We start from the raw sequence: 230,686 nt of genomic DNA, 5'->3' as shown, positions 1-230,686 counted from the left end.
TATAAATTAATGTTGGCAGAGTAGGAATAGTGTAGATAGGAACTCAAGCCTTCGTATTTAGGTTTGGATATGAAATATTCATCAGGGCCATGTCCCTCTAATTTAATTGAACCATAGTTTGCTCGCATATCAACACTTAAGTTTGCTGTGAGTGGCCAGGCATATCCCACACTAATGTTCCAGCGTTCGTCTTCGAGTTTTCTGTCGCCTGAGCGATCATCAAGATTGCGATAGCGAAACTCGGTGAATAATTGGTTCCATCCAAAGCCTCCCCTTATTTCAGCTCCACGCAGATCAAAGCCGGGTATATCACCATAAGTAGCTTGCATTCCGTGTAGCTGTATAAAATTGAATTCGGAGGCCTGTGCCGAGGGGTTGGAAATGCTTCCTAAAATAACGAAAGCGAGCGGGCCAAATTTAGTTTTAAAGTTCGTTTGGATAATATTCATCATAGTTTTCCGTAAATAAAATTCGTAAACTACGATAATCGAAGTAAGGTAAATTTAAGGTAAAGGGGCATGCGCAAACTGATTTTTACTGGAATTGCAGGCCACGGATTTAAGAACGGACATGCCAAATTGCCGGACAGCGATACAAATATAAGAACAAAATAACTTCTGCTGGAAACAACAAAACCAATATTATGGATGCCCAAACTCCTGTTGCTGATAGCAGGGAAATATTTGCCGATGTAAAATAAACTAGTATTCCAATACAGGTCGCACTCAGCAGTGAAAGAAGGCCTAAAAGGGCCTCCCAGAACGGTGGTTTAAAAATGGCTTTGTGGAATATATAGCCGCATAACCCAAAAGCGATCACGGTTACCAACAACAGTGGTGCAAAACGACTGATAACACCGCCTGTGTTGGTTTCGAGTTTATGTACCAGGTGAATTGTTGCGGCTATCGCAAGTAAAAACAGATATAACCCCAATAATACTTTTCGCATCGTTTACTCACCTGTGATTAGCTATTTTGTGGCCCATGTTGAGTGGCTTTGTCAGCCTCTGGGAACTACTCAGTGAGTAACATAAATGCGGTTTCGATACCTAAATCTATCCCTACTTCGCGTTGCTGAAGCGTGTAAAATGGGACTGTAATGTCTACAGGCACGCCCTGGCCCTCATACCATTCACCGTCTGGAGTGAAGTAGAATTCATTGGAGAGGCCAATATTGAAGCCGTTTGGAAGTGTCCATTCCATCACATCTGAAAACACTCCCTGACTAGGTTCGCCGATAAGCGTGACATTGCTAAACTGAGACATTATCAGCGCAAAGGTTTCTGCTGCAGATACGGTACTGGCACTGGTGAGCAGAGTTATGGGACCCGAATATCTAAGGCCGTTATACGGCGCTAAAAAAACCTCTTGTAATGGTGTACGGCTGCTGCCGTCTCTGGCCTGTTTACTGTATACATGGGTCGTGGAATCCATGAATCGACTGGCTATGGCAAGACTAATAAAATCATGACCACCGTCATTGGTCCTCACGTCAATAATTAGTCCATTAACATTGCGAAGATCATGTAGTGCTGAATCAAGAGCTACATTTAAGGCTTCAAGTGTTTGTTCTGCGTATGCTATGCCTTCTACTTGCTCAGCATCCGCATAGCCAAGCATGCCACCCAGAAACAGATATCCAACCTCTTCTCTCTCAAACCAGCGGATCAAGCCATTTGCCGCTGTTTTAATGTCTGTTGATTGTTGAGCGTAGTCTACCACTAACTCCCATTGATACTGCTGGTGTGTGGTCACATAGTTGTATATATCACTGGCTATAGATTCTGTAATTAATTCCTGAGGGAGCGGGAATGGTATACCGTTGTCCATGGCATATTCTTCTACTAGTCGCTCTGTAAGGGTTGGTTTAGTGAGTGTTTTTGCGAACCAACCTTGGGGAGATTGAATATAGTTGTGAGTGTCAGCCAATGAGACAAGAGTTTCCTCCATTGCGAGAAACAGGTCGCTTGCCGTTGAACTGCCGTTAAGTTCGATTCCTGCGTTGTAATACACCTGTTGCCAGTCGATATTTTTTTGATCGAAGTCGAGGTAGTATTCCGCAATTATTTGACCATAGAACTCCCACAACTCTAGGACATCAAGTGGATTTTCACTATCCTCAACAATAGAAATGAGGTTGTCTTTACAGGCCAGTGGTAACGCAGCACGACGTTCAAACTGTATTCCCGGTGCAGAAAAGGAAGCTGTTCCATAAGACAAATACCATTCTAACTGGTTGTTAGACTCAGTTTCGCGAACAACACTTTCGATATCTGCTGTTGAAACGTCTTCTGACTGCTCAGTATGCAGACAAAAACTACTGGTATGTTGATAAATATCAACGTTGTGTTCACCAATAACTATTGATTGTGCATAGCCGGGAGCGGTCCAAACACCCTGATATTTAGTATTGATCGAATCAACGGACACTGTTGGAGAGGGGATAATCCTGGAGTTGGATCCTGATTTATCACAACCACAAATCATTGTTGTAGCGGTGATGGCAATCGCGGCGATTCCTAAACGCATAATGTAACCTTTGTATTACTATTGAATTTCTATAACAGCGTACCCCTTACGGGGTAAATTCAAGGTAAAGACCTATGAATCAATAGTGGGTTGGCAATTTGGTCACTTTTCAGTTTAAGATAAATAAAATTACCGGGAATTAAAAATATGCGTCTGATAGTTAGTTCGTTGTTGTGTATTACCTTGTTTGCCTGTGGTGGAGGCAGTTCATCGGATAATACTAACCCTGTTACTCCCACGAATCCGGGAGTTACCCCCCCATCTTATCAACCGCAATCTTCAGAGATAGAAGTGGGTACTTTTACCGAAGCGGGTGTGGATGAGGATGTGATTGCGGCCGCTTATTTGCAGGCAGAATCGCAATCCTGGACGCGCAGCCTTTTGGTGCTTAAACAAGATAAATTGTTAGCCGAGCAATATTTTAATGGACAGACAGCGCAGCAGTTACAGCATGTTCGTTCCGTGACCAAAACCGTAACCGGCCTGCTGACCGGTATTGCCATTGATGACGGTTTACTCAGTATGGATTCTACTCTGGGAGAGTTTTTCCACGATGAGTACAGCTTTAGTGATGCTGATGCGGAGTCTGTTACCGTGGCGCAACTGCTAACCATGACCAGTGGCTTTGAATGGGATGAGTCGGGCGCAACATTATACGTCGAATGGGCACAATCCGATGAGCCAGTGGATTTCTTGTTGTCACGCAATCTGAGCAGCGCGCCAGGCGAAGCCTTTACCTACAATTCAGCGGCAGTGCATGTACTGGGCGCCATTGTGAGCAAAGTGACACAGAGTACTTTGCGTGATTTTGCCATGGAGCGGTTGTTTCAACCTATGGGCATTGATTCCATACGCTGGGAAATTCTGGCTGATAGTCGATACAACGGCGGGGCAGGATTAGAGTTACGCCCCATTGATCAGGCCAGGCTGGGATTGTTAATACAAAACAATGGCACATTTACGAATGCTGATGGGAGTGTTACGCAAGTGGTTCCCGATCACTGGGTAGTCGAAATGAAGCAGGAGCATGTAACGCTTTCCGGCACTTATAGTGCCATGGATTACCGGGGTTATGGTTATCTGAATTGGTTGGGAGCCAGTTCGGCTCTGCCTGACTCGGACGCTGATTTCGAACTGGCCTGGGGGTGGGGCGGGCAGTTTATCCTGACTCATCCATCATCAGATATGGTGTTGATCAGCAACAGCGATTGGTCTGTAGATGGTTCTCAGGCTGGCGAACAACAACGCACCATGCTGAATATCCTGATCGACGGCATAATCAATGTAAGCGGTGACTAAAAAAGTTCAAGGGGTCAGAGTTGTTGAAAAGCAAGAGTTGTTGAAACCAACTTACTACTTTTTCAGCAAAGTTGACCTTTTATCCTGCGATATCAGCGCTTTATCTATTGCTCCTTGTTATGCGCTCTCTGCTTGAGTAGTTTGCACCCACCTCATTATAAATTTTCTCATTCTCCAGGAAGGTTCTATGATTTCCGTTTTTACCCGCTTATCTTGTTTTACCTTATTTATTGCCAGTCAAAGTTTAGCCCAACAGCATCAGCTGTTACCCGAGGATGGGAAAGCGGAAGATCACTTTAGTTTCAGCGTTGCGATTGATGGCAAAAATGCATTGGTGGGCGCGTTTAAAGCCGATGTGAATGATGTTCAGGATGCGGGTGCGGCTTATATTTACTCTGTAGGTGCAGGTGGCTGGCAACAGCAGGCAAAGTTAATCGCAGAGCCTACTCTGGCTGATGATACGCTTGGCGGCAATTTGGCGCTGAAAAACAACTTTGCCTTATTAGGCGCGATTGGACATGATGAAAAAGGTGATAAAGCGGGGGCTGTATTCGCCTTTGAGCGCGAGGCGAATTCCTGGTCACAAACTCAATTGATAGTGGCGACAGATGGCAAAGCCGGGGATGCCTTCGGGCAAAGTATTGCACTGACCGAGCGGTTTCTGGTGATAGGCGCGCCCCATAGCGACGCACTCGCCGAAGGTTCTGGCTCTGCTTACGTCTATACCAGAGAAATAAATGCATGGCAGTTTCACAGTAAATTAACTGCAAGCGATGGTGCTGCAGGAGATTTGTTTGGGATCAGTGTTGCCATAGATGGCGAGACCATACTGGTAGGTGCTGATTTGAATGATGAGAAGGCCAATAATGCCGGAGCTGTTTATGCTTATGTGTACGACGGGAAACAATGGGTACAGCAAGCCAAGCTAACCGCTGATGATGGCGCTGACACTGATATCTTTGGGGTAAGAGTGGCGTTGTCTGGTGATACCGCTTTGATATCCGCCAGAAGAGATGATATTGAGGGCGTTGGTGTGGATGCCGGCTCAGCCTATATTTTCGAGCGCACGGCAGGAGTATGGACGCAAACACAAAAGTTGCTGGCTCCGGATGGAAAAGCCGATGATCGCTTTGCGCGTGGTGTAGCATTACAGGGGAACAGAGCGTTGCTCAGTGCGATGCATCATGATGCCAACGGCAATAACTCTGGCGCTGTGTATCTATTCGAAAAGCAAAAAAGTGATTGGCGCTTTGTGTCGAAAATCGTCGCTGAAAAGGGTAAGCCAGAAGACCGATTTGGCTGGAATCTTTCACTTTCTGAGAACAAGGCTATTGTTGCGGCTCCTTTTCGTGATGACAATGGCAATGCCTCAGGCGCGGCTTATATTCTGGATTTAATGGAATACGAGTAAAAGCCATATTCAAACTCTGAGTCTGTTGTGCAAATTACAAAATGATATTTCTGTCCCAATTAAATATCTCTGAATGCAGTTGACCCCAATTATTGGCAATTTAACCTCAAATCAGCAGAAATTTTCAGCAATGATGCAATGATTGATGCCGCAAGTTTCTGAAAACCCTAAATTTAACAATGTCGCTGGTGGCAGGTTCGCCAGTTCAAATTTGGTAGCAAATCAATGGCAAAACTGATTCAACGATTAACTCTGACACTGACAATTGGTCTTTTGGCTTTTAATAGCTCTGTACAGGCCAAAACCTCTAATCTGACCTTTAAGAAAGATCAGGTGGCGGACTTTTTGTTTTTAACAGACCGCGAGGACGGCAAACCCCTTAAAAAACAATATTTCGCGGATATTGGTCCGGCCGCTGTTGCCATGGGATATCAAAATACTACGGCATTTCGCATCACCCGGAATCCTGTCAGTGGCCAATATTTTCCCAGGGTACTTGCCATTGCCAGCTGGCCGGGTGATTGGCAACAGCGTCAGGCGTTTTTCTCCCAGCTGGTGGAGGAAAAGCCGGATATTGCCGAGCGTCGTTTTGCTATCTGGAGCACCTTTAATATGAGTAATTACGAGATTACCGAGGACATGGACGTGGCATTTGATGCCGATAAAGTCTATGTATTTGGGGCCTATTGGCAAAGTGATGCCAAGGATTTTACTGAGCTAAGCGATGACATGTTGACTGGCATTGAGCAGGCTGGTGGAAAGGTGCTGTTTAATTATGCCGACGCTCAAAGTTTATTTGGTTACGTAGAGGCACCCGATCTCACCATGATCACTGAGTGGCAAAGCCAACAGGACTTTGATCAATATTATAAAAATAGCGGCACAAAGCTGGCGCAGGCCATGAAGTATTCCAGTGAACTGTATCTGGATATTCGCGAATAATTATCTCAGATAGTTAAAAACTGTACTTTAGTACAGGTTACAAACGATTTTTTAGCGCCTATGATTTACCTACTTTCTGCCACAAACTGGGTTTGTTCGCAGAAAGTAAGGTGCAAAGGAACGTACCTTTGCAATTTAACTTAAAGAAAAGGAAATCATTATGCGTATTTTAAATCAAATCGAAACTTCAATGGTCACTGGTGGTGTAACAGGTGACTGCACTGGCTCAACGCAAAAAGGTACTTCTTCAGGCCCGCGTCCAGGTGAGACTCTGTTAGAGTACTATCTGCGGACTCAGGCAGAGCAACAAGAAGGCACTTTATAAGTGCAATGCCAGGCCGCTCCATCGGAGCGGCTGTATATTTCAGCACTATTTTTAATTCCCTTATTGCCTCGTCAATTTACTCAGGTTCAATTCTTCCCGTTACAAGCAGACAATGTTGCTTACAAATTGGTACATATCGCTGTGCTGATTATTCGTATAGTGATGTCGCTGAGGAATAAATTTATTTCCCAGAACGTCTGGGTATTTGAGTCAGGAAGAGCGATTGGCGCATGTACGCCACTTTCTATTCAACCCTATCATTTTTCCTAAAGGAATAGCTTTTTATGTCTAATCAAATTCGAAATCTATTTGTAGCCAGTGCTTTATCTTTAACTTTGATGGCCTGTGCCAATACAGCGGACACCGACGAAAAACAGTTAACTGTAGGTCTGGTACAAAAAGAAATCTCCAAAGGGGTTTCTGCACTTAAAGTAGCCCAAACTCTCGGGAGTCCTAATATCGTAAAGAAATCACCAGATACCAATGGTGAAGTCTGGATTTACGACAAAATCTCTCAGACAAAGAGTGATAGTAGTTTGGGAATTAATGTTCTGGGGGCTGGCTCTGACGTGGCAGCATTGTTAGGCGGCAGCAGCAGTCAAAGCGAATCCAGCAGTCGCAGTTTGACAGTGATCATCAAGCTCGATGAGCAAGACAATGTATCGGACGTCTCTTATTTCCGAAGCGCATATTAATTGGAGATCGGGATGAGATCAGCCAGGTTATTATGGGTCAGTGTGTTATTCATTCTCTTAGCCGGATGTGCCAGCTCGGTTAAGCCGCCATCGCTGGCTTTGAGAGAATATCAAACCCGCACCTATGAGCAAAAAAGCAATCAGGAGATCTTCCACGCAGTACTCAACGCATTGCAGGATGACGGTTTTGTGATTGATGTTGCGGATATCCAGTCAGGTTTGGTGAAAGGGAAGGTCAGCAGCACCAAGATCAACGCTCGGGAAACGCTTCAAAAAACCGCCTTTACCGTGTTGACCTATGGGGTATTTTTGCTGTTTACCGATGGCAACGTGGACGATGTGGAAACTGTCAGTGCCACCATCACCATCTCACCTTATGGAGAGAGCATGAAGGTTCGAACCAGTTTTGTTTATCGTCGTGATAACCCAGATGGTGAAACTGTTGAGCACAAGCAGATCATTGAGCAGGATGTCTATCAAAAGTTTTACAGCACCATTGAAAAGTCCATTTTCTATGATGAGGCTTTGCAGCCAGCAGCCTGATAAACCTAATAAGCTAAGCGACTGTCCAGTCGCTTAGTTCTTTTACTCCTTGTTACGTTGGTTTTTGATCTTCCTCCTGTGATTCGAATCGAGTCAGTTTCAGTCTTGATAAGGCCTTTGAAGAAAAAATTTCATTTTTGAAGTGTGAAATAGGAAAAATATGCTATGTTATTTTGGTAATTATATTTCTTACCATAAATGCGTAGTTTCATATCTGAATGTATCTATGGATTATTCAAACTGAACAAGGAGAATCACAATGGCAGAAGATACAGGAAGCACGGGCTCTGGCTCTGCAGGAAGCTCAAATCCGGCAAATTGGTCAATAGTAAGTAATGCCGAGAGTAGAGCTAAATCTATTACTCTTTTTCAGGCTAAAGAAATTCCCGCCACCAAAGAGTTTGCCATCAATGCCACCGGAAATTTATTTGTAGCCACAACACTTAATGGAGGCAGTTCTGAAGGCGCCGCCATTTCACAGGAAGCCTCAGAAGCCTTTGGTCAGGTGAGTGTGTTTTTTGCAGCTATGACTAAGGCCATGAGTGAAAACAACGATTCCTTATACGATATTTCCGCCATTGACAAAGTGGTGTCTCGCTCCGGTTTGTTCGTCAAAGTGACGGAAAGCAATGTGCAGTTTAGCAGTAAATCCTGGGGCGTTACCTTTGGCAGTGAGTTGATCACCGCGCTGCTGGGCTTTAGTGGCGGTCTGGCGGCTGTAGGGAGTTCCCTGATGCAGATGTTAGGCGATATCGGTAAAAAAGGGCAGGACATTACAGTATCTGGTTCCAGCACCAGTACCGATACCAAAGTGGGCACTATTATCTTTGTGTGTGAGTATCTGTTAGGTGCAGTTTCCATTACTCCTATTGTGCTCAGTGTTGATTCCCAGCAGGCATCAAAAGCATTTCAGGCGGGGCCCTGCTTTAAAGCTCAGAGCAAAACCTATACGCTGAATATCGATAAAACCACCTATTTGTTCGTGCCTCCTGCCTTTATTCCTGAAGCGAAGAATTTAAACGAAGCCATGGACAACCCGGATTTTAACGAGTTGGTAAATACCTTAAAAGAAAGTTTGACTGAGTCTTAATCTTTGTTTGACACTAAGCGTCAGGAAAATTTGCATATCTTGTCGGACGAGGGTGACACATGTTTGGGTGGCTAATGAACTGGTGTGGAAACCCGGAACCGTCCGGTTCTAAAGTGCAAAAAGCGTCGGTATACCACCCCTTGCCGAAATATTACATGTTTAACGAAACAGGTAATATTATGCTTTGCACCTCTGAAAAAAATATCAGTGGCTTTGATGAAGATATTAAAAATAGTTTTATCGATGTCACTGTGTTTTTCTCCGCGATGTCTAAAGCCATCCATACCACCCAGAACCCTAAAACTAATAAGCCTTACTCCATTTACAACTACCAGGCGGTTAAAAGCATTTTGCTGTCATCGGGTATGTTTGTGGAAGTCAATGTGGAAGAAGGGATGTTTCGCAGTGAAAAGGTAGGGGAATCCATGGGCAAGGAATTTTTGCAGCATGTCTTAAATCGCAATTTTGGCGATGTGCATCTGCCTTTTTCCCGGGCTATGTTCAATGGAATGCGTTATCAGCAGCAACTGGCCAGAGATGCCAAAGTGCCATTTGGCAGCAATGATGCCATGTATTTTCGCGGTGGCAGTATCTTTTTCATTTGTGAAATCTTAATGGGCATACCGCAAACCACTGCCGTTTTGATCAACATAGAACCAGACAGTGCTAAAAATCAGGAAGCCATTAAAAAAGGCTTAAATGAAGTTGAAAGCCTGTTTGATTTGGGAGTAAAACAAGAAATAGGTGACGATGGCCATGGTATAACCCGAACCTGGAAGTTTAAGAAGCGCTCTTATTTGTTCACACCTCCGAAGTTTTTGTTTCAAAACTCAGCTCATTTGGTGCGGGGCGACTCTGCCGAGTGGGACGGTTTGGTGGAGAAGTTTCAGCAGAGCTTGCCTCAGTAACTCCAGGTCGATAAAAAGCAAAAAGCCCGAGAGCATCGCTGACGGGCTTTTTCATTTTATTAAAGCGCTGTTATTGCTTGCCGTGCACGTCTTTCATAGAACGACCTGACGGATCAGCCATGCTCTGGAAGCTTTCATCCCAGGCCAGGGCTTCAACAGTACTACAAGCGATAGACTTACCACCTGGTACGCACTTAGCGGCACTTTCTTGCGGGAAGTACTCTTCGAAAATGGTGCGATAGAAGTAACCTTCTTTGGTGTCTGGTGTATTATGAGGGAAGCGGAATGCCGCGGTACTCATCTGTTGATCCGTAACTGACTGCTCAACATAATCCTTGATAGAATCAATCCAGCTGTAGCCTACGCCATCGCCAAATTGTTCTTTCTGTCGCCATAAGATTTCAGAAGGCAAGTATTCGCCGTTATCGAAAGCTTTGCGCAGGATCCACTTCTCCATGCGCTCTTTAGAACACATTTTGTCTTGTGGGTTGAGGCGCATGGCAACATCCATAAACTCTTTGTCCAGGAAGGGCACGCGAGCTTCAACACCCCAGGACGAGGTGGCTTTGTTGGCTCGGGCACAATCGAACATGTGCAGACGCTTCAGTTTACGCACTGTCTCTTCGTGTAACTCTTTGGCGTTTGGCGCTTTGTGGAAATACAAGTAGCCGCCAAATATCTCATCAGAACCTTCACCGGATAATACCATTTTAATGCCCATGGCCTTAATTTTACGGCTCATCAGGTACATTGGGGTAGAGGCACGAATGGTGGTGGTGTCGTAGGTTTCCAGGAAGTAAATGACATCACGGATGGCATCCAGACCTTCCTGAATAGTGAAGTGAATTTCGTGGTGAACGGTGCCAATCATGTCTGCCACTTTTTGGGCGGCCTGCAAGTCAGGAGCGCCCTCCAGGCCTACGGCAAAGGAGTGCAGACGCGGCCACCAGGCCTGAGTCTTGTCTTCGTCTTCAACCCGCTTAGCAACATACTTGGCAGCAACCGCAGATACCAATGACGAATCCAGACCACCGGATAACAGCACCGCGTAAGGCACGTCTGACATCATGTGGCTTTTAACCGCTTTTTCAAAAGCGCGTTTTAATTCATCCAGATCCGACTCGTTGTTTTTAACCGCGTCGTATTCCATCCAATCTCTTTGGTAATATTCCACCATTTCACCGGTTTTGCTCCAGAAATAGTGCCCTGGAGGGAATTCATTAACGGTTTTACACACTGGTACCAGAGCTTTCATTTCTGACGCTACGTAAAAGTTACCGTGTTCGTCGTGACCTGTGTACAAAGGGATAATCCCCATGTGGTCACGGGCGATTAAATAGGCATCCTGAGTTTCATCGTATAATACAAAGGCAAACATGCCTTTTAAGTCATCAATAAACTCCACCCCTTTTTGCTCGTATAACGGCAGTATGACTTCACAGTCGGATTTGGTGCGAAAGTCATAAGGTGTATTTAAATTCTTTGCTAATTCTTTGTGATTATAGATTTCACCATTAACTGCCAGCACCTTATTTTCGTCGCGACTGACAAGAGGTTGGGCACCGGTATCTACATCAACAATGGCCAGGCGTTCGTGACACAAAATGGCATTATTATTATTCCAGATACCTGACCAGTCCGGGCCGCGATGGCGCAACAATTTTGACAAATCCAGGGCTTGCGTCCTGAGTTCTGACACATCGGTTTTAATGTCCAAAATACCGAATATACCGCACATACTTAGGTTTCTCTCTGTTTTGGTGAATCTAAAAAAATGGCGCTGCCGGGAACGGTAACCGGGATAAAATTACGAAGGGAAAGATAACGATATTTTAGCGTCTTTGGCCTCATTCCTAACAACGTCCTACGCCCCTGAATGTGCCAGCATGGTGGGAAAATGCAAGTTAAAACTGTAATTTTTTTACAATAGCTTATTACATAAACAATGAACGCAATAAAAAGGGCGGATAACACCGCCCATTTTTAGCTATTTAGGATGAACATCCTCAAGGTCTTTGAAATTCGCTGGTTTCACTCCATTGTGGCCAGTCGTCACTTGAGGCGATGTCAAAGCCAATTTCAAAGTACATTTGTGCGTCTTCAACCATACCGCCGAAGTTCCAGGATTCGCGATATTGGTCGCATACCTGGTGATAACAGCCGGTTTGAATGACGGACATTTTCTTGCGGTAGTCGGCAATTTCCTCGTTCAGCGGCGTTGGTCCGCCTTTGGCGTACAGTGCAGGAACGCCTTTTTTCGCTAAACTAAAGTGATCTGAGCGGTAGTAAATCCCTGCGGCTGGGCGGCTTTCCTGCACCAACACACGATCTGTGCGCTGAGCGGCCTTTTTCAGGTATTTTTCCAGCTCAGATTTACCCATGCCTACTACTTCAACATCTTTGGTGGGACCCATGATATTCATCGCGTCGATATTTAGGTTTGCAACGGTCTTGTCCAGAGGATAAACCGGGTGCTCGGCATAATATTTGGAGCCCAACAGGCCTTGCTCTTCGGCAGTAACCAGCAGGAAGCTAACCGAGCGCTCGGGACGTTGCTCTAAACTGGCGAATGCCTTGGCAATAGACAATAATGCGGCACTGCCAGTGGCGTTGTCGTGAGCACCGTTGTATATGTTGTCACCTTCTTTGGACGGATCTTTACCCAGGTGATCCCAGTGCGCCGTGTAAATGATGTGCTCATCAGGGCGCGTGCTGCCTGGAAGTGTTGCCAGGAAGTTATAGCTGGTGGATTTATTCAGTGTGCTTTTCACTGTTACTGAGGCTTTGCTGCCCATAGCTTTTGAGTATGGACCTTGCTGAGCTTTGCGTTTTTCTTCCGCATAGTCCAGCCCGGCCTTGGCAAACACCTGTTGTGCCGCTTCCACAGACAACCAGCCTTCCACTTTTACCCGGCTCTGATTGCCATCGGCAGTCACCAGTCCGTATTGCGGGCCACTCCAACTATTGGCCACTACTGACCAGCCATAAGAGGCCGGAGCGGTTTCATGCACAATCAATGCAGCGGCTGCACCCTGGCGGCTGGCTTCTTCGTATTTGTAAGTCCAGCGACCATAATAGGTCATGGTTTTACCCTGGAACTTACCACTATCCGGGTTTTCAAAGCCTGGATCGTTGACCAGGATAACCACTGTCTTGCCTTTGACATCCAGGCCTTCGTAATCATTCCAGTCGTATTCTGGTGCGTTGACACCGTAACCCACAAATACCAGTTCGGAGTCTTTCAATTCCACCAGCTCGGATTCACGGCTGGTGCCAGCTACCATACCCACTTTGTACTCAAATTTGTCACCGGCGATGTCCAGTGTCATGTTTGGGTCGGCTTCGATTTTCACTAACTCTACTGGCTGCAAATAGCTGCCATCCACACCTGGTGTGTAGCCTAGCTTGTCGAACTGACGGGTAAAATACTCAAGGGTGTAAGCCTCACCGATGGTGGTAGGCTGACGACCTTCGAATTTGTCTGAAGCCAGAGTTTTTACATGTTCTCGGAGATCACTTTCCTGAATTTGCTGCAGGGCTTGCTCAAACGTATCTGCGCTGGCACTGCTACAAAGCAGTCCGGCCAGGGCAACGCCATAAAAAGATTTTCGCATTTTTATTCTCTTGTATAATGTTTTCTGTCGGGATAATTGTCCCTTGGGACAGGATTCCGTGCTTAAGCTTATTCAAATTCTCATCTTTATCAACCGGAACGTGGTTTGCAGTATTCCCCAAAACGATTTGTCACCCCTGAAAATTGGTTTACTTCCTGGCTGGAAAAGCCCTATTTCCAGCACCTGGACCAGCTTTTTTCGTTGCGAAAATTCGATTCCTTTATTGATGTGCAAACATTAAACAGTATGGCCAGAGAAAAGGGGCTTGAAGACATTCAGTTTGTTTGCGACCAGGCTTTGCAAAACAATGAGGTTACATTGCCAACGGACGGTTTGTATTACGAAGAAATTATTTATAACACAGGTTGTGTACCAACAAGGCCAGAGAATTGGCACGATCTGTTCAATGCCTTGATCTGGTGTTTATTCCCGGCCAGTAAAAAAGCATTGAATCAGCTGCATATCTCTGAAATTCAACAGCATGGCTTGCATCCCCGTACAGCTGTGAGAAACCGGGTGACTCATTTCGATGAGTGTGGCGCGGTGCTGACTTATCGTGATGAAGCGCATCTGGAGGCTTTGCAAAATCATCGTTGGCACGAGGCTTTTGCAGATAAGCGCAGCGCCTGGCAGCAGAGCACAAAACTTTTTATGTTTGGTCATGCTAATTATGAAATGTTGTTGGCACCCTATATTGGCCTGACTGGTAAGTATATTGCTGTTGCCGTCAGCGATGATTTTTACCAGTTGCCGTTGCTGGCCCAGTATCAATATCTTGATGAAGAAGTGAGTAAGTTGATCAATACCGGCTCATTATTTCGAGAAAAGAAAGTAATGAAGCCGTTGCCGTTATTGGGGATACCCGGCTGGGATACAGATAATGAAAGTCCTGATTACTATCGCAATCAGGACTATTTCAGGCCGCTACGGGCCGGGAGGTGACCTCAAAAAGTGAGGCCCTAATCTTAAAAAATAAGGAAAAGTGACCAAACGCCCCAGATAATGGCAAAAGGAGCGGCGGCGATGATGGTGCATTGTCTGGTGTTTAATCGGGTCCATTGGCTGACACCCACAGCAGTCAGATAAATCACCCATAAGGAGTCCAGGCTGATACCCTGGGCCCAACTGTGCCACATAGAATCCATGCTAATACCCAATACAAAAGCGAGGGAAAACACGCTTAAGTATTCAGGTGGGGTTTGCGGGCCACCAATCATTAGCAATATGAGTGAACTGATGATGCCAAAAAAGGCGAAGGGCAGGGATACCCACCAGGTAAAGCCGTACCAGTCACTGAAGCTCAATACGTTTTCTTCGTCAATTTGGGTGATCTTGGTCAGATAAAAAGCGAAAATTGCATTGATCAGTAAAAGCCCCAGCACCAGGAAGAAAGCAGTAAAGCTACCGATATTCTGCTCTAACATCATTTGTTTAGCCTGGGCCTTTTCCGATGGACTGACATCGGGCATTTGCAGCTCAATGGCCATATCGCTGTACCAGTTCATGTCTATCTGATTGAAGTACAACCAGGTGGGTAAGACTGAAAAGAAAGCCACAAACAGAAACGCTACCCATGACCAGTTATGAGTGCCTCTGATACGCGCAAATACCGAATTAGGCTTGAGAATAATAGCCTGTAATGCTGCAAACGGACCCATTGAATTAGTGGGCGAGTCGTCAGTCTGGCTTTCTGCCGGCCCTGCATAAGGATTTTCGGTTGCCTGTTGCTCTTCTTCTTGTGATTCAGTGTGGCTTGTCTGTGGTTCTTCTGGCTTTTCGGAAGCCTGTTTATTGTCGTCCATTATGTCCTGACCTGTTGTTTTCTCGTGTCTTGTCTTATTCTGCAGGTGTACGCCCGCAACTGTCCTAATTTTTACACAAGCTGTCCCTAAAAAAATAGTTAAAAAATTTTTTTGTAATAAAAATCAGGATAGTCACACTACCAGAGTGAGAATCTAAAAAACAACAACAGGCGTAACGGATGATAAAAGTTAAGCAACTCGCAAAACGCTTTAGCGTTGAAAACCCCAAAAAGCTGACGGCGCAGGAAAAGGCAGACCCCCGATTAAAAGGGCGCTTTTTTTACTCAGTGGAAGACGTGTCATTTCATTGTGACAAAGGTCAGGTGTTGGGATTGCTGGGACCCAATGGGGCAGGTAAAACCACCACCCTCAGAGTATTGTCTTCAGCATTAAAAGCTGACAAAGGTGAAATTGAAATTAACGGTCAGAATGTGGCTGATTCAGCTGCTATCGCCCGAAAATCCATCGGCTTTCTTTCCGGCAATACCGGATTATATGGGCGTTTAACCGGCAGAGAAAACATCAGCTATTTTGCGCGCCTGCACGGCATGTCAGCAAAAGAAACCGAACATAGGGTTCAGGAACTCTCTGAGATGTTAGACATGGATGCCTGGTTGGACCGCCGCTCTGAGCATTATTCCAGCGGTATGAAACAAAAAACGGCTATCGCCAGAGCAGTGGTGCATTCACCGTCTGTAGTGGTATTGGACGAACCCACAACCGGATTGGATATCATGGCGACTCAGACGGTAATGGATTTTATTCGTCATCTGAAAGCACAAAATACTCCGGTGATTTTCTCCACCCATCACCTGGATGAAGTGGCAGAACTCTGTGATCAGGTCACCGTCATCAATCTGGGCCGTACCCAATACATGAATGATATCAATCATTTTCGGGGAACCGGCGAGTCGATGAACAGCGCGTTTATGAATATTCTGCAAGGAGAAGGCTAATGTGGTTAGTAGTTCAAAAAGAATTAAAAGAGTTATTACGTGACCGTAAAACCCTGTTTTTTATGATTGCACTACCGATGTTGGTATTTCCGGCCATGTTTGGTGCCATCGGTTATTTTACCTCCAAGGCGATAGATGATGCGCAAAGCAAGGTACTTAAATTTGCCGTGATTGGCAGTGAACATCACCCGGAGCTGGTGCAACAGCTCAGTGACGATGCCAGTTTTGAAATGGTTTCAATGGCCGAATCCAGCGATTTTAAACAGCAAATTCGCGATAAACAGTTGGATTTTGTGATTGAACTGGACGCCAATGCCGCCGCAGCGGTGTTAGATGCCGGGCAAAGCACAGTTACTCTGTATTTAAACGATGCAGGTCTGAACATGGTGGAGCACCGGATAACGGAATATGTGGCCACACTGAATGAGCAAAAGCGCCAGCAAGCTTTCCAGACTCTGTCTGTGCCAGAATCAAAGCAATTGGCGCTGCTTAAGCCTGTCGTTCTGAAAAAGGATAATATTGCTGAAGCGCGTGAAAACTGGGGAGAGAAAATCGGCGGCCTTATTCCCTACATCCTGTTTATTTTGTGTTTGCAGGGGGCTATGGTGCCCGCCAGTGACCTGGCGGCCGGTGAAAAAGAGCGAGGCACATTAGAAACGCTGTTGTTGGTGCCGCTGGACAGAACGCAATTGGTGCTGGGTAAGTTTGTCGTGGTGTTGATTGCAGCTATTGTGGCCGCACTGGTAACCATATTTAGTATGGGCTTTTGGGGCATTATGATAGGTCAGGGCATGGCCATCACTTTCATACAGGACATGATGACTCAGATAGCGGTAATTGATTACATCCTGATGTTTGTGATGTTGGTGCCAGTGGCGTCGATATTCGCCGCAATATTACTCAGTCTGTCAATCTATGCTCGCAGCTATAAAGAAGCTCAGAGCTATATGAGTAGTTTGATCCTGTTGGTCATCCTGCCAATAGTGGTGGCAATGGCTCCGGGTATCACGCTGGAAGGGATTTGGGCCTGGGTGCCGCTGACGAATGTGGCTCTGGCCATCAAAGAACTGATCAAAGGCACCATGGATTATTTCGCTTTAATGGGCATCCTGACTTCTACTTTGGTGATTGCAGGTGGTTTGCTGGCCTTCTGTGTTTATTGGTTCAAGCAGGAAAAAGTGCTGTTTAGATAGTACTTAGGATTGAATACCACAGCGGGCATTGGCCCGCTGTTTGTTTTTTTAAAGTATCAGCCCGGAAGGTAGCTCGTCACCCCATAACTGGTTGTTCTGGTTGGCGCTTTCGTCTCCCTTCAGAATTGCCAGATAGCGGTCTTGCGAACTGAGTCGTTCGGCAATTTGTTGCTTCAGTTTTCCATCTATGGGTTCGGCTTCAGCCACTGGTTTAGCGCCGGATACTGCCAATAACGCCAGGTTGGGGTTATTTTTCCAGTCCTGCTGTAGTGCTTTTTCGATCAGGCTTTGTGCCACTTCTACCGGCACCACGAAACGGTTATCAGCATAAACCATTTTGCGATTTATCAGTCGTGCTGCGCTCCAGGCCATATCTTTATTGACCTTTTTATCACCCAGTTGATTGCCGATGCTGTTCAAAACGTTGAGTTTGATATCCGTGGGCAGGCGCTCCAGGCTGCCAATTAAGCGAATTTTCTCTTCAATCGCTGCGGTGATTTTCACTTTGCCACCTTGCTTGCGCTTGTTGGCGGGCAAAACGTGATTAGTATCGGTATATAAGATCAGTTGTTGTTCCTGAGTCAGGCCTGCTGCGGCGCGACGCCAGAAAGCCCACCACTGAGCCCAGATTTCAGCCGATTGCACAAATTGTATGCCCTGACTGTATAACGACCAGATGGCTTCGATGCGCTGTTTATCACCAGGGTAGCCAATACCCGGACGCAGGCAGAATCCTGCCATGTTAAACCAGGTGCGCTCATGGGTTTCACTGCGTCGACGACGACTCACTTGTGCCAACAGCTGGTCAAACAAATACCGGGCATCGGCGCTGTTCCAGCTGTCTCTTTTGCCTAACAGTTTTTCCAGAGTTTTACGCAGAGGTTCTTTAACCGGTTTTTTACCGGCCGGACCAAACCAGCTATCAATAGCGGCAATGGCTTTGTAAATATTAGGGTGTAGTTCCGCCTGACTGGTGTCTTCTTCGTTGCGCAAATTAAAGGCTAGTTCGTGTTGATTTGCAGAATCCACTTCACGTAGCATCACATTGAGTACACCCAGCTCATCCAGCTGTGCAACAACCGTAACCTCTACATCCGAATCACCTTCCAGTGTGGTTTTCAGGCCAGGTAATTGGTGTAAGCTCTCATGCCAGGGCAGGGTTTCCCCTAAACTGAAGGATTTTTCTTCCAGGCTGTAGCCAATATCGAACTGTACTTTTTGCCCTTTGCGCAAAGTGAACTGCTGAGCTAACTGCTGCGCTGTATTGAGTTCCGTGTGCTTAGGTAACAGGCAGATGGCTTTGTCGCCTTCAGAACTGGCAACTTTCAGAAAGTAGTGGCGTACCACCGCACTTTTAATGAGTTTTTGGTTTTGCTCTTTGGCACGACCATATAAGGTTGCGCCTTTAGCGACAGCGGTTTGTGGCTCGGGATTGGTCAGCCAGGTAATATTGTTGTCGCTGCTCCAGCCATCTATCAGGGCTTTCAGCCGGGTCTGGATTTGTGCGCTTAAGAAAGGACCGCCATTTAACAGCCAGACATCAGGTATCACCATTTCCTGTGCGTCGCTTTCAGCTTCCGACAAGGCTTGTTGTTCATTGCTCAAGAAGCTGGAAATATGCCGGGAGATAGCCGCATCTGCGGGATAGGGCAGGGATAAATCTGATAGCGAGCGTTTGCGAGACTTGGGATGACTGCCACTGGCCACCAATGGGAAAAAGCCGTCCAGCAATGCTTGTTGCACTTCTTTCTGGGTTAGGCGGGTTTCCTTTACGCTGCCAAATAAACTGCTGCCACCGGTTTGCAACTGAATGCGAATTTCATCAGGTGCCTCGTCCGATAATAAGACTTCTTTGGCCCGCTGACATTGCACCAATAACTGGCTCATGTTGCGCTGAGTCGGCTCCAACGCCATCTTCTGTAGCACCCGAACTGCCAGAGTGAGATCCATATTATCGCCACCCAGCATCAGGTGATCACCGACGGCGATGCGTTCTAGCTCCGGCACTGGGCTGTTTTCGGAAAACTTACCAATTTGAATCAGGGTAAAATCGGTGGTACCGCCACCCACGTCACAGACCATCAGGTGTTTATGACCTTTGAGGGCTTCTGTATTGTGCTCAGCTACCCAGTAATAACAGGCGGCCTGTGGTTCTTCCAGTAAACTAAAATCTTTAAATCCGGCGCGCTTAATGGCCTCAATGGTTAACGCTCTGGCGATATCATCAAAAGAAGCCGGTACTGTGATGACTACTGATTGTTGTGCTATCGGGGCATCGGGAAACTGATGATCCCAGGCTGCGGCAATATAAGCCAGATAACTGGCAGTGGCTTCCAGTGGCGTGCAGGTTTGCACACCTTCCGGTGCTTGTTCAGGCAGGTGAATTTCGGCGTTGGATTCGCCGCGGTAACCTAGCCAACTTTTGGCACTACTTACCAGATGCGAAGGGGTTTTATTGCCCAACTCCTGAGCAAATTTACCGATCACAGCATTGGCAAGTTCACTGTTGATTGTATCGGTTTTCCAGGGTAACTGAGTGGCTGATTCGTCAAATTCGTCAGCGTAGTGATAGCGCAGCGCAGGCAGCAAGGGCAGGGCTTCTATCTGACCCGGTGCCACCACCTGTGGAATAGGGAATATCTTAATATCACTATCTTTATCGGTCAGTGAGCAATAGCTAACTACGATGTTGGTGGTACCAAGGTCAATGCCCAGAACATATTTTTTTTGCATAATTAGGTGATTATTTCAGAACTGTAGGGAGCTTGTTATGCATTGTGCACAGGGGCTGCCAAATGCGCTCTGGCAGCCCCATAACAACCTTAATTTCGGGTATCGAAACTAACCTGCCAATGATCGTCACTATTGACGTCCATAGCGCTCAGTTGCAGCGTACCTAATTCATTGATGGACGCCAGCAGCTGTACTGATGCCGTGTCTCCGGCCTTGTATCTGTCAGAGTGCAGCGTTACTTCAATTTCGGGTAGTTCGGTTAATTCTTCTTCGGTCCAGAAATCTAAACGGCTGCCGGGTTTATCATCACGGCGGGTTTTAGATTCGTAAAAGCTAAACCGGACCGGCTCACCCACCACCAAAGAAAATACCTGTGACGGCAAATCTGCCTCGGTACCTTCTTCCATGCCAAATGGAGCCAAACAGTAGGCTTCCATTGGCGGTGGCATTCCCGGAATGGCGGGCATTGCGGACTCTATACCTACGTAATAAGCCGCAGCCGTGCCTCCGCGAATGCGGATGCCTTCGCCCTGTCTGACCTGTCCGTAATAACTGGCACCTTTAGCGACAGCCTGATCTACATCAATACCGGTCAGTACTTTTAAACCATTGTCCTGTTCACTACTCAGCCAGCTATTTACCACTTCAGTGATGCGGGTCACTATGTTCTGTGCCTTGGTGACACCACCATTAAACAGAATCGCGGTGGGATGCATAAAGCTATTGGCATTGTCACCGTTAAAGCCATGTAAATGTTCGCTGGCCTGTTTTTGCTTCTGTAAAAATGCTGCCAGATGTCGGGTGATGGCAGCGTCTTGTTCGAAGGGCAGGCTGACGGTGGAAAGTGCTGCACGTCCGCGTTTTTGAGGGACGGCATCAGCGGGAACAACCGGGAAGAAGCCTTCAATCAACACTTGTTGAACTTCGTCGCGGGTTAATTCCGCGCGTAAGCTACCGCCCATTAAGCTGGAGCCTCGACTGGGTACCACCAGAGGAACCTGTTGAGTGTCATTGTCACTCAGCAGTGTTTCTTTAGCAGAACGGCAAGCGTGAGCCAGACCATTGATTTGCCAGGGCTGTAGTCGGTTACCCTGTTGTGCTAGTTTCTGCGCCACCACATGAGCCAGGGTTAAATCCATGTTGTCACCGCCCAGCAGGATATGATCACCTACTGCGATACGGGTCAGCTGTAGCGCCCCTTGTTCTTCGCTGACGGCCATCAAAGACAAGTCCGTGGTACCACCCCCGATATCTACTACTAAAATAATGTCTCCTACAGACACTTGTTCACGCCAGTTGTCACCGGCTTTAGCAATCCAACTGTATAGGGCCGCCTGGGGTTCTTCCAGTAGTACGGCGTGGTCTAAACCCGCTTCTGCGGCTGCGGCCATCGTCAGTTCTCTGGCGGCAGGATCAAAGGAAGCTGGAACCGTGATAACCACTTGTTGTTCGTTAAGCGGGGCATCCGGGAACTGTTGCTGCCAGGCACTGTGTAAATGTTGCAAGTAGACTTTAGAAGCGTCAAAGGGGGACAGCTTGGTAACGTCTTCTGGCGCGTCGATGGGCAGAATGCCACTGCGGCGGTCTACCTGGCTGTGGCATAACCAACTTTTGGCACTGCTGATCAATCTGTCTGGAGTTTTTTGACCCAAATCTCTGGCGAATTGCCCGGTAACCGGATATTCCTGAGACCAGGGTAACGTCAGCTGTTGATTATCGAATTGTGCTGCATTAGGTAAAAACAAAAAAGAGGGTAAGGCCTCTCGTTGTTCCACCTGACCCGGTGCCACTAATTGCGGAATGCCAAGGATTGCTTGCGTTTGCTGGTTTTCGTTGTCTATCTCAGTGTAGGACAACACACAATGAGTGGTACCTAAGTCGATACCGACACTAAATCGGGATTGACTCATAGTTCCACCTCGGCAGCAGCAACTACTTTCAGGTTGGTACCTTCAACTACCGCGGGTAGTTTCATCTCGGTAACTTGCCAGCCTTTGTGGATTACTGTTCCGGTAAAGGGAGGCTGACCGGCAACGTTGCCAGTTAATTGCCATTGGCTACGATTGTAATCGGCAGCCAAAGTAATGCTTTCGCCTTCAGGCGTTTCGCTCACTGGTGAAAAGCTGACATGCTCCGCCAGTGCTTTTTTAACGCCCTGATGCACTACACGTGCAGCGGCGGCTACCTGTTCATCGGCAAAGCTATTAATGTCTTCATTGACGAAATCCACCAGACGACCTTCTTTTTGCAGCAACGAAATTAATTGCAAGGCGCTGTCCTGGTTGTTTTCTTTGATCTCTACCTGAGGAGCAACAGGTTCAACGGGTGCTGGTTGCAACAGGCTGCGGGTATAAGTGCCGCTGAATATCATTTTAAATGCCATCGACAGGCGTGTGAAAAAACCGTAATTCTGTTCCATGTGTGTCTCCAATGTTCCCGAAATTGCAATACCCTAAATGCGACATTTAATTTGTGCTTAATCGCCGGGTATGGGGGAATTAAAAAAGTTTGTGTTTAAAGGCGCGGAATGTAGCAGAAATTTTAGCCAGCCTCACCTTTTTTACTGTCAAAAAGCCTATAAAAGACTTGATTTCCCCCATTTTTACAGAGATTTAATGGGGGATTAACAAATTGCTGAACAATGATTAAATTGCCGGCAGTGGATTTTCTCCGGCAAATAGCTTCTGCATGATGTCACGTTCGGTATTGACTACCGGCACTATAAACTCCTGCACATCCCCCAGGCGCTTAAAGGCGGTGAAGCCATCTTCCAGGAACTCTTGCAGTGTCGCTAGTCCTGCCATTTTGGCTGGGGTACGGGCCATTTTCAGAATCAGGCCAATGCCAGGTAATCGCACAACCTGGGCAAGGTCTAGTCCCAGTTGTTCGATATAATCAATCTGCAACGCGCGTTCTGTTGGGTTGTTGCAAGCCTTATAAGCCTGAGCGTAACTTTCCCGGTTAATATCTGCACCGTTTAGCTGGCGCAACATAGCCACGTCCAGTTCTTGCGACAAGGCATTCAGATGAATCGCCACCGCCAGTGATTCCAGCGCTTCTTCAGGTAGCCATTTTTTCATTTTGGGCACTACGCGCTCGATGTCTTTATCCCGCTGACTAAAGTCTTTAGGACCATAAAGTTCATCCACAAAAAACTGAATTGCCACCTGAAATTTAGGCACCTGGCACATTTCGGCATGGCTGTGCAACAAACGTTCACATTGCCACTGACGCAGGGCAATGAGTTGCTCGTTTAAGCCGTCTTCTTGCACCTGTTCATACAGCTCTGCCGAACTGCGAAGGTAAGTCACAATATTGTCTATGTGTTCACTCATGCCGGAACAAACTCTGTTTAATCATTCAATAATGGCTAAATAGTGTCATTTGTTGGCAATTACAAGGTCGTCCAGTGATAGCTTTTCAGGTCGGTATTGATTAACTACATTGTCATCTGGATAGCCCAGGGCCATGCCACAGACCAGTTTGTATTCTTTTGGAATGTCGAAATGTTTATCCAACGGTGAGCGCCAGATCCCCAATGCGCCCTGAGCACAAGTGCCTAAACCCATGTCTGTCGCCGCCAACATTAGAGTTTGCATAAAAATTCCAGCATCCACTAATGCCATGTGTTTCATACGGGGATCCACAAAAAAGAACACCGCCACGGGGGCATTAAAAAACGAAAAGTTTTTCGCCATATGCTCATCCCTGGCTTTTTTATCTTCGCGCTTGATGCCCAATACCTTGTACAAACCCATGCCGGTTTCTACCCGTCGTTTCTGAAATATGCCGGGGTATTTACCTAAAATCGGCTTAAAATCGCTGTCTGGCATGGCGTCACTGGTGAGCGCTGAAATGAGCTTTTTGGGTAGTGGCTGACGGTTTATGGCGTTACTGCGCCAAAACTTATCTTGTAAATCGTTGGCAATGGCTTTGGCCGTATCTCCATTGGCAACAGCTATTTTATAGGGCTGTGCGTTGGAGCTACTGGGAGATTCCAGTGCCAGATTTAGCAGGGTATTTAATACCTCGTCACTTACGGGTTTGTCGCTAAATGAACGGATACTGCGACGAGAATGAATAATATCGGAAAGTTGCATACTGGACCTGAAGCTCAATAAATCAATTGACCCCGATTGTGATACTGGTAGTACCAGTGTGTCAACCCGTTGTGAAATTCAACGCGATTGGACAGGCCGCAGGCAGAGACGTTAAAATGCGCGCCCTCGAAATTTTGTTTTCCGCTAATAATCTGGGACCCACTCATTACAATGTCGCAAGAACATCGCTATCAGGATCTCATTCGCATTTTTAATGCCTGCTTTGCATCCTATAACACCCGGTTGGTGAAAGGGGAGGGGGAACCTGTCTACCTGCCTGCCGACAGTGAGTGTGGTTATCATCGTATTGAATTCGCTCACGGATATTTTAGCAGTGGTTTGCATGAGATTGCGCATTGGTGCATTGCCGGTGAACAGCGCCGTCAATTAGTGGATTATGGCTATTGGTATTGTCCTGACGGACGCAATCAGGAACAACAGACTGCCTTTGAAAAAGTTGAAGTAAAACCCCAGGCGCTTGAATGGTGTTTTTCCGTTGCTAGTGGTCTGAAATTTCGGGTAAGTACCGACAATTTAAATGGTGCACCAGTGGATCGCTTTGCTTTTCAAGACAAAGTCTTGCAGCGGGTAGAACACTATCTGCAGCAGGGGTTGCCTCCCCGAGCCCAGACACTGGTGGAAGCACTACAGGCATTCTATCAAACCCCGTCATTAAAGCTTTCATTATTTCATCCGGAGCCTCGTTTAGATGTCGCAATCTGAAGTTTTGCCCAAATTTCACGCTTTGAGGAAGTTTCGCTTAGGGTTGGTGATAAATCCTTATGCCGGGATTGGTGGTGCTATGGCGCTTAAAGGTAGTGACGGTGCTGATATCCGACAAAAGGCACTTGCCGCCGGAGCAGAGAAAAAAGCCAATCAAAGAACCGAAGCGGCGTTGCAAGTGTTTGCACAGCACAAAGATATTGTGCAGGTGATCACCGCAGCTGGTGAAATGGGGCAACAGGTGGCTGAAAACCTGGGGTTTAGCACCGAAGTAATTTATATGCCAGAGAACGCTCAGACTGAAGCTGTCGATACCGAAAATGCCGTTAAATGTCTGGCTGAATACGGTGTGGATCTTCTGTTGTTTGCAGGTGGAGACGGTACTGCTCGCAACGTTTGCAGTGTTATTCCAGAATCGCTGCCAGCGTTGGGTATTCCGGCGGGCGTAAAAATCCACTCTGGTGTTTATGCCATAACTCCCAAAGCAGCAGGCCGGGTGGTTGAAAAGCTGATTATGGGAGAGTTAGTCAGTCTCGATGACGCTGAGGTGATGGATATTGATGAAGTGGCCTTTCGAGAGGGGAAGGTGCGCGCTCGTCAATACGGCGCAATGCGTATACCCGCTGAATTGCATTACGTTCAGGCTGTAAAAAATGGTGGGAAAGAATCTGAAGAGTTAGTTTTGGCTGACATCGCGGCGCATGTGATTGAATTGATGGAAGACGAGCTCTTTATTATGGGGTCCGGCACCACAGTTGCGGCAATCATGGAAGAGATGGGTTTACCTAATACCTTATTGGGTGTTGACCTGGTGCAGCATCAGGAACTACTGGCCAGCGATTTGAATGCCAATAGCCTGCTGCAACAGATTAAAGGACAAAGCTGCAAATTGGTGATCACTTTAATTGGCGGTCAGGGACATATCTTTGGTCGTGGTAATCAACAATTAAGCCCAGAGGTGATTCGGGCCGTCGGGCGAGAAAATATTCTGATAGTGGCTACTAAAACCAAACTTCAGGCCTTAAATGGCAAACCTTTAATAGCCGATACCGGCGATGATGCCCTAAATGCTGAGTTGGCCGGACTCATCCCGGTGATCACCGGGTATCGCGATCAGGTGCTTTATCCGGTAGCCGAACCGGTCTAAACAACAGGAAAGATTTTGCAAAATACAAACAACTTTGAAACGCTGGTGGATAACATTCAGCATAAGTTCGATCAGGTGGTTGAACAGGGCAGTGATCAAGATTTATTTGTTGCTGGCTATTTGAGCGGCCACTTTTCATTGGTGGTTAGCCAATGCCAATTGCAGGGCCAGGAAACGGTAGAAGCGTTAAATCTGGGAATGTTAGCCAGTCTGGATAAAGCCTTTTCTGACGGCGAGCTGGAAGAAACCGATCAGCAAGATGTCAAAACCTTCTGGGCCCACTGTCTGTAAAATCTCCAGGAATTTTCATGGGGTCAGAGTTGTTGAAACCGCAGTTTTGCCGCGTAATAATGGCACCAAGTGATTTTCAAGAACTCTGACCCCTTGATTGGATACAGTGGTTTCGACATTATTCCGGCGGCCAGCTTTGCTTCGTCTGGTTTGCGGATATATCCCCCTTCTATAAAACTCAATTCCTGGGTGCAATGTGTTTGGGCCACTGTTGGCGGCCAAGAATCTACGCTTATTCAGCAAGACAAATTCTATCCAGATGCGGGTGCCAGTCTCACTTTTGACATGAGCGCCACGCATGTTGATGTGCAGCTGCTACATCAGACTCAGGTTATCAGACAATGTTGGGACTTAAACCGCGATTTTGTCAGTATTCGGTTTCGCCCAGGTGCTGTAAAAGCACTATTAGAGGTGGATGTATCAAGTAACCAAAACCTTCAGTTGTCGCTGTTAAAAGAATCTTCCTTGCCCATTTTCGGACTAATGCAATTGTGTGATTCGTTACCCGCTAAGTCTCAACTTCAAAGGGTGGGTGCCATATTCAACTGGTTGGAAGAACTGGTAGAACGCAGGCAAAGTGCGCGAAACCAGTTATTGGATATTGTCACGTTGGCCTCACAAAAATTACTTTTGCCTGTGCATCTGGCTGAAGCAGTGGGACTCAGTCGCCGGACGCTGGAAAGGCGATTCAAAAATCATTTGGGATTTACCCCATTGCAGGTGCATAGCTACGGGCAAATTCGTCGGACCAGACAACATCTTATAGCAACTGATAAGCCGTTATCCGATATCGCGTTAGATTGCGGCTATTATGATCAGGCCCATTTTAGCAATGTGTTTCGTAAACAAACCGGCGAAACACCGCAACAATATCGTCATAGAAAGTTGTCGCATATTTCCAATACCTGATGGGACGATGCACTCAGAATAACCTTGGTTTTAACAAACAACGTTATTCAGGAGTGCTTTATGCAAAATCGACTTTCTCCCAATCAGGTTTTTGAACTCTGTCCACGCTTTTTAACCCATATTCCAGCCATTGGTGAAACGCCAAAAAGCGTTGCTATTTCACCGCAATTACGTCATTTGGTGAAGTTGCGCGCCTCACAACTCAACCATTGTGGTTATTGTCAAAAAATGCATTCGGATGAGGCCCGCAACGATGCTGAAAAGCAGTCCCGTTTGGATGTATTGCCAGCATGGCGAGAGTTAAATTGTTTTACTGAAGAAGAACGCGCTGCATTAGCCTGGACCGAGGCAGTAACCCGCATTAGTGAAGAGCAACCCAATGACCAGGTTTACGCTACGGCACTTTCTGTGTTTGGCGAGCAAGGGCTGGTGGAGTTAACGGCGTTGATCATTGAAATAAACAGCTGGAACCGCATTGCGGTCAGTTTTGGTTTTCAACCTGAAATGTAAGGAGGCGTATATGCTGCAGAAACTCAAAAGGAATAAAGTGTCGGCAACTGCCAGCATCGCGTTTTTCACAGGAAGTACTTTGTTCTTACCCTATTTCGGTGATTTAGCCATCATCGGCATCTGGTTATTTATGACAGGGTCGGCCTTGATGTTTTGGGATAGCCTTAAATAATTTTCATGGGGTCAGAGTGCTTGAAACTGCATTGTTGCCGTGTAACGATGGTGAGAATTTATTTTCAAGAACACTGACCCCTTGATGCGGCTACAAAGAATATTCATTTTTGGTTTTCGTTTGTTGAGTCTGGCGTGGCACACTCATGCAAGCGAAAGCATTGCACTTAACAATGTGTCATATCAGTCTGTACTGGAGCTGGATTATCAGCCGGCGCAGCAGGTATTGAATTATGGTCCTTCGGCCTTGCAATTTATCGAAGGCTGGCTACCGGCATCCGATAATCGTATTGCTGATATTGTGTTTATACACGGTGGTTGTTGGTTAAATGCCTATGATATCGCCCACAGCCGTCCCTTTACCTCTGCATTAAGAGACGCTGGTTTCCGTGTCTGGTCGATTGAATATCGTCGTACCGGGGATGAAGGTGGAGGCTGGCCACAGACTTTTTATGACATAGAAAATGCAGTTCAGTACTTGATGAATGCCGATCTCATTGAACTGGAAAGTACGCTGTTATTAGGTCACTCTGCCGGTGGACATTTGGGACTACTGGCTGCACAGCGAAATACTGACTTAAAGGGCGTAATAGGCCTTGCCGCAATTGCCGATCTGAATACATACGCAACTGGGGACAACGGTTGTCAGCAAGTCACTGAGCAATTTATGGAGGGAATGCCCCAGGATAATCCAGAGGCTTATAAAAGCGCTAATCCAAAATTTCATCCCATGCATATTAACACCCACCTAATTTACAGTACCGATGACGCAATTGTGCCGGTTGATCAGGTTAATGGTCTCAAAGGTATTCAACCTGTAAAAGTAACAGATGTTGGGCATTTTGATTTTATTCACCCTGGCACTACAGTTTGGCCGACAATTATTGACACTCTAAAACAAGCATTACAAAACGAGCACTGATGAATTTTGATCTCAATACCCTGGATGCCGAAGATCCATTGGCTTCCCTGCGACAAGAATTCCTACAACCCGAAGGCGTCATTTATCTTGATGGTAATTCCTTGGGAATGATGCCCCTGAGCGCACAGCAGCGCATCCGAGAAGTGACAGAACAGCAATGGGGAAGAGACTTAATAAGTAGTTGGAATAAACATCAATGGATAGATTTGCCAGTTACAGTCGGTGAGCGCATTGCCAGATTGATTGGAGCCGCGCCGGGACAAACCGTGTGTTGCGACTCAATTTCAGTTAATTTATTTAAATTATTGGCCGCAGCTTTGTCCATGCAAAAGGGACGCAATAAAGTCGTCTCAACCAAGGATAATTTTCCAACTGATCTATACATGGTGCAAGGACTTGAGGATTTACTCGGCGAGAAACGGTGCCAGTTACAATTAGTGGATGAGCAGCTGTTGGCTGAAGCAATTGATGACGAAACAGCAGTTTTGCTGGTGACAGAAGTTAACTTTCGGACAGGGCGAAAGTTGGATATTGAAGCCTTGACGCAAAAGGCACATCAGCATGGTGCGCTGGTGGTGGTGGACCTTGCACACTCGGCCGGAGTATTGCCGGTTGCTCTGGATGAGTGGCAGGTAGATTTTGCATTAGGCTGCACTTACAAATATCTCAATGGAGGACCCGGTGCTCCGGCGTTCGCTTATGTTGCATCACGTCATCAAAAAACAATGCAACAGCCTCTTTACGGTTGGATGGGCCATGCCAACGGGTTTGAGTTTAATATTAAGTATCAGGCCGCCAGCAATGCTCAACAGTTGCTAGTCGGCACACCGCCCATTATTGCGATGAGTGCTGTAGATGCCGCACTGGATGTATATGAGCAGGTTTCAATGGCACAAATTAGACAAAAATCCATGCAGATGACAGAAGTGTTTTTGGCGCTTTTATCAGCATCACCAGACTGTGCCGAATTGCGTTGTATCTCGCCAGTATCGCCAGAACAGCGTGGCAGTCAGCTCAGCTTTGAGTTTGAGCATGCCTGGGGGTTGTGTCAGGCATTGATAAAATCAAAGGTTATTGCCGATTTCAGAGCACCGAATTATATTCGATTTGGTTTTGCGCCGCTGTATAACAGTTACCGTCAATTAGGGACAGCAGTAACCATAATCGAACAGATTATGGCGGAAAAAAGTTATCTCAATGCCGAATTTCAAAGGAAAAATAAGGTCACCTGAATCATCAAAACTTTCAAGGGGTCAGAGTTCTTGAAACGTTTTCAAGAACTCTGACCCCTTGACTGACCCCTTGAAATTTATCCTGTCAAAATTTTGTTGGCCTTATTCTTGCTTTAGCTGATGCAGAGATGCGTCTATGTCAATCGGTTAATTGAGAATAACCATTATGAACAACAAAACTTTCAAATTTTTATCTGTGCCGGAACGGCTGATCTTGCGATTATTGGGGCTGGCGTTAATGCTGGCTTCTTTGACAGCTTGTGTGTTGACTCCTTCGGATCACGTTGCTGAACTTCAGCCTTGGCAGCAAGTCACTGAAGCCGAACTGCAAACTAAAGTGGATTATCACACCGCGCAGCTGGCTGATCAGTTATTTTCTACTTTTCGATTTTCTAACTTCCCCAAAGAGCAATTTCGCTTTGCTGTGGCAACTTTTGTACCGGTAGAGATGATGCAAACCGATTCTGAACAACAAGGGCCTCTGCGCTTGCTTGGACATCAGTTAGAGCAGGGTATGATGACCGAGTTGGCGCGCCGCGGCTATATTGCTCAAGACTACAAAGCGACTAATAATCTGATCATCGAAGAAAAAAGTGATCGAGTTTTTAGCAGAAATGTCGATGACCTATACAAGAATCATCGCGAAGTGGATTTTTATCTATCTGGCACGCTGACCAAAGCAGAGCAAGGCGTCATTGCTAATGCCAGAATTATTCACGTAGATAGCAAAGATGTAGTGGCTGCTGCCACTCGCTTCATTCCTGACAATGTGTTTTGGCAGGCAGAAAAGGTAACAACACGCGGTGGCAGAATTTACCGCTCAGAGGGTGAGTGAGGAACTCAAAATGAAAAAGATTTTTCTGATATCGACGTTGCTGGCATGTGTCACCGGGTGCGCTCAATTGAGTCAGCTGACAGCTGAGAAGCCACCTGAAGCGCCAAAACTTTACGGCGCAGACAAGCCGGTAGTCGATCGCTTTGGTGCGATAACCAAAGAACCCATGTATCAGAATGACAATGCCATTTATCAGGGCAAAGCGCTGCATAAACACATTGGTGATTACGTGCAAAACATGGCGCAGGATCTCATTGCCAACATGGAATACGTCACTGATAAAACCCCGGTGGGAGTGACCCATTTTGCCTTAACCGACAGCGACCTGAATCAAACCAATCTGCTGGGTTATCAGATTGCTGAGTCATTTATTCATGAGTTGCACAAGTTTCGGATTCCGGTATTGGACTTCAAGGCCACGGATTACATTCGGGTTACCGAGACAGGTGATTTTCTGTTAAGCCGTGATTTTCTGGAACTTAAACACAAGGTCCCGATGCAGTATATTCTGACCGGTACTATGACCAAACACCAGGGAGGCTTCCTGGTGAATGCCCGGATACTGGGGCTGGAGAGTAAAGCCGTTGTGGCGACGTCGCAAATGCTGGTGCCTTTTTATGTGGTGGAAGCCTTGCTGCCTTCTGATGAGCAGCGTACCGATGGCATTGGCCTGATCCAGGGTCGATAAGAGGGATGGGCAAGATGAAATTGCACACTGTATCTGTTATCGCATTACTTGCCTTGTTATCGGGCTGCGAGTCCACTATGGCTGGATTCCAGTCAATGTTTTCGGATAACGAGGATGGCGAGGTTATTGAAAACCCTTATCAGGATGATGCGCCCGCCACTAAGATGAATAAATCCGAAATCGAAGTGGCCCATGGGGTTGCTGAATATCCTGATGGTCACACAGAATCTCAACAGGTTGCTGAAAAGCAGCAAGTGACCGCTATCATTCCTGTGCCGAGAAACAGTTTCCAGCCTGCTTACACTCATAAAGCTCTGAGTGATTACGCAGAGCAAATGACCATGAGTTTGCTGCAAAAAACCAAACACATTACCCCTAACTCCAGAATTGCTATTGCCTCCTTTGTGGAGTTTAATCAGGCGTTGCAATCACCGTCTGTTTTGGGCAATCGTCTGGCTGAAAGTTTTATTGCAGAACTTCAGGGTTATGGTTTGGCGGTTGTCGATTTCAAAGCCATGGACCAAATTAAAGTGACGCCAGATGGCGATCTGTTTTTTGAACGCAGTGGCCCAAGGGGCGACATGCAATATGTTCTGACCGGAACAATGCACCGCAGCGGACGTGGCGTGGAAGTCAATGTTCGTATCGTCAATGTTTTCGATAAAGTTACGGTGGCCACCACCAAAGGCTTTATTCCACACTTTATTGTTTCTTCTTTGTCACCTGATTACATTTTGGTGGGCGCAGAGTAAATTAAATCTTGCGACGGATTAAACCTCTTATCAAGAAGCGGTTGGGACTGACACTGTCCAGTAATTCATTGCTAAGGGGCAAAGGTTCGCCACTGAGCTGGCAAGCCAATGCCTCTGCAAGCAGTGGGCTGGTGCATAAACCATGAGAACCCAGTCCGGTTAATAGGTACAGATTCTGTCTTTCTTGTGGTGCTGGATATTGCTCCAATGGACGGGCTTTATAAAGCTCCTGATATTGAGTACTTTGCGCTGAAAAATCGGGTACTGTTCCCATCACCGGCTTGTGATCTGGCAAGCTCAGCCTTACCGCCGCCCGCTGCTCAACCGGTTCAGGTAGTTCACTCACCCAATGACATTGTGCTAATGCGGAACGAATTGTCTCAAAGTTTTTGTAGGTATCTTGCGGCGACGTATCATGATTACGTGAGCTTTTATCAAATGTGGCCCCCATGGCCTGCAATTGTTTGTAAAACGGGGTGTAATAACCTTTGTGGCAAATGACCGTTTGTGGCTTTGGCGCGTTTGCTGTTTCACCCAGGTGTTCAACCTGGCCACGAGTCGTTGTAAAGGGGATATCGGCCAATTCCGGTAAGGCAAGGCTGTCTGAACCTGTAGCGTAGACAACGCAATCTGCGTGAACAGGCGAAGTGTCGTGCCAGTGCATCAACCAGCCATCTTCGTCAGCCTGAATATGAGTTAACTGATGATTGAGCCGCAGGTTCGCGCCTAAAGATGCGGCTTTTTGCCAGAGCGCCTGCACCAGCTCCCTGGGCTGTATCCAGCCTCCCTCAGGAATAAATAATCCTGAGTATGGCATGGGCAAACCTGTCTTCTGCGTCGCTTGTTCTGAGGTCAGGCTGTGTATCAAATCCTGGGGCCAGATGTCGTTGTTCAGCAATTTGATTTGTCGTTTTGCCACTTCGTCGCTGAAGGCCGGAAAAAATACCCCGCACCAGTCATGACCAAAGCCAAATCCCTGGTTATTTAACGCAGCGTAATATCGTCTGGCGTAATCAAAGGCATGACAATAAAACTGGCTCTGAACGGAAAAGTCGGCGTTTAGCGAAGGGTATATTCCTCCCTGATGATTGCCGGAAGCCGCCATGGCCAGGTCACTATCTTTGCAATACAGCGAGGTGTTGAATCCTCGTGATTGCAGAGCAACCGCGAGATTAGCGCCGGCCAAACCGCCACCAATGATGGCGACAGACTGAATACTTCTATCTCCAGCTGTGCGTTGCCACGGGCCGCGCAAAGATCGCTGAAATACAGGCTCCGGAATCGCTTCGTCTGCATTGTTGCGGGCTTCGTGCGGCGCGAAATAGCCCATCAACATATCCCGTTTTCTGCCAAAGCCTTTGGTTTTTTTGACTATGAACCCGTTTTCTCTGAGTCCGCGCTTTACAATGCCTGCTGCCGTAAAAGTAGCAAAAGTGCAATCGGGCTTGCTTAGTCGAGCCATATTTTGAAACAGCGCGTCCTGCCACATGTCCGGGTTTTTACTGGGGGCAAAACCGTCCAGGTACCAGGCGTCAATTATTCCGTTTGGATAAGTTTGTATCGAGGGGAGTGTGTCGAGAATATCACCTAACCAGAGATCTAAAATAACGCTGCCCTGGTCAAATGTCAGGCGATGACAACCGGGCGTGAGAATTGGATATTGAACTAACAACTGTTCGCTTAATTCCTGCAGCTCCGGCCATTGTTGCAACGCCTTTTGCAGTTGTTCCAATGGAATTGGAAACTTTTCCGTGCTGACAAAATACAATCTCTGCAGTGAAGAAGTTGGCGTCTGATTTTTTTTGAACTCCCTGAATAGCTGCCAGGTCAGCAGAAAGTTGAGACCTGTACCAAAACCGGTTTCAGCGATAGTGAAATGATTGTTGTTGCATGAAAACCATCTTTTATTCAATAGGTTATGGTCAAGAAATACATATTTGGATTCAGCCAGTCCATTGTCGTTTGAGAAGTAAACATCGTCAAACTGCTGGGAGGTGGGCGTACCGCTACTGTTAAAGGAAAGGAAAGCTGTTGTCAGTTTCAAAATTAAAACACTTAGTGAATTTTCACGAAAGTGTAATCTCACTGGCGTAAACATCAAGTATGTTTGTTGTGTGGTAAAAAATCTTAAAAATTTTTAAGCGTACACTTGTACACTAAAGAGCAGACCAGTTACACTTGTTATCCGCATTACAATAGCGCAACTTTCCAATTAACAGGTAAAAATATGAAAAGAGCGGTAATCACCGGTTTTGGTATCGTATCCAGCATTGGTAACAATAAGCAGGAAGTTTTAAATTCATTGAAAGAAGGTCGCTCTGGTATTTCGACGGCTCAGGAATTCAAAGATCTCAACCTGCGCAGTCATGTCTGGGGCGATATTAATATTGATGTAAAAGAGCATATTGATCGCAAAACGCTTCGATTCATGGGAGACGCCGCTGCGTATGCTTATATCGCTATGCAGGAAGCCATTGAAGACTCCAAACTCACCGAAGAAATGGTGTCCAATGTGCGCACAGGTTTGATTGCCGGCTCAGGTGGCGCATCTTCTGCTAATCAGGTACTGGCTGCCGATATTTTACGTGAAAAAGGCGTAAAACGCGTGGGACCTTACATGGTAACCAAGACCATGAGCAGCACGGTTTCAGCCTGTCTGGCCACACCCTTTAAAATCAAAGGGGTTAACTACTCATTAAGCTCCGCTTGTGCTACCAGTGCTCACTGTATTGGTGCTGCATTAGAGCAAATTCAGTTAGGCAAGCAGGATATAGTGTTTGCCGGTGGTGGCGAAGAAGTGCACTGGACTCTGGCCATGGAATTTGACGCCATGGGCGCATTGTCTACCAAATACAACGATACCCCTGAAAAGGCGTCTCGTACCTATGATGCCAATCGCGACGGATTTGTTATCTCTGGTGGTGGCAGCATGGTTGTGGTGGAAGAGCTGGAACATGCTTTGGCTCGCGGAGCTAAGATCTATGCAGAAATCACAGGTTATGGCGCTACCTCGGATGGTTACGATATGGTGGCACCTTCTGGTGAAGGCGCATTGCGTTGTATGCAGCAAGCTTTGTCTACTGTAGACGGTGATATTGATTATCTGAACACCCATGGTACTTCAACACCGGTTGGTGACGTGAAAGAGCTGGAAGCCATTCAGACTGTCTTCGCGGGTAAATCACCAGCTATCAGTGCCACAAAGGCCATGACAGGTCACGCACTAGGAGCTGCTGGCTCTAATGAAGCAATTTATTCATTGTTAATGATGGAGCATGGTTTTATTGCGCCTTCTATTAACATTGAAGAGCTGGACGAAAAGGCTCAGGGCTTGGATATCGTTACTGAAACGCGTCAGGCAGATCTGGCTCGTGTTATGAGTAACAGCTTCGGTTTTGGCGGGACCAATAGCACTCTGGTATTTGAAAAGTATCCGGGATAATCTGACCTAATATTATTGAATGCAGGGCATTGGCCCTGCATTTTTTTAAATGACGGTCAGTTTCTGAAGGGCTGCACTTTCCGATAGGTCAGGCTGCGCCATGCCCATTCCAGTGGACCAAATCGATAGTACTTTAACCACAGTGGTGCCAGCCACAATTGCAACAACCACATGGCGAAAACCATTAACAGTTGTTGCCAGCGCTCGGTTTCGCCAAATAATCCAACACCATAGCCATAAAATAATGTGGTAAACACCAGGGTGTGCAGAATGTAATTGCTAAAAGCCGTTTTCCCGATTGCGGCCAGATGATTTTGAAGTGCCTTAAACCATGCAAATTTAACCGCTAACATTACTCCACTGGCGTAACAAAGCGCCAAAAAAACACTGCCCCAAAAGTTAAACTGACTGCCGATAAACATGCTGTATTCCAGTGAAAAGGCATTGGCCAGATTGTTCTTTACTCCCAATACCACCAATACCAGTCCAATGGCAACGCCCGCAAAGAGGAGTTTGGCATAGTTCGCAGTTTGCCACTTGAGATGGAAAAATCCGGATTTATACAGTGCCATACCCAATAACATCATGGCTGAGGCACGCCACAAAAAATAGGTAAAAAATACATAGGTTTGCATAAACAGAGTTTCTTCGGCGCGAAACGCGAATGCTGCTGCATAGCTGCCAAGATAGGCTGATATCTCTTCTTGCAATTCCGGTTGTCCGGGGGCCCAGGCTTCCATCATGCCGCTTTTAGCCTCGGCGGGAAAATCACTCAGACTTACTCCTACCAACAGTGAATAACCGCTACTAATCAACATGAACAGAAACGCCACCACCAGTAAGGTGGTGACCGATTTGTTGCGCAACAGATAAACCAGAAAACCGCATAAGGCGTAGCTTACCAGGATATCGCCATACCAAAATAAATAGGCGTGCAACAGGCCAAATACCAGTAACCAGAAGGTGCGCTGATAGTGCAGTCGGGCAGGGGATGAGTTTTTGGCTTCGGCTTTATCGCAAAACAATAAAATCCCGGCACCAAACAGCATCGAAAACAGGGACATAAATTTCTGGTCGGCAAACACATGAGTTGCAGACCAGACTGCAAAGTTGATTCCCGATAAATCTCCCCAGGCTGTAGGGTTCAGATAAGCGGCACCCGGCATGGCGAAAGATTGAATGTTCACCAGCAAAATGCCCAGCAAAGCAAAGCCACGGAGGACATCCATGGCAACTATTCGTTGTTGATTTGTGTTCATGGCTAGAGGTTTTTGTAATTTAGTCAGCTTATTCTGGCTGATACTATTCATATTTACATGTGCCAAAAGTCATAAAAGTGAATATCAGAGTGGTTTTTTAATGCGCTCCTGGTACCAATAGCCAGAGTCCTTGATGGTGCGTTTCAGTGATTGATAATCAACGTGCACTAAACCGAATCGTCGATCATATCCCAGTGCCCATTCAAAATTGTCCATGATGGACCAGACGAAATAGCCCTCGATAGCGACACCTTCAGCCCGGGCTTTTAACAGCGCATCGGTATATTGTTTTAACAGGATAATACGCTGTGGATCCTGCACTCGCCCCGTATCGTCCACCCAGTCGTGATTGGCCATGCCATTTTCAGTGATGACGACGGGAACCTTGTAGCGTTCGTGAAAAAATTTGCTGGCCCAATACAAACTATCCGGCACTACGTGCCAGTCCATACTGGTGAACCGATCGCCTTGCAAAGGCAGCACGGTGTGTGTTTCGCCATGTTGCTGGGAAGCGATGGTCTCGGCGGTGTAAATATTGGCACCATAGAAGTCCAGAGGCTGACAAATGATGTTCATGTCTTCCGGACCAAAATCGGGAAGGTATTGTTGATGTAGGGTTAATCCGTCCTCCGGGTATTGACCCAAAAACATCGGGTCGGCAAACCAGGTATTGTTCCAGCAATCCTGTTGCTTGATGGCAAAAGTCGCTTGTTTGGCCGCGGCAATGCAATGTTCAGTAGGCCGGTTTGGTACATAGACATGACCTACCGGTGCTGCACCTATTTTGCTTTCTTTTTTACTGTGGCTCCTGATGCATTGCACTGCTTTGCCATGGGCTTTTAATGCATTGTGCGCGGCACAGAGCACTTCTTTAAAGCCGAGTTTTAGCCCAGGTGCGTGGTAGCCAGTGTGGTGCCCAAAGTGAATAAAGCACTGAGGCTCATTGAGGGTCATCCAGTGACTGACCCGATCAGAAAGCTTTTCGACAATAACTTGGGTGTACTCGGCAAACCAGTCTGAACTGTCAGGGTTTAACCAGCCACCCCGTAAGAACAACTGATAGGGGTAATCCCAATGGAATAATGTGACCCAGGGAGCAATGTTGTTGGCCAGCAGGGTATCCACCAGACGGTCATAAAAGTCCAGGCCGCTTTGGTTAATTTTCCCGGTGCCATCTGGAAGTACTCGTGGCCAGCTAACCGAAAACCGGTACGCCTGAAGGCCAATGTCCGCCATCAAAGCAACATCCTGTTCCATCAACTCTATGTGGTTGCAGGCGTTATTGCCATTGTGCCCGTTTCGCACCTTTCCCGGTTGTTGACAGAACATGTCCCAGACACACCGACCACGTCCTTGTCCATTTGAGGAACCTTCGATTTGAAAACTGGCGGCCGCAGCGCCCCAGGTGAATGAGTTAGCCATTCAGTCAACACCTTAAATATGGATTGCGAAAGTATAGAGCGACTTTATGGCAATTTAGTTAAAAACCCCCGTTGTGGGTAAGAGTGTCACTTGACCCAGCTAAACTTCCAGAAATGGCGACCTGATATTAGTGGAGTAGTATTGCCTGATTCGGGATGGAATAGTTGTATGCCGTGATCGTCGACAATTCCGATGCTATTGCCATCCGCGGTGATATCTATCCCTCTGACTTCCTGAGACTGCCACAACAATTGAGCTTGCCTAAAGTCAGTAGCGTTTAACGGCAGTTGCCATAGAAAATAATCCTGATGCTGACTACCTGGGTGTGCAAAGGCTCGGCTCAGGCCGGGTATACCGGTGAACAGAGATGCTTCTGTGGAAAGAAAATATAATGATTTTTGGCTTTCACTGATAACAGGGAAGTGCAATTTCAGGGGCTTAGAATTCACCTGAAATAGTATTGGATTGGTTTGGCTTTGCGATTGAATAGCCAACTGGGTTTGCTGGTTAGTTTGCTGTTGCCACAGCAAAAACTGACCTGTTTCAGAAATGGCGGGATGCGAAGCCTGATTGGCGATGAGCTGGGATTCTCCGGTTTTAATATCGAACAGCTTTAAGTTCAGATCTTTTGAGGCTCTTTGTTCGGCCTTGTCGATTTTGGCAGAAACAAAATAAATCTGATCCTGTGCTGCATTATAAATCGGGTCAAAAAACCAGGTCTTGGTGTCGTCATCCGTTAACACTGGCGTGAGCCGCACCGTCGCTTTTTTACCCGGTTTAAGCGTGTACTCTAGTCGCCATATTCCCTGTTGTCCGGTTCTTGATGGGGCATAGGCTAATAATAATTCTGGGCGTCCCTTGGCGTGACTAAATTGGAATAGCTGGCTGCCCCGCTTTAAACGATACAGGGTTTGTAGTTTGCCCTGCGCATCGCTGTATTTAATTCGGGGGCCATCAGGACTCGCTTCCAGCACAATGAATGGGGCTGCGGCATTCGCCTTTGCCATAAAGGCAGAGGCGAATAGCATAGTCAGGAGACCAGAAATAATAGGGTTTAACATCCCTGTTTTTAGCATATATGTTTCCTTAATTACTGGCTTCAGACAGTTCTGGAGCAGGGTAGTTGGGCAAATACAACACATTACCGCTCAGGCAGGTAGGTAATGGCGCCAATCCTTCAGAATTAGCGGTATCAGCAGAAATGGCATGATAGTGGTAAATACCATCCGGGAACTCCTGTGTGACGCCGCTATGACCGTTGCACTCATCCAGACTATCATCAGAATCATATCCGGATTCACCATAAATCGGGAAGCCATCAGCCATAAAACCAATCGCCTGAGCGTGACCGTTGGTGTCATCTGCTTCGTTGTCAAAGTCGGGCAGACACCCTGCAGCACGAGCGGCAGTGGCGGTGTGCTCATCCACCTGATCCCGGTTTACATTGGTGGGATCGCCGTGATAGTGATAAGGGCCGCCCAGGTAACTGGCATTGCCGTTACAATCATCCAGTACTTCCCAGTCAGAGTCGTAGGTATTCAATACCGCATAACCTTCACCACTTGGGGAGTCTTCGTTGGGATGGGCAAAGGTACCTCCTGTAATTGCCATACCACTGTGATCTTCGTCAGCAATTGCCGTGGTTGATGAGGCAATCGTTGGGTTGAGTGAAAACAAGAATACCCGGTTGTTTGCGTCCAGCGCATAGCAGCCGGTATCTGGACCGCCCTGTGGGTCATCAAAGCAGACATTCTGAATATCATTGTTGTCGGAAGTTGAATCGTCATAGTCGTATTGGCTGGGGATACCATTGCTCTGCAGTAACGCGGTGTCATTACTGCCATCAAAATCCCAGTCAATCAGTCCAACATACACGTATGGACGCGCTTCAGCGGTACTGGTTGCTGAGAATCGATTGGCGGCAAAGGCTGTTGCCAGGGTTAAAGCATCAACGGTTGTTTCGGTGCTTTCTACCGTAATTTCTGAATCAATTGCACGCTTATCCGAATCTGATAACTCTGGTGAGTGGTATTCCGGAACAAACCAGACATGACCGCTCAGGCATTCCGGCAACGGCGGGACTTCATTGCGGGAACCCGTGCCATTGGCAGTAACGGCGTCATAATTCAAAGCGTGGTAGTGATAAATGCCGTTTGGATATTCACCTGTTGCAGAGAAATGTCCGTTACACTCATCTATTGGATTGCTGCTATCAATATTATAACCATCTGTACCATAGATAGGGAAACCGTCAGCCATGTAACCAATCAGAGGCGCATGTCCTGTGTCTTCATCAACCAGCAATTCATAATCAGGCAAGCATTGAGATGCTTCAGTGGCGCTGATCGTGTGCTCATTAGTGCCATCATTAATCGGGTAGGTGGGATCACCGTGATAATGGTACGGTGCGCCTTGATAACCTGAATGACCATTGCAATCGTCAAGTACTTCCCAGCCTTCGTCATAGACGTTGGTAATGGCGTAACCGGCATTGTCTTCTGGCGATGGTGCAGTCGGTAATTCGAAAGTGGCACCGGATATTGCCATACCGGAGTGCTGATCTGAACTGATGTTTGTGATGGAATTGGCCAATTCTGGCTCTACGGGGATAACAAAGGCCCGGACACTGGCTTCAATAGGATAACAACCGCCGCTGTCAGCTTCGTCGGGTCCATTGTTAGGGTCGTCGAAACAGGTATCGCTGATATTGTCGGCATCCGAGGTGGTGTAATCATAGTCATAAGTAAAGGGGACACCATTGGATTGCAACAGAGCTGCATCGTTGCCACCGTCACTGTCGTGATCAATAAAATCCACCATTACATAAGGTCTGGCAGCGACAATTTCATCGGCTGACGCAGCGAAGCGTTCAGCGTCAAAACTGTTAGTCAGGATGGATTCGTTGTCTGTTTCAGAGACGGCTTCCTGGGTAGCAGTAACAGTCACACTATCAGAATCGCTGTCTTCACCGTCGGAAACAGTCAATAAAACCACATAACTGCCCTCGGCATCGGCAGTAAAACTGGCGTTCACATTGTTGCTGTTACTGATTGATGCCGCACTGTTAGCGGGTTTACTGCTAAAACTCCAGCTATAAGAGAGGCTGTCATCATCACTGTCGGAACTGCCACTGCCATTTAGCGCCACTACATCATTGACATTGACCGCCTGATCACTGCCTGCATTAGCAACCGGAGCAACATTCACGGCTGAGGCAGTAATGGTTACTGTGTCAGCTTCGCTATCCTCTGTTCCATCGTTGACGGTAAGAGAAACCACATAATCACCTGCTACCTGAGGGGTGAAGGAGGGCGTCGCTGTCTCAGCATTGCTGAGGCTGAGATCACTATCACCCGGAAAACTGACAAATTGCCAGTTATAAGTAAGCGTATCACCATCTGAATCAGAGCTGCCTGAACCATCCAGAGAAACTAAGTCTCCGACGCTGACAGATTGATCAGCGCCGGCATCCGCAACCGGCGTGCTATTAGTAATAACTGATTCAGCTAAGATGGTAACGGTATCAGCTGTACTGTCTTCGGTTCCATCATTGACGATAAGCTGTAGAGTGTAACTGCCCGCCAAATCGGCGGTAAATTTGGGGGATTGGATATTGGTTCTGCCCAGTGTTGCAGCACTACCTTCTGGCAAGGTCACAAATGACCAGGTATAGGTCAGGCTGTTGCCATCAGCATCGAAACTGCCGGAGCCATCCAGTTCAACCCGTGTTCCCGCGGAGACAGTTTGATCTTCACCGGCATCAGCCACAGGCGCTGTATTACTGTTACTGGTTTCTGCGGTAATTCTGACTCTGTCCGCAGCACTGTCATCAGTACCGTCATTCACTACAAGTGAAATGATATAGTTACCATCCAGATCGGCCGTAAAGGTTGGACTGACAGTGTCACTGTTATTCAATGTTGCTGAGCTACCGTCAGGTGCTGAGCGCAGGGTCCAACTGTAAGTGAGCGTATCACCATCATCATCGCTACTAGCGCTGCCATCTAATGTCACTTGAGAGCCGGTGTTGACCGTTTGGTTTTCGCCGGCGTTGGCATCGGGGATGTTGTTATTGTCATCGCCATTGGCGTTAGTATCATCGAGTTTTTCCATTACCTGATCGGTACTGGCATTAATGGGGATATCACCCGATTTAGCGCCAAAACTGACGGTTTCACTATCGTCTTCGTCTTCAGTTTGAACTGCTGAACGACCCGGTGTATCCGGGAAAACATTAGGATTGTAAATAATAAAGGTCTGATCACCTGCCCGGCGGATTGCTAATTCGGCCTTGCCGTCACCGTTGTAGTCTGCGGGTACCGGAATATCTTCTGGGTGTAAGCCAAACTCAATTTCCGTGATTGAACCATCAATACTACTGCGAATATACCAGGTAAAATTTTCCGGATTGCGGTAGGCAATATCGGTTATACCGTCGCCATCATAGTCAGCAGGCACCGGAATATCGGTTTCATCGCTAGAAAATTTGATACGTTGGATGCCATCTTCTCGGCTGGAATTGGTGTTATCGCCACTGCTGTTAAGAATATACCAATAGCCATTAGACGAGCGCTTTACTGCGATGTCTGCTTTGCCGTCACCATCAAAATCACCTTTTACAGGCACATCATCAGCATTTTTGCCAAAAACAACGCGTTGTATACCGTCCTCTTTGCTTGAATTGAAGTTGCTACCACTGGAGTTCTTGATATACCAGGTAAAGGTGGAAGGGCGGCGCACGGCAAAATCGGCGATACCGTCACCATCATAGTCAGCGGGTACCGGAATATCATTGGCGCTTCTGCCAAAGGTAACCCGTTGAATACCATCCTCTTTGACCGAGTTGGTGTTGTCTCCAGAGGAGTTCAGTACATACCAGGTGTAGTTACTTTGACGGCGTACCGCAAAATCGGTGATGCCGTCACCGTCATAATCCGCCGGAACTGGTATGTCAGAATTAGACAGACCGAATCGGGTGCGCTGAATTCCGTCGCCACGCTCTGAATTAAAATCCAGAGATCCAGAGTTTTTTACATACCAATACTGGGTATCAGGTCGTCGCACGGCGACATCTGCTTTGCCATCACCGTCATAGTCAAACTCGGTGGCTGCGCACTGAGCTGAGATTAACAGGCCAATGATCCCTGACAGGATTATTTTAGCTGGTTTCATTGTTGTTCCTTTGCATTATTTTAAAAGCAAAGGGGAGCTTTGCTCCCCAATTTATTATTTAGTGTCTGTGAGCTTTTCCATTGGGCTCATGGCGATGCAGGAGATTCTTCAGTGCTCGTCCACCAGTCTTACTAAAAGACGAATTTGGCGTGCCTTTGTAACACCGAAGTACCCATGGGTAACTGTCTGTAAGGTAATAACCATACTGGCCATCGACTTCCATACCATTACATTCGTCAAGGTCACCACTGCCGACAGAGTATTCCCAATCGCCGGTAAATTGACCGTCATATTGCGAGCTGGCGACGGCTCCCTGGCCTGCTACGGGGGTGGTGTAACCTGCTACATCTTGTCGTTCACCAGATTTCAGTACATAACTGGGGACCGCCTTGCGAACCGAGCCGTTATCGCTAAAGCAAGGGCCGTAAACTGGAAATCCATCTGCTGCGAAGCCGATAACAGGAGATGCCACGCCCGAGGTTTCACAATCCAGATCGTACATGGCTAACGGATCGCCATGATAATGATAGGTTCCATCGGGTTGCGAATGGGCGTTGTGCTCATCGGTACCAAACACGTTCAAAGAGGACATGGGATCATAACGCCAAGGATTGTCTATCTGGCTATCGTTACAGCCTATCTTTTCTTCACCCAAAGGCTCGTTACCCACGCCGTAACAAGCAGCAGCCAATAAATCAATGAGTACACCATTGAGGGTTATGGCATTACTGGTGGTTAGCGAGAGTTCTGTAACGCTATTGGCAAATGCCGGATTGCGGCTAATAGTGTAATCGCCATTTTGCTCCGATACCTTGGTGGCAAAATTACCACTAGCGTTAAAATCGTGATTTGGGATCTCATTCACTACCAAATCACAGCTGTTAGTCGCGGCACTGATAACCACGCTATTGGTAAAATCGGCCGACTCTTTTACGTCGGTGACTTCTGCGTAGTAGGTACCTGCATAATCGGCACAGTCACCACTGCGGTTAACAAATTCAATATCTTTTATGTCGGTGTTGTCGTTAATGGCAGTAATCACTACATCGTCAGTGCTGGAGTCTGTGCCATCACTAACCGTCAACTGGATTTCATAACTACCTGCTACATCGGGCGTAAGGGTAGGGCTATCCGAGGCTCTTCGTCTTAATGAGGCTGTGCTACTGGCGGGTTGACTGGAAATGCTCCAGCTATAGCTTAGGGAGTCGCCATCAGCATCAGAGCTGCCACTTCCTGATAAAGTTACCTGTTCATTCACCGATACCTGTTGGTCTGCGCCAGCGTTAGCCACTGGAGGAGTGTTTTCTAACACAATATCTTCAACAGTGATGGTCACTGAATCTGCTGTGCTGCTATCAGTACCATCACTGACAATCAAGGATAGCTCAAAGTTACCACTGACATCGGCTGTAAAGGTGGGGGAGATCGAAGTATAGCTACTTAGTGCCGCAGTGCTGCCTTCAGGCATAGTGTTAAAGGACCAGTTGTAGGTTAAATCATCACCATCCACATCGCTACTATTGGCGCCGCTGAGCTGCACTAAATCACCCACATTTACTGTCTGGTCACTACCAGCATCTGCCACGGGGGCTGTATTGCTTTGTTGCTCGGAATTTACCGCGTTTAACTTGGCGATAATCTCTGTAATGGGGGCATTGGCTGGAATATCGTCTTCTTGCTTGCCAAAGTTAATGCGCTGAATCTCACCGTCTGATGAGTTGAGAATATAGAAGTACTGATTGCTACTGCGTCTTACTGCAATATCGGCTGCGCCATCCCCGTCGTAATCGGCAGGCACTGGAATATCTGCTTCATCAAGCCCTAAGGTAAATTCCCGCACCTCGCCATCGCTGGAATAGCGTATATACCAAGTAAAAGTGGAAGGCCGTCGCACCGCTATGTCAGTGATTCCGTCATTGTCATAATCGGCTGGAACTGGAATATCGCCTTCTTCTCCCAAGGTTAGTCTTTGAATACCATCTTCCTGGGTTGAATTGTAGTTACTGCCACTGGAGTTTTTGATATACCAGGTGCTGTTTGACGCCCGCCATACCGCGACATCGGCAATTTCATCTTCATCGTAAAAGCCTGGTACCGGTACATCTTCACTATTGCGGCCAAAAGTAACCCGCTGAATACCATCTTCTTTTTCAGAGTTAAAATTACTGCCACTGGAGTTTTTGATATACCAAGTGAAATTGGAAGGCCTGCGAACAGCAAAATCAGCTATGCCATCGCCATCATAGTCTGCAGGAACAGGTATATCATCCGAGTTTCTGCCAAAGGTTACCCTTTGAATACCATCTTCCTGGGATGAGTTGGTATTGTCTCCCGATGAGTTTCTGACGTACCAGGTGTAAGTGGATGGACGACGTACAGCAAAATCCGTAATTCCGTCCCCATCGTAATCCGCGGGTACCGGAATATCCGCTTCATTTTTACCAAACTGAGTTCGCTGAATACCGTCTTGATTCCCAGAATTGAAATTCTGATCGTCAGAGTTTTGCACATACCACATAAAGTTACTGCTGCGACGGACGGCAACATCGGCAATGTTGTCGCCATCATAGTCATATTGCGTGGCTGAAATTGAGCTGGATATCGCTGCCTGAATAGCGGCAACTAACATAAGTCGTTTGGCTAACATATTTTTACAGTACCTGTTTTAAATCATTCTCATGGCCGTCAATCGGTGGGTATCGGAGACATCCCACAGGTAATTCAACGGAAAAAGCACTCGAAGGTTGACGTGTTATTTACATCTATAAACAGGTAAAGCATAGCAAAGGAAATGCGCTAGAAATGTGCAAACTCTGAGGATTTGTGATCTATTCTGAATAAAGGAGTTACAAGCCCTCATTTAGCTTCATTGTGCAAATAAAACTGCAATTTTTCATGGTTGAAAGAGATTTTATTGTAGGCAAGCTGGATCAAATTTTCTGACTGCAATTCATTCAGCCAGCGATTAACTGATTGCCGGGTGGTATTAAGCATCAACGCAAGCGACTCCTGGGATACTTCCAAGGGCTCGTTTTTACTGTTTGATTGCTGCAAATGCAGAAGTCGTTTAACCAGTTGTAGCTTGATGGGCAAGGTTCGGGCTTCGTCAACCAATTCAAATAACAACCTGATACGTTCACAAAATAAAGGGATAAAGTATTGATAAAGCTCAGGGTGCTTGGTGCAAATCAGGGGGAAGTCTTTGTGTGCAATAACAGTTAGTTCGGCTGCCTCATCTACGGTAGCACTGTGAGTGCGGGGTAGGTTATCAAAACTGGAAATTTCACCGAACCATTCACCAGCCGTGAGCCAGGTTAAAACCACCTCTTTGCCATCAGGAGTAAAATTACTGATGCGAATTTTACCCTTATTGATAAAAAACAGGCCGTTAGGAGCCTGACCTTTACAGTGGATCACCGAATGTACGCTGAAGTGTTTTATCCTGGCCACAGAAATCAATGCCTGTTGGCAGTCTGCTGGCAAGCCTGAGAACCAAGGATTTTGGGCTAATGTCTCGCGAATGTTGGTGGTCAATTAATCTTCCCTTCAGAGTGTCAGGTTAACGACAGTATTACTGTGATTTAATGAGCTATAGTGATTTTAAGATTAGCTCTAAGGACTCGCAATGCCCTTGCCAACATTAGAACAATACCAACAAACAGCACAGTTTATCCAGATAGATGGCTTTAACTATGCCTACTGGCAATCGGAACAGAAAAAAAAGCCTGCACTTCTCTTTATTCATGGTTTCCCCAGTGCGAGTTGGGACTGGCATTTTCAGTGGCAGGCACTTAAAGAAGATTATCATTTGATTGCCATGGATATGCTGGGATTCGGTTTGTCTGATAAGCCATCGCCTTATCGATATAGCATTGCCCAGCAAGCTTTAAGCTTGTGCCAATTGCTGGCACATTTGCAGATTTCCGGTTGCCATATCGTGGCCCATGATTACGGTAACTCGGTGGCGCAGGAGTTGCTGACGCTTACTCATAAAAACACAGTCGATGTGAATATTTATTCATTAACTTTTCTCAACGGCGGTTTGTTTAGTGAGAGCCACAGGCCATTGTTAACCCAAACCCTGTTGAAAAGTAAACTGGGGCCCTGGTTGGTACCATTGCTCAATAAAAACAGTCTGGAAAAAAGTTTTATCAAAATCTTTGGGCGCGACACACCACCATCAAAGCAGGATATAGAAATACTCTGGCAACTTTTGCAGCATAAGGATGGGGTTAAGGCAATGCCTCACATTTTGCAATACATTGACGAGCGTAAACAACGTAGAAATGACTGGGTAACTGCGATGCAAAATACAGCCAGCCCAATGTATTTTATCAACGGGGCTTATGATCCCATTTCAGGGGAGCATATGCGTCAGCGCTTTAGTCAATTATTGCCCGCGTGTCCTACAACTTCATTACCGGTAGGACACTATCCTCAAATTGAAGCACCAGAAAAGGTGACACAGTTGTTGCAAGATTTTCTGTGGAAAATAATCAACAAATAGTGGGTTTCAATGAATTAAAGATTGCTGTTGGTATTGTGCATGATCAAATAGACATAGTAACCACACAACGCCACCACTACGCTAAGACCTAACAGAGAACCCCAGGCCACCGGATCGTTGAACAATAAATCTAACATAATGTTTCTCCCATTTGTTTTACAGATATAGTTTATCTGAGGAGATGTCTGGACTTTCTGATCTGGATCAACAAACTCGCCTATCTTTAAGATTATGACGTCCGAGAGTTTACTTGATTTCACGCATACGTATGCAGCGACTTTTGCATACGTATTCAATTGGAACTTTATTTACCTTGATGCCAGGTTGTTAATCGTGTGTTAATAAAATGTAACAATAACTGGAGGGTATATGAACGCAATCAAAACGGCTCTGGCACTTGGAGTCGCTTCAACTATAACGGCTAATGCAGCCAATGCAGATACGACATTTGTGCATCTATTTGAATGGAGCTGGTCAGATGTAGCGACAGAGTGTGAAACCTTTTTGGGACCTAAAGGTTATTCAGCGGTACAGGTATCGCCACCTAATGAACATATTCAGGGTGGTCAATGGTGGACCCGATATCAACCGGTAAGTTATCAGCTTCAAAGCCGCGGTGGTTCAGAAGCAGAGTTTATAGACATGGTAAACCGTTGTAATGCTCAAGGCGTGGGCATTTATGTGGATGCGGTGATCAACCACATGGCCGCCGGTAGCGGCACCGGGGTCGCTGGCAGCAGTTACGGCAATAAACAATTTCCAAATTATGGCCCACAAGACTTTCACGCCACTTGTACGATTAATCCGGAAGATTACGGTAATGACCGCTGGCGTGTTCAAAACTGTGAATTAGTGGGATTACCCGATCTGGACACCAGCGATGGCTATGTACAGGATACATTGGCTGGATATCTTAACTATCTGACCGGTCTGGGGGTTTCTGGTTTTCGCTTTGATGCTTCCAAACATATGTCAGTGGGAGATATTCAGGGTGTTTTATCTAAAGTAAACGGCTCTCCTTTGGTGTTTCAGGAAGTAATCGATCAAGGCGGCGAAGCTATATCAGCCTCTGAATACACTGGAACGGGCCTGGTTACCGAATTTAAATACAGTACCCAATTAGGTAATACCTTCCGCAATGGTCAGCTGTCCTGGTTAAGTAATTTTGGTGAAGCCTGGGGATTTTTGCCCAGTTATCAGGCGGTGGTATTTGTGGATAACCACGACAATCAACGTGGCCATGGTGGTGCCGGTAATGTCATTACCTTTGAAGATGGCAGACTATACGATTTAGCTAATGTATTTATGTTGGCCTGGCCCTATGGTTATCCCAAGGTGATGTCCAGCTATGATTTCCATGGCGATACCGATGCAGGCGGTCCATCAGTGCCAGTGCACAACAATGGCAATCTGGAGTGTTATGGTAGTAACTGGAAGTGTGAGCATCGCTGGAGTTACATTGCCGGTGGTGTGGATTTTCGCAACAATGTTAATGATAACTGGGTAACTACTGACTGGTGGGATAATGGTAATAACCAGATTGCTTTTGGTCGAGGAAATTCTGGCCATGTGGCAATCAACAAAGAAGGTTACAGCATGAGCGCCACCATCAATACTCAAATGGACCCAGGCGTGTATTGTAACGTGTTAAAAGGCGAGTTGTCTCAGGATAGCAGTAGCTGTTCCGGAGAAACCATTACCGTCAATGGCGATGGTACTATCAATACTAATGTTGCGGCCTGGGATGCTTTTGCCATTCACAAAAACGCTAAGATTACACAGGGCAACAATGGCGACTGGCAACGCACCGTGATCTTTATTGGGGCGCAAACGCAAAGTGGTCAGGATATGTTTATTCGCGGTGGCATCGACCACGACTATGCCAACAATACTTTAGGGCGTAACTGCCAGACTAATAATTTTGAATGTGCTATGTCGATCACTCACAACAATTTGCGTAACAGCACCACTGCGCCATGGAAAGCGAACGAATCTTATCTGGATTGGTATGGTGTCGAAGCCGGACAGAATAGCTATGCCGAAGGTACAGCGATGGATTGGACTACTGATGTTTGGCCTTCTTCATGGGGAGCAGTTAAAACAGTCGCCGTGGACGGTTTTGGCGAAGAGCCTTTGAACACCTGGGGACAGCACTACTGGATGCTGGACGTACAAATGGATTGTAGTAACAGTGTTAATGGTTGGTTTGAAGTGAAAGCTTATGTGAAAAATGGTCAGGGTTGGGAAAATAATATTCAACAATCCGGCACACCATACAGTAGCAATAACCACTTCGCGCAATGCGGCAAAATTAATAAGTTCGATTTCAACAGTAACAGTGTCGAGATCCTGAACTTCTAGTCCCGCCAATAACCCAGACAACTTAATGTACGGCGTTGCCAATTAGGTTGTTTGGGTTTTTTCCTGTCTCGCGTCATGCGATAATTTTTGTTTTTACAAAGCAGAAATCCCCAGTGAAAATATTTTGTGAAGATACGCTGACCTATGGGGAAGCGTTTTTCGATGATGTGGCTGATGTCACCTGGTTTTCAGGAAACCAACTGAGTGCTGAGCAACTAACAGAGGCTGAAGCCCTGTTTATTCGCTCAACCACCAAAGTTACCTCCGATTTATTGCAACAGGCTAAAAAGCTGCGCCTGGTGGCCACGGCAACGGCAGGCACCGATCATATGGATCTTGAACTTCTGAAAAGTCGCGGCATTGAGGCTTATTCCGCGGCAGGTTGCAATGCCATCGCCGTAGCTGAGTACGTGATAGCCGGAATTTTGTCTCTCGCAGCAAAACACAGCATGTCATTAAGCGGAAAAAAACTGGGGATCGTAGGGGCCGGTCATGTGGGCAGCGCACTTGCTGAACGGGCTGTGCATCTGGGCTTTGAAGTTTTGTTATGTGATCCGCCATTACAGGCTGCTGGCGATCTTCGTCCCATGGTGGCACTGGCGGAAATTCTTGACTGTGATGTGATCAGTTTACACACCCCATTGGTAACAACTGGACGTTGGCCTACATTGCATATGTTCAATGAAGCGGTATTGGCTTCGTTAAAACCTCACCAGATTTTAGTCAATGCTTGCCGCGGTGAAGTGGTGGATAATCAGGCGTTGCAGCAATTATTGCACCAAGGAAAACCTTTTTTTAGTGTCTTTGATGTCTGGGAAAACGAGCCGTCTATAGATTTTAAGCTGGCTCAAAAAACGGACTTTGCCACACAGCATATTGCAGGGCATACCCTGGAAGGAAAGGTGCGTGGTACTGATATGATTTATAACTTTGCGGCGCAGCGATTTAACTGGCCAGCAAAGAGCATGTGGGACTATTTGCCTGAGGTTTCTTTTGATGGCAAATCGGAACTGCAATTGTCTGAAGCCGACGGCAGTAAGGAAGCTTGTTTTAATAATCTGGTCTCACAGGTTTATGACATTGAAACTGATACAGCAAATTTCAGAAGCAAGGTTCATGATGATGAATCTTTCAGATATAGCCGAAAGCACTATGGTATTCGAAGAGAATTTTCCAGTGTGCAAGTAAATACTGGAAATTCTTTGCTGACACAGGCAATCTACGGACTTGGTTTTAAACTGGCCGAATAAGCGGCCTGAACAACATAACTGGAGTAAAAAATAAATGTCTCGCGCATTTGATGTTGCCGTTTTAGGCGCCACCGGTCTGGTGGGCAAAAACATGATTGAGATTCTCGAAGAACGCGGATTTCCAATCAATAATCTTTATCCCCTGGCCAGTGCACGCAGTGCCGGTAGTACCATTACATTTAAGGGCGAAGAGATTACGGTGCAAGATGCGGACACATTTGATTGGACGCAGGTACAAATTGGCTTCTTTTCTGCGGGTGGTAGCATTTCCGCAAAGTATGCACCTATTGCGGCAGAGCAAGGCTGTGTGGTTATTGATAACACTTCACATTTCCGTTACGAGCCAGACATTCCCTTGGTGGTGCCGGAAGTCAATCCACATGCTATCGCTGATTTCAGAAACCGCAATATTATTGCGAACCCCAACTGTTCTACAATTGGCATGCTGGTGGCGTTAAAACCCATCCATGATCAATTTGGTATTACCCGAATCAATGTTGCTACCTATCAGTCGGTTTCAGGAGCTGGTAAGTCGGCTATGGATGAGCTGGCAAAGCAGACCGCTGATTTATTAAATGGTCGCGAAGTAAAGGTAGAGAACTTCAGCCGTCAGATTGCATTTAACAGTATCCCGCAAATTGATGTCTTCCTGGATAATGATTACACCAAGGAAGAAATGAAAATGAGCTGGGAAACTCAAAAAATTATGGGTGATGAAAGCATTCTGGTTAACGCAACGGCCGTGCGAGTGCCGGTGTTTTATGGACATGGTGAAGCGGTACACCTTGAAACGCAACAACCCATGGACGTTGAGCAAGCCAAAGCGGTCTTGCGTGAAGCCCCTGGCGTGGTATTGCTCGAAAACCGTGAAGACTTTCCGACTCAGGTGGGAAATGCCAGTGGCAAAGATGAGGTGTTTGTTGGCCGTGTGCGTCAGGATATTACCCATCCCAATGGACTTAACCTGTGGGTTGTTTCGGACAACGTGCGTAAAGGTGCAGCCACCAACAGTATCCAGATTGCAGAAGTCTTAATCAGGGACTATTTGTAATTCTTATAAGGGCCAGTTGTCCCGGCTGGCCTTCTTCGTTTTTCATAATCCTGCTTTTTCCGTTTCCGCAACTACTTATTTTATTTAAGTTTTTTTCGCCACCGCCGATGACTTGCAATAACTGGCATTAAATCTGATTTTTGCTGTCCTCACCAAATGAATACTGTATTATCGGTGAAGTGTAATCAGTAACTGATCTCCGTTGGGGATTGGCTTGCTCGTTGTATCTGGTTTATAGTTAGGTATGAGTCTTGCAGTCTCATGCCGGTTAACCAAGTCTTTGGCATAAGTCATAGAACAAACAACAAAAAATTGACGAATATTATAAAATCAAGACGGCAAAGTACCTAAGTGCGTATATTATATTCAGGATACAAATCTAACTTCAGGACAGGCGGGCAGCAAAAGGCTCGAAATGCCCGTCACTGCGTCAACATAATTACTTTTCTTCTGTTAATTTTCTCCAGCTCCTTTAGTGCAACCGCACAACAGCCTGCAGACCAGTTGATTGAAATTCGCGGGGCAAAGAACTCAACCGAACAATACTCTGGTGCAACTTATGGTCCGATAGACTCGGACGATACTTTATGGCGTATTGCTGACCGATACCGAAAGAATAAAAACCTGAGTATCTATCAGGTAATGGTGGCCATTTATGAACTCAATAAAGAGGCGTTTGCCACTGATAATCTTAATACGCTGAAAAACGGCGCTATGCTGCGCTTGCCATCGGAGCGCTACATAGCGCGCATTGATGCGCAAAATGCCAAAATCAAATCTGAACAGGATGATGATGCCTGGTCTCCCGAGTCGCAACCTGGACAGTCTTTGGTAAACCTGAAACCTCCGGTTAAATTGGTGAACCGGGATGATCTGGCCGAAACTAAAACCGAAATTGAATCTCGACTCAATCGAATTAACGAAGAACAACAAGCCCAATTCAATGCTATCCGGCAACAATTTGCCGAGTCTATCACCAGCGTCGAATCCTTATTAGATGAAAATCGCAAGATCTTTGATCGCCTTGATACAGTGAATCAGGAAATTGATCAGTTAAGAGAGCGGGCCAGCCAAGATCAAATAGAACAATCACAGATGTTGCAAATCCAGCAAGAAATGCTGGAGCTGTTAACCCCCAAACCTGAAGAGGAGAAGTCACTAGACTTGTCGTTCTTCACCTCCGACATCTTCATTATTATTGCTTCCCTGGTATTGACACTGTCTGCATTGGCGGGCATGACCATGTTCCTGTTAAAACGCAAGGGAGATGATGCACCAGCCATTGAGACCGCTGCGCCAGCACCGGCCCCTGAAGTTGCCAGTAAAATTAGCGAAGAAACCGATGTTCTGGATGAGTTGTCAACGGACACCATAGATGATGCTGGAGACGATGACTGGGCTGATGATGATCTGTTTGGTGATGATGATCTATTGCAGGACGAATTTGCCGAAGAGCTGGATGACTCGCTGGATAAAGTTCTCGAAGAAGAGATGGGCAGCTTTGATGAAGTCGATGACGACATGCTGGTGTCGGATGATGATGAGTTTGGTGAATCTGATGGCGGCTTATTGGATCAAGATGATCTGGATGATTTGTTTGCATCAGATGAAAGCGAATCCGATTCAGTGGAATTATCTGAAGCCGAAGAGATGCCCGACGACATTCTGGATGAATTCAGTGAAGAGGTGGCTGACGATGACGTTGGCGATCTGGATGATTTATTGGACGAAGCTGGAAGTGACTTTGATGAAATCGAAGAGAGTATCGATGATATTGTCGAGGCTGCCACTGACAGTGACGTTGAATCCGAAGTTGCAGCGGAGCCTGAAGCAGAACCTGAGGAGCAAGTTGAGTCTGAGCCAGCGCCAGCAAATAAAGTTCTGGAAAAACAGCAGGCTGACGAATTTGATGCCGAAGAAGTATTGGGTATTAGTGATGACAGCCTGTTAAATGACGATGCCGTTGAAAAATTAGAAGACAGTATCGAACAGCAAAATGAGCAACTGGATAACATAACCGACGAGTTAACCGAAGAGCTACAGGATGCTCCGGATAAAAAACCCGGTGATCCGGATGTCGCCATTGACGAACCAGAGCAGGCATTTGGTGATGATCAGGTCTTTGGTGATGACGAAGTTTTCGGTGATGAAAACGAGATATCAGATGAGTCTGAACCAGATGATTTGTTTGCTGAAGACAGTGACGAACTCGTTGCTCCAGAAGACGAATTAGACACCATAGTTGCTAACCAACCAGATACCGATGTTGAATCTGTGCAAGATGAATTGGCAGATGAATTACTGGCTGAACTGGGTATTGAGGAAGTCAACGATGAGGCTGACAGTACTCAGGATGACCTCGCGGATGAGCTATTGGCCGAACTGGGAGTTGATGACGATGAAGAAGATTCTGCAGAGCCAGACAGCACGCAGGATGATCTCGCGGATGAGCTATTAGCCGAACTGGGAGTTGATGACGATGAAGAAATATCTGCGGAACCTGACAACACGCAGGATGAGCTAGCGGATGAGCTATTAGCCGAACTGGGAGTTGATGACGATGAAGAAATATCTGCGGAACCTGACAACACTCAGGATGATTTAGCGGATGAGTTATTGGCTGAATTGGGTGTCGATGACAATGAAGAGGTCTCCTCAGAACCAGACAGCACTCAGGATGATTTAGCAGATGAGTTGTTGGCCGAACTGGATGTCGATGACGCCGCAGACACTGCTGAAGAAGCAGACAAGATCCCAGATGATTTAGCCGATGAGTTAATGGCTGAAACAGATTTGGATGACGCCGCAGAGACTGCCGAGGAAGCAGACCGGATCCCGGATGATTTAGCCGATGAGTTAATGGCTGAAACAGATTTGGATGACGCAGCAGAGACTGCCGAGGAAGCCGACAGGATCCCGGATGATTTAGCCGATGAGTTAATGGCTGAAACAGATTTGGATGACGCCGCAGCAGAGACTGCCGAGGAAGCAGACAGGATCCCGGATGACTTAGCCGATGAGTTAATGGCTGAAACAGATTTGGATGACGCAGCAGAGACTGCCGAGGAAGCAGACAGGATCCCGGATGATTTAGCCGATGAATTAATGGCTGAAACAGAATTGGATGATGCTGCAGAGACTACCGAGGAAGCAGACCGGATCCCGGATGATTTAGCCGATGAATTAATGGCTGAAACAGAATTGGATGATGCCGCAGAGACTGCCGAAGAAGCAGACCGGATCCCAGATGATTTAGCCGATGAATTGCTGGCCGAACTTGACGATGAAACCAGCGCATCAGAAGCTGATGAAAATGAGTTAGATGATGATCTCAGTGCTATTGATGAGACTGATATTGAACCAGTTCAGGACCCCGAATCACTGATTGATAATAGTGATCAGTTGGCAACTGAATCTATGATTGATTCTGAAGGTGAAGTGCTTTCAGAGGAACAAGAAACTGATGAAAGCCCCGCTGAATCGGATGAAACTCTTGAAGACAGTGCTGAAGAGCCTGATACTGACGAAGCAGAAGCAGAAGCAGAAGCAGAAGCAGAAGCAGAAGCAGAAGCAGAAGCAGAAGCAGAAGCAGAAGCAGAAGCAGAAGCAGAAGCGCCCGACTATCCTATCAATGAGTTGTCAGAAGACGACTACCACCAATTATTAGATGCGCTGGGTTCAGAAGAGACTGATAGCGGCGAAGATGCCGACACCAGCAAGCTGTTCAGTGGCGAACTTTCCCTGGAGGATATTCCAGACATTTCTTCAGAAGACTTTGGGGCGTCTTCGACTGATGATGCTGTCGAGGTGCAAATAGCGGATCCCGATGAGCTTTCTCTTGATGATATCCCCGAGATTAATGAAGACGCGTTTAGTGCTCCAAAAGCGGGAAATGAAATCACTGAACCTGAGTCTGAGAGTGACTCCCTGGCTGAATTTCCCAGCGAGTTTGTCGATGACGATCTGTTGCAACCAGAACTGGTTGAAGACGACGAACCTGGTTCTGTGGTCGAAGTTGAAGAAACTGGGGATACAGACGAAGTCGCTGAACCAGCAACTGAGTTAGCATTAGAAGATGACGACTTAGAAGATTCTCTGGATATCGAAGATATATCTGAGCCAGAGTTATTAAGCGACGAAGCCGAGCTTATTGACGATGAGCTGGTTGATGAAGATTTGGAAGGGTCATTACTGGAAGAGCCGTTATCAGATGAGCCAATACTGGAAGACGCATTGGAGGCGGAGAGTGAACCAGAGTTAGTTGCAGATGAGCCGGCAGAGCTCAGCCTGGAAGAAGCTACCGAAATCACTGAAACACCAGAAATCGAAGAATCATCTGAGCCAGAATTATTAGGCGATGAAGCCGAGCTTATTGACGAAGATCTGATTGACGACGTGCTGGTTGACGAAGATTTGGAAGAGTCTTTGCAGGAAGAGCCGCTATCAGAAGAGCCAACACTGCAAGACGCACCGGAGGCGGAGAGTGAACCAGAGTTAGTTGCAGATGAGCCGGCAGAGCTCAGCCTGGAAGAAGCCTCCGAAATCACTGAAACACCAGAAATCGAAGAATCATCTGAGCCAGAATTATTAAGCGACGAAGCAGATCTGGCTGACGAAGAGTTGCTTGATGAAGAGCTGGCTGATGAAGACTTGGAAGAGTCTTTGCTGGAAGAGCCTATATCAGAAGAGCCAACACTGGAAGATGCACCGGAGGCGGAGAGTGAACCAGAGTTAGTTGCAGATGAGCCGGCAGAGCTCAGCCTGGAAGAAGCTACCGAAATCACTGAAACACCAGAAATCGAAGAATTATCTGAGCCAGAATTATTAGGCGATGAAGCCGAGCTGATTGACGAAGATCTGATTGACGACGTGCTGGTTGATGAAGATTTAGAAGAGTCTTTGCTGGAAGAGCCGCTATCAGAAGAGCTGCAACCAGAAGAGCCAACTCTGGAAGAAACTTCGGAAACAGAAAGTGAACCAGAGTTAGTTGCAGATGATGAGCCGGAAGAATTCAGTCTTGAAGAAGCAAGCGAAGTCGCTGAAACACCAGAAATCGAAGAGTCATCTGAGCCTGAGTTATTAAGTGACGAAGATGATTTGCTTGATGAAGAGCTGGCAGACGAAGATATAGAAGAATCTTTGCTGGAAGAGCCTATATCAGAAGAGCCAACACTGGAAGAAACTCCTGAAACAGAAAGTGAACCAGAGCTAGTTGCAGATGAGTCGGAAGAATTCAGCCTTGAGGACGATATCGAAGTCGCGGAAACTCCGGATATTGAAGAAGCATCTGAGCCAGAATTATTAAGCGACGAAGATGATTTACTTGACGAAGTGCTGGCTGATGAAGATTTAGAAGAATCTTTGCTGGAAGAGCCGCTATCAGAAGAGCATACACTGGAAGAAACTCCTGAAACAGAAAGTGAACCAGAGCTAGTTGCAGAAGAGCCGAAAGAATTAAGCCTTGAGGACGATGCCGAAGTCGCTGAAACACCGGAGATGGAAGAAGCCGCTGAGCCAGAGTTATTGAGCGATGAAGATGAGCTGATTGACGAAGAGCTGGCTGACGAAGATACAGAGGAATCTTTGCTGGAAGAGGTTCCGGCAGAAAATGATATTACTGAAACATCCGAAGCTATTGAGCAAGGGTTAGCTGATGAGGATGACACATTACTTGATGCAATTGATGATCTGGAAGCTGAGGCTGAAGCAGAGCCGTCTGTAGCTGAAGACGAAACTGATGAATTCGATGAAGCACTTGCTGAATTTTCTGAAGGTGCAGAACAAAGAGCCGATCCTGAAAACGACATCGGCGATTTAGACGAAATATACGGATATAAAGATACCAGTGTCGATTTTGATGATCAGGATGATACTCACAAGAATATCTCGGTAAACGATCTCACTCTGGGTGATGACGAACCTTCTGAACATGAGCCTGAAGCTGATGCTGCTGTAAATGAAGACTCGGACACAGTCGAAACAGATGATGAAGGTTTAACGGACGATGATCTTGAGGCCGCTTTTTTAGAGCAGGGTGACGAAGAGAGTTTAATTGATAACGATTTAGATGATTTGCCGGGTCTTGGAGAATGGTTAGGCGAAGAAGATGAGGAAGATAATCTAGAAGCATCTGAAGACGTTAGTCTGGAAAGCTGGGCGAACGAAAAAGACGAAAGTGCTGCCAAACCTAAAGTGGTTAAAGATGTCGAATCAGATATTGATGATACTTTAGATGATATCCCTTCTTTTGGTGCTGATGCTTCTGAGGAAAACCTGGATGGCAATGCAGATAATACGGTCTCTGCAGAAGAGCCTGATGAGTTTGAATTTGAGACGACAGATGATGACTTTGATGAGCTCGCTGAAGCTTTAACCGAGGTCGATGACAGTGATGAGCCTCTGGAGGGGGATGACAACGCCGCATTAGAAGAATTAGAAAACGCCAGTTTTGAAGATATTTTAGGCAGCATTGATGATGCCCTGGATGATGCAGATATCTCTGCGGTCAATGAAGAGACGGCGGATGATAAAACACCGGATTTCCCAGAGAATCCCGATATCGACCTGGCTGCTTTGTTGTCTGACGAGGATGAGGACACAGCAGACATTATCGAATCCGAACCAGAGCTGGGCATGCAGGGTGACGATGATCTGGACGATGAGTTCCTGGATGTGGAAAGACTTTTAGAAGAAAGTCTGGAAGACGATGAACAACCTTTGTCAGAAAGAGAACTTAACATTGATGTTAATCTGGAGGAGTTCACCGGTGTAGCGTCAGATGACGATATGATCGATGTGGATAAGGACCAGGGAATTAATGCTAAACTGGATCTGGCCCATGCTTATCTTGAGATTGATGATGCCGAATCGGCAGAGTCGCTATTGAATGAAGTGCTTGAAACAGGTTCCGAAGAACAGAAGCAAGAAGCCAGTGAAATTTTGGCTCGATTGAAGCGATAGCTTTGAAACTCATTCGATATTCTTTTAACATGCAGCGCTTTTTATCATATCAGTAATGTCATGGCACGAATTGCATTAGGTATAGAATACAACGGCGCAGCTTATTTTGGTTGGCAAAGACAACGAGAAGTCGACAGTGTCCAGCAAAAGCTGGAAGAAGCACTTGCCGTTATTGCTCAGCAGAAAATAGATGTAGTTTGCGCCGGACGCACAGATGCCGGTGTACATGCGACTAATCAGGTAGTGCATTTCGACACGGATGTGCAGCGGCCCGACAAGGCCTGGACTATGGGTAGCAATGCTAATTTACCTGACACTATCGCTGTTAAATGGGCAAAACAAGTTCCGGAAGATTTTCATGCTCGTTTCTCGGCAACGGCCAGGCGCTATCGCTACGTTATCCACAATGTACGCTTGAGAACCGGAATATTCCTGCAAGGCGTCACTCATTTCTACCATTCTCTTGATGCCGATAAAATGCATCGCGCCGCGCAATGTTTGCTTGGAGAACAAGATTTTTCAGCCTTTCGGGCGGCTCTTTGCCAATCGCGCACTCCTTATCGCAACCTGCATCACATTCATGTAATTCGACAGGGTGATTATGTGGTGATCGACGTAAAAGCCAACGCCTTTGTACATCACATGGTTCGCAATATTGCTGGTAGCCTGATGGCAGTAGGATGTGGTGAGCAGTCAGAGCAGTGGATTGCTGAGCTATTGGCCAGCAAAGACAGAACCCAGGCGGCTGCTACCGGCAAGCCAAATGGTTTATACCTGGTGGATGTAGATTATCCGCAGGAGCTTGCGCTACCTCAGAAGCCGTTAGGTCCATTATTTCTGCCAGATGAGCTGTGGTAATAAGCTTATTTTAAGCGACGTTCGACAAATTTAGTTAACATCTTAGACCACATTGTTATTTTAATACTGTTAGAATGTGGCAAAATACGTTGCAGAACGCTTAATTTAGAACCCTATTTTTGATAAGAGCAACATCTTGTAGCAAGGAAATGAGTTGAATTTCTGTAATATTGCTTTGATTTGCTGTTATCTTGCGAATTAATAAGTGAGAGAATCAAATTCAATGAGCTGGATCCAAAAGATACTGCCAAAAACCCAATCAGCTGTAAAAAGTAACGTACCGGAAGGTATTTGGACCAAGTGCGGGAAATGTAATGCCGTACTCTACAAAGTTGAATTAGAGAAACAACTGGAAGTGTGTCCAAAATGTGATAATCACATGCGCATCAGCGCCAGATCACGACTGAACAACTTCCTTGACCAGGGCGAGAGAACTGAACTGGGTTCAGAACTTGAGCCGCAGGACATTTTGAAATTTAAAGATTCAAAGCGCTACAAAGATCGCATTGCCAGCGCACAAAAAGCATCTAACGAAAAAGATGCTCTGGTTGTGATGAAAGGTAAATTACATGGTAAACCCGTCGTTGCTGCAGCCTTTGAATTCAGTTTCATGGGAGGCTCTATGGCTTCGGTGGTTGGTGCGCGATTTGTCAAAGGCGTAGAAGCTGCCCTGGCTAATAATACTCCTTTCATTTGTTTCTCTGCCAGTGGCGGTGCGCGTATGCAAGAAGCCCTGTTGTCGCTGATGCAAATGGCGAAAACCAGTGCTGCTTTAGCGAAAATGAGCGAAAAAGGTCTGCCTTATATTTCTGTATTAACCGATCCTACGATGGGCGGTGTATCGGCCAGTTTAGCCATGTTAGGTGATGTCAATGTTGCCGAGCCGGGCGCGCTAATCGGTTTTGCCGGGCCACGAGTAATTGAGCAAACCGTAAGAGAAACACTTCCTGATGGTTTCCAGCGCAGCGAATTTTTGTTGGAAAAAGGTGCCATAGACATGATCGTTGATCGCCGTAATATGCGCCAAAAGCTTTATAGTTTGTTAGACAAAATGCATCACAGCACTGATGCAGTGAAACAAGCGTAACCTGCCTTGAGTGAACATCATCAGCACCCTGCAAATCTGGCAGGGTGGTTGAGCTATCTGGAACAAATTCATCCAGCGCAAATTGATATGGGGCTGGATCGGGTTGCCGAAGTCTATGCCAGGCTCAACCTCAATTTCGACTTTGCCACCGTTATTATGGTGGGCGGCACCAACGGCAAGGGCTCCACTTGTCGTTTTTTGGAGTTGATTGCTCAACAAATGGGCTTATCAACTGCGGTCTACAGTTCACCTCATATTATTGATTATCGGGAAAGAGTGCGTGTTAACCAGGCGCTGTTATCCGAAGAAGACCATTGCCGGGCGTTTTCCGCCGTAGAAGCGGCGCGTAAGAGCACCTCGTTGACTTATTTTGAGTTTGGTACGCTTGCCGCTATGCAGCTGATGGCTGGACTCAGACCCGACGTCGTTATCCTGGAAGTTGGCTTAGGCGGTCGTCTGGATGCAGTAAATATTGTTGAACCAGACGTTTCTGTTATTACCACCATCGATTTGGATCATCAGGCCTGGTTGGGCAATACCAGGGAGCAAATCGGTTTTGAAAAAGCCGGTATAATGCGTCCCAATAAGCCCTGTATTGTCGGGGAGTTAGATGCGCCTGAAACGTTAAAACAGCACGGTGAAAAAATTGCTGCTGATTTGTATTTTCGCGAAGGTGATTTTCAGGTAAATCAAAGCCAACAGGAATGGTCTCTGACTGGAACTATTGGTGAACAGGCCTTTGTGATAAATGAACTGCCAGTGGGCAACTTACCCGTGCAAAATGCGGCAACGGCTTTGTTTACAGCCAAACTGTTGAACTGGAATTTGAGTGATAGCCAGTTCCGGCAGCTAATCGCCAACGCATCACTTCCAGGAAGGATGGAGAGGCTGGCTCATAGCAAAAACATAATCCTTGATGTTGCTCACAACCCTCAGGCTACCGCCTATTTGCGTTCGCGCATAGACGCTTTGCCGTATCGACGTTTGATTTTTATTCTTGGTATGTTGTCTGATAAAGACTCCAGAGCGAGCCTGGAGGCATTTCACGATTTGTCAGCAACCTGGTTTGTTACACCGTTAGATTGTCCACGTAGCGCTACTGCTGAAGCTCTGCAAGCAGTACTAATCAAACAGGAACAATCTGTCAAAGTGTGTGAATCGGTTGAACAAGCCTGTCAACAAGCGTTAGAATCTGCCAGCGATCCCAATGACCTTATCGTTGGATTTGGATCGTTTTATACTGTTTCAGCCATAAAACAAGCACTAACTACACAATAGCAGTTCGATATTCAGAAAACAGGAAGCATATTTTGGCCACAGCATTTCAAAACCGATTGGTAGGAACCATCATTATTGTGGCGCTGGCTGTTATCTTTTTGCCTGAGTTATTGGACGGAGAAAAGCGCCATAGCCAGGACCGATTTGAAGCTATTCCAAAACGTCCTCCTATGAAGAATGTGACTTCGCCAGACGAGTTTCCCTTTAAAAAAGTACAGGATGCGGTGACCCGAGAAGTGGTTATTGTTGATGAGCGAGCAGTAGATGAACCCGATGAGGGCGTAACCGATACCAATGACAACACGGCTATCGCAAACAACGCCGCGTCTTCGCAAGCAAGCCAGGCTCAACCTGATGCACCAATAATGGAGCCCAAACAAGAGCAAATTCAGTCAGGTTGGGTGGTACAACTGGGAAGCTTTAAACACAGCAAAAATGTCAAAGATCTGCTGCGTAAGCTGGAGCAAGCAGGTTACAGGGCCTTTACCAGACCCATCCAGACCAGTTCAGGAACCCTCACCAAGGTATTTGTGGGTCCAGATTTGGATGACGGCAAGTTAAAAACGGCCATCCCCCATTTAAAAGAAGTCACCGGGTTACAGGGTAAACTGACGCCTTTTACCGTTGATTAAAACAAGACATCAGTGCCTGGCTTTGTTAAAATGCGCGCCGATTTCTGTGCAATACCCAAAGGGTGCGCTGTCCCTATGCTAGAAAAAGATAATAATGAACTGGATTGATTTCGCTATACTTGCCGTACTGATATTCTCTACGGTTATTAGCCTTGTCAGAGGTTTTCTGAAAGAAGCCATTTCTCTTGCTATCTGGTTTACGGCTTTTATGTTAGCCAGTTTTTTCTATGCTGACCTGGCAATTTACCTCACCTGGTTTCAGGACCAAATCCTAAAAAATGCGGTAGCAATCGCGATTCTCTTTGTCAGCACCCTGCTACTGGGGGGCTTGATCAATTACCTGATATCAAGATTAGTTATTTTTACTGGTTTGAGCGGCACTGATCGCGCGCTTGGGCTGGTGTTCGGAATGTTAAGAGGAGTGCTTATTTGTAGTGCAGTGTTGTTCTTTTTAGACGCCTTCACACCAGCACCTTCTTCGGATTGGTGGAAGTCCTCTCTGCTGATCCCTGAGTTTGCATTTATTATCGAATGGTTTTTTGAGTATCTGCAAAATTCATCTAGTTTTATTAGTCCCACTGTATAGGATCCCAATATGTGCGGAATCGCCGGCATTGTAAGTCATAACCCCGTTGCTCAAGAATTATTTGATGCGTTAACCGTGTTGCAACACCGCGGCCAGGATGCTGCCGGAATGATTACTGTAGATAGCAGTATGTTTCATTTACGCAAGGCAAATGGCCTGGTCAGGGATGTGTTTCGCAATCGTCACATGCAGAGATTAACCGGTAACCTGGGAATAGCCCACGTGCGTTACCCGACGGCAGGTTCTTCCAGTTCAGCAGAAGCTCAGCCGTTCTATGTCAACTCTCCTTACGGTATTGCTCTGGCACACAATGGCAACCTGACCAATGCCGTGTCGTTGCAAAAAGAAGTGCTGCAGTTGGCAAAGCGTCATATCAACACCACATCTGACTCAGAGTTACTGCTAAACATTTTGGCTGATGAGTTGCAAAAAGCTGAAGGTTTGTCGTTACAGCCTGCCGATATTTTCGAAGCGGTTAGCAATGTGCATCGACGTGTTAAAGGCGCGTATGCGGTTGTTGCAGCGATTATTGGCAACGGCATGTTGGCCTTCCGAGACCCTCATGGAATACGTCCACTGGTACTGGGCAAGCGCACTACCGAGCAGGGCGATGAATATATGGTGGCGTCAGAGAGTGTGGCACTGGATTCCGTAGAGTTTCAGTTTATCCGCGATGTTGCACCGGGAGAGGCTGTGTACATTACGGAAGATGGGCAACTGTTTACTCAACAATGTGCCGATAATCCTACTCACGTTCCCTGTATTTTTGAGTTTGTTTATTTTGCACGTCCAGACTCTTTTATTGATGGCATTTCAGTGTACGCATCACGCGTCAATATGGGTAAGAAACTGGGACAGAAAATAGCACAGCAATGGGGCGAGTTAGACATTGATGTGGTCATTCCTATTCCGGAAACTTCAATTGATATTGCGTTGCAAATAGCCCAGGAGCTGGACTTGCCGTATCGTCAGGGCTATGTGAAAAACCGTTATATTGGCCGTACTTTTATTATGCCGGGGCAGTCGCAACGACGTAAATCAGTACGCAGAAAGCTCAATGCCATTAAGTCAGAATTTAAAGGCAAAAATGTCCTGTTGGTGGATGATTCTATTGTACGTGGAACCACTTCTGAGCAAATCATTGAAATGGCACGTGAAGCTGGCGCCAAAAAAGTGTATTTTGCTTCTGCGGCACCTGAGATTCGCTTCCCCAATGTGTATGGTATCGACATGCCATCGCCAAATGAGCTGATTGCTTATGGCAGGGAAGTAGAGGATATTTGCGAGTCCATCAAAGCTGACGGCCTGATTTATCAGGATATCGAAGATCTGCGTCAGGCAGTAAGCGCCGAAAACAATGCCATCAGGAATTTTGAAATGTCGGTGTTTAACGGTGATTATATTACCGGTGATGTTACTCAGGAATATCTGGAATCTTTGGATAAAGCACGTAATGATGATGCAAAAGGTCAACACGCCGAAGATGAATTGACTAACCTGGACGTGCATAATATGTCCAATGAGAGCCATGGCTAATCACTAAAAAGATAGTAAGTGGATTAGTCAGAGCAAAATGCTTTATATAAATTTAAATAAATAAGACAGAGTTTAATATGGGAAGAAGTTTCGAAGTTCGCAAAGTCGCTATGGCAAAAACGGCGGCTGTTAAAACCAAAGTTTATTCTAAATACGGAAAAGAAATTTACGTATGTGCAAAAAACGGTGGACCGGACCCGTCTGCGAACCTGTCTCTGAAACATCTCATAGACAAAGCCAAAAAGGACCAGGTACCCAGTCACGTTATCGATAAGGCCATCGAAAAAGCCACTGGTGGCGCTGGTGAGGACTTTGTGCCAGCGCGATATGAAGGCTTTGGTCCGGGTAACTGTATGGTAATCGTGGATTGTTTAACAGATAACAACAATCGCACAATTACCGATGTGCGCAACTGCTTTACCAAAACAAATTCCAAAATTGGCGCGCCTGGTGCTGTTGCTCACATGTTTGATCACTATGGAGTATTTGTCTTTGCCGGAGATGACGAAGACGCCGTATTAGAATACCTGATGGAAGCTGATGTTGATGTTGCCGATGTGGAAAGTGAAGATGGCAAAATCACGGTTTTCGTCCCACACACCGAATTTGCCAAAACCAGAAATGCTTTGACTGAATATCAGGCGGACATTGATTTTGAAGTGGAAGAAATCAGTTTTGTGCCGCAAACCAGTGTGGATGTAGAAGGTGACGATGTCCCTGTGTTTGAAAAGTTCATGGATATGCTGAACGATTGTGATGACGTACAAAACGTTTATCACAATGCCGTGATCAAAGACTAATCACCTGTCCGGGCGCGAGCTGCGCGCCCGTATTAATCTGCAACAATTCCCTTCTGCTATTTTTACATTGACATTCCCTGATATAACCGCTTGAATTCGTTAAAAACATTCTGGTTTTTAAGATGAAAGTGAAAGATATCATGAGCCCCAATCCGGTGTGTGTCTCCTCTAACGAGACCATGTGGGCAGTCAAACGGGTATTTGAAAAACATACCTTTCATCACCTGTTGGTGGTGGATGAAGGTGTGCTGACCGGAGTATTGTCGGATCGTGACTACCTCAAGACCGTCAGCCCGCACGTAAAGAGCGGCGCTATCAGCTCTCGTGATCTTGAAACCATGAACAAAAAAGTGCATCAGATCATGTTCCACAAAGTAATTGCTATTGGTGCCAATGAACCGGTTATGAAAGCGGTGATGTTGTTTAATCAAAACAAAATTTCCTGTCTCCCAGTGTTAGAGAATGACAAAGCTGTAGGTATTGTGAGCTGGCGCGATGTTATGCGTTATCTGGAGCAAAGAGTACTGGTGAGACAGCAAGGATAATTAGCAATGTATGGGTTCAAGCTGGGTGTTGTATTGATATTCTGTTTAACTTGGGCAGGGCAAGTTCAGGCAAACTGTTTGGAAGACTCTGAAGTTCTTTTGCTGGCAAAAGGGTTTCCCACAACACCGGTATCGGGACTGAGCAAAATCACTTCGCTTAAAGATGCTTATTGTACTCAGGAAAAGTACGTCAGGCTGTTACAGCTTGATTTAGGTGGAGTCGCTGGCTACAAAGTGGGCTTTACCAGCAAAGCCGGACAGGCAAAATTCAATATTTCGACTCCCGCTACTGGAGTGCTTTTAGATAAAATGCTAATGACAGGTGATATTCGATTACCGCTGGCATTCGGGCACCGCACCTTAATTGAGCCTGACTTTTTAGTAACTATCTCAGATGAAAAAATTATGCAGGCCAGCAGTGCCGGAGACACCTTGTCATATGTAGCCAGCATTCATCCTTTTATTGAGCTGGTAGCTATGCGCTTGCACGAGCAGGAGCCGGTAACCGGCAATAGTCTGGTGGCAATCAATATTGCGGCAACCAAAGCCGCAATCGGACCGGCAATCCCGATAGTAAACTCCGATGAGTTCTACCATAAAATTCCCAAAGTCATTACCCGTTTTACAAATCAGCAAGGCGAAATTATTCAGGAAACCGATGCCAGCGCTTTGATGGGGCATCCAATGGAAGTACTGTATTGGCTCATTCAGGAATTTAAAACTCGCGGTCTGACGCTTAAAGCAGGGCACAAAATCAGTCTGGGGGCCACCGGAAAACTTTTTCCTTTGGGTACTGCAGCTCAGCAATTTACTTATCAATTTATCGGGCTCAGTGAAGACCCCGTAGCACTAACAGTTGCTCTGTATGGTGATAATGGAGCGACCAATGAGTAAAAACCTGATTGATGTTGCAGAATTAAAAGCACTCACTGGCTCTGAAAAGCTGGTGATACTGGATGCCAGCATGGCGTCACCGCTACCCGGTGTCAGTAACGATCTGCAACAGGGATTAATACCTCAGGCACGGCGTTTTGACCTGGAAAAGGTATTTATTGATAACGATAGTACACTCCCGCACACCATGCCTGATGCGGATAAGTTTCAGGAGGAAGCCCGTAAATTGGGTATTAATCAGGATTCCATGATTGTAGTTTATGACAACATGGGCTTGTATTCCTCCCCTCGTGCCTGGTGGATGTTTAAGGCCATGGGGCATAACAATGTTAAGGTGCTAAACGGTGGTCTACCTCAATGGAAAGCCTCTGGAGGTGAAGTTACCGAGACAGAGGTGCCAGTCAAGCCAGGTAATTTTTGTGTTGATCCACAAGCTCTGAGTTTTATCAGCGCTGATGAGTTGCTGGAGCTAATTAATAATCGTGCGGTTAACGTGCTGGATGCGCGCTCTGGACCAAGATTTAACGGCTTAGAAGCGGAGCCGCGAAAAGGTGTGCGCAGCGGCCATATGCCCGGCGCACAGTGTTTGCATTTTCGAGCACTGACTCAGGATGGACAGCTGAAGCCAAACACTGAGCTTACAGTCTTGTTTACGGGATTGCAGCTCCATGCTCAATCGCCAATGGTGTTGACTTGTGGTTCAGGGATTACCGCCTGTATTTTAGCATTAGCTGCAGATGAGCTGAGTTATCAGGATATTCGTGTCTACGATGGTTCCTGGGCAGAGTGGGGTGCCGATGAGCGCTTTCCTGTAGTCGCAGCAGCATCATAATGTTAGCGGAATTGCTGGAACAACAATTACGCGAGCATCAAGACCCCGTCAGAGCGGAAAAGATGCAAGCCTATATGAAAACGCAACAGGCATTTTTTGGTGTGCCAGCGCCATTGCGTAAGGCGTTGTTTAAAGCCGCAAAAAAACAGGTTCCGATCAGCACCCGGGCAGAATATGAACACACTATACTAACGCTGTGGCATGGCAGTCACAGAGAAATGCAGTATCAGGCGCTGGAAGTCGCCGAGTATTACAAGGCTTTTCGAACCAGGGAAAGTTTACCTTTATATGAACAGCTTTTACTCACTGCTGAGAACTGGGACACGGTTGATTGGATCGCTATCACCTTAGTGGGACAGCTGATAAAGGCACACTCTGATTTGGAAGATTCGCTGCTTAAATGGCGAAAACACACTAATTTGTGGTTGCGCAGGGCCTCGTTAATTGCCCAAATTAAACACAAAAAAGACACCAATGTTGCGCTACTGAGTGATACTATTTTGCTCCTCGCTGCAGAGAAGAATTTTTTTATTCGCAAAGCGATTGCATGGACATTAAGGGAGTACAGTAAAACCGATGCAGAATGGGTTTTACATTTCGTTGAGAGTCACAAACACCTGCTTTCCGGCCTAAGTCAAAGGGAAGCATTAAAGTATATCAATAAAAACCGGAGTTAGAATTTATGGGTTTTCTAAAGGGAATTGCCGCTAGTCTTATATTTTGTTCATGGTCATCAACCTTGTTTGCCGGGGATCTGGAGTTTGATGCTGTTAAAGCGACACCCACTTTCGCGTTGGCAAAAATGGGGGCGGTATATGGCACCTTCAAAAATGTTTCAGATACTGAGCTGGAGATCAGCAACTTGCAGGTGTCTGAAGATATTGCGGATGGTGTCGAGTTGCACGAAAGTTATATTAAGAATGATATGGCCAGCATGAAGCAGTTGAATTTACCTTACAGCCTTGAGAGTCAGGAACAACTGGCATTGCGCAAAGGTGGCAAGCACATCATGCTAATTGGGCTAAAGCAACCCTTAGAAGCTGGAATGCAATTTGATCTGACAATCAGTGTAACTGGCCAGCAAGATATTATCGTGCCTGTTGTAGTTGGCGAAGAGCAGCAAAAAGAAAACGCAGGACATCAGCACCATCACCATTAACATGGCAGTTAACATGAATCACCCGTTTCAACAATTAAATACCCCATGCTTATTGCTGGATGAAAATCGATTAAACAACAATATTCAACGGATAAAGGGCAAGGCCAACACACATGGAGTGCGGTTGCGGCCTCATGCCAAAACTGCCAAAAGTGCAGCCATTTTAGAGCGTTTTAACGGCACTGATACGCCGCTTACTGTTTCTACTTTGAAAGAAGCAGAATACTTTTCCGACAAGGGGTTTAACCAGTTGATGTATGCTGTTTGTCTCTCCCCTGACAAGATACCCCGTGTTGCAAGTCTGCTAAAAAAGCAGGTGAATATTACGGTGATTATTGACTCGTTAACCATGGCAGCGGCTATTGCTCAATATGCACAGGAACACGAAGTGCGGTTTTCAGTGGCCATTGAAATTGATTGCGATGGCCACAGAGCCGGGTTGTTACCAGAGGACCCTGTTTTAATTGAATTAGCGCGACAGCTGACAAATGAACACTGGATAGGCTTTTGGGGATTGATGACTCATGGTGGAGGTTCGTATGACTGTCAGCACTGGGAGCAGGTTAAAGCACATGCTTTACAGGAAAGGTCAGCCCTTTTACGAGCTAAAGACAGATTAAATGATAGTCATATCGATTGTCACAATCTGTCATTGGGCTCTACACCCACAGTGGTTGCGGCTGATGATTTTTCCGGTGTCAATGAAATCCGCCCCGGAGTTTTTGTATTCTTTGATTTGTTCCAGGCGCAACTGGGGTCCTGCAAAGAATCTGACATAGCACTTTCAGTATTAGCCACAGTGACTTCTCATAAACCGGAGAGCAATCGTATATTTATTGACGCTGGTGGCCTGGCGTTGTCTAAAGACCGCAGTACTTCCGGCCAGCGTTGTGATTATGGCTATGGAAAAGTCATCAAACTGGATGGTTCTGACTTTGCACAAAATATAGTGGTAACTGAAGTCAATCAGGAGCACGGCGTTGTGCAGTTGCCTGCGGGAGTGGCAATAGCAGAGTTTCCCATCGGCAGTCGGGTGCGAGTCTTACCTAACCATTCCTGCATGACCGCCGCCGCGTATCCGGGTTATTACCTGATTAATGACACCGAGCAATTGCCATGGATAGAACGTTGCAACGGTTGGTAGATACAAGGTTCGAATTGAGCTACAGGGATGTAGTGAATGCCGATTTTGCAGGAGCAAAAATCGGCGAGTCGGACAGCGATGGTTGAATTTGATTTGTGGGTTCGACTTTAGTCGGACAACGGTGGTTGAATTTGGCAGCGGCGTCTGAATAAATTCAGACCTACAAGATTCGAATTGAGCTACAGGGATGTAGTGAATGCCGATTTTGCAGGAGCAAAAATCGGCGAGTCGGACAGCGTTGGTTGAATTTGTTTTGTGGGTTCGACTTTAGTCGGACAACGGTGGTTGAATTTTGTCAGCGTTGTCTGAATAAGTCCCGACCTGTCTTATTCATCTGACCAGGCCGGAATGCAAGGGGCTACTGAAAATTTGTAGCCCAACTCTTGAGAGTTATCTCTTTCAATAACGAAAATGGTATTTTCATCAATGGTGAGTACTCGCTGATTAGCGGCTTTTCTGCATGCGGAAAAGCGATAGGCTTCAAATTGATAAATAAATCCCGCAATGAGTTTATCCAGGGTTCTGGTATTTTTTTCTTCGCTATCTTCTTCTTCGGTTTCTTGCGATGCAACTTCCATTTCTTCCGTGGCGGACTCGGTGAGGGATTGCTCTTCTGTGTCTTGCTGACTTTCACTTGTGGTCACTGTTACGCCGGGAAAAAGAGTTTTGGTTTGGGAGCTTGCCTGCTCCGTGCCCGGTTCAAGCAAACTATCCAGTTGACCAGACTTGATAGTCTCCACCAGTTTGTTTAAGTCCTCATTAGACATGTTGCGCAACATCAGACGCTGCGCTGTGGATATGCCTAATGCATTCAGGGTGGCTTCATCTTCTATTGAAAGAGGCTGTTCACCACTGTTTTTTAACTTTTTGGCAAGCGAGATAAATTCATCTTCAGGCATCTCTGCAATGGCTTGAGCATCGAATATTGGCGTATCGTCAAATACATCCAGTTGCTCCATGTAAGGCTCTAAAAATTGCCACATAACATAAATGAGGCAAGGGATAAATATGATGCGCATCCACATAGTCAGCAACGCGAAAGACTTATCTTGCCACAGGGTTTTCAACCGGATTCGAAACAGACGCAATAGAAAACTGAGAAAGGACCACAAACTCAATAATACAATGGCCGAACCCAGAAAGATGACCGATGCCAGCAAGATCCAAAACGGCAGCATCAGCATAGTGGTAAAGCCCATGGTAAAGACAAACGTCTGCGGTTCAATGCCGGATATGGCATTAATCTTTAGTGCCGATACCGCAAGAGCGATATTGGCCGTTGAGGCATACAAGACAAATAACACACCTTTGCCAAAGGTATGCTCCCAAATCTTCATAAAGATTTGCCATAACTCTCGCAATAAACCAAATCCTGCGACGATACCTACTACTAATAAATAATCGTCATCCTCCTGCGTTTCAGTCAGGAAACTGAGCAACATAGCCGCAGCAATGAAATAGCACCACTGAGAAAAAGTGAGATCTTTAAACTTGTCGGAAAACCAGTTCAGGATCCGCGATGTACGGTTTTTTATAGGGCGCCAGATGGCAGCAAGTGTTTGTTTTAATTTCCCCACGGCCTGAAATGATTGATTTGGAAGTTTGAGTAGCGGGGATTCTGCAGGTTTTTCTTCGTATTGTTCGGCATCGTTTTCATTTTGGGAGTGGGCATTTGTCATAATTATTATTCTCGTTATGGCCTTACGAAGAAAAGTACTGGTATTAGACCATTTGCTAATACTAATTGTAATATTATCGCTACATTATAAAGTAAGGTAAGCGCAATAGTGAATCTGTCGATGGGGAAAAACATGCCAGTCGTGAAATTTTGGGGAACCAGAGGTTCCATTCCAGTGGCCCCCCATGCCCACGCGGTTCGTACTCGTCTGGAGAGTATTCTGGTTAAAGCTATTGATAGCAACCTGGCTGATCATGATGATATTCCCGCATTTTTAAACAGTTTGTCTTTTCCGGAAGTTGCCAGTTATGGTGGCAATACCAGTTGTGTTGAAATAGACACAGGCGAGGGGGATTATGTGTTGTGCGATATGGGCACTGGCTTGAGAGACTTCGGTGCTAACTATATGCGCTATAGTGAGCAACAACGCAGCAAGACTTTTCATCTGTTTTTGTCTCATTTGCACTGGGACCACATTATGGGCTTTCCATTTTTTACTCCTGCTTACATTCCCGGACATAAGATCTGTATTTATGGCTGCCATCAGCAATTGGAAAGTGCGATTAAAGCACAGCACAGTGGACCGGGTTTTCCAGTCAATTTCGATACCCTATCTGCCGACATCGAGTTCCATGTGTTTCAGCCGGGAGATAAATTAACGGTTAATGGCATCGAGGTAGAAGCATTTTTGCAACTCCATGAAGGGGACTCTTTTGGCTACCGCTTTCAGGTGGGGGATAAAAAGTTTGTTTACTCTACAGATTCCGAACACAAGGTAGAAGATCAGGCCCGGCTGGACCGCTTTGTCAACTTTATACAAGGTGCCGACCTGGTGGTGTTTGATGCTATGTATAGCCTGCTTGAAGCTGTAACATTAAAAGAGGATTGGGGACACTCCAGTAACCTCATGGGGGTCGAGTTATGTTTGCGGGCCGAGGCAAAACGGTTGTGTTTGTTTCATCATGATCCTATCCATAGTGATGATGAAATAGATCTCAATTTACAGGAAGCACGGAACTTTGCCTCTCTCATCACATCGAGTGATAAGCAACCTCTTGAGATTCTGGCAGCATGGGATGGTTTGCAGATATCTCTTCAGAATTAACGGAATATAGATTTTTACCACATTGTTGGTTAAAATATTTACAAGTGTTTGTGTGTCAGGGAACCTGACAGCCTTTATTGTCGGAGGAATTATGCAAGTTGGTACACCATCAGGCGTTGCTGAAGGACTAGTGACCATTCAAGGCGCATCTCCAAATCAAAGTGAGCAGGTGAATCGCCAGGCTCAGCAACAGCAGGAAAATCAGGTTCTGGAAACAACCCCTGCTCCTCAACCTACGGGTAATGTTGGGCAAAATGTAGATACTACCGCCTGAGCAGTGGGGCTGTGCTGGGATTAGCTTTAAAGCGATAGGGTTAGGCTGAGTGTTTTATTTCGGGCTCTTGCGCAATCGCTTTTTGGTCAGGCTCATTTTGTTCAGCATTGTTGCTTAAATCATGTGGTGATTTAAAGTCCCAATACCGCTTTAGTCCCAGTTCCTTCATCAAATCCAGAATTTGCAGTTTAACTTCATTGTCGGGCTCAAATTCTTGCACACATTTATAGTATTTGCGCAGCGCCCGGTAGACACGACCTGATTGCTTGTGCAGATCGGCCAACAATAAGTAACGTTCTTTTTGTTCCGCTTTGGTTAACGTACGGATCATGACTTCGGTGTGGGTAATTTCAAAGCTAATCAGTTCAGGGCTTATTTCCAATCGTGCCGCATTGCGTTCCAGCATTTTATGCACCTCAATTGCTTCATTTTTGAGGTTATATTTGTGCGCTACATAAAGCAGGATATTCAGCTGTTTTACATCTAGTTGATGTCTTAGATCGTAGAGCTTTTCGAAATTGGTTAGCAGTGTTTTACCCTGCAATGCCGCCAAACCCAGCAAAATAAAGGGCTTGTACATATTGTATTTAAAAGACCCTTTGGACCAGGTGTTGTTGCGTATGATCTCCACCATGTCATTGTGAATCTTTTGCTCTGAATTTCCATCCAGGTTGCCGCTTAAAGCGGCAAGAGAGTAACAAATCAAACGCACCAAAGAGATATTGTTCTTCAGATCGAATCCGTCAGTTTTAATCGCTTCTTTAGTGTTCAAGTATTCCAGCGCTTTGGTGAGGCCCTGAACTTTCTGCAACAACAATGCGTGACATTCAATCTCATTGGGTTGTAGCTGGTTTTCCTCTAGCTTTTCAAAACAGCGCAAAGCCATTTCTAGTTCGTTTTCATGTAGTTTCTGCAAGGTTTGATAATAGATACAACCTTTGCGTAGGATCTCACAGCCAGTGGCATCATCCAGGGTTTCCATGAATCGATCTTTTTGGCCCGTTGTAAAGCTGATAAACAGTTGCTCCCGGACTTTGTCCGAGCTCAGTGCGATTTTTTCTGAAATATTCCAGGCCAGATCGGGTCTTCGTCCCTGTAATAGCAGCTTGATCTTTAATTCCAATAATTCATCTTTGTGGGTTTCATCAAATTTACTGGGATCAATGCTAACGATGCTTTTAATTAAAACGCTTGGTGATATTTGATTAAGTTTTTTTAATATTTTTTGGAAAACTTGCAGTGATTCAATCGTGGCATTTACCAGGGCGGGATCCTAACTTTTTGATATATAAAAATGAATATTGATCACCATTCAATATATCTCACCAGTGAACTTATCTTGATTCAGTTGATCTGATCCGTTTTCATTATCGGAAACCCCATATGTCACTGGTAAAACACTTGGAAATCATCCCGGATCCTCGCAAAGATATTAATCTCAAGCACAACCTTGTTGACGTTATTTTCCTGACGTTGTCCGCTGTACTTAGCGGAGCAGATGGCTGGAAAGCCATTGAAGAGTTTGGCGAAAGTCAGCTGGACTGGTTACGCCAACATCGCCGTTTTGAAAATGGTATCCCCAAACGACATTGTATTGCAGGAATTATTAAGGCACTGGACACAGAAATACTGTTACAGACAGTGTTTGGCTGGATTAACCAACGTAGGCAGACTTTAGGGCAATCGGTTATTGCTCTTGATGGTAAAACTATGCGAGGTGCCTGGCGGGAAGATGTGAGCAAAGCGTTACATGTCGTCAGTGCTTTTGATGTGAATTCCGGGATTGCTTTGTATCAGGACTGTTCCGACAACAAAGGCAATGAACGTGCTGTCGCCAGAAATGTGATTGAGGCGCTGGCCATGGAAGATGCCATTTATACGCTTGATGCACTGCATTGCCAGACAAACACCATGGAGACGATAGTCAAAGCTAAAAGTGACTTCGTTATTCAGTTAAAGGCGAATCAAAGCAAGCTCTTTGAGTATGTAAAAGAGAGTTTCACTGAACGATACAATGACGAAGCTCTCAATACCTTTACCCAGTCGAATCAGGGACATGGACGTCAGGAAAGCCGAACAGTAATGCAAATGAAAGCCGAACTGCCTGAAGAACTAAAAACAAAATGGCCGCATATTCGCAGTATCATCGAGGTTGCCAGTGAACGTCAGCAAGGTGGTCAAACGAGCTATCATTCCCGCTGGTATGCAACCTCACTTACAGCTGATGCAGAGCAGTTCGCCCGTATCATCAGAGAACACTGGTCAGTTGAAAACCAGTTACACTGGGTGCTTGATGTCGCCTTTCGCGAAGACCAACTCAAAATAAGCGATCCTGACGGGGCAGCTCATATTGCGTTGTTTAATCGTGCATGTCTGAATCTGATAAAGCAACATCAGGGTAAAAAAGATAGCATAGCAGGTAAACGGCGGAGGGCAGCATGGAGTAGCAAATTCAGGACGGAATTACTGTTTGGTTAAAAAGTCAGCAAAGTACAATCCCGCCCTGGGCATTTACTGAGTTTTCTACCATCTGGTAATTGAGTGGAAACTCCAAAATTTCAGTGCGTAAATGTCGGAAAATTGGACTGGAACCTATGCTTTCGGCATTGTCAGTAATCACTACGAATTTGCACCATTTAGGTACTAGGTTTGAGCGGGTTAGGTATCTCACCAGATTTACCCCGGTTAGGCTAAATCCCAGGTCTTCTCTCATAAAAATAAGGTCATATTTGAAGGACTGCTCGCGGCCAACCAAATCCTTGCCATCCTTCATCAGGTCAACGTCTGACTGGCCCAGAGTTGCAAGCATATTTTTGAGTTCACTACGAGCCGCCATATTCTGGTTAACGATTAAAATCTTCAACTGCGTCGTTACTTTTTTGTTCATGGCCACCTCCAAAAGTCCGTTTTGAGTGTTGGTTACTGCTGCAATATTTTAAGGCTCTACTAGTGAATTTAGTGGTATCTGAAAAATAAGATGTATGAAATCTCTGAAAAACTTGTAGGAAATATCTTACAAACTGAAATGTCGAGAAGTTAACTTCTCAAAAAAACTGCATTTAGACTTTTGAGTATTTAATGTGCGTTAAATTGCACTTTGTGGATTGCTTGGAATTACTGCCTCTCCAGGTCTTCTGGTAACAGCTCTTCTAGTTCGTTGATTAGTATAATGAGTTTTTCATGTAACTCACATATTTCTTTATTTTGTTGTTTTTGCGTCATGCTTTGCGAATGTTCTGAGTCGCTAATACCAGAGAGATAGGACTGGCAACCTCTGAACCTGGAACTGGTATTACTTGTATTCGGGACAGCATAGGGCTTTTGTGTACGCATGGCTTTACCGTTCATGGGTCTGGTTCTTTTGAGAAAGAACAGGGAGGCTTATTGTTATTATTATTGCGAAGCTGACCCCGACTTCGTGCCTCCCACAATTCGACGAACGAATTATGGCTGTTTGAATGGAATTAACGTGCCAACAATTTGTAAAAATATAAATCATTTAAAAACAAGGGTTTATGGTTATTTCTGGTAATCAATGGTTTGGTTTTGTAACACCGCCTGAATGATTTTAGTGCGCCATGCACGTTTGCGGTGCTTTATCTGAAATTTGAATATCGGGTTTTCTCGTGTAATTCGCTATTGATTCTTCCAACTGGCAATGGATTCGGAGATCACACTAACCATGCTTTTTGCCGCACAGGGGTTTTGGTCGATTCTGATGGTTGCAATGGCGCCCCATAGACAACCACAAAGATATTCTGTTTTGCGTCTTATCTCTTCGTCATTAGCATTAATTACCTTGTCAGCGCGTGCGTTTTCGAGCGCCTGGTAAAAGGAATTAAATACTTGTTGTTTAAATCGCAGTAGCTTTTCTTTTACCGCTGGGCTGGATTTGTTGAGATCTAACAAGGCATTCACCATCAGACAGCCACAATGATTAGGCTCGTCAGACTTCTTGTCACTGCTAATTTTGGTGAAAAGCGCCAGGATTCCCTCTAATCCCGCTTCCGGGACTTCCACTTGAAACAGGTGCTTGCCTTGCTCGTGATACATATCCAATGCCGCCAGAAACATACCTTCTTTGTCACCAAAGGCATTGTAGATACTAATTCGCTTTAGCCCTGTTGCCGTTTCGAGATCACACATTGAAGTCGCGTCGTAGCCATGTTGCCAGAAAGCATTCATCGCTGCGTTAATGACTTTCTCTTCACAAAATGTACGTGGTCTCGCCAAAATTCAGCTCCCGTTTTACTTTTACACGCTTAAAACCGGAATTTTAACCGGGTTAAATACAAAAAAACAGCAATCTGATTGGCTTTCAGGCTTTCTGATCACAATAATTCAATGTCTGGATTTGCTGTGCAATGCCCGAAACTCATTGAGTAAGTTTTCAATTTCCTGTTTATTACCCACAAATCTTTCTTCTTCATAGTGGCCTAACTTTTCAACCAGGGTTACCAAATCGTGTTCCAGTTCGTCTTCCAGTATACTGAGTTTGCGCAGCAAAGTTTGCCATTGCTGCTGGGCCTCCATTTCCAGCACATCGATACTCAAGCTTAATTCCTGCTTGATATGCAGTAATTCCTTTATCACAGATTCAAGTTTGGACATTTCAATTCCTCCACAAAATGAGTCAGTAGCTCTGACTGCTAAGAATAGTTGTACAGTTTAAAGATAAACAACTTCTGGTAAGATACTGCTGTTTGCATTGATAATTATGGCGCATCCGATAGAGCATGCCTCAACTGATTTTTCATTCAATTTACAGCCAGTTAAGTTTACCCGTCAAGCATCGATTTCCGATACAAAAATATCAGGGCATTTATGATGTGTTACTCATTGAAGGTGTCGCCGAAACTGACTTTTTAGCCCCTGAGGCTGTGCCTCCGGAAGACCTGATGAGGGTCTTTTCTCCCGCCTATATGAAGCATTTTTTGCACGGTACTATGGACAACAAAGCCATGCGTAGAATAGGCTTTCCCTGGTCTGAACAATTGGTTAAAAGAACATTAACGGCGGTTGGTGGCACTTTGTTAACCGCGAAGCAGGCACTGGATAAAGGTTGGGCTATCAACCTGACCGGCGGCTATCATCATGCTTTTGCGAATTTTGGTTCGGGTTTTTGTATTATTAATGATCTCTATCTGGCGGCACTGCAAATGCTGCAGGCCCCTGATATTGACCGCGTTTTAATATTTGATTGTGACGTGCATCAGGGGGATGGCACGGCTAAGTTGGCTGAAAATAATCCGCATATTAAAACCGTCTCTTTGCACGCAGAGAAAAACTTTCCCTATCGCAAGCAACACTCAGATTTAGATTTTCCATTGCCGGCTAAAATGCAAGATGCAGCTTATCTGGAAGTAGTAGATGAGGCATTGCATCTGGCTATGACGCAGTTTAAGCCGGATGCCTTGATTTACGATGCCGGTGTAGATATTCATGTCGACGACGATTTGGGACATCTATGCATCTCAACGGAAGGTGTTTATCAAAGAGATTGCCTGGTGCGCGCCTACAGTAAAAGAGCCAATATTCCGGTTGCCGCAGTGATTGGTGGAGGCTACCAGCGCGATATTGATGCATTGGTAAATGTACATAAGCAGCTGTTTCGTGCGTTTGATGTCGTTGTTTAAATCAATGTGAAATAAAAATGATGACATCATAATGATTGGATGTTAAGTTGTTGTTATTCATTCGAAGAGAGAGTGGTTATGACAACAGAAACAGCCTATCTGGCAGAATTAAATCATGGCGCAAGAGAGCGTTTAGCATTTATCGATTTTAGTCTTCAATATTTTGGCCATATATCACGCGCCGAACTCACTGAAAGATTTAAAACCGGATTGGCGGCAAGTACCCGTGATTTCTCTGCTTATAAGGAGTTGGCACCGGATAACCTGACTTTGAATCACAAAGACAAGCGCTATTATCGCAGCAGTCAATTTGTCCCGGTTTTTCATCATGATCCTGAAGCGATTTTGCACCAATTGTGTTTGGGATTCGGCAACGGGATTTCAACTTTGGTGGAATCCAGCGAAGTGTGCCTGGATGCAGTGCGATTAATTCATCCCGACGCCAGCATTATTGCGGCGTTGATGCGGGCCATCACTAACCAGCAGGCTATTCGTTGCGGTTATGTGTCGGTATCTTCTGGAGAGACAGAACGAGAATTGGTGCCTCATGCAATAGTCAATAACGGCCACCGCTGGCACGTCCGGGCATTTGATCGCACGCATCAGCAATTCCGGGATTTTGTTTGTACCCGATTTACTTTTGTAACGGAATTAGAAGAAGTAAGCGCTCCTTACGAGCAAAAAGATGAAGATGCACAGTGGAACCAGTTAGTGGAGTTACACCTGATCCCCCATCCGGAAATTACCCAAACACGTGCTGTAGAAATGGATTATGGTATGGAGAATGGAGCATTAATGTTGACGGTGAGAGCCGCATTGGCCAGTTATGTGTTGCGGCAGTGGCAGGTTGATTGTTCCGCCGATCACCGTATAAAAGGACAGGGGTGTCAGTTGGCTTTGGCGAATTATACGCAATTGCAAGGTGGGGAAAATATGCATCTGGCACCAGGCTTTGGTATCGGGGCTTAAGCAGCACTCAAAGCGAACAAGCCGATAGAGAAATAAGATTGGTTTCTTTTAAAGCGGCTTTGATATCCTTCTTTATCATCTTTTAGCGGAAAACATATAATTATGGCAACAATGACAACTGGCCTTGTTTTTCTCGCAGCTGCCGTGGTGGCTGTTCCTGTTTTTAAGCGACTCAAACTGGGTGCTATTTTGGGGTACCTGGTGGCCGGTTTGGTGATTGGTCCTTCAGTGCTCAATCTGGTGTCTGATCCCGATACCATACTGCATTTTGCAGAGCTGGGGGTGGTGTTACTTTTATTTGTCATCGGTCTGGAGCTGGAGCCTGAAAAGCTCTGGCGTATGCGCAACCAGATCCTGCTAACCGGTGGTGGTCAGTTGCTGATCACATCAGCGATAATTCTGGTACTGATGTTAATGTTTGGGTTTAGTCTCAACATTGCGCTGGTTGTGGGACTTGCTGTGGCTTTGTCTTCAACCGCGTTTGCGATTCAGCTGATGAGCGAACATCGCATCCTGAAAACTCCTCCAGGGCAAAAGGGATTTTCAATATTGCTGATGCAAGACCTGGCGGTTATACCTATTTTATTGCTGGTGGCGGCCTTATCGGATACTGACAGCAGTTCCGCGCCTGAGTGGTGGGTTAGCGTATTGGCAATCTTGGTGGTGCTGGTGGCAGGCCGCTATTTAATCAATCCATTTTTAAGATTATTGTCTCGCTACGGTAGTGAGGAAGTGATGACCGCAGCGGCATTGCTCATCGTTATGGCAACAGCGATGGGCATGCAGGCCTCAGGATTGTCTATGGGCATGGGCGCTTTTGTCGCTGGTATGCTGCTTGCGAACTCAAGCTTTAAGCACCAACTGGAAACCGAAATTGAACCTTTTAAAGGCTTATTGTTAGGTCTGTTCTTTATCGCCATAGGTATGAATCTGGATCTCAGCTTACTGGTTTCACAACCGGCCATTATAGTGGGTGCTGCCATTGCATTAGTTGTGATCAAGACAGGGGTGATTTTTGCCATACTTAAGGCGTCAAAAGAATCCAGCACGGATGCGGTGCGCATTGCATTGATGTTGTCGCAGGGCGGTGAATTTGCTTTTGTGGTGATGGCGCAGGCTTCTGCCAGCAGTTTGCTGCCAGAGTTGGTGGCTGACCAGGTGACTCTGGTGGTGGGTATCTCCATGGCGATGACGGCTCCACTGGTGATTTTACACAGCCTGTGGTTCAACAGTAAAAATTGCCCCAACGTATATGAATCTGACGTGCAGGATGATCATCCACAGGTGTTAATCGCTGGTTTTGGTCGATTTGGTCAGATCACCGCCCGTATGTTAGCCGCGCACAATATTCCTTTTACGGCTCTGGATACTGATGCTGAGCACATTGAGTTTGTAAAAAAGTTCGGCAATAAAGTTTACTTTGGGGATGCGTCCAGGCTGGATATCCTGAAAAAGTCGGGTATCGAGCAAGTTAAAGTGCTTTTGATCGCGGTGGACAATGAAGAGAAAGCGCTGGAAATTGCTAAGCTGGTGAGGGAAGAGTATCCGGATATCAAAATTGTTGCCCGACTGAGAAATCGCATGAATGCCGCCAAATTTGATGCACTGGGTATTACCCATCTGGTTCGTGAGGTCTTTGAAGGTAGTATTGATGCGGCAACGCGGGTACTTCAGGAATATGGCTTTAGCACTGCTCAGGCTAATTATTATGCCCAGGTTTTTAAACATCACGATGAAGAAATTCTGATGCGGAGCATTCAAAACCCGGTGGAACCACAAGAAGCGGTGAAGCGCAGTATCCAGAATCGCAAAAATCTGGAATCACTATTCAAAGAAGATAAAGCCGACATTTTGTAGTCGGCATATATCGATGATATGAATTACATTGCCCACATCCATTTAGCCGCTCTCACAGAAACCTCACTGGTGGGCAATTTTATGGGGGACTTTGTGCGTGGTAGTCAGCTTGAGTATTTGTCTGATGAGTTGCGACAGGGCGTCAGGTTGCATCGTAAAATTGATAGTTTTACCGATAAACACCCAGAAGTAATGGCGTTGAAAAGGCTCTTTCCTGGAGCTTTGCGGCGCACCTCAGGTATTTGTCTGGATATCTGGTTTGATCATCTCTTGTTGCTCCACAACCATCAATACCCGCCATTACTTGAATCTCAAGTTTTTGCCGACTTTTATCGGCAGTTACAATCAGTTGAGCTTACCCAGGAGCGCTTTATCCGGGTAAAAACCAGTCTGTTGAAGTCCCAATGGCTACAGCATTATCAACGATCTGAAACCTGTTTAAAAGCTTTGCAAACGGTGCAGGAAAGGTTGGGAAATCGCCTCGTTTTTGCCAACCAAAGTTATCAACTATTGTTACAAAACGAAGAACGATTTGAGCGGGGGTTTCATGCTTTCTATCCTGACCTTATGCAGTTTACTCTGGATGCCATACCATCTCACTGAAATGACGACGGCACAGTGATTCGTAACTGTCATTGCCGCCTACTTGCACCTGTTCGCCCTGGGTGACGGGCTTGCCATTTTCGTCCCGGCGTACTACAAAGTTCGCTTTGCGACCACAAAAACAAACGGTTTTCAGTTCTTCCAACTTATCAGCCCATGCCAGCAAATAGTGAGAGCCTTCGAAGGTCTCGCCGAGAAAGTCCGTGCGTAAACCATAGGCCAATACCGGAATTCGCAATTTATCGACAATACGGGTCAGATCCATCACCTGAGACTTGTTTAAGAATTGTGCTTCGTCAAACAACAAACAATCAATCTTTTTGTCGCGATGCATGGATTCGATGATCTGCCACAAATCTGAGTCGTAATTAAACAGGTGGGCGTTGGATTGCAGGCCGATTCTGGAAGTGATTTTGCCAATTCCGTATCTGTCGTCCAGTGCGGCGGTAAATATTTCTACGTGCATACCTCGTTCTTTGTAGTTGTATGCCGATTGCAGAAGCGTCGTGGATTTTCCTGCGTTCATTGCCGAATAGTAGAAATAGAGTTGCGCCATAGTGCTATTTTAATGTGCTTGAAAACTAAAGCCGCCTATTGTGCCCAGGTTTTTTATAAATTCCCATTGAAACTATCCTAAATTAAAATGGACACTGACAGGGTTAAAGCACTAACCTAAGGTGGATTATGGAGTTTTAACACAATGAATACCTTAAAGAAAATGCTCGGGGCAACAGGGCTGTTAGTTATCTGTTCGCTACAAGGGGTGTCGGCTCAGTGGTTTGACAAAAATTATCTACTGTTAGCGCCTGCTTTGAATGATGTGGATGTTGGTCAGGCTGACAGCTCTTCTGCGGGAGCATCGCTGGCGTTTGGCACCGAAATTCACCCTCAGTGGTACGCTGAATTGGGAGTTAACTTAGCGGCTTCTGATTTTACCCAACCAGATGCGCCAGCCGATAGCCAGGATCATCAACTAAACTCAGGCGTTGACGCTTCCGGGCTTTATTTCTCCGTATTGGGGAAAGCGGCGGGACAAAGCGGCGAATTGTTTTATAAACTCGGGGTGATGGCATTGGGATATGAAAGCGCTGAACGCTACTCAGGAGAGCAGGATTGCGATGTCGGGCAAGGGCAAGTGTTTAGTTTTCCTGATGCTGACCCGGTGACTCAATGTCACCTGGATGAAACTGCACTGGCTGGCTTGATCGGCATCGGTTTTGATTTTTATGTGGGTTATCGTTCTCAGGTCAGGGTCTATGTTGAACATGTACGTGGCGAGAATGATATTCAGGTTAATACTGCTCAGGTGGGCTACCGCTACAATTTCTGAGTTCAGGAGTGATATGAAAAACGAAATAGATAGCAAACTGATACTTTCCGTCTTCGAGAAGATCCGCTTACATGGTGAAAAGTCCGAAGAAGGCTATTTACTCGATGGGGTAAAAGCGAACACCGACTTTGATGGGTACACTCTGTACCTGAGTGATGCGCTGGTGTCCCTGAGCTTTGGCTTTCACAATCAATATCATTTTGATTATGAAAGCGCTGAACACTTCGAACAGTTTTACAAAAAGCTGACTAATATCAATGAGCAGTATTAGCGTATTTTGCTCTAGTGTTTCACCCATTTCGCTAATTCTTCTTTCAGCGCCTCATTGGATATAGGTTTGGTCAGATAGCTGTTCATTCCCGCGTCGTAACACTTTTCGGCATCACCTTTCATAGCGTGCGCGGTCAGTGCGATAATGGGAATGTTTGCGTCAAAGTTGGGGGAGTTTGAAATACGAATCGCCCGGCTGGTTTCATAGCCATCCATTACCGGCATCTGACAATCCATTAAGATCACATCATAGGGCTCGACCGCAGTATTGAGGGTTTGCAAAGCCTCTTCGCCATTTTCTGCCACATCCACCATGAAATCCATGGTCTTCAGCATTTCAACGGCAACCTGCTGATTGATATAGTTGTCTTCCACTAGCAATATGCGCAATTCACCGGAATTCTGCACTTCTGTTTCAGGGGTAATGTTGTCCACCCTGTTGTCATCTTCCGGCATTTGATCAAATAGAATAGACAGTGATTGCAACAATGTCTGGCGTTTTACCGGTTTATGGAATTGGTGAACAATATTCAGCGCCTGTAACTCTTCAGTGGTGAGGTTTTCCCCGACAGGAGTAATAATTACCATCTTAGGTTGCGGTAAATTCTCGTTGCTTCTGATGGCTTTCGCCAACTGGTTACCCTGCATTCCCGGTAATTTATTGTCGATATAAATTGCCTCAATAGGCTTATCGGTGTTGGCCTGTTCCCGCAATAGTTTTATCGCGGCTGGGGCATTCTGCGCCTTATACAGAGTCAACTCGGTGCCTGTAACGATTGATTTAAACCAGTCCTGCGCTGATACATTGTCTTCCACCAACAGAACATTTTTACCACTTAAATCCGGTGCTAATAAGGTTTCCGGAATTTCCTCCAGCGCCTCACCGTAACGGATGTTAAACCAGAATGTTGAACCGGAGTTTATCTCACTGGTGACCCCGATAGTGCCGCCCATTAGCTCCGACAGTTGTTTGGAAATCGCTAGCCCCAGACCTGTACCACCAAATTTTCTGGTGGTAGAGGCGTCCACCTGAACAAATTTATTAAACAGGTTGTTTACCTTGTTATCCGGGATACCTATGCCCGAATCTATAACTTCGAAATGCAGTTTGTTTAAGCCGGTCTCTGCTATTTTAAGCGTTATTTCTCCGTTATCCGTGAACTTCAACGCATTACTACACAGGTTATTGATAATCTGGCGAATACGGCTGGGGTCGGAACGTATGTATTGCGGAACGGTATTGTCTACCACACAAACAAATTCCAGACCTTTCTCCTGAGCGCGTAATGCAAAGGTATCAGCCAATTCACCCACCAGTTTGAAGATATCGAAGGGGATCTCTTCCAGTTCTAATTTACCCGCTTCTATTTTGGAGAAATCCAGAATGTCGTTGATCAGATGTAACAAGGACTGTCCTGATGACTGGGCTAAAGAAACATAATGGCGCTGTTTTTCGTCAAGTTTGGTTTTCAACAGCAGGTCATTCATGCCCAGGATACCGTTAATTGGGGTGCGTATTTCATGACTCATGTTGGCTAAAAAGTCACTTTTGGTACGACTGGCTTCCTTGGCTTTTTCTTCTGCGCGTTTTAACTGAGTAATGTCCTGGAATGCACCTCTGAGTAACAAAGGTTCACCATTAACATACTCAACAAAACCCACGGCCCGTATCCAAATTCGGCGGTTTCTGGCGGTGATAAAGGGCAGCTGCAAATCCCAGGATTTACCATCGGCGATGGCGTCTTCAATGGCTCTTTGAATAATGGGACGGGCTTCTGGGGCGTAAAAGTAGATGGCTTCACCCAGGTCGACTTTTTCGCCCACCGGGATTTCATGAATGCGGTAGACTTCCTTGGACCAATAAAGTTCATTGGTTTGCAGGTTTAATTCCCAGCCACCGAGTTTAGCCATGGTACCTGTAGTTTCCATCAGGTCCTGATTTCGCTGTTTCTCAGCTTCCATTTTTTTCAGCTGCGAAATATCTCTGGCAACCGCAAGGTAACCTTCTATGTTTTCACTGTCATCATGGATTGGGGTAATAGATAATAGTGCCGGAAACGCTCTTTCAGACTTAGTTAACAGTTGCCATTCCAGCTCTTCACTGCTGCCTCTTTTGGCCTTTTCCAGAAAGCTTTCCAGATCTGGTTGCAAAACAGAATCGATGGGTCGCCCCAACTTTTGCGCACCAAACATTAATTCCTGAGGATCGAAAAAGTCAGTCAGATTCATTTTTCCAACCGCATCCGCTTCAGAATACTCTAATAACTCTTCAGCGTAGCGATTGAAGGTTTTGATTCTGAATTCTTTATCGGTGGCTATCAGCATCAAATTGGCACTGTCCAGCACCGCCTTTTGCAACCTGTTGAGGTTGGTTATTTTTATTTCTGCTTCTTTTTGCTCGGTTATGTCGGTTTCCAGCGCCATAAAACCGGTGAGTTTCCCTTCCCGGTATAAAGGCTGGCAGTTGATTCTAACCCAGTAGGGATTATCGTCTTTGTGATAGTTGATTAGTTCTTCGTTAAATCCATGACCATTTTTCACCGCTTCACTCATACGTTTGATGACTTGTGGGTCGGTCTTTTTACCCTGCAGGAAGGAGCCGGGATGTTTGCCTACCGCTTCTTCAAAACTGTATCCGGAAATTTTTTCAAAACTGCGGTTAACCCAGGTGATATTTTGATGGGCATCGGTGAGAATAACGGCGTTATCGGTTTCCTGTGCCAGCTTGGCCAACATGGCATTTTCTTCGGTACTTTCTATAAGCTGCTTCTGAGCCGTGTATCTGTCGGTCAGGTCGTAATTGACCCCGATAACCTGTAGCGGTGTGTTTTTTTCGTCATATACCACGTGACCATAGGCTTTCAGATAGCGCTCATCACCATCAGGTGTGGCAATCCTGAAACTGGTATCAAACTTGGTTTGCTGTTCAACACAATAGTTAAACATGGCTTCGGTGGGACTGACATCATCCGGGTGTAATCTCGACACCCAGTCCTCATAGCTATTTTTGAATTCTCGTTCAGAAACGCCATATAACCGATACATTTGCTCATCCCATTGCAAAATGCCGGTTTCAAAATCAAGCTCCCAAATGCCAATACCTGCGGCTTCGGTGGCCACCATAAACTTTTTATTGAGCTCTAAAAGGTTTTGCTCGGCGGACTTGAGTTTTGCTGATTCGTTCAGGGTTACGATTAAATGACCGGTTTGCGCTACTTCACTGACCCCCAAATTGGCAAAAAATACCTCACCGTCCTGGCGAAATGCGGTCAGGCTGGTACTTTCGTAGATACGCTCTGCAGAATAATTCTGCATAAAATCTTGATAGAAAGGATCACCAGGTTGCAAAAAACCACCGGGAACCAAGTCGCTGAAATTGAGGGATAGCAGGGAATCCCGATCATAGCCAAACAGCCTTTCACAAGCCCTATTAGCGTATACGATATCGCCGTCAGAGGTGAGTTCCATTATCCCGGCAGCAGCCAGTTCGACCATGGCTTTAAAAGCGCTGTCGCCTCTGGTGGTTGAGTTGCTCAAACTGATTGTCTCTTGAATGATTCCATGTAGTACCAATTACTTTATTATCTTATCGCGCAAGGCGCAAACCTTGAGGCTTAGATTCTATAAAATCGCAATTGTCTAAAATCTAAAGTAAGATCCGCGCAATTGATGTAGAAGAGAGTTTTGTCTTGAAGGTTATTGACGCTCCCAAATTTGAATGGCGCTTTTTGCTGCCGAAATATTGGCTGATCTGGTTTGGCTTTTCTCTGTTGTTTTTACTCACCTGTTTACCTTATCCGTTGGTGCGTAAAGTGGGGGCTGGACTGGGAAGATTGCTGGCGTTGTTTGGCAAAAAACGGGTGGCAATAGCAAAGCGCAATATCGAACTCTGTTTTCCTGATTGGGATGAAGCGCGTAAACAGCAGCTGTTAAAAGATAACTTGTCCGCTTCTGGCATGGCAGTGCTGGAAACCGTGATGGGCTGGTGGTGGCCCGACTGGCGAGTGAAGCAATTACTGAGCATTGAAGGCTTTGAGCATGTTGAAGCGATAAAGAAACAGGGTAAAGGTGTGTTTGCTATGGCCATACATTGCCTGAGTCTGGAGTTTGCATGTCGGGGCTTGGGGTTTTATCAACCCAGCGTGGCGTTTTATCGCAAGCACAACAACGATTTAATGGAGTATCTGCAATACCATGGCAGAGCCAGATCAAATAAATACATGATTCATAAGCGTGATGTTAAAGGCATGTTTGAAGCCTTGAGTAGCGGCGAGTTGAGCCTGTATTTACCTGACCAGGATTACGGTCGCAATAAAAGTGTGTTTGTGCCATTTTTTGCGGTTCCTGAAACGGCCACCACACTGGGCTCTATGTTGTTTATGAATAACAGCGATTGCGGTTCAGTGTTTGTCCAGTCTATTTCTTCCGCTTCAGGTTACAAAATTAAAATCTGGCCGGGGCTGGATAATTTCCCAAGTGGCGATGATGAGCAGGATGTGGCCAGAATTAATAAAAGAGTAGAAGAAATGGTGATGTTGGCTCCGGAGCAGTACTTGTGGATGCATAAGCGCTTTAAAACCCGCCCCGATCCGGATGCTCCGTCTTTGTATTCATAGTAGAGTAACAAAAGAACTTTAGGGCACAATGGCGACTCTAAATAATGGAGTTGGTATAACAACTGATTATCAATAAGAATAACGAAAATATGATAGAAATCTGATATATTCTCTCAGAGTGATTATTAAGTGAGCGTTTTCCTTTTAGGTTGATTTGGATATGGCAAAGAAAAAGAACTTTTCACCAGCGATGTTTTGGGCCAAGCAATTTGGTTTTGCTATTATTTTGATCATTGGTGCCGCCTTATTGATCAATAACCAAAACGAAAAAGAAGAACAAAAGAAAAACGCTGAAAAGAAAAATATCAATAACAGTCTGAGTGACTTCTATGCGCAACATCGCATGTCACAAAGTAAACCTTATGAAGAAGACCAGGGCGATTTTGTGGTGGAGCTAAACAAAGGCGCTGAATCTTTGCAGTCCCGGATGAACAAAATGGCGGCACAGCAAAGCGCCCCTATTGAAGGCCGTTGGGTGGGCGAGCATAAATACCGGACGTTTTCCGCTGGCTCTACCCTACGAGAGGCCATTACCAACTATGCCCAAAGCGAAGGTATGCAAGTAATTTGGGAACTGGATCAGGACTTTATCGTAAAAAGCCAGTTTCAGATGGAGGATACCTTGGTGGGTTCTCTATATAAAATAGCCAAAGCCGTGGATAGTAATTTTAACGGCCAGGTTACTGCCTATGTTTGCCCTAAACAGCGCTCGCTGGTTATTACTGACGAAAATACCGACTTCCTGAGAGAAAACTGTACTCTCGCCAGACCCAGCTAAAAATAATCTTTATTTCAGGCCCGGATTTCCTTGCTCCTCATCTGAGGCCTGACTATCGACAAACACCTGCTGCCAGATATTAATCACCTGAGTTCGATGGTTTTCCAGCTCTCCCTTGAGCATCAGATTTTCTTCTCCGTCCAGTGCTTTTTGATGAGACAGATTGCGAAACGCAAGATAAGCATCAATAAGCTGTTGGCACCAGGCTTCGCTGATCAACTGATATTGTTTTAAAGCTTCAATGATTCGCACATTATCGGACCATATAACCACTTCAGGCACATGATGTCCGTGGCGCAGCGACCAATACTGGGTTAAAAACTCTATATCTGCGATGGTGCCCGCGGCTTGCTTTAAGTCGACTTTATTATCGGTGCTTTTATCCAGATGAGTACGCATTTTTTTACGCATCGCTACCACATCGGACTGTAGCGTGTTTTCATCTCTGGCTAAACACAGCACCTGTTGACGAATTTCGTTAAACCTGAATTTCAAAGCTTCGCTACCGGCGATGGCACGACTGCGCAACAATGCCTGGTGCTCCCAGGTCCAGGCCTCTTCCAGTTGATAGCTTAAAAAGCTCTCAATCTGTGCCACCAATAATCCAGAGTTCCCGGAGGGGCGCAGGCGAAGATCCACCTCATACAGTTCTCCGGAGCCGGTTTTAGTGTTAAACAGGTGCATTATGCGTTGCGCCAGCTTTGCGTAAAATTGTCTGGAATCAATCGCTTTTGGGCCGCTGGTGTCTGCAGCACTGGTGCAACCATGCAAGAACACCAAATCTAAATCTGAGCTGTAACCCAGCTCAATACCGCCTAATTTGCCGTAGCCGACAACCAAAAATTGTTTATCGGCATCATCTGCGCCAACCGGATAACCATATTTTTCGGTCATCTGGTGCCAGGCGGAGTTGATCACTTCAGCGATAATGGTTTCCGCCAGACAGGTCAGATGGTCACTGACTTTCATCACTGGTAAGGTATCCTGGATATCCGCTGCCGCAATACGCAACTGGTGACTCAATTTAAACTGTCGTAAGGCTTCCATTTGTTGCTCCAGGTCTTCCTCTGGAATGCGTAACAATGATTGCCTGAGTAAATCCGGGTAATGGGCCAGTGGAGTAGGGTTGTATAACGCCTGGGGATTGAGTAGTTCGTCCAGCAACAAAGGGAAACGCGCCAGTTGCTCAGATACCCACTCGCTCTTGGAGCAGAGCCTTATCAGTTGCATCATGGCACCTTCGTTTTCCAGCAGCAGCTCCAGGTAGGTAGTGCGTTTCAATACGGCACTGATAATTTGAAAAACCCGCTCAATTAATATGGCATTGTCCGCATCGGATTTAGTGTAAAAACTCAAACAGGCATTGAGAATTCTGGGTACCAGTTTGTCCAGTGACTCCCGGCCCCGGGCGCCAATGGGCTTCTTCGCAAACTCTTTTTTGTAGGAATTGAGTTGCTGATACATTTTATGAGCATCACTGATATCGGTGACTTCTTCCAGCAAGCGCAGTGCTTCTTCTTCACTTAAATCCAGATGCCAGAAATCATTCAATGGTGTATCCAGCTCAATTTCTTCTTCGGGATTATCGCCAATCAGTTCGTCAAATTGGGCACTGACTAAGCTGAAGGTTTGTTCCAGCTTCGCCATAAACTGATCATGGCCGGGGAATCCCATAATCTGGATCAGGCGCAGAAAGTTAGTGTCATTGTCAGGTAATTCCTGGGTTTGTTCATCATTGAACTGCTGTAAACAATGCTCTACTTTGCGCAAAAACAAGTAAGATTGACGCAATTCATCAACATCATCGCTACTCAGGATTTGTTGCTTTTCAAAGATGTTTAACAGGGTGAGTAAGCGCTTTTCTTGTAACAGGGGATCTCTGCCGCCTCGGGTAAGCTGAATGCATTGCACGATAAACTCGATTTCGCGAATGCCGCCACTGCCCAATTTAATGTTATTGGTGAGGTTGCGACGACGCACTTCCTGTCGGATCAACTGCTTCATTTTGCGCAATGACTCTAATACGCTGTAGTCGATATAGCGACGGTACACAAAGGGGCGCAGAATGCTCTGTAGTTCTTCGGTGAAACTGCTGGTAGGGTTGAGAATACGGCCTTTTACCATAGCATAGCGTTCCCATTCTCTGCCTTGTTGCTGGTAGTAGTCTTCCAGAGCAGCAAAACTGGCTACCAGGGGACCGCTTTCACCAAAAGGTCTGAGTCGCATATCCACCCGAAAAACCTGACCGTCTACTGTAGTCTGGTTTAGTGCGGCGATGAGCTTTTGCGCCAAACGAATAAAAAACTGTTGAAACTCCATGGATTTATTGCGGTATTGCAGCTCACCGTTGCAAGGGTACGCAAAAATTAAGTCTATATCGGAAGAAAAGTTGAGTTCTTCGCCGCCCAGTTTGCCCATACCGATAATCAGCATGGGTAACGCTTGGCCATCCTCTTTTGGGGTAGCGTATTTGTTGCAAAAATGTTGATAAAGCCAGTCATAGGCATTTAAGATCAACGCATCTGCCAAATCTGAAACCTGTTGCAATGAGGTCTCAATTGGTTGTTCGTTCAGCACATCTTTAATAGCGATGCTGACCATTTGTTGGTTGCGAAAATCTCTTAATATTTTGTGCAAAGCAGATTCATCACTAATGTTTCTCAGTTGCTGCTTGAGTAAATCATTGACGGAATGCGCAGAGGAAAGCGACAGGCAAGCATCTAGCCAGTCTGGATTGGATTTTATTTGTTCCGCTACGTAATCACTCAGCGCGAAGGCGTGTTTTAAGCGATGCGTATTTTCAGGTGACAAGGATTGCTGCCAGGCTTCACCATGGCGTTCGGTAACGCCTTGCCAATGCACCTGAGCGACTTGCTCCAGCTCAGCCGGAAGAGTATTGCCTGTTTGTTGAGTCATAAGCGGTTCAGATAAATCTTTGATTTAATGTAGCTTAATGTACTATAACATTACTTTAAACACCCTTTTTCAATGAACCTTTATGTCTGCGTTGGTTAATCTGATTCCGGTATCCCCTGATTTGTGGATTTATTTAGTGACGGATATGGTTATTGCTATTTCGTTGTTAACCATGTTGCGTTGGATATCAGGTCGATTATTGGAAGAAGGAAAAGATAATCGTGGACGGGCTAATCACGATAATTACGCTTACGGTATCAGTGTCGCAGGCAGAATGATGGCTTTGGCGGTAGTGCTTGCCGGGGCGGTAGAAACCTCCAGCAAAGGCGACATCGAAGATTCCATTGTGACAATGCTGGTTTACGGGGCCATCGGTATCGTGCTGATCAAAATTGGCCGATACGCTCACGATAAAATTGTATTGCACAGGCTGGACAAAGATTTTCATATTAAAGATCGCAATACCTCTATTGCGCTGGTGGATGCCTCCAGCTCCATCGCAACCGCGATAATCATCAAAAGTGTGCTGGTTTGGGTAAGTGGCTTTGATATTCAGGCCGTTATTGCCATTTTCTCCGGTTTCGTGGTGTCGCAAACCATACTGCTTACAATGACCCGCATCTATGAGCGTCGCTTCAGAGAAAACAACCGCAGTGGCTCATTGCAGTCATCATTAACCAAGGGACAGATGGCGTTGGCAATTCAGCACAGTGGTCACTTATTGGGTACCGCACTGGCAGTGACAGCCGCCAGCAATTTATTGGAATACAAGCCCATGGGTTACGTGAGTAATCTCACCGGTTGGTTGATAACCGGCCTGGCCTTAACTTTTGTCTTAACCGCCCTGGTGACAATTGCGCGGCGTTTTATTTTGGCAAACGTCAATCTGGTGCAGGAAATTGATCAGCAGCACAATGTTGGGGTTGCCAGTATTGAGTTAGCGCTCAGCGTTGGTATTGCATTGATTTTATCCGGCCTGATTAGCTAGCCGGAGAGGCTTTTTCTTATCAATTGTCGGGTAAAAATAATAACCTTTGCGTTATTGTCTTTAAACTGTCACGATAGCTTCATACTCCATTGCCACACTTTTTTCAGGTGCACAATTCCATCGGAAATCTGGAATGTCTACAGAAAATTTAGTGGCTCGGGGCTCTTCCCAGCCAAGAGAAAATATAAAAATAGAACAATTCTTTCGCTGTCTGGCAGATAACCTGCGGGTTCGAATTCTGCTGCTTTTAATTCACGAAGGGGAAAAAAGCACAGAAGAAATCGCGGTGGAGCTGGATTCCACTGACAGTATTGTCAGGCGTCAGATGGCGTTACTGAGCAAAAACCAACTGGTAACCTCAAGACAAAAGGGGTTGTCATTGTGTTACAAACTGAATATGGATATCCCGGTCTGGAAACAAAAGGTGTTAAAGCACACCTACAAAGGCAATAAAGCGCTATTGGATGAGATACTCCTGAATTAAGCTGCAATTTTTGCTGCCCGCCATAATCCTGATACAATTAGCTTCTTTTATTTTAAATGAAACTGAATTTAGCTGATGCAAGTACCTGATTTTAATCTTTCTTCTGTTTTGATTGTGGGCGATTTAATGTTGGACAGGTACTGGGTTGGGCCCACCAGTCGTATCTCTCCGGAAGCTCCCGTACCTGTGGTAAAAATCGATGCAATTGAAGACCGGCCTGGTGGCGCGGCTAACGTGGCATTGAACATTGCAGCGCTCGGTGCAAAGACTGCGTTACTGGGGCTTTGTGGCAACGATGAAGCACAACAGATCCTGAAAAATGCCTTGCAATCAGTGGACGTTGACTGTCAGTTTCACACGGTTGATGGTAAAGATACCATCACTAAATTACGGGTTTTAAGTCGCAATCAGCAACTGATCAGACTGGATTTTGAAAAGAGTTTCGAGTCCGTAGATAAGAGCCCAATGCATGATCAGGTGATTGCAAGACTTGCTGCTTGCAGCGCCGTGGTGCTCTCCGACTATGCCAAAGGCTGTTTAAGTGATCCCCAAGCGCTGATAAACGCTGCCAGAGCGGCAAACAAACCGGTTATTGTGGATCCCAAAGGCAGTGACTTCGGTAAATATCGTGGCGCGACGGTGCTTACGCCTAACATGTCAGAATTTCAGGCGGTTGCAGGACAGTGTGAGTCCGAAGAACAACTGGTCAATAAAGGCCTACAACTCATTGAAAAACTGGAATTGGAGGCACTACTTGTCACGCGTTCTGAGCATGGTATGACGCTAATTCAAAAAGGCCGCGAAGAATTTCATTTACCAGCCAAAGCTCGTGAAGTGTATGACGTAACCGGTGCCGGAGATACCGTCATTGCGACCTTAGCCGCGTCAATCGGAGCTGGCGCAGAACTCAGAGACGCTTGTATCTTAGCCAATGCCGCGGCAGGTGTGGTTGTGGCCAAGCTGGGTACCTCTACTGTGAACATTGAAGAACTTAAACAGGCCGTTAGCAAAGATGAAAAAGTGGGCACTGGGGTGATGACCCAAGCTCAATTGAAAGTGGTCGTTCAGGAAGCCAAAAGTCGAGGTGAACGGCTGGTGATGACAAATGGTTGCTTTGACATCTTACATGCTGGCCATGTGTCATACCTGGAAGCCGCCGCGCAATTGGGCGATCGATTAATTGTGGCGGTTAACGGCGATGCTTCGGTGAAAAAGCTGAAAGGCGAGGGCCGTCCGGTCAATAATCTGGAACGCCGGATGGCGGTTTTGGCAGGACTTGCCTCCACTGACTGGATTGTTGATTTTCATGAAGAAACCCCGAAAAGACTGATCAGTGAACTTCTGCCAGATATTCTGGTGAAAGGTGGTGACTATAAGATTGAAGATATCGCTGGAGGAAAGCAGGTAATTGCCAATGGCGGGCAGGTAAAGGTCCTCAATTTTGAGGATGGTGTGTCCACCACCCGCATTATCAATCGAATTAAGGAGCAGGATTAAAACCAGGGAGCGTGAGTGATTAATAAGCACTACGTTCTTGTAGGTCTAAATTTATTCAGACACCGCTGCCAAATTCAACCATTGCTGTTCGAATGAATTCGAACCTTGTAGGTCTGAATTTATTCAGACGCCGCTGCCAAATTCAACCATTGCTGTTCGAATGAATTCGAACCTAAATGTAGGTCTGAATTTATTCAGACGCCGCTGCCAAATTCAACCATTGCTGTTCGAATGAATTCGAACCTTGTAGGTCTGAATTTATTCAGACGCCATAGTCAGGTAAACAGTTTGGCTAATCCTGCTGCCAGTGAAGTTCTGGGCTGCAATCCCATGTGAGTCAACAGTGGCCCTGAGTCGGCTACCCAGCGCAACGGTTCGCTGTTTTTTTGATTAATGATAGATACCGGGCGTTCTCTGACATTACTGATTAGCCGGAGTAACTCAGAAATTGATGTTCCTGCACCTGTGCCAAGGTTAAATATCTGCCATGGCGCATAGCTGGAACTGAGGTTGTGCGCCTGATTGTGCCAATCCGGTTGCGGCCTGGCATTGTGTTCCATGGCTCTGCCAAGGATCTTTGCCGCATCGGCAACATAAGTGAAATCCAGGATGTGATTTTTAATTTCGTTCAGGTTTACCGACGTATCTTCATCTAACTTTGAGCTTAACTGGTTTATCAGGTTTAAATCATTCGCCCCTTTACCATAGAGCTCAAATATCCTTAAAACCGTCATGGGTAACTGTTTTTGCGCACAATAACCATGCATTAATGATTCGATGGCTTTGACTATTGCTGACGATACACTGTGAGGATGATCGGTGACGGTTTGTTCAGCGCACAGTAGTTTGGGGGATGGTTGATAAATGCAATAATGGGAGCCAAAAACCAGATGCACAGGTCGAATCGTATCAACCAGGCTCAGCACCTTTAAAGTCAGGTGCAAAATAAACTCCTGATGCTCCAGCTCAGCGTTAAACTCTGGAAGAAAATAAATTTTGTTGATATGAACCAGTTTATTTTCAACTTCCTCAGATAAATTACCCAAATTACCTATGTAGTTAAAATGCCGGGCATTAACGTTGCTTTCAAGTTGTTCCAGGCGATTGGTTCTGAACTGGCTTTGTTCCCACGGAAAAAGCGATAAACCGGTGACTGAGTCACCATTTGCCAACAATTGCCTGGTGAGTTCCGCCCCTAAAAATTCATCACATCCAATGATCAGTGTAGCCATATTGGGTCCTTTAATCGCAAATTGCGATTGTTATGATTGAATCTAATCACTGGAATAAATGAGCACAGTGACTATTATTGTTCTCAGTCAAGGCGCAATAGCGCGAATTCTCAAGTTATAAATCACAGGAGTATTTCATGTTACAGAATAGAGAAGGTCAGAAAGTCCCACAAGTTACTTTTAAGATGCGCCAAAATGAAGAATGGGTTGAGCGCACCAGTGATGATATTTTTTCCGGTAAGACGGTAGTGGTTTTTTCATTACCTGGCGCATTTACACCAACCTGTTCATCGACTCATTTACCCCGTTTTAATGAGTTGGCTGATACCTTCAAAGCAAACGGTGTTGATGAAATCGTCTGTGTTTCAGTAAACGATACCTTTGTCATGAATGCCTGGGCGAAAGACCAGGAGTCGGATAATGTTAGCTTAATTCCCGACGGCAATGGTGAATTCACCGATGGTATGGGAATGCTGGTGGATAAAGCCGATCTGGGATTTGGCAAACGCAGCTGGCGTTATTCTATGCTGGTAAAAGACGGTACTGTCGAAAAGATGTTTATTGAGCCAGATGTACCGGGCGACCCTTTTGAAGTGTCCGATGCTGATACTATGCTTAAACATATCAATCCGGAAGCCGTGGTATCTTTACCCGTATCTATTATTACCAAGCCGAGCTGCCCGTTCTGCGCGAAAGCAAAAGCCTTGTTGACTGAAAAAGGCTTTGATTATGAGGAAATCGTGTTGGGACAAAACGCCTCTTTAACCTCGCTTAAAGCGATTTCAGGCAGAGAAACTGTGCCTCAGGTGTTCATTGATGGTAAACACATTGGTGGCAGTGATGATTTAGCCACTTATTTTAGCTAGTCATAATAGTCTGATTTAGCAGATACAAGCGCCAGGCTTGTATCTGCCCATTTCTGCGTTTCCCGCCTTTTTAGCCTCAGCTATAAGACTCACTCAAGGCCACAATTTTTTCTTTGAGCCAGTTTATTGCGCTGTCATTGGCGGAGTTTTCGTGCCAGTACAGATGAATTTCGATGGGAGGAACATCAAAGGGCATGGCCATGATCTGTAGCTCTTCATCCAGTAATGAACGGCCAATCAGTTCCGGTACCGTCAACAGAAAGTTCTGGCGTTTCAATATGGCCTTGGCGGTGTGATAACTCTGACAACGAATGGCCACCTTGCGATTAATACTTTGTTGTTGCAGGGTGATATCCTCGATTACCCGGCCTGTAGGTCGATTGGATACGGTTAAATGGCGGGCGTTAATGTAGTCTTGTCGGGTAAGGGATTCTCTATTTTGTGCGTCTTTGTTCTTGAGTACTACAAATCTGTCCGCTGCCAGGCGACAATGATTCACTGGATTTTGCATCGGCATGGCTACATCAATGGCTAAATCTGCCTGACCACTGCCAAGTTGTCGCTGCATTTGCTGTCGTTCCAACTTGATGCAGGCTAGTCCTAGGTTTGCTGAGGTATCCGCCAAAGCCTGAAACAGAGGCGGGACATATAGAGGCTCCAGAGCATCATGAACTGCTATGGTAAATTGCTGTTCAGCATTGAGTGGATCGAAATCGCTAAACTGCTGCAGTGATTTACGCAAACTATTCAGGTTTTCCAGAATTTTTGGGGCGATTCTCAGACAAGCCGATGTGGGTTCCATCTTGTTGCCCTGGCGCTCAAATAAGGGATCCTGTAACGCCTCCCGCAATCGCTTCGTGGCGTGACTTACAGCAGATGGGGTTAGGTACAGTGCTTCTGCAGTTCGAGACATATTGCGCTCGTAATACAGGGATTCAAAGATCCTCAGCAGGTTTAAATCCAGTTTTTGTAATCTCTTTTCTGTCATGGCCCACCATGTAACACTTCATATCCTGACAGTATAATTATTGTGAATGATATTCATAGTTATGATGTTGAAATATTCACTTCATTCAATCTTTGCCTGCTCTTACACTGTAATCGTTTATTATTCTTATCAGGACAGCCATCATGAACTTTGAGCACAGTGCTATTTGTCAGCAGTACCTAGAGAAAGTCCGGGATTTTATGCAACAGCATGTCTTTCCGGTTGAAGCGCAAATCATGCGCGAGAACCATGAAAACAATGGTCATGGAGACTGGACCCGCTGGCAGGTGCCGGCTGAGATCAAAGCTTTGAAAGAAAAAGCCAAAGCCGCCGGGCTGTGGAATTTGTTTTTGCCGGATGCCAAATTGGGGCAGGGGCTGAGTTGTGTAGACTATGCACCGCTGGCAGAAGAAATGGGCAAGTGCTTATTTGGTGCAGAAATTTTTAACTGTAATGCGCCGGATACAGGCAATATGGAAGTGCTTTATCACTTTGGCAGTGAAGAGCAAAAAGCGCAATGGCTGACACCCTTGTTAAATGGTGAGATTCGCTCGGTATTCGGTATGACTGAACCGGATGTCGCCTCTTCAGATGCCACTAACATGCAGGCCAGCATAACCCTGGAAGGGGATGAAGTGGTGATCAATGGACGCAAATGGTGGACCACAGGTTTGGGGCACCCAGAAGCTAAAATCGCGATAATTATGGGACTGACAGACGCAACTGCAGAAAAGCATAGCCAACATAGTATGGTATTGGTGCCGCTGGATACCCCGGGGCTTAAAATAGAGCGTATGCTTACCGCATGCGGCGATTATGATGCGCCTTATGGCCACGGTGAAATGTCGCTTACAAACGTTCGGGTGCCAAAGTCGAATATTATTATGGGACTGGGCAAAGGGTTTGCGATAGCGCAAGGGCGCCTTGGACCTGGTCGAATTCATCATTGTATGCGGGCCATTGGTGCGGCAGAGCGGTCTTTAGAGTTAATGATTAAACGCGGTGCCAGTCGCGAAGCCTTTGGTAAGCCACTGATTAAGCTTGGCGGCAATCTGGAGCGTGTGGCTCAGGCCAGAATGCTGATTGAGCAAGCGCGCCTGTTGACACTGAATGCAGCCTGGAAAATTGATAATCTGGGCGTAAAGAAGGCCATGACCGAGATTTCCGCCATCAAGGTAGTTGTTCCTAATATGTTGCAAACCGTGGTAGACATGGCTATTCAGATGCATGGTGGCATGGGCGTATCAGGCGACACGCCGCTCTATGGATTTTCCGTGATGGCGCGCAGTTTGCGCCTTGCCGACGGTCCTGATGAAGTTCATATGGGCATGGTATCCAGATTGGAACTGGCAAAATACAAATAGGAGTGACAGATGCAAAAGCGCGTACTGGTAACCGGGGCGGCCTCGGGTTTAGGCAAAGCCATTGCGGTTCGTTGGGCACAAGCCGGAGCCGATATCTGTGTTGCTGATATTCACCTGGAGAGAGGTGAAGCAGTTGTTACCGAACTGGAAAAATTGGGGGCGAAAGCTTTTTTCCAGCGTTGTGATATTACATCCGAAGCGGATATCGAAGCCACCAAAGACGCAATTGTTGAGCGCTTCGGCGGCCTGGATTTGGTGGTCAATAACGCCGGTGTGGCAACAGCCGGGGCACTGGCCGAAGAAAGCATTGAACAGTGGCAATGGGTAATGGATATTAACCTGTTTGGCGCTGTGCGCATGTTACAAAGCTTTGTCCCCTTGCTGCAGGAAAGTCGTGGTTACATTCTCAATGTCGCCTCTCAGGCGGGGGTTACCACGGTGCCATTATTGGGTTCCTATGCAGCCAGTAAAGCGGCAATGGTAAGTTTCTCGGAAACTATGCGATTAGAGCTGGCCGATGACCATATCGGTGTCAGTGTATTATGCCCTGGATTCTTTAAAACTAATCTGGATGAATCTGTGCGTAGCGGTAACCCGGCGATGAAAGCTGTGGTCAGCAAATTGTTAGAGCGCTCTGATATTACCGCGGAAGACGTTGCTGATGCCGCCTTCAGGGCAGTGCAAAAACAACAATTCATGATACTTACCCATCCGGAAGGGCGAAAAGCCAGTTTGCTGAAACGCCTGTTTCCCGGTTATTACCTGAAAATGATGACCAAAGGTACGCAAAAGTTTCGCCGTAGCGCAGGGAAAAAGTCATGACTGAAAATAATGCCGTTGCTCCGGGAGCTGTGTTAGACAAAGCCAATAAGGTACGCCCAGGCGAAGAGTTAGATGTTGCTAACGTAGATGCCTGGCTAAAAGCCAACGTCGAGGATTTACAGGGGACACCGGAGGTAACGCAATATTCAGGAGGAGCCTCCAACTGGACATATTGTCTCACCTATGAAAACCGGGAAATTATCTTGCGCAGAGCACCAGCGGGTACAAAAGCAAAAGGTGCGCACGATATGGGGCGCGAGTACCGATTGCAAAAAGCGCTGAAACCCGTCTATCACTACGTGCCGCAAATGCTCGGGTATTGTGAAGATGAGTCGGTCATTGGCACTGACTTTTATGTGATGGAAAAACTCACCGGCATTATTCCCCGCAAAAATTTGCCACGAGCTTTGTCCCTCGATAGCAGCACCACCAATGCCATGTGCAAAAACGTATTAGATTGCATGATTGAGCTTCACAAAGTGGATTATCAGGCGGCAGAACTGACTCATTTAGGTAAAGGGGCTGGTTATACGCAGCGGCAAATTGAAGGTTGGTGCCACCGTTATAAAAAAGCCAAAACCTGGAATGTGCCTTCGGGCAAGTTCGTGATGAACTGGCTTAACAACAATATGCCGGCCACTGAACAGATATGTATAACTCACAACGATTTCCGGTTTGACAATGTGGTACTCGACGAAAACGATCCCACCCGGATATTGGGCGTTCTGGATTGGGAATTAGCTACACTGGGAGATCCCCTGATGGATTTGGGGAATACCCTGGCTTATTGGGTACAGGAAGACGATGACTTTCTGGCGCAACAAACCCGCAGGCAGCCCACTCATTTACCCGGCATGTTAAGTCGCGAAGAGGTGGTGGCCTACTATTGTCAGCAAATGGATATCGAAATCGAAGATTTCACCTTTTACGAGGTGTATGGCTTGTTTCGTTTAGCGGGTATTGTGCAACAAATTTACTATCGCTATCACCACAAGCAAACCCGTAATCCCGCCTATAAACAATTTTGGGTGTTTGTGCATTATTTACTATGGCGCTGTAAAAAAGCCATCAAGCGGCAGAAACGCTGATGGCGATTATTTATCTGATCCGACACGGCCAGGCCAGTTTTGGCGCAGAAGACTATGATTCACTGTCGGAGCTGGGGCAATCCCAAGCCCAACGAATGGGTGAGGTGTTATTCGAACGCATCGGGGCACCCGATTTGGTGCTGAGCGGAACCATGTTACGCCATCAGCAAACCCGAGATTTAGCCTTGCAAAGCGGTGCTATTCAGATTTCTCATCAGGAACTCGCAGAATGGAACGAATATGATCATCAGGCAGTGTTAGCTGCTCTGGATCCGCGCCTAAAAACTGCCGCAGGAACCCGAGAGTTGCTGGCTCAATCAGATGATCCTAAAAAGCAGTTTGCCAGCTTATTTGCTCAAGCGATTGCGCGTTGGCAGAGCGCCGAGAATAACGATTATCCCGAGTCCTGGCTGGCCTTTAAATCCCGCGTCAGTGGCGCTTTTAGTTCGCTTTTGAGCCAATTGTCGCAACAACAGGTGGTGGTAGTCTTTACTTCTGGTGGTCCTATATCTGTGATAGCACAACAACTTCTGGGACTACCCGATGATAAGATGCTGTCGCTGAACTGGACCCTGGCTAATTGTGGCATTACTAAAATTGTACAAACGCCTAATCGGGTTTTATTGGCAACACTCAATGAGCACAGCCATTTTGAAAATGCCCAACTACCCAATATGATTACCTACAAATAACAAGAGTTGACGTTTTTATGAGTTTAAGAAAAAACATACTGATCACTGGGGCCAGTTCAGGTCTTGGCAAAGGCATGGCCATTGAATTTGCCAAACAGGGCTGCAATCTGGCGTTGTGTGCTCGCAGGGTAGAGAGAATGGAGGCCTTAAAAGCTGAGCTTGAGGCAATCAATCCTGAAATCAGGGTGTTTTTGCGTCCCCTGGATGTCAATGATCATGACGCGGTATTCGAAACCTTTAAAGCGTTTCGCGATGATATGGGCAGCCTGGACAGAGTTATTGTTAACGCCGGAATGGGTAAAGGTGCATCTATTGGTACCGGTTACTTTTATGCCAACAAGCAAACGGCCGAAACCAACTTTGTAGCCGCGATTGCACAGTGTGAAGCGGCCGTCGAGATCTTCAGAGAGCAGAACAGTGGGCACCTGGTTACCATTTCCTCTATCAGTGCGGTCAGGGGATTTCGACGGGCCATGACCGTTTACGCTGCCACCAAAGCAGCTATTACTTCACTCTCGGAAGGAATTCGCCTGGACTTGCTGAATACACCCATCAAAGTGAGTTGTGTTCACCCTGGATTTATTCGCAGTGAAATCAACGAAAAAGTGGAAAAAGTCCCTTTTATTGTGGATACCGAGACGGGGTGCCGCGCAATGGTCAAAGCCATTAATCAGGAAAAAGCCAACAGCTATGTTCCTTCATGGCCCTGGGCAATCCTGCAGCGCTTAATGCGGATAGCACCGGACAGCCTTATCCGAAAGATGTCCTGATTGTTCTTTCTACAGGGTGTTCATGCTTTCAGTGAGCACCCAATGCTTCATTATTTACACAATTTCGACTTTTTCTCAGTACAACATTCAATTAGAATAAAAAATAAGCGGTTAACACCCTTTTCAGACCTCTTTTGTTAAAAAGGCCATTAATTGGAATAAAAGTTGTATTTCATTCGTTAGCTATTGAAACTTGCCAATTTTTTGTTGATGTTGAAAACCAAGATACTTTCCACAATTTTACTGATTTTAGTCTGCGTTAGCGGAGCCAAGGCTCATAACGCGGATCCGGTATCTTTGTGGCAAATTTTCGAGGTGGCACAAAAACAAAATGTTCCGGGCCTATCTGCAAGTAAAAGTGTTAACAAAACCGGCAAAGTCGTTGTTAATGACTCGGCAGTGGCAGGCCTGGTTGAAGGGCAGGAATATAGCTTAGCAACGCCAGACGGTAACCATGTATTTGTCGCGGAGAAGGTGCATCGCACATTCAACTCCAGTGTCTGGTCATTAAAAGATACAAAACAAAATAACCAACATCGTGCCCGATTGTTTGTTAGTAATTCAGAGGTGAGTGCCTGGATCCCAACCGAAAATGGCGTATGGCGCTTGTCTGATGGGCAATTAACCAAAGAAATGCGCTGGGCCAGCAGTGAGTCTGATGTCAAGCGTCGTACTGGTTTAAGTTCATCAATTCGCGCAACGGCAGCACCACAAGTATCTGATGATTCTGTTACAGATGAGCCAACTGTCATTAAAGTCTTGTTTGTTACCACACCAGAGTTTGAAGCTTACCAACTGGCACCGGATGATTATCTGATGCAAATGTTGGAGATCAACAATGCTATTTATGCCGCCAGTGGCGTAAACATCGAACTGCAAATGAGCGCTCGTATCAGCGCCGATCTTGAGGCTTACAGCGCCGATCAAATTTTAGATAATCTGGCTAAAAGTCGCGCCGACGACAGCACTTACGGCGATATTTCAGATGAACTCATGTTGCCAATCTGGCAAGCGCGTCTAGACAGTGGCGCAGACATTGTTAGCGTATTTCGTCAATCCTTACCCGATGGACTATGCGGTAAAAGCTGGTTGAACGGCAATGGCTTGCAAGCGTTTGATTATCGCTTTGCGGTCAATGTTGTTGCGGTTAACACCTTATTTGAAAGCGGCAACAGCCAGCTGTGTAGCAGCGATACCTTAGGGCATGAAATCGGCCACAATATGGGACTGGATCACGCGCTAGAGCAGGACGGTGAGGGTACCGTTTTCAGTTGGGGAAGAGGTTTTGGCATCGAAGATAGTTTTGCCACGGTTATGGCTTATCCCCAATCTTTTGGTGACGCCATTGCTGTTCCTTATTTTTCCTCGCCTGACCTGACCTGTATTGCCGACCTGCCATGTGGCGAGGTGGGTGAGGGAAGCACTGGTGCGGATGCCGTCAGGGCGCTAAATGCCGTGGCCGTTCGCGTTGCACAAACCCACAATGAATCGGTAACCCAACCAGCGGAGAATGCCATTGCCGGATTAGATGTTGAGCTGGCCATCTGTCTTTTGGAAGACGACGACGACTGGTTGAGCAACGAAGAAATCGACATTATTAATTGTCCGCAGGCAAACGTCGCAAGTTTGTCTGGGGTCGAACACTTTCCACGCTTACAATTTTTGTCAGTAAATAATACTGAAGACGTTTCTCTGGCGCCGCTGAGATACCTTAAAGAAATTATTGCTCTGGATTTCCGTTATTCCACCATTGAAGATTTTCGTCCAGTGGTGCATCTCAAGCAGCAATTACAGTTTTTGCAGTTCTTTTCCAGCAATATGAGCTGCCAGGATGAAGCCGTTATTGAAAGCTGGAACATTGATCGCCTGCTAGCACATGGTGATTGCATAGAGTTGGACAGCGATCTGGAGGATTTCGATTCCGATGGATTGAGTAACTTACTAGACGTTGATGATGATAACGATGGCATTGATGATCTGACCGATGCACTCCCGTATGATGCCTCAAACGTCGGAGACAGCGACGCTGATGGCGTTCCAGACAGTGAAGATGCATTTCCTTTTGATAGCTCAGAGTGGTTGGATACGGATATGGATACCATTGGGGATAATCAGGATCTTGATACTGATAATGACGGTGTTTTAAACGAAGTCGATTGTGCGCCATTGGATAACACCAGGGGCGATGACTGTAGTGTCGTATCTAAACATGTTGCTTATGATTATGATGGCGATGGCAAAGCTGACATCGGTGTCAGACGCGCTTCGAATGCAATTCAGTATATATTGAATTCAGGCGACGCTGACATTCAGCGCATCGAGCTGGGCAAAGATAGCGGTGATATTTCTGTCAGTGGCGACTTTGATGGTGATGGAATTGCCGATGTAGCGGTTAGACGTCCATCGAATAAGCTATGGTACATAGCACCCTCATCCGGCAGAGAATTGATGCGGGTGGAATTCGGTTTGCAAAGCGAGGATATTCCGGTACCGGCGGATTACGATGGTGATGGGATTACTGATATTGCTGTGCGCAGACCCTCAACTCAGCAATGGTATATTCGCCTGGCTTCAGACAGCAGTATTTTGCGTTTTAATTTTGGTCAGCAAGCCGAAGATATCCCGGTACCAGCGGATTACGATGGCGATGGTAAAGCCGATATAGCGGTGAGACGGCCGTCGACAAAATTTTGGTACATTTTGAGTAGTCGTGACGACACCATATTGCGCTATCAGTTTGGTATGCGAGATGAAGATATCGCAGTTCCTGGTGATTTTGACGGCGATGGTAAAACTGATTTAGCCATCAGACGCCCGTCGGAACATGCCTGGTATATTTTGCGCTCCAGTGATGAGCAAATTATCCAGGTGCAATTTGGTTTGAATGAATATGATATCCCTATTGTTGCCGATTATGACGGAGACGGTAAGGATGACATTGCAGTGCGACGTCCTGCCACCAGTATGCAATACATACTGCGCTCCTCTGACATGCAAATAGACAGAATCAAGTTTGGGTTAGATAGCCAGGATATGCCTTTGGCTGCGCCTGTCATGATACGCTACGCGAATGAGTTGCATTTTGATAGTAGCGAGGCTGATGACGAAGTCGTGAATGTTCGTACACTGACAATGGACGAAGCCCAAAGTGCGGGGCTGATCAGACCTTAACGTGAATGAAATTTGTAGATACCATCTCTCACAACCAGTCTCAAGTAAAGTTTCAAATCACTTGGGGCTGATATTCCGTTTGATTTTTTACTACTCCGAAACAGATTTGCATGAGCTTTCGCATATTAGCGCCAATAACTTGCATCATGCACTTTCCACGCTGTAGCAGGGTTTCTTTCTGATGTTTAATACTTTGATTGTATCGACCCGCAACGACAGCAGCCATGTAGAGTTTGGCCCTTAGGCGAGCAGGCCCTGTTTTGCTTAATGTAGTTCGTCCTTTCAGAACGCCTGACTCCTTAAGTTTAGGAATTAATCCCACGTAGGCTCCAACCTGTTTAGCATTTTTGAAGCGCTTCGCGGCAAAGAGACAGGTTAATTCTCGAGATAATACCGCGCCAATTCCGGGAATGCTTTCCAGCAATTTACGGTTGTTCTTCAGGTGTGGATGCCCATTAATATGATCATCAATATCTTGTTTAAGCTTCTCAATTTCTTCCTTAAGCGCACTTATCATGTCTTTCAACGAAAGCAGAACCCTCTCAGAGGTCAGAGTAAATTCACTCGACTCAAGTCGATTCAACTCGCGTTGATAATCTGACTCCAGTGCATCCAATCTGCGCAAAAGAGCTTTCAACTCTCGCACCTCTTTTGCTTCCGGCTCCCATAGCTGCAAGCTGCTTTGTTGTGCATAGCCATAGCTTGCCAACATGAAAGCATCCGACTTATCTGTCTTATGGGTTAGATTGATTGACTCAGCAAACTTCTTCGCTTTCCCTGTATTCACCAATAAGACATTGATGCCATTATCGTATAGAAAATACATCAATGATTCGTGATAAACGCCGGTTGGTTCCAGTACAACAATAAGCTCAGATAGCGGTTGTTTTGTCGTGCTTTGTAACCAATTCAGTAAGGCCTGATGGCCATCAGATGTGTTCTTGATAGCTTTAGTTTTTCTTTTACCTGTAGCCGCTTCTTTAAGCCAGCAAACATCAAGTTTGTTCTTACTGACATCTAGACCAATAAAATGCATCATCTCGATAGACTCCCCTTGTACATACGGCATCAACTCATTGAGTGCGCCTGGATACCATTCAGTTTATTGAGTGATGGAAGTAAGGGGATAATCTACAAAACAGCATATTCATTGCTAAGGTTCGAAACAGCCTCACTTACTTCCCGATGTATTATCTGGTAGCTAACCATCTAATACTGAGAGATACAAGGTTCGAATTTATTCGGACAGCGATGGTTGAATTGGGCATCGGCGTTGGAATAAATTCCAACCTACAAGGTTCGAATTGGGCAGCGGCGTCTGAATAAATTCAGACCTACAAGGTTCGAATTGGGCAGCGGTGTCTGAATAAATTCAGACCTACAAGAATTCAGCTCTCGGGCGAGGGATTCAACCACTTGCTCAGAACCTCGTGGAGTTGATCTTTAACGATAGGTTTCGCCACCACGTCATCAGCACCAATCTGTAGATAGTGCTTAACATCTTCTGTCATAACATTGGCCGTTTGCATAATGATCGGAGTTGCAAACCCTCTGTCACGAATTGTTTGAGTGGCAGTGACACCATCCATAATTGGCATGTGTACATCCATTAAAACGACATCCGGTTTCAGGTGTTCCACCAAAGCAACTGCATCGCGCCCATTGTTTGCCATGTGGATATCCAGGTTGTATTCCTGCAACATGGCTTTAATCACTTCCTGATTAATCTCGTTATCCTCAGCTACTACGGCGACTTTTCTCACTGAGTTTTGCCTGTTTTCGGAGTCAGAGACGCGTGTTTCTTCTTGTGAAGTTTGATTTTGTACAGCATCTGACTCCCGAACGGGAGTGGCGGCAAAGGTGGCGGTGAATTCTGAACCTTTTCCAGGTGTGCTGTTGACTGTCAGATCTCCTCCCATGAGTTTACAAAGGTTTTTGGAGATAGTTAATCCCAGCCCTGTACCACCGTATTCCCTGGTGGTTGAAGCATCAGCTTGTTGAAATGGTTGAAAAAGCGAGGACAATTTCTCCGCCGGGATTCCAATACCTGTATCTTTTACAGTAATTTGCAATTGATTGTCGTTTTCCTGACCAAGCAACACCATGACTTTGCCATTTTGGGTAAACTTCAGTGCGTTAGAAAGCAGATTGGTAAGTACTTGATTCAATCGCGTCGGGTCGGTTAACCAGGTCTGTTCAAAAGGCGGCTTAACCAGCGCTTTTAACAGGTTGTTTCGCTGCGCGGCGGTTTGTTGCATGCTGTCAGTCTGGCGTTGTACCAACTCTGTAACGTTACATTGCACCCGTTCTATTTTTATTTGATTGGCTTCAATTTTAGATATATCAAGAATGTCATTGATGATTTGCAGTAGTGAATGAGCTGAGACTTTGGCCAGATTCACCCGTTCTTTTTGTTCTACAGTTAACTGATCTGAATCGATTAACTGTAGCATGCCGAGCACACCATTCATGGGCGTTCTGATTTCATGGCTCATGTTAGCCAGAAACTGAGACTTTATTTTTTCCGATTGTTCGGCTCTGCTTCGCGCTTGTTCCAGTGACTTTATTTGTGTTGATATGGTTTCTGCCATGTTGTTGAGGCGACGAAACAACACATCGAACTCCTGAAACGCCGCGGATTGCTGAGCAATATTGTAATTGCCGGATACCAGGTTACGGCATATTTCTACCATCTGATCGATGGGTTTGTGGAAGTTGCGGGTAAAACGGAAGAAAAACCAAACCATTAATGGCAAAAACAACAAAAGTGGAGTGATCTGTCTCGTGGTTTGTGACCAAAAAGCGTTGTTCCAGATAGTCTCGTCGTATTGTAATTGCAGCTTAATTGCTGTTTTTCCGCTGCTATGGGAGGCCAATAAGCGAGTGTTAAAGGTTTGAGTCAAGGATTCACTGATAGCCTGAGGTTGGTGAGCGAAAATCGGCTCATCTTGAGCAATCAGGTATTGATTGTGTTGTTGAGTGACCTCGCTATGCGCATCATGTTGTATCAGGTTATCGAGATTGATTATTACGTTAAGGGTGCCGGTAGACTCATAGGGCGAAATGATGGAGTCCGTCTCTGCGAATAAAGTCATTGCGTACATCAGAAGATGTGCTGCAGTATCATTCAAAGGCGTGTTGTTGCGATAGCCGGAATATTGCTGCGGAGGCAACCACAATAAGTTAGCTTCAGCCTCCCGAGAAGTGAGCTCCATTGCTTGCTGGGTATAAGCTGTCATGGTGTCAGAGCGAAAGCGCAGAGCTTCAACTGGCCAGCCTTCGATAATGAACCCAGCGTCATCCTGTATAAATGCCGCTTCTATCAGAGGGTTGCTATCAACAAAATGTTGTAGGGTTAATATCGCGTTTTGGGAATAAAAGATGTTAACCGGTACTTCGGCGATGCCTCTGTTAGCCACGACTTTGTATATTTGATTTCGCAGCTCGGACAATTTAGCGCGGATATCGGAAGTTAGCGCATGGCCGTGTTGTTTTATTGTCGTTTGAGCATTTTCCAGGTTGTCCTGAAATAAATTCATATAAATAAAACTAAACAACATTATAACTGGCACGAAGATAAACAGCGCCACATAACGCAGTAAGGTTTTATGGTAAGAGGGGAGCTGCCGGTCTGCCATTATTGCCTTTCAACCGTGCGTTGCGCCAAATGTTGCATTAAAGCTGCAGCTTCTGCAGCCGTCATGGTATTGGCGCCATAGCGATTAAAGCCCTTGGACAAGGCTTCCCAAACAATGGACATATGAGGCGTATTGGGGATGGGGTGTGACTGTTGCAATTGCCTAATCACCGCCTGAGTATTGGCGTTGGCGGTTGCTGATATTTGTTGCAAAGCGGCATTGTTGGCCGGGATGGCCGCCGCACTTTGCCAAAGCTGTAATTGCGCTTTGGGAGATTGCAGATATAACGCAAATTGCCGCAAAGCTTCTCGCTTAGCCGGTGTTTGTGGTTTTGCCACAAATGCCAAAACATGCCCGCTAAAATAGGGTTTCATAGGGTTGCCTTTAATTGATGGCAATAGGGCAACACCGAGATTCTCCTCCAGCGCCTCCTGATATTGTTTGTAATTCCAAACGCCGTCAATCACATAAGCATAGTCTCCCCGTTTAAAGGCCTCGGGAAAACAGTCAAAACCACAGCTTTCATCCACCAGTCCCTGTTCCGGCAAGGACCAATAATACTGCATAGCACTTACCATCTGAGGGGTATCTAAAGTGAGCTGATTATTCTGTATCGGAAGTGCATCAAATGCGCTTAAAAAGGGGATCAGGAAATAGGTGCCGCTAAACGACCAGGTCATCAGGCGCATATTTGCCGGCAAACTTTCGCGCTGCGAAAAAATTTCCTCAAACGAGCTGGCGGGCTGTTTAATGGCAGAACGATTGAAATATAACACCAGGTGATTTCCGGCAATAAGGGGGATAGCCAATATTTGCTCATTGCGGGTGACCGTTTGCAGGGCGGCAGCTGAAGTATCCGGAGATAGCCAATCTTTGCTCATTGGCAGTAGGTTTATGCTCTGAATAGTGGTGTAATCTGCAGGGGCGATAAAGGCATCAGGTAGGCGCTTTTTACCACTGCGTTTGATCAGTTCTGCTTTTAAATCATAGTGCTCTTGCGGCGCTGTGGTTATGCTAATACCGGTGTCGTTTTCGAAGTCGGTTAATAAGCGAGTAAAGTCATATCCGGTTTGCCCAAAAGCCAATTCAATATTCTGCGCACCCGCCAGTGTGGACTGGCAAAAAATGACGTAGCAAAATAATGTGAAGACTCTATATATCACTAATTATAATCACATGCTGTTTAACCTGACCTCAGCTTAATAGTAAAGGCTGACGAATGCCAGCCTCGCAGAAAAGTGTCAGTGCAACATGAAATCAGTTAGTGCTGGTTTCGCTGGTAAGTTGTTGCAGTTTCTCAAAAACACCTGGCGAAGGAAATCCGTCCGCCACCAAGTTGTGGGCAATCTGAAAGCCCTGTATTCCCATGCGTGTGGCCGGACCCAAAATGCCATCCGCTTCACCTACATCGAATCCAAGTTGGTTCAGATGAAGTTGCAGGGTGCGCATATCATTAATGGTGTAATTGGGAAGGTCTGGCAGAGGTTGTACAAGCTCTCCACTACCAATTAATCGGTCTGCCAGATAACCCACGGCAATGGCGTAGAATTCAGAGAAATTCCAGCGCATGATCACGGCAAAGTTGTCATAAATAACAAAGGCTGGACCTTCATGGCCAGCGGGCAATAAAACGGAGCTTTGGATCTCTGCCGTGCCCAATGGTGTGCCATCTGCTTTGGTAACACCTAAGTTGTGCCACTCTGTTAATGATTTTTGAGTTCCGCGGCCAATGAACTGGTAGTTAAAATCTGATGGTAGTTTAACTTCGCGCCCCCAGCGGAATCCCGGTTTCCAGCCTAAACCTTTTAAAAAGTTAGCGGCGGAGGTGAGAGCATCAGGCACGCTGTTCCAGAGATCAGCTTTGCCATCATTGTCGCCATCCAGCGCGTAATTCAGATAGGCGCTGGGCATAAACTGGGTGTGGCCCATTGCGCCAGCCCAGGAACCCACCATTTCTTCAGGATTGATTTTTTCTTTTTCAATCAGCTGCAGCGCTTTTAACAATTCTTTAGTGAAAAACTCTGAACGTCTTTCATCACAGGCCAGTGTAGCTAACGAGGCTACGATAGGCATTTTGCCTTTGTATTGGCCAAAATTAGTCTCCAGGCCCCAAAATGCCACCAGGTAATGGGGTGGAATGCCGTATGTCTGATGCAGGGATTGCAACAAGTCCTTGTGCTCTCTGAGCATTTTGCGCCCTTTATTAATGCGCCAGTCATTTACCCGTTTACTGACATAATCCGGAAAAGTTCGCACAAACTCCGGTTGATTTCGGTCATATTCGATAACTTTCGACTGTAAACTGGCGGTCAACAGCGCCTTGTTGATAGTGTTATCGGCAACGCCTTGCTGTCGTGCAAGTTGTGCAAAATCAGTCTTACATTGTTCAAAAATTTGTTCGGTCACTTCCGGATATTGTTGCGTTTTCGATGCTACAGCAGGTGAAGAAAGCGACGCTGATAACAACAGGGGCGCCAGCAATGAAAAGTTGCACTTCATAGGATTATTAACTTGCCTTTTAATGCTTAAAAATGGGGTATGAGGTAGCGGTTATGCTACTCCCTTGGGGTAATTAACACCATAACCAAAATGTTTCAGTCAGTAAACATGCCGCCAGAATTAACCTGCTATCCCGACGGCTGTTGTGTCGCTAATTGGCTTATTGCAATGGCTGGTAATCATGAACCACTTTTTGCAGGTGATCAGAATTACTGATGTGCAGTTTAACCGGGCGTTGCAACAGGATTTGCCCCTCAAGTACCACATCTGCATCCAGCGTTAAGGTGGGACGCTCATTGGTAAATGCCTTATTGCCCTGATTGCTTTTAAACAAAATATCGCCAGTAATCACACTGTTGGCATAAACTGAAATATCGCCATTAACATTGCTGACATCGCCTGACAGGTTAACTGAGGTTAATTCAATATCGCCATTAACTGAGCTGATGTTGCCGCTTACGGTACTTTTGCTGCCGAGCGTTAGATCGCCATTTACGGTTTTTAACCCGGCGTTTATCTGCAGTTGTTTGCCACCTTCAATATCTCCGTTAACGGTTGATACATGTTGGCTGCTCACCTGATCGTCCAGTTCAATACTGCCATTGACCGTACTGACATTCGCAGTGGTAGCACCATGGCCAATTTCAATGTCGCCATTAACGGTGGATACATCACCAATTGTTTGCCCGCTGGCAACGTCAATATCACCAAAAACACTATCCGCCCCATTATTAGGAGAGCGGTAGCTGCCAGGTCCAACGTGGATAACACAGGCACTCAGCATACTGAGTATAAGTAGCGAAGAAGTCAGTCGTAACATACAAGGTCCATTTATCAGGTTGAATGATTTGGTCGGTCTTAAAAATGCCGAAACGGGGCATTATGGACAGGTTTGGATCCTATTACCACTTAAAGGCGTAGCTTCAGTGTAACTTAATGTGTGGCAACGATTATTGATAACTGGCAATTATACTGTCATGGCTTAAAGTTAATTAAATAGCTCTGAAATGTAGGCAAACATTGCAATAACGCTTGTCCGGGAAAATAATTTGGAAAACCTTCATTTATTGCAAAAAAATATTCGCAGCCGTTATCTGATAGCTCTGTCAGTGATTGCCTTATTGGTGACACTATCAGCCATTGGGATCCAATATGTATTGGCTAATCAAAAGGGCGACGCGCAAATCATCAACACCGCGGGCATGCAGCGCATGTTGTCGCAAAAAATAGCATTGCATATTAATCAGTTGCGGTCAGACAACAATCAATATCCAGAGCAAAGCAAAATGCGGAAATCCGGACTTCTGGCGGCTGTGGATTTGTTTGAACAAAATCATTGGTTTTTGGTGGGGAAATATGCGCCTGAAACTACCAACCTCAGTAAATCACTAAGCTCACTGTATTTTGATTCAGATAGCAATTTCAGCTTGCACGACAGGGTATTGCTGTATGTGGCCGAAGCCAAAAGAGCGGCTAAGGGAGTGGCGTACGAACAGAATATTTTCCAGACGGAAAATACCGAACTGCTGCTAAAGCAACTGGATGGGGTTGTGACACAATTCACCCAAGAGGCTGAACAAAAAGTGCTGCTCCTGACAAAAATAGAAATATTTTTGTGGTTGTTGACCATAGTAGTTTTGGCGATTGAGTTGTTTTATATCTTTCGACCCATGGATCGGATGGTCAGTGGCGTATTATCAAACCTGTTAAGGGAACGAAACAGGGCAGAAGCCCTGCGCGAAGAGGCTGAACACGCCAACAAAGCCAAGTCGGTATTCCTGGCTACCATGAGTCATGAGCTGAGAACGCCCATGAACGGCATTTTTGGCATGATTGAATTAGCCAATAAAGAGCCATCAGCGGATAAACGGCGAGAGTTTTTATCAAAAGCCCGTTATTCCGGCGAGCAGCTTCTGGCGTTAATAAACGACATATTGGATATATCCAAAATCGAAGCCAGTAAGATGCAACTGGAAATTAACGATTTTGAATTGCCTAAGATTCTGGATGCCTGTTTGGCTCCCGCTGCAGTCAATTGCGAAAATCGCGGCCTGGAATTTGAGTATGTTTCGTTATCCACTATTCCGCAATGGGTTAGTGGAGACGGAATTCGCACCATGCAAATAGTTAACAACCTGATCAGCAATGCCATTAAATTTACCGAGCAAGGCAGGGTAAGTATCACGGTTAACGTTGAAGAGCTGGACAATGGTTATGGTTTGTCTTTACTGGTAGTGGATACCGGGATAGGTATGACTCCTGAACAATTGCAAAAAGTGTTCGATAAGTTTGTTCAGGCCGACGAGTCCACCACACGCCTGTACGGCGGAAGTGGACTGGGTTTGGCTATCACCAAAGAGCTGGTTGCTATGATGGGGGGGACTATAGAGGCGCAAAGTGAGCCTGAGAAAGGCTCCACATTTAAAGTGTTTTTACCTTTGCAGAAAGCTATGAACGAAGCGGTAAAAGTTCGATTTCAACCCGAATTTGAGCACAAAAAAGTGGCGGTTATTGATGATTTGGAAAGCAGCCGGTGTTACATCCAGCTATTGCTGCAACAGATTGATGTGCCCGCCGACTGTTTTGCAAGCGGCGCCGAGTTTTTAAAAGACGCTAACAAACTCAATGAATACACGGCCGTTATAGTGGATTTGCATATGCCAGGTCTGGATGGCTTTAGTCTGGTAAATAAGTTGACGGAAAACGCAAATGCGCCTTGCCCGCCATTTATTCTGGTATCGGCCGCCTCTGATATCGCACATTTTAAAGGCGAGGTTCCCGACCAGTTCTCTGCGGTATTTAATAAGCCCATCAATGAACAAATGTTTATCTCCACGATGAGGCGATTATGCGACAAAGAAGAAAACAACAAGACGCCGTTTAAAATACTTTTAGCCGAAGACAATGATATCAACGCCCAAATTGCTATACATATTCTGGAGTCTGAGGGGCACTCAGTCACCCATGTAGACAACGGTAAAAAAGCGATTCTTCAGGTGGAGCGTCATCACTATGACATGATTCTGATGGATATTAATATGCCGGAAATGGATGGTTTAACCGCAAGCAAGATTATCCGTTTCGAGATGGGCATGGCCATACCGATAGTGGCATTAACCGCCAATGCTTATGAGTCTGACAAGAATGCATCGCTGGAAGCGGGAATGACTTATCACGTAACCAAACCCTTCAATCGCGATATGATTTTGTCGGTAGTGGAAAAGATCGCGACCGCTGAAAGCGCGATTATTGACCGCGCACGCAATGATTAGTTGCAATCTCTGGTCTATAGTTATTCAAGGTTATTGCATAGCGCAGCTTTGCATTGGAATAAATTAAAAAAGGGCTACCTGGAAGTAAATATGAATCTTTTTAATTCCATCAGTAAGAAAGTGATGTTGGGGTACGTGGGAATTGTACTGGTGTTACTCATCTCATCATTTTTTATGTACCGGGAATCTTCAATTATTTATGCGCAGAAAGAAACCTTTGTTCAGGAAACCTTGCCCACACTGCGGGCCGTTGAACAAGCTTCAGCTAATTTGAGTAGTGTTCAGGTAGCGTCATTTGGCTTGTATGGACTGACTATCGAGCTAAACGCCTTTCAGCGGGAAATCAATCAACTCAAGAAACAGCTGGATGCTAACCTGCAAGATATCGCCAGGGCAGGGCTGGCCAGCAACAGCAAGCTAGACAGCGAAAAGCAAAAGGTCTGGCAAAATGTCACGCGACTGCAAACCATAATGAGTGCCTCCAATACCGATTGGGATGGTGCCAGAACCGCGCTTGCTGATATTCAAAAGAATATGCAAGGCTTGCAGGGATTGCTTACCGACGTAAAAACCCAGGCATCCAACAACGCCACGGAAGCGTCTGACAACATCAGCTCTGAAATTTCAATCATGCGCACCTTAATCATAGTGTCAGTGCTGTTAACTTTAGCCATTACCCTGGGCTCTTTCTTAATGGCGCAGCAAAAAATTGCCAGACCTATTAAGTCCTTGTCTACCCAGTTAGATCGCATCGTTGCTGAACATGATTTATCCACTGATGTATCTATGACCTGTGACGATGAAGTGGCCGATGCGGCCAACAGCGTCAATGAGTTGTTAACCGCGTTTCGACTGGGCAATAAAGAAATTCAAACATCGGCAACCGTGTTGGTGGAGTCGGTAGGCCAGTTAAATCATTCTGCTGAGGTCTCAGAAGATCAGGTTCGACTTTTTTCCAGACATATCCGAGAGTTACTGGATAAGATTAGCGCGCTAGAGGCCTCCATTGAAGACTCAGCAAGCCGCTCATCTGACGCCTCCAAAACCGCCTTAAAGGGGGCGGAGCAGGTGCACGAGGGAGCAAACAGCGTGAGTAACACTTCAGACAGTATCAGCGCACTGGCCCGCGATATTGAGAAGTCTGCAGAGATGTTGCTAAGTCTGAAAAACGCCGGTGATCAGGTTAGTTCTGTGGTAAAAACCATTGCCGAAATTGCCGAACAAACCAACTTACTGGCCCTTAATGCTGCCATTGAAGCCGCCAGAGCAGGTGAGTCAGGACGCGGTTTTGCCGTGGTAGCGGATGAAGTGCGTACGCTGGCTTCCAGAACCCATGATTCCACTCACGAAATCAATACTATCTTAGATAAAATCGTTTCCTCTATTACCTCCACTGTGACCTCTATGGACTCCAACAAGGAAAAAGCCACAGAAGCGGTAGAACTGGCTGAGGCAACAGTAACCTCTCTGGACGACATTCAGAAAACCGTGTTACGACTGAGTGACGAAAACAGTGCTCTGGCGTCCTTGGGACAAGACATAAAAGGCGATGCCGGAGATATGCGCCATAGTATTGATGTTATTCAGGAAGCCAGCGAGCGGGTTACCGAGAGCAGCAAGGAAACCAAAGTGGCGGCGACCTCACTGGGAGATATTTCAGCATCGCTGGATGAATTGGCCCGACAGTTTAAGGTTTAGCTAAAGCACTAATAAAATACTGACAGCCCCAAATACTATCCAGGATAAGTGCTTCCCGGCAGAGCCAAAAAATGAGATGGCAAAATGGATGGCGAAGGTGACTGCAATGATATTAACTAAGAGCTGCACATCAGGTTGGCCCTGAGCCAGAGCTATTATGATGGCGGCAAACCCCAACCAGGCCACAGAGGTGACATGCCAGGCGAAGCGCAGCGTTCGTTTGGTAAAATTATCACTGCCAAACAGTTTTGGCAGGTTATCTCGCTTAAAAAGACGTGTAAGGATAAAACGCTCACCAAGATAAGAGTGAGCGACTGCTACAGCAACCAACAGAAAAGCTGCCAGGTAATATAGCCATTGCATCATATGCCCGTATCCTCTGTTGCTAGCGAAGTATCAGGCAATTGATATAAATCTGCCTATCATGCTTTCTGGTTCTCGTTATGAGAAACAGGTTATTCTTTTTATGTCTATTCCCAAAAAGCAGTAGGCCAGGTTTCTCTCCTGACCAATAGTGGTTAATTCTCCGCAAAAAAGCTGAAATCCCCACGTTCCATTTGCAAACGTAACATAATTGGGGCCGCCAGAGGAATATAATCATCTCTCTTGGCGAAAGTGTAACTACGTAATTGATTGTTGCTGGATTGTAGGATATGCCACTTGTGATCTTCTAATCTGCGCACCGCAATATCGGCTTTGCCATCACCATCATAATCTGCAATAACCGGAAGATCGTTGGCTCTACGACCAAATTCTATGGATTGAATTACACCATCACTGGAGCGGCGTATTTTCCATTCATGTTGGCCGGGGCGTCGTATTGCAATATCGGTAATACCATCACCATCATAGTCAGCTGGCACGGGGATATCCCCTGGTCGGTGCTCAAATACAATGCGCTGAATTTCTCCATCACTGGAGTTGAGGATATACCAATGACTATTGCTCCCGCGTTGCACCGCAATGTCAGTTTTACCATCGCCGTCATAGTCACCGGGAACCGGAATATCACTTTCTTGTAAACCAAATCGAATGCGCTCTATCTGTGAGTCACTGGAGCGAATAATGTACCACATACTGGTTGTTGGTCTTCTGACCGCGAGGTCGGTTTTACCGTCTCCGTCATAATCTCCCAAAACAGGAATATCATCTGAGTGCTTGCCCAGAAGCGCTTCCTCCGCCTCCCATGATGAGTAGGTTTCATACTTTTGCCAAATATAGGTAGAGGGCTGTCTCAAGACCATATCTGTAGCTCCATCGCCATTGAAGTCGCCATAACCGTGCATAACACCTGACTCATAGTCACCATTGCGAATGGTATTGCTGTTGGAAATGGTATCTTTGATCATCCAGCCTTTGTTGTTGGGCAGCTTAACCACTAAGTCAGCTCTGCCGTCACAGTTAAAATCGGGTTTTGTGGCACTTAGACCTGAGAATCGGCAACTTTCACCTGAAGGTACAAATAAACTATCAATAGTCCCTGTAGCTTCGCTGCTAATCTGAATGTCTAATTCGGCGACACTTTCATAACCATGGGCTATATGAATAAAGAACAAACTGGTGTCGCTGCTCAGCATGACCTGGTATTGTTCCTGACTGGTAAAATCAATATTTCGACCATTTAATGTAACCTCTACTGCATGGTGAGCTTCCTCATCAGTTGAATGATAAGAAAACAGCACATATCCGGTGTTCATGTGGAGATTAAGGTCAAGTGAGAATGCTGGGCCATTGGCCTCATTGGATGGCTTTAATGCGCCATAGATACCGTGAGTTGCACCTGTCGAAGCAAACTCAAATGTTTGATTCATTAATGACGCATCTTCGTTTTCAAAAGATTCAAAATAACCCAGAGAGTTGGGAACACTGTTTATGTCAGAAGGTTCAGAACCGGCGAATGCCTCATAGAGATCTGAAAATCCATCCTGGTCGCTGTCTTCGGTCAATGTATTGAATTCATCAGGGTTCAAGCCTAGTGCTAGTTCCAGCAAATCTGACAGCCCATCACTGTCGGTGTCTGTCAATAATGCTAGATTTGTCGAGTCTTGATCAAACTGATTTGGGACACCATCGTTGTCGATATCCGGATCACTGTTGTCACCAATACCATCACCGTCAGTATCGTTCCATTCGGTAGGATCTTCAGGGAATGCGTCATCTTCATTTAACACACCATCCCCATCAATATCTGGATTAACCGGAATAAAGTAGGGGGAACTGCCTTCAGTTATAAAGCAGTTGATGGGATTGCACGCCTGTAAGTATACCTTGACTGAGATGCCCTCAGGAATTTCGACCAACTCTGAATGATGCGAATTTTCTCCCGGAGTCCAAATATCAGTAGTTTGTAAGGTTGCTACGGTTTCAAAGGTTTGACCATAATCCGGGCTTATAAGTATATTGAAATGACTCGCGTTGACTTTGTTTTGATCCGAAACATAAAATTTAAAAAATACTTTTTGTTGCTCTTCATCAAACCTGGAATAAGGATTGAACCAACGGGTAATTTCGTTGAAGCTCATGTTGTGAAGTAGTATTTTTTGCAGCCCTGGACAATTATTATCCAGACAAAGTCTCATTAAATAATCATCTTGGTTATTCTCGGGAAGCGACTTTTTGACAGTCTCAACCGCTGCGATAAGGTCGTCGGTATTTTCGATTCTTGCCGCATCGATAAACGATCTGTTGCTATTCCAAAATACAACCCTATTGGTAACTGAAAGGTCAAAGGTATTGTAGATAGCGAATTCAGGATGAAACTGGACTGGTTCGATCAGGGTTCTGTTTAATAACAGCCCATCAGATGTATCTGTACTGACTGTATTTAATTTTAGGCTTGTTAACCCAGAATCCTCACTGATATCAGTTTTGGTATTAGCGTATTGCCAGAAACTCAGGTCTAGTGCTCTGGTTGTATTGGTTAGTAATGTATCGTTTAAATAGAAGGATAATTTACCATCTGCAGCTACAACTAGCTTTAAGTGATTCCATAGATTAGACTCGTCCACCTGAATAATTAACGGTTCATTCAGGTAAACGGATTTAAGGAGCATTGCGTAATTTGAACCTGAGCCTGATTTATTTCGTGGACCGTAATAACAGTTACTTGGGCCAAAAGCGTTTAGTTCAAATAACGTCATACGTTCGGTTCGCCCGTTCGCTACGGGAATCTCTAAATATTGGTTTACCAATGGGTGACATCCCTGCTGGTAAAAAAATTCCATTTCCAGTTCAAATCCTTGTTGCAGGTGGCTCTGCTTTGTTGAGGTAAACTCTCCTAGATAAACTGGGCTTTTTCCACCACGAGTAAAATACTCCAGATATTCCAATTCGACGCTATTGTTGCCCTGTAGGAAATAGTTTTCTGCAGCAAATTCGAAACCTGTGGCAAACGCATTCTGGGTTGGAATGGTAATTGGCATATTGTCAGACACCGAACCACACACATTTTCTATGCATCGCCTGGTAGCGACATAAATAGTCTCGCCCGGCTCACCTGAAACGGAAAACTTGTTGTTTTGTGCACTTTGAATGTAATAGAAGGGCGTATCAGTTTCTTCCGTTATTGGCGAGCTAGCAAAGGCATATCTGGGATCGCCAAATTCCCGATCTTCCAGTAACCGCATAGCAACAGATGCTGTTTCAGGTTGTAATTCAACGACTTCAAAACGGGGGGCGGGTAAATCAGGGCTATAAAGGTAAAAACTGCTCATCAATACTATTGTTCCACATCCAATAGCATTGCAGTTCTGCATGTAAAAATTATAGTGCTTGTTCACCGGAAGACCAGTGTAGGTATAGTCAAGAGCGCCTGCACTGACATCAATTTCGGCAATTTCTTGTAATTCGCCTTGCGAATTTGATTCAAATACCTTTATTTCATCGACTTTATTTGCCAAGTCGCCGGTGTACAAACTTAGAAAGAAACGAGCATCGGCAGTTCCATCATTATTGAAACTAAAGCTGGGAGATACCTGTTCACGACTTGTTGGTGGTATAAATGGGTATTCACTTGGAATTTCAAAGGTGGTTGTTTCACTTATTTCGCCACAATTGCCCCATCTGATACATTGCCGAGTGGCCAGTCTATACGAGTTTCCAGGGGTTAATTCAGTGTAGGGAATGAGAAAGTGATTTTTGCCACTGTTATCTTCTTTGCGTCCGTTGATATAAAGCTCGTAATTGCTAAAAGTTTCATAGTCTGCACCACTAACACTTACCTTCAGCCCCTCTTCGGTAAGCTCAACGTGAGGAGCGGTCGTGCTATAAACTGGCTCTATTTCACGGTTGTCACTTTGTGCAACAAAATTGTAGATGTGGGAATCTGCACAAGATTGAGTATACGACGAGCATGCCTGAATATAATACTGTGCAACTTCACCATCGGCAAAAGTTGCGCTAAATCGTTCATTGAATGGCCGGGTTTCGCTGAAAATGCTCAACTCCCTTTCAAATGTTGCAATATTTTGAAAATCTTCGTCAGCACTGCGTTTTTGAAATAGATGAAACTGGTCAAATCCCGGTACAAAGTTACCTGATATCTGCATTTGACCGCTAGTGAATGTCTCGACAGAAAACAGTTCATTGTAAGCAAGCTCTGCTGTCAAGGGATCAAACAAGGTGACTTCCACCTGTTCAGCGCTGGAGAATTGCCGGAGATCGGGTCTGTATGAGGCGTATGGAACTTCACCAAAATAGCTTCGTATCCGCCACTGTGAACTAAATGGTGTGTAAAAATAATCCAGACTATAGGAGGTTTGAGTGTTACCAGGAATCGTTGCGCGTATTTGCCAATTTACACCATCTAACTCCTCAATCACAACGCCGTCATAATTGCCGGTATTTTGCCATTCAAAAGTAATGGACATGAAATGGCTGGCATAACTAAATTCGCCGGGGGCGACAGGTACAATGTAAGGGTTTTCAACTTCCAGGGAGGGGCCAATTAAATGTCCCTTTAATTCACTGATTGCTTCACATTCTTCTGTTGTGCAGCCAAGTAGCTGATAATCATAATGGTGATTGGACTGCGCTGCACTGTCGCTATAAATACCCTCAAAATTAGCGGTTTGCAGTACAGTACTGTATTCGTCACTGCCATAGGTACTTCGGCGTGATAACTGATATTCGTCATAATGAATACTGCTTTGATAGGTAACTTCCCTTCCTTTAGCATTTACAAGGCTGCCAGCAAATTGCTTGGTAAGCGGCATTAGCTCTGACAGCACACGTAAACATATTTGCGTATTACAAAACTCCAATAAGAATTGGTGAATCAGACCGGATTCAACCTGAAAATCATACTCATCGGTTTGGATATCCTCAGCTAAAAGAGAAAGTTCAGAAGTATCAGGCATAACCTGATATAGATTGAATTGGTAGCCGGGAAAGTTATTCCAGCTTAACAGGTAGCCACTTAAATCATTTTTAGCTCGTGCAGTAAATGATGTTGCTAACGGAGTGACTTGCGAAAATGGCTGGCTGAAATTGCTACAATTATTCCCTATATTTTGAGCTTCTGAATCTATATATTCGAACGCCGTGCTACGGTTATTGGTTTCAGAACAATACCTTGCAATCAGAGTAACAGCTTTCGCTGATTCTGGAAGCGAGAAGCGAATGTTGCTACCTCCAGGGCGGATTTCATACAAATTCCTTACGTCGTCCTTTACGGAAATCACATGAAACTCAGTCGAGCGTTGGTTATCTACCGAATCAAATGTCACCGTCATTTCAGTCGAGGTTGCAACTTCGGCATCTGAGCTTAAAGTAAAACTGGGCGTAGTGATTTCTGTCGAAGACATTGCTTTCACTTGAGTGGCAATGGTGACGTCAGAGCTGAGCGAATTATTAGTCGGCTTCTCCTGGTCCTCAGCAAGAACAACTCCGAACTGGAATAGTGATAACAACAGTAACAATGATACTGGGGTATTATTAAATTTTGAGCCAACAGATAAAGGGGTTGTAAACACCGAACTTTCCTTGTGTGATTAGTTCCACGATTGAGGTTTTTTAGGATACAGTTGTATAACGCCAAAGAGTAGAAATTTATTCCCGGCTGGGTAACTTTATTTGATATACCCAAAGGGTTGGAATTAAAAAGTCTAAGTGCGAGGTTACAATTTATTCTTCTACAAGGGTATTAATGGCAAACTCGCCATCAGTTCCCGCTAACACCTGAGTTAGTTGCGGCAAAACTGATTGGGCCTTATCGGACAGCGTCCAGGGAGGATTAATCAGAATCATGCCAGAGCCTGTCATGCCTTTCTCCTGCGTATCCGGCGCAATACACAATTCCAGTTGCAAGACATTGCGCAAAGCGGACTTTTGAATTTTACGCAGCATCAGGTTTACGTAAAGTCTGTCGACAACCGGATACCAGATCAGAATGCCGGTTTGCGGCATTTTGTTTACTGCTTGTTGCGCTGTTTCTATGACCTTCTCGTAGTCTTCCTTTAACTCGTAAGAGGGATCTATCAGAACCAGTGCTCGTTTGCTGGCAACCGGAAGTAACCCGTTGAGACCTTTGAAGCCATCTTCCATGCGCACAAACGTTTGTCGTTTGCGGGCGCAATGTTGCTCTAATTCCGCAAAACTCTGTGGGTGAAGTTCAAATAACCAGCTTTTATCACCGCGACGTAATAGTGTATTAACCAATCCCGGAGAGCCGGGGTACTGGCTCTGAGCCACAAAATCTTGCAGCACTGCCACAAAATCCTGAATTTCAGCAAAGGGTTGAGCCAATAACTTGCTGACACCGGTTTCAAACTCTTTTAAGCGCTGCGTTTTGGCATCATTGAGCCGGTAAATACCGGCACCACTGTGGGTATCTATGTAATCAAACGGCTTATCTTTTTTCTGCAGATAGCTGAGACACTCAAACAGTACCCAATGTTTGAGGATATCAGCGTGATTCCCTACGTGATAATGATGCTGGTAACTTAACATTCTGCAAGGCTCCATTCGCCGTTTTTGTGAAAGCGTTGCAATTGCTGCTCGTATTGTTCGCTGTCGCCAGACAGGCCTTTATGTGCCAACCATTGCGCATTGTAATAAGTGTTTTTGTAGCGATTGCCTGAGTCGCAAATCATGCTGACCACGCTGCCGGTTTCACCTCGTTGCTGCATTCTGGCAATCAGCGCAAAGGCGGCATAGAGATTGGTTCCGGTAGAAGCGCCAACCTCTCGGTTCAATACCTTATTGACATGACGCATAGTAGCAATCGATGCGGTGTCTGGTACTTTGCTCATTTCATCCACTACGGTTCGAATAAAAGACGGCTCCACTCGGGCGCGACCGATACCTTCTATGTTGGTGGCAAGGCATGAAGTGATATTGGCATCACCGCTATTAAAATAATCGTAAAATACCGAATTACTGGGATCTGCAACCAGCATTTTAGTGTCGTATCCCTGAAAGCGAATATAGCGCCCGATGGTAGCGGACGTACCGCCGGTACCAGCACTCACCACCACCCAACTGGGGATGGGGTTAGGCTCCCGTTGCATCTGGCTAAAGATACTTTCGGCAATATTGTTATTGCCTCGCCAGTCAGTGGCTCGTTCGGCATAGGTAAACTGATCCATATAATGGCCATTATTTTGCTGGGCCAGTGCAGCTGCTGCCGAATAAATTTCAGCCGGAGGCACAAAATGACAGCGGCCACCGTAAAATTCGATTTGTGCTACTTTTTCCTCAGAAGTGCCTTGTGGCACTACCGCAATAAACGGCAAGCCCAGAATTTGAGCAAAGTAGGCCTCTGAAACTGCGGTACTGCCGGAAGAGGATTCCACAATGGTGGTGCCTTCCTGAATATTGCCATTACACAACCCGTATAGAAATAATGAACGAGCTAGTCGATGTTTCAGACTGCCAGTGGGGTGGGTACTCTCATCTTTTAGATAAAGTTGTATGCCCTTAACCGCAGGCAGAGGGTATTTGATCAGGTGGGTGTCAGCAGAGCGCTGATAATCTGATTCAATTTTATTGATGGCTTGCTTTACCCAATCCGACACAAGTATCTCCATTTCGCTATTTTTATCATTGTAGGATGACGCCGGAGTTTAGCACAGCCTGAGCAGCGGCAAATCGTTGTCAGACGCATTTTTTTACTTTGACTGTAAACCTGGCTTGTCTGGTTCAATAACAATCATTTAACAGGTCACCTGGCAATTATTTAAAAAATATCTCACCCTGATTTAAACCTTTTTACATTGGACAACGACAAATCCTGTTAACAAATGCCTGAAGATGGCCAGATAACACAAGTTGAACAAGGGGAAATACAACATGATGCAACATATTATCAATGCAAAACGCAGTTTAGTGGCACTGGCCGGGGTTGTGGTTTTGTCAGGTTTGGCACATGCCGCAGACATAGAGCAAAGTTATGAGGTGAGCAAAGGTGGCACGCTGGAGCTGAAAACCGACGTCGGTTCACTGGACATTCAAACTCACAATAAAGATGTGGTGGAAATAGAAGTGGATATTCAGGGCGATGACGCCGAGGACTTTAAAGTGTTTCATCAATCCGCCGGTGGTGACGTGACCATTGAGGGCACATTTGATCGCGGTGACAATTACTGGGGCCGAAATATGCGAGTGAAATTCAGCATCACAGTGCCTAAAGACTACAACCTGAATATTCGCACCGCGGGTGGCGCTATCGAGATTGACGATTTAAATGGCAATATTGATGCTCACACATCCGGTGGGAGTATCCAAATCGCTGATGTTAACGGTGAAGTTGAGTTACACACCAGTGGTGGCTCTATCACTACTGGCTCTGTGAATGGCGATTTAAACGCACATACCTCTGGCGGCAGCATTAATGCCACCTTTGCTAAACAGTTAACAGACGATGTAAAGCTGGACACCAGCGGTGGCTCTATCACTGTGCGCATGATCGAAGACATGAAAGTAGACCTGGATGCCAAAACCAGTGGTGGCAGAGTCAGAACCGACTTTAATGTTAATGGCCGCATCTCCAAGAAATCAATTCGTGGCGAAATTAACGGCGGTGGTCCTCGACTAAAACTTCACACCTCAGGTGGCAGCATTAGTATTAAAGAATACTAATTTTCTAGTTTAACTTTATTCCTCAAGCCCACTTCAAGGTGGGCTTTTTTGTGTCTGTTCAGGTACTTAAACGGGTTAAGAGAGTATTGTTATTCTAATTTTTGCTCTGCAAGAGGGGAGTTCCTTTCCCAAGCAAATCTCTCATTCAGACTCCTTTTGAGTCAATGATTAAAAGGGAATAAGTGCCAGACACTAGCTGGCCTTATTCGGCTGGCTTAGTGATTAACTTTTCTTAGAACGAAAAATATTTGCTAAGCAATGCCATCAGTGTTGGGTAACCAGAGTCTTTTGCGATTACGCGGCCACTTGGATCAGGAATTTTTCCGCCATTGTCTTCTTCTGTTGGATCAGGAATTTTTCCGCCATTGTCTTCTTCTGTTGGATCTGGAATTTTTCCACCATTACTTGCAACATAAACAGCGGAGCGGCCTGGATCTGGGATCTTACCGCCATTGGCGAAAGCATTATTGGCAGTTAGTGAAAACAAAATAGTTAATGCGATAGTGAGTTTTTTCATGATAAATCCTCTTGAACGATAAAGTTAATCAAATGTGGCGCGTAGTACATATCTGCATATGTGGGAGGCGCTCCACAAAAGTGATTATGAAGATTTATTTAGGATTGAGCAATTTTGAATCAGTTAAGCACTGAGTTCTACTTCTCGAAGGTGGTGTATACTCTGTACAATTATCATGTAAATCATGAAGATCGAAAGAGCATGACTTAGATAAGAAAAGCTATTGTACATTACCAATAACTCGTTAAATGAAGTTAAATGCCTTATCCAATACTCGAGGATGTTTAAAGAGTTAATGGCAATGAAACCAATATTGGCGAGAAGCAATTGTGAATCTAGAGCAAGCGCACGAGGCTCTAGTTTAGGATTTATTTCAATCAATAGAAAGGTTCTCATGCGCAAGAGTTTTCTGATGACAATATTGATTGTCAAAAAGTAAAATAACCAAAGAACCGCAGGGGCCTCGTAATCTGTTATTTGCCAGAAGACTTCTATCGCCATTCCTACTAAGAAAAAAGTCACAGCATAAACCCTTAAAAAACCTGAACTTGCAGCAATAACGACGCAAAAGAATATAATGTATGCTGGTATCTTGAACCAAATTGTATATTCCATAAAACGCCACATTAGCTCTTCTAGTGCTCGTTCAGCGATGAAAATACAACAAATAGAGAGTAGATCGACATTTCGTCGGAATGCAATTGCAACCGCAATAAAGGCCACAAGTATTATCGGGTCGAAGATTAAAGCTTGGCCAAAATAGGTAGCGATGCCAACAACCAGGGCTGAGAATACCAGCCCTGAGAGGGTTTTTTCCGCAAAGGCTAATGCAAGCATTAAAGCCTAAAGGATTTTAGAACAAAGTCTTTGAATGCCTGATAAGTGTTTGGAGTTGCACGTGGACGGCAGATCTCCCACCATTTTTCCTGCAAATCAGATTCTATAGTCTCTATCGTGTTCTGATGACAGTTCTCGATAGCTACCACAGTTTCTCTGGATATAAAAAGTCGCTCCGCCATCTCCTGTTGGGTGAGCCCCGCGTCCTTGCGCATTTGACGCAGCAATTTAGATTTTGCCAGATGTTTTGGATTGTTACTTTTTACTCGCATGATGTTTTTACTATTGTTAAGACATTTATGAGTTATTAATTTACCGATTGGCGAACTTTAACACATGATTGTCGGTTAGTGAATCTCCTCCCACAGAATAGTGCAATTTATAACCCGCTCGCACAATCATACTTTGGTCTAGAAACTTATCCGGTTTGTTTAAAATATAAACGAAAGATGGTTTTGATCAACAAAATTGTTAATTTTGCCCCACGAAAGTGAGTGGTAGTTCACATTATTTTGTTGTTTTGTTGCTTTACGGAAACAAACCAGAAATACAAAAGTTGAAACCCGGTTCTGTGTAGATAAGTAGTCATTATAAAGTAGTGTGGAATCGAATTTGTCAGAGCAAAAATTCGTGGAATAATCTGGTGTTTTGGCGCGTCTATACCCGACTTGCAGTGGCGTCGGAATAAATTCCGGCCGACAGGTGGTTGAATCTGGAATCGGTGTCGGAATAAATTCCGACCTACAGGTGGTTGAATTTGATTTGTAGGTTCGAATTCATTCGGACAGCTGTGGTTAAATCCTGAATAGGTGTCGGAATAAATTCCGACCTACAGGTGGTTGAATTTAGAAATGGTGTCGGACTCAGTTCCGACCAACAAGGAGCAACATTGAATTTTAGAATACCGGTAGTGGCAATAATCTGTTTTTTGCTGGGCGCTACAAAGATTGGCGCACAACCCATCATTGCTTACACCGAAGTACTTTATCCGTTTCAGTATCACAATGAAAAGCAAGAGCTGACGGGCTATTCAGTGGAGTTGTTGCGTCGTCTGTTTAAACTAACCGGCCATGAATACGAAATCAGAGTCCTGCCCTGGGCAAGAGCCTTTAAAAACAGTCTCAATCAAAAAGATGCCATGATTTTTTCGATTGCCCGCACCGAAAAACGCGAGGCGATGTTTAAATGGGTGGGTAAAGTAGGGGAAGAGAAAGCCTGGTTTTGGGGACTGAAATCTCGCTTTAGTCAACCTGTTCCCGACATCTCAGAGTTACTGCATTACAACGTCGCTGTGACTATCGGCACTAACGCCGCAGAGTATCTGGACGGCCTCAACTTTACTGACATTACCCGTTCAGTGGATGCTGACAACAGCCTGAAAATGCTGTTTATGGAGCGCACACATCTGATTATTGAGTCCCGTAATGCCATCCTGGAAAGAACCAAACGACTTGGTTTGGACGTTCAGGCGCTGCAGGCTGTAACCGAGTTTCCTTCTTTAAACAGCGAGCTGTATTTTGCTTTTAACGTGGAGACCGACGACGCTTTGGTAAAACAATTTAAGTCGGCGTTACAGCAATTAAGAGAGTCCGGCGAGCTGGCCAAACTACAACAGCATTGGGCGATTTAAAGCGGCTAATCTGGCGTATTTTTAAAGGGCAATAAACTTGCGGCTTCTTGCTGATACAAGGCGATATGCTGTTGCTCTTTGTTTACAAAGTCCTGTACCGCACGATTAAACTGCGGGTTCGCCAGCCAGTGTGTGGAGTGGCATTTAGTCGGCTCAAAGCCCCGTTGAATCTTGTGCTCTCCCTGAGTCCCCGGGTTAAATATTGGCAACTGTTGCGCAATGGCGAACTCAATACCCTGATAGTAGCAACACTCAAAATGCAGGCCATCAATCTCTTCTAAAGCACCCCAGTAACGCCCGTACAGGCCATTTTGGTCATAAAAATACAGGGCTGAAGCCACGGGTGTGCCTTGTTTTTCTGCTTGAACTATGAGTATTTTATCTGACAGGTTCTCAAACAACAGCTCAAAAAAAACTTGATTCAGATAACCGCCATGGCCACTGCGTTTGAGATAGGTTTGCTGGTAGCACTGATAGAAGAAATCCAGATGTTCTGCTCGCAAGCTGTCCTGATGAAATCGTCGTACTACAATGTCGTTTTCCTGAATTTTGCGTCTTTCTTTATTAACGTTCTTGCGTTTACGGGAAGCAAAATGGCTCAAAAAGTCGTTAAAATCGCGGTAACCGCGATTGAACCACTGAAACTGGACACTGTGTCGAGTGCTCCATTTTGATTGTTCTTTCGGGGAGGCTGCATTCTCTGGTAAATAATCGGGAAACAAAATATGTACCGAGGATAATCCCAGTTTTTGCGACTCTTGCTGTAATGCCGTCATGATTTGGGTTGTGAGGTCAGCTCGATTGATTTCTGTTGAGCACAGCAATCTTGGACCTGTTACCGGCGTAAAAGGTATGGCACTGACCAGTTTGGGGTAGTAATTAAGTTGGTAACGTTGGTAAGCCTCTGCCCATGACCAGTCAAAAACATATTCGCCATAGCTGTGAGTTTTGATGTAAAGGGGCATGCAGGCAACGGGTATCTTGTTGTCGGTGATCCATAAATGGTAAGGTTGCCAACCAGTTTTGGCTGATACTGAGCCAGACTCTTCGAGCGCCTGCAGAAACGCATGACGCAGGAAAGGGTAGTGGTTTTGGCTGAGGTTATCCCACTGCTCATTATTTATTTGTGCTATTTCAGTGCAAAATTGCAATTGTAACGACATTAACAGGCCATCTAGTCTCGTGTTTGAAGAATCATTGAACAATCCAGCTTCGCAAATCAGGGAAGCGGCAATACGCTTGCTTTCACGGCGCGAACACAGTCAGGTTGAGCTTATACGCAAACTGACACAAAAGGGGTTTGATGAGAATGATTGTAATATTGAAGTATTGAGCTTAAAAGAACAAGGTTATCAATCAGATACTCGCTTTGCGCAGATGTTTATCAGAGCCAGGGCCGCAAAGTTTTACGGACCTGGCAGAATTCGCGACGAATTAAAGCAGCACCAGTTGGCAGGGCAGGATATTCAGGCGGCGCTAGCGGAATCCGATATAGACTGGTTTGAGTTGTGTCTGCAGGCCATGGCGCGCAAGTTTCGGCAAGGTGTTGCACAGGACTGGCAGACACGACAAAAACAAAAGCGCTATTTATGGCAACGGGGTTTTTCTGAAGACCAGATCCAATATGCCTTGTCTGCTAACGACGACAGCGGTGGTTGAATTTGCCTGCGGTGTCGGAATAAATTCCGACCTACAGGCGGTTGAATTTGACTGTGGGTTCGACTTTAGTCGGACAGCGGAGGTTGAATTTGGCAGCGGTGTCTGAATAAATTCAGACCTACAAGGGGAGACGACTTTAATCGGACCGCGGTGGTTTAATTTGGCAGCGGCGTCTGAATAAATTCAGACCTACCGTTATTTCCGCTTATAAAGGAACTTTCCACCACCCTGAATCAGGGTAAACCGGCTAAACTTTTGTGATTGCAGACTGGCTTCATCATATCTGATGAGGATCCCGGCGGGATCAAAGCGAAACTCCGTCGCAGAATAGGCGGTAAGAGGAAACGCGCCTTGTCCGGTAGCCTGCGCCATTAACGCTTCATTTTCCACAAAGAGCTTGATATCCAGGTGCAGATCTTCACTGCTGAAATCCCCGGTTAGTTTATCCATGTCGCTGCGTTGCAGTGTTTGTACTTTTGCTGAAAAGTCGGGAATTTCTAATTCCTTGTTGTAAACACTGCTTAAAACAGCGATTAAAATATCGTTAAAGCTGTAGTTCATACCATTGGTTAACACCGTAATGGCGACACCATCCTCTGGATTGTAAGCATTTGCCGATAAAAAGCCGTCAATGGAGCCATTGTGACCCAGCATGGTGTGCTCGTGAAAAGGCAGGGCGTATAAGCCAAAACCGTAACCATCTTGCAGTTGGGTCATGGCCTGTAAGCTCTTGTCTGACACTATCTGGCCCTGAAACAGTTGGCTAATAAATTGATTGGCTTCTTTGGCGGTAGCTACCATGGCTCCGGCACCATGTGGAATACTCAGATGTGTTTCAGGCGAGAGCTTCCAGCCTTCTGCGTAGTAATAGGATGCCGCTTCAACAGGAGTATCGATAGCGTCGCCATAAAAGGTGTTAGTGAACTTTTGTGGCTGACTGATTTGCTCAGAGATAATTTCAGCGAGAGGTTTTTGATGAATCGCTTCCAGGATATAGCCCAATAAAACGTAGTTTGAATTGGAATAGGCGTGGCGTTCATCCGGCTCAAAATCTGAAGGATACTTTGCCATCATTCTAAGCATTTCAGTTTTGCTTTTGGCCTGGGTCATATAGCTGGGATAGTCTGGTTCGTCGGTAAAACTGTGAACTCCAGAGCGGTGGTTTAACAGTTGCTGTATGGTGATCTCTTCAGCATTGGCAATCTCGGGGAAATATTCAGCCAATGTGTTGTCCAGTGCTAACTCTTCTCGCTCAATAGCCTGCATTATCAGTACAGCAGTGTAGGTTTTGGTCACCGAGCCAATGCGAAATCGCGATGCAGCAGATAAAGGCACTGAATCTGCTATGGAGGCCATGCCAGCATAATGCTCATAAACCGGTTTGCCCTTGATAGAGATATAAACGGCAGACATGGCTTTGCCATTTTGGTTGAGAGTATCCAGGTATGTACTGAGTTGAGAATGGTTAATGTTCATGGGCGTTGGCTCCTTTGCGAACACAGATAGTATCAGCCCGACGCTCAAAATTATTCCGATAAAGTATTTCATTGTTTGTCCCTGAGTCACAAAATATGTATTCCAAAGGTTAACAGACCCTAATGCCATGCTAATGGTTTTTAAGTTGCTGTCATGGCCGGAACATCGGCCGAGAATTGTAATGGTCAGCCCTTTAATCGCCACCACTGAAAAATTTATACTAATCGCATTTTATTTATAACAGGATAGGGTTAATCAATTTTAATTAGCCCTTGATTCATGCTATCTTGCGCCCTATTTCATGACAATTAGCCAATTTTAATTAGGATACCAGATGACCAAAAGTACGGCTGAGATCAGAAACTCGTTTTTTGAGTATTTTCAGAGTCACAATCACCAACTCGTTTCCAGTTCTTCGCTGGTACCTCACGACGATCCCACGCTGCTATTTACAAATGCAGGTATGAATCAATTTAAAGATGTTTTCCTGGGGTCAGATAAGCGCAGCTACACACGCGCAGTGAGTTCGCAGCGCTGTGTTCGTGCTGGTGGTAAGCACAACGACCTGGAAAATGTCGGTTATACCGCTCGTCATCACACCTTTTTTGAAATGTTGGGTAATTTCAGTTTTGGCGATTACTTTAAAACCGATGCTATTCGTTTTGCTTGGAATTTTCTGACTCAAAACCTGGGATTACCGGAAGAGAAACTGCTGGTTACAGTGTATTCAGAGGATGACGAAGCCTTTGATATCTGGAACAAAGAAATTGGTGTGCCAGCGGAAAAGATAATCCGCATCTCTACTTCGGATAACTTTTGGTCGATGGGCGACACGGGTCCTTGTGGCCCTTGTTCTGAGATTTTCTATGATCACGGCGAACATATCTGGGGTGGTCCTCCTGGCTCGCCAGAAGAAGATGGCGATCGCTTTATTGAAATCTGGAACCTGGTATTCATGCAATTCAACCGTCAGGCCGACGGCACAATGGAACCACTGCCTAAGCCGTCCATCGACACTGGTATGGGCCTGGAACGAATCTCCGCGATTCTGCAAAACGTACACAGTAACTACGAAATTGATATCTTTCAGAATTTAATCGCAGATGCGGCAAAGATCGTGGGGGTTACTGACCTTGAAGATAAATCGCTACGAGTTATTGCCGATCATATTCGTTCATGTGGTTTCCTGATTTGCGACGGCGTTATGCCTTCTAATGAAGGGCGCGGATACGTCTTGCGTCGTATTATTCGCCGAGCGGTTCGTCACGGTAATAAGCTAGGTGCCAAAGATGTATTTTTCTATAAGCTGGTGGCGTCTCTGGTTGCGCAGATGGGTGAAGCTTATCCAGAGCTGAAAGAGCAGCAAGCGGTCGTAGAGAAAGTATTGAAGCTGGAAGAAGAGCAGTTTTCCCGTACTTTGGATCGCGGTATGAACATCCTCAACGATGCCATTGCGCAGTTGCAGGGTGATACACTGGCCGGTGATGTGGCTTTCAAACTTTATGATACTTACGGCTTCCCGTTGGATTTAACCAATGACGTCTTGCGTGAGAAATCTTTAAAAATTGACGAAGCTGGCTTTGAAGCCGCCATGGCTGAACAACAAAAACGTTCGCAACAGGCCAGTAACTTTGGTGCTGATTACAACAACATGCTGAAATCAGAGCAGGTGTCCGATTTTACCGGCTATGAAAATGAGCAGGGCACCGCTAAAGTTGTCGAGCTATTTAAAGATGGGCAAGCAGTGCAAACCCTGAATGCCGGTGATGAGGGTGTTGTGATCCTGGATCAGACACCGTTTTACGCAGAATCTGGTGGTCAGGTAGGTGATACCGGTTATCTGAAATCTGGCAATGGCCAGTTTGTCGTCGCTGATACAGTGAAGCTGGGCAAAGCGGTGGCTCACAAGGGTAAAGCTGAAGCCACGTTAAATATCAATGATAGCGTCAGCACGGAAATTGATGCTGAGCGCCGTCAACAGATTAAATTAAATCATAGCGCCACGCACCTTCTACACGCTGCCTTGCGCACCGTATTGGGCAGCCATGTTAACCAGAAAGGCTCATTGGTTGAAGCTGATAAGCTACGCTTTGACTTTTCTCATCTGGAAGCTGTCAGTAAAGCGCAGTTGCGTCAGATTGAAGAAATGGTTAACCAACAGATCCGCGCCAATAATAGCCTGGACACCCAACTTATGGAGCTTGAAGAAGCAAAGGCTTCCGGCGCCATGGCCTTATTCGGTGAAAAGTACGATGAAAAAGTACGGGTTGTCTCCATGGGGGACTTCTCTGTCGAACTGTGTGGTGGTACTCATGTAAAACGCACTGGTGATATTGGTCTGTTTAAGATCACTTCAGAAGGCGGTATTGCTGCCGGTGTGCGACGTATTGAAGCGATAACGGGTCAGGCTGCATTGGCCTACATTCAGGCTGCGTTTGACACGGTCAGCAGCATCGCTGACAAACTAAAAACCGATCCTAATAAAGTTTCAGAGCGTATAGACAATTTAACTCAGCAGCAAAAATCTTTGGAAAAAGAAGTGGCTCAGCTGAAACAAAAATTGGCCAGTCAGGCGGGTAACGATCTTATTTCGCAAATAGTTGAAATAAAAAATACCAAAGTACTGGTCTCTGAGTTAGAGGGAGTAGAACCTAAAGCCTTGCGTGGTATGGTAGATGACTTAAAGAACCAGATTGGTTCTGGTGTTATTTTCCTGGCAGTGAAAGGCAATGGCAAAGTTAATTTGATTGCTGGCGTTACCAAAGATTTAACCAATCAGGTAAAAGCCGGTGAACTGGTTAACTTTGTTGCCCAGCAGGTGGGTGGTAAGGGTGGTGGTCGTCCCGACATGGCTCAGGCCGGGGGCACTCAACCCGAAAATCTGACAGTTGGACTAAAGTCTATCTCGACATGGTTAGAAGATAAGCTATAATCCAAATTACATACCAGTTTTTTAATGACGCAAAAAAATAAGGAATGGTATCGAGTGCACCGAACTGGATGATTGGTGCACTTGGAATTTAGAAAAGGATTTACCATTGGAATAACGGAACGGGAGCAAGAGAATGCTAATATTGACCAGACGAGTTGGTGAGACCCTGATGATTGGTGATGAAGTGACAGTCACTGTACTAGGGGTTAAAGGAAACCAGGTGCGTATCGGTGTAAACGCACCAAAAGAAGTATCAGTGCATCGTGAAGAAATTTACATGCGCATACAGGCAGAGAAAAACGCTCAGCTTGCAGCCCATGAGTCGGGCTCAGACAAGAGCGAAGATTAATCTCCAAGTACAGGCTGGTTATCCAGCCTTTCTTCTTTTTGTGGCCTTGGCGGCTAATTTTCTAAAGCGCTAAATATTGACTTTTTGGTTAATTATTAGCTTCTTTGTTCAAATAGCCAGCATCCAAATAATTTACTTAAAAAATTGTTTGACTTCGCCACGCTAATCATTAAACTTCGCATCCACATTTTGGGACTGACGCTGTTATTTATAACGTTGTTGGTGACAAAGTTAGGAGAGGTGGGTGAGTGGCTGAAACCAGTTCCCTGCTAAGGAACCATACCTATTACTGGTATCGAGGGTTCGAATCCCTCCCTCTCCGCCATTTAATTTTTGAATTAATTTTCGGAATTTAATGGTAGAATTTCAAATATCTGCGCGTGTGTAGCTCAGCTGGATAGAGTACCTGGCTACGAACCAGGCGGTCGGAGGTTCGAATCCTTCCACACGCGCCATTCATGTAATGGCTCCTTATATTTGAAGTCTCTGGCTCACCCATTATAATGAGTTTAGTGTAGCGCTAAACACAGATGCAAAAGCATCTCAAAATAGCGAACAAGTTTTAAAGCGTGTGTAGCTCAGCTGGGTGAAAACCGAAATTGAAATTGCGAATACCTGGAGCAATTTCAGGTTTGAACGCTAGGCAAGCGGACGCCGAGCTGGAAGCCCTCACCAGGGAAGGGTTAATCCACTTTAGGTGGATGTATTTCCCGGAATGAATAGATGCTCGTGCATCTCAAAAAATGAACAAGTTTTAAAGCGTGTGTAGCTCAGCTGGATAGAGTACCTGGCTACGAACCAGGCGGTCGGAGGTTCGAATCCTTCCACACGCGCCATATCAGAAAAGCCCGAATCAAATGATTTGGGCTTTTTTGTTGATGCGGCATTATTCAGACAGCGGAGGTTGAATTTGACTGTGGGTTCGACTTTAGTCGGACAGCGGTGATTGAATTTAGCAGCGGTGTCTGAATAAATTCAGACCTACAGGAGGTTGAGTTTGACTGTGGGTTCGACTTTAGTCGGACAGCGGTGGTTGAGTTTAGAAGCGGTGTCTGAATAAATTCAGACCTACAGGGTTTGACTTAAGCTAAAGGGATTTAGTGAATGCCGATTTTACGGAAGCTAAAATCGGCTAATCGCACTATGGTGCCGGAATAGTGGCTTTTCAGGTTTGATGCTACTGACCAGCATTACTCACTATAAAACTTGTGCTTGAACTTCAGGGTTTGTTGTTCGTTACCGAGACGGATGTCGATGTTGAAGCGATATTGCTCCTGATCCCGGAAAGGCAATACCGCCAGATAGTAAATGGCATCACCTTCTTTTACTTCCTTAAAGGTCAGTGACTTTTTGGTGCCTAAGAGGTTGGTGGCGTCGCCCATTACCGAGACGGATTGGGCCTCATGGCTATCTTTATCCAAAACCGATATATTCACCAGCCCTTGATACTGACTGCGCTGAATGCCGTAGCTGCGGGCTATTTCTGGCGTCAGAAAGCTGGTGTTGATGACAATATAGTGCACATCCCAATTGCCCAGTGTTTCGTATTGCTCGGCTTGAGCGGCATTAAACAATGCCGCGACGCTGCAAAACAATAATGTAACTAAACGAGCTTTAATAAATTTAGCCATGATGCATCTCCGAAGCGTTAAAAGAACGGAATTAAGTCTTGCAACAACAGTTGGATAAACTGCAGACCCAGTAACGCCACCAGTACCGATAAATCCAAACCACCCATCGGAGGAATGATTTTTCGGATGGGGGCTAACAGTGGCTCTGTTAACTGGTGCAACACTAATTCAACCGGATTGTAACCCTGACTAAACCAGCTTAATAAGGCCCGGATTACTAATACCCAAAACAACAGAGAAAATATCTCCTTGAACACAACAATCGTACCCGAGAACGCCACGGCAAGCGGGGTAACCGGACCGGTGCCAAACATCATTGCTAATACCGTTACCTTGAGCATACCTATGGCTAGAGCTAATACCAGGGTGGCGGTATCCAGTGAGCCGATAGGAGGCAACACCCGGCGCAATGGAGCCACTATGGGATGGGTGGCTTTAACCACGAACTGACTGAAAGGATTGTAAAAATCAGCCCGAACCAGTTGTAACCACAGGCGCAGTAATACCACCATCAGGTATAGGTCAAAAAGGGTGCTGATTAAAAAATAGGTTGCGTTCATAGAGTTTCCTAAAACAATTCCGACATTTCCCTGGCTCGATCAATGGCTGCTTGCATTGCGCCGGCAACGATATCTTCTAAGCCGCTATTTTGTAAGTGTTCTACAGCCTTGGCAGTAGTGCCGCCCTTAGAGGTGACTTGGGCTCTAAGTTCGGATAATTCAAGTTGGGGATTGTGACAAACCATTTCTGCTGCGCCCAACATGGCTTGTTGTACCATGATTCGGGATTGTTCATTGCTGAACCCCAGGTCAATGGCTTTTTTCTGCATGGCTTCTAAGAACAAGAAGAAGTAGGCCGGACTGCTGCCTGCCGCGGCAATCACGCCGTCTATCATGGACTCCTGGTCTACCGTTATCACCTCACCGGTATTGGCCATCAGAGATTGTGCAAAAGCTTTTTGTTCGTCGCTCACTTCAGGAGAAGCATATAAGCCTACAACCCCTTTACCCAGCGCACAGGGGGTGTTGGGCATGGTGCGGATCAGCGGGTACTGACCACCTAACATCACCTGCAATCTGGCGGCATTAATGCCTGCCGCGACGGAAACAAATAACTTGCCGGTCAGATCACATTTTTCACTGAATGCGGCACAAACTTCGGCCATTAATTGGGGCTTTACTGACAGCACCACCACATCGGCAAAATTAATGGCTTCGACATTGTCCTGGGTAGTCAGAATGCCAAATTCAGCTTTAAGGCCGTCGAGTTTGGGAGTGGACGGGTTGCTTGCCATAATTGCGTCAGTGGGGTAGTTGCCGGATACCAATCCTGAGATGATGGCACGACTCATATTTCCTGCGCCGATAAAGGCAATAGTAGATTTTTGCAAAGCGAAACTCCGTTAACGGTTTATAGTTTTGGGGAGCGAGCGCCAAATATTGCGGTGCCGATACGCACCATGGTGCTGCCTTTAGCAATGGCCAGCGCCATATCGCCGCTCATACCCATCGAAAGGGTGTCTACCTTATCATAGCTTAGTTGCAGTTGGCTAAAGAGTTGCTGCATTTGTTCAAACTCGGCACACAGTTTTTGCTCATCTTCGGTATTGGAGGGAATGGCCATCAAACCCCGTAGTTGCAGTCGGGGCATAGTTTGCACAATGCTGTCTGCCAATGATAAAACCTCTGCTCCAGACAAGCCGGATTTACTGGCTTCAGCGCTGATATTCACCTGTAAGCAGACATTGAGTGGCGGCAGGTTTTCCGGACGGTTGTTGTTGAGACGTTGCGCAATCTTAGCCCGATCGACACTTTGCACCCAGTCAAATTGTTCAGCTACAGGCTTACATTTATTGGATTGCAATGGTCCGATAAGATGCCATTCGATGCCTTGTAAATGCCGGGTGTCCGCAATTTTTTGTAGTCCTTCCTGCACATAATTTTCGCCAAATGCCCGTTGTCCTGCCTGCCAGGCTTCTTCTACCATTTCGGCAGGTTTGGTTTTGCTGACAGCCAGCAACTTTATTTCATTTGCTTGTCTATTGACCGATTGAGCTGCCTGATGGATAGTTTCCAGTGCGCTTTGCAGCCTATCTGCTATTTTTGTATTCATATACTCGTTAAAAAAATAAACTGTACGGAGTTAACACCGTGGATATTACCGAACTTTTAGCTTTCAGTGTCAAGAATAAAGCATCCGATTTGCACCTTTCTGCTGGCTTACCACCCATTATCCGTGTTGATGGGGAAATGCGTAAACTCAATATCGATCCTCTCAATGACAAGCAGGTTAAAGCGCTGGTCTATGAAATCATGAACGACAAGCAACGCAAAGAGTACGAAGAGAACCTGGAAACGGATTTTTCTTTTGAGGTCAAAGACCTGGCGCGTTTTCGTGTTAATGCGTTTGTGCAAAACCGCGGTGCGGCGGCGGTGTTGCGGACCATCCCCAGCGAAGTATTAACTCTGGACCAGTTGGGTGCTCCCGATATTTTCCGGGAAATTATTCAGCATCCCACAGGCATTGTATTGGTTACCGGGGCCACGGGTTCGGGTAAAAGTACCACGCTGGCGGCTATGATTGATTACATTAATAGTTCCAAGCGGGAACACATACTGACCATTGAGGACCCCATAGAATTTGTGCATCAAAACAAATTGTGCCTGATCAGCCAGCGGGAAGTACACCGCGATACCCATAGTTTTAACAATGCATTGCGCTCTGCATTGCGGGAAGACCCGGATATCATCCTGGTGGGCGAATTACGGGATCTGGAAACCATACGTTTAGCCATCAGTGCGGCAGAAACCGGTCACCTGGTGTTTGGTACACTGCACACCAACTCTGCGCCTAAAACTATCGACCGTATTATCGACGTGTTTCCGGCAGAAGAAAAAGCCATGATACGCTCCATGTTGTCAGAATCTATTCGCGCGGTTATTTCACAAACCCTGCTGAAAAAGGTAGGCGGTGGTCGTGTCGCAGCCCATGAAATCATGGTAGGTATTCCGGCTATCAAAAACCTGATCCGCGAAGACAAAGTGGCGCAGATGTATTCGGTAATTCAGACCGGCATGCAACACGGTATGCAGACTATGGATCAGTGTTTGCAAAAACTGGTGGCTCAGGGGCTGATTTCTCCTCAGGATGCTGCATCGAAGAGCAGCAATAAACAAGGTGGCTTCGGCGGGTAAGTGCAGGCCTGGCTATAATCAATGGACCAATCCGGATAGCTGAAGACTGCCCGGGAAAAAATGAGAGAACAGAATAATGGCAATTGAGTTAGACGCATTTTTGAAGTTTATGGTGGATAAAGGCGGTTCCGACCTATTTGTGACCGCCGGTTTTCCGGTAAGCTCAAAAATCAACGGCAAAATGACCCCACTGCAAAAGGGGGCGCAGGATGAAGCTGGTGCCCTGAGCCTGGTGCATCAGGCTATGAACGAAAAACAGCGGGCAGAGTTTGCTAAATCTCGGGAGTGCAACTTCGCCATCGTGCGCGAAGGCATAGGGCGTTTTCGTTGTAGCGCATTTTGGCAGCGGGATCAGGCGGGTATGGTGGTGCGTCGTATCGTCACCCAAATCCCCAACGCCGAAGATCTGGGACTGCCACCGGTGCTAAAAGACATCATTATGGCTAAGCGCGGTCTGATCTTGTTTGTTGGGGGAACCGGCACAGGTAAATCAACATCTCTGGCAGCCTTGATTGGTCATCGCAATAAGAATTCCTTTGGTCACATCCTGACCATAGAAGATCCCATCGAGTTTGTGCACGAACACCAGAATTGTGTCATTACCCAACGAGAAGTAGGTATTGATACCTTATCTTTTGACGAAGCATTGAAAAGCTCATTGCGTCAGGCGCCGGATGTTATTCTGATTGGTGAGATCCGTTCCATGGAAATTATGGAATACGCCATGTCCTTTGCCGACACCGGTCATTTATGCGTGGCCACATTGCACGCCAATAACGCCAACCAGGCGATTGAGCGTATCATGCACTTAGCGCCACCAGAGCAACACGCTAAACTGCGTTACGATTTGAGTCTGAATATGCGGGCAATTGTGGCCCAGCAGCTGGTGCCCACCGTGGATGGCAAAGGTCGTGTTGCAGCCATTGAGATATTGCTTAACTCGCCGTTAGTGACCGATATGATACAGCGCAGCGAAATCTCTGGCCTGAAAGAAGCCATGAAAAAAGGCAAAGAAATGGGGATGCAGAGCTTTGATATGGCACTGTACGATCTGTTAAAAGCAGAGAAAATCACCATGGATCAGGCGCTACATCACGCTGATTCGCCTAACGACTTGCGCTTGATGATCAAACTGGACAGTGATGCCGGTAACACCCTGGGCTCATTGAGCGACGTAACAATTGATATGGATTGATACCATCTTGTCTAAATGCTTTTCATCACCCACTGAGGTGGGCAAATATATAATGGAAATGGTATAACAACTTGGTAAAAGTGTTTTGCAGTGAAAATCGTTTGCGCATCCAGCAGATTAAAGATCTGCTGGATAGTTACGGTATTCCCTGCTTTATCAAAAACGAATTTGCCATTGGTGGTGTAGGGGAGATTTCTCCCTTTGATGCCTGGCCAGAAATCTGGTTAACCGACAATGAGTGGTTTAATCGGGCCACTAAATTGATTGCTGAATTTGAAGCTTCTGAAGTGCAGGGCAACCCCTGGATTTGCCGCCAGTGTCAGGAAGAAAACGAAGCGAGTTTTGAAATCTGTTGGCAGTGTGGAACAGAGTTTACGCCCTGACGTGCAATACCAACGGTCGTGCAGCAATAATCAGTGTCAAACTACAGATGTTTATAAGCGCCAGTCTGGCGCTTATAAACCCAGGTTCAAACTTTATGCCGCGTTTGTGCTTTTGGGCAGGCAGGCCTGAAAGCTGTCTCTTCCCATAATATTGGCCACCCAGCGATGCACATTCTTCAGATTGGCCGGGATTTCCAATCCAATGTATTGAGCAATTAACAAAATCGCAGCACCCGTAATGTCGGCCACCGAAAACCCACTTGCTGCAATGTAATTGCGTCCATCTGAAAGCTCGTTGTCTAACCAGCTAAGTCGATTAATAGCTTCTTTTCTTTGTGACGCAGCAAAATCCGGGTTTTGTTCAACTCGATATTGGAAAAATGGGATTTCGTGCTCGCCTATGCTACCCAATGTTGCGAAAAGCCAAAGCTCCATACGGCGATTCCACATTTCGATAAAAGCCTGTTCTTCAGGTGATTCACCAAACAGCAGATGCTCAGGGAATCGACTTTCCAGATAGCGGCATATAGCAACACTTTCAGATAAAAAGCGACCATCATCTAACTCTAGTACGGGAACCTGACCAAGACTATTCATGGCCAGGAATTCTTTTTTCCTCGTGTCGCCCTGCATTATGTTTACTTCTTCTACCGGAATGTTGATGTTCTTTTCAAATAAAAACATTGCTACCCGTAAGCCATTAGGTGACATACCGTTGTGTAATTTCATGCTGTATCTCCACTTTTGTTTTAACAATTTCTTAAAGCCGGAGATTGCAAATTAGACGATATCTATTTATGTTCAAGAACATATTTAAAGTTTGCGTTATGCTTCTATCAAAGCTTGTGGAGTTCAATTTATGCCTTACAGTGCCGAACATAAATCTAAAACCCGGGCTCGAATTATCGAGTGCGCAAGAGTTCTCTTTAATCGTCATGGCTTCGTAAAGGTGTCTATTGACAATATTATGTCAGAGGCGGGTTTGACCCGAGGTGGGTTTTACAATCATTTTAGTAGCAAGGAAGAGCTGTATTCTGAAGCAATTTCTTGTTTTTTGCTCGGTGTTGGAAAGCAGTGGCGCAATAAGGCAGGTGTCAAGATGAACGGAGGCAGTAACGCAGTTAAAGCAATGGTATCAGCCTATCTTTCCACAGAACATTTGACTAATATCGACCGTCAATGCCCAATGATTGCAATGCCTTCGGATGTTGCCAGAGCATCTGCCGAAGTAAAAAAGTCTTATGAGCATCTGTTGCTTGCTATGACTGATTTGTTTACCAACAACCTTGATAGCGACGAAAAAGAAGAAACGGCTTTTGCACTATCTGCTTTGTGCGTGGGCGGGATGGTATTGGCGCGTACACTTGAAGATAAAGCGCTGAGTGAAAAAGTAACGAGAGCGTCTCAGAACTTTGCTTTCAAAATTGCCAATATCAAAGAAAACTAGCATTTCGAAGCATCTCTTTAGATGACAAGTTGTAAAACTATTTTTCCTGATAAAATACGTTTTCCAGCCAACTTTCAATAATTAAACAAGCGGAAACACTGTCAATTTTGCCTTTCTGCAGCTTTTTATAGCCACCTAATTCAAATAGCTTTTCTTTGGCGGCGGCGGTAGTCAATCGCTCATCATAAGTATCTATTGGCATTCTAAAGCGATTGGACAAACGGTTGGCAAACTTTTGAGCGCCGTAAGTTACCTGTTGCCAGGTACCGTCCATATTCAGCGGTAACCCCACTACCACGCGATCGGGTTGCCATTCTGCAAATAAGGCTTCAACTTTCTGCCAGTCGGGAATGCCATCTGTGGCCTTTAACGCTTCCAGTGGAGCGGCGGTGCCTGTAATTACCTGAGCAACGGCAACGCCAATACTGCGGGTACCAAAATCAAATCCGAGAAGAGTGGTCATGATGTGCTGAAATTACTGCCATCTGTAAAGTGCCTATGATGGCGATTGTAATCAGTGTGCGGCTTTTATTGAACCAGTTTTTTTAACTCGTGCTATCTTTGAAAGGAGCCTTGGTTTTTGTCGGTGGTTGCACGCAACACAATTTATGCGCATTCGGGAAAGTGAAGATTTTATTGCCATACGCAATAACCTTATCGACAGGTTAATTGTCGCTATGTTTGGTCTGGTGATCTTGGCTCTGGCTGGTTCCTTTTATCGAATGATGGAGACGGGATTGCAACCTGTGATGGTTGTTCACGTACTGGCCAGCCTGGTGTTTGGTTTTATGTATCTTTGCCGTAATCACTTTTCCAGTAGTGTCAAAGGGGCGGTCATGGTGGGAACCTTGTTTCTGGCGGGTGTTGCTGGTTTGTTTAACTTTGGCTTAGTGAGCGCAGGCACCATGATTTTACTGGTTTCGGGACTATTAGCCGGGCTGGTACTGACAACCCGCATTGCGATTATGGTACTGCTGGCGGGGGCACTGTTGCAAATCGGTTTTATGCTGGCGGTTAATCGCGGCGTCATGAGCTTTAATATGCCGCTTCAGGATTATGCGTTAAGTTTGCCGGCATGGATTAATAACCTCACCGGATATCTGGTACTCAGCGGCATCAGCTTATTTGTCATTGACCGCTTTTTTACATACCTGAAAGACGCTTCAGCGCAATTGCAACTCGCTGTGGAAGAAAAACATCAGGAATTAGAACACTCAGAGATATTGTTGCAGGCTGTTTTGAATTCGCTCCCATACGGCGTTTTTTGGAAGAAAAAAGACCTTACTTATTGGGGCGCCAATCAGCGTTTTTTAAAAGATAGCGGTTTTAAAACCATAGACAATTTGCTGGGCAAAAGCGATGCTTATTTCAAATCCGATGCAAATGCTCAGCGTTATAGACAACAAGATCGGCAGGTATTGAATACCGGAGAGTCGCTGCCCGGAATCGTTACGCAATCCATAAACCCACAAGGTGAAGAGTTCTATACTTTGACTAACAAAGTGCCACTTATCGATAAGCAGAATAAGGTTATCGGGGTGTTAGGGGCCTATGAAGATGTCACCGAAAGTAAAAGAATGGAGAAGGCGTTACAAGAAGCGGTGATGGCTACGCAGCAGGCCAGCCAGGCAAAGTCGGAATTCCTGGCCACTATGTCTCATGAAATCAGAACACCAATAAATGGTGTTATGGGGTTATTAGAACTTACCCTGGATACGCAGTTGGACGAGAAGCAGCGGGAGTATATTAACAAAGCCAACCTATCTGCCCGCACCTTATTGCAAATAATTAATCAAATTCTGGATATTTCTAAAATTGAAGCTGGCAAAATGGAGTTGGAAAAGATCCCATTTTGCGTTGCAGATGTGTTGCAGCAACTGGATAGCCAACTGCGTCATCTGGCATTGGCAAAGGAGCTCAAGCTAGATATCCAGCATAAAGGCGAGGTAACACAACGTGTGGCGGGTGATCCCACTAAATTGCTACAGGTACTGGTAAACCTGACGTCAAATGCTATTAAATTTACTGATTCGGGCTCCGTCTCCGTTGAAGTGGGAGCTTTAAAGCAGGCTGACAGACTCAAGCTGCAGATAATCGTATCAGACACCGGAATTGGCATGAGCGAAGACGAACAGAAAAACCTGTTTGAATCTTTTACTCAGGCCGAAAGTTCCACCAGTCGGCGATTCGGAGGCACCGGGCTTGGACTGGCTATTGTAAAACAACTGGTGGAAATGCAGGGCGGCCATATTCAGGTAAAAAGCCAAAAAGGCGAGGGCACCCGATTTATCGTGCGCATAGACTACGACATTGCCAGTTCGGAAGCTCAACAGGAATGCAAACTACATCGTGCTGATTTAATTGGAGTACGGGTGTTGTTAGCTGAAGATAATGACATCAACCAATTAATTGCTTGCGAAATGTTGAATCAGGTAGGGGCGGAAGTGACAGTCGCTGCCGATGGCGCAATTGCTCTGCAGAAACTTGAAGAGCAGCAGTTTGACGTGGTATTGATGGATATTCAAATGCCAGGTGTTGATGGCACAGAAGCCTTAATCAAGCTCAGACAAAACTCGCGTTTAAGCAGACTGCCGGTGATTGCATTAACTGCAAATGTATTAGCTCATGAGGTTAAGTTTTATCAGGAAATTGGCTTTAACGGACACCTTGGCAAACCTTTCCAAAAAGAACAACTAGTCAGTAAATTGCATGAAGTACTGGCTTCCTGAAGCAGAAAGTTTTGGTGCTACGGGGCACCTATTGGTCTACAGCAAACAATGGCCGCCACGTACCACCATAAGACTCATCTTCCGTGCCTATACTCATTGTGCTGCCAGGAACAGTTGAAGCAGGGGCCGCCAAAGCCTCCACTTTAAAACCATCAATTCGCCATGCAATTTTGGGATTAGTTATGATTTTTACCGGTAACGAATCGCTTGTGTCAGTGATATTAGCTGCCTGATAAATAATGGAACGGAATGGACCTTCATCACCAGCATCTTCGGTGGCAACTGCCCAAATTATTCCCTCTGTATCCAGGTGAAGGTCGGAAATCGTTCTTCTGGTTTGCGAGTTACCCCACGACTTGGGGGCTACAACTGTGAGTGATTTGTTCTTGTATACATCCCAAGAAATCAGACCCTGTTCATCATCCAATATGCCAATGCGTAGCAGACCGTTGGGGTAAATCTCGCTGCCACCTCTTTCTCCCAGAACCACATAGATTTTGTTTTCTCTTGCAAAACACACCAGCCCCTCAAAGTTATCGCCATCGACGTTTTCATCATTGCTGATTATCAAAGGTAGCCTGTAGATCTGTTTTACCAGGAGACTTTGGGCAGTCAACTCAACGTGAAAGATACGACCAGATTTTCCCTTCCAGTAGCCGGATTCGGCCAGCAAAAACTCGTTATCTTTTCCGGGAAACTGACAAACCGACTCCAGATCACTGGCTTGACCTTCATCGTTGTTCCAGTTGTTGATCTCTATGGGAGAAAACGTCGGTTTCTCATCAACGCTGGTTTTCAGTAATCCTATTCTGGGGCCCTGCTGATAGCCCTTTTTATCCATCACCACCAGGAACGAATCAGTGCCAACTCTGGCCATACCGCTAAACCCAACCTCTACAGCATTTACCGGGTTTAGGCTCAGTAGTAAAACGAATATTAGGCAAGAGTTTAAAGCTTTCATCAGATCTCCAGTGCACAAATCTAAGCCTTTAGATTACAGACGTTTTTCCCAGAAATTCAAAGTGGAATTAGTAATTAAGATAAAAAATCTTCAGGCAGTTCTTGCTTTCAATTTTGTAAAAGAGGTTTGTCACGGACACTGACAAAGTCTGTGGGGCAGGTGAAAGTACCTGTTCAGACTTCAGAATATTAATAAATTACTAATTTAATCATTTACTTAATAGATTGGGACGACCGTCCTATTGCGTTTTTGGGACGAACGTCCTAGAGTGTGCCTAAGCGATAAGGTTCATGGGGGAAAAACTGTGGATACAGAACTGCTGAATTTGGAGACTCTCTCAATTTGTAAGGGCTTGATGCTATGGTAAATGCTAATACCCGTGAAAAAGCGATTGCGGCCGCCAGTGAGCTTTTTTATCGACAAGGGTTTGAGGCGACATCCTTTTTACATATTGCCAGGCAACTTGGCATCTCAAAAGGAAATCTGTATCACCATTTTAAATCCAAGCAAGAACTACTCAATGCAGTTGTTGGTCACAGGTTATGTGACACTCAAAACATGCTGCAATCCTGGGAAGCTTCCAGCGAAGAGCCGCAGGAGCGGATTAAATGTTATATCAACATTGTGATTCAAAACTGGAGCAAAATTCGACTTTTCGGGTGTCCGGTAGGAACGCTGTCAAATGACATGCTAAAAATCGAACCCGGAAACAAGGAAGCAGGTAAAGTCTTTGCATTATTCAGAGCTTGGCTGCGCCAACAGTTTAGCGCCATGGGGTACTCTGAAAAGTCTGATGATTATGCGATGCGAGTGTTAAGTTGGAGTCAGGGCGTTGCTGTTCTTGGAAGCTCTTTTGGTGACCTTAACTATGTAGAACGAGAAGTTTCGAAAATGAATTTATGGATTGATGAATTGCATACAAAACATACTTGTAACTCATCTGCTGGAGAGGAAATATAATGTTCATGGTATTTTTACGTTTTTCAGAAAATAAAGACTTGGCTAGTGAATATATGGCTGGACACAATGCTTGGTTAAAAAAGGGATTTGAAGATGGCGTGTTTTTGTTGGCTGGAAGCATAAAGTCAGGAAAAGGAGGCTCGATAATCGCACATGGCACTTCTGCAGAAGAGTTAGACAAAAGGGTTGCTCTGGATCCGTTTGTAGAGCAGCGCGTTGTGGACGCTGAGATTATTGAAATTGCGCCGACTAAAGTTGACGATAGGCTCGCGTTCTTAGCTTAATTGTTTCAAGGAAAAAATATGGCAAAGGTTGAAATTGGAATTGATGGCGTTGCTCGCTGTGGCTGGGCTGCAGTTACGACAGAGTTTTCTGTGTATCACGATACCGAGTGGGGTTTTCCGGTAGACGATGATCGCAGACTGTTTGAGAAAATTTGTCTTGAAGGCTTTCAGTCGGGCTTAAGCTGGCGCACGATTCTGGCGAAACGAGAGGCTTTCAGGTCTGCTTTTAAACAGTTCGACTTTCATGCCGTGTCTGAGCTTGACGAGAAAAACGTTGCCGAGCTGCTACAAAATGAAGCCATTGTCAGGCATCGCGGCAAAATTGAAGCGGTGATTAACAATGCCAAAAAGGCCATTGAAATGGAGCGAGAATTTGGCTCTTTGGCCACCTATTTCTGGTCTTTCGAACCAGCCGATGATGGTGCCCATCCGCCTCAATCCAGATCCACATCTGAGGAATCCGTGGCTATCTCAAAAGATCTGAAAAAACGCGGCTGGAAGTTTGTCGGCCCCACCACTGTGTATGCTTTTATGCAGGCCATGGGTTTGATTAATGATCATCATATCGGTTGCCATATTCGCGAAAAGGTAGAGAAAGCCAGACAAAAGTTTGATCGTCCTTAGCGGCCGATATCGCGCTTAAGTACCTCAGAGTTTTTTTCAAAGTTGGCTTTCTTGCCCTTGGAGTTGCCATTGATGAATTAATCTCAGTTGATGGTCATTTATATGGTTTTCTATTTGGCATTAATTATGATGGTTGTTTGGTTATTGCCAGTATCGATAATCTTAAGTTCAAAAATTAAATGCTAAAGGGCAAGGTAACTATTTGAGTACTGAAATTGTTCTGGGGTTAATCTCGCTGTGTACTTCTGTGATAGCCGGAGTGGTGGGATTTGGCGGTGGTATGCTGTTAATTGCCATACTTCCCGTATTTTTGAGCCCCGCTTTGATCATCCCGATACATGGCATAACCCAAATTGCCAGCAATTCCTCACGAATGGTTTTCTCACTGTCTCATGTCAGGTGGGCATTGTTTCCAAAGTTTTTCGTGGGTTCCCTGATGGGTGTTTTGCTGTTTGGTTACATTCTGCTAAGTGTACCCACCACTTATGTGCCATTAGCGATTGGTGTATATATTTTGCTGAATCTGTGGAGCGCACATTTCGCTGATTTTATTAAACGATTCGAAAGTTACTATCTCATCGGATTTTTACAAACGGGCCTGGGGTTAATCGTTGGTGCAACGGGGCCATTGTCGCTTTCGGTGTTGACTAAAGAGCTGGATTCTAAAGATGACATTATCGCCACCAGTTCCATGTTTATGACGATTAGCCATTTAGCGAAAATACCGGTTTTTGCCTATGTGACCGCTGAGCTTTTTGCAAACCTGGCATTGATAGGGTACTTGGTGGCTGGCGCCATACTAGGCTCTTTCATTGGTACTAAAATACGACTTGCCGCACACAATGAAACCATCATTATCGCCATTAAAATATTACTAACTTTGTTGGCTGTCAGAATGATTACGCTAGTACTACTGTGATCAGCTGGTAACGGCATTCCCATCTGAACCCCGGATCTTTATGGTGACTGTCCTGTTAAGGACTCAGTTAAATACTTGGTAAATTGCCCCATGTTCGAGGATGTTTTGCTAAAGTTAAGATGGCTGTCCTGTTAAGGAAATGTATTTGCAATGACCAACTCTAATGATGGCAAACTCTATGAATAGTAACCGTTGTCCCTGGCTTGACGAATCAAAACCTGACTATGTTAAATACCATGATGAAGAGTGGGGCGTGCCTGTCTATGACGATAAAAAAATGTTTGAGTTTATTGTACTGGAATCTGCTCAGGCGGGGTTAAGCTGGTACACCATACTGAAGCGTCGAGAAGGTTATAAAAAAGCCTTTGCGGATTTTGATGTGGAGAAAGTGGCGCTGTATACAGAGGAAGATGTTGAGCGGCTGATGGGCAATGCTGAAATCATCCGAAATCGCGCGAAAATCAAAGCCACCATCAGCAATGCTAAATCCTTTATCAGTGTCCAAAAGGAGTTTGGCTCTTTTAGCGACTACCTCTGGGGATTTGTTAACCATACGCCTATCGTCAATAAACTTTCATCACTGGAAGATTATCCCGCCACCAGTGACATTTCAGATAAGATAAGTCGTGACCTGAAGAAAAGGGGATTCAAATTTTTTGGTTCCACTATCTGCTATGCCCACTTGCAAGCCTGCGGCCTATATAATGATCACAGTGAAAATTGTTTTAGAAAACAAGAGATTATCGAAGCTTATTAGCAGAGATATTACGAGGACACCCATCTCAAAATCGTTAAATTGCAGGCAATAGATATTACGAGGACACCCACCTTAAAGTTTAACGCGGTCAATCGTACATCTGGAAATATGCTCAAAAAACATTGTTCCCACTCACAAAATAATCAGTTGTGTACAAGTTTCTTCTATAATCAGGAATACGACCCGTTAGGTCGTATTGGTCGAAATCCGACACAACGTATAAGTTTATTTCAGGTCACTTCTGGTATTGTTTGGATAAATTTGTTATCAATTTGCGTATTAGCCATTACTCGGTCACTTATTCTGGCCACCCGATCACCTGAATGGTTGTGATCGGGTTATCCAGAATTACTGATCGGGTGCGTCAGAATACGCAATCAATTTACAAAAGAATGAAAACGCCCCGTTGGGTCGATATTAATAGTTAGGGCAAGCATGACATTAGATGAAGAGTACATTCATTACCAAGAGTCAATTACAAGTTTAAATCGTGCTTGGAGTACTTTGTGTGAGCTAGAGAACTTTAAATCAGGAAATGCTGTTTGGAGCGCAGCTTATAGAATGGTTATTGTGGAATATTGCAAACCTTTCACTCAATCTCAGATAAATAGTAGTGAAAGATATAAATTGTCCGTACCGAACATTCCCGATAAATCAAAGCTTTTACATGAGCAATTGCTAAAATTAAGGCACCAGGTAATGGCACATTCGGACCTACATGTGCTCGATGCAAGTGTAAGCTATGACAAAACTGCTAGTTTCCCTGTGCCGCTAATTGTAAAAAATATAATAGATAGCTTGCCGGGCATTATCGAAATTAAAGATTTGGTAGAGACCGTGCTAGACGCTCTTTACCAGCAAGAGGCTCAATATGAACTTCGCTTCAAGCAGAAGCCCTAACGAAGCAAATTAAAAGTGCGAACAAAAAATAGTCGGCTTTGTTCGTGCCTCACAAATTATAGCCAACTATTTTTAGCCGCTTACTTGAAACGTTAGGTATAAATAATGTCAGACGACAATTCAACATCATTAGTTAATCTTGGCGAGTTATCTAAGCCTGCCAATACATTAATCGAAAAGGTTTCATCTGCAATCGGTGGCGTTTTTGAACCGTGGCAAATCAAACGTGTTGCAAAAGCAGAAGCTGAAGCAAGTCTTATTAAAGCGGAATCAGAGTTAGAAATCACTGACTTACATCGCAGAGCAATGCACCGTTTTGTCGAGGAAGAAGCTAACCGTCAAGAAAACATGGAGGAAATAACCAAAAAGTCTATTCCTCACCTTAACGAGCAATCTAACCCTGGAAATATGGAAGACGATTGGGTTACAAACTTTTTTGATAAGTCGAGGATTGTTTCCGATGAGGAAATGCAGACTATATGGGCCAACGTTCTTGCTGGCGAGGCAAATACACCAGGATCATTTTCTAGACGTACTGTGAACCTTCTCAGCGATCTTGATAAAAAAGATGCTGAACTGTTCCAGACTTTATGCAAGTTCGGCTGGGGTATTGGGAATTTCACTCCATTAGTTTTTGATAGCCAAGCAAAGATTTACAATGATCTAGGGATTAATTTCAGCACCTTGTCCCACTTGGATAGCTTAGGGCTAATTCAATTTAATTCACTTTCAGGGTTTAACCGACAAGGATTACCAAAGAGTTTTACGTTAGCTTATTGCGGCCAACCTTTACCACTGGAAATGAAAAATGGACAAAACCAGCTATCCATAGGTCAAGTATTGCTTTCGCAGGCGGGGCAAGAGCTGGCACAAGTTGTACGAGTGCCCGGAGTGGATGGGTTCTATGACTATGTAAAAGACCAATGGAAAGCGCATGCTCCTAGCGAAGAAACCATCTAAGAATACTTACGAAGACACCCACCTCAAAATCGTTGAATAACAAGCAACTGTTGTGTTCGAAGGCCGTTGGTTTCTGGCCCTTTCGCGAGATAAGCTGAAAGAGCAGATAGAACCTGAAGATTGGCAACAGGGATGTTGCCCAAGTCGATGCAAGTATACGGATGTACTTTCATTGACGGTCTTTAGGTTCTGCGATTGAGGCTTATGTTTCTCGAGCCAAGGGCATATGGGGGTTGAAGGGGAGCGCCCCTTCGAAGAAGCAACATCAGAGTACGGAGCTGGCCATCTGACACAGCTGTGAACTTACGAAGACACCCACCTTAAAGCTCAAAGCGGTCAATCGTGCATCTGGAAATATGCTGAATAAATGATTGTTTCCACTCACAAAATAATCAGTTGTTTAAAAGTTTCTTCTATAGTCAGGGATACGACCCATTGGGTCGTATTGGTGGAAATCAGGCTCAAAGTATAAGTTTATTTCAGGTCACTTCTGGTATTGTTTGGATAAATTTGTTATCAATTTACAAATGAATGAAAATGACCCAACTCTCGGTAGAAAAACGACCTGTTGGGCCGATATTAAGTTGTTAGCCCCCAGTTTGACTATGAATAAATTATCTGGAAAAGCTGCTGAATTGACTCGCCAAGAGTGGCGAGATTTAGGTTTTTACTACATTTCGAGTACAGAACAACAAAAGTGGATTCTACATGGCTCAAAAGTTGGCTTACTTAATCTTTGTAAGTTGGTAGAAGAATTTGCCGCTAAAAACCATCCACTTGGTGAACATGATCACTTATTACCGCATTGGTATTTGACTCTGACATCATGTGACACTTTTTCGATTAATAGTAGAGGTATTTCTGGAACACCTAAGCAGCTAAACGAATTTGCGAAAATATTCACGAAAAGTGTGCAAAACTCGAGTAAGGGCACTACTAGCTTGTTATCCAAGGACGTGTTCAGTTCAGAGTATGCAATAGAGTACACAGTTCACGGAGACAACTATGACCCTTCTTCGAAAGACCCTCAGTTATAGGGCTAACAAAAAAATCAAGTCACTCACTTCGTTCGTTGGGACGCATACATGCGGGGCGGCTTCGCCATTATGCCCCACATGCCTGCGCCCCTTATTTAAAAGTTATATACCGTAGGAGACTATCGTGATTGAACAAGAAATCGAGTTTGTCGATTATCTCGTCGTTTCAAGACCAAGAAAGCTCACCGAAGGTACGGCAAACAGTTATATTGATTACCTTAATAATGTTACAAATCATCTTCATGTTGACATTACTTTTAAATCAATAAGCTCTGAACAAGCGATTTCACGTATTATTGACCAGCTTTCAGGTACCACCATGCCAGAGGGCTCAAGGAGGAACTGTAAATCAGCATTAAGGGCTTACCTTGAATTTAGTAGCCAATCATTTCAAATCGCTGATCCTGTTTTTCCTGATGAGCTCTCAGAGCATACTGAAGGTGTTGTACATAAAGTTGTTGTTAATAAATATGAACGTGACTCAAGGGCAAGGGCTGCGTGTATAAAACATCATGGTGTAAAGTGTTTAGTTTGCGATTTCGATTTTTCTATAACATATGGCGATATAGGCAAAGGGTTTATTCATGTCCATCATTTGACTCCTATATCTTCAATTGGTTCTGATTATAAAGTTAACCCAATATTGGATTTGGTTCCTGTATGTCCTAATTGTCATGCAATGCTCCATGCTAAAAATCCACCCTATACTGTCTCTGAGTTAAAAGAGAAAATAGCGCCAGCGTAAATGGTATATAACAAACGCCTCAACAAGGGACGCAAAAAGCTTGGCTTGCGCTGCTCCGTCGCTAATTTTAGCCAAGCTTTTATACGCCCATTAGTACGGCGTCATGTGACTTGAGACACAGCTAATTAGTAATGGGATACTTCAAAGTAGCGATAAAAACCTTAATTAAGCTAATGCTAGTAATTGGCTGCGTGTTAATAACTCAATATTTTTCATCAATGATTGAAGTGGCGTTTGATGGCCGGGGGTACATAGGATTCCCCGCGGTATTTTATACATTTCAGGCTTATCCAGATTACAAGTATTTCAATATAAGCAACTTCTATGTAGATGTAGTTTTCTTCTTTATTGCATACCTCTACTTACTTATAAGAAATTTAAGAAAGCTGCATGCCGTCACATAACAAGGCACATCACGGGATTCGCTCAATTAGGTCACAAATTTTGCTGACGCAAAATATTGAACTTACCTGGATACGCACTTTAATTTTGCTAAATTTCAGACTCAATTGAGAGCTATCATAATGAGCTTGCCCAAGCCGATGTAAGTGAAGAACTTACGAAGACACCCACCTCAAAATTGTTAAATTTAAAGCAATTGTTGTGTTCGAAGTCCGTTGGTTTCTGGCTCTTTCGCGAGATAAGCCGAAAGAGCAGATTGAACCTAAAGGTTGACGAAAGGGATGTATTTGAAGGTCTGACTTGAGCTACAGAGACGCAGTGAATGCCGATTTTGCAGGATAAAAAATCGGCCAGTCAGACAGTGTTGCTGGCATTTAGCATCTTCGTTGGACTAAAGTCCAACCTACCCAAGACTTACGAAGACACCCACCTCAATACTGTTAAATAGCAGGCAATTGTTGTGTTCGAAGTCCGTTGATTTCTGGCCCTTTCGCGAGATAAGCCGAAAGAGCAGATAGAACCTGAAGATTGGCAACAGGGATGTTGCCCAAGTCGATGCAAGTACACGGACGTACTTTCATTGACGGTCTTTAGGTTCTGCGATTGCGGCTTATGTTTTCTCGCGCCAAGGGCATATGGGGGTTGAAGGGGAGCTCCCCTTCGAAGATGCAAGATCAGAGTACGGAGCTGTCCATCTGGCACTGCTGCAAGATACGACCAAAATAACCCAAAAACTTACTAGGACAGCCACCTTAATTTTGCTAAATTTCAGGCTCAATGGAGAGCTAACATAGTGAGCTTGCCCAAGCCGATTGAAGTACAGGCGTATAGTTAAACTAGTCTTCTTAAGGTTCCGCGATTGTGGCTAAAGCAAAGGTAGCCGTCAGGATTTACGCTGCCTTTTTAAAATCATCAGTGCCTAAGTCTGCAGGAAGCTGGATGCTGACCTTTAGCCCGCCCAGATGGCTGACTTCAGCGTTAATGTTGCCGTTGTGAGCCTCCACCAAGCTTTTGCAAATAGACAGGCCCAGCCCTGAACCATGTTGATCATGATCTTTAGTGCCATCGGCGCGATACATTCTTTCGAATAATCTGGGAATTTCTTCCGGTAAGACACCGGGAGCGGTGTCTTCCAAAATGATTTGTACTTTGTCATTCTGACGTGAAACACTGCAGTTGATGGTACCTGGGGCGTCGGTGTAATTGATACTGTTGCGCAGTAAATTAGCGATGACCTGTTTAAGACGCACGCCATCTACCGTGAAGTGTTCATCTTCAGTGATATTTACCGAGGTGGTGATCTTCAGACCTTTATGCTCTACCACTTCCCGGTAACCTTCGGTGATTTCCAGTAACAGATCTTTGACTTTGACTGGCTCAAAATTGAGTTTTAGCAGGCCATTGTCGGCCCGGGCCAAATCGTAGAGATCTTCAATCAGGGTATTGAGTTCATCAATTTTATTGTTTAGTCGTCGATAGGCCATTTCTGGCTGATCTTCGAGGTTGTACTGCAAGGATTCAATTTGTAGTTTTAAAGCCGTTAACGGGCTTCTGAGTTCATGCGCAACTTCCGCCAGCATGGCATTTTTTTGTTGCACCGAATCCGCCAGCAACTTTTTCTCCATTGCGGCTAACTTGCGCCTGGTACGCTCTTTGTAACCTATTACCGCCAGTAATAGTACGATGAGTAGCAGACCCGCTATCCACAGTTTTTTCTCCAACTGTTCCCGCTCCAGTTGCAACTGTTTGATGTTGGACTGGGTTTCCAGTAGCTCGATGCGATGTTCCTTTTGCAGGTAATCCATTTGGTTTTGCAACTGCGCCATGATACTGCTGTGATTTTCTGCTTCGAATTGGTCTTTTAAACGATAAAAATCTTTATAGGCTTCGAGCGCTTTTTCTGCTTGACCGGAGCGCTCATAGGCCTGACTGCGCAGTGTAAATAAAGTGCGAATATGTTCAAAGTTTTTGCGCTCCAGAGTCACCTCTATATTGTTTTCCAGAATCGCTAATGCTTGGTCGTAATGGCGTTGTTCAATCAGAATTTCGGCTTTTATGAGTTCACTTTGGGCTAACTGATTGTCTTGACTAACTTTTTGATTGAGCTCTTGTGCCTGGTCAACATAGCTTTCTGCTTGCTTAATATCCTCTTGTTTCAGAGCAATTCGCGCCAGATTGTTGTAAACCATACCCAAGTGACCTTCCGCATCAATGGCTCGAAAATATTGTTCTGCCAGTTTGGCGTTTTGCATCGCTGCCTTGAGGTTTCCGGTTGCCAAGTCCAGCTCAGCCAGCATGTTGTAGTCGTGGCCCAAATAGTCAGGGTTATTGCCAGGTAAATCTAAAGCCAATGCTTCTTGTGTGAAAAATTTAGCGTTTTCATAGTCTTCCATTTTTTTGTAGATACTGGCGACATTAAAATAGCTGGTGGCTAACTCATCAATATCGCCCCGCTGCCGGTCCAGTTCAATGGTTTTCATATGAGCTTCTAATGCCTCAGACAGATTTCCCATGCGGTCATGTTGCATGCCAATACTGTTGTAGGCATTGGCAATAGTGGTTAGATCTTCAATTTCTTCGCCTATTTCAAGGGATTGCTGTGCATAATTTAGGGCTTCAATATTTTGATTAATATGGCCATGGGAGGAGCTGAGTTCCAGTAAAGCATTGGCGATAAACTTGGGATTGTCAGCGATTTTATAGTGATGCAATGCTTGATGAAAATGGCTAATAGCTTCCTGGTGCTTCCCCTGGGTTTGTACGATTTCGCCGTTATTCAGAAACGACCTGCCAATGTATAATTCATCACCAGCGTGTTCTGCTTCCAGTTTAAGACGGCCATTGTGATCCAGTGCCTGGTCCAAATTTCCCAGAGAATGGTGAGCTCTTACTAGCATATCAAGACCAATGATTTTTTCTCGACCTCGCAATTCGCCGTTTTCAATTGCCGGTATCAGGTATTCAGTTAATGTTTCGGTTTGAGAGTTTTGTTTAAGTTTACGAGCCTGAGTTAAAGCTTCAGATTCTTGCGCTGCCAGCTTATTGCTGCCAAATAAAGCTGACAGCACTATCAGCAATAGCATCAGCACTACCGGGAAACCTGGCATTATTCGTAACTCAGAAAAGCGGTATGTCATGATTCGTTTGTGTCGACTCTCTGCATCTTGAGGGATCCGACTTATCGGACAGCCTTTATAGAATAAGAGTGAATTTTATCCATAGTTTGCGCTGCCGTCATTGGTTAAATAATGATGGTTTATGAAAGAAACTACAAAGCGGGGCAGGGCGAGCTGTATATGTCGCCCTGAAAGTGCCTTTAGGCGTGACCTACCTGAGGAGACAATTGCCAGATATTGATACCCAGCTTTTCAATGGCTTTGTCCCATTTCTGTTCCACTGGCACATTGAATAACAAGTCGGAATCGGCTTTCAGGGTAAGCCAGGAATTGCTTTCCAGTTCTTCTTCCAGTTGACCTGCAGACCAGCCTGCATAGCCTAATGCTACAATGGCTTTTTCTGGGCCTTTCTCGTTGCCAATGACCCGCAAGATATCTTTTGATGTGGTGACCATAATTTCTGAACTCAATGCCAAGCTGGAACTCCAGCCCGGTTGACAGGTGTGCAGAATAAAGCCGCGATCCCGGCTTACCGGACCGCCTTCCATAACCAGATGAGATTCGTGTTCTTCGTCGACACTGACATCTTCTTCAGTCAGATTGAGTAATTGTCCCAGGGTTAGGTCGGTGCGTTGGTTTATTACAATACCCATAGCACCGTGATCATTGTGCTCACAAATGTAGGTGACAGTTTTGCCAAAGTAAGAGCCATCCAATGAAGGCGTGGCGATTAAGAAGTGATTTTGTAAGCTGTTGTCCAAAATACGTACCCATTTCTCTAAGTATTGAACCTCAAAGCGGCATCAGAGAATGATATATTCGTCTGATGCCTCTTTGCATACTAGCAGTGTTCCACAGCTATGCCAGTCAACTTTAGTCGAATCTGACAGTTTTAATGTGCGTTTAACCTGGTTTCAATGGCATCAAACAATTTACCAGTGATGTCCACATCAAACGCAGCTTCAATCTCCTGAACGCAGGTGGGGCTGGTGACATTGATTTCGGTAATTTTATCGCCAATGACATCCATACCTACAAAAATAAGGCCATTTTCCTTTAACGTGGGTGCAATGGCTTCAGCCAGCATTCTGTCGGATTCAGAAATAGGCTGAGGTCTGCCCGTGCCTCCGGCCGCCAGGTTTCCTCGGTTTTCACCTTTAGTAGGTAGTCTGGCAAGACAATAAGGGATCACTTCACCATCAACAATTAATACCCGTTTGTCACCGTCTTTGATAGCGGGTAAAAATTCCTGAAACATGGCGTATTGCTGACCCAGGTTAGTAAGGGTTTCGATGATTACCCCCAGGTTGTTGCCATCTTCTTTAACTCTGAATATCGATGTGCCGCCCATGCCATCAAGGGGTTTGCAGATGATGTCCTGGTGTTTGGCATGGAATTCTCTGATGCGCTGAGCATCGCGAGTAACCAGAGTTTGCGGTATCAGTTCCGGGAAACAGGCGGTGAATAATTTTTCGTTAAAGTCTCTTAAAGCCTGAGGTTTATTGACTACCAGACTTCCGGCTTTTTCAGCTAATTCCAGCATTTGCGTGGCATACAAAAATTCCGCGTCAAAGGGCGGATCTTTGCGCATTAAGATAACGTCAAATGACGAAAGTGGCTTCTGCTCTGCTTCACCAAGGGTGTACCAGTTATCTGCATTGCGTTGCACGGTAAGTTCCCGTGCGCTGCACATGGGCTTGCCGGTATCCAGGTATAGATCGCCCATCTCCAGATAGGTCAGGTGATAACCGCGCTTTTGCGCCGCCAGCAACATGGCAAAGCTGGTGTCTTTTTTAATGTTGATATCCGCAATGGGGTCCATCACGATGGCGAGTTTTACTGTCATGAGCGTTCCAATTCATTTGCACTGCCATAGTTATGGTGGCAAATCATGGGTATTCAACAACAGTTATTATTCAAAATTCACCATCGCTAATTAGCTATTAAGTTGTCGTGAGGCGTTCGGTTTACCGTACCTGATAGTAAAGTGTCGAATGATAAAAGCGCCAATAACGCCCGGTGCCATCCAAAACACTAATTGCCATTCGCCAATATTGCCCAGAAGGGTTCTGCCGCCAAAGGCGAAAAATGCGGTATAGGCACCAATGCCAGTAGCGATTTGTGAACCTATGTGCTCCTTTAACCACTGCTTATCAGCGGAATGTTTTGCGCGAATAAAGCGCAGATTACTTATGCCGCTCAACAGACCTAAAACGGCGAATACCATGGGGAGCGTTTGGTTAAATTGCCAGCCTGCCCAAAACAACAATGGGGTGGCTGCCACTAATAGATAATTGCTGATGATCACCAGCGAACTGACGGCTGGTTTATTACTGAATTTGTATCGTAAAGACAAAGCGCCTTGTTCCAGACCGGTATACACTAACAAGCTCAAATAGAGTAACAGGCCATAAAATACTCGCATTTGCGTCTCAAACAGTGCCTGTTTATCTGGATTAGATAATCTGTGGCCGTGAATAAGCATGGGGTCCCACAACACTAACAATGCCATAACAGCCCCACTGGCAGCGACGATATACATGGCTTTGTTATAGATAGCGCCGAATTGTCTGTGGTTCATCTGACCTTTTTTGGCGGTCATCGGTATCCAAAATAAAACCAAAGCTGCACTCCCGACAATAATGTGTAAATAGAATGCAATGGTGTGGATAGTTAGCATGTCTCTCTCCAAATGACGTTGGTAATCTCACCGATGGAATAATGCTACTCAGAGTCCAGCCAGGCGTGTAGTGCCGTTGGTCATGGATTAAATCGTGACTTTTGGCCTATAGTGTTGAGGGAAAAAAAGCGGCAAGATACCCAGATGAAATCTTTTAGTCAGCAATTTAGTGTGGTCAGGTTAATCGGCCTGACTACGATATTTACAGTGGCCACTGTCGCCATCGTTGTGGCGTTAGGCAATGAGCAACCAGATTATTTGCAGGTAGGCTTGCTGGTATGGCTGTTTAGCAGTTTTCTGGGATTAGAACTGGTTACTACCCGGGAAAACCCAGTATCTCAAAACAAATTATTATTGGCGGTGATAGCGCAGCTGTTAGTTTTGTACGCCTTGTTTTTTAGTGCCTCCTATACTTTTGTGGCGATATTACTGGGCATATGGTGCGGAAACCTACTGCACTTTTTAAGTTTGGGCAGGGCACTGGCAGTGACGCCGGTACTGATACTGTTGTATTACGCCATCTTTACCTGGTACTGGGGCTTTGATTTTATGCATTACTCAGCTCCCTTGTATTGGATGTTGTGCTTGTTCACGGTTTCAACTGTTAATTCATGGATACAGGAATCTCGTGCCAAAGAAGCCAGCGAAGAATTAAATCGGGAGCTCATTGCTGCACAAAGCCTGTTAAAAGAAGCAACGCGCCAGTCAGAGCGCACCCGAATTGCCAGAGATATTCACGATTTATTAGGGCATCATTTAACGGCATTAACCATCAACTTGCAGGTGGCGATGCACAAAACCGATGGCGAGGCCAAGCAGCAGGTGGAAAAGAGCTACGCCATTGCCAAACTATTGCTTTCTGATGTGCGGGAAGCGGTCACGGAAATCAGAGAGAAGTCGGCATTACAGTTAAAAGATGCCTTACAAGCGTTAGTCAGTGCTGTGCCGCGTCTCAAGGTGACCCTGAACCTTGAAGGGGAATTGGATATTCAAAATGTAGAGTTAGCGGACGCAATTTTGCGTAGTGTCCAGGAGAGCCTGACCAATACATTGAAACACAGCCACAGTGATAGTTTCAGCATTTCTTTACGACGTGAATCCTCAGAATTGAAACTGGCAATGATGGACAATGGTAAAGCATCTCCCGATTTTAAAGTGGGTAATGGGCTGGCCGGAATGAAAGAGCGAATACAGGCCCTGGGAGGAAGTATTCGCTTCGAGCCTTCTGAGCGTGGTTTTCAGACATTGATTTGTTTTAAGGAGGCGTAGTTTGTTACGGGTGCTATTAGTTGATGATCAGACTCTGGTGAGGCAGGGGATAACCAGTTTGTTAGCCTTGTCTGAAGAGGTGCAGGTGGTGGCACAAGCGGAAGATGGCGAACAGGTGATGGCATTGGTTCAGAGTTATCGCCCTGATGTTATTTTGATGGATATCCGCATGCCCAAAATAAATGGCATCGAAGCGGTAAAGAGGCTGCAGCAATCAGATATCAATACGCCTGTTATTATGCTGACAACCTTTGATGATCATCAGCTAGTGATGGAAGCCTTGCAGGCAGGTGCAAAAGGCTACTTATTAAAAGATGTGTCGCTGGATGTGCTGGTGGCGGGTATCAAGGATGTAGCCGCCGGTAAAACCTTAATTCAACCCAGCATTACGGAAAAGGTGTTGCAAGGGCTACAGGGTTTAAGCACAGAGTTTGAGAGTTTTAGTGAGCCCGAACCACTGTCTGAAAAAGAACAGGAAATTTTGCGATTGATGGCTGCGGGTTGCAGCAACCGGGAAATCGCCATAGCCATGCACAAATCTGAGGGCACAGTTAAAAACCAGGTGTCCACTATTTTGGCTAAAATGGGGGTTAGGGATCGCACCAGAGCAGTGCTAAAGGCGATTGAAAGCGGTATCATATAGCTGATCTAACATTCAAGACTTGCTCATTGTTTTGACATCAAATAGAGTATCGCTTCTCCTCAGACCTGTATAAAGCGGTAAGGCCTTGGCATTTTTTGATCTGAAAATAAGAATAATCGATCCCTCTTTGCAAAATCGCAATATGTTCAAGGATATTCTGACTCAGATTGGCCAACCTGATGTGTTACTGCAGTCAGATGCGAGACAATTGTTTAATCGCGATAAACCCTTACCTTGCGACCTGGTACTGATCAATGCTGATGTAGGTTATGGCCTGTCAGCGCCGGACATAATTCGCTTTTTGACAAGAGACAATCTGGTACCACTTTGGTGTAAGTTTGTCATCGTCAGTAGTGATTCATCCTATCAATTATCAGCCCCTATTTTTCGCTATTTGCAGACCGAAATTTTACATTTGCCGGTAGACTTCCAACGAATAAGGTATCTGACATACCGCACGATAACTTCCATCAAGTTGTTTAAACCCATTTTGGCAAAACTGCATAAAATGGCACCAGCTGATCTGGTTAAAAAAGTCACTGAGATCAAGGTTAAGAATCGCGACCCGGTGCTTGATGACGAATTACTGGTAATGAAGTTGCAACTTCTGATGCAGGCCAAACAGCCTGAGTTGGCCTTAAAGCTCGCAAACAAAATCAAAGACCCTACTTGTCGGTTTCGTGAGTTGGCTTATATTAATATCGTCACTGGTCAGGATGACGCCATTATTGAGTTAGTGAACGAGGCCCAAAAAAACAAGCAGTTTTTGTTTGGTCGGGTTTACCTGATGACTTACTTAAATGTTGCGGAAGGCAATTACCGCAGTGCACTGCGTTATTTTCAGCAATTACCTATTGAGAATTTGCGCGGTAATGATGCTCAGACGTATGCTTTATTGATTCAACAAGCTGAAGGCTTGCAACGGGCGCTGTCTTTTATTAATGGTCGATTGAGTAAAGCGCCGCGCACTTCCATGTTGTACAGCAACCTGATTGCGGTAAAAACCAAACTGTATTTTGTCGCACTAGCCACTGGCGAACTGGATAGCTTGTCGAAAGTGGATGTTTATGTGATGTTGCAGGAAATGGCAGATCACCGGATCTGGCAAAAAGGCGAATTCAAGTACTCGGTATACGCGCCTTTCCTGGAGCTGGGCATGGCGTTGCACGAGGGTAAAGCGATAGCGGAAGAACAGTTTGAATTGCTGTATTTGCAATTGAGAAAACTGGACATGTCGCAGCTAAACGTTTTGTTGTATGCCGCCAATAAGCTGGAAAAACACAATGCATCCAGAGAAATTCACGAGCGCCTTGAGCAGGTTTTAGCAAAGGTAGAAGTGTCCCCGGAACTTATCTCTTTTATGATTTTGAACAACATTGTGCTAACCAGCTCAATGACGCCAGAACGGCTTAAATTCCGTTTTGAATACCTCGCACTCAATCATTGGCAGAGTGGCCGCTATTACCGGGCACTGATGCGCTTCAAAGATCTTTTGAGTCAGTTTCCTGATGCTGAAGACAGCGAGCAACAGATGCGACGTCTGATCAATGAAGCTGGCCTGACCCGCTACTGGCGTTATATCCGTAGCTGAGCTTATATATCGCCAAAACCCGCTTGCAGTATTGCCAGTGCCGCTAATGCCGCGGTTTCGGTGCGCAGAATACGAGGCCCCATCAGTACTTCCTCATAGCCAAACTCACGGGCCTGATAAGTTTCAGCATCCGACAAGCCACCTTCCGGCCCAATCATCAAACGCACACCCTCTGGTGGTAACGACAATTGATTGAGACGCTGCTCGGCTTGCGGATGCAGCATCAAACGGCGTTGATTGGTGGATTGCTGGATCCAGGATTGATAAGAAACGGGTTGATGAAGCACCGGTAAGGTATTTCGGCCGCATTGCTCACAAGCTGAAATGATAACTTTTTGCCAATGTTGCAGCTTCTTTTGCCAGCGCTCCTCATTGAGTTTTACCGGACAGCGTTCAGTTATTATGGGGGTGATCTCAGAAACCCCTAATTCCACCGACTTTTGCATCACCAGGTCCATCCGTTCACCTTTTGAAACCCCTTGAGCAAGATGGGTTTGTAACGGTGACTCCACACTCAGCCCGAGTTTTGCGGAAACAAAAACCTTAGTGGATTTCTTACTGGCTTCCTGTATTTCGCCGCTGTACTCGTTGCCATCGCCGTTAAACATAACCACCGGATGACCCGGCTTAAGTCGCAGTACGTTAGTGATATGAATGGCTGAATCTTTTGGTAACTCAATTTGGCTGTCGGATTGCAAAGTGTCGGGGTAATATATTCTGGGAATGCGCATGAAATGACTGTTTCAGTTTTTTGTGCCTAGTTTATATGAATATTGCCTGGCAGATAAATAGCAATTCAGAGAAAAGGAAACAACGGCATGGCGGTTATGATTGAGGTCAGAAACCTCACTAAGTCATTCAATGGTTTAACAGCCGTGGATGGCGTGTCATTTCAGGTGGAAAAGGGCAAGTGTTTTGGCTTACTGGGGCCTAACGGGGCGGGTAAGTCCACAACCATCGAAATGATGGAGGGCATTTCCACGCCCGACTCGGGTGAAATCCTGTTTGAAGGTAGCCCGTTAAATCGAGAATCGTTAAAGCGCATTGGCATTCAGTTTCAAAATACCGCATTGCAGGATTACCTGACTACATTGGAAACCATTCGATTGTTTCGTAGTTTTTATGATGAGGGATTGGCCGAACAGCACATCATTGAATTGTGTCAGTTGCAGGATTTTCTGCATCAGGATCACCGCAAGTTATCAGGTGGTCAACGACAACGTTTGTTATTGGGCTTAGCTCTGGTCAATGATCCGGATATTTTGTTTCTGGATGAACCCACTACAGGGCTGGATCCTCATGCCCGACGCAACTTCTGGGATCTAATTCGCATAATTAAGAAGCAGGGTAAAACGGTAGTCTTGACTACCCATTACATGGATGAAGCTGAGTTTCTTTGTGATCACATCGAGTTAATGGACAAGGGTAAAATCATTGAAAGAGGCCACCCTGGCAGCTTGTTAAACAAGCATTTTTCTGGAGCCTTAATACGCATTCCCATGCAAGCCTTGAGTGACGAGGTTTTGAAAGAGTTATCGGCGGAGGAAAATCATGAGTTTTGGGATATTAATACGCATGATGTACAACAAACCTTAGCGCATCTAGTGCAGGCTCAGGTTTCACTGGAAGGATTACACGTTAAGTCAGCCAATCTGGATGATTTGTTTTTGAAACTCACTGGTCAGCAATTGGGAGATTAAGCCTTGAGTCATTCTGCTATTGCCATATGGCGACGTTTTTTTGCCCTGTTTAAAGCCCGCAATCTGGAATTCTTTCGAGATAAATCATCGCTGAGTTGGAATATCGCTTTTCCGGTGTTGATTCTTGTGGGCTTTTCTTTTGTCTTTGGTGAGGATGAAAAAACACAGTTTAAAGTTGGAATTCTGGAGCCTGAGCAGGAAGTTCAGACGGTTGCCCTGGCTGGCGACATCAAATCCTTTTTAAAGTTACGTTACCTTGAGGAAGTGAAATACACGAATCAGGACGCCGCATTAGACAGTATTCGGAAACACAAAATTGATCTGCTGGTGGCACCAGTCCAAAAGCGCTATTGGGTGAACGATACTTCACCAACCGGATACACCCTGGAGCAATTGTTTTTAGCCAGAACTGCGGGTTTTGAGCGCGTGACGATTGAGGGCAAGGCGATTCGTTATCTGGATTGGGTATTACCTGGCATTTTGGGTATGAATATGATGTTTAGCTGCCTGTTTGGGGTGGGGTACGTGATTGTGCGTTATCGCAAGGCTTCGGTGCTAAAAAGGCTGAAGGCAACCCCGCTCAAGCCCATCGAATTTATCCTGGCGCAGGTAATGTCGCGTTTGTTTATCGTGGTTACTTTGTCCGCAGGTGTCTTTCTGGTAACCGACTGGATGTTTGATTTTTATATGTTGGGTGCCGGCTTCGATTTACTGATAGTCGCAGTGCTTGGGGCCATGTGTATGATTTCCTTAGGTTTGCTGGTGGCTAGTCGCAGTCGCAGTGAAGAATTAACCGGTGGACTGTTAAACCTGGTAACCTGGCCAATGATGATTCTATCCGGTGTCTGGTTTTCACTGGAAGGCGCCCCACAATGGGTGCAATATACTGCTCAGTTATTGCCGCTGACTCATCTGGTGGATACCGCACGCAGCATTATGACGGATGGCGCCACTTTGTGGGATCAAAAAGCGTCTGTTTTGGCATTAGCTGGCATGACTGCCTTGTTTTTGAGTCTCAGTGCTCTGCTGTTTCGTTGGGAAGGTGACGGGCGTTAGGCCCGTCGTCTCAGATTAACTTAACTTTGTACGCAATTGGCTTTTTCGGGAGCCATTTTGTACAGGGCATTAGCGTTGGCCATATTCTTTTGCAGCTGTTTAATACGGGTTGCCGGGGCCGGGTGAGTGGACAAAAACTCCATTGGGCGCTCGCCACCCGACGCTTTTTCCATATTTTGCCATAGGGTTACGGACTCATTGGGTTTAAATCCTGCTTTCGCCATTAAATCCAGACCAATTACATCGGCTTCAGATTCATGGGTACGACTAAAGGGCAACTGAAAACCCACCTGCACACCTAAACCAATCGCTGCCATAATTTCTTTGTTGTGGCTGACTTCATTGGTGCGCAAAACCTGATTAGTGACCTCCATTCCTACGCCAACCAGAGTGCTTTGCGACATACGCTCGTTACCGTGCTCCGCGATGACATGAGCTACTTCATGTCCGATAATGGCGGCTAACTGATGTTGTGTTTCTGCAACTTTGAGTATGCCGGTGTAAATGCCAATTTTCCCGCCTGGTAAGGCAAAGGCATTGATTTGTTCGTCGTCAAACACCACTACTTCCCATTCTCCGGAAAAGGTGGATTTAGGCACCTGATTGATGATCTGATCTGCCACGCAATGCACATAAGCATTTTGTACTGGCTCTTTGGATACCTTGGCTTCGGATTTTAAACTGTCAAAGGCCTGAACTCCCATCTCGTTCAATTGCTCTGAAGAAAACAGTTTAATGGTATTGCGCCCGGTGGGGGATTTTGCGCAGGAAAATACTAAGCTGCTTAGCAGGATAGCGATGGACAATTGTCTGAAGGACATACACTAGACTCCATGTATTGAATACCTCATTTTTGAGGCGGGTAAGTCCATTATAAACAAAGAGTTAGTTAAAGGCATAAAAAAGGCTCAATATTGAGCCTTTTCTAAAACTGGATTGTAATTCTGGATTACAGGTTAGCGGCAGCGCGTAGCTCCTCGGCTTTGTCAGTGGCTTCCCAGGGGAAGTTGTCGCGACCAAAATGACCGTAGGCTGCAGTGGCCTGATAAATGGGGCGTTCCAGATCCAACATTTTGATCAGGCCATAAGGGCGTAAATCAAAGTGTGCTTTGATAAGCTCAGTCAGTTTGCTGTCGTCAATTTTACCGGTACCGAAGGTATCAATGCTGATGGAAGTTGGCTCTGCCACACCAATGGCATAAGACACCTGGATTTCGCACTTATCGGCTAATCCGGCGGCCACAATATTCTTTGCTACATAACGACCCGCATAGGCTGCTGAACGATCGACTTTAGACGGATCTTTACCTGAAAACGCACCGCCACCATGTCTGGCCATACCGCCGTAGGTGTCTACGATGATTTTACGACCCGTTAACCCGCAGTCTCCCATTGGACCACCGATAACGAATCGGCCCGTTGGGTTGATGAAATATTTAGTTTCAGCCGTCAACCACTCGCTCGGAAGTACAGGCTTGATTATCTCTTCCATTACAGCTTCCTGAAGTTTCTTCAGGCTTACCGATTCACAGTGCTGAGTGGAGAGCACCACGGCGTCGATACCCACCGGTTTGCCATTTTCATAGGCAAAGGTAACCTGGCTTTTGGCATCGGGACGCAACCAGGGAAGTACGTTATCTTTGCGTACTTCAGACTGCTTCCTAACCAGACGGTGCGCGTAAGTTACTGGAGCAGGCATTAATACATCCGTTTCGTTGCTGGCATAACCAAACATCAGGCCCTGATCACCCGCGCCTTGCTCTTCTGGACGACTGCGGTCAACACCCTGATTTATATCCGGGGACTGCTTACCAATGGTATTTAATATTGCACAACTATCAGCATCAAAACCCATATCAGAGTGGACGTAGCCGATGTCTCGTACTGTTTTTCTGGTTAAATCTTCAATATCAACCCAAGCGGAAGTGGTGACTTCACCACCAACCATCACCATCCCTGTTTTTACATAGGTTTCGCAGGCAACTCGCGCCTTGGGATCTTGTTCTAATATGGCATCCAATACCGCGTCTGAAATTTGGTCCGCGATTTTATCAGGATGACCTTCAGAAACTGACTCTGAAGTAAATAAATGCTTTGCCATAAAGTGTCCTATATCTGACTTTGTTAGATTTTTTAAAAAAATTTGTTTTTAACGCTGTGCAAGTCTACTTGAAAAAATGAAAAAATCCATTACCCCTTCTAGACGTCTAAATGTCCAAATTTAAGTTCATGAATTTTAAGGAAATATAGTTTGAGATAAATCTGAAATTCTGGATTGAACTTCTTCTTTTCTAATTTCAAGAATTAATTAAGTTGGAAAACCCAACTCGTTTTTCCTCATGTTATTGAGTATTAATATACCTGTTTGGGTAAAGGGTCAGAATTAAAAGTAATATAGAAAATATATTTGATTAGGGATTATCGTTGCATCAAGTGGCCTCCTGGGCCAGAATATGCCTCCCAAACCGCTATGCCAGCGGTGCTTTAGTTTGCGAACAGGAGTAACAATGCCAACGCGTAGAGAATTAGCCAATGCTATCAGAGCATTGAGTATGGATGCCGTCCAACAGGCGAAATCAGGTCATCCAGGTGCCCCTATGGGCATGGCAGATATAGCCCAGGTACTCTGGGGTGACTATATGCAGCACAACCCTGCCAATCCTGACTGGGCCAACAGAGACAGATTTGTGATGTCCAATGGCCACGGCTCCATGTTGATTTACTCGTTGTTGCATCTCACGGGTTACGATTTACCAATCGAAGAACTGAAAAACTTCCGTCAGTTACATTCCAAAACCCCAGGTCATCCTGAGTATGGTTATGCTCCCGGTATCGAGACTACTACGGGACCATTAGGCCAGGGGATCAGTAATGCTGTTGGTATGGCGATTGCTGAAAAAGTATTGGCGGCACAATTTAACCGCCCTGGATATGACGTAGTTGATCACAACACCTGGGTATTTTTAGGTGACGGCTGCCTGATGGAAGGTATCTCTCATGAAGCCTGTTCACTTGCTGGTACACTAGGACTGGGCAAACTTGTTGCATTTTGGGATGACAATGGCATTTCTATCGACGGTGAAGTCGAAGGCTGGTTTACTGACGATACGCCGGGACGTTTCGAAGCCTATGGCTGGCATGTTATTCGTGACATTGATGGCCACAATCCTGAGCAGGTTAGTGCCGCAATTGAACAAGCTAAAGCAGAATCTGACAAGCCAACGCTGATTTGTTGTAAAACCGTTATCGGTTTTGGTTCTCCGAATAAAGAAGGTCAGGAGTCATGCCACGGCGCGCCATTGGGTGATGATGAAATCGCACTGACTCGTGAACGTCTTGGCTGGACTGCACCGGCATTTGAAATTCCTGCTGAAATTGCAGCGCAGTGGAATGCTATCGAAGTCGGTAAGCAAAAAGAAGCTGCCTGGAATGACAAATTTGCCGCTTATCAGGCTGCGCATCCTGAGCTGGCGAAAGAATTACAACGCCGCCTGAACAATGAGTTACCCGCTGACTGGCAGGCGCAGGCAGAAGCCTACATTGCTGATCTGCAAGCTAACCCTGAAAAAATTGCCAGCCGTAAAGCATCACAAAATGCGTTAAATGCTTATGGTCCGATTTTACCTGAACTGTTAGGCGGTTCAGCTGACCTTGCTGGTTCTAACCTGACTATCTGGGCTGGCAGTAAGGGGGTAAGTAAAGAAGATGCCAGCGGCAACTATCTGTACTACGGCGTGCGCGAATTCGGTATGTCCGCTATTATGAATGGTATTGCCTTACACGGTGGCTTTAAGCCTTACGGTGCGACATTCCTGATGTTTATGGAATACGCTCGCAATGCTGTGCGCATGGCGGCGTTAATGAAAGTACCGGCTATTTTTGTGTACACCCATGACTCCATCGGTCTTGGGGAAGACGGTCCGACTCACCAGCCGGTAGAGCAATTGGCTTCTATGCGCTTGACACCAAATCTGGTGAACTGGCGTCCATGTGACCAGGTGGAATCTGCGGTGGCCTGGAAAGCGGCCATTGAACGTCAAGACGGACCAACGTCTCTGATCTTTAGTCGTCAGGGCCTGGCGCAGATGGAGCGCACAGCTGAGCAGGTTGCGGCCATTGCTAAAGGTGGTTATATCCTGAAGGATTGTAATGGCACTCCGGAAGTGATTTTAATTGCTACCGGTTCTGAAGTTGAACTGACCGTAAATGCAGCCGATACCCTGGCCGCATCCGGCACTAAGGTCAGAGTGGTCTCTATGCCTTCTACCGATGCTTTCCTGGCGCAGGATGCTGCGTATCAGGAATCTGTATTGCCTGCTGCGGTAACCAAGCGCGTTGCTGTTGAAGCCGGGATCAAAGATTACTGGTTCCGTTTTGTGGGCCTGAATGGTCGTGTTGTGGGCATGGACACCTTTGGTGAGTCTGCGCCAGCGGGAGACTTGTTCAAACATTTCAATATTACCAGCGAAGCGGTTGTTGCAGCTGCACAAGAAATTCTGTAAGACTTGCAGAATTTCAATTTATTCCAGTGAAAGCAGGTCTTCGGACCTGCTTTTTTGTTGGAAATGATGTAGTATCTCCGGGTTTTCAAAAAGGGGTAGATTCAGGAACCAACATGATAAGAGTGGCCATTAATGGTTTTGGTCGAATTGGCAGAAACGTCTTACGCGCTTTATTTGAAACCGGACGCGATGCCATTATAGAAGTTGTTGCCATCAACGAACTGGCAGAGCCTGAAGGCATTGCTCACCTCCTCAAGTACGATACCTCTCATGGTCGCTTTAGTTTCCCCGTCACTCTGAACAAACGCACTCTCACTGTTGCCGGTAAAGAAATTCAGTTATTGAATCACGCTAAAATCGAAGATTTACCCTGGCAGGCACTGGATGTGGATCTGGTGCTGGAATGTACCGGGGAATTCAGCGATAGAGAAGACGGCGAAAAGCACATCGCTGCTGGCGCCAAGAAAGTACTTTTTTCACAGCCCTGTAAGGCTGATATGGATGCCACGGTGATTTTTGGTATTAATGATCATCTGTTGGAAAAACAGCACCGCATTGTATCCAACGGTTCATGCACTACCAATTGTATTGTGCCGGTTATCCAGGTATTGGATGATCACTTTGGAGTGGAAAGTGGCACTATTACTACAATTCATTCTTCCATGCACGATCAGCAGGTTATCGACGCCTATCATCCTGATCTGCGCCGTACCCGCGCCGCTTCGCAATCTATTATTCCGGTAGACACCAAATTGGCATTAGGGGTGGAGCGCATACTGCCAAAATTCGCCGGACGTTTTGAGGCTATTGCCGTGAGGGTGCCCACAATCAATGTGACGGCCATGGATTTAAGTGTGACTCTGAGCCAAGACGTGAGTATTAAAACCGTAAATGAGGCTCTGGAGTCGGCGCGAATTGGCCGACTGGAAGGCATTTTATCTTATACAGAAGAACCTCTGGTTTCCTGTGATTTTAATCACGATCCCCACTCTTGCATTGTGGATGGTTCGCAAACCAGGGTCAGTCATAAAAAATTAGTAAAAACCCTGGTATGGTGTGACAACGAGTGGGGCTTTGCCAATCGGATGTTGGATACCAGCCTGGCGATGATGCAATAACAGTAAAAATAAAAACGCATTAAATTAACAGAATACAGACAACTTTGGAGACTATGAACATGTCCATTATCAAAATGACCGATTTGGATCTCGCCGGAAAGCGGGTTTTGATTCGGGAAGATTTAAATGTACCGGTAAAAGACGGCAAGGTAACTTCTGATGCTCGCTTAAAAGCGGCGTTACCTACAATTGAGTTTGCTCTGAAAGCCGGTGCTAAAGTGATTGTTATGTCTCACCTTGGCAGACCGACGGAAGGGACTTACGAAGAAGAGTTTAGCCTGGCCCCAGTGGTGAATTACCTGTCGGACGCATTGAGCAACAAAGTCAGATTAGAAAAAGATTACCTCAATGGTGTTGAGGTTGCTGACGGTGAACTGGTGGTGTTGGAAAATGTCAGATTTAACGTCGGCGAGAAGAAAGACGACGAAGCTTTAGCAAAACAATATGCCGCACTGTGTGATGTTTATGTAATGGATGCCTTTGGCACCGCTCACCGCGCACAAGCTTCTACTCATGGCGTTGGTTTGCATGCTCCGGTCTCTTGCGCAGGTCCCTTGCTGGCGGCAGAGTTAGATGCGTTAGGTAAAGCACTGCACAACCCTAAAAAGCCTATGCTGGCAATAGTTGGAGGCTCTAAAGTCTCAACTAAACTGACGGTACTGGAATCGTTATCCAGCAAGGTAGATCAACTTATCGTCGGTGGCGGTATCGCCAACACCTTTATTGCGGCTCAAGGCCACAATGTGGGTAAATCCCTGTACGAAGCCGATTTGATCCCAGAAGCCAATCGCTTACTGGAAACTGCAAAAACCAATGGCGGTGATATCCCGGTGCCAGTGGATGTTATCGTTGGAGATAAATTTGCTGAAGATGCTGCGGCGCACCTGAAAGATGTTGAGCAGGTATCTGACGAAGACATGATTTTTGATGTTGGTCCGGAGACAGCGGGCCGTTTAGCCGAATTAATTAAATCTGCCGGCACTATTGTCTGGAATGGTCCGGTTGGCGTATTTGAATTTGACCAGTTTGGTGAAGGAACTAAAGCTCTGGCGTTGGCCATTGCTAATAGCGAAGCGTTTTCTATCGCGGGTGGCGGTGATACTTTAGCCGCGGTAGACAAGTATAATATTGCCGATAAAATATCCTATATTTCAACCGGTGGCGGCGCATTCCTGGAGTTTCTGGAAGGCAAGGTATTACCGGCTGTGGCCATGTTAGAAAAACGCGCTGGCTAAAGTTTTTATAACGAGAGAATTATCAGGATTAAAAAATAACAAAAGGGACATTTTACACTGTAAACCCATGGGCTTTGGTCACTAATCGACGGGCTCGCACTCAGGAGAAATTAAGATGGCTTTACCAGCCAACACTGAAATGTTGAAAAAGGTCAGTGAAACTGACGGATTTATCGCAGCACTGGATCAAAGCGGTGGTAGTACTCCAAAAGCATTGTTGCAATATGGTGTCGATGAAAGCGCCTACAGCAATGATGAAGAAATGTTTGACGCCGTGCATGCCATGCGAACCCGCATTATCACTAGTCCGGCCTTTACCGGTGATAAAGTGTTAGGTGCTATCCTGTTTGAAAACACACTGGATCGTGAAATCGAAGGTAAAATGAGTGCCGCTTATTTGTGGAAAAATAGGCAGGTTGTGCCATTTTTAAAAGTGGACAAAGGCCTGGCAGACGAAGCTAATGGTGTGCAGGTTATGAAGCCTATGCCGGAATTGGACGCCTTACTGGATAAAGCCGTGGCTCAGGGCGTGTTCGGTACTAAAATGCGTTCCGTGATTAAACTGGCAAACGAGCAGGGCATTAGTGATGTTGTTGCACAGCAGTTTCAGGTAGCTAAACAAATTAGTGCTAAAGGCCTGGTGCCTATCGTCGAGCCGGAAGTGGATATTCATTCTCCGGAAAAAGCTCAGGCAGAAACCATCATGCGCGCCAAAATATTGGAGCAGCTGGATTTGTTGGCCGAGGATGAACTGGTCATGCTTAAGCTGACTTTGCCTTCTGAAGATAACTTCTACAAAGTGCTGATGGAACACAAGAACGTGATCCGTGTTGTGGCTCTGTCTGGTGGTTATTCTCGTGATGAGGCAAATGCGATTATCGCCCGCAACAAGGGTATGATTGCCAGCTTCTCTCGTGCTCTGGCACAAGGTTTGACTGCTCAGCAATCTGATGCCGAGTTTAATCAAATGCTGGGTGATTCCATCAACGCGATTTTCGAAGCATCGCGTACTTAAAATGCTTATTTTCACAAGCGGGTAAGCAGAATTACCCGCTTGTTATTTCAACTAAACAGCACTTCTCCACACCTTCTTAATCCTGACATGAATACGTATTCGGACGTCTAGACTTCCCGCACCTGTTTGCATAGAATGCTCAGCGCGAAGAGCCAGGTGAACAATGAAAAAAATAATTACTATTTGCTATCTATCTTTTGTGTCTTTAAGTCTTCCGGTAATCGCAATGGAATCGCCATCGGAAGAAGACGCCAAAGACTTCACCCTGGAAGGCGAATTTGGTTCGATTTTCAGCGGTGGTAATACTAAAACAACATCATTTAAAGGCAGTTTGCGTTCTCATCACGAAATGCAAAACTGGAGTAATGATTATGTGATTGAAACCTTGTACCGTCAGGACGATGTGATGATCACAGATGAAGACACTGGCGAAGAGTACGAGGAAGCTCAGACGACCGCTCAACGCTTTTTTCTCTCCGGTCAGGCAAATTACAAACTGGACAATCCACAAAACCGGCTGTTTGGTTTTGTGTCCTATGAAGATGCTCGTTTCAGCAGCTTTGAATATCAGGCGACACTAGCGGCTGGCTGGAGCAGCCAGTGGTTTAAGAAGTCAAATAGCCATTTTACTTACAGCATAGGTCCTGGTTATGCCTTTCAGGAGCTACAAGACGGTGAAGATGTCAGTGGTCCGATATTGCGTGGTCAGCTGGACTACGGCTGGAAGATCTCAAAAAATGCCAATATCAAACAAATCCTGAGTACAGAGATAGGCTCCCTCAACACTAAGTCTCGCTCTGAGTCTTCCTTGTCGGCGAAGATTAATGGCTCCATGTCCATGAAGGTCTCTGTGATCCTTAATCACAATAGTGAAGTGGAAGAAGGCTCTGAAAATCTGGATACAGAAACCGCTATCACCTTGGTGTACAGCTTTTTTTAGTGTTTATCCGTTTTTTCTGATAGCTGATGCGATAATCTCACCGTTGTGATTACTGCATCAGCTGCAAAAGCCGGATAAACTAGTATTTTTAGATTTCGATAAAGCACATGACTGAAGCATTCCATTACGCCACCACTTATAAGCTAGACAAGAGTCACTACAGTGAAACTTATGACCAGTCGGTGACCTATGACTTCGTAAAGCCGGGCTATATAAAAGCGACGATTTTGGCTTTGGTGGGCGTGGTATTATTGCTGGCCACCGAAATTAGTGGCTACATCTCATGGTTCATTATCGGCTTGGGGGTGCTGGAAGCATTAAATGTGCGATTCCACAAAGCCTGGTGGTTAGCCAGACAAATGATAAGCAAAGCGGCCAATAATAAAGTGACACTCACCATAGACGAGGAATCTGTGAAAAGTCACTCCATTCACGTCAACAGTAAAATCGCCTGGCGCGATATTGTAAAAATCGAACAAACCTCCGAAGGTTGGTTGCTGCACCTGCAGACGGGGAAATCCTACCTGTCAAACCGATGCCTTTCTCAAGAAGCACAGGATTTCATCGCCGCCAAAGCCGCCGAAAAACAGTAGCTTTTACCAGGACACCCATATTAATTTCCCAAAGTTTTGCTAAGTTAAACAGACACCTATTCAAATTAAATCAAAATTAAACGGACACCCATACTAAAAACTCACGGCTCCGAATTTAATGATGGGTGTCCCTTTACTATTACTATCTTTACTGAAAATTAAACTGACACCCATAGTAGCTATTACCAGGACACCCATACTAAAAACCCACGGCTCCGAACTTTATGATGGGTGTCTGTTTATTTTAGTTTGTACTCTTAACTTTTAGAAAATGCTCCGGGATCTGGTGTTAACTTGTGTAAAACTCTGCCCCTTGTATGCACAACTAACAAGACGTGACTTTGAGCAACCTTACTAATAAATTCAGTAAATCTCTTCTTTTTTGTTTTTCGGTATTTTTAGCTTCAACTCTTTTTAGCTTTAAGACATTTGCTGATAACGCAGATATTCAGGCTATTGAAACCAGTTTAAAAGATGATGGTTTTTTCTTGTTCAGAAGCTCTAAGCCGCTTTCAGTCACTGAGAAAATGAAGGAAATTCATTTACCCGGTGCTAGTGTTGCGGTAATAAAAGATGGGAATCTTGCCTGGGCCAAAGGCTGGGGGATTGCAAACACTGAAACCGGAATCAATGTAGATGAACATACATTGTTTCAGGCGGGCTCCATCAGTAAACCGATAGGAGCTCTGGCCGCGCTGAAACTGGTGGAAGAGGGCAAGATTGACCTCGATACTGATGCAAATCTGTACCTTAAGGGTTGGAAGGTTGAAGGCAAGAAACTCAAAAAAGAAAACCCTGTTACCTTGCGACATCTGCTGACTCACACTGGAGGACTGACCGTTCATGGATTTCCTGGTTATGCAGAGCCGGATATTCCTTCTACGGTTGAGGTGTTAAATGGTGTTGGGAATACCGCCAGAGTTGAAGTCAGTATAAAGCCCGGTAGCGAATGGAGTTATTCCGGTGGCGGCTATACTGTTATGCAAAAAATAGTGGAAGATGTAACTGGGTTATCATTCGCCGAATATACGGATGCTAATATTCTCAAACCGCTGGGTATGACCAGTAGTACCTATCAGCATGATTTATCCGAGCATTTAGAAGCAAGAGCCAGCGCAGCCTTTGATCGCAAAGGGAATATGTTTCAGCAAGTCTACAACAATTATCCCGAAAAGCCTGCTGCAGGTCTTTGGACCACGCCTTCAGATATTGCGCAATATGTCATCCATATGCAGAAAATTATGAAAGGAAATGGCTCAGGGCTGTTAAAAAAAGAAACTGTAGAGGCCATGTTCCAGAAACATAAGAACAATTGGGGGCTAGGTCCTGAGATGTCAGACAGAAGTGGCAAGCTGGTTTTTGGTCACGGTGGTAAAAATCTCGGCTTCACCAACAACTTTCGCGCCTTTGTTAATCAAGGGGATGGATTTGTGGTGATGACAAACGGTGATACTGGCGGAAAACTTATCAAAGCTCTGATGATGAGTATTTCAGACCATTATCAGTTTGGCCTGGTAGAGTGATCTACAAGAATAATCCAGACACCCAACTTTAATTTGTTGGGTTTTTCTTTGAGGTTTGCCAGAACTTTCATGTGGCTTACGTTGCGAAGAGATTAAATTTTTCAGTTTTATTAACTTAATTGACTGATTTTACAGTTGAAAAGTGATGGTTGAAAAAAACAGACGAGTTTAAGCATTACCGACGGGTAAGAATTAACTATCTGAGGTATTGAGTTGTTATTATCCAAACAACCTGATTGCGTTGTTTTTATCTCTGAGTCGTTTTAGATTGTGACGCTGTCGATAAGCTTCAAGGTAATCATTACCGCCTGCGGCATGATGAAAACAGTCCTCAAATTGAGTGCTGAGTTCCAGCCATTGCGCTTGTTCTAGATTGAGTCGCTGCAGAATGGCCGGTGTTGCTCCTTTAATAAATCCCTTTTTGTTATCAAGAATCACTCGGCCGGTGATATCCACTAATTCCAGATAGTCGGTTAAATGAAACGGCAAACTATGTTGCAGGTATTGGTTTAAATAGCCGGCGAAGGGAGTCAGGTATTTTGGGTTTTTACCTGCTTTAGCGGCATTGATGCGGTATTGAATGCTGGTGTGGTTTGACTGTTCCGGTGTGTTAGCTATTCCGGCTCTGACGGGATTTAAATCCACATAGGCCATGCATGCTGTAAGTGCAGCTTCATCCAGCAGGGATTGAGACTTAAAGCGGCCTTCCCAGAAGCGACCTGTGCATTCATCTTCTTTGTTTGCTTCTCGGGCAATATACTCATTCAATGAGCGCATAAACCAGCTGATGTCGGTGAGTCGTTGCCGCCAAACTTCAACGGTTTCTTCAACAGTAAATAATTGAGATTCTCCCATCTGTTGACGTTGCTCAGGACTCAGATATTGATGGCTTAACAGTGTGCCTTTATGCAGCCGGTGCCAGCGACGAATCACTTCTTCAGTATCCCAGCTGTCTGATAAATCTTTATGAATATGTAATACCAGATGGGTGTGATTGCTCATCACTGCATAGGCACAGATATTAATGGCAAAGATCTGAGACAAAAAATGGATGCGGTCTTCAACCCATTGGCGGCGGTGCTCATAGCTGATACCGGTCTGCTCGTCTTCACCGCACAAATAAGCTCTGCGTACACAGCGGGAAACACAGTGGTAATAAGACGTATCTTCAAGGCTGATTTGAGCCTTCCTGGCTTTTGGCATGTGGACTCCTCCTGAGTCTGATAACAAGAGCTTCTATTTTGCACAAATAACCGAAATTGAAAACTGTACCGAAGTACAGTTTTAATGATTGTTTGATTTATTAAGGTGGCTGTCCAGTTAGTAAATTTGCTTATTAAAGCCGGCTTGCCGTGAGTTGAATGTTTCGGGGTGAAAGTGCGCGAGGGCAAAATTCCTGTAGCGAGACCTGAATATCATTGCTTACTTCTTCTTCCAGGTACAATGCTAAATCGCTCACTAACCAAAGCTCCAGAGGTCGCCTGAATCCTTGAGCAGCCAGTTGTAATCGTCTTATTTGTTGATAACGGATTCGAGCCTTATCGGTATAGTCTGTGGTATTAATGAGTTCCGGTAGCTTCAGGCCTTTTTTATTTGCCAAAAAACTAAATACTTCAGTTACTGACCAATTTGCCGCAGATAAGGGCAGTGAAGGTGTGGGCAAGTATTCATCGATACCTCGAATTTCCCTTTGCAGTATGTCAAAGGCCAGGCGCATGGTTTGTAACTTGTGCATTAAGGTTTGCTCTCGCATCGAAGCTGTAACCGTTTCCTGCATGGCCAGTTTAACCTGTTCTGTACTTAGGGACAGGTTGTTATCTTTGGCCAGCTTTGACAATGGTCGATAAGCTCCTTTTAACCACTTCTCATAACAGCAGGGGGCCAGTATTAGTTTTGATGAAGCGCTGTGTTTCCAGTCCTTCAATAACTTCCTGTGCAGGTCACCACAGGCATGCAGTGCTAGTACCTGTTGCTTATTATTAAAGAAAAAATCTTTAAGCAGCACATCTGCGCAATCAAAATTTGCCAGGACACCCATTTTATCAGCAAGCAACTTACCACCTTTACAAAGAGCTTCGTCACGCTCAATGGCGTGTAATTTATTGCCGGTTATTAGCGCAGCCGTGCGGCCAAGATGTGACTTGCCAGCACACCAGTCAACCAGTTCAGGAGCAGAGAAATTTATTTCTTCCGATGGGTGTCCTGTTAACTGTTGAATTGTGTATTTTGCGATGGGTGTCCTTGTTGGAAACGATTCTTGTGATGGGTGTCCTTGTAAAAGTGGGGATAAAAACGCGGTGATTTGTTGCCACTTTCTACCGGGAATGCCGACATCTGCAAACTTAGGTGGGGTTATGATTTGGTTTTGTCTTGGTAACTGAATGGCTTCCAGCAATTCGCTGTAACTCGGTAACCTTTCACTGATAAACCCATGCAGTGCGGAGGCTGATGTTTCCAGCTTATTTAACTCTTCATCATTCAGGGCTAAGAGTTGCTCATGTAGCTCCGAATAATGATCGGCCCATTTGGGAGATGGTTGCTGAAACACTGAATCTCGCCACAGTATTTCAAACTCTTTAAGTAAGCGGCTTAATTGTAAAAAGCGGGTGGTGTGGGACAGCGACACTGTTGTAAAAACTCTGTGATTATTGATTCTTTTAAGGATTACTGCTTTTGATAATACTCATTGGCATCAAAGCTCGCGAACCACTCGCTGAATTTATCAGCAGGTAGCGGGCGGCTCATGTAAAATCCTTGTGCCTTGGTACAGCCAACTTCTTGCAAAAACTTCAGGGTGTCACCATCTTCAACTCCTTCTGCAACGGTTTTTAGTCCCAGGTTTTGGGCTAAAGACATCAGGGTGCGCACCATGATTTTATCGTCTTCACTTTTGGCCAAGTCCAACACAAAAGCTTTGTCGATTTTAAGCTCATCAACTGGCATTTTTTTCAGTTGGGCCATAGAAGAGTAACCGGTACCAAAATCATCAATGGATAAGGTAATCCCCATGCGTCTGAGAGTGTTCAGGGCTTTTAAAGCACTTTCCGGGTCAGACATTACCGCACTTTCAGTGACTTCCAGTGTCAACATGGAGTTGTCTACATCAAACTCAGACATCAATTCAGCGACGTAGGTAGGCAATTTCATATCTACCAAATCAATAGCGGAGATGTTCACCGCCATACCTATTTCGAATCCCTGTTTTTGCCATTCTTTATATTGCTGAAAGGCGACTCTTAAGGCCCAATGGGTAACATCGCGAATGGCACCAGTTTGTTCAGCTAAGGGAATAAACTCATCGGGAGGAATGAAACCATGCACCGGATGAATCCAGCGTATCAGGCACTCGGCTGTGGTAATTTTGCGCTCAGCAATGGCCAGTTTCGGCTGATAATACAATTGCAACTGGCCTTCCGCCAGCGCGCCGCGCAGTTCTGACATCAGACTAAGTCGCTGCACTGAATATTTGTTCAATTTGTCGCTGTAAATGGCATAAGGGAAATGCTTGCCTTTACAGCTGTAGAGCGCAATATCAGCACATTGCAGCAATCCTTCAGTTGAGTCTGCGTCATTGGGATAGGTGGCGATCCCCATGCTAACGTCCACGTCCAGTGTGAGTTGTTCAATAACAAACGGACGGTCAAATAAACCAGAAAAGTTCTCGGCAACAGCTTTGGGATCCTGCCCGCTGATATCTTCCACAACGATGGCAAACTCATCACCACCAATGTGGGCGATGAACACTCCTTCGTAAGCAAAGGCTTTTAAGCGATTGGCAATTTCTTTCAACAAATGATCGCCGGCTTCATGACCAATTGTGTCGTTAATTTCTTTGAATCGGTCCAGATCCATCATCAACACAGCTGATGGGCGTTCAGGATTGGCTTTAATCAGCTGAGTCAGGTGGTTTTTAAATTGGTTACGGTTAGGCAATAGAGTCAGGGTGTCATAATAAGCCAGGTGTTGAATTTCCTGCTCCCTTTGTTTAATGCCTTCCTGCATCGAATGGATGGCATCAGACAGAGATTCCACTTCATTGGTACTGGCTTTCGGGAATTCCTGTACATAATTTCCCTGGCGGATTTTATTGGCAACACTTACCAGGCGAGTAACTGGTCGGGTAATTCCATTAGATAACAGCATGGCGGCCACCAGAGCCATCGCTGCGGCAATAACTAAAATCAGGATCAGTTGTCCTAGCAGGCTGTTGTAGGAAAGGTAGGCTTTGTCTTCTATGGTAGTTAATACCAGCTCCATCGGTAAACCGCGCCAGTTGCCCAGGTCACTGGCAATGTAAATCCACTGGCTCAACTCTCCGCTGAACTGATTGAGTTGTTCATTTGTGACAATAGTCTGTTTTACCAGTTCACTGGCAATCTCCGCTTCATGGGTTGTGGCAATCAGTTGATTTTGCGCGCCAATAAACATCAGGCTGATATTCAAATCAGTCAGGCTGGCCAAGCGTTCATTAAACAGATTTTCTGCAAGGATGCCCATTAATACCCAAGCGTTAATGTTACGGGAGCTCTCCACAAATTTCACCGGCATGGCACGCACCAGATAGAGCTTTCCCTCAACGCTGTGCCAATGAATATCATCCGTTAAAAAGTCTCTGGCATCTGCGTTCAAGTCTTTAACTGGAAATTCCGGATTGGAGGTAATAGTGCGACCATCTTTATTTTGCACCCAGGCCAGGTCTGCACCGGCTCTGGCCTGAAAGTTCTCCAGCGCTGACAGTAAACTCGCGGTGTCATCGTCACTGGTGGCCACCAACTGTTTAAAACTAAAATCTTTGCTGATGGTATTTAATGCATCGCGCAATGAGATAGAGCGGTTCAGAATCTTATCTTCTACCACACTGGCAGAGGTTTGCGCATAGGACATTAGCTGCCCGGTGCTGTGTTTATAAGTGGCCGACTGCACTGTGTAAAGCGTGACAATAACGACGATGCTCAGCACCAACAAAAAGTTAAGTAATATGCGGGTCCGGAGGGAATTAAATCCCTTTAATGTTGTTTTTGTCATAGCAGGCCGTTCAGCGATTCCAATGGTTCAGATGTCTGAATAGAAAGATTACAACATACTATTGTATATAGCGGTACGTTATTCTTCCCGAAATTGTCTGACTTTGATGGTTTTACCTTTCTCCTGGCTCAACTGGCCCAGTTGTAAAAAGCGGGCCACTTCGATAGCAGCTTCAATGCCGACAGGCGGTTTTGCATCATAGCGGATACATTCCGCAACTTGCTGATAAAAGCTGGGATAGCAACCCGGTAATGTTGTAATACTGTGTGCATTAACATCACCCGAAGCGCTTGCTTCATAAAGTGTGCCGTAGCTTGCTTCTGAATCCAGGCCATAGCTATTGTCACTAATCGCAAGTCCTGACATCAACTGCGCTTCTTGCACGTCCATTCCATATTTTACAAAGGTGCCACTGTTGCCCTGAACGTGAAAGCGTTGCACAGGCGCGGCATTGTGGTTACTGGCTCTTAAATGGATTTCTTTATCTTTGTAATGCAACTGAACGTGAAAATAATCCGTGGTGTTGGATTGAGGGCGAGTATTGAGCAAGCTGGCGGTGATGGCTTCGGGAATACCAAAAAGTACAAAAGCCTGATCTAACAGATGCGGGCCCAAATCGAACCAGATACCACTGCCTGGACCTGCATGTTCCTTCCACTTGTCCTTAGGGATGGGCCGAAACCGGTCGAAATGAGATTCAAATAGCTTGATATCACCCAAGCGATTTTCTTTTATAAGCTGAGCCACAGTCTGAAAGTCGCCATCCCAACGGCGATTGTGGAACGGAAATACCTGCACATCATGCTCTTCAGCCTCGTGCTGCAAAGTTTGTACTTCTTTTTGCAATAACGCCACGGGTTTTTCGATAACCACGTGCTTTGAAGCTTTGAGGGCTTGCATCGCAATAGGAAAGTGATGTTCATTCGGAGTGGTGATGACCACCAAGTCGGCGTCGGAATTTGCCAGAAGTTGTTCGTAATTGGCAAAGCACTGAGCCTCTGGTACCAGTCGCTCAACCAACTCGGGTTTTGAGCTGGCAACAGCAGTGATTTGTAATTGTGACTGATGTCGAATTAAGGGCAGGTGCAGGTTTTGTGCAACACTCCCAAATCCAATTAAAGCAACCTTTATCATCTGTGCTCCCTGTACCAATTATTTTTGAACTGCATTTTATCTGAATATTACACTTTATCAGTCTATGGCGCGACGCGGATTTAAACAACAAATCGACATATATGAATACAACCAATGCTTTTTTAGGAAACTACTTTCAGAAACTGTATCTGGCTATTATGCTTGCTATAAATACTTAATCAGCTGTGATGAGTCTCACAGAAAAAATTAAAGCAATAGAATGACAACACGCGCAATTTTAGTGGTTTCAGGGCCACTACAGGAAGGTGTCGCAGCGGCGCTGACCCAGTTTGTTTACAAAAACAAAGGCAATATCACCGACTTTGATCAGTATGTGGATGTTGAAGCGGTGCCGCGCATGTTTTTTGCCAGGATGGAGTGGGAGCTGGATGCTTTTCTCATCCCAAACCAAGAAATTATTGCTGCGTTGAGACACGAGCTGGATGGTCGTTATCATTTAGAACTGGATCTCAGGATTCTGGATAAGCCGCTCAAAATGGCCATTATGGTGACTAAACAACTGCCTTGTTTTTATGGCATGTTGGCGAAAATTCTGTCTCATGAATGGAACGCTGAAGCCACGCTGGTACTCAGCAATCGCACTGATATGGAAGTGGATGCCAAACGCTTTGATTTACCTTTCTATCATCTTCCTATCACACCAGAAACCAGAGTAGAGCAGGGTGAAAAAGCCATGGCTCTGTTTGAAGAGCATGACATTGACGTAGTGGTACTGGCTAAATATATGCAGATTATTCCGCCCAATGTGCTGGCCAAATGGACCGGTAGAATGATCAACATTCATCATTCCATGCTGCCCGCATTTGTGGGGGCCAAACCTTATCATCAGGCCAGAGAGTATGGTGTTAAGTTTATTGGTGCAACGGCTCACTATGTTACTGAGGAGCTGGACGAGGGACCCATAATTATGCAGAACGTAAAACCCATTACCCACCGTCAGACAGCGGATGAATTGGTGAACATGGGCAAATCTATTGAAACCGAAACCTTGCTGAGGGCGGTGGAGCTGCACTTGCAGCACAGAATTGCTATCTCAGGCCGACGGTCTATTATTTTCGATTAAGTTTGAATTATGAAAGTAAGGGAGGCGATCGCCTCCCGTTTTATTAGTGCAGAATACGGGTTTTGATAGTGCCTTCGATGGCCTGTAATGCCTGGAAAGCATCTTCAGCATGATCGGTTTCTACATCAATAACCACGTAACCAATATTTTCATTGGTTTGCAGATACTGAGCCGCAATATTCACACCCATTTGCGTAAACGCCTGGTTAATTTGGGTTAACACGCCTGGTGCATTTTTGTGAATGTGCAGTAGTCTGGAACGGCCAATGTGCTCAGGCAAAGAAACTTCAGGGAAGTTAACCGCTGAAAGGGTGGAGCCGTTGTCACTGTATTTGGCAATTTTACCCGCCACTTCTTTACCGATATTTTCCTGCGCTTCCTGAGTGCTGCCACCCACGTGCGGAGTCAGAATCACGTTTTCGAATTCCCTCAGTGGCGACACAAATTCTTCATTGTTGGACTTGGGTTCAACCGGGAATACGTCGATGGCTGCGCCACCTAACTTTTTCGCTCTCATGGCTTCAGCCAGAGCGTCAATATCTACCACGGTACCACGTGAGGCATTGATAAGAATGGCACCTTGCTTCATCACTTCCAGCTCGGCGGCACCAATCATATTTTTGGTTTGTGGTGTTTCCGGAACATGCAAGGAAACCACGTCTGAAGTTTTTAGCAGTTCAGTCAGTGAAGAAACCTGAGCGGCATTACCCAGCACCAGTTTATCTTCGATATCATAAAAGCGGACATTCATACCTAAATGCTCAGCCAGGATAGATAACTGAGTTCCAATGTGGCCATAACCAATGATACCCAGGGTTTTACCTCTGGCCTCATAGGAACCTACGGCACTTTTATCCCAGCCGCCCTGATGCGCTAAAGCGTTTTTAGCCGGAATGCCTCTGAGTAACAGAATGATTTCACCTAACACCAACTCTGCTACGGAGCGGGTATTGGAGAAGGGAGCATTAAATACCGGAATACCGCGAATTTGCGTCGCGTTTAAATCCACCTGATTGGTACCAATGCAGAAGCAACCTACAGCCACTAATTTGGAAGCCGCGGCTATCACTTCTTCAGTTAATTGGGTTCTGGAGCGGATACCAATAAAATGCACATCGGCAACTTTCTCAATTAGCTCAGCTTCTGGCAGGGAAGTTTTCAGGTATTCAATGTTACTGTAGCCCTGATTTTTTAGGGTTTCAAGGGCACTTTGGTGCACACCTTCTAACAACAGGATCTTAATCTTATCTTTGGGAAGCGAAACTTTACTCATGATCACAATACCTTGAAACTTGAAAATCAGGGAAACAGGACAGGCCTGAATGGGTACATAAATCTATCACTGCAATGATAGAAGTCTGGACGTCTAAATGGGTTGCGCAACAATAGCAAATTGTGCGCGAACTGCAAGTGTTTATTTAGCGTCCAATACTTATTATTTTATAGTGACTACACCTTGTTCTGTGCCCACTAAAACCACGTTAGCGCCGCGCTTTGCGAACAGACCATTAGTGACCACGCCCACAATGCCATTGATTTGTTTTTCCAGCTCTACCGGATCAAGAATTTTAAGGTTGTGAACATCCAGAATGACATTGCCATTATCAGTGGTTACACCCTCGCGATACACAGGATCGCCGCCCAGTTTTAGCAGTTCTCTGGCCACATAAGAGCGCGCCATAGGGATCACTTCAACTGGTAAGGGGAATTTACCTAACATGGGCACCTGTTTGCTGTCATCTATGATGCAAATAAACTGGTCGGCAACTGCGGCAACAATCTTTTCGCGAGTGAGGGCGGCACCACCCCCTTTAATCATGTGCTTGTGTTCGGTGATTTCATCGGCACCATCCACATAAATTTCGATGTTACCTACACTGTTCAGATCAACAACATCAATGCCCAGCGCTTTAAGGCGCTTAGTACTTTCTTCTGAACTAGACACGGCTGCCTGGATGTCGTTTTTAATGTCCGCCAGTCCGTCAATAAAATAATTTACGGTGGAACCTGTACCTACACCAATGATGCTGTCGGGTTGAACATAAGATAGGGCGGCTGCTGCCGCGGCGCGTTTTTTTTGGTCCTGGGTCATGATCTTGCTACTTGTGGGTTGGTTTGAGGAAATTATACCTTGATTCTGATTGCAACACAGTCTTGTATCAGCATTTTATAATGCGGCTTGGGGTAATAATCATATTCAGTGGGATATCCCAACTCTGGCAGGGGAGTTGCTCTACCTGCTGACAATCGTGGGCCAGTCCAATGAGTCTGATACCGGGAACATTTTTCAGAGATGCGAGGGTGCGATCATAATATCCCCCACCCATACCGAGGCGATTGCCTTTACTATCAAAGCCGACTAAGGGCGTGAAAATCACTTTGTGCTGTAGTAGTGGCACAACATTCGTCACCTCGCATTTGGGCTCGGCGATGCCATATTTGTTGTGTTGCATTGCACTGTTGTGCTGATAGCGCAAGAACAGCAGGTGGCCTTTGCTGAAGGGATGAAGTACCGGTAAGGAAGTGTTTAAACCCTGGTGCCAACAGTGTTGAATTATTGTGTCGGGGCTTAACTCGCTATCGTTGCTTATATAGAAAGCACAACATCCGGAATCGGGTAATATCTTCGCTTCGAGAACTTTGGTTAACAGATCCTGGCTCGCTTGTTGTTGCTGTCCGGCGGTTAGTTCCCGCCTTGCCTTACGCAGCGCTTTTCTTAAGCTGCTTCTGTCCTGGTTGCTTGCTGTTAATACCACGTTGTTTTAGCGGGTTGGATTAGTGTGGCGTGGTTATATCAAATTAACCTCAAAAAAAGAAGCCGCACAATGGCGGCTATGTCTTAAAGGGGAGCCGGGTTTTGGATGTTATCCCTTATTTATTCAGTTTAGCATCCAGGCTATAACTTTTAGCGCCATTGATGGTCAGCATTAAGAAGCCACCGGCAATGGCCAGATTTTTAAAGAAATTAAGAAATTCAGCCTGGTCAGCAATGTTGTTGTGGAAGATTAACGCCGATGCAATGGAAAATACCGCCAATCCCAGTGCCGCGAGGCGTGTTTGAAAGCCAATGATAATGGCTAGCGCACCTGCGATTTCCGCAAAAATCACCAGCGGTAACAAACTACCGGGGACACCCATCGCATCCATCCAGCCAGCAGTGCCTTCATAAGCGCTTAGTTTGTTCATCCCTGCCAGTAAAAATATAGTGGCAATCAGCACTCTGCCAGCCAGGTCAATTAAAGAAGCCAAAGCACCGTTTTGATTAAAAGTTAAAATTTCAGTTTTCATGTCATTCTCCTCAGAATTTAGGTTTATCGTTGCGACAGGGATAATGATAGTTCGTTAAAATAAAAATAAAATCGCAATAAATAGCTTTAATTGTTCCAAAAATTGGAAGTATGCCTTGTTTTTACAGTCAGCAGCTACGCTCCCCCATGTTTATAACGGTGGTCGCTCACAGCACCGGGCTTGTAACCCGGGAGAAAGGGCTTTAAATTTGGCAATAATTACGAAAAGGGAGTTTTTTGTGGAATTGGATATTTGGTTGTCGTTTTGTGCTGTTGCATTACTTGCTACCGCTACACCTGGCCCTGCTGCTTTACTGGTGTCTGTTCATAGCTTGTCTTTTGGCATCAAGATGTCGCTTGTCACCATTTTAGGCAATGTAACTGCGTTGTTTATTATGTCGAGTGTTTCCATTGCGGGACTTACCGCCATAGTTTTGCTCTCTACAACAGCCTTTACCCTGATAAAAACATTGGGAGCCATTTATCTGATCTATATGGGACTGAAGTTATGGAAGTCTGGCATCACAGTTAATAATAATCAGAACAGAATCGCTAACAAAACTTCAGCTATTTCGCTTTATTCACAGGGCTTACTTGTGGCGCTCACAAACCCCAAAGCCATCATATTTACAACGGCATTATTTCCACAATTTATATCCGTATCAGAACCGCTTTTATTTCAGTTTTCACTGCTGGTGGCCTCATTCATGGCATTGTCCTTAATTTGTCTGTCCACGTATGCATTCCTGGCCAGTAGAGCAAAACTGAAATTCAGTAAAAATGAATCCGGTGGCTATTTGGGGAAACTACTGGGCTCTACCTTTATCGGTGCTGGTTGTTATTTGGCGACAACTAGTAGATAGTAAGGTAAATAATATCACCGCCTTGAACAATTCAGTGTTTGATTCAAGATGATTAACTTCAACAGGCTCTAAGGAATGGACATGAAAAAAATGATAGAAAGGTGGGCGAGGCCGGTAGAGATATTGGCTATTGTGTTCGCGGGGATTTTTGCATTCATCACCTGGGGAGTCGATCAGCTAACGATCAGACAGCCTAACTGGGAAGTGGAAGTCGATAATGTGAATGAAGCTATTCTTGAATACCAAAATAAAATAGGTTGTAGCTGGGAAGGATTAGTAAAAATAGACAACAAAGGTACCAGGCCTTTGGCTGCTGAAAGCACTCAACTTGAATTTTATTTATTTCCCAGACCCAAGTTTACGGGTGTGGCTGAAAATACCGGCTATCACTTTGAAACACAGGTTTGCAGGTCAAGTAATCAAGACAAATCATGTGTAAATCCGTTTCATACTATTCAAATTGAACAGCTAGATAATTCACTAATCTTTCCGGATAAACAAGCATGGAGACCGTTCAGTATTGTTTTTGGCTCCTACAGCACAGTTAAAGAATTACAAGATGATTTAATCGATAAAATCATGTTGCTTCGGGTAAAGCAAAACCTGGATGTCGAGAGTCAGTTTGGTTGGGGTAAAAAAGAGCTGGCCAGAGTAAATGTTCTGGATCCTCATATCTGCCGAGTGGCTCTGACATTTCCTGACACCCCATAGTACGGATTTTGGAAATTCTTAAAGGTGGATGATGGAGTATAGAGATCATAAGGAGTGCAAGGAAGTTAAGAGGAAATGGCGGTTAGATTGTCGATTGCTTTTAATACCTCATCTGAGAGCTGGATGAATCAACAGACTCAATATAATTTGTGGCTGGCTGAGGCCAGTCGCAAAGAACTCCGGGTTAAGCCATTAAGCGCGGCATGATTACCAGGTTGCTTGCAACAAAAAAGCAGCCCGAAAGCTGCTTATCATTGTGTATCAAGCACAGTGTTAAAGCGCGTAAGTATCCATAAATAACTTCTTAATGCGCTCTTCATCTACTTTGAGAGCGGCCTGCATAACTGGCGCTTTTTCCCATTCAGGTGACATCATTTTATCCAGTGGTGCAAAGGTGGTTTGTCCGTAGCACAAGGGATCTGTTGCCACTCTGAACCGGCCTTGTTTCATTTCGAATAAGGTGGGATCAATCACATAGGCTAGTGCCATAGCGTCATGGAAGTAACAGACTTCTTCATCGCTACTTTGGAATACTTCTGAATAGAACTTGGCGTAAAACTGAGCTGCTTGATGAACAAAGCCACCCAGCGTGGGGTTCACTTCGCCCAGTTTAGCCAGGTAAGCCTGGTTGTAAGATACGGCGTAGGTGACATCCAGGCCAATCATAGTTAATGGCCAGTCTGCTGCGAATACGATATCAGCCGCATGGGGGTCGTTCCAGATATTGGCTTCGGCAACGGGGGTAACATTGCCCGGTACCTGTGCTGCACCGCCCATGATCACCACGCCTTTAAGCAATTTGGTGATTTCAGGTTCCATTTTTAACACCAGGGCCAGATTGGTTAACGGGCCGATAGCTACCAGGGTAACTTCGCCTGGGTATTGTTTTGCGGTATCGATAATAAACTGTGCTGAACTTCTTGGATCCAGTGGCTTGTCGGACAATTTCGGGTGAATATTGCCGAAGCCATCGTCGCCATGAACAAAATGCGCATAGCCTGATTCGGGGCCCACCCAGGGCAGGCCCATGCCTTCACACACCGGAATATCTTTTCCGGCGATATCGCACAGAGTTACCGCATTTCTGGCAGCCATTTTTACCGGTACATTACCGAATACTGACGTTAAACCTAAAACATCCAGATCAGGAGATTGGAACGCGAAAAAGATGGCCATTGCGTCGTCGATACCCGGATCGGTATCAATGATAATTTTTTCTGCCATGGTAATTCCTCAATAAATAGTGTTTCGTTACGCTTGCTCAGCCAAAAAAGCTTCGACTTCGTCAAGGGTAGGAATGGATTGTGCTGCGCCAACTCGTGTGACGGCGACGGCTGAAGCTGCGCAGGCTCTGCGAATACATTGTTCCGCTTCATTTTCCTGCATGTAAGCGGCTAAAAAGAAACCGATAAAGGTGTCACCAGCAGCTGTAGTATCAACTGCCTGAACCTTAAAGGCTTCCGCAAAAGCGCAGCTGTTTGTTGATAACAGTTTGGCCCCTTTTGATCCCAGTGTAATAATGACTTCAGTATCAGGAAGGTGTTGCTTAAACCAAGCTTCCATCGCTTCTAATTCACTGCTGCCGGTTAATGCTTCCCCTTCCACTTCGTTGACAATCAATAAGTCCAACTTGTGCAAGGGCAGACTTTTGACAGACTCTGTCATTGGAGCGGGGTTAAAGGCCACCTTGAGTTGTTTTTCGTGGGCACTATCAATGATGTCTGCAATAGCATTGGTTTCGTTCTGGATTAATACCCAGTCACCACTTTCACTATTGCTCATTGCCTGTTGAATTAAATCATCAGTCAATTCGTGATTTGCACCAGCAAACAGGATTATGGAGTTCTCGCCAGAGTCGGCTACCTGGATAATAGCGTGCCCGGTGGGGGTTTCCGTGCCGCGCACGTATTTACAATCAACACCTGCCTTGATCAGCGCTTGCTTCATCGCAAAATCGCTTTCGTCAATCAAGCCTACATGTTTAACGTCAGCACCAGCTTTGGCTAACGCGATAGATTGGTTTGCACCTTTCCCGCCCAGCAGTTTCTGATAACTCTTGGAGGCAAGAGTTTCGCCGGGCTGTACAAAATGCTCCACCTGATATACGTGATCGATATTGATGGAGCCAAAATTAATAATCGCCATACAATTTAATTATTTTCCTGAGTTGAATACTTACTGTAGAACATTTCGAGACGTTCAACTATGACAATTTACCGAATTTAGCACAAAACCTGACCAGTTGGTCAAGTGGTGTATGGGTTTGTATTTATGATTCTAATAATTGGAACGGTTTGGTCAAATTAATGTGATTTATTTTCATTTAAATGGAACTAATAATAGAGGTATCAAAAAAACTGAGAGGAACAAATATTATGATGACCTATCGACCCTCAAATGAACGCGGCGGTGCAAACTTTGGATGGCTGGAAAGTTATCACAGCTTTTCATTTGGCAGCTATTACGACCCAAGCCATACCAATCACGGCAGCTTGCGAGTAATAAATGAAGATTATGTACAGCCTGGACAGGGCTTTGGCACCCATCCACATCGAAATATGGAAATACTCAGCTATGTGATCGACGGCGTAATTGCCCACAAGGATTCAGTAGGCAATGAATACCAGGTGCCTGCGGGGGATTTTCAGTTGATGTCTGCCGGAAAGGGCATAACCCATAGTGAGTTTAATCCTTCCAAAACTGAAGCTTTAAACTTTTTACAGATTTGGGTGGCGCCCAATGTCTCTGACACGGAGCCGGGTTATCAGCAAAAAGCCTTTGTGCAAACCGATAAGGCGCAGCTGATATTTTCTCCGGATGGAGCAGATGGCAGCCTGAGTATCAAACAGAATGCCTGGTTACACAGAGTCAGATTATCCGAAGGCGAAGAGTTGTCATATCAATTGACTAAAACTCCTGAGGCTTATATTCACATGGTGAAAGGCGAGGTGAGTATAAATCAAATCCAGGATTTGAAGCCCGGCGACGGATTGAAAATCAGTACCGAAACGGAAATCGTTGCGCTGGCAAAAACCGATAATGTGGAGTTTTTGTTGTTCGAAGTGTAGCCTGGATTCAGCAACGCAACATAAATAAATACGGGGCTGCCAGATTGAAATTCGACTGCCGTCAACCCAAGGTTGAAGAAATTGGCATTATTGTTGGAATAAATTCCAACCTACAAGGTAGTTTGGCAATGTTGTTGGAATAAATTCCAACCTACAAGGTGTAGTTTGGCATTGTCATGGGATTAAACACTTATTTACCCCCAGAAAAAGCAAAAGAGCGGATAAATCCGCTCTTTTTCATTCCCAGAATGTCGTCGTTCAGGGGTACCCAGAACCGTTCAGTTCAGGGCGGAAGTCTTATCGTCACCGTAGGCTTCATGGTACTAGCCAGGCTTGCTCAATAGTAACGCAACCAACTTCCTAGGATGTTAGCATCGGCTCGGGACATAACTGAACTAACAAACATCTCAGGAGCTTTTAGTTTAAAAGGAAATGAAAGGATTTACAAAGGGGGAAGGGTTCGTTTGCGTAGTTTTCGCGCAAGCAATTGTAACTAGGTGCGTTTTTCTTTCATCATTTGTGCTGCTTTACTGGCTGCATTGGCAATGGCAGAACCAGATGTCCGATTATCCTTGGCTGGCGTGTTTTTAGATTTCACCATGGTTGAGGCCTGACTTTGGGCCAACTGCTCGCTGCCTGTCTTATCATTGCCCTGCTGTTCAATGATGGTGCGACACAGGTTAAGCGCTGTCATCATAATAATATCTTCGCGATTGGTAAGCCCGGAACCTTTTTTGGTGAGCAACAATTGCTGATTCAACAATTCCTCGGTTTGCTTGAGCACAGTCTCTTCGCCCGAAGGGCAACGCACTTTGTATTGTCGGCCAAATAATGTAATAAACTGAGTTTTTGCTACTGCCATTGAGTTTTATCTTAAAAACAAACCACGTTTTTCTTGCTGGATAAGGTCCTGATTGTGGATTAAGCCATTTATCTTTGCAAGCCGTGATTTTGTATACGAGTTTGTCAGCCCGGATAGTTAAATCTCTTTCTTATATGGTAGGATATGCGCAAATAACAAGGTGGAATTGTTTTGCAAGACAAAGAGTTAAGTTTTGAACAAATAGCCAATGATTTATTGGCCAATAAAGTGACTAGTGATCCGTCGGAATTACATGGCATTTTGTGTGGCATGTTGTCCGGTGGTATGAGTCTTGATAACCAGGATTGGATCAACAGCCTCTCAGACTTTGTTAATACTGGCGAGAAGTTTCCCTCCGAGGTTGAAACCCTGATCTATCAGGTTTTTGAAACATCATGCACGCAATTATTGGATGGCGAATTTTCCTTTCAACTGCTGTTGCCAGAAGATGTTGCTCCCATCATCGATAGGGCGCAAAGTCTGATATCTTGGGTACAGGGGTTTCTGTTGGGCTTTGGGGTGCAGCAAGATGGGCAGCACAGCTTGTCGGCTGAAGTGAAAGAAGCGCTGGCGGATTTTGCCGAAATCGCCCGTATGGACAGTGATATGCCGGAGTCTGAAGAGTCTGAGCAAGCCCTGTTTGAAGTGGAAGAATATGTGCGTATCTCCGCCATGCTGTGTTTCGGTGAGCTAGGTAAAACCGGCGAAACCGATTTATCCTCCTTCAGAACCATCCATTAAGTTTTAATATGATCAGTATCAGCGAATATCAGTCCCGCCGACAAAAGCTGGTGGCGCAATTGCCCGACAATTCAGTGCTTGTCTTGCCTTCAGCAGCAGAGGTAACCCGCAGTAACGATACAGAGTACTTGTTTCGGCAAAACAGCTATTTTTACTATTTCACTGGATTCACCGAGCCGGATGCCTGTTTGATTTTGAGTAATCTGGACGGTGAGTTTCAGGATCTGATCTTTTGTCGCCCCACAGATAAACAGGCGGAGATTTGGCAAGGCCGCAGAGTGGGCGTGGATGCCGCTGCTGAGAAACTGGGCATTGCCGAGAGCTATGATATCGCTGATTTACCCGAAGCCTTGTTAGATGTGCTGGATGGTAGTGAGCAATTGTATTTTTCCCTCGGTGATGATGCCGAGCTGGAAAACATAGTGTTGGGTGCCGTTGAGGCACTGCGCAAAGCGCCGAAACAATCAAAACAAGCGCCCATGTCAGTGGTAGAGCCCAAACCTTTGATGGATGAAATGCGTCTGTTTAAATCTCCGGTGGAACTTACCATCATGCGTCAGGCGGCAAAAATTTCTGTGGCCGCCCACAAGCGTGCGATGTGCTTTTGTGTGCCGGGCGCAATGGAATATCAACTGGAAGCGGAAATTCATCACGAATTTGCCATGCAGGGTGCAAGACAGCCCGCCTATAACACCATTGTCGGGGCCGGCGACAACGCCTGTATTTTGCATTACACCGAAAATTCCGATGTGCTGGAAGAAGGCGAGTTGGTGCTGATTGATGCCGGGGCTGAATTTTGTGGTTATGCCGCTGATATTACCCGCACTTTCCCGGTGAATGGGCGTTTTAGTTACGAGCAAGAGCAATTGTACAACCTGGTGCTGAATGCACAGCAGGTAGCTCTGGAGAGCATAAAACCGGGCAACACGCTGAAAGCTGCGGCTGATGCGGCTATCGAAGTGATTACGCAAGGATTAATTCGATTTGGTTTATTGACCGGCGATGCTGCTGAGAACATCGCAGCCATGAATCACCGACAATTTTATATGCATGGGTTAGGACATTGGCTAGGGCTGGACGTGCATGATGTGGGCAACTACAAGGTGAATGGTGAAGAGCGACCTCTTCAGCCGGGCATGGTGTTAACGGTAGAGCCTGGTATTTATGTTGCGCCAGATGCAGACGTTGAAGAGCGCTGGCGAGGTATCGGCATTCGCATTGAAGATAATGTGCTGATCACCGATTCGGGTTATGAGCTGTTAACCCATGGTTTACCGCGCACGGTTGATGAAATTGAGCAGTTTATGTCGCGCTAGCTCTAAGCGAAATACAGAGAGACTTTCAGGTGGCAAAGCAACAGTTTGACCTCATTATTTCTGGCGGTGGCGCTACCGGCTGGAGTGTTGTCTTAGCGCTTCTGGCACAGGTACCTGTTGCACCTCAGGGGGACAAACTCAAAGTCGCTCTGATCGATAGCTTTGATAGCAGCAAGATAAACCCACATCCGGGCTTTGATGCCCGCGCACTGGCGCTGTCGCAACAGTCACTGCGCTATTTCCAGCAAATGAACATTGCCGATGTGATAAAGCAAAGCGGTACGGCGATTCATCGTATTCATGTTAGCGATCGCGGTGCAGCGGGGCAGGTGGTGCTGGATCATCAGTCTTATCAGGAACAGGAGCTGGGAATCGTTATGGAAGCCCAGCAATTGGGGGCCATTTTACTCAATGCAGCCGAATCACAACTGGCGCAATCGCCCAATATCGATTTTCTGCGCCTGCAACCCGACAGAATTATTAAAGTAGACACCCATCGTAACCAGGTGCAAATCGAGACCGAAGGTGGTCACTCACTGGAAACCAAATTATTGGTGCTGGCCGAAGGCAGCGCCTCAGAAAGCAAGCAATGGTTTAACATGGACACCCATGTTAACGAGTATCAGCAACATGCCATTATTGCCAATGTTGTCACTGAAAATTCCCCCGATAATACCGCCTTTGAGCGCTTTACCGCGTCTGGCCCTCTGGCTTTTTTGCCTATGACAGAACAGCGCAGTGGCGTTGTCTGGTCGATTGATTCGACCTACGTTGAACGTGTTATGGCAATGTCAGATGAGGATTTTCTCAGTGCCTTGCAAACTCAGTTTGGTTTTCGATTAGGTAAACTGGTGAAATCCGGAAAACGCCAGGCCTATCCACTTAAACTAATCACCACGGATGATGCTGTTTGCCATCGGGTTGTCTGTGTTGGCAACGCCTCTCAAACTTTGCATCCCATTGCCGGGCAAGGCTTTAATCTTGCACTGAGAGACGCCTGGCAACTGGCTGGGCATGTTAGCCGCTGTAAGAATTACAACGAAGATGCTGGAAGTTTTCGGCTGTTATCGACACTAAAGCAAGCGCGTAAAAAGGACCAGCAACAAACTATCCAGTTGACGGATTCTCTGGTGCATCTGTTTTCAAATAATAACCCCTTATTGACCGCTGGCCGCAATGCAGGATTATTACTAATGAATAATTTCAGCTTTTTAAAAGATAACTTTGCCCGGGTAGCCATGGGACAACAAAGCGGAACAGAATAATGGTAAAACAAAAAGATATCGTTATTGTTGGTGCGGGTATTGTTGGACTGACTTGCGCACTAGCCATGGCTTCATCAGGGCTGAATATTGCGCTAGTGGATGCTGCGCCAACACCTTTCAAACCAGAAGGTGAGGCGGATCTGAGAGTCAGTGCCATCAGCAAAGCCAGTCAACGGATTTTTGAAAGACTGTCGGTGTGGCAACACCTTGACCCACAGCGGATCCGGCCTTACACCGAAATGACGGTTTGGGAACAGGATAGCTTTGCCAAAATCGGTTTTTCGGCACAGCAGGTGTACAGTGATGACTTGGGGCACATTATTGAAAATCGCCACCTGACTTCAGCACTTGTCACTGCGGTACAGCAAGTGGCGAATATTGAACTGCTGTTTGAAAGTGCCATTGATAAAATATCACTGAGCGACAGTACCCAGGTAGTGCAACTGCAAAATGGGACATTGCTGACCAGCCGTTTAGTAGTGGGTGCCGATGGTGCCAACTCATTAGTATGCAAAGCCGCGAACTTTGCGCAAACCTGGTGGGACTACGAGCAAACCGCCATAGTGGCCACCATAGAAACCGAGTTACCCCATAATAATGCCGCCCGTCAGGTATTTACGCCCAGTGGTCCATTGGCTCTGTTGCCATTGTGGCAGGATAATCAGTGCTCCATTGTATGGTCGCAGGATAGCGAAAAAGCGACAGAGTTATTGGCCATGGATGAGCTGGCTTTTGCCAAATTGCTGGCAGCGACCTTTGATATGCAGGCGGGCCCGGTAAAACTTGTCTCTGAACGTAAATCCTTTCCGCTTAAAATGCGCTATGCCCGGCAGTGGCTGACTGATGGCGCCATGGTCATAGGTGATGCTGCGCATACTATTCATCCTCTGGCAGGACAGGGCGCTAATCTCGGCATTTTGGATGCAGCGGCATTAGCTGAGCGGATAAATGAGCTGGTGGCGGTAGATAAAGACTTTGCGGCTGTGCGTCAGCTTCGTCCCACAGAGCGGTGGCGTAAGGCCGAAGCGGCAAAAATGACTGCCACTATGGAAGCATTTAAACGCCTGTTTTCGGATGATCAGCCAGTTAAAAAGCTGTTGCGAGGTGCGGGTATGTCACTGGTAAATGAAATCACACCATTAAAGTCTGACATTATCCGTCAGGCAATGGGTATATCCGGCAAGCTGCCTAAACTGGCGCAAAGCTAGACGCTACTATTTATGCAGCGTTTTTAAACTCAGATAACAAAAAGGCCAGCGAATTGCTGGCCTTTGTCATTTTAAAATTGATTTATTTTACCTTCATGCCGGGCTGAGCGCCTTCATGAGGTTCCATTATCCACAAGTCTTTGCCGCCTGGTCCTGCGGCTAATACCATACCTTCTGACATGCCAAAGCGCATCTTGCGCGGTGCCAGGTTGGCCACCATAACCGTCATTTTACCCACCAGATCTTCTGGCTGGTAAGCACTTTTGATACCAGCAAACACCTGACGGGTTTCGCCACCTAAGTCCAGTTCAAAGCGCAACAGCTTGTCAGCACCTTCAACGTGTTCTGCTTTAGCAATGCGCGCCACACGCAAATCCACTTTCGCGAAATCGGCAAATTCGATAGTGTCTGCTATCGGATCTTTAGCTAACGGGCTGTTGGGATCCAGCGTGGTTTTCGCCTGTAAATCTTCTTTCGATGCTTCTACCATCTTCTCTACCTTTTCTGCATCGATACGTTGCATCAATGCTTTAAATTTATTGATTTCATGGCCCAACAGCGGCGCTTCAATACCTTGCCATGTAAGTTCGGTATTCAGGAACTGCTCGGTTTTTTCTGCCAATACTGGCAATACCGGCTTCAACCAGGTCATCAGAATACGGAACAGGTTAATACCTAATGAACACACCTGATGGGTTTGCTCCTGAAGCTCTGGATCTTTAATGGTTACCCAGGGGGCCTGCGCATCAATGTACTGGTTTGCCTTATCGGCCAGTGCCATGATGTCGCGAATAGCACGGTTGTACTGACGAGACTCAAATGATTGCGCAATACCTTCCGATGCGGCCTGGAATTCTTTAATCAGGCTGTCATCAGATAAGGTTTCGGCCAACTTGCCGTCAAACTTTTTGCTGATAAAACCGGCACAACGACTGGCGATGTTTACCACTTTGCCCACCAGATCGGCATTGTTCTTTTGCACAAAGTCTTCAAAGTTCAGATCGATGTCAGTAACACCATCATTCAACTTGGAGGCAAAGTAATAACGCAGATATTCCGGCTCCAGGTGGTCCAGATAAGTGCGCGCCTTGATGAAAGTACCTTTCGACTTGGACATCTTGGCACCGTTCACCGTCACAAAACCGTGCACATTAACGCCGGTAGGTTTGCGCAACTCTGCCGCTTCTAACATGGCAGGCCAGAACAGACAGTGGAAGTAGGTGATATCTTTACCGATGAAGTGATACAGCTCGGCGTCGGAATCTTTATTCCAGAAACTGTCGAAATCCAGATTGTTACCGTCACAGAAGTTCTTGAAGCTGGCCATGTAACCCACAGGGGCATCTACCCAAACGTAGAAAAACTTGTTGGGTGCGCCGGGAATTTCAAAACCAAAATAAGGGGCATCACGGCTGATATCCCACTGTTGTAAGCCTTGCTCAAACCACTCTTGCAGTTTGTTAGCAATTTCCGCCTGCACAGATGAGCCTTTCAGCCAGTCCTGTAGCATGTCCTGGAACTGAGGTAAGTCGAAGAAGTAGTGTTCAGAGTCTTTTAATGCTGGCTCAGCACCGGATACCACAGATTTTGGATTCTTCAATTCGGTTGGACTGTAGGTTGCACCACAGCTATCGCAACTGTCGCCATTTTGGTTTTCTGCACCACATTGAGGGCAGGTACCTTTAACGAAACGATCTGGCAGGAACATTTGCTTTTCGGGGTCGAACAACTGGCTGATAGTGCGTTGCTTGATAAAGCCGCGCTCTTTGGCTCGCAAATACACCATTTCACACAGCTCTTTGTTTTCTTCAGAGTGAGTGTTGTGGTAGTTGTCGTAGGACACTAAAAAGTCCGCCAGGTCCTGTTGGTGCTCGGCCTGTGTACGGCGCACCATTTCTTCGGGTGTAATACCAAGCTCTGCCGCTTTTAACATGACAGGAGTACCGTGGGCATCGTCAGCACACACGCTGTAGCACTCGTGGCCACGCAGTTTTTGGAATCGCGTCCAGATGTCTGTCTGGATGTGCTCTAGCAAGTGGCCAAGGTGAATCGAACCATTGGCATAGGGTAAAGCACTGGTTACCAGAATTTTACGAGTTTCTGTGGTCATGATTACCTGAAATTGTTACTGGATAAAGAGGGCGAGAGTTTACAGAAAAAAGCGCCTGATTTCATCACAGAATATGGGTTGTTTTGCGGGAAAAATCGTCGAGATACGCTGATTAAACAAAACCCGTAACAAAAATCAGTTGACGCAACGGCATTGGCATTTGATCATTGCCCCAATAATCCACTGAAATAAGAGATCTCAAGCGAATGAGGCTTTGCGACAAGGACATAATCAAACACCTGAATGATGGCTCCATCAAAATTTCCCCGGCTCCGACAGAGAATATGGTGAGTGGTGTCACGCTTGACATTCGTTTGGGTAACAAATTTCGGGTTTTTGAGGATCATCAGGCACCTTATATCGACCTCAGTGGTCCCAAAGCGGAAGTGGCCGCGCAACTAGAAGCGGTTATGAGCGATGAAATTGAACTGGAAGACGGCAAGGCTTTCTTTTTACACCCAGGTGAACTGGCGCTGGCGGTTACCTATGAATCGGTAACCTTGCCCGGCAATATTGTCGGCTGGTTGGATGGTCGTTCATCATTGGCGCGACTGGGCTTGATGGTACACGTTACTGCGCACCGCATTGATCCGGGCTGGTCAGGCAATATCGTGCTGGAATTTTTCAACAGCGGTAAACTACCCCTGGCACTGCGCCCTAAAATGAAAATCGGCGCGCTGAGTTTTGAAGTATTATCCGATTACGCCGATCGTCCTTACAATGCCCGCCTGGATGCCAAATACAAAGGCCAGGACGGTGCTATCGCCAGTCGCATCAGCGATGATGAAAAGGGTGACGCCTAAAGTTCCACTCTTACACTTCGGGCAAACTATCCGGTTTGCCTGCACCTTTGTTTTACTTCTTTTGTTGTCTGCCTGCGCCACTATCAAGCCGGTGCAGGTGAGTTTTCAGGCTGAGCAATACGATCATTATTTTCCGGGTTTTCAGGAGACTGAGCTTATTCCCGAAGCGCAAATATTCTGGCTCAATGATGAGGCAAAAGCTTTTGTGCGGGAGCGCGCTGAATTAGCGGAAACCACCGAAGACAAGGCGCGAACCTTGATCAGTGATTTGTTTTCGCCATCCCAATTAGCACTGGATTATGTGTATGGGGCCAATACAGTAGCCCAAGAAACCTTCGACAACGGCACGGCGAACTGTTTAAGTTTAACCATTTTAGCCTACGCCATGGCACAAGAGGTCGGACTGGAAGTGAGTTTCCAGGAAGTGTTTGAAGAAGAGTCATGGAATCAGGCCGGTGAATTCGATTTAGCCAATGGCCATGTTAATTTGCTGGTGGCCCGTAAACCCCGATTTTCTCAGGTTCCGGGCTTGCCATCCAGAAAGCTGACCTACACTGTGGATTTTTTTCCCGAATCCCGCGAAGGGCGAGTGAAGACCAAACCTCTCAGTAAAACTGCGATTAAATCTTATTTTTATTCGAATCTCGGAGCCAGAGCGCTTATCCAGGAAGACTACAACAGCGCCTGGGCAAATTTTCGGATGGCGCTGCAACTGTTTCCCAAAGATTCTTCCGCCTGGAACAACCTGGCCTTGTTGTTAAGCCGCAAACAGGCTTATGCAGAGGCCATCGAAGCTTATCAACTGGCAACAGCATTGCGGCCCGACAACTATACCGCGTGGGAGAACATGGCGTTGTTGTATCGCAAGCTTGAGAATGACACGGAAGCGGACAAAATATCAGAACGTCTGGCCAGAGTACGTAACGACAATCCCAATTACCACGTCCGCATGGGCAACCGCTACTTGCTAAACAGCGAGTTAGATGAGGCCGAAAGTGCGTTTAGGACCAGTATCAGGTTGCAGCGCAACAATCATTACGCCTGGTTTGGGCTGGCCAGAGTAGCTGCTGAACAACAGGATGAAGAGGCTGTAAGACGCTATCTGGACAGAGCAAGACAAACTGCCGATAGCGAAGGCTTTGCAAGGCGCTATAGCCGTAAACTGCACTCGCTTAATGAGAGTCTTTGAGTTTCTCTATTTGCTGCCATAGATTTTCAGCTTCTGCAGTCAGCAGAGAATAGTTTTTTATATCACCACGCCGCTGAGCCAACATGGCTCTCTCCAACTTATCATCGTATTGCTTACGTAGCTTTTTCACAGGGTCAGATTTAAATAAACCAAACATCATTGCACCTCAGAGCTTTCAAAAAAATACAGTGGTAAACGACACAAGGATCACTTACACAAATGGATTTGATGATTGTTTCAGCAGTCAAATGCAACAAAGGCCATTAGTGTTTGCAATTCAGAAATTTTTGAGTAATATGTGCGGCCTTCGGTCGGTGTGTGGCGCAGCTTGGTAGCGCACTGTCATGGGGTGTCAGGGGTCGGAGGTTCAAATCCTCTCACACCGACCAACTTCTCTTGTTTAGACACCCAATATTCATTCTTTATATCTTCTGTAGGTCGAACTTCAGTTCGACGCCGATTTACGAATCTACCCACTTAAGGGGAAGCGGTAGTCCATGTGATCGGTTTATCGCCATGAGTATTTTCAATTTCTAAGCAGCCTTATCGTTTGATTCTTGCCACCTTTGACATGACTTGTGCCGTAGATGACTTCTTTTGAAGTTCAGGCGTAAAGCCAATTTTTAATGGCCTTTTGGGTCGCGTACTGAACGTCTCTATTATGTGGGCCAACCAATTGGATTATTTCAAGTCGTCTTTGGTACTTGCCTTCAATCAGTTGAACAGTATCCGATAGTTCCAAGGTGGCTCTTTCGGGCTTAAGGATCTTATAGAAGCAGCTAATGTGTTTGCTGGCTTTCTCTGCATAATATTGGCTACCAATACAGTGATTCATCTCATGACCTTCACTGATGAGATCTGCGTATGACACCAACGGAATAAAATCTTCTGTTCCCGGAAGATATGGGGCAGGGAAAGGTACGGTGATATCTATATCCTCCTCAGGTTCACTTTGTTTTTTTTCTCTTTGCAGTTGAAGCAATTCTGCAACACACCAATCATGAAGTTGAATAATGTTTTCCGCTGAATTGCATTGATTCAGACGGTTGGGTGGCGCTTTTTGAATTTGATTCAACATGCGCGTGATATCTTCCAGGTAGTTGGGCTGATTCATTTTTTTTGCCAGTTCGACCATTGAACTAATGGGTAAATGAAGTTGAGTAAGCCCTTTGATTTGCTTAACTTTTGGGAGATGAAGTAAGGTTTCATAGTTTACGCATTTCAGCTGCTTTAACTTCTTGTGCAGTAGCGTATCTTTTTTGACAGAACACAATGCGTTGACGGCATTGGCCAGATCACTCGGGTCGAGATAAGATGTTTTTGCTACTTTCTGCAAAATTTTGTAATCCGACTTATCAAGTTGTAGCAAATTATTAAGCAGATCCTGACCACAATATCGGCCTGCCGGATACTTTCCTATGACAAGTAAGCATTCTTTGACGACTTCAAGGCGCTTCAGATTCGCGATTCTATTGATATCTGGGATCTTCTTTAAGTAATTAAGGACGCATCTTAGAGTGAATGCATCATTGCTATATTGGCGAGCTTTGGCAAATCGCTCTTCCGATAAGATCAGGTATTCTGAGATATCAAGCTCATAGCCGGTATCTCTCAGGTAATATTGGTTAAGAGCTCGTTTTACGCAAATAATTGCTCGTTTGGTTTCTGTTGCCACTGCTCTTTTTTCGAGACTTAAAAAGTCAATCGATAGCTGTAATGCAACCCTTTTCGAAATCGAGGGCACCGTTTTAAACTCAGTAATTTGCCCCTCTTTGGTTATTATCGTCTCAACGCGAAGAACGGGTAGCTTAATCTTGTTTTTGGGCAGATGGTGGAAGCTTAATCGCCAACAATTGCGCTCATCTTCTACTGCAATGTCATAGGTTGCAAACGAAGCCATTTTAATATTCCAGCAATAATTAGTTGTTTTACTTATGATGTGTTTTGAGACTTTTATTCTGCGTGTGTTGTGCGACATTTCATGTCGTTAATATGGTCTCATCCATTTTGGCAATTTGATTTGAGCTTCGGTAAGTATCCACTCGAAGGCCGATATAAGAGATTCAGAGCGCGCTGGCGAGCTTATGAAGGATTGACCTTCTTGCAATATGAGCGCAGAGACGTCTTTGCGCAGATTTTTGTTTTGCAATACTCTTTCTACCCATTCACTCTGATTTAACAGACTTAAATCCTGTTTTAGTTCTCCTAAAACGACGTAATCTGAAAAGTGGTTCGGAAAGCGCTGCGACCAGAAATCAAATCGGTCGGGCTTTGGAGTATTTTCAACACAGCATATTTTGAGCATTGTTTTGTGAATAGCTGTTGATCTGCGCTTCATTCTTTTTGCCGGGAATGCAATGTTCATTTCCATATTTGCATGCCTGAGCAAGAGCCTGATCAGGAGTTTGAGTTCCTCACACGCATCAATTTCCCAAAAATGGGAAAAGGCTGCTTCCCAGTGTCCGTGCTCTAATCCCTGTCTGAGAGAAACCGGCATGGTTTTGCTAAACAAGTTACACAGGTCAGGGGACTTAACAAGAACTTCGGCTTTTTCTTGAGCGTTGGCCAGTGGATAAAAATAGCGTATCGCTTCGGGTGTAGAACGAATGGCGACAAGGCGCTCTTCTGGCGTCATATCGTGCAATAAATATTGAATGTTTTCTCCATCGTTGCGCAGAGCGGTTAATCGTTGTACCGGTGTCGCTTTGTGACAGAAGTACTGGATTAATTCTCCGCTTACTGAGAGGGCATGAAGTTTTTCCTCCTCGGTAAGCTTGTCAATAACATCAATGAGAGTTTCTGGACTGTATTTTATGACAGCATTTCTTTCTGCGCTATTGGCTTTGGGCCAATGGAAGGTGATCACCTCAGGCGCATAAGTCGCCACCTCAAGACGAATTTTTGCCACCAAAAGGTGAAACACGCGTTTTGTAGTTTCTGGATAACATTCAAAAATTGTAGTCCGCTGTTCAAAGGGCATGGCTTGAACTTCCATGGCGATTTCTTGAACAGTCATTTCAGCGGGAGGCCATGATTCAGACATATCAGGTTCGTCCCAGCATGCTCCACGTAGCTTTAGACTTCTAATTCGGCTGTCGAGAGCCTCGCTTTTTTTCTCTACCGGCAACTTGTCATAAAACTCTGGCAGGGCAGCACAGGCAATGGCCAGAGCGGTCGCTCCCAACTTGTGTTGCTGGTGGATGAGCAATAAGGGCTCTGCCATGTTCATAGGTTCAGCAAGTAAAATCGGTATGATTTCCGGATGCTTGGTTAACAAAGCTCCGATTTCAATCGGTTCATCTTCACTATTGTGGTATTCACCTGTTGCGAAGCAGCACTGATATTTCTTTTTATCAGGCGTTTTTATCACATACAGTGGGACGCTGGCGTAGCCACTATAACCCGAACTATCCTTGGCAGTTGTACACCACTGGGTGCCACGGCCTAAATAGGCAGCCCCCTCTTTGGAACCCACTTCCCACAAAATCAGATTATCAGCACGATAAAGCGTCTTGATGTGCCCATTTTCTTCTAGTTTTTGTTTTTCAGCTTTCTTTTGTTGCTTTCCCGTGGGGAACGATTGGACTCGGGCAAGCGCGTCTTGCAACTGATAAAACGTATAAGCGTTAATGTCTCGCTGTTTCAGAAGGCGCTTTCTTTCATGAAAGCATTCCAGCAAGCACTTTGCATTGTTATCAGATCCGATGAGCAATGTGCTCTGGTTCAGCACCTGTGTGACCAGCCAGTCCAAATATTTATGCTTGGTACTGCTGCTCTGCCGGATAATATTGTCCCAGATGAAATCTGGATTATCAGGAAATATTTCTACGATTTTCTTCCAGTATTTTTGCTTTACATAGTCAATACGTTTTTCTGAATTCAATGTCACTCCGGGTATTCTCCATGACTCAAACGGCCTCAGTCTATGCCTGGTGTCCGACGTAACACGTCGCAATTTGGCTTGCAATTTATGTACGTCATATATTGTCGCTCAAGCACTTTATGCTAGTGATTCTTTTCTTTGTAAGGGGTACGGGGGCTTTCATGTTTGATATCGCAAAAAAGGAAATTAACATTCATGTTATTGGCGTTGGTGGTTGTGGCGGCAACGCAGTGAGCAATATTGCAGGTAACACAAAGGAGCCAAATCTCAGGTTTACCCTGGTAAATACTGATGTTGCGGCATTAAATCAGCAAACAGAGCATCAAATCTTGTTGATTGGGGAGCAAACTACCAGAGGTTTTGGTGCAGGCGCTAACCCTGAAGAGGCAAGACTGGCGGCAATTGAAAGCAAAGAATTGTTATTTGATTTGATTAAGGACGATACCGTCTTAATCATTATTGCTGGGTTGGGCGGTGGCACTGGCAGTGGAGCTACCTCGGTATTATTGGATATTGCCAAAGATGCGGATCTAAATACCTTGTGTTTTGTTACATTGCCATTTACCGCCGAAGGCAAGCAGCGCAATGAAATTGCCGAAAAAGCGCTGGTGGACATCAAGTCAAAAGCCAATGCCACTTTAGTAATGTCTAATGATGCTTTAATTGCGGCTCTGGATAAGACCGTTGGCTTGCTGTCAGCGTTTAAACATTGTGATCTGCATATGCAGCGGGTTGTCAGCGCGCTAATTACCATGCTGACCAGTACAGGATATATCAATGTCGATATCAATGACTTTAGCCATATCCTGTCACTGCAAGGTGATAGTTCCTTGGGTGTCGGCGTGGCCGATAGTGACGACGCATTAAGGGATGCACTATTCAACGCTGTGCAGAATCCATTGGTAAAAGCAGCATCAATCCGGGGTGCAAAAGGTGTTATTGTGCAGCTCACTTGCCAGCAAGAGCCCAGTCTACTGACTTACGAAAACATGCTCGCAGAGTTACAAGACCAGTTGGATGACTCCGGCTCGCTTATCATCAGCGGCGTCACCATCGAACCGGATTTACCTCATCCATTTGAAGTTTTGGTGGTTGCCACTGGCATTCTTGGGCAAGAATCAAATGCTATTGAGCACTCTGAACCGGACAACGTGGTTACCCTTGGAAAAACCAATACCAATCAGCATCACAAACAAAGCTATCTTGATATTCCTGCGTTTGTCAGACAGCAAGAGAAGTTTTAGTTTTGCTGTCAGGCTGAATCTGGTGAGCAGGAGTCCGCTACATAAATTTTATGCAAGGCTCTGGATACTTCAGTGAAGTACTCTCGTAAAATAGCGGGCTCTATGATTTCAATGGAGTCCCCCAGACCTCGCAAAAATGCGCGTAGCTTTTTGTCATTTTTTACCGTCGCCATTAACATCACTTTTCCCGGAAAGATAGATGCGCAAGTGGTTTGGTCCAGCGCCAGTTTATAGTCGTGTAACAAAAATAAGGAGTTTTCATTGATCAGCATTTTGAGACTTATTTCTTCCTGGTTTTCACTCTTGCCCCTCATGATGCTTTCGATGTCGCTATCGTTCTCAATTACTGAGTCATCAGCGGTAATAACCACATTTTTAATGAAATGAACAGGTAAGGAGTATTTTTTCTTGTGTAAGCTGCCAAATGTGCAAATTAGCACTGGGCAACTGTCTAAACTTAATAATCCAATCGGATTAATGCGATCATAACGTTTCCATACCGGCTTTACTGCTGAACGAAAAAGTCGTTTTATGTCAGCGTTTATTTGCTTTTTAAAAAACAGGGCAGATTTGATGTCGTTCAGCGTTTTTTGTTCGATATCTGGTGCTAACAAAGGTTGTGGCGGATTAATATTAGAAATTGATTTTATCCAGTGTTGATGTAAAGAGTTTGGATCCTGATCCAGCACCAATCGCGCTTTTTCAAAATAAGGTTTCAGCTCTGCAACAATTGTATTAGGTAACGCTGAGGCACCTGATTGTTCTAATATGCGAAAGGCCAACGCCGTATTACTGTCCATCAGGCTGAGATTCAATTTTTTAAAGCACGCACTTATGAACCAACCATAGGGTTTAGAGCGTTTGTCGACTTCAAGGCCAAAAAGACCAATGTTCACCAGGCTGCTTAAATCCCTTTGGACTGTGCGCATATCAACATGGTCATGGCCGTTTTCTTTCAATCTGGTCAATATCTGACGGCTGGTTACCTTTCTTGGGTGACGAGGAATAAATTGAATGATGTCCAATTTTCTTTGAAATGCGCTCATAAGTTATCGGCTTGTTCATTTTTTTATCATTATATAGAGGCGGAGCGACCAATTTTGTCGCACCGTTTTAGCTTACCTGCCATAGAAGTTTTTTGATACTGCCGCAGATGTCAAAGCCACAACGAAAATAAGTAGAGTAAACCCGGTTGTAACTGCGTCACGCAACACTAGCGCCAATCCAATAGCAAAGACTAACATCGCTGCTAGCAATAAGAACAGGCTGGATATTCTGTCGAGTAAGCTTGTGATAAAACACCTCATTAACACCTCCAATTGCAGTAGTCGTTAACATATCTGACGGTAGCGACAAGATGTGTCGACATCGCTGTGATGGTTGTTACCTAAACTTTGCAATGAACCTGATAGCGACCTATATTGTCGTAGTACTTTGCTACGTTTTGGATTTGTCATTTAAGGCAATATATTCATCTAAAGTATGGTCACCTACCTGGCTCGTTTTTCAAAAAGGGGGACACTTTCACAAGTGCGAAAAGGTTTGCATATTGACGATACAAACATTGCAAAAATTACATAGCCTATATCGGCTATCTTGATGATGCAGGTGTTATGCGAAGGCAACAAAATGAAAGCTTGAAGAACATCAAACACCATGGGTAAACAGAGCGGTATAGGGCAATGTTCAAATGCCTTAAGTGGATTTAGAAATCAATGAATAGGGAAGTGGTATGTCGGTTATTGTTGCCAGTTGCACCCTGGCAGAGTTATTTAGTAAAGACCCCATTATTAGTTCGGATGCCTATGGTATCGGAGGTACAGAAATAGATGGGGAATTAGCCATTCCTGAGTATCAGCGTCCTTATCGCTGGGGAAAGGCTCAAATTAAAAAATTACTTTGTGATTATCAGCTTTACTTAAACGAGTTGGCCGATAGTGATGCGGAATATGGTTATTACATCGGAAGTGTTATTTTGCATCAGTCAGCCGAAAGTGGGCATTTAAATATCATAGATGGTCAGCAACGCCTGACTACCCTGGCATTAATCGACTATGCGAAAAATATAGCCAACATTAACTCTGACGGGAATACGGCAAGTCCGTTTGAGCTGAGTTTAAGTTATGACTCACCAGAATCGCAAAAGCAGATACTTGAAAATCTAGCCTGGTTTAATGAGATGCTGCAAAGCAGCGAAGCCAGACAATTAAACGCGTTTGACGCCAATAAAATCAATTTAACCCTCGTGGTAACCCGCTCAGAAGATGAAGCTTATCGCTTTTTTGAAACACAAAATACTGGTGGGGTTAGGCTTAGTGGGCCAGATATCATTAAAGCGCATCACCTTCGCGCCGTTGGTCGTTCATACCAGAATGAATTTGCAGCTAAATGGGAAGCTTTGGGCGATCTCAATCCTGTTGTGGGGCTACTGGTTAAAGGGCGTTATTGGCAAACGTTGTATAACCGCACTGTACCTTCACATCGACAACCACAACTGGTGAGAAATGCGGTTGTCAATGAGCTTGGTGAGGGTACTAATAAAGGTGGGGATATTGCCTATGGCCGAGTTGAACAGACTTATTTAGCTGATGGTGGACAGATAAATAAGCAAGCTCAGCAGGGCTATGAAGTTCGCCAGCCCCTAAATAGCGGCATTAATACCATTCATTACCTCAGTTATTTTGAAGCGTTAAGACGTAAGTATCTCGCTAAATCAGCAGGTCTTAAAACTAACGAAAAAGGAGGCTGCAATAGCCAGGCGCTGGAGCGCTTCTATTATTTTTACCAAGGGCTGATTTGCCAGCTTGAAGGTTGTAGCTATGTTAAAGGCTTATTCGACACCGCCTTACTTATTTATTTGAGCCAATTTGGTGAACAACAGCTAGATATTGCCGCCAAAAAATTGTTTAGGGTGATCTATTCGCCACGCGTTAGCAATCAAAAAGCGGTTCGTGAAAATTCGATATCAGCGTTTGTTCGAGACAACCCCGTGCTCGATTGGATTGTTGCTAGTTATACGCCGAGTATGTGTTTTGAGTATCTGGATCGCTTTAGTTTTAAAACCGACCCAGCGAACTTAGCTTTGGATAAAAACAGCGTTAAAAAACGTTTTATCTTTACAGTATTAAAGCACTTTGAAATAGAAATGGCTGATGGCGACTCAGCTCAAGCAATCGCAGACACATACACCACGGAATTAGACGCATTAATTATTCCTTTAAAAGGTGGTGACTGCAAATTAGGAAGTACAGGAGTACAACATGCATGATCCGGCGATAGAAAGTGCCAAAGCACCTGGTGTTCAATTGGCTCAGCATCTTGTCGCCACACAAGTGTTGACGTTGAGCTATATCCAGGAAAATCAATATCAATTCATTATACCAAGCTATCAGCGTCCCTATGTATGGCCAGATGAAGCAGTATTAAAACTATTCAAAGACATTAATGATGCCCGAATTGCAAACGAGCCGAACTACTTTATTGGCACTGTGTTGACCTCGATGGAGCAAGATCCAGATGGCAATGGCATCTACGAGTTGATTGATGGCCAGCAACGCACAACGACATTAATGCTGATCGCGCTTGCTTTTAGAATGACAAAGGTGGATTCAAAACTTGCCCATGTTGCTGCTTTCAACAAACAGCCAAGGTTGCAGTTTTCAATCCGTGAGCAAGTACAGCAGCTACTAGGTAGTCTGGCCGGGCTTGATGATTATGTATTTCCTGGCATTGAGGCTATTGCCGAAAACTTATATTTAACCCGCATTTACGCAGCGTTACAGGTACTTGAACAACAGGTCAAAGCATTGCCTGATGAGGAGCGCATGCTATTGGGTGATTACATTTTTAAAAATGTGCAGTGGGTAAACAACATCGTGCCACAACAAATGGATTTGAACCGTTTGTTTGCCACTATGAATACCGCAGGGATACAACTCGAACAAGCCGATATTTTGAAATCTAAACTACTTAAGCAAGTATCCACCGAAAAACCTTTGTTTGACGCCATGTGGCTAGCTTGTGAGCATATGGAAAACTATTTTGAACGCAATGTCCGTAAGGTTTTCCCCAACGCTAACTGGAATGATATTGAATACAAGCACTTAGCAAGCTTTAATGACAAACTTTTTGTGAAAAGCGCAGAGTATGAGCACAAAACACAGGGTTTAACGATTGCGCAACTTGCTGAGCAACTACATCGTAGTGCTTCGCATATTGCCCCGAAAGGTGGAGATAACATTACGGATAGTTATCAGTGGAGCAATACATACGATTTAGAAACCGAAACCGTCTATTGTCGTCCCATTATCAGCTTTCCATTGTTGCTGATCCACGCCTACCGTATTTATTTAGCCAACCGAGCTGTCGGGTTTGGTGATGTGTCAGGTGATATTATCCCTCGTCTACATGAGGACAAACTACTGGAAACGTTTGAGCCGTTAATAAAAGCAAGTGAAGCTGAGGTTAAAGCATTTATAAAAACACTATGGCAAGTACGTTATCAGTTCGACCGTTGGGTGGTTAAATGGGTAGAGCGAGATGACAGCGATGAAGAACAGTTGCGTTTAACTTACGTATCACCAAGTGAATCAAGTGGAAAGAGGTATATAAACCGTACTCAGAAAGAGCTAAATGACCTGGTCATGCTACAAAGCGTTCGCAACTTTACCGGTGAGCGCAGTGCTCAATATTGGCTAACACCATTTATTGCCGGTTTGATAAACAAAAATGTTAACGAAGATGCCAATGCCATTGCTTTGCTTGAAAAAATTGATAACGAATTGTCGTTAGTCAGTGAAAACGAAACTCAAAAATCAGCAAGCTTTAAGCAAGCTAAACAGCAACAACCTGATGTGGATTCCTGGAAAGAAAGAGAGCGTTATTTTGCTGAAGCAAGAGGAACCAGCTTTGAGCACTATTGGTTTCAAAAACTTGAGTATGTGCTTTGGAAGCGAGAATCTGATAAACATCTAGAGTCATTTAAGAAGTTTCGAATTACGGCTAAAAATTCGGTAGAGCATGTTTATCCTCAGCATGAGGAACATCAAAATTTGCTAGAGCGGGACTTTTTAGATGCCTTTGGGAATTTGGTTCTGTTGAGCCCCGGAGAAAATTCTTCTTATAGTAATCAGGCAGTTAAAAAGAAGTTAGTCGATTTTGAAGCCAGGTTAAAGGCAAATCGACCATACGACTCATTAAAGTTAAAAGCCATGTTCCAGCTATTAGGCGAGCAAAACAATTGGCATGATAAACAAATTAAGCAGCATCAAAGTGAAATGCTGTGTCTGCTGGCTCAACATTATGGTCACAGGGTATAAATCAGGTGTGCAGGAAGAGCCAATTATTATTGGTCGTATTTATTTGGTTCAACAGCTGGTTTTTATATCCACTGCGTCCTATGGAGTAATGAATGAACGATAGCAATATTGCTGTTATTGAAGGTAAGTGGTTTAAAGGTCAGAATATTTCCGTGCGAAGCTTGTTTGACCTGATAAGCGATTTGCACTTTGAGTCACCACATCAATACCATTATGAAATGTTTAATAATGGCGACGCTCTTAAAGAAATAGTAATGCGTTTGGCTGCAACGAATAACATTCATCATATTTACGTTGCTGCACATGGCTCTGAGCAAGGAATTTACGGTTCAAACGAAGAAGAGGTGATTAGTACAACCAAACTGTCAAACATTATTAAAGCAACAAATAGTGGTAGAGGGAAATTAGATTCAATCTATTTTGGTAGTTGCAGCTTCGGCAATGAAAAAAATTTGGAAAGGTTGTTATTGAGTGCGCAAGGTGAGCAAATTAGATGGCTCGCGGGTTATACGAAAGATGTGGATTTTGTTAAGTCCACGGCTTTAGATGCGATTTTCTGGCATGAATATCTTTCAGCCAGGTATGATAATCAAGACAAACAAGTCAGCACTCTTAATCGAATTGAGTTTGTTTGTGAGGAAATAAAAAGACAAGCAGGCGGCTTAGTTGAGGATCTTGGGTTCAGGGTGGTTTCCTACAACGCAAAGTACAGTGACCCAATTCGCAACTTGATTTAAGCCGTTTGAAATAGGGTTATTTTAAATAGGGTTATATAGGTAGATAAAAACGCAGAGCGAGCAATAAACCTCTTCTATCGGGCGAGAAACTGGTTGTTCAGTAACTCCGCCAGCGGTGCGAAAGCCAGTGCAACGCGGTACCGCATTATCGAAACGGCCAAAGCTAACGGCCAGGTGCCGTTCGATTACCTGAATCTGTTGTTCGAAGAGTTATCGAAAAGAAATTCAGCTAACGACCTGGCAGAACTCCTACCGTGGGAGATCTTAGCAAACGAAACTAAACCCGTTTAGGCGTAATTCGCCGGACGCTTACTTGGCATCAAATGGATTGTGACGCTAGAAAATTTGGTAGTGCGGATCTTTGAGCCATACACACTGAGTTGGTTCTATAGAAAATGCCTTAATGATAGCGGACATGTGCTGTCGCCTAAGCAAGGTCTTATCCAGGTAAACGCACGAATATTGACGTACACTGTCATAGAGGACACGGCCTCTGGGTAAGTGTTGGTATTCAGTGCCAATCAGCTCGGGGAATTGGGGCAAATAAATATGGTGATACTCCCACTCTTTATGATGGGTGTAATCACTATCAACTATGTTGAGTGGATGTGATTTGATGGAAGTATATGGCGTGGACTTCTCAAGTAGATGGTTTTGATATAACCAAAATATTCCGATTGCCGGTGTCATACTGATAGCCTTTGTGAGTTCTAATAATCCTGTATTCCGAACTCACTCTAAGCCATACTAGAACCCTTTTGATGCAAAATATTATCGGATTGAATGCCTCTGGTGCTGACTGTGCTGAGCGTTCACACATTAATACTAATTGGTGTAATCTTATCAATTGCCCGATTCAGTTCTACACATTCAAATCGGAGGTTTTTTTGGAGTCGTATTGTAACAACATCGGAGGATTCGCATGCCGTCATTGGAAATAAAGCTGAAGTCATTTGAAGACGAACTCAACACCAAAATAGATGATTCATATAAGACACTCAAAGTGTTGTCCGACTGGTTGCACAAGCATAAATTATATGTTGATGAAATGGATCGTTATTCTGAGTATCTCGACGAGTTTTTTGATGATGCGCTTGGGTTAACCGAAGGCGCAACACCTGATGAAATGGGGCTATTTCCTGAAGACCACGAAGACCTAATGGATCGTTTTGAAGATGCCTATGGGATTCGGGAAAAGCTTGATGACCTCTTTTTTGAAGTTGAAGAAAAAATAAGTCCCGAAAAAGCAGAACAACTGATTGAGCCCCTTCAGGAAAGCTACGAATTATTGATGCAAGATGCGAGAGCCTCACTTTCGATAGCATATGAGTTTATCGCCAACTTAATCGAAAATATCGATTAAGGTGAGGTCGATACTCAGAATATTGGACTCCTTTCAGTTCATCGTTACGTCTTTTCTATATGTATCTAATGCGGCAATAATTATCCACTAAACAGGCCACTTTCACGTGTCAGCAAGGTTACTTGTTTTTCTGTTGGCTCGGGCACTACAAAATGGCAGGCGTTGTACGCTGAGCCTTGTGATTTATGCACGGTTTATACGCTATCTTTTGGGCTTGTTTGTTCAAGATATGCAATGCCCGCCAGTAAATGGGTTTTAATTCTGTTTTTCACTATGTCCGGCGAGATGATCCTGATGTACTGAATATGCCCTTGCAGCCAATGCTCCAGTTCAAAAGTGTGTTTTACCGTTACAGTGCATTTTGACCAGATATCGTCGATGGCAGAGACGCGCTGGTTTTTGCCTAACTCTGATTCTTGCAATAAGGTGGTAACAAATCCCTTGCACAGGAATTCTAGTTGGATTTCTCCTTCAGAAACGAAATTGCCTGGCGCCTCTGAATCGGCATAGGCCTGTACGTCAAAATCATGGTTAAATTGGAAAGAAGTTAGACTGGCTTCCTTTATCCGGTGAGCCAGAATCATGCGTTCATCGCCATAGCTTTCAAAGACACAGGGCAATACCAGCTTGTTGCTACGAATAATCATACCTAGTAATTTGACATTAAAAGGGCGTTTAAAAGATTTATATCGGATACGAATGATTTTGTTTTCCAGCAATCCCTTATAAAGAACCTCTGCAATGTCGGGGGAAATTTGTTTGGTTTTGACATTAAGCCCAGGCGGAACGATGGCAATTTTGTCCTGCCATTGATGAAATTGTTTGTTGTGCTTTAATATCTCATCGGATTTTTTAAACACACCATCAAGTGTCTCGAACACACTATGTGGCATATGCAATTGCAGATGTTTTTGCGCCATTTTTAGTGATAGCGCTTCTTCGACAGACATGGCTGGGACAAAGCTAAATTGTGAATCTCTTCGGAAAGACCATTTATAGCCCTCGGGGGAGTCGTTGCTGATTAAACCAAAGACTTGTGAAAAATCATTCAGATTCCGCTCTATGGTGCGCCGGGTAACGTTGAACCCTCTACTTTTTATCGCTTGGTGTAGGGATTTGGCTGTTGTCCAGCGAGGATAAACGGGGATCAGTTGCATCATATTAACGATGCGCAGCAGGGCATCTTTGCTAGCTGTTGGCATGAGGGATCCTTGTCTCTATTTCTAGCATAGAGTTATAGACGACATATTATGACGTCGCAAGTGTCTTTGAAACTTCGGTTTTTGCGTCACCGTCATTGTGAAGTGGCTGATCAGATCACTACGCCCTATTAAATTGCCAGAAACGTGATAGGCAACTAAAACTATCAGTTTGGCCCTCCTTGTTGGCCAGTAGGGAATTTCTTCGCAATTACTAAATTTCCCATATTGACGTTATAAGATCGATTCGTTTATGAGAGCAATCTGTCGGTGTGATTGATATGCGGTAAAACTATCCTTTTTGATTACGCTTGAATGTGATGGCGAATTCTGGATAACAGGCGTTGCTTAATCATTGTTCCAGTTATATCCTCTGATATTAGGTGAAATAAATTACGCAGTGCGGCATTTAAGACTAAAAAGGGTAATGTTGCGCTCAGATTGAATCAGCTTCAAGATGAAATGGAGTTTCGTAAGTATGACATCCTCTATCCAGCAAAGTAACTTCGGATTTCTACAAGAGCATGACTCGCTTTTTGTGGAAATTGCATTCTCTGCTGAAAGAGCGTTCTCCAGCGATCCCAATACAACTTTAATCAAACTCAGGCAACTGGGAGAAGCACTGGCTCAACACATTGCTGCGTTGGTTGGAATTGAGTTTGACGATAAGACAACTCAGGCTGATTTGATCTATAAAATAAACCGGGAGCTAAAACTAGAACCGGTAGTCAGAGAATTATTTCATACCCTGAGAATGGAAGGCAATAAAGCCACCCACACATTCAGAACTAAGCACAAAGAAGCCATAAGCGGCTTATTGGTTGCACGCAAACTGGCCATATGGTTTCACCAGTCTTTTGGAAAATCAGGGGTTCAATTTAAACCAGGGCCGTTTATTCCGCCTGCCGATCCCAGCGAACAGTTACGCCAGTTACAATCTGAAATTGCGAAGTTAAAGAGTGATTTGGAACAAGCCAATGTTGACCTGGATTCCAGCAACCAACTTCATGAGCTCGTAGCCAAAGAAAAAGCGGAATATGAAGCGCTGGCAATGGCAATGGATGAAGAATCCCGTTCTCTGGCAAAACAAGCGGCTGAACACGAAGATGCTTTACAAGCGCAACGTAAAGAATACGAAGCAAAGATAAAGGCACTTCAGTCCCAGTTAGTGGCGGCTGATGAGAAAACCCAAACTACCCAACGCAACCAGATAAATAAAAATACGCTAGCGGCAACGCAACACATTGTATTGGATGAAGCGCTAACTCGTATTTTAATCGATCAGCAATTGATAGAAGCTGGATGGCTCGCCGATAGCGAGGCGTTGACTTATAAAAATGGAGCGCGACCAGAAAAAGGCAAGAATATCGCGATTGCGGAATGGCCTACTGCTCATAACGGCCAAAAAGGCAGAGCGGACTATGTGCTGTTTTCAGGTTTAACCCCTCTCGCCGTGGTCGAGGCAAAGAAAGAAAACACCAACGTTGCCGGTAAAATTCCGCAGGCAGAACGTTACAGTAAAGGTTTTAGTGTCTTACCTCCTATGCTGGGCGCATGGGAATTAGCCGGAATGACAGTTGCCTGGCCTGATGAACATGATGGCCATTATAAAATCCCGTTTGTCTATTCCTGCAACGGTCGCCCATATGTGCCTCAGCTGGCTGAACAATCTGGAACCTGGTTTCGGGATGTTTGTGAACCCGCTAATACCAAACGTGCACTCCCTAAGTTCCATACGCCAGAAGGCCTAATCGATAAACTTAAACGCAGTAAAAAAGACGCGGAACAAAAGTTAAAAGCCGAGCCTTTTGGTTATTTAAAAGTGCGTGATTACCAACAAAAAGCCATTATTGCGGTAGAAAATACGTTAGCGAAAGATATACGCATTGCGCTGTTAGCCATGGCTACCGGTACGGGTAAAACCCGCACCATCATTGGTTTGATGTACCGGTTTTTAAAGGCTGAGCGGTTTAAACGTATTTTATTCCTGGTAGATCGCACTGCACTTGGTCAGCAAGCCATTGATGCCTTTAATGAAGCACCCTTAGAGCAAAATCATACCTTATCAAAAATCTACAATGTTGCAGAGTTGGGTGATATGGCCGCAGAGGCTGAAACGCGCGTTCAGGTAGCAACTGTGCAAGCCATGGTAAAACGCATCTTTATGAGCGACAACCCGCCACCCTTAGACCAGTTTGATTGCATTATTATTGATGAAGCTCACCGAGGCTATACGCTTGATCAGGAAATGAGCGAAGGCGAACTTGCCACGCGGGACGCAAGTCAGTATCTTTCCAGTTACCGCAGGGTGCTCGACTATTTTGATGCCGTTAAAATTGGCTTAACGGCAACGCCAGCAAAGCATACCAGCGAAATTTTCGGCAAACCTGTTTATACCTACTCATATCGTGAAGCGGTAGCGGATGATTGGCTAATTGATCATGAACCGCCGATCCGCTACGAAACCTTACTCACACAAAACGGGATTAAATTTGCCAAAGGCGACAAAGTCAGCGCTATTAATACTCAAACTGGTGAGATACAAAGCGCAGAGCTAGACGATGAACTGAACTTTGAAGTGGATGCTTTTAACCGCAAAGTGATCAACGAAAACTTTAACCGTGTGATTTGTCAGCAACTGGTTCAGGAGCTTGATCCCTTTGGCGATGAAAAAACCATGATCTTCTGTGCTACAGACTTGCATGCAGATATGGTGAAACGGTTATTAGACGAAGCGTTTAAAGACCTTTATAACGGTGAATACAACCAGGCGGCAGTAGCTAAAATCACCGGGCAAAGTGACAAAGTAGAACAGCTCATTCGTCAGTATAAAAACGAGCGCTATCCAAATATTGCTATTACTGTTGATCTGCTGACTACCGGTATCGATGTTCCCAAAATTTGTAATCTTGTGTTTATGCGAAGAGTTAAATCACGGATTTTGTACGAACAAATGATCGGCCGTGCCACACGTCGCTGTGATGACATTGGTAAAATAGTCTTCAGAATTTACGACCCCGTGGATATTTACGCCGCGTTGGCTGATGTCAATACCATGAAGCCTTTGGTAAAAGATCCCAATATTACTTTGCAGCAATTAGTAAACGAAATCACGAACCCGGAACAACTGGAACGCGCATTAAATGCACCCGGTGATGCGCCTGAGCAGAGCCATGCCTATGTTGTGCTAAGTCAACTGAGCCAAAAAGTGATGCGCGTACTGCGAAAAGCCGGTAAAAAAGCCGAAAGCAAACCAGCACTTAAACAAAAACTGGATGAATTACAGGGTTTATGGGGTGTCGAACCGAAAAGCCTACATAAACATTTACACGAGCTTGGACCTAAGCAAGCTTCGGCATTTATTACAAAGCACAGCGGTTTGATAAATCAGCTAGCAGAAGTCAATGAGCTACTGGGCAGTGAACGCCAACCGGTGATTTCGGAACATTTTGATGAGATAAAAGAGCGCAGCCAAAGCTATGGTGCACACCAGAAGCCTGAAGATTACCTGGACAGCTTCAACCATTTTATAAAAGAGCAGCTAAACCAAAGCGCTGCTCTCGCTGTAGTGGTGAATAAACCGCGAGATCTAACCCGTGAACAGTTAAAAGAAATTAAGCTATTACTTGATGGTGCAGGATACTCCGAAGCTAAATTGCAAAGTGCGGTGCGCAACCAAACTAATCAGGATATTGCAGCAAGCATCGTTGGCCATATTCGCAGAGCGGCATTGGGCGAGCCATTGGTACCCTTTGAACAACGCGTTGCTCAGGCCATGTTACGAATATACGAAAGTCATAACTGGTTACCCGCACAGCGTAAATGGCTTGAACGCCTGGCTAAACAGCTGATCCATGAAGTGATTATCGACAGAGAATTTGTAAACAGCCGATTTGCAGAGCAGGGCGGCGCAAAACAACTGGATAAGGTTTTGGGTAACCAGCTAGATACGGTACTGGATGAACTGGGCGATGCAATTTGGCCGCCTCAAAGCGCATAACCTTATATGTGTAAATAAACAGAAAAACTATACATGTTAGTCAGCACATGTATAATTTTTCCTGAAATCTATACATATACAGACCCACATGTATAAATAAGGACATAGTATTCATCATGCCAGCCACAATCCCGTTGTTACCACTTGATAATATAGAGCAGTGGGAAACCCGTTCAGTACTAAAAAAGGTGGCTGAAGCACACCGCTATCTGGCTGAATTAAAAGGCATCGCCGCCAGCATTCCGAATGAAGCAATATTAATTAATACTCTGGCCCTGCAGGAAGCAAAAGACAGCTCGGAAGTTGAAAACATTGTGACCACGCATGATGAGCTTTATAAAGCTAACTTATTTGAAGAAGCCATTACTAGTCCGGCAACCAAAGAAGTTCAGGATTACGCAGTAGCATTAAAGCAGGGCTTTCAAACAGCACGGCAAAGTAAACTCATTCGCTTGAGTGATATCTTGGCCATTCAGCAAAACCTGGAACACAACAACGCAGACTTACGCAAGTTACCCGGCACAGATTTAAAAAATGCCCGTACGGGCGAGGTGGTGTACACCCCGCCACAACATGCCGACGAAATAGCAGCGCTAATGGATAACTTAGTGCAGTTTATTAATAATGATGAGCTATGTGATGCCGATCCGCTGGTAAAAATGGCCATTATCCATCATCAGTTTGAGAGTATTCACCCATTTTACGACGGTAATGGCCGTACTGGACGGATCCTGAATATATTGTACCTGGTGATTAAAGACTTGCTTAACCTACCGGTACTGTACTTAAGCCGCTTTATCATTCAGCACAAAGCTGATTATTACAATAATTTGCAAGCCGTTCGGGACACCGGTAATTGGGAACCCTGGATAGCCTTTATGCTGGATGGCGTTATCGACACAGCGCAAAACACCATCTCACTGATAACCGAAATGAAAAGCCTGATGGCCGAAGTTAAGCACGGTATTCGCGAACAACTGCCCAAAATTTATAGTCAGGACTTACTCAATAACCTGTTTCATCACCCCTACACCAAAATCGACTTTATTATCGAAGAGCTAGGGGTAACGCGAATAACCGCTACCAAATATTTAGAGCAATTAGTTGAACACGGCTTTTTAACCAAACAAAAAATCGGCCGCGCCAACTACTACATTAACGAACCGCTGTGCAAAGTATTGATAGCGCACAGTTAAGAGCCAAATTTTTCATTAAGAAACACATTATTCATTAAGAGACAAATATGACCAATAACGACATCGTTCAAAAACTATGGAACCTCTGCGACGTACTGCGCGACGATGGCATTAATTATTCAGATTACGTAACCGAGCTGGTACTGCTGTTATTTATTAAGATGGTGCATGAGAACACCGAAGCCGGTGTATTAAAACGCCATCCTTTGCCAGAAGGTTGCCGCTGGACAGATATCAACGAAAAGTCGGGCATTAATCTGCTGAATGACTACAAGCGCATTCTGTTAAGCCTTTCAACAGGTAAAGATTCAGACGCTAACATTGTGCACGAAGACCCACTGATCAGTGCTATCTATGCCGATGCACAAACCCGACTGCGCGAACCACGTCATCTTGAACAAATGATTAAAACTCTTGACCAGATTGATTGGTTTAGCGCCCAAAAAGACGGGTTAGGCGATTTGTACGAAGGCTTGTTGGAAAAGAACGCATCGGAAACCAAATCCGGGGCAGGGCAGTACTTCACGCCACGCGCTCTAATCAACAGTATGGTGCGCTGTATTAAGCCGCAAATCGGCGAGGTGATTCAGGACCCCGCCGCTGGTACTGCTGGCTTCCTGGTTGCCGCAGACCAATATATGCGCGATCAAACAGACAACTATCTCGATCTTACTGCCAAAGAAGCCGAATTCCAGAAAAACAAAGCGTTTGTTGGCGTGGAATTAGTACCCAATACCCGACGCTTAGCATTAATGAATTGTTTGTTGCACGGAATGGAAGGCGATGAAGAGGGCGTAGTGCATCTAGGTAACGCTTTGGGTGATGCTGGGAAAGAGTTAAAGCAAGCTGACATTATTCTGGCTAATCCGCCTTTTGGTACCAGTAAAGGCGGGGAAGCATCCAATACCAGAGACGATCTCACTTACAAAACCACCAACAAACAACTGGCGTTTTTACAGCATATTTATCGTAACTTAAAACCTGGCGGGCGAGCGGCCGTAGTGCTGCCGGATAACGTATTGTTTGAAGCCGGTGTAGGTACAGATGTTCGCCGCGACCTAATGGATAAGTGCAACCTGCATACCATTTTACGCCTGCCAACCGGCATTTTTTATGCTCAAGGCGTAAAAACCAACGTACTGTTTTTTACTAAAGGCGCAGCAAAAGACAAACACCAGGAAGAAAACTGCACTGAAAATGTGTGGGTGTATGACCTGCGCACAAACATGCCCAGCTTTGGTAAACGCACTCCTTTTGGAAACTCAGATATTGGATTTACACAAGAAGAATTTGGTACAGACCCACATTTAGGCGCGTTTGAAAAAGTCTTTGGTGAATTATCTGATGGAACAAGCCAACGCACAGAAGGTGAGTACAGCTTTGGTGCACAAGACATTGAAGCCGATAAAGAAGTGGTGGAAGAAAACCAGGGGATTGATGACCGCCTTGCTCACTCCCGCTGGCGCTGCTTTAGTCGCGAGTGGATCCGCGATACCAAAGGCGACTCTTTAGATATTTCCTGGCTGAAAGATAAAGACAGTGTAGATGCGGCAGATTTGCCTGAGCCAGAAATGTTAGCAAAAGAAGCCAAGGAAGGATTGTCCATTGCGTTAAAGGAATTGGATGAGTTATTGGCTGAGTTGGAGTGTATTGCCTAATGGAGTTTGAACGCTTTAAAGAATGGCAAAAAGTAAAGTTCGAAGAGTTAGTTGGTTCGTCTCATACAGGTTTAGTTCGTTCAGCAAAAGAACAATCATCTCATCGGCAATATAGCTATTTAAAGATGAATAACCTTAATTTAGACGGGTCATTTTCATTGCGAGACCTGACAAAAGTAGATGCGTCCGCAATTGAAGTGGAAAAAAACACTCTGAAAAGTGGTGATTTTCTTTTCAATACAAGAAATAGCGTCGAACTAGTTGGTAAATGTGGTGTGTTTAATGATGAAACAGATACGCCAATGTTATTCAATAACAACTTATTAAAAGTTAATTTCTTGATAATCAAGCCTGAACTCGTAGCTGCATGGTTTAATTCCCCTTTGGGTAAACAGCAACTTCGCAGTATTACCTCAGCCACTACTAGTGTTGCAGCTATATACCAAAAGCAATTAATGAAGTTGGATATTCCTATACCACCACTAGCGGAACAGAAAGTCATTGTAGAAAAGCTGGATAAGTTATCAGCGAAAGTCGATAGTATCAAAGCGCGCCTCGAACGCATCCCCGAAATCCTAAAAACCTTCCGCCAATCCGTCCTCGCCGCCGCCGTGAGTGGCAAGTTGACGGAGGAGTGGCGCAATAAGCAAAATTTAAATATTGAATCATGGTCAGATGGAGTACTTGGTGATTTTGTCGAAAAACCCACATATGGTTCATCTTCAAAATCACAAACTGAAGGAGCTATACCAGTTTTAAGAATGGGTAATCTTCAAGGTGGTGAACTTGATTGGACAGATCTTGTTTATACATCCGATCCTGTGGAGATAGATAAATATAAACTCTCATACGGCGATGTGCTTTTTAATCGAACAAATAGCCCTGAGTTAGTTGGTAAAACTTCAATTTATCGCGGGGAAAGAGACGCAATATATGCTGGCTATTTGATACGAATCGTATGCAAAAGTAACCTGCATCCTGAGTTTCTAAATTACCTCTTAAATAGTCCAGATGCTAAAGATTACTGTTATCAGGTCAAATCAGACGGTGTTAGTCAGTCAAATATCAACGCCCAAAAATTGAAGGCGTTTCCTGTCAATATTCCAACATTGTTCGAACAAACCCAAGTAGTGCGCCGGGTGGAAAAACTCTTCGCCTTCGCCGACAAAGTAGAAGCACAAGTCAACGCCGCACAAGAGCGAGTGAACCAACTCACCCAATCCATCCTTGCCAAAGCCTTCCGGGGTGAGCTTACCGCCAAATGGCGGGAGCAAAACCCGGAACTTATCAGCGGTGAAAACTCCGCTGAAGCGCTATTAGCAAAAATCAAAGCCGAAAGGGAAAAGCTAAAGCCTGCTAAGAAAGTGAGAAAAAAAGCGAGTAAGGTGCGATAACTGTCATCACTGGATATGACCTGTTCGTCAGTTTGATTTGTATAGCTAAATAAAAAATTACCAGAAATAAGGGACTGTTATGGAAAATGTATTTTTACATTTAGACGATGCTGTTGTGCCACAGTTGTTTACCTCTGCGCTGGAAGCGTATGAGATTGAGCATAGGCCATCAGCGAGATCAAAAAAGGGTAATACTCAACTGGAGACCTTTGGTCTGCTTTGGGGACATCAATCATTACGGGATACCGGGTCTGATTGTATTCATTCCACTATGTGTACGGTTGAAACATCGGCGATAAGGCATAACGAGTGGGTAAAACCTGACTTTGAATCCATTAAATCAAAAAAGGAATTTATTGAAAAGTACTGGCCTCATCTCGAACTGGTAGGCACGTTTCATTCGCATCCTTATGCGTCTTTAAAAGACGTAAATGATAACAAAGGGTGGAATCACTCTGAATCAGATGTTGGTTTTTGGCAGTATTTGGATAGAGAAATCGCACCGAGTCAACGTTATCTCGGGCATATTGTGATTGCTGTGACCGCTTTAGCTCGAAAAGGCTGGGCGCTACCGGAAAGGTTAAATGGTAACTCAGATAAGAGCGGTTATGTTATAACCGCAGAAAACAGAAAATTATGGATAAAAGCCTGTTTAACCGACTCATTTGAAGAAGACAAACAAGGTTGTTATGGCTTTAGCAAAGATCTGCCACTCCAGATTCCTTCGTTGTCGGCAAGGTTTCTATAACTTAGTTGTTGCAGTTCGGTCGAATTGAAATAGACTCGCACGGCGGGGCAACGCCTACATTCCAAAGGTGGGGCAATATTCTTTGGGGTAAGCAAACAGGACGTTAAATTTTGCACATAAAAAGTGATTTGCTAGTATCATCGTAACCAGTATGGCATATCAATAAACTTTGAGAGTATAAGGAGATAACGATGAATGGAGCAGGTGGAACGTCAGGCGGTATAGGGACGTTTTTTATTGGTGTTTTGATGATGTGTGTGGGCTTTTATCTTTTGCTCAATGCCATTTCGGTTACGTCTTCGTTTAATTTTGGCTCTCGCTTGTATGGCTTTCCCATGTTTGGCAGTCAGGTGGGGATTACGGGCGGAATGATACTGGTGCCGTTTATCTTTGGTATTGGCATGATTTTCTATGATTCGAAAAAAATCATGGGCTGGGTTTTATCTGTCGCTTCAATTGCTGCACTTATTTTTGGTGTGATAGCCAGTGTTCGATTTAATTTAAAAGCGATGTCGGTATTTGAGTTACTGACGATTTTGGTGCTGGCCATTGGTGGGCTTGGGTTATTCTTGCGATCATTGAAGAAAATAGATGCCAAATACAGTTAATCAATTACAACAAATCAGGCAACACAAGCCATTGCAAAACGTAGTCAGCTATTGAAAAGCCAAAAAACAAATCTGTTATTTATCTGTAGCCGGAATCAATGGCGCAGCCCTACAGGCGAAGCTATCTGGCGCAACCATGCAGAGTTTAATGCTCGCTCAGCGGGTACCAGTCAAAAAGCGAAAATAACGGTCAGTTCAGCCGATGTTCATTGGGCGGACATCATATTTGTAATGGAAAACAAACATAAGAAAATGCTGCTTGGCATGTATTCACACCAGCTTCATGATAAGCCCATTCATGTGCTGGATATTCCTGATGAATATCAGTATATGGAGCCTGAACTGGTAGCCGAAATGACCTCTCGTGTGACGTGTTTGTTATCTTAATTTGAAAGCACTTATTCTAAACAAGAGGGCCGTTAAACATGTTCAGAACCATCATTTCCTGTGTGACTTTGTTAGCCAGTTTTTTAGCCAGTGCGGAGCCAGAACTGGCAGGCACACCTTCACAACTCAAACACTTTTTGCGGGACATGCCAAAGATTGTTACCTTTAGTGCATCGGCTGAAGAGGCATTGAGCTTAAATAAGGCGGTAGTCAGGTTATCGGTAGCAACGGAATCCAAAAAGCTTTCTGATGCACTGGATGAAAACCTGAATATTCGACGTATGGTGCGATCCAGACTGGAAGAATCAGGCATTGCACAAGATAAAATTAATGAATCAAAATTCTCCTCCACGCCGGAATTTGGCTTTTTTGATGAGCGACCCAAGTCATATAAAGTTGAAAATTCATTGGCAATTGAAGTTGAGGATGAAACACAAATGATTGCCGTCGCCCTGGTTGCCGACGAGATTGAGCAGGTGCATTATCTGGGAAGTGAAGCGGAACTTGCCGATAAGCCCAGTTCAAAACAACAGTTATTAGATGTTGCTATTCAACGTGCGCAAGATAAAGCGGAGCTGTTTAAATCTAAGTTGGGTGTCCAGTTGAAAGTGGTGGAATTTAAAGAGTTTGCTTCTGAGTTGCCGACGCCAACGGATAAAAATTACGGAGGCAGAAAGGTGGCGTCTTTTTATTCTTCTGCAGGGGATGTGGCAAACCAGTTTGGACAATCCACTTACTCGGTTACAGTATCGATAAGTTATGAGGTGCTCAGGTAACATTAATTTGTTTGGGTAAAAACACCTCAGATGCCAGTGTTTTGAGTTGTAGACGGTCTATAACGGGGAGGTGCCCCGCTGGTGCTATTATCCAGTCCCTCAACAATTCACATGCTTTGCTCTCGGATTGGAATAATGGGGTGAGAAATCGACTCAGATGCCTTACGTAAGCTAATTGATTTTTTCTACTTTGCCACCATTTTTCCAGGTTTGCATTTAAGTCGCTTTCAGCACTTATAGACATTGAAAGCGCCCATGCGTCGATCAGTGCCATAGTGCAGCCCTGTCCTAACTGAGGACTCGTGGCGTGAGAGACATCGCCTAGCGCTACTAGTCTTTGGTGATAAGGCTTTGGCGTCCAAATGTCATTGTAGTGGGCAGAAACGAAATCCGAATGGGATAAGGGCTCGATAGATGAGCGTGCAGATGGCCAAAACTGCATAATCTCATTTTTAATTGCATCGAAGTTGTTTGCCTGAATATTGTTTAGTTCTTCGGTTTTCATGCTCCAATACAAAGCGGCCTCATAACGGTTTTTCACTTTGCGTACCGGCAGTATTCCCATCATTTTATGCGAGCCTTTGCAGCGCTGATGGAGAATGTTGGAAGACAGCGAGTCAGGTAATTCAATTGTGCTCCATAAACATCCCCAACCGTACGGTCTTTTTATTCTGCTCTTAAAATGTTCATCAGCCAGGTTGCTGTTTGAACCGGATGACAATATGCATAATTCGAATTGTTGAGTGCCATTTATTGTTTTGATTATGACCTGGTGTTTTTTTGATTCACAGGTTTCTATTTTGCTGTCCCAAACAAAGTTTACTTTGTTTAGCTTATTAACTGTGTTCAATAGCGCATGATATATAGTGCTTCTTTGAACCCCTAAGCCATGACGCGGAATACCTGAAAGACGCTCATAACGAAGGTCTAATAGTTTGCGTCCTTTTGTTGTTGATGACTGCAAACCGTTAATTGGCACCGCTTCCTTTAATACTTCATCCAGGACACCTAGTTTATCTAATATCTTTTGGCCTGGCGGCTGCAATAGAAATCCAGCGCCCACGGGGAGCGGCTGTTTGGCTTTATCAAAAACTGTGATTTGATGGGCTTTTCTTGAAAGGAAAATGGCCGATGCCAGTCCAGCTATTCCTCCACCTATTATTGCTATTTTTTCAAGAGCCATAAATCCCTTATTTGCCGGTTATTATTTTGGAGGCTCAATTATCGCATTTACATCTTACTTAAAGAAAGCATGTAGCCACCCTTTTTAAGCAGGTAGCTACACTGTTCTCAAGTTTTAAATTGCTTCCCGGTAAACACTCTGGCGGGATCGCCTCTCTTAAGGTCCCAATGCTGTGACCATCGGCTTTTGTCCCGCTTCGCCTCATTCTCAGCTTTGGTCTGGTTAAGCTTATGCATTATCAATATTCGGGCGAGCCGCTTATTAGCATGTTGGCTGCGTTCACTTTCTACCCTGACGCTAATTCCACTTGCCATGTGTATTGCCTGAACAGCAGAGTCTGTCGTATTGACATGCTGCCCACCTGCGCCGGAAGCCCTGCAGGTTTTATAACAAATATCATCCTTACCATTTGCCAACTGCACCTCAACTGGTTGGTTGAAAGTTTGACCACTGAAAAACCAGTTTTTGCGCTTGTGAGTCGGCCGAAATGGGCTAGGGCAAATCCATTGCATAATCCCTGTCCAATTTGTGGCAAAAGTTAAAGCTCTGTCTCCTTCAAGTTTAAGTAAAACTGATTTAAAGCAGCCAGCATGTTGGCTTTCTATCAGTTCGAGGGGACAAACATCAATGTTAGCTTCCTTGGCTTCTTTTAATAACCTTTTGAGTGCCAAAGCTACGGCTTTTGCACATTCTTCTGGACCCTGACCGGCCGATAGTTGAAGTAATATCATCCGTGACAGTTTCCTATAGTTTTAAAGGTTAAAACGGGCTTTAGTTTTGCTACCGGCTCTACCAATCCTGCTTCGATTAAATCATCGATTATACTGCCACAATCTTTGTAAGCCTGCGGGGCTTCATCATAAAGCAGTTCTTTATCGCCACAAATAACACGACTACCCAAATCAGTGCGATACAAGTCTTCCTTTTTGTATTTGTGGCTTAATCGCTCTTTACAGTCACCGCGCTTCCATTTTCTACCTGCGCCATGAGCGAGTGAAAACAATGCTTTATCCGAACATGTTGGCTCTACTAAATAAGTGTAATCTCCCCGAGAGCCCGGAATTACAACAAATCCGGCGTCAGAAGGTGTCGCTCCTTTGCGATGTAACCAGCCCGATACGCAGCCAATGACTTTAGGAGTGACAAGGTTGTGGTTAACATCCAGCAAGCATTCTCCATTTAGCTTTGTTGCTGCCATAAAGCGTTTCGCAATCAGTTCACGATTTAACTCCGCCCATCGGACAGCTTCGTCATGTGCCGCCAGATATTTGGCCTGAGCTTCGCTGTTGTCACCAACGCCATCGTGATTATGCGCATTTACGTGTTGCACCAGAATTGATTGACCCAATCCTCGAGAGCCAGAATGTACCAATAGCTGTATTTGCTTTGGGTCAAGTCCGATGTTTTGCAGCTTTTCCTGGTTATTGACTTCAACTACCTGCTGAAATTCGGTAAAGTGATTGCCTCCTCCAATGGTGCCAAGTGACATATCAAATGCGTTATTTTTAATGCACTTTTTGGCTTTACGCATTTGGATATAATCC

198 protein-coding genes, 4 tRNA genes and 1 other RNA gene (2 of these 203 only partly in view) are annotated in these 230,686 nt (G+C 45.3%); 124 read left to right on the top strand and 79 right to left on the bottom strand.

Going from position 1 to position 230,686, the window contains the following annotated elements:
- The 3 genes from ACXAD8_RS08580 to ACXAD8_RS08570 all read right to left on the bottom strand — a co-directional run.
- Positions 1–452, bottom strand: the 5' portion of a protein-coding gene (locus ACXAD8_RS08580; RefSeq protein ID WP_475227298.1) for a hypothetical protein. It extends 157 nt beyond the left edge of the window; the window shows 452 of its 609 coding nt (coding positions 1–452); its start codon is at positions 450–452; its stop codon lies beyond the left edge, outside the window.
- Between the two features lie 106 nt (positions 453–558).
- On the bottom strand, positions 559–948 hold the full coding sequence (locus ACXAD8_RS08575; protein ID WP_475227296.1) for a hypothetical protein: 390 nt from the start codon (positions 946–948) through the stop codon (positions 559–561).
- Positions 949–1,013: 65 nt separating this feature from the next.
- Entirely contained in the window at positions 1,014–2,528 is a 1,515-nt protein-coding gene (locus tag ACXAD8_RS08570) for a S41 family peptidase (RefSeq protein ID WP_475227293.1), read from the bottom strand.
- 147 nt (positions 2,529–2,675) lie between these two features.
- Between ACXAD8_RS08570 and ACXAD8_RS08565 the strand changes: the two genes are divergently transcribed.
- From ACXAD8_RS08565 to ACXAD8_RS08530, 8 genes are all read left to right on the top strand, one after another.
- Positions 2,676–3,827 carry a serine hydrolase domain-containing protein gene (locus ACXAD8_RS08565; protein ID WP_475227291.1) on the top strand — a complete coding sequence of 384 codons (1,152 nt, stop codon included), beginning with the start codon at positions 2,676–2,678 and terminating at the stop codon, positions 3,825–3,827.
- Positions 3,828–4,014: 187 nt separating this feature from the next.
- Positions 4,015–5,238: an FG-GAP repeat protein gene (locus ACXAD8_RS08560; RefSeq protein WP_475227289.1), complete on the top strand. Its 1,224-nt coding sequence runs from the start codon at positions 4,015–4,017 to the stop codon at positions 5,236–5,238.
- A 225-nt stretch (positions 5,239–5,463) separates the two neighbouring features.
- Positions 5,464–6,180 (top strand): hypothetical protein, encoded by a 717-nt coding sequence (locus tag ACXAD8_RS08555; RefSeq protein WP_475227287.1) that lies wholly within the window; start codon positions 5,464–5,466, stop codon positions 6,178–6,180.
- Positions 6,181–6,340: 160 nt separating this feature from the next.
- Positions 6,341–6,505: a hypothetical protein gene (locus ACXAD8_RS08550; protein ID WP_475227286.1), complete on the top strand. Its 165-nt coding sequence runs from the start codon at positions 6,341–6,343 to the stop codon at positions 6,503–6,505.
- A 284-nt stretch (positions 6,506–6,789) separates the two neighbouring features.
- Complete coding sequence (locus tag ACXAD8_RS08545; protein WP_475227283.1) at positions 6,790–7,200, top strand: hypothetical protein; 411 nt, start codon at positions 6,790–6,792, stop codon at positions 7,198–7,200.
- 12 nt (positions 7,201–7,212) lie between these two features.
- Positions 7,213–7,743, top strand: coding sequence for a hypothetical protein (locus ACXAD8_RS08540; RefSeq protein ID WP_475227280.1), 531 nt, complete (start codon positions 7,213–7,215; stop codon positions 7,741–7,743).
- A gap of 259 nt (positions 7,744–8,002) precedes the next feature.
- Positions 8,003–8,833 carry a hypothetical protein gene (locus ACXAD8_RS08535; protein WP_475227277.1) on the top strand — a complete coding sequence of 277 codons (831 nt, stop codon included), beginning with the start codon at positions 8,003–8,005 and terminating at the stop codon, positions 8,831–8,833.
- Positions 8,834–8,907: 74 nt separating this feature from the next.
- Complete coding sequence (locus tag ACXAD8_RS08530) at positions 8,908–9,741, top strand: hypothetical protein (RefSeq protein ID WP_475227275.1); 834 nt, start codon at positions 8,908–8,910, stop codon at positions 9,739–9,741.
- A gap of 70 nt (positions 9,742–9,811) precedes the next feature.
- Here the strand turns inward: ACXAD8_RS08530 and asnB are convergent, their stop codons facing one another.
- Together asnB and ACXAD8_RS08520 are read right to left on the bottom strand one after the other, a co-directional pair.
- Positions 9,812–11,479, bottom strand: coding sequence for an asparagine synthase B (asnB, locus tag ACXAD8_RS08525; protein ID WP_475227272.1), 1,668 nt, complete (start codon positions 11,477–11,479; stop codon positions 9,812–9,814).
- Positions 11,480–11,747: 268 nt separating this feature from the next.
- Complete coding sequence (locus tag ACXAD8_RS08520; RefSeq protein ID WP_475227269.1) at positions 11,748–13,355, bottom strand: M28 family metallopeptidase; 1,608 nt, start codon at positions 13,353–13,355, stop codon at positions 11,748–11,750.
- A 105-nt stretch (positions 13,356–13,460) separates the two neighbouring features.
- On the opposite strand from ACXAD8_RS08520, the gene ACXAD8_RS08515 reads away from it, so the two are divergent.
- Positions 13,461–14,297, top strand: coding sequence for a DUF3025 domain-containing protein (locus ACXAD8_RS08515; RefSeq protein ID WP_475227267.1), 837 nt, complete (start codon positions 13,461–13,463; stop codon positions 14,295–14,297).
- Between the two features lie 23 nt (positions 14,298–14,320).
- Here the strand turns inward: ACXAD8_RS08515 and ACXAD8_RS08510 are convergent, their stop codons facing one another.
- Positions 14,321–15,157 (bottom strand): Yip1 family protein, encoded by an 837-nt coding sequence (locus ACXAD8_RS08510; RefSeq protein WP_475227265.1) that lies wholly within the window; start codon positions 15,155–15,157, stop codon positions 14,321–14,323.
- Positions 15,158–15,336: 179 nt separating this feature from the next.
- Here ACXAD8_RS08510 and ACXAD8_RS08505 point away from each other — a divergent pair, with 179 nt between their 5' ends.
- Both ACXAD8_RS08505 and ACXAD8_RS08500 read left to right on the top strand, forming a co-directional pair.
- Positions 15,337–16,113: an ABC transporter ATP-binding protein gene (locus tag ACXAD8_RS08505; RefSeq protein WP_475227262.1), complete on the top strand. Its 777-nt coding sequence runs from the start codon at positions 15,337–15,339 to the stop codon at positions 16,111–16,113.
- Positions 16,113–17,306 carry an ABC transporter permease gene (locus tag ACXAD8_RS08500; protein ID WP_475227260.1) on the top strand — a complete coding sequence of 398 codons (1,194 nt, stop codon included), beginning with the start codon at positions 16,113–16,115 and terminating at the stop codon, positions 17,304–17,306. The genes ACXAD8_RS08505 and ACXAD8_RS08500 overlap by 1 nt, the downstream gene beginning before the upstream one ends.
- A 48-nt stretch (positions 17,307–17,354) precedes the next feature.
- Here ACXAD8_RS08500 and ACXAD8_RS08495 read toward each other — a convergent pair whose 3' ends face one another.
- From ACXAD8_RS08495 to ACXAD8_RS08475, 5 genes are all read right to left on the bottom strand, one after another.
- Entirely contained in the window at positions 17,355–20,039 is a 2,685-nt protein-coding gene (locus ACXAD8_RS08495) for an Hsp70 family protein (protein WP_475227257.1), read from the bottom strand.
- Between the two features lie 89 nt (positions 20,040–20,128).
- The gene (locus ACXAD8_RS08490; RefSeq protein ID WP_475227255.1) at positions 20,129–21,949 is read right to left on the bottom strand and encodes an Hsp70 family protein; all 1,821 of its coding nucleotides are present in this window, start codon (positions 21,947–21,949) and stop codon (positions 20,129–20,131) included.
- Positions 21,946–22,458 (bottom strand): DUF2760 domain-containing protein, encoded by a 513-nt coding sequence (locus tag ACXAD8_RS08485; RefSeq protein ID WP_475227252.1) that lies wholly within the window; start codon positions 22,456–22,458, stop codon positions 21,946–21,948. Before ACXAD8_RS08485 ends, ACXAD8_RS08490 begins: the two co-directional genes overlap by 4 nt.
- Positions 22,459–22,684: 226 nt before the next feature.
- Entirely contained in the window at positions 22,685–23,374 is a 690-nt protein-coding gene (locus ACXAD8_RS08480) for a DUF8198 family protein (protein WP_475227250.1), read from the bottom strand.
- Between the two features lie 45 nt (positions 23,375–23,419).
- Entirely contained in the window at positions 23,420–24,139 is a 720-nt protein-coding gene (locus ACXAD8_RS08475) for a nitroreductase (RefSeq protein WP_475227248.1), read from the bottom strand.
- A 171-nt stretch (positions 24,140–24,310) separates the two neighbouring features.
- On the opposite strand from ACXAD8_RS08475, the gene ACXAD8_RS08470 reads away from it, so the two are divergent.
- The 11 genes from ACXAD8_RS08470 to ACXAD8_RS08420 all read left to right on the top strand — a co-directional run bounded on the left by ACXAD8_RS08470 (position 24,311) and on the right by ACXAD8_RS08420 (position 32,319).
- Positions 24,311–24,862, top strand: a complete 552-nt coding sequence (locus tag ACXAD8_RS08470) for an elongation factor P hydroxylase (protein WP_475227245.1) — start codon at positions 24,311–24,313, stop codon at positions 24,860–24,862.
- Positions 24,849–26,009, top strand: coding sequence for an ATP-NAD kinase family protein (locus tag ACXAD8_RS08465; protein WP_475227243.1), 1,161 nt, complete (start codon positions 24,849–24,851; stop codon positions 26,007–26,009). The genes ACXAD8_RS08470 and ACXAD8_RS08465 overlap by 14 nt, the downstream gene beginning before the upstream one ends.
- Before the next feature lie 15 nt (positions 26,010–26,024).
- On the top strand, positions 26,025–26,300 hold the full coding sequence (locus tag ACXAD8_RS08460) for a YfcL family protein (protein ID WP_475227242.1): 276 nt from the start codon (positions 26,025–26,027) through the stop codon (positions 26,298–26,300).
- Between the two features lie 93 nt (positions 26,301–26,393).
- Positions 26,394–27,209: a helix-turn-helix domain-containing protein gene (locus ACXAD8_RS08455; protein WP_475227239.1), complete on the top strand. Its 816-nt coding sequence runs from the start codon at positions 26,394–26,396 to the stop codon at positions 27,207–27,209.
- Between the two features lie 60 nt (positions 27,210–27,269).
- The gene (locus ACXAD8_RS08450; RefSeq protein ID WP_475227237.1) at positions 27,270–27,719 is read left to right on the top strand and encodes a carboxymuconolactone decarboxylase family protein; all 450 of its coding nucleotides are present in this window, start codon (positions 27,270–27,272) and stop codon (positions 27,717–27,719) included.
- Between the two features lie 10 nt (positions 27,720–27,729).
- Entirely contained in the window at positions 27,730–27,891 is a 162-nt protein-coding gene (locus tag ACXAD8_RS08445; protein WP_475227235.1) for a YrhK family protein, read from the top strand.
- Between the two features lie 84 nt (positions 27,892–27,975).
- Positions 27,976–28,812 (top strand): alpha/beta hydrolase family protein, encoded by an 837-nt coding sequence (locus ACXAD8_RS08440; RefSeq protein WP_475227233.1) that lies wholly within the window; start codon positions 27,976–27,978, stop codon positions 28,810–28,812.
- The gene (gene kynU, locus ACXAD8_RS08435) at positions 28,812–30,044 is read left to right on the top strand and encodes a kynureninase (RefSeq protein WP_475227230.1); all 1,233 of its coding nucleotides are present in this window, start codon (positions 28,812–28,814) and stop codon (positions 30,042–30,044) included. The genes ACXAD8_RS08440 and kynU overlap by 1 nt, the downstream gene beginning before the upstream one ends.
- A 166-nt stretch (positions 30,045–30,210) precedes the next feature.
- Positions 30,211–30,879 (top strand): FlgO family outer membrane protein, encoded by a 669-nt coding sequence (locus tag ACXAD8_RS08430; RefSeq protein WP_475227228.1) that lies wholly within the window; start codon positions 30,211–30,213, stop codon positions 30,877–30,879.
- 10 nt (positions 30,880–30,889) lie between these two features.
- Positions 30,890–31,567 (top strand): FlgO family outer membrane protein, encoded by a 678-nt coding sequence (locus ACXAD8_RS08425; RefSeq protein WP_475227226.1) that lies wholly within the window; start codon positions 30,890–30,892, stop codon positions 31,565–31,567.
- Positions 31,568–31,581: 14 nt separating this feature from the next.
- Positions 31,582–32,319 carry a FlgO family outer membrane protein gene (locus tag ACXAD8_RS08420; RefSeq protein WP_475227225.1) on the top strand — a complete coding sequence of 246 codons (738 nt, stop codon included), beginning with the start codon at positions 31,582–31,584 and terminating at the stop codon, positions 32,317–32,319.
- 1 nt (position 32,320) lies between these two features.
- Here ACXAD8_RS08420 and mnmC read toward each other — a convergent pair whose 3' ends face one another.
- On the bottom strand, positions 32,321–34,363 hold the full coding sequence (gene mnmC, locus ACXAD8_RS08415; protein WP_475227223.1) for a bifunctional tRNA (5-methylaminomethyl-2-thiouridine)(34)-methyltransferase MnmC2/FAD-dependent 5-carboxymethylaminomethyl-2-thiouridine(34) oxidoreductase MnmC1: 2,043 nt from the start codon (positions 34,361–34,363) through the stop codon (positions 32,321–32,323).
- Positions 34,364–34,546: 183 nt separating this feature from the next.
- On the opposite strand from mnmC, the gene fabB reads away from it, so the two are divergent.
- On the top strand, positions 34,547–35,761 hold the full coding sequence (gene fabB / locus ACXAD8_RS08410) for a beta-ketoacyl-ACP synthase I (RefSeq protein WP_475227221.1): 1,215 nt from the start codon (positions 34,547–34,549) through the stop codon (positions 35,759–35,761).
- 56 nt (positions 35,762–35,817) lie between these two features.
- Here the strand turns inward: fabB and ACXAD8_RS08405 are convergent, their stop codons facing one another.
- From ACXAD8_RS08405 to ACXAD8_RS08380, 6 genes are all read right to left on the bottom strand, one after another.
- Positions 35,818–37,071 (bottom strand): DUF418 domain-containing protein, encoded by a 1,254-nt coding sequence (locus tag ACXAD8_RS08405; protein ID WP_475227218.1) that lies wholly within the window; start codon positions 37,069–37,071, stop codon positions 35,818–35,820.
- A 33-nt stretch (positions 37,072–37,104) separates the two neighbouring features.
- Positions 37,105–38,442 carry a GH1 family beta-glucosidase gene (locus tag ACXAD8_RS08400; RefSeq protein ID WP_475227216.1) on the bottom strand — a complete coding sequence of 446 codons (1,338 nt, stop codon included), beginning with the start codon at positions 38,440–38,442 and terminating at the stop codon, positions 37,105–37,107.
- Positions 38,443–38,528: 86 nt separating this feature from the next.
- Entirely contained in the window at positions 38,529–39,518 is a 990-nt protein-coding gene (locus tag ACXAD8_RS08395; RefSeq protein WP_475227214.1) for a hypothetical protein, read from the bottom strand.
- Positions 39,519–39,528: 10 nt separating this feature from the next.
- The gene (locus ACXAD8_RS08390) at positions 39,529–43,614 is read right to left on the bottom strand and encodes a PKD domain-containing protein (RefSeq protein ID WP_475227212.1); all 4,086 of its coding nucleotides are present in this window, start codon (positions 43,612–43,614) and stop codon (positions 39,529–39,531) included.
- 58 nt (positions 43,615–43,672) lie between these two features.
- Complete coding sequence (locus tag ACXAD8_RS08385; RefSeq protein WP_475227209.1) at positions 43,673–46,261, bottom strand: YHYH protein; 2,589 nt, start codon at positions 46,259–46,261, stop codon at positions 43,673–43,675.
- Positions 46,262–46,470: 209 nt separating this feature from the next.
- Entirely contained in the window at positions 46,471–47,148 is a 678-nt protein-coding gene (locus ACXAD8_RS08380) for a Crp/Fnr family transcriptional regulator (protein WP_475227207.1), read from the bottom strand.
- Positions 47,149–47,239: 91 nt separating this feature from the next.
- Between ACXAD8_RS08380 and ACXAD8_RS08375 the strand changes: the two genes are divergently transcribed.
- Positions 47,240–48,121, top strand: coding sequence for an alpha/beta fold hydrolase (locus tag ACXAD8_RS08375; protein WP_475227205.1), 882 nt, complete (start codon positions 47,240–47,242; stop codon positions 48,119–48,121).
- A 14-nt stretch (positions 48,122–48,135) separates the two neighbouring features.
- Here the strand turns inward: ACXAD8_RS08375 and ACXAD8_RS08370 are convergent, their stop codons facing one another.
- Positions 48,136–48,258, bottom strand: coding sequence for a hypothetical protein (locus tag ACXAD8_RS08370; RefSeq protein WP_475227202.1), 123 nt, complete (start codon positions 48,256–48,258; stop codon positions 48,136–48,138).
- Positions 48,259–48,490: 232 nt separating this feature from the next.
- Here ACXAD8_RS08370 and ACXAD8_RS08365 point away from each other — a divergent pair, with 232 nt between their 5' ends.
- From ACXAD8_RS08365 to ACXAD8_RS08285, 17 genes are all read left to right on the top strand, one after another.
- A complete protein-coding gene (locus tag ACXAD8_RS08365) occupies positions 48,491–50,482 on the top strand; it encodes an alpha-amylase (protein ID WP_475227200.1) in 1,992 nt (663 codons plus the stop codon).
- A gap of 113 nt (positions 50,483–50,595) precedes the next feature.
- Positions 50,596–51,732: a 4-phosphoerythronate dehydrogenase gene (locus ACXAD8_RS08360; protein WP_475227198.1), complete on the top strand. Its 1,137-nt coding sequence runs from the start codon at positions 50,596–50,598 to the stop codon at positions 51,730–51,732.
- A gap of 34 nt (positions 51,733–51,766) precedes the next feature.
- The gene (locus ACXAD8_RS08355) at positions 51,767–52,783 is read left to right on the top strand and encodes an aspartate-semialdehyde dehydrogenase (protein ID WP_475227195.1); all 1,017 of its coding nucleotides are present in this window, start codon (positions 51,767–51,769) and stop codon (positions 52,781–52,783) included.
- 504 nt (positions 52,784–53,287) lie between these two features.
- On the top strand, positions 53,288–59,743 hold the full coding sequence (locus ACXAD8_RS08350) for a FimV/HubP family polar landmark protein (protein WP_475227193.1): 6,456 nt from the start codon (positions 53,288–53,290) through the stop codon (positions 59,741–59,743).
- Between the two features lie 60 nt (positions 59,744–59,803).
- Positions 59,804–60,601 carry a tRNA pseudouridine(38-40) synthase TruA gene (gene truA / locus ACXAD8_RS08345; protein WP_475227190.1) on the top strand — a complete coding sequence of 266 codons (798 nt, stop codon included), beginning with the start codon at positions 59,804–59,806 and terminating at the stop codon, positions 60,599–60,601.
- A 223-nt stretch (positions 60,602–60,824) separates the two neighbouring features.
- Entirely contained in the window at positions 60,825–61,688 is an 864-nt protein-coding gene (accD, locus tag ACXAD8_RS08340) for an acetyl-CoA carboxylase, carboxyltransferase subunit beta (RefSeq protein WP_475227188.1), read from the top strand.
- Positions 61,689–61,694: 6 nt separating this feature from the next.
- Positions 61,695–62,966 (top strand): bifunctional tetrahydrofolate synthase/dihydrofolate synthase, encoded by a 1,272-nt coding sequence (gene folC / locus ACXAD8_RS08335; RefSeq protein WP_475227185.1) that lies wholly within the window; start codon positions 61,695–61,697, stop codon positions 62,964–62,966.
- Positions 62,967–62,998: 32 nt separating this feature from the next.
- Positions 62,999–63,598 carry an SPOR domain-containing protein gene (locus ACXAD8_RS08330; RefSeq protein ID WP_475227183.1) on the top strand — a complete coding sequence of 200 codons (600 nt, stop codon included), beginning with the start codon at positions 62,999–63,001 and terminating at the stop codon, positions 63,596–63,598.
- Positions 63,599–63,692: 94 nt separating this feature from the next.
- Positions 63,693–64,184: a CvpA family protein gene (locus tag ACXAD8_RS08325; protein ID WP_475227180.1), complete on the top strand. Its 492-nt coding sequence runs from the start codon at positions 63,693–63,695 to the stop codon at positions 64,182–64,184.
- A 9-nt stretch (positions 64,185–64,193) separates the two neighbouring features.
- Positions 64,194–65,720, top strand: a complete 1,527-nt coding sequence (gene purF, locus ACXAD8_RS08320; RefSeq protein WP_475227177.1) for an amidophosphoribosyltransferase — start codon at positions 64,194–64,196, stop codon at positions 65,718–65,720.
- 77 nt (positions 65,721–65,797) lie between these two features.
- Entirely contained in the window at positions 65,798–66,520 is a 723-nt protein-coding gene (locus tag ACXAD8_RS08315) for a YebC/PmpR family DNA-binding transcriptional regulator (protein WP_475227175.1), read from the top strand.
- Between the two features lie 122 nt (positions 66,521–66,642).
- A complete protein-coding gene (locus tag ACXAD8_RS08310; RefSeq protein ID WP_475227173.1) occupies positions 66,643–67,065 on the top strand; it encodes a CBS domain-containing protein in 423 nt (140 codons plus the stop codon).
- A gap of 6 nt (positions 67,066–67,071) precedes the next feature.
- Positions 67,072–67,959, top strand: coding sequence for a 2-keto-4-pentenoate hydratase (locus ACXAD8_RS08305; protein WP_475227170.1), 888 nt, complete (start codon positions 67,072–67,074; stop codon positions 67,957–67,959).
- Positions 67,952–68,791: a sulfurtransferase gene (locus tag ACXAD8_RS08300; protein ID WP_475227167.1), complete on the top strand. Its 840-nt coding sequence runs from the start codon at positions 67,952–67,954 to the stop codon at positions 68,789–68,791. Before ACXAD8_RS08305 ends, ACXAD8_RS08300 begins: the two co-directional genes overlap by 8 nt.
- Entirely contained in the window at positions 68,791–69,468 is a 678-nt protein-coding gene (locus tag ACXAD8_RS08295; protein ID WP_475227164.1) for a DNA alkylation repair protein, read from the top strand. The genes ACXAD8_RS08300 and ACXAD8_RS08295 overlap by 1 nt, the downstream gene beginning before the upstream one ends.
- A 5-nt stretch (positions 69,469–69,473) precedes the next feature.
- Positions 69,474–69,950 carry a copper chaperone PCu(A)C gene (locus ACXAD8_RS08290; protein WP_475227161.1) on the top strand — a complete coding sequence of 159 codons (477 nt, stop codon included), beginning with the start codon at positions 69,474–69,476 and terminating at the stop codon, positions 69,948–69,950.
- A 13-nt stretch (positions 69,951–69,963) separates the two neighbouring features.
- A complete protein-coding gene (locus ACXAD8_RS08285) occupies positions 69,964–71,094 on the top strand; it encodes an alanine racemase (RefSeq protein ID WP_475227159.1) in 1,131 nt (376 codons plus the stop codon).
- 326 nt (positions 71,095–71,420) lie between these two features.
- Here the strand turns inward: ACXAD8_RS08285 and ACXAD8_RS08280 are convergent, their stop codons facing one another.
- Positions 71,421–72,773, bottom strand: a complete 1,353-nt coding sequence (locus tag ACXAD8_RS08280) for a hypothetical protein (protein WP_475227157.1) — start codon at positions 72,771–72,773, stop codon at positions 71,421–71,423.
- Between the two features lie 132 nt (positions 72,774–72,905).
- Here ACXAD8_RS08280 and ACXAD8_RS08275 point away from each other — a divergent pair, with 132 nt between their 5' ends.
- Both ACXAD8_RS08275 and ACXAD8_RS08270 read left to right on the top strand, forming a co-directional pair.
- Positions 72,906–73,877: an MBL fold metallo-hydrolase gene (locus ACXAD8_RS08275; protein ID WP_475227155.1), complete on the top strand. Its 972-nt coding sequence runs from the start codon at positions 72,906–72,908 to the stop codon at positions 73,875–73,877.
- 91 nt (positions 73,878–73,968) lie between these two features.
- Positions 73,969–74,151 carry a hypothetical protein gene (locus ACXAD8_RS08270; protein WP_475227153.1) on the top strand — a complete coding sequence of 61 codons (183 nt, stop codon included), beginning with the start codon at positions 73,969–73,971 and terminating at the stop codon, positions 74,149–74,151.
- A 40-nt stretch (positions 74,152–74,191) separates the two neighbouring features.
- Here the strand turns inward: ACXAD8_RS08270 and ACXAD8_RS08265 are convergent, their stop codons facing one another.
- On the bottom strand, positions 74,192–75,274 hold the full coding sequence (locus tag ACXAD8_RS08265) for a hypothetical protein (protein ID WP_475227150.1): 1,083 nt from the start codon (positions 75,272–75,274) through the stop codon (positions 74,192–74,194).
- Between the two features lie 260 nt (positions 75,275–75,534).
- Here ACXAD8_RS08265 and ACXAD8_RS08260 point away from each other — a divergent pair, with 260 nt between their 5' ends.
- Positions 75,535–76,629: an ISAs1 family transposase gene (locus tag ACXAD8_RS08260; RefSeq protein WP_475227147.1), complete on the top strand. Its 1,095-nt coding sequence runs from the start codon at positions 75,535–75,537 to the stop codon at positions 76,627–76,629.
- Between the two features lie 4 nt (positions 76,630–76,633).
- On the opposite strand, the gene ACXAD8_RS08255 is transcribed toward ACXAD8_RS08260, so the two are convergent.
- The 4 genes from ACXAD8_RS08255 to ACXAD8_RS08240 form a co-directional block, all read right to left on the bottom strand.
- On the bottom strand, positions 76,634–77,038 hold the full coding sequence (locus ACXAD8_RS08255; RefSeq protein WP_475227144.1) for a response regulator: 405 nt from the start codon (positions 77,036–77,038) through the stop codon (positions 76,634–76,636).
- Positions 77,039–77,265: 227 nt separating this feature from the next.
- Entirely contained in the window at positions 77,266–77,499 is a 234-nt protein-coding gene (locus ACXAD8_RS08250; protein ID WP_475227141.1) for a hypothetical protein, read from the bottom strand.
- Between the two features lie 288 nt (positions 77,500–77,787).
- Entirely contained in the window at positions 77,788–78,384 is a 597-nt protein-coding gene (locus tag ACXAD8_RS08245; RefSeq protein WP_475227138.1) for a TetR/AcrR family transcriptional regulator, read from the bottom strand.
- A gap of 108 nt (positions 78,385–78,492) precedes the next feature.
- Positions 78,493–78,762, bottom strand: a complete 270-nt coding sequence (locus tag ACXAD8_RS08240) for a hypothetical protein (protein WP_475227136.1) — start codon at positions 78,760–78,762, stop codon at positions 78,493–78,495.
- Positions 78,763–78,887: 125 nt separating this feature from the next.
- On the opposite strand from ACXAD8_RS08240, the gene ACXAD8_RS08235 reads away from it, so the two are divergent.
- The 4 genes from ACXAD8_RS08235 to ACXAD8_RS08220 all read left to right on the top strand — a co-directional run bounded on the left by ACXAD8_RS08235 (position 78,888) and on the right by ACXAD8_RS08220 (position 83,216).
- A complete protein-coding gene (locus ACXAD8_RS08235; RefSeq protein WP_475227133.1) occupies positions 78,888–79,787 on the top strand; it encodes a histone deacetylase family protein in 900 nt (299 codons plus the stop codon).
- Between the two features lie 78 nt (positions 79,788–79,865).
- Positions 79,866–80,756, top strand: a complete 891-nt coding sequence (locus ACXAD8_RS08230; protein ID WP_475227131.1) for a helix-turn-helix transcriptional regulator — start codon at positions 79,866–79,868, stop codon at positions 80,754–80,756.
- Between the two features lie 102 nt (positions 80,757–80,858).
- A complete protein-coding gene (locus tag ACXAD8_RS08225) occupies positions 80,859–82,613 on the top strand; it encodes a monovalent cation:proton antiporter-2 (CPA2) family protein (protein ID WP_475227128.1) in 1,755 nt (584 codons plus the stop codon).
- 18 nt (positions 82,614–82,631) lie between these two features.
- Positions 82,632–83,216, top strand: coding sequence for an acyl carrier protein phosphodiesterase (locus tag ACXAD8_RS08220; protein WP_475227126.1), 585 nt, complete (start codon positions 82,632–82,634; stop codon positions 83,214–83,216).
- On the opposite strand, the gene ACXAD8_RS08215 is transcribed toward ACXAD8_RS08220, so the two are convergent.
- Complete coding sequence (locus tag ACXAD8_RS08215) at positions 83,188–83,772, bottom strand: thymidine kinase (protein WP_475227123.1); 585 nt, start codon at positions 83,770–83,772, stop codon at positions 83,188–83,190. The two genes, ACXAD8_RS08220 and ACXAD8_RS08215, sit on opposite strands and share 29 nt — an antisense overlap.
- 144 nt (positions 83,773–83,916) lie before the next feature.
- On the opposite strand from ACXAD8_RS08215, the gene ACXAD8_RS08210 reads away from it, so the two are divergent.
- Positions 83,917–84,546, top strand: coding sequence for a hypothetical protein (locus ACXAD8_RS08210; RefSeq protein WP_475227121.1), 630 nt, complete (start codon positions 83,917–83,919; stop codon positions 84,544–84,546).
- Positions 84,547–84,559: 13 nt separating this feature from the next.
- Positions 84,560–84,817: a DUF3081 domain-containing protein gene (locus ACXAD8_RS08205; RefSeq protein ID WP_475227119.1), complete on the top strand. Its 258-nt coding sequence runs from the start codon at positions 84,560–84,562 to the stop codon at positions 84,815–84,817.
- A gap of 11 nt (positions 84,818–84,828) precedes the next feature.
- Here ACXAD8_RS08205 and ACXAD8_RS08200 read toward each other — a convergent pair whose 3' ends face one another.
- Positions 84,829–88,353, bottom strand: a complete 3,525-nt coding sequence (locus ACXAD8_RS08200; RefSeq protein ID WP_475227117.1) for a PAS domain S-box protein — start codon at positions 88,351–88,353, stop codon at positions 84,829–84,831.
- A gap of 152 nt (positions 88,354–88,505) precedes the next feature.
- Between ACXAD8_RS08200 and lpxL the strand changes: the two genes are divergently transcribed.
- Complete coding sequence (gene lpxL, locus ACXAD8_RS08195) at positions 88,506–89,432, top strand: LpxL/LpxP family Kdo(2)-lipid IV(A) lauroyl/palmitoleoyl acyltransferase (protein ID WP_475227114.1); 927 nt, start codon at positions 88,506–88,508, stop codon at positions 89,430–89,432.
- 160 nt (positions 89,433–89,592) lie between these two features.
- Positions 89,593–90,210 carry a toxin co-regulated pilus biosynthesis Q family protein gene (locus ACXAD8_RS08190; protein WP_475227111.1) on the top strand — a complete coding sequence of 206 codons (618 nt, stop codon included), beginning with the start codon at positions 89,593–89,595 and terminating at the stop codon, positions 90,208–90,210.
- A gap of 9 nt (positions 90,211–90,219) precedes the next feature.
- On the opposite strand, the gene glnE is transcribed toward ACXAD8_RS08190, so the two are convergent.
- Positions 90,220–93,126: a bifunctional [glutamate--ammonia ligase]-adenylyl-L-tyrosine phosphorylase/[glutamate--ammonia-ligase] adenylyltransferase gene (gene glnE, locus ACXAD8_RS08185; protein ID WP_475227108.1), complete on the bottom strand. Its 2,907-nt coding sequence runs from the start codon at positions 93,124–93,126 to the stop codon at positions 90,220–90,222.
- An 82-nt stretch (positions 93,127–93,208) separates the two neighbouring features.
- Between glnE and ACXAD8_RS08180 the strand changes: the two genes are divergently transcribed.
- From ACXAD8_RS08180 to hldE, 3 genes are all read left to right on the top strand, one after another.
- Positions 93,209–94,114, top strand: coding sequence for a DUF350 domain-containing protein (locus tag ACXAD8_RS08180; protein WP_475227105.1), 906 nt, complete (start codon positions 93,209–93,211; stop codon positions 94,112–94,114).
- 133 nt (positions 94,115–94,247) lie between these two features.
- On the top strand, positions 94,248–94,598 hold the full coding sequence (locus ACXAD8_RS08175) for a hypothetical protein (RefSeq protein ID WP_475227103.1): 351 nt from the start codon (positions 94,248–94,250) through the stop codon (positions 94,596–94,598).
- A gap of 75 nt (positions 94,599–94,673) precedes the next feature.
- Positions 94,674–96,095 carry a bifunctional D-glycero-beta-D-manno-heptose-7-phosphate kinase/D-glycero-beta-D-manno-heptose 1-phosphate adenylyltransferase HldE gene (gene hldE / locus ACXAD8_RS08170; RefSeq protein ID WP_475227100.1) on the top strand — a complete coding sequence of 474 codons (1,422 nt, stop codon included), beginning with the start codon at positions 94,674–94,676 and terminating at the stop codon, positions 96,093–96,095.
- 275 nt (positions 96,096–96,370) lie between these two features.
- Here the strand turns inward: hldE and ACXAD8_RS08165 are convergent, their stop codons facing one another.
- Entirely contained in the window at positions 96,371–97,327 is a 957-nt protein-coding gene (locus ACXAD8_RS08165; protein ID WP_475227097.1) for an NAD-dependent epimerase/dehydratase family protein, read from the bottom strand.
- 137 nt (positions 97,328–97,464) lie between these two features.
- Between ACXAD8_RS08165 and ACXAD8_RS08160 the strand changes: the two genes are divergently transcribed.
- Positions 97,465–98,193: a glutathione peroxidase gene (locus tag ACXAD8_RS08160; RefSeq protein ID WP_475227095.1), complete on the top strand. Its 729-nt coding sequence runs from the start codon at positions 97,465–97,467 to the stop codon at positions 98,191–98,193.
- 76 nt (positions 98,194–98,269) lie between these two features.
- Here the strand turns inward: ACXAD8_RS08160 and ACXAD8_RS08155 are convergent, their stop codons facing one another.
- The gene (locus tag ACXAD8_RS08155; RefSeq protein WP_475227093.1) at positions 98,270–99,181 is read right to left on the bottom strand and encodes a LysR family transcriptional regulator; all 912 of its coding nucleotides are present in this window, start codon (positions 99,179–99,181) and stop codon (positions 98,270–98,272) included.
- 143 nt (positions 99,182–99,324) lie between these two features.
- Here ACXAD8_RS08155 and ACXAD8_RS08150 point away from each other — a divergent pair, with 143 nt between their 5' ends.
- From ACXAD8_RS08150 to ACXAD8_RS08125, 6 genes are all read left to right on the top strand, one after another.
- Complete coding sequence (locus ACXAD8_RS08150) at positions 99,325–100,545, top strand: acyl-CoA dehydrogenase family protein (protein WP_475227091.1); 1,221 nt, start codon at positions 99,325–99,327, stop codon at positions 100,543–100,545.
- A 9-nt stretch (positions 100,546–100,554) separates the two neighbouring features.
- Positions 100,555–101,367, top strand: coding sequence for an SDR family oxidoreductase (locus ACXAD8_RS08145; RefSeq protein WP_475227088.1), 813 nt, complete (start codon positions 100,555–100,557; stop codon positions 101,365–101,367).
- Complete coding sequence (locus ACXAD8_RS08140; protein WP_475227085.1) at positions 101,364–102,455, top strand: phosphotransferase family protein; 1,092 nt, start codon at positions 101,364–101,366, stop codon at positions 102,453–102,455. Before ACXAD8_RS08145 ends, ACXAD8_RS08140 begins: the two co-directional genes overlap by 4 nt.
- The gene (locus ACXAD8_RS08135) at positions 102,455–103,147 is read left to right on the top strand and encodes a histidine phosphatase family protein (RefSeq protein WP_475227082.1); all 693 of its coding nucleotides are present in this window, start codon (positions 102,455–102,457) and stop codon (positions 103,145–103,147) included. Before ACXAD8_RS08140 ends, ACXAD8_RS08135 begins: the two co-directional genes overlap by 1 nt.
- 17 nt (positions 103,148–103,164) lie before the next feature.
- Complete coding sequence (locus ACXAD8_RS08130) at positions 103,165–103,917, top strand: SDR family oxidoreductase (RefSeq protein WP_475227080.1); 753 nt, start codon at positions 103,165–103,167, stop codon at positions 103,915–103,917.
- A gap of 297 nt (positions 103,918–104,214) precedes the next feature.
- Positions 104,215–107,088, top strand: a complete 2,874-nt coding sequence (locus ACXAD8_RS08125) for an FG-GAP-like repeat-containing protein (RefSeq protein WP_475227077.1) — start codon at positions 104,215–104,217, stop codon at positions 107,086–107,088.
- Positions 107,089–107,140: 52 nt separating this feature from the next.
- Here the strand turns inward: ACXAD8_RS08125 and ACXAD8_RS08120 are convergent, their stop codons facing one another.
- The 5 genes from ACXAD8_RS08120 to ACXAD8_RS08100 form a co-directional block, all read right to left on the bottom strand.
- Complete coding sequence (locus tag ACXAD8_RS08120) at positions 107,141–108,124, bottom strand: IS110 family RNA-guided transposase (protein WP_475232915.1); 984 nt, start codon at positions 108,122–108,124, stop codon at positions 107,141–107,143.
- A gap of 352 nt (positions 108,125–108,476) precedes the next feature.
- The gene (locus ACXAD8_RS08115; protein ID WP_475227075.1) at positions 108,477–110,726 is read right to left on the bottom strand and encodes an ATP-binding protein; all 2,250 of its coding nucleotides are present in this window, start codon (positions 110,724–110,726) and stop codon (positions 108,477–108,479) included.
- Entirely contained in the window at positions 110,726–111,811 is a 1,086-nt protein-coding gene (locus ACXAD8_RS08110) for a sugar ABC transporter substrate-binding protein (protein ID WP_475227072.1), read from the bottom strand. The genes ACXAD8_RS08115 and ACXAD8_RS08110 overlap by 1 nt, the downstream gene beginning before the upstream one ends.
- A 172-nt stretch (positions 111,812–111,983) precedes the next feature.
- Positions 111,984–113,225, bottom strand: a complete 1,242-nt coding sequence (locus ACXAD8_RS08105) for a lytic murein transglycosylase (protein ID WP_475227070.1) — start codon at positions 113,223–113,225, stop codon at positions 111,984–111,986.
- A 160-nt stretch (positions 113,226–113,385) separates the two neighbouring features.
- Complete coding sequence (locus ACXAD8_RS08100) at positions 113,386–114,045, bottom strand: DUF4097 family beta strand repeat-containing protein (protein WP_475227067.1); 660 nt, start codon at positions 114,043–114,045, stop codon at positions 113,386–113,388.
- Positions 114,046–114,274: 229 nt separating this feature from the next.
- Here ACXAD8_RS08100 and ACXAD8_RS08095 point away from each other — a divergent pair, with 229 nt between their 5' ends.
- Together ACXAD8_RS08095 and ACXAD8_RS08090 are read left to right on the top strand one after the other, a co-directional pair.
- On the top strand, positions 114,275–116,497 hold the full coding sequence (locus ACXAD8_RS08095; RefSeq protein ID WP_475227064.1) for a response regulator: 2,223 nt from the start codon (positions 114,275–114,277) through the stop codon (positions 116,495–116,497).
- Positions 116,498–116,587: 90 nt separating this feature from the next.
- Positions 116,588–118,195 (top strand): methyl-accepting chemotaxis protein, encoded by a 1,608-nt coding sequence (locus tag ACXAD8_RS08090; RefSeq protein ID WP_475227061.1) that lies wholly within the window; start codon positions 116,588–116,590, stop codon positions 118,193–118,195.
- Here ACXAD8_RS08090 and ACXAD8_RS08085 read toward each other — a convergent pair whose 3' ends face one another.
- From ACXAD8_RS08085 to ACXAD8_RS08070, 4 genes are all read right to left on the bottom strand, one after another.
- Positions 118,196–118,561 (bottom strand): hypothetical protein, encoded by a 366-nt coding sequence (locus tag ACXAD8_RS08085; RefSeq protein WP_475227059.1) that lies wholly within the window; start codon positions 118,559–118,561, stop codon positions 118,196–118,198.
- A gap of 152 nt (positions 118,562–118,713) precedes the next feature.
- Positions 118,714–123,999: an FG-GAP repeat domain-containing protein gene (locus tag ACXAD8_RS08080; protein WP_475227057.1), complete on the bottom strand. Its 5,286-nt coding sequence runs from the start codon at positions 123,997–123,999 to the stop codon at positions 118,714–118,716.
- Positions 124,000–124,318: 319 nt separating this feature from the next.
- Positions 124,319–125,143 (bottom strand): 23S rRNA (adenine(2030)-N(6))-methyltransferase RlmJ, encoded by an 825-nt coding sequence (locus ACXAD8_RS08075; RefSeq protein ID WP_475227055.1) that lies wholly within the window; start codon positions 125,141–125,143, stop codon positions 124,319–124,321.
- Positions 125,137–126,222, bottom strand: coding sequence for a PLP-dependent cysteine synthase family protein (locus ACXAD8_RS08070; protein ID WP_475227052.1), 1,086 nt, complete (start codon positions 126,220–126,222; stop codon positions 125,137–125,139). Before ACXAD8_RS08070 ends, ACXAD8_RS08075 begins: the two co-directional genes overlap by 7 nt.
- A gap of 262 nt (positions 126,223–126,484) precedes the next feature.
- Here ACXAD8_RS08070 and ACXAD8_RS08065 point away from each other — a divergent pair, with 262 nt between their 5' ends.
- The gene (locus tag ACXAD8_RS08065; RefSeq protein ID WP_475227050.1) at positions 126,485–127,273 is read left to right on the top strand and encodes a DUF4097 family beta strand repeat-containing protein; all 789 of its coding nucleotides are present in this window, start codon (positions 126,485–126,487) and stop codon (positions 127,271–127,273) included.
- Positions 127,274–127,505: 232 nt separating this feature from the next.
- Here the strand turns inward: ACXAD8_RS08065 and ACXAD8_RS08060 are convergent, their stop codons facing one another.
- From ACXAD8_RS08060 to ACXAD8_RS08050, 3 genes are all read right to left on the bottom strand, one after another.
- Positions 127,506–127,790, bottom strand: coding sequence for a hypothetical protein (locus tag ACXAD8_RS08060; protein WP_475227048.1), 285 nt, complete (start codon positions 127,788–127,790; stop codon positions 127,506–127,508).
- Positions 127,791–127,913: 123 nt separating this feature from the next.
- Complete coding sequence (locus ACXAD8_RS08055; protein WP_475227045.1) at positions 127,914–128,627, bottom strand: hypothetical protein; 714 nt, start codon at positions 128,625–128,627, stop codon at positions 127,914–127,916.
- Positions 128,627–128,899, bottom strand: coding sequence for a helix-turn-helix transcriptional regulator (locus ACXAD8_RS08050; protein WP_229529074.1), 273 nt, complete (start codon positions 128,897–128,899; stop codon positions 128,627–128,629). The genes ACXAD8_RS08055 and ACXAD8_RS08050 overlap by 1 nt, the downstream gene beginning before the upstream one ends.
- Before the next feature lie 617 nt (positions 128,900–129,516).
- Here ACXAD8_RS08050 and ACXAD8_RS08045 point away from each other — a divergent pair.
- Positions 129,517–130,257 carry a substrate-binding periplasmic protein gene (locus tag ACXAD8_RS08045; protein WP_475227043.1) on the top strand — a complete coding sequence of 247 codons (741 nt, stop codon included), beginning with the start codon at positions 129,517–129,519 and terminating at the stop codon, positions 130,255–130,257.
- A gap of 5 nt (positions 130,258–130,262) precedes the next feature.
- Here ACXAD8_RS08045 and ACXAD8_RS08040 read toward each other — a convergent pair whose 3' ends face one another.
- Positions 130,263–131,420, bottom strand: a complete 1,158-nt coding sequence (locus ACXAD8_RS08040) for a GNAT family N-acetyltransferase (RefSeq protein WP_475227040.1) — start codon at positions 131,418–131,420, stop codon at positions 130,263–130,265.
- Between the two features lie 19 nt (positions 131,421–131,439).
- Here ACXAD8_RS08040 and ACXAD8_RS08035 point away from each other — a divergent pair, with 19 nt between their 5' ends.
- A complete protein-coding gene (locus ACXAD8_RS08035) occupies positions 131,440–131,916 on the top strand; it encodes a regulatory protein RecX (protein ID WP_475227038.1) in 477 nt (158 codons plus the stop codon).
- A 195-nt stretch (positions 131,917–132,111) separates the two neighbouring features.
- Here the strand turns inward: ACXAD8_RS08035 and ACXAD8_RS08030 are convergent, their stop codons facing one another.
- On the bottom strand, positions 132,112–133,392 hold the full coding sequence (locus tag ACXAD8_RS08030) for a serine hydrolase domain-containing protein (protein ID WP_475227035.1): 1,281 nt from the start codon (positions 133,390–133,392) through the stop codon (positions 132,112–132,114).
- 334 nt (positions 133,393–133,726) lie between these two features.
- On the opposite strand from ACXAD8_RS08030, the gene alaS reads away from it, so the two are divergent.
- From alaS to ACXAD8_RS08005, 5 genes are all read left to right on the top strand, one after another.
- Entirely contained in the window at positions 133,727–136,324 is a 2,598-nt protein-coding gene (gene alaS, locus ACXAD8_RS08025; RefSeq protein ID WP_475227033.1) for an alanine--tRNA ligase, read from the top strand.
- Between the two features lie 133 nt (positions 136,325–136,457).
- A complete protein-coding gene (gene csrA, locus ACXAD8_RS08020; protein ID WP_475227031.1) occupies positions 136,458–136,673 on the top strand; it encodes a carbon storage regulator CsrA in 216 nt (71 codons plus the stop codon).
- 234 nt (positions 136,674–136,907) lie between these two features.
- Positions 136,908–136,998 (top strand) — tRNA-Ser (locus ACXAD8_RS08015).
- Between the two features lie 53 nt (positions 136,999–137,051).
- Positions 137,052–137,128: transfer RNA gene (locus ACXAD8_RS08010), tRNA-Arg, on the top strand.
- Positions 137,129–137,432: 304 nt separating this feature from the next.
- Positions 137,433–137,509: transfer RNA gene (locus tag ACXAD8_RS08005), tRNA-Arg, on the top strand.
- A gap of 354 nt (positions 137,510–137,863) precedes the next feature.
- Here ACXAD8_RS08005 and ACXAD8_RS08000 read toward each other — a convergent pair.
- Genes ACXAD8_RS08000 through ACXAD8_RS07985 form a run of 4 tightly spaced genes read right to left on the bottom strand, consistent with a single transcriptional unit; the run spans position 137,864 to position 140,416 of the window.
- Entirely contained in the window at positions 137,864–138,304 is a 441-nt protein-coding gene (locus ACXAD8_RS08000) for a DUF4426 domain-containing protein (RefSeq protein WP_475227029.1), read from the bottom strand.
- Positions 138,305–138,321: 17 nt separating this feature from the next.
- The gene (locus ACXAD8_RS07995) at positions 138,322–138,864 is read right to left on the bottom strand and encodes a YggT family protein (RefSeq protein ID WP_475227027.1); all 543 of its coding nucleotides are present in this window, start codon (positions 138,862–138,864) and stop codon (positions 138,322–138,324) included.
- A gap of 8 nt (positions 138,865–138,872) precedes the next feature.
- Positions 138,873–139,694: a pyrroline-5-carboxylate reductase gene (gene proC / locus ACXAD8_RS07990; RefSeq protein ID WP_475227025.1), complete on the bottom strand. Its 822-nt coding sequence runs from the start codon at positions 139,692–139,694 to the stop codon at positions 138,873–138,875.
- 20 nt (positions 139,695–139,714) lie between these two features.
- On the bottom strand, positions 139,715–140,416 hold the full coding sequence (locus ACXAD8_RS07985) for a YggS family pyridoxal phosphate-dependent enzyme (RefSeq protein WP_475227023.1): 702 nt from the start codon (positions 140,414–140,416) through the stop codon (positions 139,715–139,717).
- Between the two features lie 38 nt (positions 140,417–140,454).
- Between ACXAD8_RS07985 and ACXAD8_RS07980 the strand changes: the two genes are divergently transcribed.
- The 3 genes from ACXAD8_RS07980 (at position 140,455) to ACXAD8_RS07970 (ending at position 143,076) form a co-directional block, all read left to right on the top strand.
- Positions 140,455–141,498, top strand: a complete 1,044-nt coding sequence (locus ACXAD8_RS07980) for a type IV pilus twitching motility protein PilT (protein WP_475227020.1) — start codon at positions 140,455–140,457, stop codon at positions 141,496–141,498.
- Positions 141,499–141,574: 76 nt separating this feature from the next.
- The gene (locus ACXAD8_RS07975; RefSeq protein WP_475227017.1) at positions 141,575–142,693 is read left to right on the top strand and encodes a PilT/PilU family type 4a pilus ATPase; all 1,119 of its coding nucleotides are present in this window, start codon (positions 141,575–141,577) and stop codon (positions 142,691–142,693) included.
- A gap of 80 nt (positions 142,694–142,773) precedes the next feature.
- Positions 142,774–143,076 (top strand): putative signal transducing protein, encoded by a 303-nt coding sequence (locus ACXAD8_RS07970; protein ID WP_475232914.1) that lies wholly within the window; start codon positions 142,774–142,776, stop codon positions 143,074–143,076.
- 93 nt (positions 143,077–143,169) lie between these two features.
- Here ACXAD8_RS07970 and ACXAD8_RS07965 read toward each other — a convergent pair whose 3' ends face one another.
- Positions 143,170–143,805, bottom strand: coding sequence for a glutathione S-transferase family protein (locus ACXAD8_RS07965; RefSeq protein ID WP_475227014.1), 636 nt, complete (start codon positions 143,803–143,805; stop codon positions 143,170–143,172).
- Between the two features lie 130 nt (positions 143,806–143,935).
- Between ACXAD8_RS07965 and ACXAD8_RS07960 the strand changes: the two genes are divergently transcribed.
- Positions 143,936–144,523, top strand: a complete 588-nt coding sequence (locus ACXAD8_RS07960; protein WP_475227012.1) for a TetR/AcrR family transcriptional regulator — start codon at positions 143,936–143,938, stop codon at positions 144,521–144,523.
- Positions 144,524–144,560: 37 nt separating this feature from the next.
- On the opposite strand, the gene ruvX is transcribed toward ACXAD8_RS07960, so the two are convergent.
- Positions 144,561–144,986, bottom strand: coding sequence for a Holliday junction resolvase RuvX (gene ruvX / locus ACXAD8_RS07955; protein WP_475227009.1), 426 nt, complete (start codon positions 144,984–144,986; stop codon positions 144,561–144,563).
- A 145-nt stretch (positions 144,987–145,131) separates the two neighbouring features.
- Here ruvX and ACXAD8_RS07950 point away from each other — a divergent pair, with 145 nt between their 5' ends.
- Positions 145,132–147,252: an ATP-binding protein gene (locus ACXAD8_RS07950; RefSeq protein ID WP_475227007.1), complete on the top strand. Its 2,121-nt coding sequence runs from the start codon at positions 145,132–145,134 to the stop codon at positions 147,250–147,252.
- Positions 147,253–147,280: 28 nt separating this feature from the next.
- Here ACXAD8_RS07950 and ACXAD8_RS07945 read toward each other — a convergent pair whose 3' ends face one another.
- Complete coding sequence (locus ACXAD8_RS07945) at positions 147,281–148,213, bottom strand: hypothetical protein (RefSeq protein WP_475227004.1); 933 nt, start codon at positions 148,211–148,213, stop codon at positions 147,281–147,283.
- 360 nt (positions 148,214–148,573) lie between these two features.
- On the opposite strand from ACXAD8_RS07945, the gene ACXAD8_RS07940 reads away from it, so the two are divergent.
- From ACXAD8_RS07940 to ACXAD8_RS07900, 9 genes are all read left to right on the top strand, one after another.
- Entirely contained in the window at positions 148,574–149,173 is a 600-nt protein-coding gene (locus ACXAD8_RS07940) for a TetR/AcrR family transcriptional regulator (RefSeq protein WP_475227002.1), read from the top strand.
- A complete protein-coding gene (locus ACXAD8_RS07935) occupies positions 149,173–149,457 on the top strand; it encodes a YciI family protein (RefSeq protein WP_475227000.1) in 285 nt (94 codons plus the stop codon). Before ACXAD8_RS07940 ends, ACXAD8_RS07935 begins: the two co-directional genes overlap by 1 nt.
- An 18-nt stretch (positions 149,458–149,475) precedes the next feature.
- A complete protein-coding gene (locus ACXAD8_RS07930; protein WP_475226997.1) occupies positions 149,476–150,081 on the top strand; it encodes a DNA-3-methyladenine glycosylase I in 606 nt (201 codons plus the stop codon).
- A 202-nt stretch (positions 150,082–150,283) separates the two neighbouring features.
- Positions 150,284–151,000, top strand: a complete 717-nt coding sequence (locus tag ACXAD8_RS07925; protein ID WP_475226995.1) for a TSUP family transporter — start codon at positions 150,284–150,286, stop codon at positions 150,998–151,000.
- A gap of 178 nt (positions 151,001–151,178) precedes the next feature.
- On the top strand, positions 151,179–151,757 hold the full coding sequence (locus ACXAD8_RS07920; protein ID WP_475226993.1) for a DNA-3-methyladenine glycosylase I: 579 nt from the start codon (positions 151,179–151,181) through the stop codon (positions 151,755–151,757).
- 435 nt (positions 151,758–152,192) lie between these two features.
- Complete coding sequence (locus ACXAD8_RS07915; protein WP_475226991.1) at positions 152,193–152,657, top strand: hypothetical protein; 465 nt, start codon at positions 152,193–152,195, stop codon at positions 152,655–152,657.
- Positions 152,658–152,762: 105 nt separating this feature from the next.
- Positions 152,763–153,617 carry a DUF2806 domain-containing protein gene (locus ACXAD8_RS07910; RefSeq protein WP_475226989.1) on the top strand — a complete coding sequence of 285 codons (855 nt, stop codon included), beginning with the start codon at positions 152,763–152,765 and terminating at the stop codon, positions 153,615–153,617.
- Positions 153,618–154,117: 500 nt separating this feature from the next.
- Entirely contained in the window at positions 154,118–154,654 is a 537-nt protein-coding gene (locus ACXAD8_RS07905) for an Imm32 family immunity protein (protein ID WP_475226986.1), read from the top strand.
- A gap of 124 nt (positions 154,655–154,778) precedes the next feature.
- Complete coding sequence (locus ACXAD8_RS07900) at positions 154,779–155,399, top strand: HNH endonuclease (protein WP_475226984.1); 621 nt, start codon at positions 154,779–154,781, stop codon at positions 155,397–155,399.
- Positions 155,400–156,691: 1,292 nt separating this feature from the next.
- Here ACXAD8_RS07900 and ACXAD8_RS07895 read toward each other — a convergent pair.
- The 4 genes from ACXAD8_RS07895 to ACXAD8_RS07880 all read right to left on the bottom strand — a co-directional run bounded on the left by ACXAD8_RS07895 (position 156,692) and on the right by ACXAD8_RS07880 (position 161,597).
- Positions 156,692–158,938 (bottom strand): ATP-binding protein, encoded by a 2,247-nt coding sequence (locus ACXAD8_RS07895; RefSeq protein ID WP_475226981.1) that lies wholly within the window; start codon positions 158,936–158,938, stop codon positions 156,692–156,694.
- A 179-nt stretch (positions 158,939–159,117) separates the two neighbouring features.
- The gene (locus tag ACXAD8_RS07890) at positions 159,118–159,678 is read right to left on the bottom strand and encodes a YqgE/AlgH family protein (RefSeq protein ID WP_475226978.1); all 561 of its coding nucleotides are present in this window, start codon (positions 159,676–159,678) and stop codon (positions 159,118–159,120) included.
- 131 nt (positions 159,679–159,809) lie between these two features.
- Positions 159,810–160,763 carry a glutathione synthase gene (gene gshB / locus ACXAD8_RS07885; protein WP_475226976.1) on the bottom strand — a complete coding sequence of 318 codons (954 nt, stop codon included), beginning with the start codon at positions 160,761–160,763 and terminating at the stop codon, positions 159,810–159,812.
- Positions 160,764–160,853: 90 nt separating this feature from the next.
- On the bottom strand, positions 160,854–161,597 hold the full coding sequence (locus ACXAD8_RS07880) for a hypothetical protein (RefSeq protein ID WP_475226974.1): 744 nt from the start codon (positions 161,595–161,597) through the stop codon (positions 160,854–160,856).
- Between the two features lie 144 nt (positions 161,598–161,741).
- Here ACXAD8_RS07880 and ACXAD8_RS07875 point away from each other — a divergent pair, with 144 nt between their 5' ends.
- From ACXAD8_RS07875 to ACXAD8_RS07865, 3 genes are all read left to right on the top strand, one after another.
- The gene (locus ACXAD8_RS07875; protein WP_475226972.1) at positions 161,742–162,866 is read left to right on the top strand and encodes a sensor histidine kinase; all 1,125 of its coding nucleotides are present in this window, start codon (positions 161,742–161,744) and stop codon (positions 162,864–162,866) included.
- 1 nt (position 162,867) lies between these two features.
- Positions 162,868–163,509: a response regulator gene (locus ACXAD8_RS07870; RefSeq protein ID WP_475226970.1), complete on the top strand. Its 642-nt coding sequence runs from the start codon at positions 162,868–162,870 to the stop codon at positions 163,507–163,509.
- Between the two features lie 85 nt (positions 163,510–163,594).
- A complete protein-coding gene (locus tag ACXAD8_RS07865) occupies positions 163,595–165,100 on the top strand; it encodes a response regulator (RefSeq protein ID WP_475226967.1) in 1,506 nt (501 codons plus the stop codon).
- Positions 165,101–165,102: 2 nt separating this feature from the next.
- Here ACXAD8_RS07865 and ACXAD8_RS07860 read toward each other — a convergent pair whose 3' ends face one another.
- Entirely contained in the window at positions 165,103–165,831 is a 729-nt protein-coding gene (locus ACXAD8_RS07860) for a 16S rRNA (uracil(1498)-N(3))-methyltransferase (protein WP_475226964.1), read from the bottom strand.
- An 87-nt stretch (positions 165,832–165,918) separates the two neighbouring features.
- Between ACXAD8_RS07860 and ACXAD8_RS07855 the strand changes: the two genes are divergently transcribed.
- Positions 165,919–166,800 (top strand): ABC transporter ATP-binding protein, encoded by an 882-nt coding sequence (locus tag ACXAD8_RS07855; protein WP_475226961.1) that lies wholly within the window; start codon positions 165,919–165,921, stop codon positions 166,798–166,800.
- A 3-nt stretch (positions 166,801–166,803) separates the two neighbouring features.
- Positions 166,804–167,856 carry an ABC transporter permease gene (locus ACXAD8_RS07850; protein ID WP_475226959.1) on the top strand — a complete coding sequence of 351 codons (1,053 nt, stop codon included), beginning with the start codon at positions 166,804–166,806 and terminating at the stop codon, positions 167,854–167,856.
- Between the two features lie 20 nt (positions 167,857–167,876).
- Here the strand turns inward: ACXAD8_RS07850 and ACXAD8_RS07845 are convergent, their stop codons facing one another.
- Both ACXAD8_RS07845 and metK read right to left on the bottom strand, forming a co-directional pair.
- Positions 167,877–168,677 carry a M48 family metallopeptidase gene (locus ACXAD8_RS07845; protein WP_475226956.1) on the bottom strand — a complete coding sequence of 267 codons (801 nt, stop codon included), beginning with the start codon at positions 168,675–168,677 and terminating at the stop codon, positions 167,877–167,879.
- A gap of 128 nt (positions 168,678–168,805) precedes the next feature.
- Positions 168,806–169,957, bottom strand: coding sequence for a methionine adenosyltransferase (gene metK, locus ACXAD8_RS07840; protein WP_475226953.1), 1,152 nt, complete (start codon positions 169,955–169,957; stop codon positions 168,806–168,808).
- A gap of 406 nt (positions 169,958–170,363) precedes the next feature.
- On the opposite strand from metK, the gene tkt reads away from it, so the two are divergent.
- From tkt to ACXAD8_RS07805, 7 genes are all read left to right on the top strand, one after another.
- Positions 170,364–172,358 carry a transketolase gene (tkt, locus tag ACXAD8_RS07835; RefSeq protein ID WP_475226951.1) on the top strand — a complete coding sequence of 665 codons (1,995 nt, stop codon included), beginning with the start codon at positions 170,364–170,366 and terminating at the stop codon, positions 172,356–172,358.
- 113 nt (positions 172,359–172,471) lie between these two features.
- A complete protein-coding gene (gene epd, locus ACXAD8_RS07830) occupies positions 172,472–173,476 on the top strand; it encodes an erythrose-4-phosphate dehydrogenase (protein WP_475226948.1) in 1,005 nt (334 codons plus the stop codon).
- Between the two features lie 59 nt (positions 173,477–173,535).
- Positions 173,536–174,711, top strand: a complete 1,176-nt coding sequence (locus tag ACXAD8_RS07825; RefSeq protein WP_475226945.1) for a phosphoglycerate kinase — start codon at positions 173,536–173,538, stop codon at positions 174,709–174,711.
- Between the two features lie 115 nt (positions 174,712–174,826).
- A complete protein-coding gene (locus ACXAD8_RS07820) occupies positions 174,827–175,726 on the top strand; it encodes a fructose bisphosphate aldolase (protein WP_475226943.1) in 900 nt (299 codons plus the stop codon).
- A 163-nt stretch (positions 175,727–175,889) separates the two neighbouring features.
- A complete protein-coding gene (locus tag ACXAD8_RS07815; protein ID WP_475226940.1) occupies positions 175,890–176,666 on the top strand; it encodes a DUF481 domain-containing protein in 777 nt (258 codons plus the stop codon).
- Positions 176,667–176,773: 107 nt separating this feature from the next.
- Positions 176,774–177,259, top strand: coding sequence for a YcxB family protein (locus ACXAD8_RS07810; RefSeq protein WP_475226938.1), 486 nt, complete (start codon positions 176,774–176,776; stop codon positions 177,257–177,259).
- A gap of 341 nt (positions 177,260–177,600) precedes the next feature.
- Positions 177,601–178,782, top strand: a complete 1,182-nt coding sequence (locus ACXAD8_RS07805) for a serine hydrolase domain-containing protein (RefSeq protein WP_475226935.1) — start codon at positions 177,601–177,603, stop codon at positions 178,780–178,782.
- A 219-nt stretch (positions 178,783–179,001) separates the two neighbouring features.
- On the opposite strand, the gene ACXAD8_RS07800 is transcribed toward ACXAD8_RS07805, so the two are convergent.
- From ACXAD8_RS07800 to ACXAD8_RS07785, 4 genes are all read right to left on the bottom strand, one after another.
- Complete coding sequence (locus tag ACXAD8_RS07800; protein ID WP_475226932.1) at positions 179,002–179,985, bottom strand: transposase; 984 nt, start codon at positions 179,983–179,985, stop codon at positions 179,002–179,004.
- 133 nt (positions 179,986–180,118) lie between these two features.
- Positions 180,119–181,408 (bottom strand): methyltransferase, encoded by a 1,290-nt coding sequence (locus tag ACXAD8_RS07795; RefSeq protein WP_475226929.1) that lies wholly within the window; start codon positions 181,406–181,408, stop codon positions 180,119–180,121.
- A gap of 38 nt (positions 181,409–181,446) precedes the next feature.
- Positions 181,447–183,807 carry a putative bifunctional diguanylate cyclase/phosphodiesterase gene (locus ACXAD8_RS07790; RefSeq protein WP_475226926.1) on the bottom strand — a complete coding sequence of 787 codons (2,361 nt, stop codon included), beginning with the start codon at positions 183,805–183,807 and terminating at the stop codon, positions 181,447–181,449.
- A gap of 78 nt (positions 183,808–183,885) precedes the next feature.
- Positions 183,886–184,941, bottom strand: a complete 1,056-nt coding sequence (locus ACXAD8_RS07785; RefSeq protein ID WP_475226924.1) for an oxidoreductase — start codon at positions 184,939–184,941, stop codon at positions 183,886–183,888.
- Between the two features lie 220 nt (positions 184,942–185,161).
- Here ACXAD8_RS07785 and purU point away from each other — a divergent pair, with 220 nt between their 5' ends.
- Positions 185,162–186,025, top strand: coding sequence for a formyltetrahydrofolate deformylase (purU, locus tag ACXAD8_RS07780; protein ID WP_475226921.1), 864 nt, complete (start codon positions 185,162–185,164; stop codon positions 186,023–186,025).
- A gap of 43 nt (positions 186,026–186,068) precedes the next feature.
- Here the strand turns inward: purU and serA are convergent, their stop codons facing one another.
- The 4 genes from serA to ACXAD8_RS07760 form a co-directional block, all read right to left on the bottom strand.
- Positions 186,069–187,298 (bottom strand): phosphoglycerate dehydrogenase, encoded by a 1,230-nt coding sequence (serA, locus tag ACXAD8_RS07775; RefSeq protein ID WP_475226917.1) that lies wholly within the window; start codon positions 187,296–187,298, stop codon positions 186,069–186,071.
- A gap of 162 nt (positions 187,299–187,460) precedes the next feature.
- Positions 187,461–188,117, bottom strand: a complete 657-nt coding sequence (rpiA, locus tag ACXAD8_RS07770; RefSeq protein ID WP_475226915.1) for a ribose-5-phosphate isomerase RpiA — start codon at positions 188,115–188,117, stop codon at positions 187,461–187,463.
- A gap of 67 nt (positions 188,118–188,184) precedes the next feature.
- Positions 188,185–188,781, bottom strand: a complete 597-nt coding sequence (locus tag ACXAD8_RS07765) for a 5-formyltetrahydrofolate cyclo-ligase (protein WP_475226913.1) — start codon at positions 188,779–188,781, stop codon at positions 188,185–188,187.
- A 115-nt stretch (positions 188,782–188,896) separates the two neighbouring features.
- A complete protein-coding gene (locus ACXAD8_RS07760; protein ID WP_475226910.1) occupies positions 188,897–189,313 on the bottom strand; it encodes a DoxX family protein in 417 nt (138 codons plus the stop codon).
- A gap of 238 nt (positions 189,314–189,551) precedes the next feature.
- Here ACXAD8_RS07760 and ACXAD8_RS07755 point away from each other — a divergent pair, with 238 nt between their 5' ends.
- From ACXAD8_RS07755 to ACXAD8_RS07745, 3 genes are all read left to right on the top strand, one after another.
- A complete protein-coding gene (locus tag ACXAD8_RS07755; RefSeq protein ID WP_475226908.1) occupies positions 189,552–190,175 on the top strand; it encodes a LysE family translocator in 624 nt (207 codons plus the stop codon).
- Between the two features lie 81 nt (positions 190,176–190,256).
- Positions 190,257–190,886, top strand: coding sequence for a hypothetical protein (locus tag ACXAD8_RS07750; RefSeq protein WP_475226905.1), 630 nt, complete (start codon positions 190,257–190,259; stop codon positions 190,884–190,886).
- Between the two features lie 75 nt (positions 190,887–190,961).
- On the top strand, positions 190,962–191,093 hold the full coding sequence (locus ACXAD8_RS07745; RefSeq protein WP_475226902.1) for a helix-turn-helix transcriptional regulator: 132 nt from the start codon (positions 190,962–190,964) through the stop codon (positions 191,091–191,093).
- Between the two features lie 66 nt (positions 191,094–191,159).
- Here ACXAD8_RS07745 and ACXAD8_RS07740 read toward each other — a convergent pair whose 3' ends face one another.
- Both ACXAD8_RS07740 and ACXAD8_RS07735 read right to left on the bottom strand, forming a co-directional pair.
- Positions 191,160–192,110: a nucleoside hydrolase gene (locus ACXAD8_RS07740; RefSeq protein ID WP_475226899.1), complete on the bottom strand. Its 951-nt coding sequence runs from the start codon at positions 192,108–192,110 to the stop codon at positions 191,160–191,162.
- Between the two features lie 27 nt (positions 192,111–192,137).
- Positions 192,138–193,031, bottom strand: a complete 894-nt coding sequence (locus ACXAD8_RS07735) for a ribokinase (RefSeq protein ID WP_475226896.1) — start codon at positions 193,029–193,031, stop codon at positions 192,138–192,140.
- 230 nt (positions 193,032–193,261) lie between these two features.
- Here ACXAD8_RS07735 and ACXAD8_RS07730 point away from each other — a divergent pair, with 230 nt between their 5' ends.
- Complete coding sequence (locus ACXAD8_RS07730; protein WP_475226893.1) at positions 193,262–193,954, top strand: pirin family protein; 693 nt, start codon at positions 193,262–193,264, stop codon at positions 193,952–193,954.
- Positions 193,955–194,190: 236 nt separating this feature from the next.
- Here ACXAD8_RS07730 and ssrS read toward each other — a convergent pair.
- Both ssrS and zapA read right to left on the bottom strand, forming a co-directional pair.
- Positions 194,191–194,371: non-coding RNA, 6S RNA (ssrS, locus tag ACXAD8_RS07725), on the bottom strand.
- Positions 194,372–194,447: 76 nt separating this feature from the next.
- Positions 194,448–194,816, bottom strand: coding sequence for a cell division protein ZapA (gene zapA / locus ACXAD8_RS07720; RefSeq protein ID WP_475226890.1), 369 nt, complete (start codon positions 194,814–194,816; stop codon positions 194,448–194,450).
- Between the two features lie 171 nt (positions 194,817–194,987).
- Here zapA and ACXAD8_RS07715 point away from each other — a divergent pair, with 171 nt between their 5' ends.
- The 4 genes from ACXAD8_RS07715 to ACXAD8_RS07700 are packed head-to-tail and all read left to right on the top strand — an operon-like array spanning position 194,988 to position 199,346.
- The gene (locus ACXAD8_RS07715; protein ID WP_475226888.1) at positions 194,988–195,557 is read left to right on the top strand and encodes a UPF0149 family protein; all 570 of its coding nucleotides are present in this window, start codon (positions 194,988–194,990) and stop codon (positions 195,555–195,557) included.
- Between the two features lie 8 nt (positions 195,558–195,565).
- Positions 195,566–196,873: a Xaa-Pro aminopeptidase gene (gene pepP / locus ACXAD8_RS07710; RefSeq protein WP_475226886.1), complete on the top strand. Its 1,308-nt coding sequence runs from the start codon at positions 195,566–195,568 to the stop codon at positions 196,871–196,873.
- Between the two features lie 29 nt (positions 196,874–196,902).
- Entirely contained in the window at positions 196,903–198,138 is a 1,236-nt protein-coding gene (ubiH, locus tag ACXAD8_RS07705) for a 2-octaprenyl-6-methoxyphenyl hydroxylase (protein ID WP_475226883.1), read from the top strand.
- Positions 198,138–199,346: an FAD-dependent oxidoreductase gene (locus tag ACXAD8_RS07700; protein ID WP_475226881.1), complete on the top strand. Its 1,209-nt coding sequence runs from the start codon at positions 198,138–198,140 to the stop codon at positions 199,344–199,346. The genes ubiH and ACXAD8_RS07700 overlap by 1 nt, the downstream gene beginning before the upstream one ends.
- An 82-nt stretch (positions 199,347–199,428) precedes the next feature.
- On the opposite strand, the gene metG is transcribed toward ACXAD8_RS07700, so the two are convergent.
- The gene (metG, locus tag ACXAD8_RS07695) at positions 199,429–201,456 is read right to left on the bottom strand and encodes a methionine--tRNA ligase (RefSeq protein WP_475226878.1); all 2,028 of its coding nucleotides are present in this window, start codon (positions 201,454–201,456) and stop codon (positions 199,429–199,431) included.
- A 206-nt stretch (positions 201,457–201,662) separates the two neighbouring features.
- Here metG and dcd point away from each other — a divergent pair, with 206 nt between their 5' ends.
- Together dcd and ACXAD8_RS07685 are read left to right on the top strand one after the other, a co-directional pair.
- Entirely contained in the window at positions 201,663–202,259 is a 597-nt protein-coding gene (dcd, locus tag ACXAD8_RS07690) for a dCTP deaminase (protein WP_475226875.1), read from the top strand.
- Entirely contained in the window at positions 202,237–203,448 is a 1,212-nt protein-coding gene (locus tag ACXAD8_RS07685) for a tetratricopeptide repeat protein (protein ID WP_475226872.1), read from the top strand. Before dcd ends, ACXAD8_RS07685 begins: the two co-directional genes overlap by 23 nt.
- On the opposite strand, the gene ACXAD8_RS07680 is transcribed toward ACXAD8_RS07685, so the two are convergent.
- Positions 203,432–203,605, bottom strand: coding sequence for a DUF6435 family protein (locus ACXAD8_RS07680; RefSeq protein WP_475232912.1), 174 nt, complete (start codon positions 203,603–203,605; stop codon positions 203,432–203,434). The two genes, ACXAD8_RS07685 and ACXAD8_RS07680, sit on opposite strands and share 17 nt — an antisense overlap.
- Positions 203,606–203,760: 155 nt before the next feature.
- Here ACXAD8_RS07680 and ACXAD8_RS07675 point away from each other — a divergent pair.
- Positions 203,761–203,837, top strand: a tRNA-Pro gene (locus ACXAD8_RS07675).
- Positions 203,838–204,052: 215 nt separating this feature from the next.
- Here the strand turns inward: ACXAD8_RS07675 and ACXAD8_RS07670 are convergent.
- Positions 204,053–205,348 (bottom strand): PcfJ domain-containing protein, encoded by a 1,296-nt coding sequence (locus ACXAD8_RS07670; protein WP_475226870.1) that lies wholly within the window; start codon positions 205,346–205,348, stop codon positions 204,053–204,055.
- Between the two features lie 87 nt (positions 205,349–205,435).
- Positions 205,436–207,331 (bottom strand): hypothetical protein, encoded by a 1,896-nt coding sequence (locus tag ACXAD8_RS07665; RefSeq protein ID WP_475226867.1) that lies wholly within the window; start codon positions 207,329–207,331, stop codon positions 205,436–205,438.
- Between the two features lie 161 nt (positions 207,332–207,492).
- Here ACXAD8_RS07665 and ACXAD8_RS07660 point away from each other — a divergent pair, with 161 nt between their 5' ends.
- A complete protein-coding gene (locus ACXAD8_RS07660; RefSeq protein ID WP_475226864.1) occupies positions 207,493–208,575 on the top strand; it encodes a cell division protein FtsZ in 1,083 nt (360 codons plus the stop codon).
- A gap of 8 nt (positions 208,576–208,583) precedes the next feature.
- On the opposite strand, the gene ACXAD8_RS07655 is transcribed toward ACXAD8_RS07660, so the two are convergent.
- Positions 208,584–209,621, bottom strand: a complete 1,038-nt coding sequence (locus ACXAD8_RS07655) for a helix-turn-helix transcriptional regulator (RefSeq protein WP_475226861.1) — start codon at positions 209,619–209,621, stop codon at positions 208,584–208,586.
- A gap of 686 nt (positions 209,622–210,307) precedes the next feature.
- On the opposite strand from ACXAD8_RS07655, the gene ACXAD8_RS07650 reads away from it, so the two are divergent.
- From ACXAD8_RS07650 to ACXAD8_RS07630, 5 genes are all read left to right on the top strand, one after another.
- Positions 210,308–211,843, top strand: coding sequence for a DUF262 domain-containing protein (locus ACXAD8_RS07650; protein ID WP_475226858.1), 1,536 nt, complete (start codon positions 210,308–210,310; stop codon positions 211,841–211,843).
- The gene (locus ACXAD8_RS07645) at positions 211,836–213,893 is read left to right on the top strand and encodes a DUF262 domain-containing protein (RefSeq protein WP_475226856.1); all 2,058 of its coding nucleotides are present in this window, start codon (positions 211,836–211,838) and stop codon (positions 213,891–213,893) included. The genes ACXAD8_RS07650 and ACXAD8_RS07645 overlap by 8 nt, the downstream gene beginning before the upstream one ends.
- Positions 213,894–213,985: 92 nt before the next feature.
- Positions 213,986–214,630, top strand: coding sequence for a hypothetical protein (locus ACXAD8_RS07640; RefSeq protein WP_475226853.1), 645 nt, complete (start codon positions 213,986–213,988; stop codon positions 214,628–214,630).
- A gap of 93 nt (positions 214,631–214,723) precedes the next feature.
- Positions 214,724–214,921: a transposase domain-containing protein gene (locus tag ACXAD8_RS07635; protein WP_475226850.1), complete on the top strand. Its 198-nt coding sequence runs from the start codon at positions 214,724–214,726 to the stop codon at positions 214,919–214,921.
- 631 nt (positions 214,922–215,552) lie between these two features.
- Positions 215,553–215,993, top strand: a complete 441-nt coding sequence (locus tag ACXAD8_RS07630; protein WP_475226847.1) for a hypothetical protein — start codon at positions 215,553–215,555, stop codon at positions 215,991–215,993.
- 194 nt (positions 215,994–216,187) lie between these two features.
- Here ACXAD8_RS07630 and ACXAD8_RS07625 read toward each other — a convergent pair whose 3' ends face one another.
- Positions 216,188–217,195, bottom strand: a complete 1,008-nt coding sequence (locus ACXAD8_RS07625; RefSeq protein WP_475226844.1) for a helix-turn-helix transcriptional regulator — start codon at positions 217,193–217,195, stop codon at positions 216,188–216,190.
- Between the two features lie 475 nt (positions 217,196–217,670).
- On the opposite strand from ACXAD8_RS07625, the gene hsdR reads away from it, so the two are divergent.
- The 8 genes from hsdR to ACXAD8_RS07585 all read left to right on the top strand — a co-directional run bounded on the left by hsdR (position 217,671) and on the right by ACXAD8_RS07585 (position 227,959).
- Positions 217,671–221,192, top strand: a complete 3,522-nt coding sequence (gene hsdR, locus ACXAD8_RS07620; RefSeq protein ID WP_475226841.1) for a type I restriction-modification system endonuclease — start codon at positions 217,671–217,673, stop codon at positions 221,190–221,192.
- Positions 221,193–221,308: 116 nt separating this feature from the next.
- A complete protein-coding gene (locus ACXAD8_RS07615) occupies positions 221,309–222,388 on the top strand; it encodes a Fic family protein (RefSeq protein WP_475226839.1) in 1,080 nt (359 codons plus the stop codon).
- A gap of 47 nt (positions 222,389–222,435) precedes the next feature.
- Positions 222,436–224,046 carry a class I SAM-dependent DNA methyltransferase gene (locus tag ACXAD8_RS07610; protein WP_475226836.1) on the top strand — a complete coding sequence of 537 codons (1,611 nt, stop codon included), beginning with the start codon at positions 222,436–222,438 and terminating at the stop codon, positions 224,044–224,046.
- Positions 224,046–225,440: a restriction endonuclease subunit S gene (locus ACXAD8_RS07605; protein ID WP_475226833.1), complete on the top strand. Its 1,395-nt coding sequence runs from the start codon at positions 224,046–224,048 to the stop codon at positions 225,438–225,440. Before ACXAD8_RS07610 ends, ACXAD8_RS07605 begins: the two co-directional genes overlap by 1 nt.
- 79 nt (positions 225,441–225,519) lie before the next feature.
- Complete coding sequence (locus ACXAD8_RS07600; protein ID WP_475226830.1) at positions 225,520–226,188, top strand: hypothetical protein; 669 nt, start codon at positions 225,520–225,522, stop codon at positions 226,186–226,188.
- 191 nt (positions 226,189–226,379) lie between these two features.
- A complete protein-coding gene (locus ACXAD8_RS07595; RefSeq protein ID WP_475226827.1) occupies positions 226,380–226,796 on the top strand; it encodes a hypothetical protein in 417 nt (138 codons plus the stop codon).
- Between the two features lie 51 nt (positions 226,797–226,847).
- Positions 226,848–227,183, top strand: a complete 336-nt coding sequence (locus ACXAD8_RS07590; RefSeq protein WP_475226824.1) for a low molecular weight protein tyrosine phosphatase family protein — start codon at positions 226,848–226,850, stop codon at positions 227,181–227,183.
- A gap of 38 nt (positions 227,184–227,221) precedes the next feature.
- Complete coding sequence (locus tag ACXAD8_RS07585) at positions 227,222–227,959, top strand: SIMPL domain-containing protein (protein ID WP_475226821.1); 738 nt, start codon at positions 227,222–227,224, stop codon at positions 227,957–227,959.
- Here the strand turns inward: ACXAD8_RS07585 and ACXAD8_RS07580 are convergent.
- From ACXAD8_RS07580 to ACXAD8_RS07570, 3 genes are all read right to left on the bottom strand, one after another.
- Positions 227,952–229,142: an FAD-dependent oxidoreductase gene (locus ACXAD8_RS07580; RefSeq protein WP_475226818.1), complete on the bottom strand. Its 1,191-nt coding sequence runs from the start codon at positions 229,140–229,142 to the stop codon at positions 227,952–227,954. The two genes, ACXAD8_RS07585 and ACXAD8_RS07580, sit on opposite strands and share 8 nt — an antisense overlap.
- Positions 229,143–229,249: 107 nt before the next feature.
- Positions 229,250–229,873, bottom strand: coding sequence for a peptide chain release factor H (gene prfH, locus ACXAD8_RS07575; RefSeq protein ID WP_475226816.1), 624 nt, complete (start codon positions 229,871–229,873; stop codon positions 229,250–229,252).
- A protein-coding gene (locus ACXAD8_RS07570) for an RNA ligase RtcB family protein (protein WP_475226813.1) crosses the window boundary here: on the bottom strand, positions 229,870–230,686 show its 3' portion. The gene runs 335 nt beyond the window's last position; only the last 817 of its 1,152 coding nucleotides appear in the window; the start codon falls outside the window, past its right edge — the gene reads right to left on this strand; the stop codon is at positions 229,870–229,872. The genes prfH and ACXAD8_RS07570 overlap by 4 nt, the downstream gene beginning before the upstream one ends.

This window comes from Planctobacterium sp. AWH2_060, assembly GCF_056158425.1.
The sequence above is the reverse complement of the archived record's forward strand: the minus strand, read 5'-3'. Positions and strand labels throughout refer to the sequence as shown.

Bases quoted from the DNA above. Each gene is read 5' to 3' on its own strand.
- ACXAD8_RS08575 (WP_475227296.1), bottom strand. From the start codon at position 948: ATGCGAAAAGTATTATTGGGGTTATATCTGTTTTTACTTGCGATAGCC.
- ACXAD8_RS08570 (WP_475227293.1), bottom strand. From the start codon at position 2,528: ATGCGTTTAGGAATCGCCGCGATTGCCATCACCGCTACAACAATGATT.
- ACXAD8_RS08565 (WP_475227291.1), top strand. From the start codon at position 2,676: ATGCGTCTGATAGTTAGTTCGTTGTTGTGTATTACCTTGTTTGCCTGT.
- ACXAD8_RS08560 (WP_475227289.1), top strand. From the start codon at position 4,015: ATGATTTCCGTTTTTACCCGCTTATCTTGTTTTACCTTATTTATTGCC.
- ACXAD8_RS08555 (WP_475227287.1), top strand. From the start codon at position 5,464: ATGGCAAAACTGATTCAACGATTAACTCTGACACTGACAATTGGTCTT.
- ACXAD8_RS08550 (WP_475227286.1), top strand. From the start codon at position 6,341: ATGCGTATTTTAAATCAAATCGAAACTTCAATGGTCACTGGTGGTGTA.
- ACXAD8_RS08545 (WP_475227283.1), top strand. From the start codon at position 6,790: ATGTCTAATCAAATTCGAAATCTATTTGTAGCCAGTGCTTTATCTTTA.
- ACXAD8_RS08540 (WP_475227280.1), top strand. From the start codon at position 7,213: ATGAGATCAGCCAGGTTATTATGGGTCAGTGTGTTATTCATTCTCTTA.
- ACXAD8_RS08535 (WP_475227277.1), top strand. From the start codon at position 8,003: ATGGCAGAAGATACAGGAAGCACGGGCTCTGGCTCTGCAGGAAGCTCA.
- ACXAD8_RS08530 (WP_475227275.1), top strand. From the start codon at position 8,908: ATGAACTGGTGTGGAAACCCGGAACCGTCCGGTTCTAAAGTGCAAAAA.
- asnB (WP_475227272.1), bottom strand. From the start codon at position 11,479: ATGTGCGGTATATTCGGTATTTTGGACATTAAAACCGATGTGTCAGAA.
- ACXAD8_RS08520 (WP_475227269.1), bottom strand. From the start codon at position 13,355: ATGCGAAAATCTTTTTATGGCGTTGCCCTGGCCGGACTGCTTTGTAGC.
- ACXAD8_RS08510 (WP_475227265.1), bottom strand. From the start codon at position 15,157: ATGGACGACAATAAACAGGCTTCCGAAAAGCCAGAAGAACCACAGACA.
- ACXAD8_RS08505 (WP_475227262.1), top strand. From the start codon at position 15,337: ATGATAAAAGTTAAGCAACTCGCAAAACGCTTTAGCGTTGAAAACCCC.
- ACXAD8_RS08500 (WP_475227260.1), top strand. From the start codon at position 16,113: ATGTGGTTAGTAGTTCAAAAAGAATTAAAAGAGTTATTACGTGACCGT.
- ACXAD8_RS08495 (WP_475227257.1), bottom strand. From the start codon at position 20,039: ATGCAAAAAAAATATGTTCTGGGCATTGACCTTGGTACCACCAACATC.
- ACXAD8_RS08490 (WP_475227255.1), bottom strand. From the start codon at position 21,949: ATGAGTCAATCCCGATTTAGTGTCGGTATCGACTTAGGTACCACTCAT.
- ACXAD8_RS08485 (WP_475227252.1), bottom strand. From the start codon at position 22,458: ATGGAACAGAATTACGGTTTTTTCACACGCCTGTCGATGGCATTTAAA.
- ACXAD8_RS08480 (WP_475227250.1), bottom strand. From the start codon at position 23,374: ATGAGTGAACACATAGACAATATTGTGACTTACCTTCGCAGTTCGGCA.
- ACXAD8_RS08475 (WP_475227248.1), bottom strand. From the start codon at position 24,139: ATGCAACTTTCCGATATTATTCATTCTCGTCGCAGTATCCGTTCATTT.
- ACXAD8_RS08470 (WP_475227245.1), top strand. From the start codon at position 24,311: ATGTCGCAAGAACATCGCTATCAGGATCTCATTCGCATTTTTAATGCC.
- ACXAD8_RS08465 (WP_475227243.1), top strand. From the start codon at position 24,849: ATGTCGCAATCTGAAGTTTTGCCCAAATTTCACGCTTTGAGGAAGTTT.
- ACXAD8_RS08450 (WP_475227237.1), top strand. From the start codon at position 27,270: ATGCAAAATCGACTTTCTCCCAATCAGGTTTTTGAACTCTGTCCACGC.
- ACXAD8_RS08445 (WP_475227235.1), top strand. From the start codon at position 27,730: ATGCTGCAGAAACTCAAAAGGAATAAAGTGTCGGCAACTGCCAGCATC.
- ACXAD8_RS08440 (WP_475227233.1), top strand. From the start codon at position 27,976: ATGCGGCTACAAAGAATATTCATTTTTGGTTTTCGTTTGTTGAGTCTG.
- kynU (WP_475227230.1), top strand. From the start codon at position 28,812: ATGAATTTTGATCTCAATACCCTGGATGCCGAAGATCCATTGGCTTCC.
- ACXAD8_RS08430 (WP_475227228.1), top strand. From the start codon at position 30,211: ATGAACAACAAAACTTTCAAATTTTTATCTGTGCCGGAACGGCTGATC.
- ACXAD8_RS08425 (WP_475227226.1), top strand. From the start codon at position 30,890: ATGAAAAAGATTTTTCTGATATCGACGTTGCTGGCATGTGTCACCGGG.
- ACXAD8_RS08420 (WP_475227225.1), top strand. From the start codon at position 31,582: ATGAAATTGCACACTGTATCTGTTATCGCATTACTTGCCTTGTTATCG.
- fabB (WP_475227221.1), top strand. From the start codon at position 34,547: ATGAAAAGAGCGGTAATCACCGGTTTTGGTATCGTATCCAGCATTGGT.
- ACXAD8_RS08405 (WP_475227218.1), bottom strand. From the start codon at position 37,071: ATGAATAGTATCAGCCAGAATAAGCTGACTAAATTACAAAAACCTCTA.
- ACXAD8_RS08400 (WP_475227216.1), bottom strand. From the start codon at position 38,442: ATGGCTAACTCATTCACCTGGGGCGCTGCGGCCGCCAGTTTTCAAATC.
- ACXAD8_RS08395 (WP_475227214.1), bottom strand. From the start codon at position 39,518: ATGCTAAAAACAGGGATGTTAAACCCTATTATTTCTGGTCTCCTGACT.
- ACXAD8_RS08390 (WP_475227212.1), bottom strand. From the start codon at position 43,614: ATGAAACCAGCTAAAATAATCCTGTCAGGGATCATTGGCCTGTTAATC.
- ACXAD8_RS08385 (WP_475227209.1), bottom strand. From the start codon at position 46,261: ATGTTAGCCAAACGACTTATGTTAGTTGCCGCTATTCAGGCAGCGATA.
- ACXAD8_RS08375 (WP_475227205.1), top strand. From the start codon at position 47,240: ATGCCCTTGCCAACATTAGAACAATACCAACAAACAGCACAGTTTATC.
- ACXAD8_RS08370 (WP_475227202.1), bottom strand. From the start codon at position 48,258: ATGTTAGATTTATTGTTCAACGATCCGGTGGCCTGGGGTTCTCTGTTA.
- ACXAD8_RS08365 (WP_475227200.1), top strand. From the start codon at position 48,491: ATGAACGCAATCAAAACGGCTCTGGCACTTGGAGTCGCTTCAACTATA.
- ACXAD8_RS08355 (WP_475227195.1), top strand. From the start codon at position 51,767: ATGTCTCGCGCATTTGATGTTGCCGTTTTAGGCGCCACCGGTCTGGTG.
- truA (WP_475227190.1), top strand. From the start codon at position 59,804: ATGGCACGAATTGCATTAGGTATAGAATACAACGGCGCAGCTTATTTT.
- accD (WP_475227188.1), top strand. From the start codon at position 60,825: ATGAGCTGGATCCAAAAGATACTGCCAAAAACCCAATCAGCTGTAAAA.
- ACXAD8_RS08325 (WP_475227180.1), top strand. From the start codon at position 63,693: ATGAACTGGATTGATTTCGCTATACTTGCCGTACTGATATTCTCTACG.
- purF (WP_475227177.1), top strand. From the start codon at position 64,194: ATGTGCGGAATCGCCGGCATTGTAAGTCATAACCCCGTTGCTCAAGAA.
- ACXAD8_RS08315 (WP_475227175.1), top strand. From the start codon at position 65,798: ATGGGAAGAAGTTTCGAAGTTCGCAAAGTCGCTATGGCAAAAACGGCG.
- ACXAD8_RS08310 (WP_475227173.1), top strand. From the start codon at position 66,643: ATGAAAGTGAAAGATATCATGAGCCCCAATCCGGTGTGTGTCTCCTCT.
- ACXAD8_RS08305 (WP_475227170.1), top strand. From the start codon at position 67,072: ATGTATGGGTTCAAGCTGGGTGTTGTATTGATATTCTGTTTAACTTGG.
- ACXAD8_RS08300 (WP_475227167.1), top strand. From the start codon at position 67,952: ATGAGTAAAAACCTGATTGATGTTGCAGAATTAAAAGCACTCACTGGC.
- ACXAD8_RS08295 (WP_475227164.1), top strand. From the start codon at position 68,791: ATGTTAGCGGAATTGCTGGAACAACAATTACGCGAGCATCAAGACCCC.
- ACXAD8_RS08290 (WP_475227161.1), top strand. From the start codon at position 69,474: ATGGGTTTTCTAAAGGGAATTGCCGCTAGTCTTATATTTTGTTCATGG.
- ACXAD8_RS08285 (WP_475227159.1), top strand. From the start codon at position 69,964: ATGAATCACCCGTTTCAACAATTAAATACCCCATGCTTATTGCTGGAT.
- ACXAD8_RS08280 (WP_475227157.1), bottom strand. From the start codon at position 72,773: ATGACAAATGCCCACTCCCAAAATGAAAACGATGCCGAACAATACGAA.
- ACXAD8_RS08275 (WP_475227155.1), top strand. From the start codon at position 72,906: ATGCCAGTCGTGAAATTTTGGGGAACCAGAGGTTCCATTCCAGTGGCC.
- ACXAD8_RS08270 (WP_475227153.1), top strand. From the start codon at position 73,969: ATGCAAGTTGGTACACCATCAGGCGTTGCTGAAGGACTAGTGACCATT.
- ACXAD8_RS08260 (WP_475227147.1), top strand. From the start codon at position 75,535: ATGTCACTGGTAAAACACTTGGAAATCATCCCGGATCCTCGCAAAGAT.
- ACXAD8_RS08255 (WP_475227144.1), bottom strand. From the start codon at position 77,038: ATGAACAAAAAAGTAACGACGCAGTTGAAGATTTTAATCGTTAACCAG.
- ACXAD8_RS08250 (WP_475227141.1), bottom strand. From the start codon at position 77,499: ATGAACGGTAAAGCCATGCGTACACAAAAGCCCTATGCTGTCCCGAAT.
- ACXAD8_RS08240 (WP_475227136.1), bottom strand. From the start codon at position 78,762: ATGTCCAAACTTGAATCTGTGATAAAGGAATTACTGCATATCAAGCAG.
- ACXAD8_RS08235 (WP_475227133.1), top strand. From the start codon at position 78,888: ATGCCTCAACTGATTTTTCATTCAATTTACAGCCAGTTAAGTTTACCC.
- ACXAD8_RS08230 (WP_475227131.1), top strand. From the start codon at position 79,866: ATGACAACAGAAACAGCCTATCTGGCAGAATTAAATCATGGCGCAAGA.
- ACXAD8_RS08225 (WP_475227128.1), top strand. From the start codon at position 80,859: ATGGCAACAATGACAACTGGCCTTGTTTTTCTCGCAGCTGCCGTGGTG.
- ACXAD8_RS08220 (WP_475227126.1), top strand. From the start codon at position 82,632: ATGAATTACATTGCCCACATCCATTTAGCCGCTCTCACAGAAACCTCA.
- ACXAD8_RS08215 (WP_475227123.1), bottom strand. From the start codon at position 83,772: ATGGCGCAACTCTATTTCTACTATTCGGCAATGAACGCAGGAAAATCC.
- ACXAD8_RS08210 (WP_475227121.1), top strand. From the start codon at position 83,917: ATGAATACCTTAAAGAAAATGCTCGGGGCAACAGGGCTGTTAGTTATC.
- ACXAD8_RS08205 (WP_475227119.1), top strand. From the start codon at position 84,560: ATGAAAAACGAAATAGATAGCAAACTGATACTTTCCGTCTTCGAGAAG.
- ACXAD8_RS08190 (WP_475227111.1), top strand. From the start codon at position 89,593: ATGGCAAAGAAAAAGAACTTTTCACCAGCGATGTTTTGGGCCAAGCAA.
- glnE (WP_475227108.1), bottom strand. From the start codon at position 93,126: ATGACTCAACAAACAGGCAATACTCTTCCGGCTGAGCTGGAGCAAGTC.
- ACXAD8_RS08180 (WP_475227105.1), top strand. From the start codon at position 93,209: ATGTCTGCGTTGGTTAATCTGATTCCGGTATCCCCTGATTTGTGGATT.
- ACXAD8_RS08175 (WP_475227103.1), top strand. From the start codon at position 94,248: ATGTCTACAGAAAATTTAGTGGCTCGGGGCTCTTCCCAGCCAAGAGAA.
- hldE (WP_475227100.1), top strand. From the start codon at position 94,674: ATGCAAGTACCTGATTTTAATCTTTCTTCTGTTTTGATTGTGGGCGAT.
- ACXAD8_RS08165 (WP_475227097.1), bottom strand. From the start codon at position 97,327: ATGGCTACACTGATCATTGGATGTGATGAATTTTTAGGGGCGGAACTC.
- ACXAD8_RS08160 (WP_475227095.1), top strand. From the start codon at position 97,465: ATGTTACAGAATAGAGAAGGTCAGAAAGTCCCACAAGTTACTTTTAAG.
- ACXAD8_RS08155 (WP_475227093.1), bottom strand. From the start codon at position 99,181: ATGACAGAAAAGAGATTACAAAAACTGGATTTAAACCTGCTGAGGATC.
- ACXAD8_RS08150 (WP_475227091.1), top strand. From the start codon at position 99,325: ATGAACTTTGAGCACAGTGCTATTTGTCAGCAGTACCTAGAGAAAGTC.
- ACXAD8_RS08145 (WP_475227088.1), top strand. From the start codon at position 100,555: ATGCAAAAGCGCGTACTGGTAACCGGGGCGGCCTCGGGTTTAGGCAAA.
- ACXAD8_RS08140 (WP_475227085.1), top strand. From the start codon at position 101,364: ATGACTGAAAATAATGCCGTTGCTCCGGGAGCTGTGTTAGACAAAGCC.
- ACXAD8_RS08135 (WP_475227082.1), top strand. From the start codon at position 102,455: ATGGCGATTATTTATCTGATCCGACACGGCCAGGCCAGTTTTGGCGCA.
- ACXAD8_RS08130 (WP_475227080.1), top strand. From the start codon at position 103,165: ATGAGTTTAAGAAAAAACATACTGATCACTGGGGCCAGTTCAGGTCTT.
- ACXAD8_RS08120 (WP_475232915.1), bottom strand. From the start codon at position 108,124: ATGCATTTTATTGGTCTAGATGTCAGTAAGAACAAACTTGATGTTTGC.
- ACXAD8_RS08115 (WP_475227075.1), bottom strand. From the start codon at position 110,726: ATGGCAGACCGGCAGCTCCCCTCTTACCATAAAACCTTACTGCGTTAT.
- ACXAD8_RS08105 (WP_475227070.1), bottom strand. From the start codon at position 113,225: ATGAAGTGCAACTTTTCATTGCTGGCGCCCCTGTTGTTATCAGCGTCG.
- ACXAD8_RS08100 (WP_475227067.1), bottom strand. From the start codon at position 114,045: ATGTTACGACTGACTTCTTCGCTACTTATACTCAGTATGCTGAGTGCC.
- ACXAD8_RS08090 (WP_475227061.1), top strand. From the start codon at position 116,588: ATGAATCTTTTTAATTCCATCAGTAAGAAAGTGATGTTGGGGTACGTG.
- ACXAD8_RS08085 (WP_475227059.1), bottom strand. From the start codon at position 118,561: ATGATGCAATGGCTATATTACCTGGCAGCTTTTCTGTTGGTTGCTGTA.
- ACXAD8_RS08080 (WP_475227057.1), bottom strand. From the start codon at position 123,999: ATGTCTTCGACAGAAATCACTACGCCCAGTTTTACTTTAAGCTCAGAT.
- ACXAD8_RS08075 (WP_475227055.1), bottom strand. From the start codon at position 125,143: ATGTTAAGTTACCAGCATCATTATCACGTAGGGAATCACGCTGATATC.
- ACXAD8_RS08070 (WP_475227052.1), bottom strand. From the start codon at position 126,222: ATGGAGATACTTGTGTCGGATTGGGTAAAGCAAGCCATCAATAAAATT.
- ACXAD8_RS08065 (WP_475227050.1), top strand. From the start codon at position 126,485: ATGATGCAACATATTATCAATGCAAAACGCAGTTTAGTGGCACTGGCC.
- ACXAD8_RS08060 (WP_475227048.1), bottom strand. From the start codon at position 127,790: ATGAAAAAACTCACTATCGCATTAACTATTTTGTTTTCACTAACTGCC.
- ACXAD8_RS08055 (WP_475227045.1), bottom strand. From the start codon at position 128,627: ATGCTTGCATTAGCCTTTGCGGAAAAAACCCTCTCAGGGCTGGTATTC.
- ACXAD8_RS08050 (WP_229529074.1), bottom strand. From the start codon at position 128,899: ATGCGAGTAAAAAGTAACAATCCAAAACATCTGGCAAAATCTAAATTG.
- ACXAD8_RS08040 (WP_475227040.1), bottom strand. From the start codon at position 131,420: ATGTCGTTACAATTGCAATTTTGCACTGAAATAGCACAAATAAATAAT.
- ACXAD8_RS08030 (WP_475227035.1), bottom strand. From the start codon at position 133,392: ATGAACATTAACCATTCTCAACTCAGTACATACCTGGATACTCTCAAC.
- alaS (WP_475227033.1), top strand. From the start codon at position 133,727: ATGACCAAAAGTACGGCTGAGATCAGAAACTCGTTTTTTGAGTATTTT.
- csrA (WP_475227031.1), top strand. From the start codon at position 136,458: ATGCTAATATTGACCAGACGAGTTGGTGAGACCCTGATGATTGGTGAT.
- ACXAD8_RS08000 (WP_475227029.1), bottom strand. From the start codon at position 138,304: ATGGCTAAATTTATTAAAGCTCGTTTAGTTACATTATTGTTTTGCAGC.
- ACXAD8_RS07995 (WP_475227027.1), bottom strand. From the start codon at position 138,864: ATGAACGCAACCTATTTTTTAATCAGCACCCTTTTTGACCTATACCTG.
- ACXAD8_RS07985 (WP_475227023.1), bottom strand. From the start codon at position 140,416: ATGAATACAAAAATAGCAGATAGGCTGCAAAGCGCACTGGAAACTATC.
- ACXAD8_RS07975 (WP_475227017.1), top strand. From the start codon at position 141,575: ATGGCAATTGAGTTAGACGCATTTTTGAAGTTTATGGTGGATAAAGGC.
- ACXAD8_RS07965 (WP_475227014.1), bottom strand. From the start codon at position 143,805: ATGAAATTACACAACGGTATGTCACCTAATGGCTTACGGGTAGCAATG.
- ACXAD8_RS07960 (WP_475227012.1), top strand. From the start codon at position 143,936: ATGCCTTACAGTGCCGAACATAAATCTAAAACCCGGGCTCGAATTATC.
- ruvX (WP_475227009.1), bottom strand. From the start codon at position 144,986: ATGACCACTCTTCTCGGATTTGATTTTGGTACCCGCAGTATTGGCGTT.
- ACXAD8_RS07950 (WP_475227007.1), top strand. From the start codon at position 145,132: ATGCGCATTCGGGAAAGTGAAGATTTTATTGCCATACGCAATAACCTT.
- ACXAD8_RS07945 (WP_475227004.1), bottom strand. From the start codon at position 148,213: ATGAAAGCTTTAAACTCTTGCCTAATATTCGTTTTACTACTGAGCCTA.
- ACXAD8_RS07940 (WP_475227002.1), top strand. From the start codon at position 148,574: ATGGTAAATGCTAATACCCGTGAAAAAGCGATTGCGGCCGCCAGTGAG.
- ACXAD8_RS07935 (WP_475227000.1), top strand. From the start codon at position 149,173: ATGTTCATGGTATTTTTACGTTTTTCAGAAAATAAAGACTTGGCTAGT.
- ACXAD8_RS07930 (WP_475226997.1), top strand. From the start codon at position 149,476: ATGGCAAAGGTTGAAATTGGAATTGATGGCGTTGCTCGCTGTGGCTGG.
- ACXAD8_RS07920 (WP_475226993.1), top strand. From the start codon at position 151,179: ATGAATAGTAACCGTTGTCCCTGGCTTGACGAATCAAAACCTGACTAT.
- ACXAD8_RS07915 (WP_475226991.1), top strand. From the start codon at position 152,193: ATGACATTAGATGAAGAGTACATTCATTACCAAGAGTCAATTACAAGT.
- ACXAD8_RS07910 (WP_475226989.1), top strand. From the start codon at position 152,763: ATGTCAGACGACAATTCAACATCATTAGTTAATCTTGGCGAGTTATCT.
- ACXAD8_RS07895 (WP_475226981.1), bottom strand. From the start codon at position 158,938: ATGACATACCGCTTTTCTGAGTTACGAATAATGCCAGGTTTCCCGGTA.
- gshB (WP_475226976.1), bottom strand. From the start codon at position 160,763: ATGACAGTAAAACTCGCCATCGTGATGGACCCCATTGCGGATATCAAC.
- ACXAD8_RS07880 (WP_475226974.1), bottom strand. From the start codon at position 161,597: ATGCTAACTATCCACACCATTGCATTCTATTTACACATTATTGTCGGG.
- ACXAD8_RS07875 (WP_475226972.1), top strand. From the start codon at position 161,742: ATGAAATCTTTTAGTCAGCAATTTAGTGTGGTCAGGTTAATCGGCCTG.
- ACXAD8_RS07860 (WP_475226964.1), bottom strand. From the start codon at position 165,831: ATGCGCATTCCCAGAATATATTACCCCGACACTTTGCAATCCGACAGC.
- ACXAD8_RS07855 (WP_475226961.1), top strand. From the start codon at position 165,919: ATGGCGGTTATGATTGAGGTCAGAAACCTCACTAAGTCATTCAATGGT.
- ACXAD8_RS07845 (WP_475226956.1), bottom strand. From the start codon at position 168,677: ATGTCCTTCAGACAATTGTCCATCGCTATCCTGCTAAGCAGCTTAGTA.
- metK (WP_475226953.1), bottom strand. From the start codon at position 169,957: ATGGCAAAGCATTTATTTACTTCAGAGTCAGTTTCTGAAGGTCATCCT.
- tkt (WP_475226951.1), top strand. From the start codon at position 170,364: ATGCCAACGCGTAGAGAATTAGCCAATGCTATCAGAGCATTGAGTATG.
- epd (WP_475226948.1), top strand. From the start codon at position 172,472: ATGATAAGAGTGGCCATTAATGGTTTTGGTCGAATTGGCAGAAACGTC.
- ACXAD8_RS07825 (WP_475226945.1), top strand. From the start codon at position 173,536: ATGTCCATTATCAAAATGACCGATTTGGATCTCGCCGGAAAGCGGGTT.
- ACXAD8_RS07820 (WP_475226943.1), top strand. From the start codon at position 174,827: ATGGCTTTACCAGCCAACACTGAAATGTTGAAAAAGGTCAGTGAAACT.
- ACXAD8_RS07815 (WP_475226940.1), top strand. From the start codon at position 175,890: ATGAAAAAAATAATTACTATTTGCTATCTATCTTTTGTGTCTTTAAGT.
- ACXAD8_RS07810 (WP_475226938.1), top strand. From the start codon at position 176,774: ATGACTGAAGCATTCCATTACGCCACCACTTATAAGCTAGACAAGAGT.
- ACXAD8_RS07800 (WP_475226932.1), bottom strand. From the start codon at position 179,985: ATGCCAAAAGCCAGGAAGGCTCAAATCAGCCTTGAAGATACGTCTTAT.
- ACXAD8_RS07790 (WP_475226926.1), bottom strand. From the start codon at position 183,807: ATGACAAAAACAACATTAAAGGGATTTAATTCCCTCCGGACCCGCATA.
- ACXAD8_RS07785 (WP_475226924.1), bottom strand. From the start codon at position 184,941: ATGATAAAGGTTGCTTTAATTGGATTTGGGAGTGTTGCACAAAACCTG.
- purU (WP_475226921.1), top strand. From the start codon at position 185,162: ATGACAACACGCGCAATTTTAGTGGTTTCAGGGCCACTACAGGAAGGT.
- serA (WP_475226917.1), bottom strand. From the start codon at position 187,298: ATGAGTAAAGTTTCGCTTCCCAAAGATAAGATTAAGATCCTGTTGTTA.
- rpiA (WP_475226915.1), bottom strand. From the start codon at position 188,117: ATGACCCAGGACCAAAAAAAACGCGCCGCGGCAGCAGCCGCCCTATCT.
- ACXAD8_RS07760 (WP_475226910.1), bottom strand. From the start codon at position 189,313: ATGAAAACTGAAATTTTAACTTTTAATCAAAACGGTGCTTTGGCTTCT.
- ACXAD8_RS07750 (WP_475226905.1), top strand. From the start codon at position 190,257: ATGAAAAAAATGATAGAAAGGTGGGCGAGGCCGGTAGAGATATTGGCT.
- ACXAD8_RS07745 (WP_475226902.1), top strand. From the start codon at position 190,962: ATGGCGGTTAGATTGTCGATTGCTTTTAATACCTCATCTGAGAGCTGG.
- ACXAD8_RS07740 (WP_475226899.1), bottom strand. From the start codon at position 192,110: ATGGCAGAAAAAATTATCATTGATACCGATCCGGGTATCGACGACGCA.
- ACXAD8_RS07735 (WP_475226896.1), bottom strand. From the start codon at position 193,031: ATGGCGATTATTAATTTTGGCTCCATCAATATCGATCACGTATATCAG.
- ACXAD8_RS07730 (WP_475226893.1), top strand. From the start codon at position 193,262: ATGATGACCTATCGACCCTCAAATGAACGCGGCGGTGCAAACTTTGGA.
- zapA (WP_475226890.1), bottom strand. From the start codon at position 194,816: ATGGCAGTAGCAAAAACTCAGTTTATTACATTATTTGGCCGACAATAC.
- pepP (WP_475226886.1), top strand. From the start codon at position 195,566: ATGATCAGTATCAGCGAATATCAGTCCCGCCGACAAAAGCTGGTGGCG.
- ACXAD8_RS07700 (WP_475226881.1), top strand. From the start codon at position 198,138: ATGGTAAAACAAAAAGATATCGTTATTGTTGGTGCGGGTATTGTTGGA.
- metG (WP_475226878.1), bottom strand. From the start codon at position 201,456: ATGACCACAGAAACTCGTAAAATTCTGGTAACCAGTGCTTTACCCTAT.
- dcd (WP_475226875.1), top strand. From the start codon at position 201,663: ATGAGGCTTTGCGACAAGGACATAATCAAACACCTGAATGATGGCTCC.
- ACXAD8_RS07685 (WP_475226872.1), top strand. From the start codon at position 202,237: ATGATGAAAAGGGTGACGCCTAAAGTTCCACTCTTACACTTCGGGCAA.
- ACXAD8_RS07680 (WP_475232912.1), bottom strand. From the start codon at position 203,605: ATGTTTGGTTTATTTAAATCTGACCCTGTGAAAAAGCTACGTAAGCAA.
- ACXAD8_RS07670 (WP_475226870.1), bottom strand. From the start codon at position 205,348: ATGGCTTCGTTTGCAACCTATGACATTGCAGTAGAAGATGAGCGCAAT.
- ACXAD8_RS07660 (WP_475226864.1), top strand. From the start codon at position 207,493: ATGTTTGATATCGCAAAAAAGGAAATTAACATTCATGTTATTGGCGTT.
- ACXAD8_RS07655 (WP_475226861.1), bottom strand. From the start codon at position 209,621: ATGAGCGCATTTCAAAGAAAATTGGACATCATTCAATTTATTCCTCGT.
- ACXAD8_RS07650 (WP_475226858.1), top strand. From the start codon at position 210,308: ATGTCGGTTATTGTTGCCAGTTGCACCCTGGCAGAGTTATTTAGTAAA.
- ACXAD8_RS07645 (WP_475226856.1), top strand. From the start codon at position 211,836: ATGCATGATCCGGCGATAGAAAGTGCCAAAGCACCTGGTGTTCAATTG.
- ACXAD8_RS07640 (WP_475226853.1), top strand. From the start codon at position 213,986: ATGAACGATAGCAATATTGCTGTTATTGAAGGTAAGTGGTTTAAAGGT.
- ACXAD8_RS07630 (WP_475226847.1), top strand. From the start codon at position 215,553: ATGCCGTCATTGGAAATAAAGCTGAAGTCATTTGAAGACGAACTCAAC.
- ACXAD8_RS07625 (WP_475226844.1), bottom strand. From the start codon at position 217,195: ATGCCAACAGCTAGCAAAGATGCCCTGCTGCGCATCGTTAATATGATG.
- hsdR (WP_475226841.1), top strand. From the start codon at position 217,671: ATGACATCCTCTATCCAGCAAAGTAACTTCGGATTTCTACAAGAGCAT.
- ACXAD8_RS07615 (WP_475226839.1), top strand. From the start codon at position 221,309: ATGCCAGCCACAATCCCGTTGTTACCACTTGATAATATAGAGCAGTGG.
- ACXAD8_RS07610 (WP_475226836.1), top strand. From the start codon at position 222,436: ATGACCAATAACGACATCGTTCAAAAACTATGGAACCTCTGCGACGTA.
- ACXAD8_RS07605 (WP_475226833.1), top strand. From the start codon at position 224,046: ATGGAGTTTGAACGCTTTAAAGAATGGCAAAAAGTAAAGTTCGAAGAG.
- ACXAD8_RS07600 (WP_475226830.1), top strand. From the start codon at position 225,520: ATGGAAAATGTATTTTTACATTTAGACGATGCTGTTGTGCCACAGTTG.
- ACXAD8_RS07595 (WP_475226827.1), top strand. From the start codon at position 226,380: ATGAATGGAGCAGGTGGAACGTCAGGCGGTATAGGGACGTTTTTTATT.
- ACXAD8_RS07585 (WP_475226821.1), top strand. From the start codon at position 227,222: ATGTTCAGAACCATCATTTCCTGTGTGACTTTGTTAGCCAGTTTTTTA.
- ACXAD8_RS07580 (WP_475226818.1), bottom strand. From the start codon at position 229,142: ATGGCTCTTGAAAAAATAGCAATAATAGGTGGAGGAATAGCTGGACTG.
- prfH (WP_475226816.1), bottom strand. From the start codon at position 229,873: ATGATATTACTTCAACTATCGGCCGGTCAGGGTCCAGAAGAATGTGCA.